This window comes from Nitrospira japonica (assembly GCF_900169565.1).
Taxonomy (GTDB): domain Bacteria; phylum Nitrospirota; class Nitrospiria; order Nitrospirales; family Nitrospiraceae; genus Nitrospira_C; species Nitrospira_C japonica_A.
The window spans coordinates 403,700-629,540 of sequence record NZ_LT828648.1; the positions used below are offsets into that span (position 1 = coordinate 403,700).

The 225,841-nt window shown below is 59.1% G+C and carries 232 protein-coding genes, 5 tRNA genes and 6 pseudogenes (2 of these 243 cut by a window edge); 113 read left to right on the forward strand and 130 right to left on the reverse strand.

Going from position 1 to position 225,841, the window contains the following annotated elements; translation table 11 throughout:
* The 3 genes from mdh to NSJP_RS01865 all read right to left on the reverse strand — a co-directional run.
* Nucleotides 1-860 carry the 5' portion of a malate dehydrogenase gene (gene mdh / locus NSJP_RS01855; protein WP_080888483.1) on the reverse strand. 79 nt of this gene lie to the left of the window's left edge, so 860 of the gene's 939 nt are visible here — the first part of the coding sequence; the start codon lies at nt 858-860; its stop codon lies beyond the left edge, outside the window.
* 99 nt (nt 861-959) lie between these two features.
* Nucleotides 960-1,364 carry a hypothetical protein gene (locus NSJP_RS01860; RefSeq protein WP_080885243.1) on the reverse strand — a complete coding sequence of 135 codons (405 nt, stop codon included), beginning with the start codon at nt 1,362-1,364 and terminating at the stop codon, nt 960-962.
* A gap of 9 nt (nt 1,365-1,373) precedes the next feature.
* Nucleotides 1,374-4,385: a nitric oxide reductase activation protein NorD gene (locus NSJP_RS01865; RefSeq protein ID WP_080885244.1), complete on the reverse strand. Its 3,012-nt coding sequence runs from the start codon at nt 4,383-4,385 to the stop codon at nt 1,374-1,376.
* 106 nt (nt 4,386-4,491) lie between these two features.
* Between NSJP_RS01865 and NSJP_RS01870 the strand changes: the two genes are divergently transcribed.
* Nucleotides 4,492-4,917 carry a ferredoxin-thioredoxin reductase catalytic domain-containing protein gene (locus NSJP_RS01870; RefSeq protein WP_080885245.1) on the forward strand — a complete coding sequence of 142 codons (426 nt, stop codon included), beginning with the start codon at nt 4,492-4,494 and terminating at the stop codon, nt 4,915-4,917.
* A 64-nt stretch (nt 4,918-4,981) separates the two neighbouring features.
* On the opposite strand, the gene NSJP_RS01875 is transcribed toward NSJP_RS01870, so the two are convergent.
* The 8 genes and pseudogenes from NSJP_RS01875 to NSJP_RS01900 form a co-directional block, all read right to left on the reverse strand.
* Nucleotides 4,982-5,434 carry a hypothetical protein gene (locus NSJP_RS01875; protein WP_080885246.1) on the reverse strand — a complete coding sequence of 151 codons (453 nt, stop codon included), beginning with the start codon at nt 5,432-5,434 and terminating at the stop codon, nt 4,982-4,984.
* Complete coding sequence (locus NSJP_RS01880) at nt 5,425-5,850, reverse strand: glycine zipper family protein (RefSeq protein WP_080885247.1); 426 nt, start codon at nt 5,848-5,850, stop codon at nt 5,425-5,427. The genes NSJP_RS01875 and NSJP_RS01880 overlap by 10 nt, the downstream gene beginning before the upstream one ends.
* Entirely contained in the window at nt 5,850-6,155 is a 306-nt protein-coding gene (locus NSJP_RS01885; RefSeq protein ID WP_080885248.1) for a DUF167 domain-containing protein, read from the reverse strand. Before NSJP_RS01885 ends, NSJP_RS01880 begins: the two co-directional genes overlap by 1 nt.
* Before the next feature lie 26 nt (nt 6,156-6,181).
* Complete coding sequence (locus tag NSJP_RS01890) at nt 6,182-7,012, reverse strand: CbbQ/NirQ/NorQ/GpvN family protein (protein WP_080885249.1); 831 nt, start codon at nt 7,010-7,012, stop codon at nt 6,182-6,184.
* Nucleotides 7,013-7,089: 77 nt separating this feature from the next.
* Nucleotides 7,090-8,787: an ATP-binding protein gene (locus NSJP_RS19975; RefSeq protein ID WP_407938664.1), complete on the reverse strand. Its 1,698-nt coding sequence runs from the start codon at nt 8,785-8,787 to the stop codon at nt 7,090-7,092.
* Nucleotides 8,773-9,195: pseudogene (locus tag NSJP_RS19980) on the reverse strand (PAS domain-containing protein); the annotation flags it as partial. The pseudogene NSJP_RS19980 and the gene NSJP_RS19975, both read right to left, overlap by 15 nt.
* A pseudogene (locus tag NSJP_RS19985) lies at nt 9,175-10,581 on the reverse strand (PAS domain S-box protein); the annotation flags it as partial. The pseudogenes NSJP_RS19985 and NSJP_RS19980, both read right to left, overlap by 21 nt.
* Before the next feature lie 3 nt (nt 10,582-10,584).
* Nucleotides 10,585-12,090, reverse strand: a complete 1,506-nt coding sequence (locus NSJP_RS01900) for a phosphatidylglycerol lysyltransferase domain-containing protein (RefSeq protein ID WP_172834091.1) — start codon at nt 12,088-12,090, stop codon at nt 10,585-10,587.
* A gap of 204 nt (nt 12,091-12,294) precedes the next feature.
* Here NSJP_RS01900 and NSJP_RS01905 point away from each other — a divergent pair, with 204 nt between their 5' ends.
* The 9 genes from NSJP_RS01905 to NSJP_RS01945 all read left to right on the forward strand — a co-directional run bounded on the left by NSJP_RS01905 (nt 12,295) and on the right by NSJP_RS01945 (nt 20,073).
* Nucleotides 12,295-13,269 carry a GGDEF domain-containing protein gene (locus tag NSJP_RS01905; RefSeq protein WP_172834092.1) on the forward strand — a complete coding sequence of 325 codons (975 nt, stop codon included), beginning with the start codon at nt 12,295-12,297 and terminating at the stop codon, nt 13,267-13,269.
* Between the two features lie 57 nt (nt 13,270-13,326).
* Nucleotides 13,327-14,811 carry a hypothetical protein gene (locus NSJP_RS01910; RefSeq protein ID WP_080885253.1) on the forward strand — a complete coding sequence of 495 codons (1,485 nt, stop codon included), beginning with the start codon at nt 13,327-13,329 and terminating at the stop codon, nt 14,809-14,811.
* A gap of 54 nt (nt 14,812-14,865) precedes the next feature.
* Nucleotides 14,866-15,120, forward strand: coding sequence for a glutathione S-transferase N-terminal domain-containing protein (locus NSJP_RS01915; RefSeq protein ID WP_080885254.1), 255 nt, complete (start codon nt 14,866-14,868; stop codon nt 15,118-15,120).
* A 77-nt stretch (nt 15,121-15,197) separates the two neighbouring features.
* A complete protein-coding gene (locus tag NSJP_RS01920) occupies nt 15,198-16,388 on the forward strand; it encodes a KamA family radical SAM protein (RefSeq protein WP_080885255.1) in 1,191 nt (396 codons plus the stop codon).
* Complete coding sequence (locus tag NSJP_RS01925; RefSeq protein WP_080885256.1) at nt 16,388-17,542, forward strand: 2'-deoxycytidine 5'-triphosphate deaminase; 1,155 nt, start codon at nt 16,388-16,390, stop codon at nt 17,540-17,542. Before NSJP_RS01920 ends, NSJP_RS01925 begins: the two co-directional genes overlap by 1 nt.
* Nucleotides 17,543-17,563: 21 nt before the next feature.
* Nucleotides 17,564-17,977, forward strand: coding sequence for a hypothetical protein (locus NSJP_RS01930; protein ID WP_080885257.1), 414 nt, complete (start codon nt 17,564-17,566; stop codon nt 17,975-17,977).
* A 159-nt stretch (nt 17,978-18,136) separates the two neighbouring features.
* The gene (locus NSJP_RS01935) at nt 18,137-18,871 is read left to right on the forward strand and encodes a TIGR04282 family arsenosugar biosynthesis glycosyltransferase (RefSeq protein ID WP_172834093.1); all 735 of its coding nucleotides are present in this window, start codon (nt 18,137-18,139) and stop codon (nt 18,869-18,871) included.
* Between the two features lie 10 nt (nt 18,872-18,881).
* Nucleotides 18,882-19,616, forward strand: a complete 735-nt coding sequence (locus NSJP_RS01940; RefSeq protein ID WP_080885259.1) for an SDR family NAD(P)-dependent oxidoreductase — start codon at nt 18,882-18,884, stop codon at nt 19,614-19,616.
* Between the two features lie 52 nt (nt 19,617-19,668).
* The gene (locus NSJP_RS01945; protein WP_080885260.1) at nt 19,669-20,073 is read left to right on the forward strand and encodes a hypothetical protein; all 405 of its coding nucleotides are present in this window, start codon (nt 19,669-19,671) and stop codon (nt 20,071-20,073) included.
* A 757-nt stretch (nt 20,074-20,830) separates the two neighbouring features.
* Here the strand turns inward: NSJP_RS01945 and NSJP_RS01950 are convergent.
* Together NSJP_RS01950 and NSJP_RS01955 are read right to left on the reverse strand one after the other, a co-directional pair.
* Nucleotides 20,831-21,154, reverse strand: a complete 324-nt coding sequence (locus NSJP_RS01950; protein WP_080885261.1) for a glutaredoxin family protein — start codon at nt 21,152-21,154, stop codon at nt 20,831-20,833.
* Between the two features lie 10 nt (nt 21,155-21,164).
* Nucleotides 21,165-21,404: a BolA/IbaG family iron-sulfur metabolism protein gene (locus tag NSJP_RS01955; protein WP_197685465.1), complete on the reverse strand. Its 240-nt coding sequence runs from the start codon at nt 21,402-21,404 to the stop codon at nt 21,165-21,167.
* A gap of 734 nt (nt 21,405-22,138) precedes the next feature.
* On the opposite strand from NSJP_RS01955, the gene NSJP_RS01960 reads away from it, so the two are divergent.
* The 4 genes from NSJP_RS01960 to NSJP_RS01975 all read left to right on the forward strand — a co-directional run bounded on the left by NSJP_RS01960 (nt 22,139) and on the right by NSJP_RS01975 (nt 26,820).
* On the forward strand, nt 22,139-22,609 hold the full coding sequence (locus tag NSJP_RS01960) for a response regulator (RefSeq protein WP_231989462.1): 471 nt from the start codon (nt 22,139-22,141) through the stop codon (nt 22,607-22,609).
* A 79-nt stretch (nt 22,610-22,688) separates the two neighbouring features.
* A complete protein-coding gene (locus NSJP_RS01965) occupies nt 22,689-23,756 on the forward strand; it encodes a sensor histidine kinase (protein ID WP_155969783.1) in 1,068 nt (355 codons plus the stop codon).
* On the forward strand, nt 23,753-26,266 hold the full coding sequence (locus tag NSJP_RS01970; RefSeq protein WP_080885264.1) for an ATP-binding protein: 2,514 nt from the start codon (nt 23,753-23,755) through the stop codon (nt 26,264-26,266). The genes NSJP_RS01965 and NSJP_RS01970 overlap by 4 nt, the downstream gene beginning before the upstream one ends.
* On the forward strand, nt 26,227-26,820 hold the full coding sequence (locus tag NSJP_RS01975) for a Tll0287-like domain-containing protein (RefSeq protein ID WP_080885265.1): 594 nt from the start codon (nt 26,227-26,229) through the stop codon (nt 26,818-26,820). Before NSJP_RS01970 ends, NSJP_RS01975 begins: the two co-directional genes overlap by 40 nt.
* Before the next feature lie 61 nt (nt 26,821-26,881).
* On the opposite strand, the gene NSJP_RS01980 is transcribed toward NSJP_RS01975, so the two are convergent.
* From NSJP_RS01980 to NSJP_RS01995, 4 genes are all read right to left on the reverse strand, one after another.
* The gene (locus tag NSJP_RS01980; protein ID WP_080885266.1) at nt 26,882-27,955 is read right to left on the reverse strand and encodes an AI-2E family transporter; all 1,074 of its coding nucleotides are present in this window, start codon (nt 27,953-27,955) and stop codon (nt 26,882-26,884) included.
* Nucleotides 27,956-27,989: 34 nt separating this feature from the next.
* The gene (locus NSJP_RS01985) at nt 27,990-28,433 is read right to left on the reverse strand and encodes a bactofilin family protein (RefSeq protein ID WP_080885267.1); all 444 of its coding nucleotides are present in this window, start codon (nt 28,431-28,433) and stop codon (nt 27,990-27,992) included.
* Between the two features lie 124 nt (nt 28,434-28,557).
* Complete coding sequence (locus NSJP_RS01990; RefSeq protein ID WP_172834094.1) at nt 28,558-30,846, reverse strand: transglycosylase domain-containing protein; 2,289 nt, start codon at nt 30,844-30,846, stop codon at nt 28,558-28,560.
* A 113-nt stretch (nt 30,847-30,959) separates the two neighbouring features.
* The gene (locus NSJP_RS01995) at nt 30,960-32,465 is read right to left on the reverse strand and encodes a sodium:solute symporter family protein (protein WP_080885269.1); all 1,506 of its coding nucleotides are present in this window, start codon (nt 32,463-32,465) and stop codon (nt 30,960-30,962) included.
* 196 nt (nt 32,466-32,661) lie between these two features.
* Here NSJP_RS01995 and NSJP_RS19835 point away from each other — a divergent pair, with 196 nt between their 5' ends.
* A complete protein-coding gene (locus tag NSJP_RS19835; RefSeq protein WP_080885270.1) occupies nt 32,662-33,336 on the forward strand; it encodes an FKBP-type peptidyl-prolyl cis-trans isomerase in 675 nt (224 codons plus the stop codon).
* Between the two features lie 223 nt (nt 33,337-33,559).
* On the forward strand, nt 33,560-33,964 hold the full coding sequence (locus tag NSJP_RS02005; protein WP_080885271.1) for a nuclear transport factor 2 family protein: 405 nt from the start codon (nt 33,560-33,562) through the stop codon (nt 33,962-33,964).
* Between the two features lie 262 nt (nt 33,965-34,226).
* On the opposite strand, the gene NSJP_RS19105 is transcribed toward NSJP_RS02005, so the two are convergent.
* From NSJP_RS19105 to NSJP_RS02070, 14 genes are all read right to left on the reverse strand, one after another.
* On the reverse strand, nt 34,227-34,370 hold the full coding sequence (locus NSJP_RS19105; RefSeq protein ID WP_155969785.1) for a hypothetical protein: 144 nt from the start codon (nt 34,368-34,370) through the stop codon (nt 34,227-34,229).
* A 185-nt stretch (nt 34,371-34,555) separates the two neighbouring features.
* Nucleotides 34,556-35,062, reverse strand: a complete 507-nt coding sequence (locus NSJP_RS02010) for an LEA type 2 family protein (protein WP_080885272.1) — start codon at nt 35,060-35,062, stop codon at nt 34,556-34,558.
* Between the two features lie 83 nt (nt 35,063-35,145).
* Nucleotides 35,146-35,577, reverse strand: coding sequence for a DUF2780 domain-containing protein (locus tag NSJP_RS02015; RefSeq protein ID WP_080885273.1), 432 nt, complete (start codon nt 35,575-35,577; stop codon nt 35,146-35,148).
* A 372-nt stretch (nt 35,578-35,949) separates the two neighbouring features.
* Complete coding sequence (locus NSJP_RS02020) at nt 35,950-36,342, reverse strand: hypothetical protein (protein ID WP_080885274.1); 393 nt, start codon at nt 36,340-36,342, stop codon at nt 35,950-35,952.
* 4 nt (nt 36,343-36,346) lie between these two features.
* The gene (locus NSJP_RS02025) at nt 36,347-36,994 is read right to left on the reverse strand and encodes a c-type heme family protein (protein ID WP_080885275.1); all 648 of its coding nucleotides are present in this window, start codon (nt 36,992-36,994) and stop codon (nt 36,347-36,349) included.
* 117 nt (nt 36,995-37,111) lie between these two features.
* Entirely contained in the window at nt 37,112-38,623 is a 1,512-nt protein-coding gene (locus NSJP_RS02030) for a N,N-dimethylformamidase beta subunit family domain-containing protein (RefSeq protein ID WP_080885276.1), read from the reverse strand.
* A gap of 45 nt (nt 38,624-38,668) precedes the next feature.
* Nucleotides 38,669-40,285, reverse strand: coding sequence for a Na+/H+ antiporter (locus tag NSJP_RS02035; protein WP_080885277.1), 1,617 nt, complete (start codon nt 40,283-40,285; stop codon nt 38,669-38,671).
* 197 nt (nt 40,286-40,482) lie between these two features.
* Nucleotides 40,483-41,034 carry a ferritin-like domain-containing protein gene (locus NSJP_RS02040; protein ID WP_080885278.1) on the reverse strand — a complete coding sequence of 184 codons (552 nt, stop codon included), beginning with the start codon at nt 41,032-41,034 and terminating at the stop codon, nt 40,483-40,485.
* A gap of 627 nt (nt 41,035-41,661) precedes the next feature.
* The gene (locus NSJP_RS02045; RefSeq protein WP_080888485.1) at nt 41,662-42,135 is read right to left on the reverse strand and encodes a gluconokinase; all 474 of its coding nucleotides are present in this window, start codon (nt 42,133-42,135) and stop codon (nt 41,662-41,664) included.
* 60 nt (nt 42,136-42,195) lie between these two features.
* Nucleotides 42,196-42,837, reverse strand: a complete 642-nt coding sequence (locus NSJP_RS02050) for a DUF2238 domain-containing protein (protein ID WP_231989463.1) — start codon at nt 42,835-42,837, stop codon at nt 42,196-42,198.
* Between the two features lie 24 nt (nt 42,838-42,861).
* Nucleotides 42,862-43,503: a DUF2238 domain-containing protein gene (locus NSJP_RS02055; RefSeq protein WP_080885280.1), complete on the reverse strand. Its 642-nt coding sequence runs from the start codon at nt 43,501-43,503 to the stop codon at nt 42,862-42,864.
* A gap of 115 nt (nt 43,504-43,618) precedes the next feature.
* Entirely contained in the window at nt 43,619-44,200 is a 582-nt protein-coding gene (locus NSJP_RS02060) for a DNA-3-methyladenine glycosylase I (RefSeq protein WP_080885281.1), read from the reverse strand.
* 7 nt (nt 44,201-44,207) lie between these two features.
* Nucleotides 44,208-44,666, reverse strand: a complete 459-nt coding sequence (locus tag NSJP_RS02065) for a hypothetical protein (protein WP_080885282.1) — start codon at nt 44,664-44,666, stop codon at nt 44,208-44,210.
* Between the two features lie 193 nt (nt 44,667-44,859).
* Nucleotides 44,860-45,294, reverse strand: a complete 435-nt coding sequence (locus tag NSJP_RS02070; RefSeq protein ID WP_080885283.1) for a hypothetical protein — start codon at nt 45,292-45,294, stop codon at nt 44,860-44,862.
* A gap of 353 nt (nt 45,295-45,647) precedes the next feature.
* Here NSJP_RS02070 and NSJP_RS02075 point away from each other — a divergent pair, with 353 nt between their 5' ends.
* The 4 genes and pseudogenes from NSJP_RS02075 to hflC all read left to right on the forward strand — a co-directional run bounded on the left by NSJP_RS02075 (nt 45,648) and on the right by hflC (nt 48,899).
* The gene (locus NSJP_RS02075; protein ID WP_155969787.1) at nt 45,648-46,160 is read left to right on the forward strand and encodes a hypothetical protein; all 513 of its coding nucleotides are present in this window, start codon (nt 45,648-45,650) and stop codon (nt 46,158-46,160) included.
* Between the two features lie 45 nt (nt 46,161-46,205).
* Nucleotides 46,206-46,762, forward strand: a pseudogene (locus NSJP_RS19990) (DUF488 domain-containing protein).
* A 245-nt stretch (nt 46,763-47,007) separates the two neighbouring features.
* Nucleotides 47,008-48,042 carry an FtsH protease activity modulator HflK gene (gene hflK, locus NSJP_RS02085; protein WP_080885285.1) on the forward strand — a complete coding sequence of 345 codons (1,035 nt, stop codon included), beginning with the start codon at nt 47,008-47,010 and terminating at the stop codon, nt 48,040-48,042.
* Complete coding sequence (hflC, locus tag NSJP_RS02090; RefSeq protein WP_080885286.1) at nt 48,039-48,899, forward strand: protease modulator HflC; 861 nt, start codon at nt 48,039-48,041, stop codon at nt 48,897-48,899. The genes hflK and hflC overlap by 4 nt, the downstream gene beginning before the upstream one ends.
* Nucleotides 48,900-48,905: 6 nt before the next feature.
* Here hflC and NSJP_RS02095 read toward each other — a convergent pair whose 3' ends face one another.
* From NSJP_RS02095 to cutA, 3 genes are all read right to left on the reverse strand, one after another.
* The gene (locus NSJP_RS02095) at nt 48,906-50,588 is read right to left on the reverse strand and encodes a formate--tetrahydrofolate ligase (RefSeq protein ID WP_080885287.1); all 1,683 of its coding nucleotides are present in this window, start codon (nt 50,586-50,588) and stop codon (nt 48,906-48,908) included.
* Between the two features lie 144 nt (nt 50,589-50,732).
* Entirely contained in the window at nt 50,733-51,758 is a 1,026-nt protein-coding gene (locus NSJP_RS02100) for a M23 family metallopeptidase (RefSeq protein ID WP_080885288.1), read from the reverse strand.
* A gap of 86 nt (nt 51,759-51,844) precedes the next feature.
* On the reverse strand, nt 51,845-52,189 hold the full coding sequence (gene cutA, locus NSJP_RS02105; protein ID WP_080885289.1) for a divalent-cation tolerance protein CutA: 345 nt from the start codon (nt 52,187-52,189) through the stop codon (nt 51,845-51,847).
* 177 nt (nt 52,190-52,366) lie between these two features.
* Between cutA and NSJP_RS02110 the strand changes: the two genes are divergently transcribed.
* Complete coding sequence (locus tag NSJP_RS02110) at nt 52,367-52,687, forward strand: rhodanese-like domain-containing protein (protein WP_080885290.1); 321 nt, start codon at nt 52,367-52,369, stop codon at nt 52,685-52,687.
* Nucleotides 52,688-52,723: 36 nt separating this feature from the next.
* Here NSJP_RS02110 and NSJP_RS02115 read toward each other — a convergent pair whose 3' ends face one another.
* From NSJP_RS02115 to NSJP_RS02155, 9 genes are all read right to left on the reverse strand, one after another.
* Nucleotides 52,724-53,647 (reverse strand): NAD-dependent epimerase/dehydratase family protein, encoded by a 924-nt coding sequence (locus NSJP_RS02115; protein ID WP_080885291.1) that lies wholly within the window; start codon nt 53,645-53,647, stop codon nt 52,724-52,726.
* A 33-nt stretch (nt 53,648-53,680) separates the two neighbouring features.
* Entirely contained in the window at nt 53,681-54,445 is a 765-nt protein-coding gene (locus tag NSJP_RS02120; RefSeq protein ID WP_080885292.1) for a TlyA family RNA methyltransferase, read from the reverse strand.
* A 35-nt stretch (nt 54,446-54,480) separates the two neighbouring features.
* Nucleotides 54,481-54,735, reverse strand: coding sequence for an exodeoxyribonuclease VII small subunit (xseB, locus tag NSJP_RS02125; RefSeq protein WP_080885293.1), 255 nt, complete (start codon nt 54,733-54,735; stop codon nt 54,481-54,483).
* A gap of 58 nt (nt 54,736-54,793) precedes the next feature.
* The gene (xseA, locus tag NSJP_RS02130) at nt 54,794-56,167 is read right to left on the reverse strand and encodes an exodeoxyribonuclease VII large subunit (RefSeq protein ID WP_172834095.1); all 1,374 of its coding nucleotides are present in this window, start codon (nt 56,165-56,167) and stop codon (nt 54,794-54,796) included.
* Between the two features lie 6 nt (nt 56,168-56,173).
* Complete coding sequence (locus tag NSJP_RS02135; protein ID WP_080885295.1) at nt 56,174-56,953, reverse strand: TIGR00282 family metallophosphoesterase; 780 nt, start codon at nt 56,951-56,953, stop codon at nt 56,174-56,176.
* Nucleotides 56,950-58,518 carry a ribonuclease Y gene (gene rny / locus NSJP_RS02140; protein WP_080885296.1) on the reverse strand — a complete coding sequence of 523 codons (1,569 nt, stop codon included), beginning with the start codon at nt 58,516-58,518 and terminating at the stop codon, nt 56,950-56,952. The genes NSJP_RS02135 and rny overlap by 4 nt, the downstream gene beginning before the upstream one ends.
* A 569-nt stretch (nt 58,519-59,087) precedes the next feature.
* Nucleotides 59,088-59,384, reverse strand: coding sequence for a cell division protein ZapA (locus NSJP_RS02145; RefSeq protein ID WP_080885297.1), 297 nt, complete (start codon nt 59,382-59,384; stop codon nt 59,088-59,090).
* Nucleotides 59,377-59,631: a cell division protein ZapB gene (zapB, locus tag NSJP_RS02150; RefSeq protein ID WP_080885298.1), complete on the reverse strand. Its 255-nt coding sequence runs from the start codon at nt 59,629-59,631 to the stop codon at nt 59,377-59,379. Before zapB ends, NSJP_RS02145 begins: the two co-directional genes overlap by 8 nt.
* Before the next feature lie 56 nt (nt 59,632-59,687).
* The gene (locus NSJP_RS02155; RefSeq protein WP_172834096.1) at nt 59,688-61,904 is read right to left on the reverse strand and encodes a lytic transglycosylase domain-containing protein; all 2,217 of its coding nucleotides are present in this window, start codon (nt 61,902-61,904) and stop codon (nt 59,688-59,690) included.
* Nucleotides 61,905-62,102: 198 nt separating this feature from the next.
* Here NSJP_RS02155 and rlmN point away from each other — a divergent pair, with 198 nt between their 5' ends.
* From rlmN to larE, 4 genes are read left to right on the forward strand one after another with little or no spacing between them, the layout of a single operon-like run.
* The gene (gene rlmN / locus NSJP_RS02160; protein ID WP_080885300.1) at nt 62,103-63,194 is read left to right on the forward strand and encodes a 23S rRNA (adenine(2503)-C(2))-methyltransferase RlmN; all 1,092 of its coding nucleotides are present in this window, start codon (nt 62,103-62,105) and stop codon (nt 63,192-63,194) included.
* 30 nt (nt 63,195-63,224) lie between these two features.
* On the forward strand, nt 63,225-64,601 hold the full coding sequence (locus tag NSJP_RS02165) for a M16 family metallopeptidase (protein ID WP_080885301.1): 1,377 nt from the start codon (nt 63,225-63,227) through the stop codon (nt 64,599-64,601).
* A gap of 2 nt (nt 64,602-64,603) precedes the next feature.
* Nucleotides 64,604-65,959, forward strand: coding sequence for a M16 family metallopeptidase (locus NSJP_RS02170; RefSeq protein WP_231989553.1), 1,356 nt, complete (start codon nt 64,604-64,606; stop codon nt 65,957-65,959).
* Between the two features lie 42 nt (nt 65,960-66,001).
* Nucleotides 66,002-66,811 carry an ATP-dependent sacrificial sulfur transferase LarE gene (larE, locus tag NSJP_RS02175; RefSeq protein ID WP_172834099.1) on the forward strand — a complete coding sequence of 270 codons (810 nt, stop codon included), beginning with the start codon at nt 66,002-66,004 and terminating at the stop codon, nt 66,809-66,811.
* Nucleotides 66,812-66,821: 10 nt separating this feature from the next.
* Here the strand turns inward: larE and atpF are convergent, their stop codons facing one another.
* The 4 genes from atpF to NSJP_RS02195 all read right to left on the reverse strand — a co-directional run bounded on the left by atpF (nt 66,822) and on the right by NSJP_RS02195 (nt 68,685).
* Nucleotides 66,822-67,328, reverse strand: a complete 507-nt coding sequence (gene atpF, locus NSJP_RS02180; protein WP_080885304.1) for a F0F1 ATP synthase subunit B — start codon at nt 67,326-67,328, stop codon at nt 66,822-66,824.
* A gap of 85 nt (nt 67,329-67,413) precedes the next feature.
* Nucleotides 67,414-67,644 (reverse strand): ATP synthase F0 subunit C, encoded by a 231-nt coding sequence (gene atpE / locus NSJP_RS02185; protein WP_053381401.1) that lies wholly within the window; start codon nt 67,642-67,644, stop codon nt 67,414-67,416.
* Between the two features lie 36 nt (nt 67,645-67,680).
* Entirely contained in the window at nt 67,681-68,433 is a 753-nt protein-coding gene (locus tag NSJP_RS02190) for a F0F1 ATP synthase subunit A (protein ID WP_080885305.1), read from the reverse strand.
* Between the two features lie 30 nt (nt 68,434-68,463).
* Entirely contained in the window at nt 68,464-68,685 is a 222-nt protein-coding gene (locus NSJP_RS02195; RefSeq protein WP_080885306.1) for an AtpZ/AtpI family protein, read from the reverse strand.
* Between the two features lie 185 nt (nt 68,686-68,870).
* Between NSJP_RS02195 and NSJP_RS02200 the strand changes: the two genes are divergently transcribed.
* The 3 genes from NSJP_RS02200 to NSJP_RS02210 all read left to right on the forward strand — a co-directional run bounded on the left by NSJP_RS02200 (nt 68,871) and on the right by NSJP_RS02210 (nt 72,049).
* Nucleotides 68,871-70,358, forward strand: coding sequence for an anthranilate synthase component I family protein (locus NSJP_RS02200; RefSeq protein ID WP_080885307.1), 1,488 nt, complete (start codon nt 68,871-68,873; stop codon nt 70,356-70,358).
* A complete protein-coding gene (locus NSJP_RS02205) occupies nt 70,343-71,218 on the forward strand; it encodes an aminotransferase class IV (RefSeq protein ID WP_080885308.1) in 876 nt (291 codons plus the stop codon). The genes NSJP_RS02200 and NSJP_RS02205 overlap by 16 nt, the downstream gene beginning before the upstream one ends.
* Before the next feature lie 117 nt (nt 71,219-71,335).
* On the forward strand, nt 71,336-72,049 hold the full coding sequence (locus NSJP_RS02210; RefSeq protein WP_080885309.1) for a lytic transglycosylase domain-containing protein: 714 nt from the start codon (nt 71,336-71,338) through the stop codon (nt 72,047-72,049).
* Here NSJP_RS02210 and nadB read toward each other — a convergent pair.
* Complete coding sequence (gene nadB / locus NSJP_RS02215) at nt 71,985-73,628, reverse strand: L-aspartate oxidase (protein ID WP_080885310.1); 1,644 nt, start codon at nt 73,626-73,628, stop codon at nt 71,985-71,987. The two genes, NSJP_RS02210 and nadB, sit on opposite strands and share 65 nt — an antisense overlap.
* Before the next feature lie 3 nt (nt 73,629-73,631).
* The gene (locus NSJP_RS02220; protein ID WP_080885311.1) at nt 73,632-74,129 is read right to left on the reverse strand and encodes a hypothetical protein; all 498 of its coding nucleotides are present in this window, start codon (nt 74,127-74,129) and stop codon (nt 73,632-73,634) included.
* 109 nt (nt 74,130-74,238) lie between these two features.
* On the opposite strand from NSJP_RS02220, the gene NSJP_RS02225 reads away from it, so the two are divergent.
* The 4 genes from NSJP_RS02225 (at nt 74,239) to NSJP_RS02240 (ending at nt 77,302) form a co-directional block, all read left to right on the forward strand.
* A complete protein-coding gene (locus tag NSJP_RS02225) occupies nt 74,239-74,334 on the forward strand; it encodes an AURKAIP1/COX24 domain-containing protein (RefSeq protein WP_080880037.1) in 96 nt (31 codons plus the stop codon).
* A 30-nt stretch (nt 74,335-74,364) separates the two neighbouring features.
* Entirely contained in the window at nt 74,365-74,583 is a 219-nt protein-coding gene (locus NSJP_RS02230; protein WP_080885312.1) for a DUF6812 domain-containing protein, read from the forward strand.
* 93 nt (nt 74,584-74,676) lie between these two features.
* On the forward strand, nt 74,677-76,407 hold the full coding sequence (locus NSJP_RS02235) for an ABC transporter ATP-binding protein (RefSeq protein ID WP_080885313.1): 1,731 nt from the start codon (nt 74,677-74,679) through the stop codon (nt 76,405-76,407).
* 190 nt (nt 76,408-76,597) lie between these two features.
* Complete coding sequence (locus NSJP_RS02240; protein WP_080885314.1) at nt 76,598-77,302, forward strand: response regulator transcription factor; 705 nt, start codon at nt 76,598-76,600, stop codon at nt 77,300-77,302.
* A gap of 41 nt (nt 77,303-77,343) precedes the next feature.
* Here NSJP_RS02240 and NSJP_RS02245 read toward each other — a convergent pair whose 3' ends face one another.
* A complete protein-coding gene (locus NSJP_RS02245) occupies nt 77,344-77,727 on the reverse strand; it encodes a hypothetical protein (RefSeq protein WP_155969789.1) in 384 nt (127 codons plus the stop codon).
* Nucleotides 77,728-77,958: 231 nt separating this feature from the next.
* Here NSJP_RS02245 and NSJP_RS02250 point away from each other — a divergent pair, with 231 nt between their 5' ends.
* Complete coding sequence (locus tag NSJP_RS02250; protein ID WP_080885316.1) at nt 77,959-79,071, forward strand: RMD1 family protein; 1,113 nt, start codon at nt 77,959-77,961, stop codon at nt 79,069-79,071.
* Nucleotides 79,072-79,106: 35 nt separating this feature from the next.
* Complete coding sequence (locus NSJP_RS02255) at nt 79,107-79,523, forward strand: hypothetical protein (RefSeq protein ID WP_080885317.1); 417 nt, start codon at nt 79,107-79,109, stop codon at nt 79,521-79,523.
* Between the two features lie 49 nt (nt 79,524-79,572).
* Here the strand turns inward: NSJP_RS02255 and NSJP_RS02260 are convergent, their stop codons facing one another.
* The 3 genes from NSJP_RS02260 to NSJP_RS02270 form a co-directional block, all read right to left on the reverse strand.
* Nucleotides 79,573-80,295, reverse strand: coding sequence for a tetratricopeptide repeat protein (locus tag NSJP_RS02260; protein ID WP_080885318.1), 723 nt, complete (start codon nt 80,293-80,295; stop codon nt 79,573-79,575).
* 160 nt (nt 80,296-80,455) lie between these two features.
* Nucleotides 80,456-81,394 carry a hypothetical protein gene (locus NSJP_RS02265; RefSeq protein WP_155969791.1) on the reverse strand — a complete coding sequence of 313 codons (939 nt, stop codon included), beginning with the start codon at nt 81,392-81,394 and terminating at the stop codon, nt 80,456-80,458.
* 121 nt (nt 81,395-81,515) lie between these two features.
* Nucleotides 81,516-83,396, reverse strand: coding sequence for a TIGR03790 family protein (locus NSJP_RS02270; RefSeq protein WP_080885320.1), 1,881 nt, complete (start codon nt 83,394-83,396; stop codon nt 81,516-81,518).
* 97 nt (nt 83,397-83,493) lie between these two features.
* Here NSJP_RS02270 and NSJP_RS02275 point away from each other — a divergent pair, with 97 nt between their 5' ends.
* The gene (locus NSJP_RS02275; RefSeq protein ID WP_172834100.1) at nt 83,494-83,877 is read left to right on the forward strand and encodes a CBS domain-containing protein; all 384 of its coding nucleotides are present in this window, start codon (nt 83,494-83,496) and stop codon (nt 83,875-83,877) included.
* A gap of 114 nt (nt 83,878-83,991) precedes the next feature.
* On the opposite strand, the gene NSJP_RS02280 is transcribed toward NSJP_RS02275, so the two are convergent.
* From NSJP_RS02280 to NSJP_RS02300, 5 genes are all read right to left on the reverse strand, one after another.
* The gene (locus tag NSJP_RS02280) at nt 83,992-84,699 is read right to left on the reverse strand and encodes a response regulator transcription factor (RefSeq protein WP_172834101.1); all 708 of its coding nucleotides are present in this window, start codon (nt 84,697-84,699) and stop codon (nt 83,992-83,994) included.
* A 302-nt stretch (nt 84,700-85,001) separates the two neighbouring features.
* Nucleotides 85,002-85,655 (reverse strand): hypothetical protein, encoded by a 654-nt coding sequence (locus NSJP_RS02285; protein ID WP_155969793.1) that lies wholly within the window; start codon nt 85,653-85,655, stop codon nt 85,002-85,004.
* Nucleotides 85,656-85,750: 95 nt separating this feature from the next.
* Entirely contained in the window at nt 85,751-86,386 is a 636-nt protein-coding gene (locus NSJP_RS02290; RefSeq protein WP_080885324.1) for a Maf family protein, read from the reverse strand.
* Nucleotides 86,377-87,570, reverse strand: coding sequence for a tRNA dihydrouridine synthase (locus tag NSJP_RS02295; protein ID WP_080885325.1), 1,194 nt, complete (start codon nt 87,568-87,570; stop codon nt 86,377-86,379). The genes NSJP_RS02290 and NSJP_RS02295 overlap by 10 nt, the downstream gene beginning before the upstream one ends.
* Nucleotides 87,567-89,063, reverse strand: coding sequence for a multinuclear nonheme iron-dependent oxidase (locus NSJP_RS02300; protein ID WP_080885326.1), 1,497 nt, complete (start codon nt 89,061-89,063; stop codon nt 87,567-87,569). The genes NSJP_RS02295 and NSJP_RS02300 overlap by 4 nt, the downstream gene beginning before the upstream one ends.
* 239 nt (nt 89,064-89,302) lie before the next feature.
* On the opposite strand from NSJP_RS02300, the gene NSJP_RS02305 reads away from it, so the two are divergent.
* From NSJP_RS02305 to NSJP_RS02320, 4 genes are all read left to right on the forward strand, one after another.
* Nucleotides 89,303-90,013, forward strand: coding sequence for a CBS domain-containing protein (locus tag NSJP_RS02305; RefSeq protein WP_172834102.1), 711 nt, complete (start codon nt 89,303-89,305; stop codon nt 90,011-90,013).
* 93 nt (nt 90,014-90,106) lie between these two features.
* Nucleotides 90,107-91,156: an LOG family protein gene (locus NSJP_RS02310; protein ID WP_231989466.1), complete on the forward strand. Its 1,050-nt coding sequence runs from the start codon at nt 90,107-90,109 to the stop codon at nt 91,154-91,156.
* Nucleotides 91,157-91,198: 42 nt separating this feature from the next.
* Nucleotides 91,199-92,089 carry a DHHA1 domain-containing protein gene (locus NSJP_RS02315; protein WP_155969797.1) on the forward strand — a complete coding sequence of 297 codons (891 nt, stop codon included), beginning with the start codon at nt 91,199-91,201 and terminating at the stop codon, nt 92,087-92,089.
* Nucleotides 92,090-92,101: 12 nt separating this feature from the next.
* Nucleotides 92,102-92,800, forward strand: a complete 699-nt coding sequence (locus NSJP_RS02320; RefSeq protein ID WP_080885329.1) for a rhomboid family intramembrane serine protease — start codon at nt 92,102-92,104, stop codon at nt 92,798-92,800.
* Nucleotides 92,801-92,829: 29 nt separating this feature from the next.
* On the opposite strand, the gene NSJP_RS02325 is transcribed toward NSJP_RS02320, so the two are convergent.
* From NSJP_RS02325 to purE, 3 genes are all read right to left on the reverse strand, one after another.
* Complete coding sequence (locus NSJP_RS02325; RefSeq protein WP_080885330.1) at nt 92,830-94,668, reverse strand: ATP-binding protein; 1,839 nt, start codon at nt 94,666-94,668, stop codon at nt 92,830-92,832.
* Between the two features lie 195 nt (nt 94,669-94,863).
* Nucleotides 94,864-96,021, reverse strand: coding sequence for a 5-(carboxyamino)imidazole ribonucleotide synthase (locus tag NSJP_RS02330; RefSeq protein ID WP_172834103.1), 1,158 nt, complete (start codon nt 96,019-96,021; stop codon nt 94,864-94,866).
* Nucleotides 96,018-96,620, reverse strand: a complete 603-nt coding sequence (gene purE, locus NSJP_RS02335) for a 5-(carboxyamino)imidazole ribonucleotide mutase (protein ID WP_080885332.1) — start codon at nt 96,618-96,620, stop codon at nt 96,018-96,020. Before purE ends, NSJP_RS02330 begins: the two co-directional genes overlap by 4 nt.
* A gap of 164 nt (nt 96,621-96,784) precedes the next feature.
* Here purE and NSJP_RS02340 point away from each other — a divergent pair, with 164 nt between their 5' ends.
* The 4 genes from NSJP_RS02340 (at nt 96,785) to NSJP_RS02355 (ending at nt 102,423) form a co-directional block, all read left to right on the forward strand.
* Nucleotides 96,785-98,221 (forward strand): HlyD family secretion protein, encoded by a 1,437-nt coding sequence (locus NSJP_RS02340; RefSeq protein WP_080885333.1) that lies wholly within the window; start codon nt 96,785-96,787, stop codon nt 98,219-98,221.
* A 441-nt stretch (nt 98,222-98,662) separates the two neighbouring features.
* A complete protein-coding gene (locus tag NSJP_RS02345; RefSeq protein WP_407938643.1) occupies nt 98,663-99,829 on the forward strand; it encodes a TolC family protein in 1,167 nt (388 codons plus the stop codon).
* 131 nt (nt 99,830-99,960) lie between these two features.
* On the forward strand, nt 99,961-101,625 hold the full coding sequence (locus tag NSJP_RS02350; RefSeq protein WP_231989467.1) for an ATP-binding cassette domain-containing protein: 1,665 nt from the start codon (nt 99,961-99,963) through the stop codon (nt 101,623-101,625).
* 9 nt (nt 101,626-101,634) lie between these two features.
* Nucleotides 101,635-102,423: an MCP four helix bundle domain-containing protein gene (locus NSJP_RS02355; protein ID WP_080885336.1), complete on the forward strand. Its 789-nt coding sequence runs from the start codon at nt 101,635-101,637 to the stop codon at nt 102,421-102,423.
* Nucleotides 102,424-102,438: 15 nt separating this feature from the next.
* Here NSJP_RS02355 and NSJP_RS02360 read toward each other — a convergent pair whose 3' ends face one another.
* From NSJP_RS02360 to NSJP_RS02390, 7 genes are all read right to left on the reverse strand, one after another.
* Entirely contained in the window at nt 102,439-103,146 is a 708-nt protein-coding gene (locus tag NSJP_RS02360) for a pseudouridine synthase (RefSeq protein ID WP_080888487.1), read from the reverse strand.
* Between the two features lie 160 nt (nt 103,147-103,306).
* The gene (gene speB, locus NSJP_RS02365) at nt 103,307-104,242 is read right to left on the reverse strand and encodes an agmatinase (protein ID WP_080885337.1); all 936 of its coding nucleotides are present in this window, start codon (nt 104,240-104,242) and stop codon (nt 103,307-103,309) included.
* A gap of 63 nt (nt 104,243-104,305) precedes the next feature.
* Complete coding sequence (locus tag NSJP_RS02370; protein WP_080885338.1) at nt 104,306-104,875, reverse strand: pyruvoyl-dependent arginine decarboxylase; 570 nt, start codon at nt 104,873-104,875, stop codon at nt 104,306-104,308.
* A 151-nt stretch (nt 104,876-105,026) separates the two neighbouring features.
* Nucleotides 105,027-106,457 carry an aldehyde dehydrogenase family protein gene (locus NSJP_RS02375; RefSeq protein ID WP_080885339.1) on the reverse strand — a complete coding sequence of 477 codons (1,431 nt, stop codon included), beginning with the start codon at nt 106,455-106,457 and terminating at the stop codon, nt 105,027-105,029.
* 81 nt (nt 106,458-106,538) lie between these two features.
* Entirely contained in the window at nt 106,539-106,820 is a 282-nt protein-coding gene (locus tag NSJP_RS02380) for a hypothetical protein (RefSeq protein WP_080885340.1), read from the reverse strand.
* 46 nt (nt 106,821-106,866) lie between these two features.
* Complete coding sequence (locus tag NSJP_RS02385; protein WP_172834104.1) at nt 106,867-107,487, reverse strand: DsbA family protein; 621 nt, start codon at nt 107,485-107,487, stop codon at nt 106,867-106,869.
* A 23-nt stretch (nt 107,488-107,510) separates the two neighbouring features.
* The gene (locus NSJP_RS02390) at nt 107,511-108,620 is read right to left on the reverse strand and encodes a deoxyhypusine synthase family protein (RefSeq protein ID WP_080885342.1); all 1,110 of its coding nucleotides are present in this window, start codon (nt 108,618-108,620) and stop codon (nt 107,511-107,513) included.
* A 351-nt stretch (nt 108,621-108,971) separates the two neighbouring features.
* Between NSJP_RS02390 and NSJP_RS02395 the strand changes: the two genes are divergently transcribed.
* Nucleotides 108,972-109,325, forward strand: a complete 354-nt coding sequence (locus tag NSJP_RS02395) for a DMT family protein (protein WP_080885343.1) — start codon at nt 108,972-108,974, stop codon at nt 109,323-109,325.
* A 30-nt stretch (nt 109,326-109,355) separates the two neighbouring features.
* On the opposite strand, the gene NSJP_RS02400 is transcribed toward NSJP_RS02395, so the two are convergent.
* The 4 genes from NSJP_RS02400 to NSJP_RS02415 are packed head-to-tail and all read right to left on the reverse strand — an operon-like array spanning nt 109,356 to nt 114,472.
* The gene (locus NSJP_RS02400) at nt 109,356-111,302 is read right to left on the reverse strand and encodes an acyl-CoA dehydrogenase family protein (protein ID WP_080885344.1); all 1,947 of its coding nucleotides are present in this window, start codon (nt 111,300-111,302) and stop codon (nt 109,356-109,358) included.
* A 12-nt stretch (nt 111,303-111,314) separates the two neighbouring features.
* Nucleotides 111,315-112,721: a tryptophanase gene (locus NSJP_RS02405; protein WP_080885345.1), complete on the reverse strand. Its 1,407-nt coding sequence runs from the start codon at nt 112,719-112,721 to the stop codon at nt 111,315-111,317.
* Nucleotides 112,718-113,680, reverse strand: a complete 963-nt coding sequence (locus NSJP_RS02410) for a hypothetical protein (RefSeq protein WP_080885346.1) — start codon at nt 113,678-113,680, stop codon at nt 112,718-112,720. The genes NSJP_RS02405 and NSJP_RS02410 overlap by 4 nt, the downstream gene beginning before the upstream one ends.
* 57 nt (nt 113,681-113,737) lie before the next feature.
* Nucleotides 113,738-114,472: a TenA family transcriptional regulator gene (locus NSJP_RS02415; protein ID WP_080885347.1), complete on the reverse strand. Its 735-nt coding sequence runs from the start codon at nt 114,470-114,472 to the stop codon at nt 113,738-113,740.
* Nucleotides 114,473-114,742: 270 nt separating this feature from the next.
* Between NSJP_RS02415 and NSJP_RS02420 the strand changes: the two genes are divergently transcribed.
* From NSJP_RS02420 to NSJP_RS02520, 21 genes are all read left to right on the forward strand, one after another.
* A complete protein-coding gene (locus NSJP_RS02420; RefSeq protein ID WP_172834105.1) occupies nt 114,743-115,330 on the forward strand; it encodes a VOC family protein in 588 nt (195 codons plus the stop codon).
* 35 nt (nt 115,331-115,365) lie between these two features.
* Nucleotides 115,366-116,472 (forward strand): homogentisate 1,2-dioxygenase, encoded by a 1,107-nt coding sequence (locus NSJP_RS02425; RefSeq protein ID WP_080885349.1) that lies wholly within the window; start codon nt 115,366-115,368, stop codon nt 116,470-116,472.
* The gene (locus NSJP_RS02430; RefSeq protein ID WP_080885350.1) at nt 116,469-117,455 is read left to right on the forward strand and encodes a fumarylacetoacetate hydrolase family protein; all 987 of its coding nucleotides are present in this window, start codon (nt 116,469-116,471) and stop codon (nt 117,453-117,455) included. The genes NSJP_RS02425 and NSJP_RS02430 overlap by 4 nt, the downstream gene beginning before the upstream one ends.
* Nucleotides 117,456-117,471: 16 nt before the next feature.
* Nucleotides 117,472-118,224: a type I phosphoribosyltransferase gene (locus NSJP_RS02435; RefSeq protein WP_080885351.1), complete on the forward strand. Its 753-nt coding sequence runs from the start codon at nt 117,472-117,474 to the stop codon at nt 118,222-118,224.
* A 28-nt stretch (nt 118,225-118,252) separates the two neighbouring features.
* Complete coding sequence (locus tag NSJP_RS02440) at nt 118,253-119,254, forward strand: thiamine pyrophosphate-dependent dehydrogenase E1 component subunit alpha (RefSeq protein ID WP_080885352.1); 1,002 nt, start codon at nt 118,253-118,255, stop codon at nt 119,252-119,254.
* Nucleotides 119,251-120,243, forward strand: coding sequence for an alpha-ketoacid dehydrogenase subunit beta (locus tag NSJP_RS02445; protein WP_080885353.1), 993 nt, complete (start codon nt 119,251-119,253; stop codon nt 120,241-120,243). Before NSJP_RS02440 ends, NSJP_RS02445 begins: the two co-directional genes overlap by 4 nt.
* Nucleotides 120,244-120,277: 34 nt before the next feature.
* Complete coding sequence (locus tag NSJP_RS02450) at nt 120,278-121,438, forward strand: dihydrolipoamide acetyltransferase family protein (RefSeq protein ID WP_080885354.1); 1,161 nt, start codon at nt 120,278-120,280, stop codon at nt 121,436-121,438.
* On the forward strand, nt 121,435-122,619 hold the full coding sequence (locus NSJP_RS02455) for a thiolase family protein (protein ID WP_231989469.1): 1,185 nt from the start codon (nt 121,435-121,437) through the stop codon (nt 122,617-122,619). Before NSJP_RS02450 ends, NSJP_RS02455 begins: the two co-directional genes overlap by 4 nt.
* A 59-nt stretch (nt 122,620-122,678) precedes the next feature.
* Nucleotides 122,679-123,578, forward strand: a complete 900-nt coding sequence (locus NSJP_RS02460) for a 3-hydroxyacyl-CoA dehydrogenase family protein (protein WP_080885356.1) — start codon at nt 122,679-122,681, stop codon at nt 123,576-123,578.
* A gap of 43 nt (nt 123,579-123,621) precedes the next feature.
* On the forward strand, nt 123,622-125,217 hold the full coding sequence (locus NSJP_RS02465) for an acyl-CoA mutase large subunit family protein (protein WP_080885357.1): 1,596 nt from the start codon (nt 123,622-123,624) through the stop codon (nt 125,215-125,217).
* Between the two features lie 189 nt (nt 125,218-125,406).
* Complete coding sequence (locus NSJP_RS02470; RefSeq protein WP_172834106.1) at nt 125,407-126,255, forward strand: MBL fold metallo-hydrolase; 849 nt, start codon at nt 125,407-125,409, stop codon at nt 126,253-126,255.
* Nucleotides 126,246-126,653, forward strand: a complete 408-nt coding sequence (locus NSJP_RS02475) for a cobalamin B12-binding domain-containing protein (protein ID WP_080885359.1) — start codon at nt 126,246-126,248, stop codon at nt 126,651-126,653. Before NSJP_RS02470 ends, NSJP_RS02475 begins: the two co-directional genes overlap by 10 nt.
* 6 nt (nt 126,654-126,659) lie before the next feature.
* Nucleotides 126,660-128,264, forward strand: a complete 1,605-nt coding sequence (locus NSJP_RS02480) for a carboxyl transferase domain-containing protein (protein WP_080885360.1) — start codon at nt 126,660-126,662, stop codon at nt 128,262-128,264.
* Nucleotides 128,265-128,271: 7 nt separating this feature from the next.
* Nucleotides 128,272-129,093: an enoyl-CoA hydratase-related protein gene (locus tag NSJP_RS02485; RefSeq protein WP_080885361.1), complete on the forward strand. Its 822-nt coding sequence runs from the start codon at nt 128,272-128,274 to the stop codon at nt 129,091-129,093.
* Between the two features lie 27 nt (nt 129,094-129,120).
* Nucleotides 129,121-130,065 carry a hydroxymethylglutaryl-CoA lyase gene (locus NSJP_RS02490; protein ID WP_080885362.1) on the forward strand — a complete coding sequence of 315 codons (945 nt, stop codon included), beginning with the start codon at nt 129,121-129,123 and terminating at the stop codon, nt 130,063-130,065.
* Nucleotides 130,062-130,868 (forward strand): methylmalonyl Co-A mutase-associated GTPase MeaB, encoded by an 807-nt coding sequence (meaB, locus tag NSJP_RS02495; protein ID WP_080885363.1) that lies wholly within the window; start codon nt 130,062-130,064, stop codon nt 130,866-130,868. The genes NSJP_RS02490 and meaB overlap by 4 nt, the downstream gene beginning before the upstream one ends.
* A 36-nt stretch (nt 130,869-130,904) precedes the next feature.
* Nucleotides 130,905-131,687, forward strand: coding sequence for an enoyl-CoA hydratase-related protein (locus tag NSJP_RS02500; protein WP_155969801.1), 783 nt, complete (start codon nt 130,905-130,907; stop codon nt 131,685-131,687).
* Nucleotides 131,684-133,168, forward strand: a complete 1,485-nt coding sequence (locus tag NSJP_RS02505) for an MmgE/PrpD family protein (protein WP_197685469.1) — start codon at nt 131,684-131,686, stop codon at nt 133,166-133,168. The genes NSJP_RS02500 and NSJP_RS02505 overlap by 4 nt, the downstream gene beginning before the upstream one ends.
* A 5-nt stretch (nt 133,169-133,173) precedes the next feature.
* On the forward strand, nt 133,174-134,088 hold the full coding sequence (prpB, locus tag NSJP_RS02510; protein ID WP_080888489.1) for a methylisocitrate lyase: 915 nt from the start codon (nt 133,174-133,176) through the stop codon (nt 134,086-134,088).
* A complete protein-coding gene (locus tag NSJP_RS02515) occupies nt 134,075-135,232 on the forward strand; it encodes a citrate/2-methylcitrate synthase (RefSeq protein ID WP_080885365.1) in 1,158 nt (385 codons plus the stop codon). The genes prpB and NSJP_RS02515 overlap by 14 nt, the downstream gene beginning before the upstream one ends.
* The gene (locus tag NSJP_RS02520) at nt 135,207-136,931 is read left to right on the forward strand and encodes a class I adenylate-forming enzyme family protein (RefSeq protein WP_080885366.1); all 1,725 of its coding nucleotides are present in this window, start codon (nt 135,207-135,209) and stop codon (nt 136,929-136,931) included. The genes NSJP_RS02515 and NSJP_RS02520 overlap by 26 nt, the downstream gene beginning before the upstream one ends.
* A gap of 94 nt (nt 136,932-137,025) precedes the next feature.
* Here NSJP_RS02520 and NSJP_RS02525 read toward each other — a convergent pair whose 3' ends face one another.
* Nucleotides 137,026-137,550: a hypothetical protein gene (locus NSJP_RS02525; RefSeq protein WP_080885367.1), complete on the reverse strand. Its 525-nt coding sequence runs from the start codon at nt 137,548-137,550 to the stop codon at nt 137,026-137,028.
* A 300-nt stretch (nt 137,551-137,850) separates the two neighbouring features.
* Nucleotides 137,851-137,928: transfer RNA gene (locus NSJP_RS02530), tRNA-Glu, on the reverse strand.
* Nucleotides 137,929-138,238: 310 nt separating this feature from the next.
* Here NSJP_RS02530 and NSJP_RS02535 point away from each other — a divergent pair.
* The 5 genes and pseudogenes from NSJP_RS02535 to NSJP_RS19915 all read left to right on the forward strand — a co-directional run bounded on the left by NSJP_RS02535 (nt 138,239) and on the right by NSJP_RS19915 (nt 141,995).
* On the forward strand, nt 138,239-138,775 hold the full coding sequence (locus tag NSJP_RS02535; RefSeq protein ID WP_155969803.1) for a hypothetical protein: 537 nt from the start codon (nt 138,239-138,241) through the stop codon (nt 138,773-138,775).
* Nucleotides 138,776-138,872: 97 nt separating this feature from the next.
* Nucleotides 138,873-139,286 carry a DUF6941 family protein gene (locus tag NSJP_RS02540; RefSeq protein ID WP_080885369.1) on the forward strand — a complete coding sequence of 138 codons (414 nt, stop codon included), beginning with the start codon at nt 138,873-138,875 and terminating at the stop codon, nt 139,284-139,286.
* Nucleotides 139,287-139,547: 261 nt separating this feature from the next.
* Nucleotides 139,548-141,242, forward strand: a complete 1,695-nt coding sequence (locus tag NSJP_RS02545) for a glutamine--tRNA ligase/YqeY domain fusion protein (RefSeq protein WP_080885370.1) — start codon at nt 139,548-139,550, stop codon at nt 141,240-141,242.
* Nucleotides 141,243-141,404: 162 nt separating this feature from the next.
* Nucleotides 141,405-141,740, forward strand: coding sequence for a PilZ domain-containing protein (locus NSJP_RS02550; protein ID WP_080885371.1), 336 nt, complete (start codon nt 141,405-141,407; stop codon nt 141,738-141,740).
* Between the two features lie 39 nt (nt 141,741-141,779).
* Nucleotides 141,780-141,995: pseudogene (locus NSJP_RS19915) on the forward strand (DNA gyrase inhibitor YacG).
* A gap of 86 nt (nt 141,996-142,081) precedes the next feature.
* On the opposite strand, the gene NSJP_RS02560 reads toward NSJP_RS19915, so the two are convergent.
* From NSJP_RS02560 to gltX, 3 genes are all read right to left on the reverse strand, one after another.
* A tRNA-Gln gene (locus NSJP_RS02560) sits at nt 142,082-142,155 on the reverse strand.
* A 49-nt stretch (nt 142,156-142,204) separates the two neighbouring features.
* A tRNA-Gln gene (locus tag NSJP_RS02565) sits at nt 142,205-142,278 on the reverse strand.
* 92 nt (nt 142,279-142,370) lie between these two features.
* On the reverse strand, nt 142,371-143,786 hold the full coding sequence (gltX, locus tag NSJP_RS02570) for a glutamate--tRNA ligase (protein ID WP_080885372.1): 1,416 nt from the start codon (nt 143,784-143,786) through the stop codon (nt 142,371-142,373).
* Between the two features lie 138 nt (nt 143,787-143,924).
* Here gltX and NSJP_RS02575 point away from each other — a divergent pair, with 138 nt between their 5' ends.
* Nucleotides 143,925-144,629 (forward strand): ferredoxin--NADP reductase, encoded by a 705-nt coding sequence (locus NSJP_RS02575; protein WP_080885373.1) that lies wholly within the window; start codon nt 143,925-143,927, stop codon nt 144,627-144,629.
* A gap of 86 nt (nt 144,630-144,715) precedes the next feature.
* Here the strand turns inward: NSJP_RS02575 and NSJP_RS02580 are convergent, their stop codons facing one another.
* The gene (locus NSJP_RS02580) at nt 144,716-145,132 is read right to left on the reverse strand and encodes a 2Fe-2S iron-sulfur cluster-binding protein (protein WP_080885374.1); all 417 of its coding nucleotides are present in this window, start codon (nt 145,130-145,132) and stop codon (nt 144,716-144,718) included.
* A 154-nt stretch (nt 145,133-145,286) separates the two neighbouring features.
* Here NSJP_RS02580 and NSJP_RS02585 point away from each other — a divergent pair, with 154 nt between their 5' ends.
* The 7 genes from NSJP_RS02585 to iscX all read left to right on the forward strand — a co-directional run bounded on the left by NSJP_RS02585 (nt 145,287) and on the right by iscX (nt 150,698).
* Nucleotides 145,287-145,757: an RrF2 family transcriptional regulator gene (locus NSJP_RS02585; protein ID WP_080885375.1), complete on the forward strand. Its 471-nt coding sequence runs from the start codon at nt 145,287-145,289 to the stop codon at nt 145,755-145,757.
* Entirely contained in the window at nt 145,754-146,974 is a 1,221-nt protein-coding gene (locus tag NSJP_RS02590; protein ID WP_269457707.1) for an IscS subfamily cysteine desulfurase, read from the forward strand. Before NSJP_RS02585 ends, NSJP_RS02590 begins: the two co-directional genes overlap by 4 nt.
* Before the next feature lie 48 nt (nt 146,975-147,022).
* Nucleotides 147,023-147,406 (forward strand): Fe-S cluster assembly scaffold IscU, encoded by a 384-nt coding sequence (iscU, locus tag NSJP_RS02595; RefSeq protein ID WP_080885377.1) that lies wholly within the window; start codon nt 147,023-147,025, stop codon nt 147,404-147,406.
* Nucleotides 147,407-147,433: 27 nt separating this feature from the next.
* Nucleotides 147,434-147,787, forward strand: coding sequence for a HesB/IscA family protein (locus NSJP_RS02600; protein WP_080885378.1), 354 nt, complete (start codon nt 147,434-147,436; stop codon nt 147,785-147,787).
* Between the two features lie 109 nt (nt 147,788-147,896).
* Nucleotides 147,897-148,568, forward strand: coding sequence for a Fe-S protein assembly co-chaperone HscB (hscB, locus tag NSJP_RS02605; RefSeq protein WP_172834107.1), 672 nt, complete (start codon nt 147,897-147,899; stop codon nt 148,566-148,568).
* Nucleotides 148,569-148,599: 31 nt separating this feature from the next.
* Nucleotides 148,600-150,420: a molecular chaperone DnaK gene (dnaK, locus tag NSJP_RS02610; protein ID WP_080885380.1), complete on the forward strand. Its 1,821-nt coding sequence runs from the start codon at nt 148,600-148,602 to the stop codon at nt 150,418-150,420.
* Nucleotides 150,421-150,485: 65 nt separating this feature from the next.
* Nucleotides 150,486-150,698: a Fe-S cluster assembly protein IscX gene (gene iscX, locus NSJP_RS02615; RefSeq protein ID WP_080885381.1), complete on the forward strand. Its 213-nt coding sequence runs from the start codon at nt 150,486-150,488 to the stop codon at nt 150,696-150,698.
* A gap of 20 nt (nt 150,699-150,718) precedes the next feature.
* Here the strand turns inward: iscX and NSJP_RS02620 are convergent, their stop codons facing one another.
* Entirely contained in the window at nt 150,719-153,025 is a 2,307-nt protein-coding gene (locus NSJP_RS02620) for a penicillin-binding protein 1A (RefSeq protein WP_172834108.1), read from the reverse strand.
* A gap of 275 nt (nt 153,026-153,300) precedes the next feature.
* Here NSJP_RS02620 and typA point away from each other — a divergent pair, with 275 nt between their 5' ends.
* From typA to NSJP_RS02645, 5 genes are all read left to right on the forward strand, one after another.
* Nucleotides 153,301-155,157 (forward strand): translational GTPase TypA, encoded by a 1,857-nt coding sequence (gene typA, locus NSJP_RS02625; RefSeq protein WP_080885383.1) that lies wholly within the window; start codon nt 153,301-153,303, stop codon nt 155,155-155,157.
* Nucleotides 155,158-155,197: 40 nt separating this feature from the next.
* Nucleotides 155,198-155,947: a hypothetical protein gene (locus tag NSJP_RS02630; RefSeq protein ID WP_080885384.1), complete on the forward strand. Its 750-nt coding sequence runs from the start codon at nt 155,198-155,200 to the stop codon at nt 155,945-155,947.
* 289 nt (nt 155,948-156,236) lie between these two features.
* Nucleotides 156,237-156,707: a redoxin domain-containing protein gene (locus NSJP_RS02635; protein ID WP_080885385.1), complete on the forward strand. Its 471-nt coding sequence runs from the start codon at nt 156,237-156,239 to the stop codon at nt 156,705-156,707.
* 61 nt (nt 156,708-156,768) lie between these two features.
* Entirely contained in the window at nt 156,769-157,104 is a 336-nt protein-coding gene (locus NSJP_RS02640; protein ID WP_080885386.1) for a thioredoxin family protein, read from the forward strand.
* A 100-nt stretch (nt 157,105-157,204) separates the two neighbouring features.
* Nucleotides 157,205-158,710 carry an ATP-binding protein gene (locus NSJP_RS02645; protein WP_080885387.1) on the forward strand — a complete coding sequence of 502 codons (1,506 nt, stop codon included), beginning with the start codon at nt 157,205-157,207 and terminating at the stop codon, nt 158,708-158,710.
* Between the two features lie 118 nt (nt 158,711-158,828).
* On the opposite strand, the gene NSJP_RS02650 is transcribed toward NSJP_RS02645, so the two are convergent.
* The 7 genes from NSJP_RS02650 to NSJP_RS02680 form a co-directional block, all read right to left on the reverse strand.
* Nucleotides 158,829-160,229, reverse strand: a complete 1,401-nt coding sequence (locus NSJP_RS02650; RefSeq protein WP_080885388.1) for a di-heme oxidoredictase family protein — start codon at nt 160,227-160,229, stop codon at nt 158,829-158,831.
* Between the two features lie 259 nt (nt 160,230-160,488).
* The gene (locus tag NSJP_RS02655; protein WP_080885389.1) at nt 160,489-161,241 is read right to left on the reverse strand and encodes a 6-carboxytetrahydropterin synthase; all 753 of its coding nucleotides are present in this window, start codon (nt 161,239-161,241) and stop codon (nt 160,489-160,491) included.
* Between the two features lie 68 nt (nt 161,242-161,309).
* Complete coding sequence (locus NSJP_RS02660; RefSeq protein WP_080885390.1) at nt 161,310-161,900, reverse strand: DUF3501 family protein; 591 nt, start codon at nt 161,898-161,900, stop codon at nt 161,310-161,312.
* Nucleotides 161,897-163,171, reverse strand: coding sequence for a heterodisulfide reductase-related iron-sulfur binding cluster (locus NSJP_RS02665; protein WP_080885391.1), 1,275 nt, complete (start codon nt 163,169-163,171; stop codon nt 161,897-161,899). The genes NSJP_RS02660 and NSJP_RS02665 overlap by 4 nt, the downstream gene beginning before the upstream one ends.
* Nucleotides 163,172-163,270: 99 nt before the next feature.
* Entirely contained in the window at nt 163,271-163,696 is a 426-nt protein-coding gene (locus NSJP_RS02670) for a rubrerythrin family protein (protein ID WP_080885392.1), read from the reverse strand.
* Nucleotides 163,697-163,817: 121 nt separating this feature from the next.
* Nucleotides 163,818-164,399 (reverse strand): dTDP-4-dehydrorhamnose 3,5-epimerase, encoded by a 582-nt coding sequence (gene rfbC / locus NSJP_RS02675; protein WP_080885393.1) that lies wholly within the window; start codon nt 164,397-164,399, stop codon nt 163,818-163,820.
* Between the two features lie 65 nt (nt 164,400-164,464).
* Entirely contained in the window at nt 164,465-164,854 is a 390-nt protein-coding gene (locus NSJP_RS02680) for a hypothetical protein (protein WP_155969807.1), read from the reverse strand.
* Between NSJP_RS02680 and NSJP_RS02685 the strand changes: the two genes are divergently transcribed.
* Complete coding sequence (locus NSJP_RS02685; RefSeq protein WP_155969809.1) at nt 164,840-165,229, forward strand: MoaD/ThiS family protein; 390 nt, start codon at nt 164,840-164,842, stop codon at nt 165,227-165,229. The two genes, NSJP_RS02680 and NSJP_RS02685, sit on opposite strands and share 15 nt — an antisense overlap.
* Nucleotides 165,230-165,414: 185 nt before the next feature.
* On the opposite strand, the gene NSJP_RS02690 is transcribed toward NSJP_RS02685, so the two are convergent.
* The gene (locus tag NSJP_RS02690; RefSeq protein WP_080885396.1) at nt 165,415-165,702 is read right to left on the reverse strand and encodes an HU family DNA-binding protein; all 288 of its coding nucleotides are present in this window, start codon (nt 165,700-165,702) and stop codon (nt 165,415-165,417) included.
* Nucleotides 165,703-165,987: 285 nt separating this feature from the next.
* On the opposite strand from NSJP_RS02690, the gene NSJP_RS02695 reads away from it, so the two are divergent.
* From NSJP_RS02695 to NSJP_RS02710, 4 genes are all read left to right on the forward strand, one after another.
* The gene (locus tag NSJP_RS02695; protein WP_080885397.1) at nt 165,988-166,551 is read left to right on the forward strand and encodes a hypothetical protein; all 564 of its coding nucleotides are present in this window, start codon (nt 165,988-165,990) and stop codon (nt 166,549-166,551) included.
* 47 nt (nt 166,552-166,598) lie between these two features.
* Nucleotides 166,599-167,276 (forward strand): YkgJ family cysteine cluster protein, encoded by a 678-nt coding sequence (locus tag NSJP_RS02700; protein WP_080885398.1) that lies wholly within the window; start codon nt 166,599-166,601, stop codon nt 167,274-167,276.
* Between the two features lie 49 nt (nt 167,277-167,325).
* Nucleotides 167,326-167,402: transfer RNA gene (locus tag NSJP_RS02705), tRNA-Arg, on the forward strand.
* 114 nt (nt 167,403-167,516) lie between these two features.
* A tRNA-Lys gene (locus NSJP_RS02710) sits at nt 167,517-167,592 on the forward strand.
* A 14-nt stretch (nt 167,593-167,606) separates the two neighbouring features.
* Here NSJP_RS02710 and NSJP_RS02715 read toward each other — a convergent pair.
* The 15 genes from NSJP_RS02715 to NSJP_RS19110 form a co-directional block, all read right to left on the reverse strand.
* Nucleotides 167,607-168,809: a tyrosine-type recombinase/integrase gene (locus NSJP_RS02715; RefSeq protein ID WP_080885399.1), complete on the reverse strand. Its 1,203-nt coding sequence runs from the start codon at nt 168,807-168,809 to the stop codon at nt 167,607-167,609.
* Between the two features lie 4 nt (nt 168,810-168,813).
* A complete protein-coding gene (locus NSJP_RS19450; protein ID WP_080885400.1) occupies nt 168,814-169,116 on the reverse strand; it encodes a helix-turn-helix domain-containing protein in 303 nt (100 codons plus the stop codon).
* Entirely contained in the window at nt 169,059-169,289 is a 231-nt protein-coding gene (locus tag NSJP_RS02725) for a helix-turn-helix domain-containing protein (RefSeq protein ID WP_080885401.1), read from the reverse strand. Before NSJP_RS02725 ends, NSJP_RS19450 begins: the two co-directional genes overlap by 58 nt.
* The gene (locus tag NSJP_RS02730; protein ID WP_080885402.1) at nt 169,273-169,776 is read right to left on the reverse strand and encodes a hypothetical protein; all 504 of its coding nucleotides are present in this window, start codon (nt 169,774-169,776) and stop codon (nt 169,273-169,275) included. Before NSJP_RS02730 ends, NSJP_RS02725 begins: the two co-directional genes overlap by 17 nt.
* A gap of 12 nt (nt 169,777-169,788) precedes the next feature.
* On the reverse strand, nt 169,789-170,058 hold the full coding sequence (locus tag NSJP_RS02735) for a hypothetical protein (protein ID WP_080885403.1): 270 nt from the start codon (nt 170,056-170,058) through the stop codon (nt 169,789-169,791).
* Entirely contained in the window at nt 170,055-170,822 is a 768-nt protein-coding gene (locus tag NSJP_RS02740) for a phosphoadenosine phosphosulfate reductase domain-containing protein (RefSeq protein ID WP_080885404.1), read from the reverse strand. Before NSJP_RS02740 ends, NSJP_RS02735 begins: the two co-directional genes overlap by 4 nt.
* The gene (dnaB, locus tag NSJP_RS02745) at nt 170,819-172,150 is read right to left on the reverse strand and encodes a replicative DNA helicase (RefSeq protein ID WP_080885405.1); all 1,332 of its coding nucleotides are present in this window, start codon (nt 172,148-172,150) and stop codon (nt 170,819-170,821) included. Before dnaB ends, NSJP_RS02740 begins: the two co-directional genes overlap by 4 nt.
* A complete protein-coding gene (locus NSJP_RS02750) occupies nt 172,143-173,084 on the reverse strand; it encodes a hypothetical protein (RefSeq protein ID WP_080885406.1) in 942 nt (313 codons plus the stop codon). The genes dnaB and NSJP_RS02750 overlap by 8 nt, the downstream gene beginning before the upstream one ends.
* Before the next feature lie 278 nt (nt 173,085-173,362).
* A complete protein-coding gene (locus tag NSJP_RS19995) occupies nt 173,363-173,587 on the reverse strand; it encodes a helix-turn-helix transcriptional regulator (protein WP_080885408.1) in 225 nt (74 codons plus the stop codon).
* A gap of 66 nt (nt 173,588-173,653) precedes the next feature.
* Nucleotides 173,654-174,304: a hypothetical protein gene (locus tag NSJP_RS02765; RefSeq protein WP_155969811.1), complete on the reverse strand. Its 651-nt coding sequence runs from the start codon at nt 174,302-174,304 to the stop codon at nt 173,654-173,656.
* Between the two features lie 201 nt (nt 174,305-174,505).
* Nucleotides 174,506-175,336 (reverse strand): hypothetical protein, encoded by an 831-nt coding sequence (locus NSJP_RS02770; RefSeq protein ID WP_080885410.1) that lies wholly within the window; start codon nt 175,334-175,336, stop codon nt 174,506-174,508.
* A gap of 86 nt (nt 175,337-175,422) precedes the next feature.
* On the reverse strand, nt 175,423-176,568 hold the full coding sequence (locus tag NSJP_RS02775) for a tyrosine-type recombinase/integrase (protein ID WP_080885411.1): 1,146 nt from the start codon (nt 176,566-176,568) through the stop codon (nt 175,423-175,425).
* A gap of 12 nt (nt 176,569-176,580) precedes the next feature.
* Nucleotides 176,581-176,766, reverse strand: coding sequence for a hypothetical protein (locus tag NSJP_RS02780; protein ID WP_080885412.1), 186 nt, complete (start codon nt 176,764-176,766; stop codon nt 176,581-176,583).
* Nucleotides 176,763-177,155, reverse strand: a complete 393-nt coding sequence (locus NSJP_RS02785) for a hypothetical protein (protein ID WP_080885413.1) — start codon at nt 177,153-177,155, stop codon at nt 176,763-176,765. Before NSJP_RS02785 ends, NSJP_RS02780 begins: the two co-directional genes overlap by 4 nt.
* 26 nt (nt 177,156-177,181) lie before the next feature.
* Nucleotides 177,182-177,322 (reverse strand): hypothetical protein, encoded by a 141-nt coding sequence (locus NSJP_RS19110; protein WP_155969813.1) that lies wholly within the window; start codon nt 177,320-177,322, stop codon nt 177,182-177,184.
* Nucleotides 177,323-177,500: 178 nt separating this feature from the next.
* Between NSJP_RS19110 and NSJP_RS02790 the strand changes: the two genes are divergently transcribed.
* Together NSJP_RS02790 and NSJP_RS02795 are read left to right on the forward strand one after the other, a co-directional pair.
* Nucleotides 177,501-177,689 carry a hypothetical protein gene (locus tag NSJP_RS02790; RefSeq protein WP_080885414.1) on the forward strand — a complete coding sequence of 63 codons (189 nt, stop codon included), beginning with the start codon at nt 177,501-177,503 and terminating at the stop codon, nt 177,687-177,689.
* 76 nt (nt 177,690-177,765) lie between these two features.
* Nucleotides 177,766-177,996, forward strand: a complete 231-nt coding sequence (locus NSJP_RS02795) for a hypothetical protein (protein WP_155969815.1) — start codon at nt 177,766-177,768, stop codon at nt 177,994-177,996.
* Nucleotides 177,997-178,167: 171 nt separating this feature from the next.
* Here the strand turns inward: NSJP_RS02795 and NSJP_RS02800 are convergent, their stop codons facing one another.
* Entirely contained in the window at nt 178,168-178,737 is a 570-nt protein-coding gene (locus NSJP_RS02800; RefSeq protein ID WP_197685470.1) for a lipid-binding SYLF domain-containing protein, read from the reverse strand.
* A gap of 382 nt (nt 178,738-179,119) precedes the next feature.
* Between NSJP_RS02800 and NSJP_RS02805 the strand changes: the two genes are divergently transcribed.
* From NSJP_RS02805 to NSJP_RS02825, 4 genes are all read left to right on the forward strand, one after another.
* Complete coding sequence (locus tag NSJP_RS02805) at nt 179,120-179,734, forward strand: hypothetical protein (RefSeq protein ID WP_080885416.1); 615 nt, start codon at nt 179,120-179,122, stop codon at nt 179,732-179,734.
* 516 nt (nt 179,735-180,250) lie between these two features.
* Complete coding sequence (locus NSJP_RS02810) at nt 180,251-180,889, forward strand: hypothetical protein (RefSeq protein ID WP_155969817.1); 639 nt, start codon at nt 180,251-180,253, stop codon at nt 180,887-180,889.
* A 505-nt stretch (nt 180,890-181,394) separates the two neighbouring features.
* On the forward strand, nt 181,395-181,628 hold the full coding sequence (locus NSJP_RS02820) for a CV_2116 domain-containing protein (protein WP_080885419.1): 234 nt from the start codon (nt 181,395-181,397) through the stop codon (nt 181,626-181,628).
* Between the two features lie 5 nt (nt 181,629-181,633).
* Entirely contained in the window at nt 181,634-181,951 is a 318-nt protein-coding gene (locus NSJP_RS02825; RefSeq protein ID WP_080885420.1) for a hypothetical protein, read from the forward strand.
* Nucleotides 181,952-182,050: 99 nt separating this feature from the next.
* On the opposite strand, the gene NSJP_RS02830 is transcribed toward NSJP_RS02825, so the two are convergent.
* On the reverse strand, nt 182,051-182,812 hold the full coding sequence (locus NSJP_RS02830) for a bestrophin-like domain (RefSeq protein WP_080885421.1): 762 nt from the start codon (nt 182,810-182,812) through the stop codon (nt 182,051-182,053).
* Between the two features lie 162 nt (nt 182,813-182,974).
* Between NSJP_RS02830 and NSJP_RS02835 the strand changes: the two genes are divergently transcribed.
* From NSJP_RS02835 to NSJP_RS02850, 3 genes are all read left to right on the forward strand, one after another.
* Complete coding sequence (locus tag NSJP_RS02835) at nt 182,975-183,307, forward strand: PilZ domain-containing protein (RefSeq protein ID WP_080885422.1); 333 nt, start codon at nt 182,975-182,977, stop codon at nt 183,305-183,307.
* A gap of 48 nt (nt 183,308-183,355) precedes the next feature.
* Nucleotides 183,356-183,856, forward strand: coding sequence for a thermonuclease family protein (locus tag NSJP_RS02840; protein WP_231989471.1), 501 nt, complete (start codon nt 183,356-183,358; stop codon nt 183,854-183,856).
* Nucleotides 183,857-184,712: 856 nt separating this feature from the next.
* The gene (locus NSJP_RS02850; protein WP_172834111.1) at nt 184,713-185,573 is read left to right on the forward strand and encodes a DUF2971 domain-containing protein; all 861 of its coding nucleotides are present in this window, start codon (nt 184,713-184,715) and stop codon (nt 185,571-185,573) included.
* A gap of 230 nt (nt 185,574-185,803) precedes the next feature.
* Here NSJP_RS02850 and NSJP_RS02855 read toward each other — a convergent pair whose 3' ends face one another.
* Nucleotides 185,804-186,610: a DUF3800 domain-containing protein gene (locus NSJP_RS02855; RefSeq protein WP_080885426.1), complete on the reverse strand. Its 807-nt coding sequence runs from the start codon at nt 186,608-186,610 to the stop codon at nt 185,804-185,806.
* Between the two features lie 364 nt (nt 186,611-186,974).
* Between NSJP_RS02855 and NSJP_RS02860 the strand changes: the two genes are divergently transcribed.
* Nucleotides 186,975-187,337, forward strand: coding sequence for a hypothetical protein (locus tag NSJP_RS02860; RefSeq protein WP_155969819.1), 363 nt, complete (start codon nt 186,975-186,977; stop codon nt 187,335-187,337).
* 1,636 nt (nt 187,338-188,973) lie between these two features.
* Here NSJP_RS02860 and NSJP_RS19920 read toward each other — a convergent pair.
* Nucleotides 188,974-189,765, reverse strand: a complete 792-nt coding sequence (locus NSJP_RS19920) for a 2OG-Fe(II) oxygenase (RefSeq protein ID WP_080885429.1) — start codon at nt 189,763-189,765, stop codon at nt 188,974-188,976.
* A 174-nt stretch (nt 189,766-189,939) separates the two neighbouring features.
* Between NSJP_RS19920 and NSJP_RS20000 the strand changes: the two are divergent.
* Nucleotides 189,940-190,227: pseudogene (locus tag NSJP_RS20000) on the forward strand (integrase core domain-containing protein); the annotation flags it as partial.
* Nucleotides 190,228-190,752: 525 nt separating this feature from the next.
* Here the strand turns inward: NSJP_RS20000 and NSJP_RS02885 are convergent.
* A complete protein-coding gene (locus tag NSJP_RS02885; RefSeq protein ID WP_080885432.1) occupies nt 190,753-190,983 on the reverse strand; it encodes a hypothetical protein in 231 nt (76 codons plus the stop codon).
* A 990-nt stretch (nt 190,984-191,973) separates the two neighbouring features.
* Between NSJP_RS02885 and NSJP_RS02895 the strand changes: the two genes are divergently transcribed.
* The 5 genes from NSJP_RS02895 (at nt 191,974) to NSJP_RS02915 (ending at nt 194,740) form a co-directional block, all read left to right on the forward strand.
* Nucleotides 191,974-192,423: a hypothetical protein gene (locus NSJP_RS02895; protein ID WP_080885434.1), complete on the forward strand. Its 450-nt coding sequence runs from the start codon at nt 191,974-191,976 to the stop codon at nt 192,421-192,423.
* A gap of 227 nt (nt 192,424-192,650) precedes the next feature.
* Entirely contained in the window at nt 192,651-192,860 is a 210-nt protein-coding gene (locus NSJP_RS02900; protein ID WP_080885435.1) for a hypothetical protein, read from the forward strand.
* A 168-nt stretch (nt 192,861-193,028) separates the two neighbouring features.
* Nucleotides 193,029-193,190, forward strand: coding sequence for a DUF3309 domain-containing protein (locus NSJP_RS20005; protein ID WP_080885436.1), 162 nt, complete (start codon nt 193,029-193,031; stop codon nt 193,188-193,190).
* Between the two features lie 165 nt (nt 193,191-193,355).
* Complete coding sequence (locus NSJP_RS02910) at nt 193,356-193,541, forward strand: hypothetical protein (protein ID WP_080885437.1); 186 nt, start codon at nt 193,356-193,358, stop codon at nt 193,539-193,541.
* 512 nt (nt 193,542-194,053) lie between these two features.
* Complete coding sequence (locus tag NSJP_RS02915) at nt 194,054-194,740, forward strand: low molecular weight protein-tyrosine-phosphatase (RefSeq protein ID WP_080885438.1); 687 nt, start codon at nt 194,054-194,056, stop codon at nt 194,738-194,740.
* Here the strand turns inward: NSJP_RS02915 and NSJP_RS02920 are convergent.
* The 5 genes from NSJP_RS02920 to NSJP_RS02940 all read right to left on the reverse strand — a co-directional run bounded on the left by NSJP_RS02920 (nt 194,729) and on the right by NSJP_RS02940 (nt 200,308).
* A complete protein-coding gene (locus NSJP_RS02920) occupies nt 194,729-195,307 on the reverse strand; it encodes a lipid-binding SYLF domain-containing protein (RefSeq protein ID WP_080885439.1) in 579 nt (192 codons plus the stop codon). The two genes, NSJP_RS02915 and NSJP_RS02920, sit on opposite strands and share 12 nt — an antisense overlap.
* Before the next feature lie 46 nt (nt 195,308-195,353).
* A complete protein-coding gene (locus NSJP_RS02925) occupies nt 195,354-196,439 on the reverse strand; it encodes a hypothetical protein (RefSeq protein WP_080885440.1) in 1,086 nt (361 codons plus the stop codon).
* Nucleotides 196,440-196,893: 454 nt separating this feature from the next.
* The gene (locus NSJP_RS02930; RefSeq protein ID WP_080885441.1) at nt 196,894-198,690 is read right to left on the reverse strand and encodes a bifunctional sulfate adenylyltransferase/adenylylsulfate kinase; all 1,797 of its coding nucleotides are present in this window, start codon (nt 198,688-198,690) and stop codon (nt 196,894-196,896) included.
* 3 nt (nt 198,691-198,693) lie between these two features.
* Nucleotides 198,694-199,593: a sulfotransferase family protein gene (locus NSJP_RS02935; protein ID WP_172834113.1), complete on the reverse strand. Its 900-nt coding sequence runs from the start codon at nt 199,591-199,593 to the stop codon at nt 198,694-198,696.
* Between the two features lie 37 nt (nt 199,594-199,630).
* Entirely contained in the window at nt 199,631-200,308 is a 678-nt protein-coding gene (locus NSJP_RS02940) for a low molecular weight protein-tyrosine-phosphatase (protein ID WP_080885443.1), read from the reverse strand.
* Nucleotides 200,309-200,640: 332 nt separating this feature from the next.
* Here NSJP_RS02940 and NSJP_RS02945 point away from each other — a divergent pair, with 332 nt between their 5' ends.
* Nucleotides 200,641-201,009, forward strand: coding sequence for a hypothetical protein (locus NSJP_RS02945; RefSeq protein ID WP_080885444.1), 369 nt, complete (start codon nt 200,641-200,643; stop codon nt 201,007-201,009).
* A gap of 7 nt (nt 201,010-201,016) precedes the next feature.
* On the opposite strand, the gene NSJP_RS02950 is transcribed toward NSJP_RS02945, so the two are convergent.
* Nucleotides 201,017-202,492, reverse strand: coding sequence for a CYTH and CHAD domain-containing protein (locus NSJP_RS02950; protein WP_080885445.1), 1,476 nt, complete (start codon nt 202,490-202,492; stop codon nt 201,017-201,019).
* Nucleotides 202,493-202,768: 276 nt separating this feature from the next.
* Here NSJP_RS02950 and NSJP_RS02955 point away from each other — a divergent pair, with 276 nt between their 5' ends.
* From NSJP_RS02955 to NSJP_RS02965, 3 genes are read left to right on the forward strand one after another with little or no spacing between them, the layout of a single operon-like run.
* The gene (locus NSJP_RS02955; protein WP_080885446.1) at nt 202,769-203,227 is read left to right on the forward strand and encodes a hypothetical protein; all 459 of its coding nucleotides are present in this window, start codon (nt 202,769-202,771) and stop codon (nt 203,225-203,227) included.
* Nucleotides 203,228-203,280: 53 nt separating this feature from the next.
* The gene (locus NSJP_RS02960; RefSeq protein ID WP_080885447.1) at nt 203,281-206,259 is read left to right on the forward strand and encodes a peroxidase family protein; all 2,979 of its coding nucleotides are present in this window, start codon (nt 203,281-203,283) and stop codon (nt 206,257-206,259) included.
* 51 nt (nt 206,260-206,310) lie between these two features.
* Nucleotides 206,311-206,700 (forward strand): DUF488 domain-containing protein, encoded by a 390-nt coding sequence (locus NSJP_RS02965; protein ID WP_080888491.1) that lies wholly within the window; start codon nt 206,311-206,313, stop codon nt 206,698-206,700.
* A 27-nt stretch (nt 206,701-206,727) separates the two neighbouring features.
* On the opposite strand, the gene NSJP_RS02970 is transcribed toward NSJP_RS02965, so the two are convergent.
* From NSJP_RS02970 to NSJP_RS03045, 16 genes and pseudogenes are all read right to left on the reverse strand, one after another.
* Nucleotides 206,728-207,216 (reverse strand): VOC family protein, encoded by a 489-nt coding sequence (locus tag NSJP_RS02970; protein WP_080885448.1) that lies wholly within the window; start codon nt 207,214-207,216, stop codon nt 206,728-206,730.
* An 88-nt stretch (nt 207,217-207,304) separates the two neighbouring features.
* Nucleotides 207,305-208,663: a glycosyltransferase gene (locus NSJP_RS02975; RefSeq protein WP_407938665.1), complete on the reverse strand. Its 1,359-nt coding sequence runs from the start codon at nt 208,661-208,663 to the stop codon at nt 207,305-207,307.
* Nucleotides 208,637-209,359 (reverse strand): annotated as a pseudogene (locus NSJP_RS20010) (glycosyltransferase family 2 protein); the annotation flags it as partial. The gene NSJP_RS02975 and the pseudogene NSJP_RS20010, both read right to left, overlap by 27 nt.
* Entirely contained in the window at nt 209,356-210,084 is a 729-nt protein-coding gene (fabG, locus tag NSJP_RS02980; RefSeq protein ID WP_080885450.1) for a 3-oxoacyl-ACP reductase FabG, read from the reverse strand. The pseudogene NSJP_RS20010 and the gene fabG, both read right to left, overlap by 4 nt.
* Nucleotides 210,075-210,536 carry a hypothetical protein gene (locus NSJP_RS02985; protein WP_080885451.1) on the reverse strand — a complete coding sequence of 154 codons (462 nt, stop codon included), beginning with the start codon at nt 210,534-210,536 and terminating at the stop codon, nt 210,075-210,077. The genes fabG and NSJP_RS02985 overlap by 10 nt, the downstream gene beginning before the upstream one ends.
* A gap of 1 nt (nt 210,537) precedes the next feature.
* Nucleotides 210,538-211,323, reverse strand: coding sequence for a beta-ketoacyl synthase chain length factor (locus NSJP_RS02990; RefSeq protein WP_080885452.1), 786 nt, complete (start codon nt 211,321-211,323; stop codon nt 210,538-210,540).
* Nucleotides 211,320-212,510 carry a beta-ketoacyl-[acyl-carrier-protein] synthase family protein gene (locus NSJP_RS02995; protein WP_197685471.1) on the reverse strand — a complete coding sequence of 397 codons (1,191 nt, stop codon included), beginning with the start codon at nt 212,508-212,510 and terminating at the stop codon, nt 211,320-211,322. Before NSJP_RS02995 ends, NSJP_RS02990 begins: the two co-directional genes overlap by 4 nt.
* A complete protein-coding gene (locus NSJP_RS03000; RefSeq protein WP_080885453.1) occupies nt 212,507-214,825 on the reverse strand; it encodes an MMPL family transporter in 2,319 nt (772 codons plus the stop codon). Before NSJP_RS03000 ends, NSJP_RS02995 begins: the two co-directional genes overlap by 4 nt.
* Nucleotides 214,822-215,424, reverse strand: coding sequence for a LolA-related protein (locus NSJP_RS03005; protein WP_172834114.1), 603 nt, complete (start codon nt 215,422-215,424; stop codon nt 214,822-214,824). The genes NSJP_RS03000 and NSJP_RS03005 overlap by 4 nt, the downstream gene beginning before the upstream one ends.
* Entirely contained in the window at nt 215,375-216,295 is a 921-nt protein-coding gene (locus NSJP_RS03010) for an LpxL/LpxP family acyltransferase (protein WP_172834115.1), read from the reverse strand. Before NSJP_RS03010 ends, NSJP_RS03005 begins: the two co-directional genes overlap by 50 nt.
* Entirely contained in the window at nt 216,292-216,615 is a 324-nt protein-coding gene (locus tag NSJP_RS03015) for a hypothetical protein (RefSeq protein WP_080885456.1), read from the reverse strand. The genes NSJP_RS03010 and NSJP_RS03015 overlap by 4 nt, the downstream gene beginning before the upstream one ends.
* A 3-nt stretch (nt 216,616-216,618) precedes the next feature.
* Nucleotides 216,619-218,031, reverse strand: a complete 1,413-nt coding sequence (locus NSJP_RS03020) for an AMP-binding protein (RefSeq protein ID WP_172834116.1) — start codon at nt 218,029-218,031, stop codon at nt 216,619-216,621.
* 5 nt (nt 218,032-218,036) lie between these two features.
* Entirely contained in the window at nt 218,037-218,318 is a 282-nt protein-coding gene (locus NSJP_RS03025) for a phosphopantetheine-binding protein (RefSeq protein WP_080885458.1), read from the reverse strand.
* Between the two features lie 2 nt (nt 218,319-218,320).
* Entirely contained in the window at nt 218,321-219,079 is a 759-nt protein-coding gene (locus NSJP_RS03030) for a polysaccharide deacetylase family protein (protein ID WP_172834117.1), read from the reverse strand.
* On the reverse strand, nt 219,076-219,378 hold the full coding sequence (locus NSJP_RS19455) for a hypothetical protein (RefSeq protein ID WP_172834118.1): 303 nt from the start codon (nt 219,376-219,378) through the stop codon (nt 219,076-219,078). Before NSJP_RS19455 ends, NSJP_RS03030 begins: the two co-directional genes overlap by 4 nt.
* 837 nt (nt 219,379-220,215) lie before the next feature.
* Nucleotides 220,216-221,136 carry a MerR family transcriptional regulator gene (locus NSJP_RS03045; RefSeq protein ID WP_080885461.1) on the reverse strand — a complete coding sequence of 307 codons (921 nt, stop codon included), beginning with the start codon at nt 221,134-221,136 and terminating at the stop codon, nt 220,216-220,218.
* A 483-nt stretch (nt 221,137-221,619) separates the two neighbouring features.
* On the opposite strand from NSJP_RS03045, the gene NSJP_RS03055 reads away from it, so the two are divergent.
* From NSJP_RS03055 to NSJP_RS03065, 3 genes are all read left to right on the forward strand, one after another.
* On the forward strand, nt 221,620-222,585 hold the full coding sequence (locus NSJP_RS03055; RefSeq protein WP_080885463.1) for a formylglycine-generating enzyme family protein: 966 nt from the start codon (nt 221,620-221,622) through the stop codon (nt 222,583-222,585).
* An 87-nt stretch (nt 222,586-222,672) separates the two neighbouring features.
* Entirely contained in the window at nt 222,673-223,041 is a 369-nt protein-coding gene (locus NSJP_RS03060) for a hypothetical protein (RefSeq protein ID WP_080885464.1), read from the forward strand.
* A 38-nt stretch (nt 223,042-223,079) separates the two neighbouring features.
* Complete coding sequence (locus NSJP_RS03065) at nt 223,080-223,886, forward strand: formylglycine-generating enzyme family protein (protein WP_080885465.1); 807 nt, start codon at nt 223,080-223,082, stop codon at nt 223,884-223,886.
* Between the two features lie 233 nt (nt 223,887-224,119).
* Here NSJP_RS03065 and NSJP_RS19115 read toward each other — a convergent pair whose 3' ends face one another.
* The gene (locus NSJP_RS19115; protein WP_155969824.1) at nt 224,120-224,452 is read right to left on the reverse strand and encodes a hypothetical protein; all 333 of its coding nucleotides are present in this window, start codon (nt 224,450-224,452) and stop codon (nt 224,120-224,122) included.
* On the opposite strand from NSJP_RS19115, the gene NSJP_RS03075 reads away from it, so the two are divergent.
* Entirely contained in the window at nt 224,451-225,380 is a 930-nt protein-coding gene (locus NSJP_RS03075; protein WP_080885467.1) for a TIGR01777 family oxidoreductase, read from the forward strand. The two genes, NSJP_RS19115 and NSJP_RS03075, sit on opposite strands and share 2 nt — an antisense overlap.
* A gap of 1 nt (nt 225,381) precedes the next feature.
* Nucleotides 225,382-225,841: the 5' portion of a DUF4149 domain-containing protein gene (locus NSJP_RS03080; RefSeq protein WP_172834119.1), read on the forward strand. Its footprint extends 8 nt past the window's final position; 460 of the gene's 468 nt are visible here — the first part of the coding sequence; it begins with the start codon at nt 225,382-225,384; its stop codon lies off the right edge, out of view.

The following is a 225,841-nucleotide window of genomic DNA, read 5'->3' on the forward strand; positions in this document are numbered from 1 at the left end:
GCGGTCAACTCGTACTCGACGACCTGTTCGGCCCCGCCCCTGCCAATCTTCACCGGTACGCCGACGACGACGTTCTTGAGTCCGTATTCGCCGTCGCACAGCACTGCGCACGGCAACACCCGCTTTTGATCCCGATGGATGGCCTCCACCATGTCCACGGCCGAGGCAGACGGCGCATAGAAGGCACTGCCGGTTTTCAGCAGCCCCACGATTTCGGCACCTCCGTCCCTGGTGCGCTTCACAATCGCGTCCAGCCGCTCCTTCGGCAACAGCTCCGACACCGGCCGGCCTTTGACCGTCGTATACCGCGGCAGCGGCACCATGGTGTCGCCGTGTCCGCCCAATACCATCGCCTCGACCTCGGGACCCGGCACCTTCAACTCTGTCGCGATGAACGTGCGCATGCGCGCGGAATCCAGCACGCCGGCCATGCCGATGATCCGGGACTTCGGCAGGCCGCTGACCTGAAGCGCCACGTGCACCATGGCGTCCAGCGGATTCGTCACGAGGATCAGGATGATGCCGGGAGAGCGCGAGACCAGTTCGGTCACGACTGACTTCACGATCCGCGCATTGGTGGTCAGCAGCTCGTCGCGGCTCATACCGGGTTTACGCGGCATACCGGACGTGATGACCGCCACCGACGAGCCGGCCGTCTCGTCGTACCCGTTGGTCCCGACCACGCGCGTGCTGTAACCGCAGACCGGACCCGCCTGCGAAATGTCGAGGGCCTTGCCTTGCGGAACACCCTCGATGATATCGACCAGCACGACGTCATAGGCGTCTTTTTCCGCCAAACGTTGCGCGGTGGTCCCACCGACATTCCCCGCTCCCACTACTGTTATCTTCGGTCGGCCCATGTCCCCTCCGATCAGTCCTGATTCCTGAATGCCGAATCCAGAGCATGCGTGCGGCTGAATCCCGCCGGCATTGAACCGGCTCACCCCGACGACGCTCTTCTAGTGTTCGTGTTCCGTCCACCCCGCCACTTTGAAATTGATGGTGCACACGAAATTATCTCCGTCGTAGAAATTGACCTTGATCTTCTTCTTGCCGTACGTTCGCGCCAGAAACTCCTCCGGATTGTCAACCAGTTCCTGATACCCCCCAGCCGGGTACTCCCCGAGATCGTGAAAGACCACGATCATTCCCACTTTGACTTCCTGCAACACCTTGATCGAACACCGGGGATACACCTCCCAAAACTTGGCCTCGATCATGTCTTTCGTCGGCTCGGGACGGTCTTCCCCCGGCTTGATCGGTTGCGCAAACTTCGCCAGGCGGCGCACATACGGATACTGGTGGCCCGTGAAGAGTTTGTAGAGCCACGGCGGCACGGTCGGTTTGACAGGCTGATGAGTCATATCAAGTCGTTATGTTGCAAGATGGCGATAGATGCGAGGCAGTTTGGAGGGCAACGTTTCGACACGGTCGATGACCGCATACCCCACGTCGCCATACATTCGTCTGAGATACGTATCCGACTCCCGGTCGATGGTCACGCAAAAGGGAACGATGCCGCGCCTCTTCGCTTCCTGGAGCGCCGCCTTCGTGTCCTCCAGCGCATAGTCGTCCTTGTATTCTCCGTCCAATGGCTTCCCGTCGCTCAGCAAGAGCAAGAGCCGCGTTTTTGCCTCGTGCGCCAACAGCTTTGCCGACGCGTGGCGAATTGCGGCGCCGTCCCGGTTCTGCTGTCTCGGGCGAAGTCCGCCGAGCCGGTGCGCGGTGGCACTGCCCAGCCGCTCGTCGAAATCTTTGACGGTCAGGAACTCGACCGACGCGCGGCCTTGCCCTGAATACGCATAGAGCGCATAGCGATCGCCCAATGCATCCATGGCTTCACAGAGCAATACGAGACTTTCTTTCTCCACATCGATCACACGCCGAGCCCCGTCCAGCTGTTTGCCGGTGGATCCGCTCACATCGACCAGAAATGCCGCCGCCACATCGCGCTCCCGCTTCTCACGCCTGAGGTAGACGCGATCGCCCCCTTCGGCTCCCGCACGAAGGTCGGCGGACCGCCGCACGACCGCATCGAGGTCGATATCCTCCCCATCAACCTGCCCTGACACGCGCCGCAAGGCCGGAGGGCGCAGGCTTTCGAACACCCGTCTGAGCGACGAGATCGCACTGCGATGCGCCGTCAAAGTCGAGGACACGCACTCGTCGGATCCGGCTTCGGCCGTTCGCTCGATCACCCGGCACCAATTCATACGATAATCCTGAACGACGGTGTCCCATTCGGGATAATAGACCGCCCGTATTCCGTCGGCGTGCGTCCTGGCAGCCGGTCGCGCATCCACGTCGAGCGCCAACAATTCCTCCACCATGGACGGCAGCGACCGGCCGCCGCCTAGTACGTCTGCCTCCGATTGCCGGTCACCTTGCCGCGCCTGCCCCCGCTCGGACGGCCGGACCATCGCCTGTTCGTCCCGTTGCGCGAATCGTCCGGCATCGTCGTGCGACTCGACGGTTTCGTCGTCACTCCGCGTGACGAACTCCGGATTCATCTCGCCACGATACGCCCAATTGGTCACCGGCCGGTAGAGGTCGCCGCTTTGTTCTGAGGAGGCCGGTCCCATGCCGACGTCCTGCTCCTCTTCACGCCGATCGCCGTCGATCATCTCGGCCCGCGGCGCCAGCAGCTCTTCCATCCGTACATATACCTCGTGCGCGCAACGGACGGCGTCTTCGGCCGACGATGTCCCCTCCAGCATCGGTTGGCACAATCCCCAGAGGACTCCCACTTCATCACGCACGCCATGGGAAACGGCAGCGTCCGCCGACTCCCCGGTCGTGAGCCGCAGCAGGGAGTCCACGATCAATTCTTTCGCGGTTATACCCTGGGACGGATCACGCGGCGTCACGGCCTCTTCGGCCAGCCGGGTCAAATCCTCGCGCAACCCCGGATACTCCTCACGCAACAATCGCTCGACCCGCGCGTCTTCCAACAACGTCCACAGGTCCCGAATCAGGCCGGGATGCGGATATCGCCGAAACAATTCGGCCAGCGATGAGGGCGTCGGTTCGGAGCGGCCGTACCGATCCGCGACGGCCCGGCAGAGATCGTCGAGAGACTCGAGCTTCAGACGATAGGTCCCGAATTCCAGATGGCCTGCCTCATGGGCGGCCATGACGAGATACAGCCGTTCGTTCCGGTCGGCGGTCGCGTAGCGCCGCAGCATGGCAGGCAATAGGATCGTTCGACCATCGGCGTCGACGGTCGCGCGGGCCGTGGCCGAGACGGCGGAATCGGAAAGAGCAGCGATGGCCACGTCTGTGCCGCAGAGCCCCTGCACGAATAATTTCACCCGGCGGGCGACCCGTCGAAGCGGCACTCCGCTCAACGCCTGTTCGACCGATGCGAGAGCCCTGTGGGTTTCCGTCGCGAAGTAGGCGCGGGCGCCCTCGGCATTATATGCCAGCACCTCCATGCCCGACTTGAACCAATCGTCAAAACGGGATCCGGCATCGGGAGCCTCTCCGATCAGACCGATGACGTCCGGAGCGCGCCGCAGATAGGCCAGAGCCGATTCGGCATCCTGTTCTGCTACCAGTAGCCCATATTGGAGGACTTTCAATCGCAGTTCGGAGGACGGCACGGAACGCAGAAGTTTCGGGGATTCCGCCAGCCACTCGATGCCGGCCTGCGGAGTGCGCCCGGCCAGGAGTGCGCCGAGAGCCACGACCTTGGATCGCAGCGGGATCGGGTCGATGTCCCGCAGAATGGCGGGACTGGTCCTCAGGAATTCGATCGTGGCGACGTAATCCGGTTTTCCCAGGCTGTTCGGCGTGATCAGCATCATGCCGAACGACAGCCACCGCCGCACCTCGTCCAGCGGCAGCACGGAAACCAGGGCCGGAATCTGTCGGATGTACTCGAGCCCGACCACGACGTCGACGGCCGTCAACTCCATGCCGATCTCGAGCCATCCGCGCAGGGGCTCGCCGGGCAATACGGACACAAGCTGGGGAGCCGTGCGCAGATATTCGAAAGCGACGTTGGGATCTTGTTCGGCCAATTCCAGGCCGATTGCCAGAACGTCCGCGCGTGACGCGGGAGAGTCGATGACGCCCAGGGCGAGGGGACTATCCCTGAAATAGCGGAGAGCCGTGGCGCCGGAGGATTCCGAAAGAGCGACGCCGAGATCCAGCCAGGCGACCACCGAGGACAGTGCCGTGCGACGGTCCAGTTCCGGAAGCGCTTCGATGGCCGCCCGGCCCGCTTTTGCGGACACAGATTCCAGTTCTTCTAAAAGCGTCAGCACGGCGGCGGGGTTGACCGACTCTTCGGCCAGTCGCCGTCCCAGCTGCTCGGCCGCGACCGAACCAAGCTCCGTCGTCAAACGGCCTAGGAGCTGCTGTTGTACTTGTGCGCCGGTCATGATTTCCGTTTCGGTCCATGCAGGGGCTCGGATTGTAAAGGAGCCCCCGCCGCTTGTAAACTAGCTTTCGGTCGTCTTTCATCCTTGGACCATGAGGAGCGCCGCCATGGCAGATCCGAAGCAGGACAGTCTCGACAAGATGTGGAAGTATGTGAAGGGGTGTGCCGAAAAGAGCGGCACCACCATGCATCCGAACCCCGCCGTGACCGAGGCAGTGGTCAAAGGGCTCGCCATGCACGTGGAGGAACTCGGGAAGCCCCTGTGTCCCTGCAACTTCTATAAGGACAAGCAGGCGGAAGCCAAACAGCGCCGCTGGATCTGCGCCTGCGATGAGATGCAGATCTACAAGTATTGCCACTGCCTCTTGTTCGTACGCGAGGACGGACTGCCGATCACGGAATATTTGCCGGAAGGGCATGAGGGGCGCGAAGTCTACGGCTTGGTGACCGACCCCACGCCGGATAAGGGCCGGGGATTGCGGCACAAGGCTGTACAGGTCTCGGCGCCGGTACCAGAGAACGCTTCTGAGTGAATAGACTCCCTCTTTGTGGTGAAGTTCGGGACCTTTTCCCGTGGGTCTTTACCGCTCCCGCTCGCTAATCCCAGCCCGTCACTTCATATCCCTTCTCGATCAGACAGCGCACAACCGCATCGGCATACGGTGGATCTGGTTCGAGCGGACGATACGCGCCTCCCACGGATCCGATGATCAACCCAAGGCCGGCCCCGGCTGCTGCGCCGATGGCGATTCCGGCCGGTCCGCCGGAGATGCCGCTGGTCGCCCCGACGGCTGCGCCGACAATCAACCCAAGACCCGCACCCGCCGCCACGTTGCCGCTCCGCGCCTCGGTTCCTGGATTCAACCCCGCCGCTTCGGCCTTCCGCTGACAATCCGCGATGTCCAACTGGGATCCTTCACGCCCTTGAAGCTGGTATTTGGCATTGGCCCGCAATGTCGGCTGATGCGCCGCGCAGGCGCTCGTCACGACGGCGGCCAGGAGGAGCGCGGCCAGGGCGAGCCGGTTTGCCTGCGCCTCATCTAATTCCATCCCGTGACCTCATAGCCTTTCTCCTGCAAACAGCGATTCACGAAATTGGTGTATGCAGGATTGTCCTTGGACTTGGAGGTGAACAATCCCACCAGAAAGCCCCACGTGGCGCCGCTGGCCGCACCGATCGCAGCTCCCAAGCCGGGGGACCCCGTGATGGCGCCTCCGACGGCACCGCTGGCCGCGCCGATGCCGGCGCCCATGGCCGTGCTCTTTGCCACGCCTCCGGCCTTCCCTCCCGTGGCCTGTTCGGCCCCGGCCGACTCGGCCATCTGCCTGCAGTCCTTGATATCGGCTTCGGCCGTTTCCGATCCGACCGACTGCAGATGTGCGTTGGGATATAAGACCGGCTTGGGGCCCGCACAGGCCACGAGTGCCCCGACGCTCATCGCCACGATGGTCCCGCGTATGCGCATCACCACCAACCGTAACGGGAAAGACGGGCCTCGAGCTGCCGGGCGGACACGCCGCGGATCAGCAACCGTTTGCGCCTCCCGGTGAAGCCCGATTCGATGGAGATTGCGCGCGCGGCGACGTCGAATTCGCCAGCCAAGAACGCGATCAGCGCGTCGTTGGCTTCTCCGTCCACGGGAGCCGCCGCGACACGGACTTTCAGCGCGTCTCCACGCTTTCCTACCCACGCTGTACGTGATGATTTCGGCTGCAGATGGATGGTCAGGACGGTCCCGTCCTTTCCATCGCACAGTAATGACGTCGTCATTCGGCGGTTCGTGTCCGCAGAGTCGCTCAGAATATCGCTTTGACGAGCTCCAGAATGCTGCGCTGCATGTCCGCGTCGTCGGTGACCGGCCTGGCCACGGCCACGTCGCAAGCCTGATCGACGGGAATGCCTTCCCGGATCAGCGTCGCGGCGTAGATCAAGAGCCTGGTACTGACGCCTTCTTCCAGCCCGTGATTCTTCAAGTTGCGGACCTTGGCGCCCAACTTGACCAATTTTCCGGCCACCTCATACTCCACGCCCGCTTCCCGACGAACGATCTCCGTCTCGACCGCGGCGGCGGGATAATCGAATTCGATGGCCATGAACCGCTGCTTGGTACTCGGCTTGAGGTCCTTGAGTACGCTCTGATACCCGGGATTGTAGGAAATGACGAGCAGGAAATCTTCCGCGGCCTCGATGATCTGGCCTTTTTTCTCGATCGGCAGGAGCCGCCGATCGTCGCTCAACGGATGGATGATGACCGTGGTGTCCTTTCGCGCTTCCACCACTTCGTCGAGATAGACGATGGCCCCGTGCTTGACGCCGAGGGTGAGCGGGCCGTCGATCCATACGGTCTCCTGTCCCTTCAGCAGGTACCGCCCCACCAGATCGGAGGCGGTGAGGTCCTCGTGACAGGCTACCGTGATGAGAGGCCGATTCAGCCGGTGGGCCATGTGCCGGACGAACCGCGTCTTGCCGCATCCGGTCGGTCCCTTGAGCATGACGGGCATGCGGCACTTGGCGGCCGTCAGAAACAGCTCAACCTCGCCGCGGACGTTCGCGTAGTAGGGTTCCTCGGCAACGCGATAGCGCCCGATGTCGATTTCATGCGCCGGTTCAGTCACGTTCTTTCCCATGGATTCACTGACGGGCACGATAAACGGAACCGCGTCTGAAGATCAAGGGAAGAAGCGCACAAGGCGCGCAGAGACCGTCACGCATTCACCCCGTCGAGGACTTCCCGTACCTTCTTGGCCAACACGACCGGGGTGAAAGGTTTGGGGAGGAAAGAAGTTTCGCGGGAGACGCCGCCTTGCTCGAACACCGGATGGTCGGGATATCCGGACATGTAGAGAACCTTGGTCTCCGGGCGAATGCTGCGAAGCTTTTCGGCGACCTCCGGCCCGCTCATCTGAGGCATCACCACGTCCGTGAGCAACAGGTGAATGGGGCCCGAGTGCTTGGCGACGGTCATCAACGCTTCGATGCCGTGACGGGCCTCGAGCACCGTGTAGCCGTGCAGCCTGAGCGTCTCATGGACCAGGCCGCGGACCGCGGGCTCATCCTCGACCAGCAAAATGGTTTCCCGGCCGTGGGCCGGATCGGAAGTCTCGCCGGGTCCGCTTGCGCCCGGCCGGTCCTCCGAGACCAACGGAAAGTAGATCTTGAACACGGTGCCCTGTCCGGGCACGCTCTCCACGACGATGGTTCCGTTGCTCTGCCTGACGATGCCGTAGACGGTAGACAATCCCAACCCCGTGCCTTTGCCCTTTTCCTTGGTGGTAAAGAAGGGCTCAAACAAGTGTGAGCGGGTTTCGGCGTCCATCCCATGTCCCGTGTCGCGCACGGTCAACTGCACGTAGACGCCCGCTTCCACTCCGACGGCATCCTTGCGCGGTCCTTTCCCGACCGTGACGTTGCGCGTCTCGATGGTCAGCCGGCCGCCCTTGGGCATGGCATCCCTCGCATTGACCGCCAGATTCATGATGACCTGCTCCATCTGCCCGGGGTCGGCCCGAATCGCGCCGATGTTCGGCGCCAGCTCGGCGCAGAGATCGATGATGTCTTCGCCCAGCAAACGGCGCAGCATGCCGTCCATGTTGACGACGAGCGCGTTCAGATCGACGAGCTTGGGAGCGATGAACTGCCGGCGGCTGAACGCCAACAGCTGCCTCGTCAGCCCGGAAGCGCGATCGGCGGCCTTCTTCACCTCTTCCATGTCTTTGCGCATGGAATCATTCGGCTGAAGACGCGCCAGCAGCAATTCGCTGTAACCCCGGATGACGGTCAGCAGATTGTTGAAGTCATGCGCCACCCCTCCCGCGAGCCGCCCGACGGCTTCCATTTTCTGCGCCTGCTGCAGCTGAGCCTCGGTCTGCCGCAGGGCTTCCTCCGTTCTCGATCGCTCGCCGAGCTGCCCCATCTTCAGGCAGATGTCGTCGATCATCTTCAACAGCTCGTCGTCCGGCTGCCGGGTTTGTCTGCTGAACAGCTCGATGACTCCCTCGACCTCGCTTCCGACGCGAACCGGAAATCCGAAGGCGCCACGGAGCCCGGCGGCGCGCGCCTGCTCGGCGCGGGGGGATGGCTCATCCACCGTGACGTCGGTGACCCACGCCGGCCGTTCGGTCGCCCAAATGCGGCCCGGGAGCCCTTCTCCGGACCTGACCACGCTCGACCAGGTGACCGTCGAAAACGCCTCGAAGCCGGTCGAGGGATGCGGCCATTGATCGATGCACCGCAGCGCTCCCTCCGTCTTGTCCACCCGCCAGAAGACGCCGTAGTCCCATTCCAGATTCTGGCCTACCGCTTGAACGATCTTCGGAACGGCTTCTTCCAGGGTACGGGACTCCGCCAGGACTCTCGTGACCGAGTATTGGACGGTAAGGCGCTCTTCCGCGCGCCTTCTCATGGTGATATCGGAAAAGGACACGACCGCGGCGGCGGGCGCTCCCTGTCCCTTCAGCCTGACCGGCCTCGAATTCACCTCGAGCCATCGCAATTCCCCGTCCGCTTTGTAGAACCCCATGATGACGCCGGAGCAGGACGCCCCGGTCAACAGCGTGACGGCCACGGGGTGGCGCTCCGGAGGAAACGGGCTTCTGTCTTCATAGATCGTCTTCCATACCGGATCGTGAAACGGCCGCTTCATGAGTTCCGCGAACGGGATGCCCAAGATCCGCTCCGCGCTGGCGTTGCCCGTTCGCAACACTCCCTGGTCGTCGATGACCAGCACGCCTTCATCCAGCGCATTGACGACCGACCGGTAGCGGACCTCGCTCTCACGGAGTTTGGTTTCGGCTTCGCGGCGCTCGGTGATGTCCCGAGCGAACGCGCTGAAGAAAAACGTATCCCCGATCCGCACCGGAGAAATCGACAGCTCGACCGGAAACTCCCGGCCCGAGCGATGGAGCGCCAGTACTTCGACCCGCCTGTTGAGGATGTGACTCTCGCCGCTGGACAGATAATGGCGAAGTCCCCGTTCGTGGGCTTCGCGGTCGCGCGGCGGAATGATTACTTCACCCAAGAGGCGCCCCAGTACTTCGTCGCGGCCCCACCCGAAAATCGCGGCCGCCTGCGCGTTCCAATCGGTGACGATACCGCGGGAGTCGATCGTCACGACGCCGTCGAGCGCCGTATCCACGATGGCGCGGTTCCGCTCCTGGCTCTGCAGCAACGCCGCCTCGGCCGCCCGTGCCCACGCGCTTTCCTGTTGCGCCTGCTGATACTCCTTCCGTAGTTTGGACGTCGACCAGAGGACCAGGAACAACATGGGCAGCCACACCACGGCACCGGAGATCCCGACCTTCCACAGAATCGACCGGATCGGATCGAGAATGCGGTCGCGATCCATGCGAACAAACACGTGCCAGTTCAACGGATGAATTTCGCCGAACCCCTTGGTTTGTGCATAGCCGGTCACGACCGGGGCGCCCCGATAGTCTTCCTCCACGAAACCCGGACCACCCGACTTGCCGGCGCTCACGGACGACAGGCCGGCCTGGCCGATATTCTGAGGACTCTTGTGCAGGAGATCGGAATCGGCAAACACCCATCCGTTCGCCGTCACCATCTGATAGGACACAGGGCCCGTAAATTCGTGCCGTTCTTCGAGCGACCGCACGGTCCGCGTCGTCACGTCTTCGAGAACAGGAACCGCCACCCGCGTCGTGACCACGCCCAGGAACGTGCCCTCGGAATCCAGGATCGGAGCGGTGAATCCGACCGTTTCAATTCCCTGGTCGGCTTCATGCGAAGCGACGTCCTGCACCGACGGCTTCTTCGTGGCACGGGCCTGCCGGAACCACTCGGCCGACGCATAACTCTTGCCCCGAAGGGTCGGATCCGTCGACGCGACAATGACCCCTTGGCCGTCCGTGACACCCATCCAGTGATAGACCGGAGCATAGGTCGCCTTCATCCATCCCAGGTAACCGGTCAGATAGGCCGGATCGAACGAGCTGAGTGATAACGCACGGGCGAGCATCTGGACATCCCCGCGTCGTTCGAACAGCAGGCGGTCGAGCTTATCGGAGACTTCGGCAGCGGCCACTGTGAGTTCCTCGCCGGCCGCCGCGACCAGACGATGCTCGACATTGCGGAGCAGCAGCACTCCTACTCCAAAAGCCACGAGCGTCATCAGGACGATCGACAGCGGCAGCCATCGATAGCGTTGCGAGATGAGCGGTGTTTGGAAATTCGCCATTGGTCAGCTCACATGGTCTTCCAAAAGACTGTACTGCCGGATCCGCATGACCGGGTGGTAGGAGTCCTTCGACCGACTCAATCCCGCCAAGCCGGCCCCATCCATGGTATTGATGAATTCCGCCCCATGGGACGCTGCCGCACGGCATGTCTCCCGAAACAGATATTGGGCGAGACCTGGAATCGAGCGGTCGGCGACTTCCAGCAACACGCACCATGTGGCGGGACTCAGCCAGCAGCCGAACGTATAGGCCCGGATCTCTCCCTCGACGCGCACGACCGTTCCGCTCAATCCCAAGTCCGAGCCATGAGCCCAGGCGATCTCGTGCGTCGACGCCGCATCCTCCAGCAACAGACGGCCGAACGAATCGAGCGCGCCGGCCTGCTTCTGTTCCTGCCATCGCTGAAACAGCCGACGGCACTCGGCACGATCCCGGAGCGCATAAGACGCCGCCGCGACCTGCTCCAACCGTTCGACCTTGTTGCAGAGCGCGCGGTGCGACTTGAACCGGTCTCCCGTAAGCGTAGCCAGGTCCCCTGCCCGGTATAAATAGTCCGCTTCTCCGGCTTGGAGGCGATAGCCCAGGACCTCCAACCGGGCGGCCAGCGCGGGAGAAATGTTGTCGATCCGACTGACCGGCGAACCGGCTCCGTTCCTCCGCCGCATGAGATCGAACGCCGCGCCGATCGCCTCCTGTATCGGCCCGCCTCCCAGGGGAGGAAGGGGCATGAACCAACCGTCCGGCGATTCGGCAAACAGACAGAGGGAGCCGCGGAGTTCCGCCCACCAATAGCCCAGGAGGGTCGTACAGAGATAGATAGAGGGGACGGAATAGGCCGCGAGGGCCTGGCCACCGGCAAGCCCCGATTCGTCCAATGCATCCGTCACTCTTTGGACGTCTTCGAGCGTGAGTCGATGGACCGGCGTGGCCCCCCATCGCGTCTGCACGGCGCGGGTCAACGCCGGCAGCCTGAACAATTCCACGACGTCCGGCTGGAAACGCCCGATCAACCGCGGATGATCCGCAACCGTCCTGAGCAGATCCGAATCATTCAGCCGGATCATTGCCTGGTCGGCATATCGCCGGATGGAGTCCGGAACCTGCTCTCCCATGAATGGGCACTTGCTGTCCCAGCCGAGCACCACGTCGTCATGGTGTTCGTTCCACATCAAGGCCAAGGGATAGAGCTGGCAGTCAAAGGGTCTCCGGTCATAAATGAGACAACGGGCGCTGGCCGGGTCAAAGGCCGGGCAATGGAATCCGTCCCCCTCTTGGTCGGGAATCAAGGTGATCTGACATCCTCGCGGGGAAGGAAACCGGTCGGGGTTCGCGCCTTCGGTCACCGCTCGGACGATTTCCTCGGCCGTAAAGTACGGCCGCAGCGGACTGTCCGGGTCTGGAAAGCGACAACACACGTCACATTGCAGGCAGGTGCTGCTGGGAACCACCTGTGGAACGGAGCGGACCGACTCGGCGGAAGAACCGGTCTGCGCGGTCGACGCCGCCATCGAGGAACTCCTTGATTTTTCGTTCATTCTAGCACTGTTCCCGTGGACCGACTAGCAGGATATGTTTTTCGAGACATGGCGTCTGGAAAACCGACAATTCCTTGACGTCTCCTCAATCGGTGGGATACTGCAGCAGGATATATTCGCTCTGCCGTCACCACCATCATGTCCGATACACCTCTTCCATCTCAATACGATCCACGAGTGTTGCTGAATTCGCAACCCCTCATTATCACGGTGATTGATCCGCTTACCCACACAGTCATCTTTCAAAACGATAGCTCGCGAAAAAAGTTCGGAGACATCTCGAACGCGACCTGCCACGAAAAGATCGCCGGCTGTTCCACGCCTTGCAGCTTCTGCCGGATGCCGGAAACCGTCGAAACCGGCCGACCGTCCTCCAACGAGGTGCCGCTGCCGAACGATGAACATCTCCTGGTGCAATGGGCCAAAGTCGAGACGACGACCGGAGCGACGCATATCGTCGAAACGATCACCGACATCACCTCTCTCAAACGGCAGCAGCAGGAAACCGAGCGTCTCGTCACGAAGTTGTCCGCGACCAATCGCGATCTGATTCAGGCGAATCAGCTTCTACAAGATCAGTCGGTGCGGGACAGCCTGACGGGCCTGTACAACCATTCGCACTTTGAGCAGACGCTGGTTCATCTCTGCGCACTCGCCCTCCGTTCGATGCGCCCGCTCTCTCTCCTGTTCGTCGACTTGGACAACTTCAAGCAGATCAATGACATGTACGGACACACCACCGGCGATCAAGTCCTCCGGGAAATCGGATGGCTGCTGGACAGCCAACAGGGACCCAGTCGGGGAATCGCACGCGCCAGCGATTTTGCGGCGCGATACGGCGGCGAAGAGTTCGCCTTGATTCTTCCGGACACGTCGATGGACGGCGCGCTCAGCGCGGCCGAGCGGCTCCGCCACCGGGTAACGACGCTCACGATGCTGCCCGAACTCTCCGCGCTGACCATGCCTTCGTTTGCTCTCACCTGCAGCGTCGGCGTCGCGTCATTTCCCATTCACGCGGACAACCCCACCGATCTCGTCAATGCCGCCGACACGGCCGTCTACGCGGCCAAGCGGGCGGGCAAGAACCGCGTACGCATGGCCGCCCCCGCGCCTCCGCCGCCGAGCGTTCCCGGTCCTCTTGTACGATCCTAGGGCGCGTGCTACGATCACGCTCGTCTGTCGATTGTTACGAATGTCGTCCCTGTTCATTTGACTACCTCCAATCTCCTCTATCGCTGCTCCGCCATTCGGGATGCACTGGTCGACGCGGGGCTGTTCGCCGCTTCAGCCGGAACGTCGGCCGCGGGTGACGCCGATACGGCGCTGAATTCCTGGCGGATCGGAACGGTCCCGTTCCTCCTTTCCGCGGACCAGATCGGCTTTTTCCGCCGCCTGGGTCCCCATCTTCTTTCGTTCTATCGCGCGCTCAACCGGCTGTACGCCGAAAGCGCCCGCGGCCTGCAGCCCTCCTGGATCGCCGAAGCCTTGGATCGTGGAAAACCGGAAGGGCTCGTCAGCTACAGCCGCATGAAACGGTTTCGCGACCTGCTGCCCGCCGTGATCCGTCCCGACGTGATTCCGACTGCCGACGGAATGGTCATTACCGAGCTCGATTCGGTGCCGGGCGGCATCGGACTTACCGCCTGTCTCTCGCGCGCCTATGCCGACAATGGATTTCTGAATCCCGAAGATCCGTCGTCGCCCGCCACTATGCGGCTGGTCGGCGGTCGCGACGGGATGATCGACGGGTTCGGCGCGATGCTGACGCATCTTCGCGGTTCCCGTGAAGGATGCACGGCGGTAGTGGTGTCGGATGAAGCGAAGGACTATCGGCCGGAAATGACCTGGATGACGGCGCGACTTTCCGAGCGGGGGATTGAGACCCGTTGCGTGCAGCCGCGCGACGTCCGGTTCACGGAAGGAACGCTCCGAATCGTCGACGGCGACCGCGAACAGCCCATCGCGCTGATGTACCGGTTTTTCGAATTGTTCGACCTCCCCAACATCCCGAAGTCGGAACTGATCCAATATGCCGCGAAAAAAGATTGGGTGACCGTCACTCCTCCATACAAGCCGGCGCTGGAAGAGAAGTCGGCCTTCGCACTCCTTCACCATCCGATGCTCCGCTCCTTCTGGCGCCGGGAATTGCGCGAAGACACCTGGCTTCATCTGACCACGGTCATGCCGCGAACATGGCTGCTCGACCCGGCTCCGGTCCCGCCGCAGGCGACCATCCCGGGCCTGTCCATCGGAGATCGGGCCATCACGAATTGGCGGGATCTTCTGTCGGCCACCCAAAAGGAACGGCACTTCGTCATCAAGCCTTCCGGCTTCTCGGAATTGGCATGGGGCAGCCGGGGTGTGTCGATCGGGCATGATTTGCCTCAGAGTGAGTGGGCGACCGCGATCGATGAAGCGTTGGCCGCATTTCCGCGGACGCCTTATATCCTGCAAGAGTTCCACAAGGGCCGGCAATACCACCTGGAATACTACGACCCCGCCAGCGGGGAGATGCGCCAGATGGCGGGTCGGGCCAGATTGTCTCCCTATTATTTCGTGGCTGGCGAAAAGGTGGAGCTGGCTGGTATTCTGGCGACAGTGTGTCCGGCGGACAAGAAGATCATCCACGGGATGAAGGATGCGATCCTGGTTCCTTGCGCCGTTGCTCCGGAAGGCCAGCCCCGGGCGGAATGATGGATGCGACGCTATTCGTTCCTGAACTGAACGTACGCATCAACACGAACAACTATGGCTCTGACGCTCTATCACGTGGACTGGTGCCCGGAATGTGACGTGGTGCGGCGCAAGCTGGCAGAGGCCGGTCTGGCCTATGAAGGCGTCATCGTCCCCGATGTGCGGCCGTTCCGCAAGCAGGTCTACGAGGTGTCCGGACAATATTATGTGCCGGTCTTGAAGGACGGCGACACCGTACTGACCGAAACCGACGAGATTCTGGCCTATATCGAGCGCAAAGCGGAGGCCGATCGTCTGGCCCAACGCTGAGCCGCCCCTCGGTCCCCGGGCCGGCATAGAGAATCGAACCCGCGTCGTTAATTACGCGCGAATGAGGGAGTAAGTCGATGGAGGAGTGGAGACAAATCCTCGCCGACAGCATCGTCAAGCCTAAAGATCTCGCAGATCGCTTCGGCCTCGATGCCAAGGAGATCGAAGAGATCGTCGGCCCGTATCCCATGCGGATCACGCCCACGGTCCTGAACACCATCCGGGCAAAGGGCGATGCAATCTGGAGGCAGGTCGTCCCGGACGCGGCCGAGCTGGCCGACATCGATGCGGAGGACGACCCGCTCGAGGAAGACCTGATGAGTCCGGTGCCCCATCTGGTGCACCGGTACCCGGACCGCGTCCTCTTGATGGTGACGAATCAGTGTCCGATCTATTGCCGCTTCTGTACGCGCAAGCGCCTCGTCGGCAAACCCGGTTTTCTCAAGAAGGGCGAGCTGGATCGGGCCATCGCCTATCTGCGGGCTCATTCGGAAGTACGGGACGTCATCCTCTCCGGCGGCGATCCGTTGCTGTTGCCCGACCATCTGCTCGAACGCATCCTGAAAGCGCTCCGGACGATCCCGCACCTGGAATTGGTCCGCATCGGTTCCCGCGTGCCGGGCACGCTGCCCGAACGGATCACGCCGGCCCTCTGCGAGATCGTGAAAAAATACCACCCGATCTATATGAATCTGCACTTCAACCATCCCGATGAGTTGACTCCCGAGGTGAAAGCGGCCTGCGGCCGCCTGGCTGACGCGGGTGTTCCTCTCGGCGCGCAGACCGTGCTCTTGAAAGACGTCAATGATGATCCTGAAATCATGCGGCGGCTGATGCATCAATTGCTGCTGGCCCGGGTGAAGCCGTACTATCTCTACCAGGCGGACTTGACCAAGGGCACGAATCATTTCCGCACGAAGGTCGAAACAGGGTTGAACATCATCAAGGCGCTGCAGGGTCACACCAGCGGAATGGCCGTCCCGCACTTCGTGATCGACGCACCGGGAGGGGGCGGAAAAATTCCGCTGCTGCCGGACGACTACCTGGTCCGCATGAACGATGACGAAGCCGTGCTGCGCAACTACGAGAACAAACGGTTCAGCTATCCTCAGTCGAAAGCGACGGGCGGCCGCGAATTGCCGATGGTCGGCGCACGCGCCTCCTATCAGGACGACGCCGACGCCTTCCCCTCCTATGGCGACAGCTATCCCGATCGCGACGGCTATGCCGCCTGGGGCAACAGCTGCGGCGGAGACATGGACGACTGATGGCTGCCGCTCCGGCTCAGGGCATCCTGCCCTATCAACAAATCACCCGATTGATCGCCGGAGGAAGCATCACCGCCCCCGTTGCGATCGAAGACCGGCAGATCCAACCGGCCAGCCTCGACCTCCGCCTCGGCAAGAAAGCCTATCGGTTGATCAGCAGCTTTCTGCCCGAGCTGTCGCCCATTTCCAGCCGGCTCGACGTGATGGACTTTTATCACTCCGACCTCGTGATGTACGAAATGGACCTGAGCGGTGGCGCGATCCTCGAGAAAGGCCATGTTTACCTCGTGCCGCTGCTGGAATCCCTCCAGCTGCCGAAGACGCTGCGGGCGCGGGCCAACCCGAAGAGCACCACCGGCCGGCTCGACGTGTTCACGCGCATCGTCACCGATCTCAACACCGGATTCGACGAGATCCGTGCCGGCTATCACGGCCCCTTGTTTCTCGAGGTCGTACCCCGTTCGTTCGCGATCAAGGTGAAGACCGGCCAGAGCCTCAACCAAATCCGTTTCATCCGCGGCGAGGCCACCGCCCCCGACGCGGCGCTCGAGCGCCTGCACCGGCAGGAGCCGCTGCTCTATCACAACGCGCCCAAACGCAAGGCCGTGTCGGCCAAGGAATTCCGTACCGATCACGGTCTGTTCCTTCGCATCGATCTCAAGGGAGAGGAGCGAACCGGCAACGCCGTCATCGGCTACCGGGCGAAAAAGAACAGCCACGTCATCGACCTTTCCAAAGTCGGCTATTACGCGGCAGCGGATTTCTGGGAGCCCCTGTACCGGCATCGCCAGGACAGCCTGTTGTTGGAGCCGGAAGAGTTCTACATTTTGGCTTCCAAAGAACGCATCTGCGTTCCGCCGGACTATGCGGCAGAAATGGTGGCCTACGAGGCGGCTTGCGGAGAACTGCGCACCCATTACGCGGGTTTCTTCGATCCGGGATTCGGATACGGGGCGGACGGCGAGATCGCCGGCACGCAAGTGGTGTTGGAGGTGCGGCCCCACGATGTCCCGTTCCTGATTCACGACGGCCAGACCTTCTTCAAGGTCATCTATGATCGCATGCTCGACGTGCCGAGCCGCCTGTACGGCGTCGGCCTGGGCTCGTCCTATCAGCGGCAGGCGCTCACGCTCAGCAAACATTTCAAGATATAAGGTATAGTGCAAGGGAACGCCATGGCACCCACCGATCTTCCGACACCCCAATCAGACGACCAACCGTCCCGCCACGACAACGCCCGCCGGCGCGAGCAGGACAGCGGCAGCGATACCCAACTGCATGTGGTCGGCGTCATGATCGGCACCGCGCTCATATTCATCGGCTTTTTGAACGTGTTCCTGTCGATCAGCGGAGGCTTCGAGATCAACGTGGTGCCGTTGCTGATCTACTTCGGGGGGATTGCCGTCTGGGCCAATGCCGCGATCGAGGCTCCCATGTTTCGGTACGGGGTGATCGCCTGCGCCCTCGCCTTGGCGTTCGCGTTCTTTCACTACGGAGAGGTGCTGTTCTGGCACAAGCAAGTCGTGTTCTGGGCGACAGTGGTGATCGTCATGTATTTCATGTTCAATGAGCCGAAAAAGCCCGCGTAGGACACCGCATATCCTCCGAGGCCCCGCCGATTCTCTCCGCCTAATGGAGCCCATCATCTGCATTGCCAAGCAGGGGACAGCCCTATGCGCGTGGCCGGTCGCGGCTCCCCTGCCGGCGTATCGAAACCGGAAACACGAAGCCGCCTCCTCGGACGCCCTATGACGAACCGCCCCTCGGCAGACCTTGCGCTGATCATCCTCACCGAAGCTCCCATCGTCGGCCAGGTCAAGACAAGCCTTTGCCCGCCGCTGACGCAGGACGAAGCGGCGACGCTGCACGGCAGCTTTGTACTGGATACGTTGGAACGCACCAAAGTCGCCATGGACAAGTGGAAGCTTCCATTCGATCGCTACCTTGCCTGCGCTCCGTCATCCCAACACGTCTTCTTCAAAATCATGGAAGAGCGGCATCGCGTGCGCTTGATCGACCAACTCGGCGCCGATCCGGACGCACGTATGCGGGAGACCTGCCGCGCGGTGTTCGACAAAGGACACCGCCGTGTCGTGATGCTGGGGACCGATATCCCCACCCTGCCACTCGAGTATTACCGGCAGGCGGCGATGCTCTTGGATGAGCACGATCTGGTCCTGGGCCCCGAGCAGACGGGCGGCTGCTATCTGTTTGGATTGGCCAAGCGAGCGGATGGCCTCTTCAGCGACATTCCCTGGTGTACCGATCAGGTCTTCCGGGTGACCCGAGAGAGAGCCGAATCTCTGGGCCTCCGCGTCGCCTCCCTGCCGGAGTGGCGCGACGTCGACTCAATCGACGATCTGACCGCGTTTATCGAAGCCGGCGCGCGCGACGCGAGTTTGCCGAAAGCGGAACGGCAATTCTCCTCCCGCACGGCCGGGACGCTGCAACTGCTCGCCAAACGGATCCGATCACGGGCATAATACGGCCAGTATGACTCATCGGGTGGCGCTCATCACCGGCGGAGCAAAAGGCATCGGACGCGGGATCGCACTCGACCTTGCGCAGCAACAGTGGTGCGTCGCCATTTGCTATCGCACGAGCGCGGCGGAGGCGGAGGAAACGGCTCGGGCCATTGAAGCGCGGGGCGGCCGAGCCCTCACGCGCCGCTGCGACGTGTCCGAGCCGACGGCGGCCCGGGAATTCGCCGCCACGGTCGAGAAGGAATGGGGGCATATCGACGCGCTGATCAACGGCGCCGGCCCCTACCATCGCGTCAATCTGTTCGACGAGACGGTCGCGGGCTGGAACGAGATGTTCGACGGGAATCTCCATCCCATCTTCTACCTGGCGCAGGCGGTCGCGCCCGGCATGAAAGCCAGAAAGTACGGCCGGATCATCACCTTCAGCATGGCGAACACGGAGCAGATGGTCTCGCAACCGGACGTCACCGCCCACTACATCGCCAAGGCGGGTGTCCTGATCCTGACCAGGACGCTGGCGAAACTCCTGGCGCCGCACGGCATCACGGTCAACACCATCTCGCCCGGGTTCATCGACTCGGGAAGCGCACCGCCCGAAGAATTGGCCGGCATGACCAAACGAATTCCCGCAGGATATATCGGTACTGTCGATGACGTGGTGGCCGCCGTCCGTTTTCTGTTGGGCGACGACGCACGGTACGTCAACGGAGCCAACATTCAGATCAGCGGAGCATGGGGAATTTAGGACGTGGTGAAGATGTGATTCGAACGATCCCGTGGAAAAAGGAGTGCTGCATATGAAATCAGAGCCGGAGCGAGCGGCGCACCGCCGGTTCGTACAGGCGTTGCAACATGAACATCTGATCTGTACCCGTCCGGACTGCGGAGGTCCGATGGACGTGGTCGATTTGACCGTGCATCATGCCGCCGTGAAGACGTATCAAGCCGAGTGCGAGCGATGCCATGCCGTCGAGCACATCACCGGCAAGGTGGATACCCATCCCTCCTGGGACATCGCCTCGATTACCCTGATGGCCGAGATGCATCTGTTACACGATCAGCCGGTTTGCCCCTTCGACGACACGCCCATCACGTTTACCTCCATGCCCAACCCTCGCCGCAAGGCCCGATATCGCCTGTCGTGCTATTACTGCGGGCGACATACGGAGATGAACTGGCCTCCCCCCGAAGCCAAACGATAGGTCTCCGACATCACCGGAACGATCGGGACTGGCGGCACCCGCTCCTCCCAAAAGAAAGCAGCGGTGAATCGGCCCAGAGAGGTTGCGGGCAAGCCGTGCTAATAGGTCTGCCGGAAACCGAGCGAGGTCTTTCTCAATCCTCACTCTATCATCAGATCATCGCATGAGCGGGCATCAGAGCCGTTTTGTCCTCCGGCGTTGCCGATATGGAGCGGCCCGTTGAAACGGGTGGCGAGGACTGTTCGCAGATCCGTTCGACGGCAGTCGGGACGGATCAAGTTCCGCAGCCAAGCGAAGCAGAGGCCTACGCCGGACTGAAACGGATCTGGCCTTGAGCGAAAGCGATGATCTGACGACCTTTACTTGCCGCTGGCCGTGCCCGTTGCGCTTCCAACGCAACGGCGTGGCCTGTACTGTTCGAATCGTTTCGATGAGTTTACAGGCCACGAACGGACGAGGCTTAGCTGGGTTCGCGCGGAGGTGGAGCGCGGCGAGGCTCGTGACGACGCTACTCTTGTCTTCTCACCCTCTCTCTCCCCGCTGCTGAAATCTACCGGGCGGGCAGCCAGGCGGAATCGTCCGCCGCCTTGCCGGAGAGGCCGGGACACAACTCACCGAAGCGAGAGGCGCTTGCTCTTCCATAGCAAGCGCGAAGACTGCACTGTTTGAGCCAGCCACTGGCGAGTTTGCAGGATTCAACGAGCGAGGTCTAGTTGGGTGGCATCTCAGGTGCGCGGCGGAGATTCCGCCTGGCTGCTTACCGCCCAAACGCTTTTTTCAGCAACGGCTCCATCTCACCCTTAGCGGCCATCGGATCGAGGATGTCCGTGTCGCCATAAAATTGACCATCGATGAAGACCTTGGGCAGAGTGGGCCAATTCGTCATCTTGGTCAGGGCTTCGCGCTTCGCCGGCTGAGAGAGCACGTCGATCAGCTCATAGGGATAGCCGTACTTGTCGAAGAATTGCATGGTCTCCAGTGTAAAGCCGCACATCGGCATGGTCTTCGTGCCTTTACCGTAGATCAGGATCTTGTTCGCGGCGATTTCTTGTTGGATTTCGTCCTGGATCGGATCTCCCATGGCTTCCTCCTTATACTTCGTCCTTCGTGCGGGCCGTCAGTTCCAGCGCGTGAATGCGTCCGTCCTTCATCGGCGCATCGAGAGCCTGATAAATGAGACGGTGCCGATCGAGCAAGTTCTTGCCCCGAAACACCTCGGATACCACCACCACCTTCAAATGGTCCATGGTTCCGGTGCGGTCGGTCATCGTCACGGCTGCATCCGGCATCGTGCGTCTAATGTAGTCGGTCAGGGTTTCAGCTGTAATCACCCTCGTCTCCTCAACGAATCCCTCATGGCAGGCTATTGAAAGAATCCTTCAACTCCGGTCTCGCGTCGCTCAGACTCGAGATCGTGATACCCGGCTGCCCAAAACACTTTTCCCACATCCTAATGGCTAGAGGATACCGTAGGGGCTTCCAGAAACGCAATTTCCCATCCACCCGATAGTGGATCAGTTACCGTCAGCAACACGGAAGCATGTCATTCCCGCAAAATCGCCAATCAGTCAAGTCCTGGCCACACACGCCTACTACGGATTCACCATGAATCGGTTTTGATCCGGCCGTTCAGACCTCACAATGGTGATCGGCGTTGGCTTCGCTCCGAATCGCTCGTGAAACTGAAGGTATTTGCACGCGAAGCTGCTACCCACGATTGGTACGAATCTTGGTTAGCCTGCCGGGGGCGTTATCTATTTGCGGAGGTATGCTTATGAGTTCTGTCATGACATTCACAGTCGCTGGAGTGTTGCTGAGTTCTTTGCTGCTGTTGCGGCGTAGCTGGTGACTCATGCCGACTCTGTCTGTGGCCACTGTAAATAGGAACAGCAGATTGGTGGTGGATATCAACGCCTGGCGGTGGATATGAACCAGCCTTCAAAGTCCTGCGAAGCCCGCTGGCTGCCAAACCCCCGCGAATCAGCGACTTCGAGCGATTCCTTCAGTGGCATACTGGTTGCTCACCACCTGCGGTAGAAGCCACACAGATACCAAGACAGATAACATGAACACATCATCAATCTACAAGGAGGGCATCATGGGAGCAGAATTTACATCGGGATTCTTCATGCCGGATCATGCCACCAATGGACGCGTGCTGGTCGTCGACGATGAAGCCGACATTCGGAAGGTGGTGCGCATGACGCTGCAGAAAGCCGGCTACGACGTCCTCGAGGCCGAGAACGGCGAGAAGGCGATCGAAACCATCAACGCCGGGGAAAACCGGCTGCTGCTCGATGTCGTGATCTGCGACATTCGCATGCCGAAGATCAACGGAGTCGAAGCGATCGCCTACTTCCGCAGCAACTATCCACGGGTTCCCCTGATCGTGCTGACCGGATTCCCTGACACCGATATGGCGACGTCGTTGTTGCGCCAGGGCGTCGTGGACTATCTCGTCAAGCCGGTCGAAGGGGAGAAGTTACGGGAGGCGGTGGCCCGCGCCATGGGTCAACGCGAGCTTGCTCATCTCTAAATGAGTACGGTGGGCCGCATGCGAGACGATCGAGGGAGAACCGGTCGCCGGTTCTCCCTCCGCCTTTTGGAGCAGCGCCGTGCATAACTTGACGGACAGCGCGGTGGTGTCGGCTCTCGCCCCCACCAAAGTGGTCATCCTCGGAGCCGGCCGCGGAGGCACGGCCCTCCTCGATCTGCTGCATCAAATCTCCGCCATTGAAATTCTCGGCATCGCCGATCGCGATCGGCGAGCCCCCGGCCTCCAGCGCGCAAGAGACCTTCGCATCCCGGTCACCGACCGGGCCGAAGATTTGATTGCGAAGCATGACGTCAACTTGATCATGGACGTGACGGGTGATCCCCATATGGAGCACGTCATTCGACTCCATCGGCATCCGGAGACCGACGTGCTCAGCGGGACCGCTTCCCGGGTCCTGTGGGAGCTGGTTCGGCACGAAGCCCGACTCCAGGCCGAGCTCTTCCATGCCGAGAAAATGGCCGGCGTCGGGAATTTTGCCGCAGGCATCGCCCACGACATCAACAATCCGCTCCAACTGATTCTCGGGCTCGCTGAAAATCTCGCGGAGGAACGAGACCTCCGCACGATCCACGAGCAGGCCAAGGACATCATCGAGGCGGTCAAACGGACCAGCGCGATTTGCCGGGACCTGACGCAATATGCCCGCAAGTCTTCCGTCAATGGCGACAGCCAGGTGAATCTGAACCTCCGATTGGACGAAGCTCTCAAGATCGCCCGCTACGCCGCCAGCTTCCACGACATCACGGTGGTCAAGCGGTACGGCACCGGCGCCGTGACGACGGGCAATCCGGACGAACTCCTGCACGTGTTCGTGAATCTCATCACCAATGCGGTCCATGCCATGGATCGCGGCGGAGGAACCCTGACGCTGACCACCGAGGCCGCCGGGGACGCGATACGGGCGAGCATCGCCGACACGGGGTGCGGCATGTCCTCCGAGGTCGCCGGCCGCATTTTCGAGCCGTTCTTCACGACCAAGGGGCCGGGCAAAGGAACGGGGCTCGGGCTCTACAACGTCAAAACCATCGTCAACAGGATGCTCGGCACGATCACGGTCGATAGCCATGAAGGCACGGGCACCACCATCACCCTCAGCTTTCCTCCGCCGCGCGGGGTGCCGCCATGAAGGCCTCGAGCGTCGAGCCGGCTTCATCGACCCGCGGATGGCGTCTCCGGACCAAGCTGATCGTCTCGATGCTGCTGGTCGGGATCGTCCCCCTGCTAGTGGGGCTCGGTATGGCCTTTTGGCAAGGGTCCCGGGAGATCAACGAGGTCAGTGGAGAAAGCTTCAAGGCCCTCGCCACGGAGGCGGCCAGGAAGCTCGACATCCTGATCGGTGACGAGATTTCACGCACCGCGCGCATCGCGTCGGATCCGCTCATCATTAAAGAACTTGAGCGCCGCCGCGACGTCGTTCAAAACCAGTCCGCCTCTGCGGCCACCGCCGCCGAAGACCAACGGGCAAAATGGGACTCCGCCGATCCAGTCACGGTCAAGACCATTACGGAGAACCCGATCGCCGGCTTGCTGCATGAGTATTACACGGGGGCCAGGAGCGAACCGGGAGAGATCATTCCCCAGGTCGTCCGCGGCGCCACCAAAATGCTGTTCGTGACCGACGTCCAAGGGCATCTGGCGGCGGCCCTCACCACCAAGCCGAAGTTCGACAACGGCGGGACCGCCTGGTGGAAGGGTGCCTACAATAAGGGCGTCGGCCAGCTGTACATCGAAGACGTCTATTTCGATAACTTGGCCGATACCTACGTGTTCTCCATCTCCATGCCGATCATGGACAGTCTGCGTTACGAGGCGGTGGGGGTACTGCGACGGGTCATCGACGCCAAGGAATTTTTTGCGCCTTCGACCCATCCCATTCGATTCGGCAAGACCGGTCACGTCATGCTGATCGACAGCCGGGGGATCGTCATCAGCTGTCCCATCCTGCCGACCGGCGTATCGCTCTCGGACGCCAGTCTCGTCCCGTTGGTCACACCGCGCCAGCCGGGATGGACCGATGCGCCAAGCGACGGGCACGGAGGCCGATCGGCTTCGATCATCGGCTTCGCGCCCCTTCCCGAAACCAGCCGCAACACGAACGGATCGTTGGAGCTCGGATCCTGGCACACGTTCGTATGGCAATCCTCCGACGAATTGTTCGGTCCCATCCGGCACCTCCTGACCTGGATGACGGTCTTCGCCCTGATCGCGATGGCGCTGCTCGCGACGCTCGGTTACCTCGCCGCCACCCGCATCGTGACGCCGGTCCGCCAACTGCAGCAGGCAGCCCAATCGATCGGACGCGGGGAATTGCGGCAAACCATCCAGATCAAGACGGGCGACGAGCTCGAAACCCTGGCGGAAGAGTTCAATCGGATGAACCGGCAACTGGAAGCCGCTTTTGCCGGATTGACCGACCAGGTCACCCTCAAGACGCAGGAGGTTCAATACCTGCGCGAATCCACCGACCAAATCCTCGACGCCGTCCCCACACCCATCCTCATCATCGGCGATGACGAGTCGGTGCAGTACGTCAACCGTACCGGTCGCGAGGCATTCGACCTGGCGAACAGCGATCTGAAATCCCCTCGCCTCTTCGAGATTCTTCCGCTCGGGACTTCCCAGCAGCAGCAGATACGCCGGGAGCTCCTCGGCCTAACCGCACGGGCTCCGGCCGAACCCGCAGCCGGAACCGAAACGGAATCCGACACGACGCCCGTCCTTCGCGACCCTCTCGCGCCTCAACTCAACCAGGATGCGGAGGATCACCGGGCGGAACTCCAACTGGGTGATCACCTGTACCGCTATCAATGGTTCCGTGTGAGCGGACGGCCGGGTGAGGCCGATCGAGTCGGACTGGTCCTGCGCGACACGACCGAGGAGAGCCGGATGCAGGAGAATCTGATTCAGGCCGAAAAGTCGGGAAGCCTGGGCATCCTCACCGCCGGGATCGGCCACGAACTCAACAATCCCCTGTTCGGCATTTTGGGCCTGGGCGAGGCCATTCAGGAGGAAGGCGACCTCGGTCGCGCCAAGTCATACGCGCATGACATCGTGCAGCACGGCCGGCGCATGGCGTCCATCATCAGGGACTTTACCGGCGTCGCCACGCGCGAATCCTCCGACCAGCGCCAGACTGTTCCGCTGGAACGCGAGCTTGATCTGGCGCTGGCCACGTTGGCGGTGGGAATGGACATCTCCGCGTTGACGATCGAGCGGTGCTATGCGGGTGACACCTGCGTGAACGCATCGCCAGACCAACTGCGGCAGGCCTTGAGCAACATCCTCCTGAACGCCGTGCAAGCCATGAGAGGGCGGGGCCTCCTGCGTCTGACGACCGTGACGACCGGCGCCACGGCCTCCGTGACCATTACGGACTCGGGGCCGGGAATTCCCAAACAGCATCTGTCAAAGATTTTCGACCCCTTCTTCACGACCAAGGGGCAGGGAGAAGGGTCCGGTCTCGGCTTGACCGTCGCCCGCCGCATCATCAGAAAATTCGGCGGCGACATCCGGCTGGAAAGCGTCGAGGGGCAAGGCACCTCGTGCGTCATCAGCTTTCCGGTGCACCCCCGTTCCGCTTCCTCCAAGGAGGTCTCATGTACCGTCTCCGATACCCGCGTCATGTCGCAGCCGTGACATTCGTAGCCTTATGGGGCTGGAGCGCTTCCACGGCGTTTTCCGCGAAGGAGGCCGCGCCGTCGCCGGGCATTGCGCCGGAGAAGGTGGCGAGCTACGTCCACGCCGTGCTGCAGGCGGACCGTACGATCTATACGAATCAAGTCGTCAACCGCATGCAGGAGAAGGGGGTGGTATCGGCGGCGGAGCATTGGGAGCAGGACAATGCGCTTCCTCTTCCGGCGCAATTCCTCCAACATTCCGGCCGGCTGGTTGCGGAGAGCGGACAAGGAATCCGCTATCGCTTGATCGGCTTGTCCCCCATTTACCAGCGCAACGCCCCCGCGACGGACTTTGAGCGCAAGGCCCTCGAATCGCTGAATCGCTCCTCGGACGCGCCGGTGACGGGCATCGTCACCAGCGGGCGAAAACAATACTTCCAGGCCATTTATCCTGACCGAGCCGTATCCTCCGCCTGCGTCAGCTGCCACAACAGGCATCCACTCAGTCCCAAGCGGGACTTCAAGCTCAACGATGTCATGGGAGGCATCGCCATCACGATTCCGCTGGATTAACGGGGGCAGGCCCGTTGCGTTCGGCCAGTACGTCTTGCGGGAAGAGTCACGACAGGGCGGTTCAGGGAGCGGGCACGGTCTGCTGATATTCTTCCCGATAAATCTGCAGCGCGGTAATGAAGAGACTGACGAGAACCGGTCCGATGAAGAGGCCGATCAGTCCGTAGAGAGCCAGGCCGCCGAGGACGCTGAAAACGAGAAAAAGGACGGGAATCTCGACGTCCTTGCCGATCAACCAGGGCCGCAGAACCTGATCCACCGTCGAGACGACCCCGAGACCCCAGGCCAGCATGGCCACGGCTTTCCACATCGTTCCAGCCCAGAAGAGATAGGCCACGACCGGCCCCCACACGAGAGCCGTCCCTCCGAACGGAATCGGCGCGAGAATAATCGTCAGCGCGGTGAGCACCACGGGGAACGGCACCCCAAGCACCAAATACGCCAGGCCGGCCAGTAGGCCCTGAACCACCGCCGTGACAAGCATGCCCTTGACCACGGCCCGGACGGTTTGATCCAAACGAGTGAGGATTTTCTCCTTATGTGACCGGTCCAGCGGGATGAGATCATTGAGCACGTGCGTCCATTCCCTGCCCTCTTTGTAGAAGAAAAAGAGCACCATCAGCATGATGAAAAAATCCGAGACGAGCAGCAACGTGTTCTTCAGCAGACCGCCCATTTGATCGACGAAGAACTGGCTGAGAAACTTGGCCCCGGTAATGACCGATTGCTCCACCGAAATCTCTTGGAGGTTCTTCCCGGTGATGAGGGTCCGGAGCCATTCGCCGACGATCGGCACGGCCGCCACCTGCTCCGGCAAGCGATCGAGCCCCCCTTCCGCAATCCAGGACCGGACCGCCTTTTCCGCGTCCCTCGTTTCGTGCACGAGCAGGATTCCCACGACGATCAACGGCACCACGACGACGGCCAGCACGCCGATGGTCAAGATCGAGGCGGACAACGTGTCCCGCCCGCCGAAGGCCCTGGTCAACCGTTCATGAAGCGGATAGGTTGCATGCACGAGGAGTGCCGCCCAGAGAGCCGGAAACAGGAACGGCTGCAGGATGAGTCCGATCTGATAGAGGAGAACGAGAAGCAGTCCGAAGAAGACAACCGTAAACGGATGCGGTCTGGTCATGCGCGCCTGGATCCCGTTGACCAGTGCACTATCGCTAGGCGTTCGACTCCTTGTCAAGGACGACCACGTGCTTGCTTCGATGAGTGGAGAGCTCGTGCACGGTGCCGGGAAGCTTGGGCAGTTCGTCCGGCCAGGACGCCACACCCATGTCCGTGGAGCCCTGCAGCTTCGCGCCTTCCTCCATCATCAGCACCGGAGCATGGATTTCCCCGATCAGGACGGCGGTCTTGAGCAGCTGCACCCGCTCGCTGGCCGTGACCTTGGCCTTGATGCGGCCGCTGCTGACCACCACGCCTGCGTCGATGGTTCCCTGCACCAGCCCCTCCTCGCCGATGATCACTTGCCCGTTGGTGTGAATGTCTCCCTCGAGACGTCCGTCGATCCGGACCGTGCCCTCGACGCGAATCTCGCCCCTCAGTTGCACACCCCTGGCCAACAGGGTGATGTTGTCGTCGCCGGAGAATCCGTTTTTCTTCATCGAGGCCCTCCTCACGCAATGTCACGCCAGCTTACACCAACCCCCTTCAACGACCTAGCAGATAATCGAAACCCCGACTGCCAACCTCAATTTCCAATCGCCGACAGCCGGAGGCGCCTCCGGTTTACGACAGGCCGAACGAGCGCCGCAACCGCTCCCACATCCCGCCGCCGTGCGTCTCGCAGTAGACGCTCGGTTCGGTCCCCTCGATGAAGACCTCCGCCGTCTGCTCGGGGCATTGGGACGTCGCCAGCTGCCCGGTTCTCGGATCGACGCGACGCGTGACGATACCGGTTGGAATCTGAAACCGCGGAGACCGCTCCGGCACGACGCGCCTGGCGACGTCCATCCAAATCGGGAGCGCCGCCTGGCTCCCGGTCAGACGGATCGGCTGCTCGTCATCGAATCCCACCCACACGCCGATCGTAAGGTCCGCCGTGTAGCCGACGAACCAGGCATCACGATACCCGTCGGTCGTCCCCGTCTTGCCAGCGACCGCTCCGGCGAAGCCGAGCGTCCGAGCCTTGGTCGCGGTGCCCCGCTGAACGACGCCCTCCAGCAACGATGTCACCACGTAGGCCGCCTGCGCCGACACCGCCTGCTTGCGGTCCGGCGTGGCGGCCCAGAGAGACGCCCCTTGGCGTTCGGCGATCGATCGAACCACGGTCGGACGAACCCAGATTCCCCCGTTCGCGACCGCACCGTACGCCGAGGTGATTTCCAGCAGCGAAACGGATGAGCTGCCCAGGGCGATCGAGAGGTCTTCGGTCAGCGGACTCGTGATGCCAAGACGCCGAAGAAGGTCCGTCACGGCACGGGTGCCCACCGCTTGAGCGATCCGGACAGCCGGCACGTTGAGCGACTGCTCCAGCGCGCTGCGCAGGGTCACCCGGCCCCGGAACTGGCGGTCGTAATTCTTGGGAGACCAGGCGCCGGTATCGGACTCGAACGTGACCGGTTCATCCGCGAGCAGACTGGCGGCCGTCAGGCCAGGCCCTTTCCCTTCCCGGGACGCCTCCAACGCGGCCAGATAGATGAACGGCTTGAAGAGCGAGCCGGCCTGCCGGCGGGCCTGGACGGCTCGATTGAATTGACTGAGCCGATAGTCTCGTCCGCCCGCGAGGGCCAGAATCGAACCGGTTGCCTGCTCCAGAATGACGATCGAGGCTTGAACCGGCTGTCCTGACGTTGCAAGCGATGGTACGGTCCGCTCCAGCTTCTTCAACCCATTTTCCACCGCGTCGGTCGCGACCTGCTGGAGAATCGGATCGAGCGTGCTGTCGATGCGCAGTCCTTCCGGCAGCGGCGTTCCGACCGTCTCTTCCACCTGCCGCAAGGCGGCATCCACGAAATACGGCGCGTCCGCCAGCACGTCGTCGGGCGGCATCACCCGAAGCCGTTCGTTCACGGCGATTTTCCATTCTTCCTCCGTGAGACGCCCCCGCTCGCGCAGCGTGCGAAGCACGACGTTCCGGCGCTCGACGGCCGCCTCCGGATGCTTGGTCGGCGCATACGTGTTGGGACCTTTGATCAAGCCGGCGACCAGCGCCGTTTCCGCGACGCTGAGCTGGGACAGCGACTTCCCGAAGTACCGGTGCGCGGCCTCGCTGATCCCGTAGATCGAGACGAACCCCGCCTGGCCCAGGTAGATCTCGTTGAGGTAGCTTTCCAGGATGTCCTGTTTGCGATACTTCACTTCCAGCACGACGGCGGCCAGCGCCTCTTTCATTTTCCGCACGAACGTCCGTTGCGGCGAATAGAAGAGATTCTTCGCGAGCTGCTGGGTGACGGTGCTGCCGCCCTGCACGACGCCGCCGCTCGTCAGGTTGCGCCAGACGGCGCGGCCGATCGCGACCGGATCGATGCCGACATGCGAAAAAAAGCGGCGATCCTCGACGGAGAGCACCGCGTCGACGAGGGACGGCGGCATGTCCGCGAGCGGCACCCATTCTCGCACCTGCCGGGATCCGCCCCGCAATCCGCTGATCAGCTCTGGTTCCAGATAGACCGGGAAAACGGGCGTCCGATCCGGCATCGAGAGCACTTCCGTGATCGTACCCTGATCCAACGTCAGCTGGATCATACGGGCCTTCAAAAGGCTCTCGGGCTGTGCGCGCACATAGATCGTCAACGACTCGGGCGCCAGGCGATAGTCTCCGGGGGTGGCGACGTCGCCGGTCACCGCACGATAGCCCAGCCGCTGCAATCGTTCGGGCAACCGCGCCTCTTTGACCGACAGATCGGCTTTCAACTGAAACGGCGCGGTATAGAGCCGCAGCGGCGGGTGGTCTTCGCGTTTCGGCAATTCGAGAAACGTTGCGAGGTAGGCTCCGTAGCCGGCCACCGCCAGCAATAGGAGCACTCCAAGGCCTGCCGCGGCCAAGACGCCTCTCATCAGCCAGGGAGAACGCACGATTGTTCGAATCCCTGCACGCATGACGGTTACCAAGACCGGACTTCAAGCCGAGCCCGGATGGACGAGCAACGATCCCAACGCCGGCCGGAGCGCCGACTCACTGCTGCAGCCTAGATCCCGGGCGGCCGTCGGGGAGATTTCGTGACCCGACTTTCGACCATCTCCTGCGTTTCGCCCGTTTCGGCCGAGCCTTCCCGAACCATATCGGCCCTGTCGTAAATCAGATGCGCCTTGGAGCCGATGACCATGCCGACTCCGGCCATCAACAGGCCGAGAAGCTGGGGCGGCCAGACGGGCTGTTCGGAACTGAGCACTTCCCCCGCGATCCAAGTCGCAAGACCCAGCCCGATGGCACACAGCGCGCCGACGATCGTGGCGCCGCGCCAGTAGAGGCCCGCCGCCAGCGGAACGAACGCCGCCACCAGTGTGACCTTGTAGGTATTCACCACCAGTTGATAGATGCTGGCGTCCGAGCTGATGGCGATCGCCAGTACGATGACGGCAAATCCCACCAGCACGATCCTCATCATCCTGAGAAGTCCCCGTTCATCCAGCCCGGGCATCAATCCTTTCAGGACGTTTTCACTCAGGGCCACCGAAGGAGCCAATAACGTCGCGCTCGAACAACTCATCACGGCCGACAGAACGGCGCCGAAGAACAGAATTTGCGCCACGGCCGGCGTGTATTCGACGATCAATGTCGGCAGCACCAGTTGTGAATCCTCCCGGAGCAGCGTCCCGAACCTGTCCGGATCCACGAGCAGGGCCGCATAGGCCAGGAACATCGGAACGAAACAGAAGGAGAAATACAGGGCGGCCCCGGCAAGCGATCCCCGAACGGCCGTCCGCTCGTCCTTCGCGGACGTGATCCGCTGGAACACGTCCTGCTGCGGAATGGAGCCCAACATCATCGTCACACCCGCGCCGATGAACGGGATCCAGGCGTCGAGCGACGCCGCCGGAAAGAATTCCAGTTTGCCCGCTTGCGCCGCGTGGCTGAGGACGGCGCCGGCTCCTCCGGCCAGGTCGCTCACGACCGAAACGATGTACAACAATCCTCCGATGATCACCGAGAGCTGCACGAAATCGAGAATCGCCACGGAAAACATGCCGCCGAACGTGGTGTACGTCAGGACGATCGCGGCGCCGATGACCATCCCCGCCTGTTGGCTCACTGCACCCTGCGTGACGACGTTCAGGACCAAACCGAGCACCTTGAACTGCGCGGCCACCCAGCCGACATAGGACGCCACGATGCAGAGCGTGCACAGGACTTCCACGCGGCGGTCGTAGCGCAACCGGTAATAGTCCCCCACGGTGAGCAAATTCAGCCGGTAGAACCGAGGGGCAAAAAACAGCCCGGCGAGCACCAAACAGAGGGTCGAACCGAACGGGTCGGCCACCACGCCGCGCAGGCCCTCTTTGACGAAGGTGGCGGACATGCCCATGAGCGCCTCGGCGCCGAACCAGGTCGCAAACACGGTCGCCGCCACGATCGGGAGCGGCAGAGAACGGCCGGCGACGGCGAAATCCTTGGTGTCGTGCACGCGCCTGGCGGCGTGGAGTCCGACCCCGACCGAGACCGCCAGATAGAGAATGACGAAGGTAAGAATCATGCAGGCTAGCCTGCGCTCCAGGCTGGACGCGCAGTGTACCGTTGCATTGAATCCGGCGCAACTATTCCCGCTGATCATCGCCGGACCGGCACGTCCGCCATTGCCGGGGCGGCCATCCGAGAAAAGTATTGAGCTTGCCCGTCAGGTAGCATATGGTGTGAAGGTTTCTCCTTACTCTCACAAGAAAGGATCTCTCATGCGTCCAGTGACGATCGTGACCATGCTACTGAGTCTGATGCTGTCGGCCATACCCGCCGGCGCCGCGGATCCTTCCACCGACGATCAGAAAACCTTTTATGCCTTGGGATTGTTGATCAGCCAGTCCCTGACCCCTTTTGCGCTCACGGAGTCCGAACTTGACTTCGTGCGATCCGGCATGAGCGATGGTGTCCTCAAGAAAACTCCGAAGGTCGATCTGCAAGCATTCGGTCCGAAAGTCAATCAGTTGCAGCAGGCCCGCGCCTCCGCTTTGGCCGACACCGAAAAGAAAGCCGGCGCCACGTTCATCGCGAAGGCGGCGGCCGAGTCCGGGGCAAAAAAGACCGAATCCGGAGCCATCGTGACGACCATCAAGGAAGGCAAGGGCGCGACGCCGACGGCCACCGATACGGTCAAAGTGCACTACCATGGCACGCTCATCGACGGCACCGTCTTCGACAGCTCGGTGAAGCGCGGCGAGCCAGCCACGTTTCCTTTGAATCAGGTGATCAAGTGCTGGACGGAGGGCGTGCAGCTGATCAAGGTCGGCGGCAAGAGCAAGCTGGTCTGCCCCTCGGCGATCGCCTATGGAGACCGGGGCTCACCCCCGACCATCAAGCCGGGCGCCACACTCGTCTTCGAAGTGGAGCTGCTCGAGATCGTGAAGAAATAACGTCTTCGGCGGCGGGCCGATGCCCTATTGGCCCGCCCCGAATTTCCGCTCGAACGATCCGGCCAACGAACCAACATAGTTTTCGCAGCCCGGCTTCGATTCCCGCGCCAGACAGCTTGCCTATCTGATCTGATTCCAGCGAATCCGGCGTTCACTAAACGAGCAAGACAGATTGGGAATCCTCAGCGTATTGTGTTTGAATAAAGCTGTGGACAGGAATGCCATGGGAAATCAGAAAACAAAAGATATTTCAATGGCGGACAGATTAATCGCATATGAACATGAGACATGGAGCTTGATTAAACGGAATGATCTGAATGGGTTTGCAAGCTATCTGTCCGAGGATTTTTATGACATCTTCCCGGATGGAAAAGAGAGGACAAAATCGGAACTGTTGGATTTTCTCGGCGACGCGGATCTAAAAGACTATCGACTCGGCAATTTCCGGGTGACCCTGTTGACTCGGGATGCTGCCATCGTCACGTATCATGTAGACGCTCGCGCCATCATTCAGGGCAAAGAGATTGCGATGAGGAATTCCGTTACATCGGGATGGGCGAAGCGTGGCGGGAGGTGGTTGAACGTGTCCGCCGTAGCTTCCGCGCAACCTCCGCACAACTCAAATTAAAATGAATCACCATGAAACACCTTCAGGTTCTTATCGTCCCTGTGGGTCTCTTGTTCGCGATCAATACGACGGCACTAACGAATGCGGTCTCCAAAGTCGAGCCGCTACCGTGCGATTTGTTTCCCGGTTTGGTCTGCCTACCAGGATCGCCCTCGCCAATCTGAACTTACCGTCATCAACGAGGAGACAAATTCCTCCGCACCCATTCAGCTCACAGCCTTGAGCGTCGGTCGGTGGATAGATCGGATGGGTCGTTGCTTGGTCAGGCCGGATGAGAGACGCGAGAGATTTCTTCGCTCGATGACGGCTGCACCGGAGCCATCGCCGGCGCAGCGAACCAGCGATCTTTCGACACGACCTTCGGCGATTCGGGATCGCCTTCGTAGGACGGAGTCATGATCTGCACCGCGTGCTCGTTGCAGCGATCCAGAACGTTGCGGTGCAAGCGCCGAATAGACCAGGCGCATCGTCGAGGGATCGTCGCAGTAGGCGTAAACGTTGGATGAAGCGGGCGAGGCCGAACCAGGAAAGACAACAAGAAGGACGACGTACGCGAGGACTGATCCTCAGGGTCATGGACGGTCGCCTCCTTTAGTGTTGAGGCGCCGACCCAAGAGGCAAGTCAATCTCTCCCTTCTCATCGAACGGCAATTTGAAACTGCTCGGAGACTCGACGAAGGCCGTGCCCTTGAGTCGATAGACAAACTTGTTTCCATCCGGATTTGCCGCATTTCCAGCTTGACCGAGGTTTTCGACCTGGCGCAGCAGGCTCCCCAGGCTCGTAATGACTTCGACGTTCACCACCTCGGACCCGAACCGCGGGATCTTGACCCGTTCACCCGACATGCCGTTGCCAAACTCCTTGCCGTTGAGTTCGATGTCGCACCGCAGCCCGTTGATGCCCAGTTCCTTGTCATTGGGATTCTGAATCCGCAGCTGGACGTCGAATCGCTGTTCAAAGAGCGCGAAATCTTTTGGCGCGATGTTGGCGATGCTGACCTTGGGCGGCTCCATATCGCTCGGCACCGTCGCGCAGCCCCAGACGAGCATCGATGCGATCAGCCAGAAGACAGGCCATCGGCTCCGCTTGTTGATCATAGGAAGGTTCCTTCCATTTGCGCTCCTTCACGGAAAAGACGGCGGCGCGGATATACCGCGCCGCCCTTCCCACACGTCTTCTGTTACTTCATCAGGCTTGTGAGGAAGCTCTGAGCCTGTTCGCCTCCCGACGTGCCGACAAAATCTGACAGGACCTTGGAAAACTTTCCCACCTTGTCCCAACTCATGCCCAACTTGGAGTAGGCCGCCTGCAAAGCCGTTGGGTCACTGATCGGACCCGTCACTGCGCCGAGGTCCTTCGCAGCCTTCATGTAACCTTCCGTTCCAGGCACATATTTCGTCAACGACTCGAAGTCAGGGGGTGGGAGTTTTTCCTTCGCCATCGTCAGGGTGGACCCGAGGCCTCCCTTGGCCTGGTTGGCCGTCACGTCCAATTGACTGGTCAGGATCTTGACCAATGGGTCCGTCATTCCCTTCGTATCCATACCGGCACAGCCGGACACCGAGAGGAATGCACAGACCAAGAACCCCGTGAGAATGATCGAACGATGCATAGCTGCCTCCTTTCAAGTTTTGCCGGCGTTTCCGTCCGACGCCGGCACGATAGTGGCACGATTGTGACTCGTACACGGCGATTTCCGCCGTCGTTCCGCCGGTCGCAACGGCCTATGCCGTCACCTTCGCCTTCGCCGGCTCGAGAGCCGAACCGGCCGACAGCTCCGGCTGCTTGCGCGTTACATTCTCCCAGAAAATCCTCCTTGCGAGCCGCCTCCAGCCGACCCTGTTCCTCGGTCATGGCGTCCTCCGCGTCATCGGACAACCTAGCCGTCCCATACCATCGGACGGGATGGTGGTCCAACCACGTTATACAGCGAGCGCTCAGAACGGCCTACTGTCAAATTTGACAGTGGCCGAACAGGGAGGGGTCAACAGGGAATATCGACGGCCGGGTCACAAAGGAGCGGCGGGATCGTCTTCGGGCGCATGCTTGATGTGGACGTGTCACCCACGCCCGGTGTGCCGTTGAGGGGAGGACCGCCGGGGAATCCCGGCAAGCCGCGTCCGACGGTACCGAACGACTTTCCGATACTGGAACTTACCGCCGTATTGACTCCCGGCGCGACCTGGGCCGGCGTCACCCCTCCGGCTGCTCCGGCTGTGGTCGTGGTATCGAACGCCGTCGGCTGTTGCGACAGCGGCACGACGCTCTGGGTGCCGTTCAGAGAAGGTGAGGTGCTCTGTGTGTCGCCGACGGCCGGCAACCCGAGCAGCAGCACCGTCAACGTCAGCAGAAATACCCGGTTGGTCATACGTGACATACGGTTACCTGACCCAAGGCGGCGCCGTCGTCGGTGGCGGCGTCATCCGCTCGAGCGGGCCCGGCCCTCGTTTCGGCGGTTCCGCCGGAAGCGACAGCCCCTCCGTCATCCCGTCAGGCTTAAAGCGGACGACGAGGGCGCCCATGACGTCCCAACGTTGAAAATTTCTGCGCGAGGACCGCGGATGCCGGTTGTGACAATCGACGCACGACTGAACCAAGGCCAAATCGGCCGAGAGGGCTTTGAATTGATCGCCGTCCATAAAACCCACGAACCGCTTGTCCCGGTTCTTTTCCAATTGAATCAGGGCGTTCACTTCCGCCGTGGTCTTGGGACGGTTGGCGGGATTCAGCGGCGCCAAACCAATGAGGCCGATCTCGAGCCCATCCACTTGATCCGCCGCCCCCTTGACGAATTGGGCCGGAAGGGGCAGGAGATGCGCATTCTTCTCCCAGTCCTCTTGGACCGACACGCCGGTTCCCTTGATATGTTCGACGACTTGGAGGACGTACGCGGTGCGGAACGCCTTGACGACCTCCAGGATGTAACGGGCGGTGGTCTCGAATGAAGGGTCCGCGGCATGTGCAGTCCAACCGGCGACCATCAATAGTCCGGCAAAACTGAACCCTGTCGCCCAGTACAACCGTCGCATGATCGGAATCCTGAGATCGAAGGAACCTTGATCACCGGTGGGCTGGAATCCAACGTGCAGCCTACCCGATCCGGTTGTGACCCGTCAATCTATGAGTGGACCACACGTCGGATGGCACTATTGCGAAAGCCTCGTCAGCGCATTTTTGGTGATCCGCGAAATCAGAGGATCATCCAATCGCCTGACCCATTCTGTGCAACCCACGGTCAATACCGTTCCTCCATTCGTCCATATGCCCATGACGGCGGCGCCTTGTCGCAAATCGGCTCCCCAGGGTGTGAACCCGTCATCCCGCCCAAACAGGGCTCTCGAGTGCACGGTTGCCTCATAATCGGGCATGCGGCCCGGAGCAAGCGCTAGAATCTGAAAGTCCTCAGGGCAGCCGTCGCGGTGACTCGCGGTCGGGATTCCCTTGTCCCACTCGATGTCGCATCCATCACACTCGTAGCCGATACAGCCCACATCAGGAAACCGTTCGGGCCTTCCACCTGCAGACCACAGGCCGTCGAACAGCCAGTGATCGGGTTGATAAATTCTGTACGGAACAGGAAGCGGATTGAGCGCACCGTAGCAGAAACTCACTCCGGTCAGCCGGTGTTCCGGCCGATTGGCTCCCTGGAGATGACTCCATAGTGCGGCACCGTCCATTGCGCCGTCCAGGATCATCCGCGAGTCCGACATATCCAAAAGGACCTTTCGATAGGACACGTTCCCGCTGAGAAAGACGGCGTTCCCTCCTTGGCGCACATGTCGCTCGACGGCGTTCCTCATCCCCGCAGACCAATATTCATCATGGCCGACGCTGAGGATCAGCCTGTATGACTCCAAACGCTCTGGTTGCCGCTCCAAATCCTCGTTCGCGGCGTAGTCCAGATCGATGCCGGCTTGCTCCGCCCACTGGACGAACGGCCATTCCCATTTGTCCCATCCGGCATAGCGGTGGTGACGACTCGGGATGCCGGTTTTTCGGCAGTCGTAGGGGGAGAGAAAGCCCATTGGCAACGGCCGGAGAAAGGACGCGACACGCGCCTGATCATAGAAGCTTCCACGGGTCGAGCGAAGTGCGTCCCCCTGAGCAGCACCGTAATTGTTGTAGGCAAAATAGGTGTTCGTCGACAGGATCAGGAGTATCCCGGGCTTGGGGGCCGAACGTGGCGAGCGCACGATGAAGAAGCCTTCCCCGTCGCCATCGGCAGCGTGCATGGTCACGTGATAGAAGCCGGGCTTCCATTCGGCCGGCACGTCAAACGTCAGTCCACTGCCTCCCTCGCCGTCCCACCGGCAGCCGGATTCGGACGCATCGGCCGGAATGGCCTGTGGCTCCACCCAGACCGGCCCCGACCAGACCATTTCCCTTCTCGCCCCAAGTCGGTTGACTGTAAGCATCGCTCTGATCCGGCTCTGGGACGACATGAAGAAGGACACCCGTTCACCGGCTTCATAACTTCTCCGGCCGGCGTACCCCTCGATGAGCGAACGGCCTCCGTCCATCCAGGAGATCGAGGGACATGCGGCGGTCTGAGGAGATTCGGAGCAGGCTCCGAAGACCGAAGGTCGCGAGAACGCCAGGCCGGCCAAGCCGAGGCCGGCCGAGAGAAATTGGCGCCGACTCCACCCCTCGCCGGTCACGACGGGCGGTGTCCCGATGAAGCGATGGGGATCGAGAGCATCGTCTTATGCCTTCCTCCGGTTGATCCGCCGTTCGCCGACACCCAGATGCACGGCAGCGACGTCGAGTTCCTGTTCCAACTGGTGGAGCACGTCGTCGCTGATCGTCCCGTCGTTGCGCAAATCGATCAGGGCCATTCGCTCTGCCGTCAGGATTTCATGGTGGAGACGCTGAAAGGATTCGATCGCATCGCCCGCCCCCTCCACGCGTGACGCGCCGAACCGGGAAAATCCCTCCAACCGCCGGCTGTACTGATGGCGCAACCGTTCAATTTGATCGTCCGGGATACCCTCCTGCCCGACCAGTTGGTCGAGCCTGGTCAATGCCGCGGTCGCCGCATGCTCACGCGCCAGACTCTCTTCATGCTCCAAGCCGTGGTCGTCCTCGAGCTTCAGCAGGCGGATCAGCGGAGGCAGGGACAGGCCTTGGACTACCAGCGTGGCAAGAATCACCATGAAACTGATCAGGATGATCTCCGTTCGGAACGGAAACGGCGCCCCCGCGGCCGTCGTAACCGGCAACGCCAAGGCGGCGGCGAGCGTCACGATCCCTCGCATGCCTGTCCAGGAAATCAGAAAGATGCTCGACCGCGGAGGCATCGGATCCCTTGCCCGCAACGCGGGACTCAGCCATCGAGGAACAATCGCTCCCAAGGGGACCCACAAAATTCGTACCACGATCGCGGTGAGACCGATCACCGCCCCGGCGAGCACAATGGGTCCCAATCGCCCCTCTGGCAACGTGTCCCGCAGGGGCCCGAGCTCCAATCCGATGAGGATGAAGATAATCCCATTCAGAAGGAACACCAGCAGACTCCAGACGGCCTTTGCCTGAATCCGAGTCGACGGTGCGACGGCACTGCTGAACTGCTGCCGCATGTAGATGCCCCCCGCAACACAGGCCAGTACCGCCGAGGCATCGACCGATTCACCCAAGACCCAGGCGATGTAGGGGGACAGCAACGTGATGGCGATGTGCGTAAAGGCATCTTCCGTGGCGCACAGCGACCAGCGTGCGAGCCAAGCGACGCCGATCCCAATGGCGATGCCGGCTATCGCCGCGAAGCAAAATTCCAGGACGGCATGCCCCAGGAGAAACGACCCGCTGACCGCCGCGCCGACGGCGGCCCGATACAACACCAGGGCCGTGGCGTCATTCACGAGACTTTCCCCCTCCAGAATGGTGACGACTCGTCGGGGGATTCGCAACCTTCTGCTGATGGCGGTGGCGGATACCGCGTCCGGCGGAGACACGATGGCGCCCAATGCGATCGCTTCGGCCCATCCGATGCCGGGCAGCAACGCGCGGGCCACCGCCGCGATGGATGCGGTCGTCAGCAACACCAACACGACGGCTAACAATAAGATCGGACGCAAGTTGAAACGAAAATCCCTCAGCGACGTAAAGTAGGCGGCGGCCCACAGGATCGGGGGTAGGAACACGAGGAAGACGAGATCGGGATTGAGCGACACCGTCGGCAGGCCGGGAATGACACCTAGCACAAGACCGCCGATCACGAGCAGGATCGGATAGGGAACCAGGATCTTTTCGGCGATCGTCGTCAACGCGAGAACCGCGGCGAGTAGCAAGATGATGACTTCGAGTTGATGAAGACCCTGCATCAGAACCCCACACGCACGTCCAAACCGGCCTGCGCCGCCCTTCCGGCACGGCCGTGATTAATAAGTCGAAGGAAAGATCTGGACTGGTCGCTGGGCTGCTATAGCAAGGAGGAGGGAAGGAAGCAAGTTCTCGAGAAAACCGGCGGCAACATCGACGGCACGGGTGCGAACCCAGCCGGCGCTCACCGCCGGCGCACTCAACGTTCGTCGCTGGTTCGCTTGAGGAAATCCGCCAACTCGCTGGCGTGCGTTTCCGTCTCGGCGAGGATGCCCAACAGCGTTTCGCGAGTCACGAGGTCCTTGTCCCCGATCTCACGGATCAAGGCGGTGTACGCTTCGACCTGACGTCGTTCCAGCAAGAGATTCTCGATGACCATTTCCGTCAGGGTGGCGCCCTGTTCCGGATGAATTCCGATCGCGGCCGCCTTTCCCGCCAGCTCCTGCAAGTCGAAAATCGGAACACCGCCGAGTTGTTGAATTCTCATGGCCAACTTATCGGCATGAGCCAATTCCTGTTGGGCGTGAGCTTCGAATTCGCCTTTCAAGCCAGGCGACAGCAGCGACACGGCCATATACCCATGCTGTTTGTACTGCAGATAGCTCGTGATCTCCGTTGATCGAAGACGATTGAGCGAACTCACCACGTTCTGGGGATCGGCGAAGTATTGCTTCGTGACCGCCCCCTGGTCCACAGCGTCTTGGATTTCCTGATCAGTCAAACCACTTTGGCTTGCCAGCGGTCGCTTCATAAAAATTCCTCTCTTTGGATTTGTAAATGGGGACGATTGTCCAATTATCCCAGGACTTCCGCGAGCGCTGAACTAGTGATATCTCGGGGCAGGAATGTCCTCGTTGAGAAACTAGGGTCTGCCCGAGCGGCTTCGAGTGAGCCGCACTGCTACGCTTGATTCATCATGATGGGCCAATGGCTATTCGATCACTTGCACAGACTGAATCCAGCTCCGGATCCCGGACCGGTTCCGCCGGATCCCGATCCATTTCCGCCTCCACAGCCGCCTCTGCCTGATCCGCAGCCGACGCCTGCGCCTCCTCCCATACGGCCACCCATCCCGCAACTTGCCAGTTGGGCGGAGATTTGTGTGTAACCCGGCCTAGCGGCCCGCTCCCGACTGGCAGGCGTTGAAAAACTTTTCTGGAGCCCGGAAATGCGGAACCGGGTCTGATCGCTGATTGAATCGGAAGAGCTCACAGGATGGTCAAAAAGGCCGTTTTCTCATCCGCCCACCCCGGCGCGCCAAGACGCGCCGCTCCGCGGGCAAGGCCGCAGCGAGCGAAGAGGCGAATCGTACTCTCTGCCGTACGCTGAGCCTCTGAGCGATGCGAGAACGCAGCTGGAGGACTTTTTCAACATCCTGCTAGAGATGAAGTGCAGTGCGGATATGACCAATCAGCTGCTCCGGCGTGTCTGCTGCATCGAGAAGAAGGGCATCCTCCGGCTCTTCGAGGGTCTCAAGCTGGCTTTCGAGTAGCGGGGCCTTCATGAAATGGCCGGCGCGGTGAAGCAGACGCTCGTGCAGCAGCAGTGGGGAAGCTTTCAGATACACCAACTGCACCAGCTGCCGGCGACCATCCAGCACAAAATCCCGATAGGCGGCTTTCAGCAAGGAACAGGCGAGAACGACCCGTTTCCCCTCGACCCTCCAACCGTCGATAGCGGCCCGTATCCGATCGAGCCAAGGAAACCGGTCGGCATCGGTCAACGGTTGCCCGATTGCCATCTTCTCGATGCTGGAGCGGGAATGAAAAGAATCGCCGTCGATAAAGGTCCAATTGAGTTCCCGCGCAAGCTTGAGCCCGACGGTGGTCTTACCCGCTCCGGCGACACCCATCACGATAATGACGCGGCACTCAGTCGGCATTGTTCGATGATGCGTTGGTTATCCGGTCATTCATCCGTTTGCGATGGTTCGACGACCGGCCCGTCGAGCCTCTGGCCCACTCGACCGGGTCGCGACGGCGACGATCAGCATGGTGGCAACCGCCCCGACCAAGGCGGCCGCCATGTCCTTTTGCGCATCCCACGGATCGCCCTGCATGCCCAAGTACGCGGCCCCAAGATCAGGGCTGACGATCTCCGCGACGATGGCCTCCACGACCTCGAAAAACCCGCTTTGCGCCAGCATGCCGCTGACGGGAAGATAGTAAGACCAGACACCGGCGACGCCAGCGAGACGGACGAGCACCTCGCGCAAGGGGAAGACCAACAAAAGCCCATACGAAAAATGGACGAGCCGATCATAGGGATTGCGGGAAAGACCGAAGACCTGCTGCAGCCAGAATCCGAACGGCACTTCAGCGTAGGTATAATGCGCGCCAACGGCATGGAGACTGAGGAACGTCGTGATCAGCACATAAGAAAGGGAGGAGAATTGAAATCGCCGATACGTGACGATCAGCATCGTCACGGCCGTCAGCGCGAGCAGGTTTTCCAGCAGCCAGTCCTGACGGTCGTATGGCGAAACCGCCAGGCCGGTCCACAGGAGGCCGTACCAGACAGACAACCATAGGATCACCCTAGGTCTCTTGCCCACGATCGCGTCCGATTACGGTCACGGTCAGGAGTCGACAAGTGTCTGGCCGTGAGAGAATAACCGTCCATGTCGATACCAGCGTACCAACATCAGGACCGCCGTGCAGAGGAGCCCCCCATACAGGGCGGCCGCCATGTCCTTCTGCGCGTCCCAGATATCCCCTTGTGACCCCAGGTAGGATATGCCGAGTTCCGGATGAACTGCTCGGGCCACCCATGACTCGATGATTTCCCAGAGACCGCTAAGACCAAGGATCGTCATGACGGGCAAATAGTAGGTCATCCACCCCCTGACCGACGCAGTGAGGCGAAAGAGTTCCTCGATCGGATAGACCAACAAAAATCCGAAACAGAAATGGACAAGTCGATCATAGTGATTGCGTCCCGTATCGACCGTTACTTCCATCCAGCTTCCAAGTGGAACCTGGGCGTATGTGTAATGAACACCGACGGTGTGAAGACTCAGAAAGACGGTGATCAGCACATATGACGCGACGGACAGGGGAAGATAGCGGTGCGTGCCGGCCAGCAGGAAGACGAGGAAACCGGGCAGGATGCTGGCTAGCAGCCAGAATTGCCGATCGACGGGCGCATAGGCGGTCCAGGCGGAAAGGAGCACGTACCAGACGAGCAAGCCGAACAGGATTCTCTTGTTCGTTCGCACCACGTATAGCCTCCGGCGCTCTTTCGCACGACAGTCCCTTGCATCCACCGACACCGTTTACTGTACAGGCCGATCGGCGGCGATGCAACGGCCGGCCTCCTTCGTCGACCGCGGTCCGTCAGCAGCTATGCGTATGGGCTCGCGGTGACAGAAAGCACGGCGCCGCGTGGTCGTTGACCATACCGATCGCCTGCATATATGCGTAGATGATGGTGCTGCCCACAAAGCGGAACCCCCGGCGCTTCAGATCCTTGGACAAGGCATCGCTTTCCGCCGTGGACGTCGGAATCTTGCGGGGGGAAGCTCTTCGGTCTTGTTTGGGAGCGCCTCCGACGAAGCGCCAGACGTAGGCGTCGAACGAGCCGAACTCCTTTTGGACCGCCAGAAATGCCCGGGCGTTCGTGACCGCTGAGTCGATTTTCAGACGGTTGCGGATGATGCGCGGATCTTTGAGAAGCACCGCACGCTTTCGAGCATCGAAGCGCGCCACCCTCGCGGGGTTGAACCGAGCAAACGCCCGCCGATAGCCCTCACGGCGGAGCAGAATGGTTTCCCAGGACAGGCCGGCTTGCGCCCCCTCCAATTGCAGCATCTCGAAATGGGTGCGATCATCGTGAACCGGCCTGCCCCACTCTTCGTCATGATAGCGGATCAGATGCGGCTTCTCGCCAACCCATTCGCACCGAACCGGCGCGGCCATCGGGGGTCTAGTCGACGATCTCAACCTTCTTCCCCATCGACTTGGCGCGTCCGAGACAGTCCGTATCCGTCACTGAGCAGCGGAGCGTATCCAGTTCCGCTTCGTCCACGATTTCAACCTTCTTGCCCTGCGCCTTGGCCTGCTTCAGGCAGCTGGTATCAGTCGCCACGCACTTGACTGAGTCAGCGGGAGGAGTCGCGACCACATTGACTTGCTTTCCCTGCTCCTTGGCCCGCTTCAGGCATTCCTGATCCGTCGCCACACATTGAGCGGTCTCCTCCGTCTTGTTGAGCCCCTTATCGATCGTTTGGTCGATACGCTGATTGACGCGATCCCGTGTCTTGCGTTCTGCGCTGCTTTTGGCTTTGTCGAAGAGTCCCTCAATGATGCCCTCAGCCTGCGCGGCAGACACCCCACACAACAGGCACAACAACACGAACAATCCCAGTCGACGGCGTGCCATCATGTTCCCTCCTCTGGCTCCCCGCATACGTGGAGGAATCTATCCCGAAAGCGCCACTCTACCATACTCGTTTTAGGCGAGAAACAGGCCGTGGAATAGATCCCGAGGCTATTGAAGTACGGGAATTCTACGGGAGGGTCGGCGATGGAATGAAGGGACGGTCGGCAGCGTCGAACCCATCGACCCGGAGAGTCGATTAGAACTGAACGTAATGATAGGGACCGAAGGTGCGTCGGCAACCCACCAGAAAATACTCGCCGACCGACGGGACTTGAACGGGTTTGACCCAACGCACGTCAAAGACCAGGAGCGTCTTCCGCCCCAGTCCTTGGGACGTATGCACTTCCAGCATTTTGGTGGGTATCGGCGCACGGTCCATGAGGAGGAGAATTCCCTCCTGACTGTGATCGAGCGCAACGGTTTCTCCGACTTGAGTGGTCGACGAAAATTCTCCCGGTGATTCGCTGGCCTCGTACGAACAGGGCTGCCACTGCTCCACGCGAGGCTCCCGGCGACGCTCTCCTTCATCCTTCGGGGCCGCACTCACGCGCACCGAGCTGTGCCTCAATCCGGGCTGACGAATCGCCTGCTCGATACGTACCCGATGCTGCTCAAAAAAATCGGTGACCATAGGCGTGGTACTATCCTTAAGTCGGGCATTATGCCGCATTCATATCTGCCAAGCAACCCTCGCAAACGCGGGGATCATCCAACAAACTCCGCCCGACTATTGGTGCTATTGGTACCGAACTATGTCCGACCTTGCCGCCAAATACTCCGTACAAAGGGGGATCATCGCATCGTCTCGACCAATGGACTCGCAGGGAGACATCATTTGTGGTAGCGTGCCTGCAAGTCTGTACGCTGTGATGCAAGGACAACGGTCATCGATTGTCGCCTCGCCATAAACCTGATATCAAGGAAGACAGTCCATCCTCGATTCCGCGCCGGTTGCGTAACGCAAATCAAGATTCACGTTGAAAGATGATATCTTCCAAGGTGTACCGGAAGGTTCCCTGGTTGGCCGGCGGGGCGGTCTCATGGACCCTGTGCCTGCTTGTCGTTATGGCGTGGGCGGCCAACGATCCGGCTCCTTCGGTACTCTGGCGGGAGGTCTCAGATCAGGCATCACCGGGGCGGCCCTTTCCGCCCAAGAAGCCCTGGGTCATCCGGGAACGGGAGATCGTCTTCGATCCTGAACTCCTGACGCTCCTGAAAAATGCCGCCGCGAGACCCCTCCCTCCCATCGCAATCGCCCTATTTCATGGCCCTTCCTATGAACTGGATGTCAGTTCGAGTTTGGCGCGTCTCTCGGACGTTTCGACGGTCCGCGGCTCGCTCAAACATGCACCAAAATCCAGCTGGTCGTTGATCATCAGCGGAAACGTGGTCAACGGCACGGTGCAGGTTGGGGATCGCCTCTACAAGATCGAACATGTGTTCAACGGACGACATCGGCTGCTGGAGATTGATCCGGCCAAGATGCCCTCTGATTAGGCCAAGACACTCTCCGCCTCCATTCGGCTTGGAGAAGCCTGTACCATGCCGATACATCCCGTGCTGTGGACGATCGGCCACTCCACCAGACCGAGCGAAACATTCATTGCATCCCTCCACGTTTGGGGGATCGAGCAGCTCGCCGACGTACGTACAATTCCACGCTCGCGACACAATCCGCAGTTCAACGCGGAGGCCTTGGCCGTCGAGACGACGAGGGCCGGCATGACCTATATCGGAATGCCCGGGCTCGGCGGCTTGCGGAAACCGCGGAAAGATTCCCCCAATAAAGGCTGGAGGAATGCAAGCTTTCGTGGGTATGCCGACTACAGCAGACCAGTCAATTCGCGGCGGCCTTGGAGACGCTCATGAGGGAGGCCGCTCGACGGCGCACGGCCATTATGTGTGCTGAAGCGGTGCCGTGGCGTTGTCATCGTCTCTTGATCGCCGATGTCCTGCTATCGCTAGGCTGGTCGGTACGCCACATTTTTTCGGACATCGATCTACAGCCGCACAAGCTCACGTCTTTTGCGAGACTTGAAGCCGGAAGAGTGACCTACCCGGCTCCATCAGATTCCACCGAGACTCCAAATCTTTTCTAGAGCTTTTTACACCCAACCGGCAAGTGCACTGCCTCGACTCCGCTCGACCTCGATGCAAGGACAAACGATGAGCGCGAAGTCCGTTGAATGCCTCGCTATCCTTGTTAGGGAGGAACCGAAATCTTCCTGCAGCGGAGGCCCGGCCCGAACCGTCACTCGATGTATTCTCGTGGCTTGCCCGGACGGCGGCAGGTCTGCTAAGGTGGCGCGCGACGTTAACTTGTGAAAACCTGCTGATACCCTGCATGGTGTGGGACCCCAAAGATCCTTGGAGCAAGAGAAGCGACCCGCTTGAGGATGTCCTGCGGCAGGCGCAATCTCAATTTAGGAATTTCCTGCCCTCCGGCGGCTTTCGGAACATTCTTTTTGCAGCGTTGCTGATCTTCCTGATTTGGCAGAGCGCGTTCATCGTCGGACCCGATGAAGAAGGTGTCGTGAAGCGTTTCGGCATCCCCGTGCGAGCCCTGGGTCCCGGTCCTCACCTGAAAATTCCCCTGATCGAAACGGTCTTACAGCCCAAAGTGGCAAAACTCCATCGGGTAGAGATCGGATTCCGGACCGATCGGCAGGCTCGCCAGCAGATGGTACCCCAGGAAGCACTCATGCTGACGGGGGACATGAACATTCTCGCCATCGAGTTCATCGTGCAATACAAGATCAAGGAAGCCGCCAACTATCTGTTCAACGTGGCGGACATCCATGACACCATCGGCAAAGCAGCGGAAGCTTCGATGCGCGAAGTGATCGGCAAGAGCAAGATCGATGAGGCGCTGACGACAGGTAAAGCGCAAATTCAGCAGGACACGCAAGATCTGTTGCAGCGGATTTTGGATCAGTACCAAACCGGCGTGCAAATCGCCGCAATCCAGCTACAAGACGTGGATCCTCCCGAGGCGGTTGCGGCGGCCTTCAAGGACGTGACCAACGCCAAAGAAGATCGTGAAAAGTTGATCAATCAGGCGATCGGTTATCGGAACGACATTCTGCCCCGGGCCAAAGGCGAAGCAGCCCAGACGGTCAACCAGGCCAAGGGCTACGCCCAAGCCCGCCTGAACCGGGCCCAAGGTGAGGCAAACCGGTTCTTGGCGACGCTCAAAGAATACAACCAGGCCAAGGATACGATCAGCAAGCGGATCTATATCGAGACCATGGAAGAGATCCTTCCTAAAGTCGAGAAAATCATTCTCGATGGGAAAGCCGGCGAGCGAGTACTCCCCTATCTGCCGCTCGACCGCCACTCCAAGAAGATGCCGTCGGCCCCGGAGGGAGCGAAACCGTGAGCAAGCAAGGCTTGACCATCGCAGTGCTGGCCGTGCTGTTCGCGCTGTTCGTGCTCGGAGCCTCCCCCTTATTCGTCGTCGACGTCACTCAGACGGCCATCGTGGTCCAGCTTGGAAAGCCCATACGCACCGTGACGGAACCGGGGCTGTACGTGAAGGTGCCCTTCGCGCAGGAAGTCACCTATTTTGACAAACGGTTGCTGGATTACGATTCCGACGCGCAAGACGTCATCACTCAAGACAAGAAGACGTTGCTCTTGGATAATTTTGCCAAGTGGCGCATCACCGACCCTCTAAAGGTGTATCAGAATTTCCAAAGCCAGCGCGGGGCGCTCCAACGGTTGCACGACATCATTTACTCGGAACTTCGAGTGGAATTGGGCAGGCACGATCTCGCCGAGATCGTCTCGACCGCTCGCGCCGAACTCATGAAGGTAGTGACCCAGCGGGCGAATGAAAAGGCGTCGGCCTACGGTATTGCGATCCAGGACGTACGAATCAAGCGGGCGGATCTCCCGCAGGAGAATGAGAAGACCGTCTTCCAGCGCATGCAGGCGGAACGGGAACAACAGGCCAAGCAATATCGGGCGGAGGGGGCGGAAGAGGCCCAAAAGATCCGCTCCGATGCGGAGAAAGACAAGGAGATTCTGCTTGCCCAGGCCTATAAGGAATCGGAAGAAATCCGCGGAGAGGGCGATGCCAAAGCTTTCCGTATCTACGCCGATGCGTATCGGCAAGACCCAAAGTTCTTTGACTTTACCCGGTCGATGGAAGCCTACAAAAAATCCTTGGACGACAAGACCACTTTGGTTCTAAGTCCCGACTCAGAGTTCTTCCATTATCTCAAACAGCGCTGACGACGGCTACGTGAGCCCCACGATCGTCCCGGTTTTCCCGTCGACGTCGATTCGCTCCCCGGCCGGCTTCTTGGGCAATCCCGGCATCAACTGAATTCCCGAACAGACCGCCGTCAGGAATTCTGCGCCTGCAAGCAAGCGCAGTTCCTTGATCGGCAGCGTAAAGCCGGTCGGTCGGCCCTTGAGCGAGGGATCATGGGAGAGCGACAGCGGAGTTTTCGCCATGCAGATGGGGAGTTGACCGTACCCCAAATCTCCGACAACTCCAATTTGCCGCTCGGCGGAGGGATCATAGGACACCGCTCCGGCTCCGTACATCGCCATCGCGATCGTCTCGATCTTTTTCTTGATCGGCCAAGTGAGCTCGTACAAATGCGAAAAAGAGGAGGGTTGGCTTGCAGCTGCGATCACTGCGTGAGCCAAGGCTTCCGCTCCCTTCCCCCCATCGGACCAGTGGGTTGAGACGGCTGCGTCCGTCGCTCCCGCGCTTTTGGCTCGTTCCCGAACCCATTCCAACTCGGCGTGGGAATCGTCGCTGAACGCATTGACCGCCACGACGACCGGCACGCCGTACCGCTTGACGTTGGCGATGTGTTGCTCCAAATTGGCGAATCCCTTTTCGAGCGCCTGCATATTGGGTCCCGTCAGCGATGACGGGAGCGGCTGCCCGGATTTGATGCCCTCACCGGTACCGTGCAACTTGAGGGCCCGTAACGTCGCCACGACGACGGCCGCCGACGGCTTGTGCCCTGAGACCCGGCATTTGATGTTGAAGAACTTTTCCGCACCGAGTTCGCTTCCGAATCCCGCCTCCGTCACCACATAGTCGGCACACCGCAGCGCGATCGCGTCGGAGAGAACCGAACAATTTCCATGGGCGATGTTTCCGAACGGTCCCGTGTGGACGAATGCAGGGGTTCCTTCCAACGTTTGCACCACGTTCGGCAGCAATGCATCATTGAGCAGGGCCGCCATGGACCCCACGCAATTCAAATCCCCGGAGGTCACGGGCTTTCCATCTTTCGTCAACCCCACGATCACCCGGCCGAGCCGATGCCGCAGATCGTCCCGGCCGGTGGCGAGAGCAAGGATCGCCATAACTTCGGAAGCTTCCGAGATCACGAATTGACCCTTTTGGCCCTGAATCCCCGTGCCTAACATCAACTCCCGCAACGCGCGGTCGCTGATTCCCGACGTGCGAGGCCATGAAATGCGTTCGGGATCGATGTGTCGTTCGTTCCCGTGAAAGACGTGATTGTCGACGAATGCCGAGAGCAGATTGTGCGCAGCGGAGACCGCATGGGCATCTCCGGTAAAATGGAGATTGATCTGCTCCATGGGAACGACTTGTGCCCGGCCTCCACCCGTTCCGCCGCCCTTGATCCCGAACACTGGACCAAGAGAAGGTTCACGAAGTGTTACGATAGCGCGATGACCGAGGCGACAGAGCCCCATGGTTAATCCTATGGAAGTCGTCGTCTTTCCCTCTCCCAGAGGGGTAGGGTTTATAGCTGTAACCAGCACATATCGAGCTTGAGGTCGATGCTTGAGCCGATCGAGGGCGGTCAGAGAAACTTTGCCCATGTGCCTTCCGTGCGGATGAATTTCATCCGGAGAAAGTCCCAGGAGCTTGCCGATCTCTTGAATGGGACGAAGGTTGCCTGCCGGACTACGGTCAGCGTCATTCATGAGGTTCTATCCGTCGTTCTCCGGCGGCGACCCAAGATTCCTCCGGAACCCGATCATTCGTCAAAAAATGAGCGCGCTACGAATCTTCCGTATTCGTAGCGCGCTATATTTGGAACGAACGCTTCGATCTCTACCTGGCTGGTCCTAATCGAGAATATATTTCGTCGGATCGAAGGTTTGACCGTTCACCTTGACCATATAGTGAAGGTGCGGCCCGGTGGCTAAGCCCGTGCTGCCGACCAACCCCACGACATCACCTCGCTTCACGCGCTGTCCCTCTTTGACAAGAGCCTTCGCAAGGTGACCGTAAAGGGTTTCGATTCCAAACCCATGATCCAATCTCACAAGGTTCCCGAGTTTCGAGTCAAATCCGACGGTCGTAACCCGTCCCTGAGCAGGAGCTTGAACCGGCGCATTTGCTGCGGCACCGATATCCAGACCGTCGTGCCAAGCGGGTTTCTCGGTAAATGGAGAAACACGAGGTCCAAACCCGGACGTCACCCACCCCCTGACAGGCCAAATAGACGGAGTAGCGGCCCACCGGGATGATTTTTGTTCAGCGGCCAAGGATAACTCCTGAAGGGCGCGTTCTTGAGCACTAGCCTCCCGAGACAGCCAGTCAATACCCTGCTTCACAACCGCGAGGAGCTCGTGCTCGTCAAGTTCGGACTGATCCGCAATGTTCCTGGGTTGAGTAGACGCTCCATTCTTATCCGACTCGGAGAGCTGAAGGGCGGCATCACCCTTGAGGGAAGCTGAAGGAGACACCGCATTACCGTCTGGTAGCGGGCCATCCTCACCGCCTCGACCGTTCACTGTATCCCCCGTTTTGGGCGTCTCTATGCCAAGCATCACACGGAGCCGCTGATTCACCTCTTTCATGCTACTCAGTCGCTTCTTAAGGTCGTCAATGGCGTTTGAGAAGGCGGCGGTTTGTTGACGCGCACTCATAGCCTCGGAACGGAAAGCGGAAAGCTCCCAAACTTCACCTGTTCTAATGACGTAATGAGACAAGACAAACAGGTCAGCAATGATAAATATTCCACATACTATCAATAGTTTGCGCACAAACTTCCGCGGGAAGCTAAACCGCAGTGGCTTCGCCGTAGACCCTCGAAAGATCACAACGGTGTAAGAGTCACTATTTTCAGCGCCGGTCGTCTGTCCCATAAGCGTCACCCCTGGTCCTGAGGGGTCATATCAAAATCCTTACAACTCTGTTCGAGTGTACCCATGCGAGCCTCTTCGGTCAACCATCAATTTTGTTTTGACTGATCTACTTGAGTAAAAATCCATGCCAGATAGGGAGCGAACCCGCTTTTGACAGATAATCCAATAATTTCAGGAACTTCATATGGGTGGAGCGCTTTGATCGCTCTTTCTAATGCCGGGTAGCGGCGAGCTGTGGTCTTCATGATAATCAGTACTTCACTGTCTTGCACCATTTTCCCCTTCCACTCGTAGAAGGATTGAGCCTTCCCTATGATGGTCGCACAGGCCACAAGCCTCTTGCTGACCAGAGTCTTGGACATTCTAGCTGCGAGCTTCTGATCTGGAACCGTCGTTAAGACGGCTAGATGTGCGAGGGATCGCTTAGTCATAAGAAATTCGAGTTTACGAAAGCCTCCGCATTGCCCGATAATGCTACTGATACGATGGCATCGGTGAGGAAGACACTCCTGCTTTAGCGGATGATATCAGAACGTCGTCAGGTTGACAGGAGCATTTTACCTGTTCCATATGATCCGATCACAACAGAGAGGGAGGCAATCACACCAATGAGCTTCATGATCACGCCGCAGGAGTTGAAGACCAGACTGGATAACAAGGATCCGATGGTATTGTTGGATGTCCGTGAGCAGTGGGAATACGACCTGGCCAAAATCAACGGGTCGGTGCTGATTCCTCTTTCCACCCTGCCACATTCCCTGTCACGGCTGGACCGAAATTCGGAGATCATTGCAATCTGCCACCATGGAATGCGGAGCGCCGACGCCACGGGTTTTCTTGCGCAACAGGGATTCACCAAGGTCAAGAACCTTGTCGGAGGCATCGATGCGTGGTCGGCGCAAGTCGACGGAACCGTTCCTCGCTACTGACCCGAGTCGCATGGCAATGGAATGATCCGGACGGTTTCACCCCATCCGCTGTTTGAAATACTCGACCGTTCGCTTGAGGCCGTCGCTTAGGCTCATTTTTGGCTCCCATGAGAGTTCGTGACGAAGCTTCGTCGCGTCGATGACGCTACGCGCCTGTTCACCCTTCTTTGCGGGGCCGTGCAACTCTTTGCAGGTTGAACCTGTGTGTTGTACCAGAATCCTGAATAAGTCGTTGACGGACGTTTCAACACCGGTCCCCACGTTATACGTACCGGCCGTTTCCTGCCCCATGACCGCCAAATTGGCTTCCACGACGTCTTCCACGAAGACAAAGTCCCGTGTTTGCCGCCCGTTCCCGTTAATCACCGGCTGCTCATTGTTCAGGAGTTTTTGGATGAAGATGGCGACCACCCCCGCTTCGCCTTCGGGATCCTGACGAGGTCCGTATACGTTGGCATAGCGAAGATTCACGACTTGGACTCCGCCCACGCGCTCGTAATACGACAAGTATTGCTCTCCACAGAGTTTGCTGAGTCCATACGGCGACAACGGCATGGTCGCATGCGACTCCGGCGCGGGAAACACATCCTGCTCCCCGTAGATGGCTCCCCCTGATGACGAAAAGACGACCTTTCTCACCCCGTGCTTGACCGTCTGTTGGAGAATATTAAGCGTTCCCAGGACGTTGACTTGTGCATCAAAAAGGGGATCCTCGACGGACTTGCGAACGTCCATCTGCGCGGCCAAATGCAGAACGACGTTGGGGCGTTCATTCCGGAATACCCGCTCCAGACGCCAACTCTGGATGTCAGTCTTGTAAAAGCGTGCGGCCCGGTTGAGGTTGCGCCGTTTTCCACTCGACAGATTGTCGACGACAACGACGTCGTGTCCTTCCTGAACGAGTCGGTCGACTATGTGAGATCCAATAAAGCCTGCTCCCCCGGTCACCAGAACCTTCATGCATCCTCCCCTCGTGCGCACATGATCGTCCGATCAAGCGCTCATCTTACTACGATACTCAAAGGCCACAAGAATTTCTCGATTTCCTTTGCGACCCTTCACCGTCGCCTCCTGCATTCCTATAGCAGGAAGCCCCAAGCCGGCCGCGCACGCCATCACTTTTTTTGCAGCGTCGGCGCGTTGTCCGTCGTCGCGAACGATTCCCCCCGATCCTACTTCTCCCTTTCCCACCTCAAACTGCGGTTTCACCAGCGCAACGACGCGCGCGCCGTCTTGAAGAAATCGCACGACGCTCGGCAGAACGAGGCTCAGAGAGATAAACGACACGTCGATCACCGCAAGCTGGATCAACTCCCGAACCAGCGACGGATCGAGGTATCTGATGTTGGTCCTCTCGAGAAGAACGACCCGCGGATCTTGTCTCAACTTCCAGGCAAGCTGCCCGTATCCGACGTCCACCGCGTACACTTTGACGGCGCCCCTTTGCAGCAGACAGTCGGTAAATCCTCCCGTCGAGCAACCGACATCGAGACAGATCGCGCCCTTCGGATCGATCGAAAACGCCTCCAATGCCGGAGCCAGTTTTTCCCCGGCCCGGCTGACGAAGGGCGCCGGCCGACAGACTTCGACACGAGCGTCACGGGCGACCAGCTTTGCCGGTTTGTCCACGACGTTGCCGTCGACAAGAACACCGCCGGCCAACACGGTTCTGACCGCGTTTTCGCGGCTGGGAGCCAGTCCCAGGGAGACCAGCAGGGTGTCTAATCGTTCGCGGGAGGAATGCCTCGGAGAAGTCATTGAACGGCGGGTACACTCAGAAAGACCTGAAACCGTTACTGACCGTTGGATCCGGACGACGAAGAGCCATCCCCAAGGTCTTGGGTAAAGGCATGGAGCCGTTTCTTTCCGTTCTGCTCTTGCACTAACACTTCGACTTTGCGTTCCGCGTCCTCAAGAATCTTGAGACAGCTCTTGGAGAGACGAATCCCTTCCTCGAAGATCTTGAGAGATTCGTCAAGCGGGAGATCGCCCTTCTCCAATTCGCCGACGATCGACTCCAAACGCGCAATGGCCTGTTCAAACTTCACACTTACGTCCCCCCTGTTCGACGCACAATGCGGTCATTATAGCACTCCGCCGAGGATTTCAAACCGTTCTGTCCGGCAACACGTCCTTTACCAAGCAGTGCAATTTCCCATCCATCAATCGGACGGCAACGGCCTCGCCAACTCGTGCGTCTTGAGCCCGTTTGAGCACGGAGCCATCCGATATTTTCGTGAGCAGGCCGTACCCGCGGCCAAGAACAGCTAAGGGGCTCAGACTGTTCAAGCGCGCACATGTCGCTTCGATACGTCGCCTTCTTTGCGCGGCCATCACAGATGTCTGACGTTGCAGCCGTTTGAACAGGAGCGGTATCATGACAAGATGGCGTTTGACGATGACAAATGGACTCAGTTTGCTTAACTCGCGATCCGCTTGTCGAACCCGGTCGCCCTCCACCCCGGCTCTGGAACGCACTTTCTCGATGAGGCAATCCGTCATGTCGTCCACCTGCTGAGCCTTTTCTCGAAGGCGAAACTGAATGCAGGATAATCCCTTGGAATTGAAGTCCAGCCGCCGATGTTCCGACAAGCAATGCCTCGCCATGGCCATCTGAAGCCGTACCGTAAGACCCCGTAGACCCTCCAATACTTCGGAGAGAACGGGCACGACCATTTCTGCCGCGACTGAAGGGGTCGGAGCGCGAAGGTCCGCGGCGGCGTCCGTCAGCGTCATGTCGATTTCATGACCAACCGCTGAGACAATGGGAATTCTCGATGCCGCGACGGCTCGGACCACGGCTTCTTCGTTGAACGTCCACAGATCTTCCAGGGAGCCTCCACCTCGTCCCAGGATAATCACCTCGACCGAACGCTGTGCATTCAGCAAGGTCAAGGCCTCGATGATCTGCTGGGCCGCCGGTTCGCCCTGAACCTGCACCGGGACGACGATGACATGAAGAGTCGGCCACCGCCGGCCGAGCACCGACAGAATATCTTTGAGGGCCGCTCCGTTCAGCGAGGTGACCACGCCAACGGTTCGCGGAAACCTTGGAATTTGCTTTTTCCTCAGAGCATCAAAAAGGCCTTCGGCGGACAGACGCGTTCTCAATTGATCGAATGCCACTTGAAGCGCGCCGACGCCTTTGGGCTCAACCGCCTCCATGAGGATCTGATATTCCCCCCTCGGCTCGTACACGCTGAGACGACCTCGCACAATGACGTGCATTCCATCCTGGAGGGCAAAGCGAATACGCACCGCGCTTGAACGAAACAGTACCGCTCGTATCTGACTCCTCTCATCCTTCAAGGTGCAGTACACATGACCCGACGCAGGCGTCCGTAAGTTCGAGATCTCACCCTCCATCCACACGTCCTGAAAGGTGCTCTCAAGCGATGCGCGAATGAGGCTTGTACACTCTGATACGGTGAGAATGGATCCCGAAGGAAGGAGGTCGGACTTGTAGAGTACGGTCGCCACTATCCGTCAATCGAGGATACGAATCCGTTCAATAGAAAGTGCTTTGCCGATGCGTGCGTCCACGTCGATGAGCGCGGCGCAGAAGACAACGGGCCCGCTGGCCACCTCGAAGCGCCGCGGCATGCCGGTCAGAAACTTCTCGATCGCCAGTTCTTTCTTCACCCCGATGACTCCGTGAAGCGGCCCCGTCATGCCGATATCGGTCAGATAGGCCGTGCCTCGCGGCAGGATCTGCTCGTCGGCTGTCTGCACATGCGTATGGGTTCCCACGACGGCTGTCGCTTCGCCGTCCAGGAAATGTCCCATGGCCATTTTCTCCGAGGTCGCCTCAGCGTGCATATCCACGACGACGGCCGCAACCCGCTTCCTGAGCTTGGCCATCTCGCGCTTGGCCACCTGAAACGGACAATCCAGAGTCGGCATATAGGCCCGCCCCATCAGTTGCAAGATGCCCAACTCCTCACCGCCGGAGGTTTGGACCACGACGCTCCCCTGCCCTGGCACACCCTCGGGGTAATTGGCGGGCCGTAGGAGACGCCGCTCCCGCGGGAAGTAATCAAGAATCTCCCGCTTATCCCACGCATGATTTCCCGTGGTGATGGCGGAAAGACCCGCCTGGAACAGCTCTTCGGCGAGATCAGGAGTGATCCCAAATCCGCCAGCCACGTTTTCCCCGTTACCAATGACGACGTCGATCCGTCGCTGCGCCACGAGCCGAGGCACCATGCGGGCGACGGCGCGGCGTCCAGGCTCTCCCATGATGTCGCCGATATAGAGAATCTTCACTTGGCGTACTCGATGTACCGGCTTTCGCGAATCACGGTCACCTTGATCTGACCGGGATAGGTCAGTTCTTGCTCGATTTTTTTCGCCAAATCGCGCGACAACTGGAACGATTCAGTATCAGTCACGTCTTCCTGCCGCACGATCACGCGGATCTCTCGCCCCGCTTGTATGGCATAAGCCTTTTGCACGCCTTTCTGAGCATGGGCCAGGGATTCCAGTTTCTCCAATCGTTTGACGTACGACTCCAGAGCTTCGCGCCTCGCGCCGGGCCTGGCCGCAGACAGCGCCTCGGCGGCTGCGACCAGAACCGATTCCGGACAAATCGGCTCAACCTGCTCGTGGTGAGCCGCGATCGCATTGACGATCTTCTCGCTTTCGCCGTACTTCTTGGCGATTTCGGCTCCTAACATGGCATGAGGCCCTTCTTCTTCGTGGCTGACCGCCTTGCCGATATCGTGCAGCAGCGCCCCCCGTCTCGCCAAACGGACGTCCAAGCCCAGTTCGGAAGCCATCATGCCGCAGATGTACGCCGCCTCGCGCGCGTGATACAGATTGTTTTGCCCATAGCTGGTGCGGTACTTCAGCCGTCCAAGAACTTTGATCAGCTCCGGGTGAAAGTCCGACAGCCCGAGTTCGAAGATGATTTTTTCCGCTTCCTCGTACATCAGCTTGTCAATCTCGACTTTGACCTTTTCGACGATCTCTTCGATCCTCGTCGGATGAATCCTCCCGTCCTGCATCAATCTTTCGAGCGATACCTTGGCGATTTCCCGACGCAAGGGATCGAACCCCGAGATGATCACCGCTTCGGGAGTTTCATCGATGATCAGGTCAATCCCCGTCGCGGCTTCGATCGCCCGGATGTTCCGACCCTCACGCCCGATGATGCGGCCCTTCATGGCATCGTTCGGAATCGGCACGACGGAGATCGTCGATTCCGACACATAATCACGAACGACCCTCTGAATCGAACCGGTGATGATCTCCCGAGCCTCTCGCTCCGCATTTTCTCTGGCTTCCTCGAGCGTTCTCTTGGCGATGCCGGCCGCTTCCAGTCTGGCCTGGCTTTCCATCCCGAGCAGCAATTGTTTCCTCGCTTCATCAGCCGTCAAACCGGCCACACGCTCCAGAGCCTCCCGATGGTCTCTTTCCGCTTGCGCACAAGCCACTTCCTTGGCGCCGAGCTTTTCTTCGCGCTTCGTGAGATCCAATTCGCGTTTCTGCGCTTCTCCGTCCCGCTTATCGATCGCCGCGCTTCGCTTATCGATGGTCTCTTCCCGCTGAACCAAGCGCCTTTCCGCCGTAGAAAGCTCCGCCAATCGAGCCTTCTGCTCCTTTTCGAGTTCCGCTTTTGATTGAAAAACCAAATCCTTGGATTCCAGCTTGGCTTCACGAACGATGTTCTCGGCCTCGCGCTGCGCGTTCTGGGTCAGTTGACGGGCTTGATCTTCCAACTGTGCCCTCTTGGCCCCGTCGGACATTCTCCGAATCAGTTCATAGACTCCGATTCCTGCTCCGGCACCCACTACTGCCATCAAGATGTACATGACCAGTGACGTAGACATGGAACTAGCCCCTTTCCGGTCGAGGGCGAGCGTTGGTCGCAGCCTCGCATCGTATGTAGATCGCGTCTGAACTGAAGGAGGACGAGTGAGAGGTGACTACGAGTGGAGACTGGTGCGAACGGAACGCTGGAACCGATTATTCGGGGTATGAACCCCGCGAGGATGAACGCCCTGCCGGGTTGATTCGGACACTTCGTTCCTCGAGAGGAAATCCTCTCGCAGTTCCACCATATCGGCTGGCCTTCCTGACCGGGCGCGAGGTTCGCACCCGAAGCGGCAACGGAATCAACCTGACTCCATTGCTCACCGTACCAACCGACACAATGAACTCTATGATTCGAGCAAGTATGGCCAGAACATTGGCCAAGAAAGGAACGAGGCTCCGCACAGCACGACTCTTTTTCAACTCCGCTAGCATGGCAATTCTGACGTCCATTCCTGCGGCATCGATTCGTATCCCCGAGTGCTCCACCGGTTCGAAGTTCGCCTCAGTCAATACTCCTAATCCCTGATGCCTCCCAACAGTCAACGCCACAATAACAAAGGGTTACAGATTTTTGCAAGCTGATTCATCGGAACAGCGACGTGGGAACTTGTTCCTCGATTGACTCCATCAGCGTTATCATACGCCGCTCTACGACTTCCTCGCCTTCCGTCCGCTTCTTCTCAGCCTCAAAGAGCTGGTGGGCGAGATTGACCGCCGTCAATACGGCCAATTTCGATGGAGTGGTTGTATTCAAACCTTCAGCCAAATGGCGCATTTGCCCATCGACAAAGCTCGCCAAACGGCGGATATAGTCTTCGTCTGCTTCCCCTCGAATCGCATACCGCTGGCCATAGATCTCGACGTACGTGGTCTTAGTCAAGAGCCACCTCCTTCGGGTCCTCCATGCATTCCAGCAATTCGATTTCCCCTAATACTTTCTCCACGCGTGCCTTGATATCCAACCGTTCGCGCTCCCACCGTTTATTCGAATCGCTCTGTTCAGCTAGTCGTTCACGCAACGACTTGAGATCATCTTCAAGCAACGTGTTCCGTTTCTTCAATTCATGGACGAGCCTGACGAGGTCCTTGACACGAGTTTCAAGCGCATCGAGTCGATCCAGTGCCATCAATCCCCCCAACCACAATAAGTTGCGGGGCACTATAGAAACTTGCCCAGATCTTGTCAAGAAACCCGTTCCGAATCCGGTGCTCCTGTGGCACCGGAAAGGCGGATGTACTCCCGATAACTCCGCAGCACGCGCTTCACATACTGTCGGGTTTCCTGGTAGGGAATCATTTCGACAAATTCATCCTGGCTATACGTTCCGTGTTGATCGCGCCAGGAATTGACGACTACCGGTCCCGCATTATAGGCCGCAATCGTATAGACCAGATTGCCTGAAAATTGTTCCAGCAACTGTTCGACGTATCGAACCCCGATTCGAATGTTCGTTTCCTGATCGAAGAGATCGTCACGTCCGACCGGAGGAAGACCGATTCGTTGGGCGACCGTATTGGCGGTCGCCGGCATCACCTGCATGAGCCCGATTGCCCCGACCCGTGATACCGCTTTCAAGTCGTACTGACTTTCTTCACGAATGATCGCGGCGATCAGAAACGGATCAACGCCTTTTGCGTTTTGAAGTTTGATCGTGGGAAGCAATCCGGTGGGATAGGCGACGTCCCAGAGTGCGGGAGAGAGCACGCCGCCGGTTCGTTCTAATTTCTCCCGGAAGCGGCCCCGGGCCAACCGCAACGCATGGTGATAGGCGCCGACTTCGTTGAGCATGGTCGACAGGAGCACGAGCGCTTCCGGATCTTTGCTGTACCGGTCGGTCAAAGCCGCTACTTCCCGGGCTGCATCCGCATCGAGCCCCAAAGTCTTGAGCTCAATAGCGCGTCGATAGGCGTTCTGCTGTCCGATCTCACCACGGTTCGCCGACGCCGGGAGAGAATCGTCACTGTTCGCCGGCGCAGCGTTGTCTCCGACTTCCACCGCGGCTGACGCATCCGCAACGGGAACGGCCAGACGCACCCGGGCCAGCTGACAATAGTATGTGTAGACATACCGCTGACACAGCTGCCGGTACAGTTCGGTCGCTTGAGACGGGCCCCCCTGCTCGGCGGCCCGCGCCATCCAATACAGGGCTTGCGGCTCGAACTCCCCGTCGTGCCGCTCCACGATGGACTGTAAGGTGTCTGTGGCTTCGCGATACTGCCCGGTTCTGTAATGAACCCATCCTATCCGCCAACGAGCTTCGGCTCGTTGTGAGGCAGGCTCTCCGGTTTTTGCGACCGCGCGATATCGGGCGATCGCATCATTGAACTGCTTTTGATCCTCCAGCCAGATTCCGACCAACAATCCGATCTGTCCCTTCTGTTCCGGGGACAGCGAACCGCCCTGCACCGTTTTGGCCAGTTCCTGCAACTTGTCTCCCATGCCTTGGCGCAAATACACGCGGGCCAGCCAGACGGTTGCCTCTTGAGATTCCGCCCCTCCCTCTTTCAGCACAGTACGGAAGGTTTCCCGGGCCTGATCATACTGTTTGAGTCTCACTTGCGCGACGCCGATCTTGAGCTTCGCTTCGGCCCGTCGAGGCGATTGCGGATCCAGCGAGAGAAACTTCTTGAGCTCTTCAATGGCCTCGATATGAAACGCTTGGGCCAGGAAGGCCTGCGCCCGGGCAAATCTGTCCGCGGCCTGGGGGACCCACAGTCCCCCGCCGAGATTGGTCGCCAACAAGCCGCCGGCTTCCTTGGCTTCCGGACTCGCCGGGAATCGCACCCAGAGCTGCCTGAGAGTTTCCCGGCCGTCCGCCACAGCGCCGTCCCGCAGTTGACAGGCTGCACGCCGGAGAAAGGCAAGCGGGGCACTCGGTTCCTTGTCGCTCAGGGCAACGGCCTTGGCAAACCATTCACCGGCTCTTTGACAATCGGAGGCCTGATACCAGGCCTCTCCGGTTCGATATGCCGCCTTTGGCAGGATATTGGAGTCGGGAGTGGCAAGGGGGATGCTTTCAAGCATGATGGCGGCAGCCGTGTTATCGCCGAGATTCAACGAGGCCTCTCCGATCCAAAGTCGTATGTAATCATCAAGCACGGCGAAATCACGCTGCCCGCCCCGCAAAAACTGGATCGATACGGCCGGATTCCGGTCCACGAGCAGGACTCCGGACAGCAACCCGGCGCGCTTGGCCCATATCGTCGCCGGAAACCGCTCCATCAACCGGCGCAACCGTTCGAGCTTGAGCGACAGTACCTGATCTTTCGTGAGGCTCTTTCCCAGACGTTCCTTGGGCAGGGCGCCCGCCAGAAAGCAGGCTTCCGGGGTGTTACAGGCCTCATTTTCGATGGCGTCAGCGCCCCCGTCCGCACGGGCCGATTGAGCGGGAGTGAACACGAAGAGAATGCTGCAAATCGCAGGGAGGATGAAACAAAGCCATGCTCGCGGTCTGATACGATCATGCACGGTATGGTCCCCGTATCTCACGGTGCATGTACTATATATCAGCGTCTTTATCGTCTTGCCAGCAATGGAGCCATGCCGGCTGACCGCCGTCATCTTGTTCCAGTTTTTGCCGCTATGTTAGCCTGACTCATGTCTCACGGGTCGAGTCGTCTCCCGATAAATCTCCTGGCCTTGGACGAGGACGGCATGGTTGAAGTGGTCGGCCAATTGGGTTGGCCGGCATACCGTGCCGGCCAAATCCTGCGTTGGCTCTATCAGCGTCGATCGACATCGGTCGACCAGATGACCGATCTCAGCCGTGCGGATCGATCCACGCTGAGATCGGCCACGGTCATCCGGCGAGCGACGGCCTGCACGGTGTTCCGCGCTGCCGATGACACCCGAAAACTGGTGTTGACGCTTGAAGACGGGCTCAACGTCGAAGCCGTACTGATCCCCGACGACGATCGACTGACTCTCTGCGTCTCGACCCAGGTGGGATGCACGCTGGACTGCGGCTTTTGCCTGACGGGCACGATGGGCTTGAAGCGAAATTTGAAGCCCGACGAAATACTCGACCAAGTTCTCACGGCGCAGGATCAACTCGGGAAGAGCGAGCGCATCACGAATCTTGTCTTCATGGGGATGGGAGAACCCCTGGCGAACTTCGAAAATCTGGCGGACGCCCTTGCGCGGCTGACCAACCGAACGTGGGGTCTGGGTTTCTCGCCGAGACGGATTACGGTCTCCACGGCCGGCCTCGCGTCGCGCCTCAAAGATCTCGCCCCCCTCGGCGTCAATCTCGCCATATCCCTGAATGCCAGCACGGAGGTTCAACGCCAGCGGTTGATGCCCGCGGCAAACGGCATCGCGTCCCTTCGGTCGCTCCTGGCTGCATGTCGCCGCTATCCGTTGCACCCGGGCCGCCTCCTGACGTTTGAATACGTGGTGCTGGCCGGAGTCAACGATCAGATCGACGACGCACGGAGGCTGACAAAACTGCTCCGCGGGCTGCGCTACAAGATCAATCTGATCCCGTTCAACGAATTTCCCGGAAGCACCTTTCGCCGGCCGGCGGATGCCACGGTGCTGGCATTTCAGTCCGTTCTGAAGCAGGGGGGAATCGACGTGTTCATCCGCAAAAGCCGAGGCCGCGACGTGCTCGGAGCCTGCGGGCAACTCGGCAATATACAACCGTCCCGGGGAGAGGCCGCCTTGACACAAATTGAATCGCGTTGCTAGCATGCAGAGGTTCGTTTTTCTCGCCCAATCATGATCGTTCAACTGTCGCGGTTTCTCATAACAGTCCTAGTGCTCGCAGTTGCCGCCTTTGCGTCGGCGCGGCCCGCCCAGGCCACCGATCCGGCTGAATTTCTCCTCTCGAACGGAATGAAAGTCCTGATCGTCGAAGTTCCTAAAGCCCCGGTCGCGACCGTACAGGTTTGGTACAAGGTCGGCTCACGCAATGAGGTGATGGGACGGGCGGGATTGTCGCACATGCTCGAACACATGATGTTCAAAGGCACCAACAAGTATCCCAACGGATCGTTTTCCCGGCTGATTCGGAAAAACGGGGGAATGGACAACGCCTTTACCAGTCAAGACTTTACCGCTTACTTCGAAAATCTCGCCGCCGACCGCGTGGACCTTGCGCTGGAATTGGAAGCGGATCGCATGCAGGGTCTCATCTTGGATCAGAACGAGTTGAAGACCGAACGCGAAGTCGTGAAGGAAGAGCGGCGACTCCGCACTGAAGATGACCCGCAGGGCGCACTGGTCGAAACCCTCTTCGCCCAGGCCTATATGAGCCATCCCTACCACTGGCCGGTGATCGGCTGGTTCGGCGACCTGGATGCGATGACCCTCGAAGATCTCCAGCGGCACTACGACACTTATTACTCGCCGAACAATGCGACGTTGCTGGTGGTCGGCGACGTGAAGGCCGACAATCTTCTCCCGACGATCAAGCAACTGTTCGAACCCATTCCCCGGGGCCCTGAACCCAAGGCGGTCCTGACGATGGAGGGAGAACAGCGGGGCGAGCGCCGGTTTCTGCTCAAGCGCGAAGCTCAGGTGCCCTTCGTCATGATGGGCTTCCGGGTTCCGAACTTCTCCAGTGAAGATTCGTACGCCTTGGACATCCTGGAATCGATTCTCTCTCGCGGGAAGAGTTCGCGGCTTTATCAAAGCCTCGTCTACGATCAGAAACTTGCGATCGCCGTCGGCGCCGAGTACAGCCTGCTGCAGACGGATCCCGGCCTGTTCTATTTCTACTCACTGGTCAGCCCCGGACAAAAAGTCGAGCAGGTCGAGGAGGCGCTGAACCGGGAAATTCACAGGCTCCAGAATGAGCCCCCCACCGACCAAGAACTGCAACGGGCCAAGAATCAGGTAGAAGCGATGCACGTGTTCGAACAAGATTCGAATTTTCGTCGCGCCATGCTGCTGGGCCAGGCCGAATCGATCGGTGCAGGGTGGAAACGAGTCGATCAATTCCTGGAGCGCATTGCGGCCGTCACCCCCAAGGACGTGCAACGAGTCGCCCGCCAATACTTGATCGAGGACACTCGCACTGTCGGCACACTGATTCCCGTACCTCCAAAGCAACCTGATCCGGTGCCGGCTGCGGCACAGCCGGGAAAATCTTGAGCGTGACGGGCGGAACATTGATGGGGATCAAGCATTGGATCGGGCTGGGACTGTGGAGTTGCCTCCTCGTCCTTTCTGCATCCCCCTTGCCGGCTGCGGAGATCGTGCCGACCAGATTCATCGCGGCGAATGGCATGACCGTCGTGGTCCTCGAACAGCATTTTTTGCCGATCGTTGAAATTCATTCGCTCATCAAGACCGGCTCGGCGCAGGACCCGCCGGAAAAGGCTGGGCTGGCCAATCTCACGGCGAGTCTCCTCGACGAAGGCACGACCACCCGCACCTCGAAACAGATCGCGGAACAGATCGACTTCGTCGGCGGATCGCTGGAGGTGAAGGCCTCGGAGGATTTCACGACGGCGTCGGTGAGAGTGCTGAAAAAGGATGCGGAATTGGGCTTCACCTTGCTCGCCGACATGCTCCAGCATCCGGCGTTCAACAAGCAGGAGTTCGAGCGCATTCGCACCCAGATCCTGGGCGAGATGGCCAGCGACAACGACGACCCGGGCCATGTCGCGATGAAGGCGTTCAACCAGTTGGTCTTCCACGGCCATCCGTACCGCTGGCCGCTGAACGGAACGGAGGAAACCCTCGGCAAGATCACCGTGGCGGATGTCGCCGCCTTCTATGCCAAAGAATATATTCCGGGACAAGTCATCCTCACCGTGGTCGGCGACGTCACCGTCGACCAGGTGATGGCACTGGCGCAAACCCATTTCGGAGGCTGGAAAAAATCGCCGGCTCCCGCCAGGAACGTGCGAAAGCCCGGTGCCCTTGAGAAGAAAACCGTGCAATTGATCGAGAAGGATCTCACGCAGTCGAGCATCGTACTGGGGCACGGCGGGATCAACCGCACGAACCCGGACTTCTATGCCGTTACCGTTATGAACTACATCCTCGGAGCCGGAGGGTTCTCTTCCCGTCTGATGGATTCGATCCGGGACAAACAAGGCTTGGCATACGGGATCATGAGCCACTTCGATGCGCGCCTCATGCCGGGATCCTTTTGGATCAGCCTGCAGACGCGAAGTGAAACCACCAACCAGGCCATCACGGGCGTCCTCGCAGAACTGAAGGGCATTCGTGACGCGCCGGTCTCCGATCAAGAATTGGCCGAGGCCAAATCGTTCCTCGTCGGCAGTTTCCCCCTTCGCCTGGACTCCACGGCCAAACTGGCGCAGGTGCTGGCTCAGGTGGAATTCTACGGCTTGGGCTTCGAGTATTTCTCCCAGTATCCCAAGTGGATCGAGCGCGTCACCAAGGAGGACGTCCAGCGCGTCGCGAAACACTACCTGGATCCCCAACGATACGCGCTGGTGGTCGTCGGCAATCTCGCCAAGTCTAGAGTGAAGCACTGAACGCCCAGACACGGCCCTTGGCGATCACCGGCTGTTATGAACATGTCCCCAGATCATCTAGCCGATAAGCTTGTACGGCTTCGCAGCATCCTCTCGGACATGCAGTCCGTTCTCGTCGCCTTCTCGGGGGGAATCGACAGCACGCTCGTGTTGAAGATCGCGCACGAGGAGTTGGGAAGCCGGGCTCTCGGCGTGACAGCCGTCTCCCCGACGTTTCCCCTTCTCGAGCTCGAAACCGCAACGCGGGTCGCCCGAGAAATCGGGGCACGGCATGAGATCGTCCGTACCGACCAACTGACTATTTCCGCTTTCGTACAGAACGATGCAACCCGCTGTTTTCACTGTAAAACAGACTTGTACCGGTTGATGGATGGCATGAAAGGACCGCGGACCTCCCGTTGGGTCGCGGACGGAACGAATCTCGACGATCTGGGAGACGATCGGCCAGGGATTACCGCCGCCCGGCAATGGCAGGTTCGGAGCCCGCTCGTCGAAGCGGAACTCTCCAAGTCCGACGTCCGCACCTTGGCGCGAGCCTTCGGAATCTCGACGTGGGACAAGCCGGCTGCCGCCTGTCTTTCCTCGAGGATTCCGCACGGCACGCCCATCACGGTCGAGAAGCTCGCACGGGTCGAGCAGGCGGAGGCCATTCTGTCAGCGGAGGGGTTCCGCCACGTTCGCGTGAGGGACCACGGCGAAATCGCCCGGCTTGAAGTAGGAACGGAAGAGTTTTCGAGATTTCTTGAACCGGACCTTCGCGCGCGGATCGGCGCGCGCTTGCGGGAGACCGGCTTTCGGTTTATCTGCCTGGATGTGGAGGGCTATCGATCGGGCGGAGTGAGCCTCGGCTGACCACGACCGGCTATTTCGCCGAAGCCTTGGCCAACGCGTCCAAAGCTTCATCCGCCAGCCGACGATGGTCGGTGTCGTTGAGGCTTCGCTGAACGACCTTTTCGGCCACCATCAAGGCGATGTCGGTCGTTTGGCTGCGGATCTCCTGAATCGCCTTTCGACGTTCGTGCTCGATTTCACGGGTCGCATCGCCCTTGATCCGCTCGGCTTCTTGCGTCAGCCGCTGTTCGTTTTCCTCGAGCAGCCGCTGCGCCCGCTCCTTCGCCGCCGCGAGAACACCTTCGGCCTCTTTGGAGGCGGCGCTCAGCTTGGCTTCATAATCCTTGAGTTTCCGCTCGGCCTCCGACCGGTGCCGTTCAGCCTGATCCAAGCTGTCCCGGATCTTCTTCTCCCGCTCCTCCAACACCGCAAGGATGCCGGGAAATGCATACTTGTAGAGGATAAAGAAAAGGATCGCGAAAGAAACGATCTCCCAAAAAATCAACGACGAGAAGAAATGGGACTCAAACTGCGGCATAGACGTCCTCGCGAAAAGCCAGACGTGACCCGGTCGCTCCTGAAAATTCCGCGAACGCCGGTCGACGAATAGCGGTCAGCGCTCCTTATTTCCGAAGGCCCATAATGATGAACGCGATGACCAGGCCGTACAGGGCGATGGCCTCGACCAACGCAAACCCGATCCACATGTACTTTCCGACGCGGCCTTCCGCTTCGGGCTGGCGCGCGACGGCCTCGATCATCTTGCCGAAAATATAGCCGATCCCCACGCCTGCGCCGGCAAATCCCGCGGCGGCGAGTCCCATACCCAACAAAGCTGCAGCTGCTGAATCCATTGTGTCCCGATCCTCCCTTGTCTGTGGCCACACGCGTCAGTGCGCGTGATCCTCACTTCCGTGCAAATGGAACGCATCCCCCAGGTAGACGCAGGTCAACACCGTGAAAATGTACGCCTGGATGAACGCAATACCGACCTCCAACCCATTCATCGCGATGGTAAATGCAAAGGGCAGCCAACCGATCAACAATCCTCCGCTGATCGCCAATCCGAACAACACTCCGAGAATCGTGTGGCCCGCCGTCATATTGGCAAACAGCCGTACCGCCAGAGACACCGGCCTTGCGACCTGGCTGACGAATTCGATGGGAACCATCAAAGGGATGAGCCACCAGGGTGTCCCCGGAGGAACGAGAATACCGGGGATGAATTTCACACCGTGAATGAGCAGACCCATCAAAAGACTGAGCGCATAGACAGTGATGGCGAACACCGCCGTGACGACGATCTGACTGGTGACGGTATAGGTTCCAGGAATCAGCCCGAGCAGGTTGCAGAAAAGGATGAACAAGAACAAGGTGGCGATAAGAGGGAAGAACTTCATGCCCTCTTTTCCCATCGTGTCGAGAATGATGCCGCGGATAAAATCCACCAGGATCTCTCCCAGACTCTGCAGCTTGCCCGGCACGAGTTGCCGGGCCGAACCGGCCATGATCATCAGGAGGGACACCATGGCCACCACGACCCACATCATGATGACGGCCTTGTTGATCGAAATGTCCAACCCGCCGAACTGGACCGGAATGAAGTTGTGGAGCTCGAATGGATGTAGCGGACTTTCTTCCATGAAATTTTTTGCCTATCGCTTAATGAACGTTCACGACTTGGGCCATCGCTGTGCGGAACGATACGCGTTTCGAATTCCAGCGATGACGCCCAGAACCAATCCGCTCACCATACCCCAGGGGTTCGTCTCCCACAGATAGGTGTCGGCCGCCCACCCGAGCCCTCCTCCGACGATCAGCGCAGCAAGCAGTTCCGTTCCCATACGAACGGCCTGGCCGAGCCCCGCATAAAACGGATCCTGTGAAGGGGGCATGGTTCGCCTCGGCTGACCCACTGAGGCGAGTACTCAACCAGCTGCCTGAGTAAGGACTCTCCCGATGGCGGGCGCGCAATTCAAGCAGAATATCCGTGAACTTGTCAAGCCGACCGCTGCTGTGAAAGGTCTGGACGGCTGAGGTATAGTGATGAGGCTGGGCCGGTCGCCGGACCGCAGTCGCCATGATCAGACTCTCCCTGCCCTCAAAATCAGCGTTCCTGAACGGCCCGCCCCAGCCGTTGGTGCTGACACTCGCTTCGCCCCAACCGGTTCGACCGGTGGACCTCTACGCACGCTTGGCCTCGATCTCCGGTCCCTCGTTCTTGCTCGACAGCGGCAGTCCGCAGCACGGCTCCGGGCGATTCTCCTATATCGGAAGCAGCCCCGTGACCGTCTTCTCGAGCCGCCAAACCGGCGGTTGTGCGCCGGAACCAGACCCCTTTCACGTCCTGCGCAAGGAAATCGCCGTAGGACCCATTGCAAGAACACCGCACCTGCCTCCATTTTTCGGCGGGGCGGTCGGATACTTGAGCTATGATTTTGCCCGACGCCTGGAGCATCTGCCGGCGACAGCCCCGGTCGATCTGTCTCTTCCGGATCTGCAGTTCGCCTTGTTTGATGTGGTGACAGCCGTCGATCATGATCAAAACCGAATCCACATCATGTTCTGTCCTTCGGCCACGCGCTTTCTGGGAGAAGATCGGGCCAAACTCCTTCAGGAAGGATTGGACAAAATTGCAGGCTGTGAAGCGAGCTACGCCGCCTCGCAGACGGACCCGCCGTCGGATTCGGCCATTCCGTCCGTCTCGTTCGTTCCCGAGCAATCTCGGGAGGCCTATCTCGACCGCGTCGGCCGATGTCAGCGCTACATTTCCGACGGAGATATCTATCAGGCCAACCTCTCCCATCGTTTTACCTTTCGCATCCCCGGCTGCCGTACGCGGGCGGAACGTCTCCGATATGAGCAGGCTTTGTATCGGCGGCTCGCGCGCGTGAACCCTTCTCCCTTTTCGGGTCTGCTACGTTTCGACGACGTGACCCTGATCAGCGCCTCGCCCGAACGCCTCGTCCGAGTCCGCGACGGATGGGCGGACACCAGACCCATCGCCGGCACCAGACCGCGCGGTCGGGATTCAGAGGAGGACCGCCGACTGGTTGCCGAACTTCTCGCCACCGAAAAGGAACGAGCTGAGCACGTGATGCTTGTCGACCTCGAGCGAAATGACCTCGGCCGTGTCTGTGAATTCGGAAGTGTTCGCGTGGACGAGTTCATGGCGGTGGAGCAGTATTCCCATGTGAGCCACATCGTGTCCAACGTCAGCGGCCGTCTTCAACCGAATGTCGCGCCGTTCGACGTGATCAGGGCCGTGTTTCCCGGCGGGACCGTCACCGGAGTTCCGAAAATTCGCTGCATGGAGATCATCGATGAGTTGGAACCCGTCCGCCGAGGACCCTACACCGGGTCGTTCGGCTACATCGGGTGGAACGGGGACGTGGACCTCAACATCATCATACGGACATTGGTCCTGTCGGAACACACCGGATATCTGCAGGTCGGGGCCGGCATCGTCGCCGATTCGGATCCCGCTCTCGAATATGATGAAACGCTTCACAAGGCGGAGGCGTTTTTTTCCGCACTGCAACGGGGACATTCATGTGGATCTACTTGAACGACCGATTTGTCGATGACGCGAACGCCATGATTTCGGTTTTTGATCACGGGCTGCTGTACGGTGACGGGGTCTATGAAACCATCCGCTCGTACGGGGACCAGATCTTCATGCGGGACGAGCATCTGGACAGGCTGCGACGTTCCGCCGACGCCATCGGGTTGCGCGTTCCGGTGGCGGAAGACGATTGGCCCGCGCTATTGAACGAGGCCATGCAACGCAACGACGTCGGGAACGAGCAAATCGACGCCTACATTCGAATCACCCTCTCGCGCGGTGTCGGCGACATCGGACTGGATCCGGCCCTTTGTCCGACGCCGACGGTGATCGTCATGACGAAACCGCTCTCCCCGCCCCCGCCTCATCAATATCAAAGCGGGGTCGATCTCATCGTGGCCAAGACCCGGCGCAATTATCCGGGAGCGCTGGATCCGCAAATCAAATCGACGAGCTTTCTCAACAATATTCTGGCCAAGCGTGAGGCCATTGCGGCGCAGGCGTTCGACAGTCTATTGCTGAACTGGGAGTCCCATCTCGCGGAATGTACGGTGAGCAATCTCTTCTTTGTGACGAACGGCCGTCTCCGCACACCGTCGCTGGCTTGCGGGATTCTCGACGGCATTACCCGCCGGATTATTTTGTCACTGGCCCGAGAGGAAGCGATTCGGGTCGAGGAGGGCGCTTACACCCTCGATCAGCTCGTTCAAGCCGATGAATGTTTCCTGACCAATACCACCATGGAAGTGATGCCGGTCACGAGCGTGAACCGGGGTCCGCTTGGCACAGGCAAACCGGGTCCACTCACCCGCAGACTGCATCAAATTTTTGTCACCAATCGGCCGAGATTTTTACAAGCTTGATCGCCCGTCGCGCCTCTATCCTCTTGTTCTATCGAGTGCTCCTTCCCAATTTTCCGGGCATGGCTTCTGCATTTTCTTGACAGACAAGTCAGGGCTGCTATCGTTTGTGGGCATACCATGAATCAATTCGATCTCGGGCATCATGAACCATGCCGGTACCGGACGCGCCTCCGAGTCGCCGCGACGGCGCTCGCGGCTTGTTCCTCCCTGGCCCTATTCGTTCCGAGTCATGCCTCCGCCGAAATCTATCAGTATGTCGGTCCCAACGGATCGATTTCCCTCACCAATGTCCCATCGGATTCCCGCTACCGGCGGGTGGACATCGATGCGGCGCAGTTTCACACCGTGCTCCCGGAACACGAATTGGAACCGCTCATCCGGCGTCATTCGTCTCAGCATCAACTGCACCCCGCACTCATTCGCGCCGTCATTAAGGCAGAGTCGAACTTCGATCCCCGGGCGGTCTCCCGCGCAGGAGCCGTGGGACTTATGCAATTGATGCCTCAAACCGCCGTGCGGATGGACGTCCGGGACTTGTACGACCCCGAAGAGAACGTGGCGGGAGGCACCAAGTACCTGAGGCAGCTGCTCGACCGGTTTCACGGAAACTTGCCCCTTGCCTTGGCCGCCTATAACGCCGGGGAGCATGTCGTGGAACGGTATCAGGCATTGCCGCCGATCGACGAGACCAGACAATATGTTCGCAAAGTGCTGCGCTACTACCGAACGTTTCTCGTGCGCGACGGCGTGATCACGGAACGTCCGCTCAACCGGTACGCCCCCCCGAGTTCAGCAGCAACCCCCGAGACTTTCGAGCCTGCTTCCCGCTGATCCCCTCGGTGATCGACAGGCGGCTGTGGTGCTGCCAGCCGGCCCGTCTTGCCTGAGGAAAGTCCGACCGGTAATGGGCTCCGATGCTGTTTTCCCGCCACAACGCCGCTTCGGCGATACACTGTGCAACCTGGATCATATTTTTTACTTCCAGCGAAGCCCGGGTTCCCAACGGCTGTCCCATCATTTGGGCCCACCGCGAAAGCTGCGCGCAAGCCCGGATAAGAGATTCTCCCGAACGGATCACCCCGACTTGCCCCCACATCGTCCTTCTGAGCGAACTGCGAAGCTTTTCCGTATCATCGACCGATCCGTCATGCTCGGCGTTCAACGCCGCCTCGTGGGCGCTGAGGGACGGGACATCGTACCGATCGCCGTAACCGACGGCCGCGATCGCGGCACGTGCGCCGAACACCAACCCTTCCAGCAATGAATTACTGGCCAAACGATTGGCTCCGTGAACTCCGCTGCAGGCGACTTCACCCGCGGCAAACAACCCCGGCACCGACGTGGCGCCGTTCACATCGGTCCAAACTCCTCCCATCATGTAATGCGCGCTGGGAGAAACCGGGATCCATTCCTCGGTGATATCGATGTCATACCGTAGACAGGTCGCATAGATGGTCGGGAAGCGGCGCCGGATAAAGTCCGCGCCCAGCTGGGTGACGTCGAGATACACATGCCGGGCCTTCGTCGCGGCCATCTCCGCCCAAATGGCGCGAGAGACGATGTCCCTGGGAGCCAACGCTCCCATCGGATGATAGCGATGCATGAAGAGTTCGCCTTTCGTGTTGCGCAGCAGGGCGCCCTCTCCACGCATGGCTTCCGACAGTAAAAAGGGGGGGCTCGATGGAAGGTACAGGGCGGTCGGATGGAACTGCACGAATTCCATGTCTTGCAGGACCGCACCCGCGCGCAGGGCCATGGCCATCCCGTCACCGGTGGCATTGGGTGGATTGGTCGTGCGGGCATACACTTGGCCGGCTCCGCCGGTCGTCAGAACCACCGACCTGGCCGGCATCAACAGCCGACGCCCCGAGTGCTCATCCAGCACCAGCGCACCACAGCATCGCCCGTCTTCGATCACCAGATCCACGGTAAAGTGGTAGTCGAGCCGGCGGATGCGCGGACGCCTGAGGGCCTCGGCCATCAGGACCCGCACCATTTCGTTGCCCGTCGCGTCCCCTTGAGCGCGTAGAATCCGGCTCCGGCTGTGAGCCGCCTCGCGGGCAAACGCGAATTTCTCTCCCGTCTTGTCGAACTTCGCGCCCCATTCGATGAGTTCCTGAATCCGGTGAGGCCCTTCTTCGACCAGAACACGCACCGCCTCTTTTCGGCAGAGTCCGTGGCCGGCCTTGAGCGTGTCGGTCAAGTGGATGGCGACATCGTCTTCCTCGCTCATGGCCACGGCGACTCCTCCCTGCGCATGGATCGAGCTGCTTTGGAGGGGATGGCCTTTGGTCAACATGAGGACCCGACCGGCCCGGCTCAGCTCCAGGGCCGCGCGAAGGCCGGCGACCCCGCTGCCGATGACGAGAAAATCAGCCGATGGTGATGAAGAGGACGGGAGGCGCCGCATGCGTCACCTTTTCGATGGCACGATGGAATCCGCACCGGCCTGGCGCTGGCTCATGCCGAACGGCGAATCGCCTTGAACCCCTCGAAGCAATACGGATTTTGTCCCTACCCACTGCAGGCGAGTGTGGCCTCGCTGGCGTTGTCCGGGATCCTCGGCGTCCTTTTTCCATACCCCCTGCCAATGGACGTGCACATCGATGTCGTCTCCCTCGATCATGATCCGCTCCACTCTGAATTCCAGAGCGATGTGATGAAACGCTTCAAAATCGTTCTCGGCATCCCGCTGGAGCAGCTCCAGCTGATCAGTCGGCACCATCAACGAGGCCATCCCCGAAGCATCCTTCTTCACATAAGCCGAGCGAAGTGATTCTATGGCTTTGTCAATGCGGAGATAGCGCTCGTGGTCCTCCGGATATTGAGCGGTCTTGCCGCCACATCCGGCTGCCGCAAGAACCGCTGCCAGTGCGCAGATGATGACATAACGAATGTGTGTCGAGATCATCGTCGTGCGGCAGTATAGAAATCGGCGACGAAGGAGGTCAAGCGACGTGCAATGGCTTGCATTTTGAGACCAAACTCCTTTAGACTCCGCCGCGAAGGAGAGGAACAGAATGGCTAGCGTGCTCAAGAAACGCCGGAAGAAAATGCGCAAGCACAAGTACAAGAAACTGCGCCGGCGCCAGAAATTCCTTCGACGCAAGAGCTAATCCCACCCATCGCACCGGGAGGAGGACGGCGTGCCGGAAGGCAAGAAAGTTCGCATCCGCGTTCGCACGGTCACCTGTGTGTACGTCGGGGACTTTCTTATTCCCCCGATGCGGCATCGGGTGTCCGACGCCATCAATGAAGAGCAGCGGCTCTTTATCAACCTCACCGATGTCGTCATCAACGACAAGGATCGCTCGGAGTTTGTGGCCGTCAATAAGAATCTCATCGAATCCATCGCTCAAATCTGACGTTCATCTCCTCGCATCCGCCGACAGGCCGGCCCCTGCCCATTCCGGCGTTTGCTCGTCGCACCAAGCTGCGTGCCCCTGAGACCGACATCCATGCCTACGCTCGGCAAATTGTTCCCGTTCGTCAAACCGTATCTTTCCCGCATGGTCGCAGCCGGCCTGCTGGTGATGATCGTGGCCGCGATCAATCTCGCGCTGCTGAGGTTGGCAGGCACCCTCTGGGACGTGATTACCGTCAGTCACGACGCTGCACGCATGACGCAATTGATCGGAGCGTTTCTGGGACTCGTGCTCGTCCAGGGACTCTGCTCGATGGGACACAGCTATTTGACTGCGTGGGTGTCTCAACGCATCGTGGCCGACTTTCGAATCCACGTCTTCGCGCATCTTCAAACGCTTTCCGTGTCCTTCTTCGCCCGTCGCCGGACGGGCGAGCTCTTGTCGCGCCTCATGAACGACGTGACGCTCATGCAATCCATCGCCACCGAGACGCCTATCGACACGGCCAAACAGCTCGTCACCTTTGTCGGCGGCATCGTCTTCCTCCTCGTCATGAACTGGCGATTGTGCTTGCTGATTTTGATCCTCCTGCCGCTGCTGGTTCTTGTGGCGCGGTTCTTCGGCCGGAAGCTCAAATCGCTTTCCACGTCCATCCAAGACCAGACCGCGGCGTTGAGCACGTTAACCGAAGAAGTCATCTCCGGCATCCGGATCGTAAAATCCTTCGTGCAGACCGACCGGGAAACCGGTCGGTTCTCGGATCAAATCGAGCGAAATCTGTCCCTCGGCATGCGACGAGCCGGCATTATGGCCGTGTTCATTCCTGTCATCAGTCTCCTGACGTTCTCCGCCGCTGCCGCCGTTCTCTGGTACGGAGGCCGGCAGGTGATCGAGGGATCGGTGTCTCCCGGCGACCTGTTTGCCTTCGTGCTGTTCGCCGGAATCCTGATCGGTCCGTTCAGTTCGGCCGCCAGGGTGTTCGGGCAAATTCGGGAAGCACAAGGCGCCACGCAGCGCGTCTTTGAAATTCTGGAGGCGCGACCGGACATCCACGACACCGTGACCGCGTATCCCATCGACCGGATCACGGGCCATCTCCGCATGGAGCAAGTAGGGTTTGCGTATGACGTCCGGCAACCGGTACTCACGGAATGCTCCTTCGAAGCGCAGCCCGGGCAATTAATCGCGATCGTCGGACCGACGGGAGCGGGGAAAACCACTCTCATCAATTTGATCCATCGCTTTTACGATCCGACGGAAGGCCGGATCATGGTCGACGGCATCGAACTCCGGAACATCACCTTGAATAGCTGGTATCGGCAAGTGTCCCTCGTCCCGCAGGAAACGATCCTGTTCGGCGGGACGATCCTGGACAATATCCGGTACGGCAATCCTCAGGCCGACGACGAATCCGTCCATGCCGCCAGTCGCGCGGCCCATGCGCACGATTTCATCGTCGGCCTTCCGGACTCGTACCAGACCGTGGTGGGTGAAAAAGGCGTCAATCTATCGGGCGGGCAACGGCAGCGCATCGCGATCGCCAGGGCGATTCTGAAAAATCCCCGGATCCTGCTGCTGGATGAAGCGACGTCGTCCCTCGACAGCGAATCCGAGCGGCTGGTCCAGGAAGCCCTCGAACGGTTGATGACGGGGCGCACGACGTTCGTCGTTGCGCATCGTTTGACGACGATCCAACGGGCCGATCGCATTCTGGTGCTCAACAAGGGCGTCCTGGTCGAGACCGGCACTCACCATGAATTGATGGATCGCAAAGGACTCTACCAGTACCTCTATTCGTTGCGTCTCTCCGAACTTCCTCTCTAGCGCTGCGACTCGGATTCAGTCCACAACGGTCGGTGGCAGGTGGCCGCCGCGCCTGGTTTGCCCTATGCCGGCACTCCCCGCCCGTGATTTAACGGGTCGCTAACGAGGCCGTAACTCCGGCGCAACACCACCTATCTACCATGGCGGAGGCTGTGAGGGTTCCGGCATGGACCGTACCAAGGGGTGATTCATGTTCGCAGGCAAGAAGATTCTCATCGTCGAGGACGAAAAGGACATCCTTCACCTGGTGAAGCTGTACCTCGACAAAGAAGGATTTCGCACGCTCACGGCGGCGAACGGAATCGATGCGCTCAGACAAACCAGATCGGAGCATCCCGACCTCGTCATCTTGGATCTCATGCTTCCAGAAATCGACGGACTTGAGGTCTGTAAAAAGCTCCGGCTGACTCCGCAAACCGCCATGCTGCCCATCATCATGCTCACGGCTAAGAGCGAAGAGTCCGACATGGTCGTCGGGCTTGAACTGGGAGCCGATGACTACGTCACGAAACCCTTCAGCCCGCGCGGACTTGTCGCTCGCGTGAAAGCCTTGTTTCGACGCCTTGCGCGGGCCAACGATCGGGAGATCAGCACCTACCAATACGGTTCACTCCATCTCAACCTCTCACGCCATGAAGTAACCGTGGACGGGCAGGAAGTGCCGCTGACGGCCAAGGAGTTCGGATTGCTCGAGCACTTACTGAGAAATCCAGGACGGGTGCTGACCCGGGACGTCCTATTGAACAACGTGTGGGGATATGATTATCACGGAACCACGAGAACCGTGGATGTCCACGTCCGGAGAATCAAGCAGAAGCTTCCACTTCTCAATGATGCGATTTTGTCCGTCAAGTCTCTCGGATATAAGCTCAAAGATCTAAGCATGGCCGCATAGCTGAAGCGCTTCTCCGGCCCGGCCTTCTCACGACAGAAATCTTATCTGACTGTTGACGAAGCGGCGGGAATGACACGACGACCGGACGAAGAATCGGGCTGTTCCTTAATCTGGAGCCCAATCTCCTGTAGCGCTTTGGGATACTGCGCGCAATACTCCTTGGCTCTCATTGGAACTTCTTCATACTTCTCCAGACACGCACGATAAGACTTCACCAAAAGCGCGGCTTCATTGTAGACCGCGGTAGCGGCCTCGGCCTGGCGAAACGTCTGGCATTGAATGGCGGCCTCGCGGTCGAGGAGCGTATCGCCGGCCATCTTGGCACAGGTCACATCGATGTACTGATGGGGCTTTGTGCAAGCCATCAGTCCGCAAAACAGAATAATCGCGAGCGCGCGTCCTTGAATCCGTGGAATAGCCGCCATGGACATAATCTCCATGGTGGCGGACACACATTACACCTTCACTAAAGCAGTATTACGGCCCGGTTAAATTTCCAGAATTCCGCTTGTTCTATGCCACTTACCGCCAGCCGCCTCACGATGGAACGGCTATGCCATGTTAGGATCGAGCTCCTCGGAATATCCGTCGCGCAGCGGTTCACGCGACCACACAGGGAACTTGATATAATTATTTCGCGCAAGGGAGAGGATCACATGGGAACCGCGGATCAATCATCGGTCGTCATCACCAAGGGAACCTGCTACGCGATATTTGCCTACGACATCGGATCTTCCATCAACCTGGATGAGGCTGACCGCCGTATCACCGCCGGCACCGAGCGGGGACGTCTCCGTCACAAGGCCAGGGCCCCGCAGTACTTCGAATATCGCCCGGCTCCCTTGCGCTTGATGCAGGAGGGCGGCACGTTGACCGTCGCCAACTACTCGTCGAGCCCGACATTCGAGGTCATGGTCTACGATTTCGGCGCCGTCACCATCACCTACCGATTCGCCTTGGACGGACCGTTCGACAATTTGCTCGAACTCAGCGAGGCGCTCTACGAGCATGAGCAGCTGTTGACGGAATCACGCGCGCGGGTCGAGCAACTCATCCAGACCATTCATCCGGCTGTCGAACGACCGAGGATCGCCACGGAAGTGGAAGACTATCTCATCTTCGAAATCAACGCATGCACCTCCCAGGATATTCCTTTGTGGGTATCCCGGGAAGCCGAACTGGCCCGCATCCTTCGCGGAGAGCGCACGCCCCTGTCGGATCAGGAAATCCACGACGCCGTCTCATGCCGCATTTCGTTTGGGACGGATGACGCCGCCTTGATCGACTGGCATTCCGCCGTGTTGTTCGGAAGGGATATGGACGACGTGCGCGCCGTGCTGGAGTTTGCGAATGTCGAGTTGATGGAAATGCGGATGTTGGACGAACAGCTGGACCAGTCGCTCGATCAAGGATACGAGGCGCTTTCCCGGAAGCCGCGCCTGCTATCCCTACCAGGGTCGTACGATAAGGACACCACTCTCATCGCCCAGCTTCAGGTCGACGGCGCGCTCCTCTTCGAACGAGTCACCAACACGCTGAAGCTGCTGGGAGACCAATATCTCGCACGGGTCTATCGATTGGCCTCTCAACGCTTTCACTTGGAAGACTGGGACGCGAGTATTTTGAGGAAGCTGGAAACGCTGGAAAGTATTTACGGCAAGATGTCGGACCGGGCCGGGACGAGGCGGATGGAGTTGCTGGAATGGATCATCATAGTGTTGATCACCGTGTCCATTGCGGTCTCGTTCGTTCCGATCGGCAAACCCTGATCAACGCCCTCTTTACTACGCAAGGAGAACAACCTATGACCATTTCCTCAGCCAGACTCTCTCTGCACCGCTCACTGCCATACATTGGGATCGTCTGTCTGTTCCTGGCCGGAGGCTGCGCGACGAGCCCGTCAGAACGGCAAGGGCAGAGGAGCGACATCGAGATCGGCACCACCACCAAGGCCGATGTGCTCAAGCGGTACGGGGCGCCGGACTTGGTGCAAATGCTGCCGGATGGGGAAATCGCGACCTATCGACCGAGCGCATCGCCGCAAGCCAAACCGACGGTCAGCGTGCCGACTGTTCAGGCAGGGCCGGCAGGAATGATGACCACCCAGAATCAAACGGTCGAACCGGGGTTGGGCAAGAATACCCGTTCATCCAACCGTCTCCAAACGGAATTACAGATCCGGTACGATCAACAAGGCGTCGTCAGGGAACTGATTCAGTGACGATCAGGTCACCGGCAGCGAGTACGCCGTGATTCCACGGGCACTTCGGTCAGGAGTTCCCGAGTTCTTTGAGCATCCGCTCGGCCTCCGCCTTGTACTTACGCTCCCAGGTATAGCGGTAATGCGGCCGATCGAAATGCATGACGGCCTCCAGCTGTCGTTTGGCCTCTTCCCGCCGGCCTTGCTTCAGATAGAGTTTGGCCAGCATGATGCGCGCATTGGCGAAATTGCCGTCGGCCGCCACCGAGCGCTCGAGATAGTCCTGGGCCTTCTTGTCGCTTCCCCCCAAGATCCAAGGGATCTCCATCAGCAACCCGCCCATCATCTGAAGCGCTTGGGAATGTTGCGGATCGAGTTCGATGGCGCGCTGCGCGCAGTACTTGATTTCTTTCACGGCAAACGCCGCATTCGTGACGCCCCGGAGGCGTGCGGCACTGCCGATGTTCAACGCATGAAAAAAATGGGCGTCCGCCAGGCGCTCGTCCATTTCAAAGGCCTGTTTGGCTGCTTCCGCACCGGCGTCATAAGCCGCCAGACGCTTCGTCTCGTCCGTCAACATATCGTCCGCCATATCGAAATAGGTTTCCGACAACTTCACCAGCAACGACGGAGACGGTTTACCCTTGCGCACCTCTTCGAGTAGCAGTTGAAGCTCCCGCTCGAGCGTCTGCGGATAGCCGACGGGCATGTCATTTCGCTGAGCGACCGCGTGTCCCGCATCTACAAGCATCCAACTGACGAGTCCGATGATGATCCACTCAAGCCGGTTCATTCGCCCTTATACACTTTCCGAGCGAGGCTCCGTCAAGTGTCACACATCCACATCGTGTTGGTCACGTTGATAGCGGCCTTCGACGGAGATTCGGGAACCATCCCGTCATCGGAGGCGTTTGCTGGATGGAATGGAGGAAACGTCGCGGTTGCGGCGACTATTAGAGGTAGGGCTCCGCGGCCGCCAAATCGCGCTCCTCGTGCGATTCAGCTTGATCGAGGCCGAATGGTTCGCGACGCAATTCGCTGCCGTTGCGCGTCCGATAGACCAATTCGTTTGTCTGGAAATCATATTCGGGGATGTCTTGATTCTCCCACCGCTTCGTGAAGTATTGATAGAACAGCGTGTAGAGCCCGTGGTGATCCACTTTGTGCTGAAACACGTATTCGGGCATCCATCGAACGTCCAGTCCGGTGTGGTAGTGCTGGAGCCACAAGTAATCGCCAAGGATGATCATCCGAACGTGTGGCCGATCCGAATACAGTTTCAAACGGATGACCTTTCCGGCGGCACGCAGTCTCTTGATTAGCGAGATCGTCTCGACCAATTCGTCTCTGAGCCGAGCCGGCGTGACGTCCAAGTGCGAGAGGGACTGGGCCCGGCGCACGGCCTCTTCCGAAAAGGGATTCAGAAGAATCAGTTTTGCCTCCAGACACGTTTCGAGTAACGCATGAATCTCCGCTTTGTCGTCGATGACCGTGCCGTGGCCGGTGACGCCGATCGCCAGCACGGTTCTTCCCAGGCTCTGCTCCTGTTTGAGTCGTCGAATCGCCCGGTCGGCCACCGGATTGTGCGACGAGAAGAACGAGATCAGGCCTGCGCCCCTGGCCATGACCGCCTGTCGCCGATCTTGAAAGGCTTGCCACAGATAGCTGGATACCGCGATCAGGCAGAGCGCCACACACACCTCCATGGCCAACAGCAACACCTGTTCGTGTTCCACGCGCGACCAGAACGTCAAGAACTGCCGGGCGATGTTCGGCAGCGACCAGGCGATGCCAGCGCTCAGCACCACGACCAATCCATGAAGGCCGAGCATCCCCGCCTCCCGTCCGACATCCTTTAATTTCGCGATCAATGCTTTGCCCTTGTCCATCATCCTCCTTCTCGTACACGGCCGATTGAGCTCAAACCCTAGCCTTGTCCGCATAGGATAAGTCTCACCGACCGGGGTTACACCCACGTAACGGGTGGGCCAACGGAAGGTTAATTGATGCGGCTTAACCCTGAGAAGGCTTGGGCCGGGCTAATTGCTCGAGGAGGATGGCGTCCAGGCGGGTTCTGGCTTGCTCATTCAGCCGATGGAGCTCGTCCCTGGCGGCAAGCGGATCGTCGAAGCTTCGATCGGATGGCGCGATGGGTGCCAGCGTAAATATCTTCAGAAGTGCAGAACGGGGCACGGCGGGTTTGGCCTTCCACGGGTTGTAGAGCGGATCGCCGAACAGCACCATGCGCCAGCTGACCCATCGGCTGGTCAAGTAATACGCATCGGCCAGGGAGTACTGTCCGGTCATCATGAGAGAGACGAATTCCAGAGGTTCCGGGAACGAGTCGAGATACGGCTCACCCACGGAGCCGAGCGTGGCGGCAATACCCCGTTCCAGGGCGTTCTTGCACCATCCCGATTCCGAAGAGTTGTGAATGCTGACGGCTTCAGCGGATGCCATATGGTAACCGATTGCGCCAGGCCGGAAGGCGAATGCATCCTCGTACTGCCGCAGACGATACCACCCGACGTAAAGGGCCACATCCGGAGCGTCACCCGGACGCTGAAACCTTGCCTCGGTATTCTCCAATACGGAGCGATAGGGAGCCTGTCTATCCAGAAAGTCTTTCAGGTCGCGCAGGCTTTGGTCATATCGGCCATAGGTGTCGGTCGGTTCCTTTGCCGGTAACCCGCGGGCATCCAGGTAGATGGTCCCGATCAAACCCCGTGCTTCCGCTTCCATGGCTTGATCGACCAATTTCGACGCTTGGCCGGCCGTCGGGGCATCGAGCCGGCTGACCATCAAGAGAGGGATCTCACGGCGAGACAGGACAGGCTTGGCGGCGGCATGGTAGTACCGGTTCGGCAGCCGCCAGGCGGCGCCGTAGTCGCCGACGTCGGACCACAACAGACTCAGCTCGCTGTCCACACTCGCATCGGCAAACTCCGTCGTCAAGCGCTTCAGCTCCAGCGCGGCCAACGCATAGACGCCATAGACCCCATAGACCTGCTCCACCTGCTGATACAATGCATCCCGGCCGGACGACACCGGAAGTCTCAGTGCTCCCAACAACAGTCGGAGCCCTTCCGCCTGCCGGGCCAGTCTTGGGCTCGCATGGGCTTCGACCGAGGACTCGGAGCTCTTGGGGAAACCCTGATCCAACTGCGTGACGCCGGCGATGCCCTGGTATTGCCCTACAACCTCCTTCAACCGACTGTATGACTGCATGCGTGGGGTGGCATCGAGTGTTTTCACCCGTTTCAACGTCGCTTCGATCACGGTATCGACTTGGGCGAGAAACGCAACGTTGCGTTCGAATTCCGGCACTCCCTGATTGCTCCTGTTATTGGACGGGGGCGCTTGGGGCATCCCGGCAATCTGCTGCGCGGCACGCTCCACAGAGAGAAGTCGTGATCTGGCTTGCGTCAGCCGATCTCCCGCATCTTGCCTCCAGCGGCGCTCTTCCGTCGTCAGGAGCGGCGCGCTGACCCGCAACGGAACCCCGTACACCGTGACGAGTACGCGGACGGACCGCTGAAAACTCTCCGCTTCAAGCATCCGTCGCAGCGGAAGCACCAGCTGTCGCTCGTACGCTTCCCAGGTCATGGTGTCGTCCTTGGAAAGATCGAGGCCGGCAATATGTTTTACGGGGATACCCCGACGCATGGCATAGTGGCGGGCAACCGCTAAACTGTCCTCACTGTTGCGGTTCGCAACGATCACGACTTGGCTCGGGGCAAGTTCACCCCATGCCGGCACAACGGCCATTCCCCAGAGCGCCATACAACAAAGCAGCCATCTGAGAACCCCCCGACCGACGGCTTTCTCCTGTTTATCATCGTGCGCGTGAACTCCATCCCGGCCGAAGGTCTCATGAAGCCATGTCTCGATCATGTGGGTTTTACACTCATGTAATCACTGGGTAACCACGAAGCAACATTATAGCGATACAGTTTGTGCAATCACATTATCAATCAAGGAGGAGAGGATCATGGTCACCGTTGGACAATTGATGAAGCAGGATCTTGTCACCGTCGACACAGGCACCTCTGTCGTCGAGGCGGCCAAGTTGATGAAGGCTTGCAACGTCGGCAGCGTGCTCGTCTCTCAAGAGAACCGCATTGTCGGTATCGTCACCGAATCGGACGTCGTCAGAAAATTCGTCGGCGTCGATCGCGTCGCGTACTTCACCCCCGTTGAGTCGATCATGAGTAGTCCCGTGTTGGGCATCGAAGCACGCAGGCCGATTACGGAGGCGGCCGACCTCATGAACAAGCACCGCACCCGCCATCTGGGCGTCACGAAGGCCGGCGCCATCGTCGGCGTCGTGTCCGTGCGAGATTTCCTCCAGCCGGTGGCCGTCGACGACTTCTAGGACCTCCCTCGGATCGGCGCCCTGCTCAATCGGCCGGGCCGCCTTCAGGAGGCGTCACAATCCGGTGTGCATTGGCGTTGATTGGATGTCGAGGCGTGACGTGAAGGCGATGAATCAGGTGTCGGACCGCAGTTTGTATCCTACCCCCCGCACCGTGACGATCAACTTCGGAACGCCGGAATTCTCTTCGATCTTCTGGCGGAGGGAATGGATATGGACGTCGAGGGCGTGTTCTTCCAGCGCGTAGCCGTCCCCCCAGACACAGTTCAACATTTCTTGCCTGGTAAAGACCCGGCAGGGAGACTCGAGAAAACATCGCAGAATGAGAAACTCTTTGGGCGTCAGGTTCACGCTTCGTCCGCTGACCGTGACTTCGTGACGATCAAGGTCCATCTGCAGGATTCCGGCAAAGCTATAGGTCGCGGGCTTTCTGCCCAACTCCGTGCGGCGCAGGACCGCTCGAACCCTCGCGATCAGTTCCCGGGCGCTTCGACCGCACAAGATGAGATCCGCCCCGCGGTCGAGATCGTCAAGATACGTTTCCTCTTCAGTGTCGTTGGCGCCGTTGACGCTCTTGACGTCCTGAACGGCGATAATGGGAACGGATCGCAGGTTCGCCTGCAACCGAAGCCGGTTAAAGCTGCAGGTCTGACGATCCGCGACGATCAGCGACGGAGTGGCATGTTGCGCAGCCTCGAGCGCGGCCTGCTCGTTGGTGGTCATCAAGACCCCGTACCCGGCATCCTTGAGACTGGTTTCAAATGCCGATCGGGCCTGTTCGCTATTGGTAATAAGGAGAATCGTATCCTTCGGTGTCGTCATGGTGGGGACCTGCGATGAGCTCATCATGTCGTGCAAGCACTCTAATGCGTTTTCACAAAATCGCGATTAACGCAAACGACCGGAAGATTTGATTATTTGTTAACAGCGACTGCACTGCACAGGCGCCCGCCATGAGATCGGACAGCCCGTTTCCTGCCGCTTCGCAGAACAGTACTTCGTAGGATCGAGAGAGTCCGTTATGGCAAGGATGCGCGAGGCCCGAAGGCCCGCAATGTGGAAAGTAGAAGAACGGATTCCAACGGGGGACAGGAAATGGTCAGACCGACGCTCGACTGCCTGAGTTACTTGACCTTGGAGAAGTCTGCGTTGATTTTCGCTTCTTTGCCGTCCTGAAAATTGACGACGAACACCGATACGGCGTTGGGATCGAAACTCTCATAGGAGAACACGGCGGTAAACCGTGACCGATAGGCGGGACCGCTGCCTTCATTTTTTCTCCCGCGCTCGGCTTTCCCGATATCGATCGGCTTGATTCGTTTCGTGCCTTGCTGCATCTCGATCAATGCGCCTTCGGCGAAGTATTCGTCGTCGCCGCACAGCTGTACTTCGACTTCCATGTTCGGCATGTCGACGACCTTCTTGATGAATTCCTCCGGCATGCGGATTTCCGTCTTTCTCTTCTTCGACTCGGATGCCTCCTGGCGGCCGAACGCCTCCAACCGATACCGCTTCGTCCGAAGCACCGCGCTCGCTCCGCAGGAATCCTTTTCCGGATCGGCGCCGACCCTGGTCGCCATCGACGCTTGCTGGAGTACTTTTTTGACTTCTTCCGGAGAATTGGCCTTATCCATTGGCGCGCGGCCCGCTTCCAGAGCCTTTTGGGCATCCTCCATCGACAATTTCACGTCGATGGACCAGGCCGGTATCGCTCCAGCCAAGACCATATAGGCGCAGGCGGTCAGTTTCAGCGCGTCTCCCCATCCTCGAACTGCCATGAGGTCCTCCAGAAAGATGGCAAACAAGAGTCGGCATTGTACGGAAAGCCTTTCATCATTGCAATCCGCTGGCTGCCGATCGTCATCACCGCTGGCTAGTCCGGCGACATCCGAGCCCAATTTTCGTATGGCTTCTGCCGATATATTTGCACGATATCCGCCGGCATCGGCACACCCGCTTGGCTCAGTAGACCATGGACCACGCGCAACGGCAACCCCACCACCGTGGTGAAGTCGCCGTCAAACGATTCGATCAGTTCCACGCCGGGACCCTGAATGGAATAGGATCCGGCCTTACCCAGGCTGTCTCCGGTGGCCAGATATCGTTCGTGCGCATCGGCCTCGTACGCTCTCATGCGGACCTGCGTCGTCTCCAGTTTCGTTTTGTCGAATCCTCGCGTCAGCGACACGACTGTCACGGCCGTGTGCACCTCATGCCGGCGTCCTGCCAACGCGCGCAATGTCCTGCGTGCGTCTTCCAGGTCATACGGCTTGCCCAGTACCGCCCCCTCCAACTCGATCAGCGTATCACTCCCGATGACGACGGCTTCCGGATCGATCGCCGCTATGGAGTGCGCTTTTCGTTTCGCAAAGAAGGACGCCAGTTCCGGCGCCGTTCGGCCGGCGATGATTTGCTCGTCGCAGACGGGAGATCGAACGTCGAAGGTCAGGCCCAGCAAGGAGAGCAGCGTACGGCGCCTGGGCGATGTCGACGCGAGGACTACCCGCATCGGGAAGCCAGAGAAACTGCCTCTTCGACTTCCGTATCGTCGGTGAGGACTTCGACACCGGCGGACCGAACGGCGGAAGCCCGGTCCAGGTGGGCCGCAAGCGCGGCCTTGACGTCGGCAAGGGAAGATACCTGAAACATGGCCGCCCTGAGCGCGGCGGCGCCTGGAAACCCTTTACAATACCAGCCGAGATGTTTGCGCATGTTTCGGAATCGATCAGCGCCCCACTGCCGCTCGAACCAGCTCGCATGTTCAAGCATGAGATCGAATCGCACCGAGAAAGGGGGAGTCCATAACTGCGGCGCCGGCTGGGGATCAAGACCGGCGACGAGGCTTGCACGACGAACCGCCTCTTTGTCGCGGAAGAGCCAGGGCGCTCCCAATGCGCCCCGGCCGATCAACACGCCGTCCACTCCCGTCTCCCGAACCCGGCACGCAGCTTCCGCAAGACTGTGAACGTCGCCGTTTCCAAACAAAAGCGTATCGGTACCCCGCACCACCTCGGCGGCCCGTGCAATGGCATGCCAGTCCGCCTGCCCCCGATACATTTGTTGCAAGGTCCGCCCATGCAGTGAGATTACGGCGGGGCGCTCGAGCAGCAGATGCTCGATCCAGCGGTCCACGATGACGGCGTCATAGCCAAGCCTGGTCTTGACCGACAACGGAATAGTCCGGCGGTGAATTGTCGAAGCGGATCGACACCGGTCACTCAACCGGCGAATGATTTCGGCCCGCGCTGACTTGATCCCCGCAGACTCCAGCGATTGGCCGGCCGCCCAATCCTCGATGCCCCGGCGGGCCGCACGCATCACCTGGCGGGCGAGATCGGGAGTCTTGATCAGGCCGGCGCCCGAACCGGACGACGCGACGTTTCGCGAAGGGCATCCCATGTTGATGTCCAATCCGTCGAATCCCAGTTCGCAGATCGCATGGGCTGCCTGATAGAACAATTCCGGATCTTTACCATAGAGTTGCGCCACGATCGGCCGCTCCAGCTCGCCGTACATCAGCGAGTCGAGCAGAAACTCCGGCCCCCGACACACGTCGTGAACGTGTGTAAACTCCGTATAGAGCACGTCCGGTTTTCCGTGAGAGGCGACCATATGACGAAACGCCGCATCGGTCACGCCGTCCATCGGAGAAAGTCCCAGAATCGGGCGCGGCAGGCTCAGCCAAAAACTCATCGTGTCAACTCTCCGTCCGTCTCGATAGCCGGCGACCGACGTTCGTTCGCGTCCGCGTAAGCCGATCGCAGCAGCGCGGCTTCGCGATCGGCGAGCGGAGACAACTGCGGCGCCCGCTCACAGACGAACTCCTGAAATCGCGAGATCTTCAGAAGAAAGAAATCATACGACTCTGATGCGACCCGAACGTCTCGAAACCACCACGGCACGAACTCGTCGAGCACGATGCCGGCCTCTGCAAGCAGCCGGCACGTGTCCGGGAACATATCCGTCAGTTGCCCGCCCCATCGAAGAATTTCGTTCGGCAAATACCCGGCGGTGTATCGCGCCAAGCCGGCACCGTCCTCCTGCACGGCTTGCCATTCGGGCCCGGATGGGCTCAGCAGGCCTGATGCCGTCCTCGCGTAGCGGACGTATTGCTTCTCCAATCCCTTCCGCTCCTGTTGCGTCACGGCCGATTGGCGGACGACCGATTCCGATCCCCCATCGTCCTGCCTCGTACGCCGTGGATCCCGCGTCATTGTGCTGGCGACCTGGCCATGAAACCGCCGGTCGGCCAAGCGGAACTCATTGGCAATCAATGCGACGTCCTTGTTGTCCACTTCCAAGGCAACGGCACGAAGATGGCGGAGCTTGGGATGGGCCAACGTTTGTTCGAGCAGGTCCCACAATACTGACGGAATCTCGGCCTCATGGGCGTCGATCCATGCTGGATGCGCCGCGGCTGCATCGCTGACAACGTCCGCATCGCGCTCAGCCAGCCCGGCCACATGAATTTCCACTACACGCTCGAGCGGAAATTCATCGAGAAACCGCTCGACGAATTGGTCCAGCGGCCCATGCTGCCCGACGCTTCCATAACGATACACCGTCCAGAGATGCCCGATGTCCAGGACCAGGCCGCATGCAACACGGTCCGTCACCCTTCGAAAGAACTGGGGCACAGCCAGATCGCCCGCGGAAAAGTAGGTCAGCGGAGCCATCTCCAGCAGAAATAACGGAGAGCCATGCGGAGTCGTCTCCCAATGCACATCCAGCGCTCGCTGTACGAGGGCGATATTGTCCGCGACGACGTCCGCACTGGTTGCCGTATATAAAGGTGGGAGATAGGTGCCGAATGCGAACCCGCCCATCTCTTTAGACGCACACTCATGGTTCAACCAGTGACTCTGAATGCTGTTGAGTTGCCGGACCGTCTCTTCCAGTCGTGTCTTGAGATACGGAGAAACCGGAAAGTCCGGCTGCGTGACCCAGAGCCCCTCACCGTGATATGCCAACGGCATGGCTGGTAACCGGCGTCGAACCTCTTCGAGCATGCCGGTCGTTGCCTGAAATAATTCGAGATAGGCCGGGTGGAGATCACAACCTTCCAGCTCGTCGAGGAGTGCAAAGAGATCGGGGCTGTAGCAATCCACTGACAAACCGACACCCAGGCTCGGTATGCGATCGACGCGGCGTTCAAATGCGCTCTGGGGGGAATGCGTAAGAATCATCAAAACCGGTCTTGCCAGTGGGACAAATTTTGTCCTAGTCTAGTCTCCGAAGCAATTGTTTGACAAGGCAAGTCCGTCAATTCGAGAGGAAGTCCCTGTCTGCTATACTTGGCGTACGCCGACGGGTAGACGCCCTCACGAATCGCGTGGAACGGCTCAAGAGAGGGTGGTGGGCGATGCCCGGCCCCGAAGAACGACCCCCGACGACAACATCAACCCAATCAACTGTGGTCGCGCATATGATGACACCAGGAGTCGTGCAGGTTCCGGGCGATGTGTCCGTCAGCGAGGCCGCGCTGATGCTGGAGCGCGAACAGGCCCCTTGTCTTCTGGTCAAGGATACGGATGACCAATTCGGCGTCATGACGCCGCACGATATCGTCAAGAAAGTCGTGGCCCAAGGACTCGAGCCGCATGAGATCGAAGTGCGGACCATCATGACCCGTCCGGTTCAATTCATCGAATACGACCAGGCGCTCGAAGAAGCCGCAACCATCATGGTGGCAACCGGAGCCTCACTGTTGATCGTCACGAAGCAGAACCAGCCGGTAGGAGTATTGACCGCTCATAACCTGATGCTCACACCTCCCCGTCGGGCCACGCAGATTCCGACGGTCATCACCGTGATGGGGGATGACCCTTCCCTGCAGCACGCGCACAATGCCGTCATTTCGCAGTTAAGCCACCTCGGTTCCTTGGTGCACTCGAAGACGCATATCGCCACGAAGAGCCGCGTCGTGCTCGCCTTTTCATTGCCGGGTCAGAATACGCCATTGACCATTCACGGAAAGGTGTTGAGCAGCGGCGCGTCCTCCGTCCCGCCGATCGAGCCTTCTGGGGAAGGGATGAGCGCATCCGAAATCCAGTTCATTGATCCCTCGGACGCCAACCTTGCCCGCCTGAAAGCGTGGGCGCTCCAGGCCTTGCCGGCCTCCTCACAATCCGAATAGCGTCGCAAAATACCTCTTGGCTTTGACCAATCGCCCCTCAGTTGATAGAATTTCGCACTGAGCGGTCATGCATTGCACTCCGACGAAACGGACATGCCTGTGAAAGCCACGACCAGCCGTTCTCGCACGGTTCTCTCCAATGATGAGATGATGCGTCAGGTTCGAACGATCCTCGAAAGCCCGGAGGACGATCTTCAAGCCGGCCTCGTGAAAGAGTTGTTGAGCGGCGTCCTCCGGTTGCACGATTCCCACCTGGAAGCCCTGGACCTCAAGATCGTCAATCGCACCATCAAGGAACTGCGTCACGCATTCCGGGTGTTTCACGACTACCGCGATCGACGGAAAATCAGCATATTCGGATCGGCTCGTACCGCCAACGACGATCCCAACTACGGCCTCGCGGTTGAATTCGCCAAGCGAATCGTCCGGGAAGGATTCATGGTCATCACGGGCGGCGCGGACGGCATCATGCGTGCGGCCCAGGAGGGAGCCGGGCGAGAGAACAGTTTCGGCGTCAACATCATGCTGCCGTTCGAGCAAGGCCCGAACGCAACCATCGCCGACGATCCCAAACTGGTCACCTTCAAGTACTTCTTCACCCGGAAGCTCATCTTTCAAAAAGAGGCCAACGCGATCGCGCTCTTTCCCGGTGGATTCGGCACGCACGACGAAGGATTTGAGATCCTGACTTTGGCGCAAACCGGCAAGAGCGACCCGCAACCAATCGTTTGTCTTCAGGCCCCGGGGTGCGATTACTGGGACGAGTGGCAGGGATTCATCACCAGACAGCTGTTGTCCCGCCAGCTCATCAGCCCGGAGGACCTGTGTCTCTATAAGATCGTCACGTCGGCCGAGGCGGCAGTGGAGGAAATCAAGACGTTCTATCGGCGATTCCATTCCATCCGCTATGTCGGCCGGCAATTGGTGATCAGAATGAGCAGCCCGCTCTCACAGGAACAGGTTGAAGCCCTCCATGACCAATTCGGCGATTTGCTGTCGGAAGGCACATTCGAATCGCACGGGCACCTTCCGGAGGAGCTTGATGAACCGGAACTGACCGGCCTTCCCCGCCTGATGTTCATGTCCAACCGCAAGAGCGCCAGCAGACTGCGCCAATTGATCAACCATCTGAATCATCTATAGGCGACACGCCGATTGCGCTTTAGTCCCGCCGAGCGCCATGATATGCTCCGCGTCGCTATGGCCGGACCGGGCTCGACACCTCGCGCTTCCTTCGTTCCCACCGCCATCCTGTATCATGCCGAATGCGCCGATGGGTTTGGTGCGGCGTGGGCGCTGTGGCGCGAGTTTCCGTCCGCCCGCTATCTCCCGGTCAAGCACGGCAACCCGCCCCCCGATGGCCTGAGCGGGCAGCGAGTGGTCATCGTCGATTTCAGCTACAGCCGCCGTCAGCTCGAGGCCATGGCCGGCACGACCGAATCCCTCCTCGTCCTGGATCATCACGTGACGGCGGAGAAGGCGCTGGAAGGCTTGCCGTATGCGTATTTCGACCTCACGAAGTCCGGCGCGGTGCTCGCCTGGGAATGGGCCAGTTCCAAGCCAGTTCCATGGCTCTTGGAATACATCCAGGACAAGGATCTCTGGACTTGGACCTTGCCCGCCAGCCGTGAAATCAATGCCGCGGTGGCGTCCTACCCGTTCGACTTCGAGACCTGGAATCATTTCTCCCGCAAGGACTTGGAGCATGAGGGTCGCGCCATCCTCCGGTACGAGGGCGAAATCGTCAGCAAACTCTCGGCTCAGGCCGTGATGGTCGCATTTCACGGTGAGACGGTTCCATCCGTCCAAAGTGCGGTACTGACAAGTCAAATCGGGGAGCGATTGTCCGCGGACCATCCGTTTTGCCTGATCTGGCACGATCGGGACGGCCGCCGCTATTACAGTATGCGGTCGAAAGAAGACGGGGCGGACGTCGGATCGATTGCCGCGTCGTTCGGCGGCGGAGGCCATACGCATGCCGCGGGCTTTTCCATCCCGCTCGGCTCCGACGGCTCTCTTCCCGACAACCCTGCCCTGCCTCGCCCGCTCTTGAACCGGCGGCGCGGGGCGCCATGATGTTCCTTCGCGATGATTCCTCTGCATGACGATAATCCGACCGATGGCACACCGGTCGTCACCGTCGCCCTGATCGTTTCCTGCGTGCTCGTCTTCTTGTACCAGTCCAGCCTTCCCGGCGAACCGGGGGAGCGGTTCGTCTTCGAGTTCGGCGCTATTCCGGCTGTGGTCTTCGGAACGGCACAGATTCCCGCTGTCGTCATTCCTCCGTACGCGACCCTCGTGACCTCCATGTTTCTGCACGGCGGGTGGATGCATCTCATCGGAAACATGCTTTATCTCTGGATCTTCGGCAACAATATCGAAGACGTCATGGGACACGGACGGTTCATCGTGTTTTATCTGACTTGCGGTATCCTGGCGGCCCTCAGCCACGCACTGACGGATCCGTCTTCCACCGTTCCGATGGTCGGAGCGAGCGGAGCGATCTCAGGCGTCCTGGGAGCTTATGTGCTGCTCTTTCCCCGCGCCCACGTGCTGGTGTTCATTCCCGGCATCGGAACGACGCGAGTAGCGGCAGGAGTCGTCCTGGGCATGTGGTTCGCGACACAGCTGTTGAGCGGAGGAATGAGTGCCGGGTCACCGGGTGGAGGCGTCGCGTTCTTCGCTCACATTGGGGGCTTTGTGGCGGGCATGATGCTGATCGGGCTGTTCAAGCGCGCCGACGTCCCGTTTTTCGCGCCGGCACGGCTTCGTCGTTGGGACGTCTAACGAACACCCACTGCCGCTTGTGCGATCCGCTATGTGTCGATCAATTCTCGGACCTTTTCGACCAAACCGGCCTGTCGATACGGTCGCCGCAGGAGAAACCGCCGGTTGATTCGGTGGGAAAGAATCGCTTCGTCGTCGTAACCGGATACGAAGAGCGCCTTCATCGTCGGAAACTGTTTCAGCAATCGCTTGGCCAGCTCCCGGCCGGTGATTTCAGGCATGATGAGGCCGCTCACGGCGACGTGCAAGCCTCCCTGGTGTTCATGCGCCAGCATCAATGCTTCTACCGGGGAACTGGCTTCGAGCACCCGGTATCGGTGACGGCGCAAGGTCGCCAGGGCAAGCTTCCGCTCGATTTCGTGGGGTTCGACCAAGAGAATCGTCTCTTCCCCCCGGGCTGATAATGCGGTCGCTGGGGTCTCGGCTCGGGAGCCGGCATCTTCAACCGCAGGCATCGAAATGCGCACTGTGGTTCCGTGACCGGGCTGGCTCATGACGTCAACGTGACCGCCGTGTTGCTTGATAATCCCGTATACCGCGGTAAGCCCCAATCCCACGTTCGTTTCCTTTGTCGAGAAGAACGGCTCGAACATTCTTGATTGCGTATCACGCGTCATACCGCTGCCGCTGTCGCCGACCTGAATCACGGCAGTGCAGGCTCCCCGTCTCATCCCGCTGCCGTTCACTTCTTTCGCCGCCGGACCCCGCGTCACATCGATTTTTAAACGGCCGACGCCCGGCATGGCGTCCCGGGCGTTCACGATCACATTGAGCAACGCCTGTTCGAACCCCTCCCGATCGATCTCCAGATGCGGAGCGGAGGCGTCGACCGAAATGTGGCACTCGATTCGATTCGGCAACAGATCGCGTATCACGCCGGATAGTTCTTCAATGACGGTCTTGATCGATAAGACCTGGCGGAAGTGCCTGTTTTCCACGTCAAGCGATGCCAACTGCGCGGCGAGCGCCGCAGCCTGCTCCCCGCGCCGGAACATCTCGTCGACGGGTCCGTACAGCGGATCGTCCGGCCGAAGACGCGACATGACGATACCGGTCTGCTTTCCGATCACTGAAAAGAGATGACTGAACTCATTGGCGATTCCCCTGGTCAGCCGTCCGACCGCTTCCATTTTCTGCGCGTCCGTCAATTGGCGTTCGAGTTCCTGTCGCTCCGCGTGCCCTTGCCGGACATGGTCGTTCGCTTTGGACAAGTCCTCTTTCAACCCCGCGATTCTGGCTTCCAGCTGCGACAGTGACGCCTGCAGTGCACTTTCCGTCCGTTGCAGCTGCCCGATGTTCTCCAGCAAATGCGCCTTCTGTTGCTGCTCCTTGCCGATCGTCTCCATCGCCATGCCATAGAACGTGGCCATGACCAGCAACACCGGCATGCCGAGCAAGTGCCCGACTGATATCGCCCCGGTTTGCATGATTCCCTGATACAGCAGGAACCCATAGCCGGCGCAGAGCAACGACGAGAACGCCATGACGAGTGAAAATCGTCTGACGGACGCGGCGATCAGCATCAAGACGAAGTACGAGAGATACAGGTCCGATCGGGCGTTTCCGGAAAGATAGATCGTCGTCGTGACCAGGAGCGTGTCAATTCCGACCAGAAGGCCGCTGAACCATGCGGCATGCAGAACAGACAAAGGAACAATGAACAGCCCCCCGAGGAGGACGGCTAAAGCGGCCATGATCACCATACTGACGGCCGGCGCGGCAGCCTGCTCCGGGCCGAACAGCAACTCATAGGTCAACATGACTCCGACGAGGGTTTGAAGAACCAGATATCGGTTTCGAGAGATGTGGGGATGGTCGGCGCTATGGGGAAGGATTTCGTGAACCGTCTGCAACGGATCGCTCGCCATGAGAAGGTCTCCGGACCGCCAAAGCAGAGCATTCCAGCAAGTCCCATACCGACCGAGCGGTTCGATAGGTCGCTGTTTTTTCTGAATCAGAGACCGACGCAGCGATCCTTGATGTGGGAAATCCCCCTAGGGAGTCACAAAAGAGAACAACGGCAGGAGGGCCGAAAAATGTCTCTGTCGTGGAGAGGGAGGGGCCTAGGTGATTGCGGTCTTGGAGAGGCAGTCCTGCAGATGAAAGGCTCGCTCCAGGGCGGTCTCCTGCCGGGAAGCCACAAACGTCACGTGCCCCATCTTGCGGCGAGGACGCACGGTTCTCTTACCGTACAAGTGAAGCACGGAGCCCGGCCCCGCCAGCAGCGCGGCACAGTCTCCCTGCGTGACACGAGTCGCGTCGTCTCCGATCAGGTTGACCATGACCGCCGGAGTGGTCAGGCCGACCTTGCCCAAGGGAAGACCACAGATCGAACGGACCTGTTGCTCGAATTGGGATACGCTGCACGCGTCCAGCGTGTAATGACCCGAGTTGTGTGGCCGAGGAGCGATTTCGTTGATGAGGATCTGTCCGCCGGAGAGTTCGAACAATTCAAGACAGAAAACCCCGATTCCATCCAGCCGTGAGACAGTCTGTCTGGCCAACTCACCGATCTGTGCCGCAAGAGACGGCGAAATTCGAGCCGGGACAATGGTCTTCCTGAGGATGCCTTCATCATGTTCGTTTTCGGCGATCGGATAGACCACCATCTCGCCATCGATTCCCCGAACCGCCAGCACCGATAGTTCCCGTTCGAATGGAACCAATGGCTCGACAATCCATCGCAGGTCCTGCCGGCCGGTTGCACGAAACGCTTCTCGAACCTCGACCAGATCCGACTCGTCCCTGATTCTCCATTGTCCTTTGCCGTCGTAGCCGGCCGTCGCCGTCTTACAGACCGCCGGGCAGCCAATCTCCGCGACAGCCTCGGACAAGTGCTCGGGCGACGACACCACGGCAAAGCGCGGGACGGGGAAACCGTGTGCGCGCAGGCAGTCTTTTTGAACGATGCGATCCTGAATGAGCTTGAGAATCGCGCTGGATGGACGGAGCGGTTTCCGCTGCTCAATGTCTCGACACAACATCCATGGGACATTTTCCCATTCGTACGTGACGACACTGGCGAGACGAGTGAAAGAGTCAAACGCGTGCGGATCAGCGAAGGACTGCGTAAAGGAATGTCGGACGATGCGATGGGCCGGCGCATCGGCATCCGGATCCCATACGGCCACACCGTAGCCAAGCCGATGGGCCGCCTCGGCAAACATGGCTCCCAGCTGCCCGCCGCCCAATACTCCGAGGACCGCCCCTGCGGCAATCACCGCCTGCTTCTCGGCCGTCGAGGAGGACGATTGTCCCAGGAGGCACCGTCCACCACGCCCTGCGCTTCCGGACTGTTGAGCACGCTTTCCGTCTGGGTTCTGCGGAAATCCCTGACCCGAGCCGCGACGTCCGGATAGCGGCCGCCAAGAATCTGCGCGGCCAACAAGCCGGCATTTTCGGCTCCTCCGATGGCCACCGTGGCCACCGGAATGCCGCGAGGCATTTGGACGATCGACAAGAGTGAATCGAGCCCGCGAAGATGTTCGGTGGGAATCGGAACGCCGATGACCGGCAAATGAGTCTTGGCGGCCAGCATTCCGGGCAAATGTGCCGCGCCGCCGGCCCCGGCGATGATCACTTCAATTCCGCGCGACGCGGCTTGTTCGGCATAGGCAAACAAGCGGTCAGGCGTCCGGTGAGCGGAGACGACCAGCAGTTCATGAGGCACACCCAATTCACCGAGAAGGGCTGTCGCTTTCTCGAGAATGGGGAAATCGGACTTGCTGCCGCCCAGCACCCCGACGATCGGTTGCGTGGCTCGCAGACCTGCCCCGCGGTTGTGGTTTCTTCGAGACCGTGATGACGTCGTGGATTTCATCGTGGCAGAACGAGATGGATCACGCCTCACCTTAGCGATTCTCCCCGGAGCGGTCAAGGACGTCTGTCGATAGGCGCGTCTTCGTCGAGAAATTGACCACTTGAGCCGGTTTCCTCTATGATAGGTGCGTATTGTTAGCCTATTCGCGTTCCCGCGAGGACCCCGTGGCAGGTATCGCCCAGACCCTTCGGCACAAGGTCCGGTCAATCGTCAATCGACCCTCCGGTCTGGACGAGATGGCGATCGATGACCTCGCGGCCTCCAACAAGCTTCGAGCCTGGGAAGCCGTACAAATTCCCGAACGGCTGAAGTTCTCCTCGAAGCTCGCGCTGACGCTCATTCTGCTTTTCATATTGATCATCGCGTTTTTGCCGTGGACCCAGACCATTACGGTCACGGGTCAACTGTCCGCCTATACGCCGTTCGAGCGACCACAGGACATCGAAGCACAGATTACGGGCCGCATCAGAAAATGGCACATTTTCGAGGGCGTCCGCGTCAGACAAGGGGATCTCATCCTTGAGCTGGACGACTATGATCCGAACTTCATGGCTCCGGATCTCTTGGTGCTCTTAGAGCAACGACGCGTTGCCCTAACCGAAACCCGCAAGGCTGCCCTGTCACGCGCCGGGCAATTGGACAAACGCATCGGGGAAATGCAGAACATCGTGAAAGCCGCGGTCCCCTCGGCCCAAGCCCGCGTGGTTGAAGCGGAAAGCAAAGTCCGTGAGGCGTATCAAAAGGTCGAGGCGGCTAAGATCGCGGTTGCAACCGCTGAATTGAACGTCGATCGCCATAAGCAACTGGCCGAGCAAGGACTTGTCTCTCAGCGTGAGTTGGAAGTCGCCATTCAATTCGCCATTGCATCGAAGGCAGATCTCACCGGTACGCAGGCCAATCTCAAGGCGGCAGAGCAAGGCATGAAGGCGCTGAGCTTCGGCCGGGATCAGGTCAACGCGGAGGTCCTCCAACGGTTGCTGGATGCCGAGGCGGCTCGAGATGCGTCGATCGCCGAGGCCGCACGAGCAGCCGATCAATTGGCCGAGGTATCGCTTCGCATGTCCAATGCCGAGCAACGCCGAAGCGCGAGCCGCATCCTCGCCCCCATGGACGGGACCGTCGTGAAGATGATGCAGGCCGGCGCCGGCGAAACCGTTCGGCAGGGGGATAAGATCGTCCGTCTTTCTCCAACCAGCGCCGATAAAGCCATCGAGATGACGGCCGACGGTCTCGACGCCCCGCTTCTGAACGTCGGTAGAAAGGTCCGGATCCTGTTTTACGGTATTCCGGCCATTCCGCTGCCGGCCTGGCCTGACCTGATGGCCGGGACCTTCGGCGGTCTCATCAAAGTCGTTGATCAAGTCGATGACGGAAAGGGCAATTTCCGTTTCTGGGTTGTGCCGGACCCGGACGACCGTGCATGGCCCCCTCAAGAACACGTGCGCCAGGGCACCAAAGCCATGGGCTGGGTGATTCTCAACCGTGTCCCGTTGTGGTACGAACTCTGGCGCCGCTTCAACCTGTTCCCGCCGGACTATCAAGAACGTCCTCCAAGCCTCATCGATACCCTCTTGCCCAAAGCAGGAAGGGGTGCCAAGTAAGGATTGCCCAGACGTCTTAGTTTCGTTCCCGTTCCTGTGCATTCAGTGTCTGCGGTGATGTGCCACCTGAGGAAGGGGGCACCGGCCAGCCGTCATTCTTTTTGAGGAAAGGAGTGTTCCATGTCTGTTCGATGTCTACTCGCCCTGGTCCTCACCCTCGCGCTCTTCGGCCGGCTCCCGGCCTTCGCCGCCTCGGAATTCCCGGTTTCCGACAGAACACTCCCGCCCATTCCCCTAAGCGTGGACGAAGTTCATGCGTGGATCGATCGTTCCCATCCGCTGCTGAAGGGAGCCGGAACGGAAAAGGTCATGGCGCGCGGCAAGATGTTGAAGGCGCTCGGAGCGTTTGAGCCGGTCCTCATCAACGATACGGAGCTGGAGCGGTTCATTTCCAGTTCCAATCCGGGCTTGGGAACCCAGTCCAAGGGATACAACGACACCTTGATCGAAGCAAGACATCCTTGGGGTTTCCGCGGATCCGCCGGTATCAGAGAAGTCATCAACGGTCCCGCCAATATTCCCGATCTGGGTTTTGGCGGAGGGACAGGCCAGGTCATTCTCGGCGGATTCTTCCCGCTTCTCAAAGGATTGATGATCAACCCTGATAGCGCCGAGTTGCAGCGTTCGGAATTGGCGGATCCGCGTGCCGACATTAAAATCGCCCAAACCCGGCAGGATCTGTTTCTCGCCGCCGCGACCCAGTTCTGGGATTGGGTGGCTGCCGTCCGATTTGTGGAGTTGCAACGGAAAGCTGTGGGGGTCGCCGAAGGGAGATTCAAACAGATCGAAGGGAGAGCAAAAGCCGGAGCGGTGGCGCCTCTCGATGTGGTCGAGGCCAATCAAGAGGTGCAACGCCGACGCGAAGTGGCGATCGGCGCCCAGCGGCTGGTAGAGCAGGAGCAGCTGAAGCTCTCGATGTTTCTGTGGGACAACGGCGCCCCGTCGGCTCCCACCATGGAGCGGGCGCCGGGATTCCCGTCACAGATGCTCATTCCCAACCCCGAGGACGTCAAGGTTCATAAGCTGCAAGCAAAATCGGAGCGTCCCGAAGTCAAAGAGATCGGCATCGAGGCGAAACTGAACAACATCGATCTCGAGCTGGCAAAGAACAATCTCCTGCCCAGTCTCGACGCGGAAGCCGCCCCGGCGCGACAGCCGGAAAAGTTCGTGTTGGGACTCGGCTATCGCTTCGGCATTGAACTGAAGATGCCGATCCTTCAACGCAAGGGTCGCGGCGAGGTGTTGGAAGCGCAAGGGAAAGCCGATCGGTTCGTGCTGACCCAGCGGTTCCGCGAGCAGCAGGTGGTCATCGACGTGGACAACGCGTTGTCGGCAATCGAGCGGGCAAAAGAGCGGATCTCTCTGGCGGTCGAATCGCTTCGCCTCGCCAAGGCCGTCGAGGAGGGCGAGCGGTTTCGATTCAGCCTCGGCGCGACGAGCGTATTGTTCGTGAACTTACGGGAACGGAACTCCGTAGACTCGGAGGCGCAGGTCATCCGTGCCAAGGCCGACTATCAGAAGGCCCTGGCGCTCTATCAATGGGCCATCGGGACGTGGGGCAAGTCCGATCCATCGGCCATCCCGGTGAATTATCGGTCCAGGGACTGATCGGGGAAGAAGTGGTTTTTCCCCTTGTGATTTGATAGCTTTAGCCTGGTGTTTCGTCGTCTTGGCGCCGCCGTGGAGTCCAATCGGTGCTTCGACGGCGGCCCATGCTTCAGACGGAGAGGCGGGATTCTGTGCAAGCAGCCACGGGTAGCCATCCGAACCTGATTCAAGCCATACTCGGTTATATCAGCATCATTTTCCGTCTGGAGCGACGGCTTCTGGCGCTGGTGTTCTCCTACTCGCTTGCCATCGGGCTCTTCTCCTTGATCGTACCGTTGACCGTGCAAGAACTGGTCAACACCTTCGCGTTCGCAATTCAACCGGTCACGATCGTCACCCTCGCTGGCGTCATGGTGGCGGCCCTCCTGTTCGTGGGCGCCTTCAAAGCGCTTCAGTACTATGCCGTGGAGATGCTGGAACGGCGATTCTTCGCGCGAGTCGCCATCGGAATGGCCGAGCAGCTGCCTCACCTGCAGTTTCTGGGCTTCAAGCCCCGTTACGCAAATTTCTTCATGGAAACCGTGTTCATGCAGCGGGCTATGTCCGTCCTCCTGGTCGATCTGATCGACGTCGTGGTCGGAGGGGCGGTAGGGCTGACCATCCTTGTGTTTTATCATCCCTATTTTCTGCTCTATGCGGCACTTTTGCTCGCCGGATTCAACGTCGTCTTCTTCCTTTTGTCTCACGGAGGACTCAAGGCCACGCTGGAGATGTCCCACGCCAAGTATGAAACGCTTCATTGGATGCAGGAGATTTCGTACAACCTGCTGCACTTCAAAGCGACGGACAGCCAAAACCTGCTCATGCAGCGAACCGACGAACTCGTCAATCACTATTTGGAAACCCGCCAGACCCGCTTCGGCATCCTGATCCGCCAATACCTGGGATCGGTGGGCTGGCAAGCCTTGGCACAGAGCGGTCTCATCGCCACCGCCGGATGGCTGGTTTCGATCGGCCAATTGACGCTCGGGCAATTGGTCGCCGCGGAGGTCGTCGTCAGCGGTCTCATCGCGAGTTTCGACGGGGTGGTCAAGCGTATGGGCCACATTTACTATTTCCTGACCGGACTGGTGGAGCTGGATTTCGTTTTCTCCCTGGCCAAGGACAAGACCGCGACCACGCTCTCGGTCCCGCTTCCGGATCCGACCATCCACGGCATTCGGGTTACCTGCAAGGACCTGGCGGTCCAACACCCGGAGCTGCCTCCGATTTTCAGCCAGTTCGACCTCGAAGTGATGCCGGGAGAAAAAATCGGGGTCTATGCCGGCACGACCATCGCCAAGACCGGATTGGCGCGTGTTCTGGCCGGCATCGAAGCGCCGACTTCGGGAGTCATCCGCTACAACGGCGTGGATCTCCGGCACATCGACCTGACCGCCATCAACCGTTGCCGCGGCTTCATGATCGACTCTCAATTGTCGCTCTTCGAGGGCACGATCGAAGACAACATCGTGCTCGGGCGCTCATATGTTCCGTACGCCGACGTCCGATGGGCCTTGCGCTTCGTCGAACTGGAGGAAGAGGTGGATACCCTGCCGCAGGGACTGAAGACGAACGTCCGCGCGCCGGGGAAAATCCTCGCCCCCACCCACATCATCCGCATCCTTCTCGCCAGGGCCATCCTGAGCCGGCCGCAGATTCTCATTTTCGACGGCATTCTTCACAATCTTCAACCGGCGCTGCGTGAAACCGTCCTCCGCCGTATTTGTTCCAAGGACGAGCCCTGGTCGGTCGTATTCGTTTCCAACGATCCGAACTTGACGGCACATGTCGACCGGCGAGTGATCCTGGACTGAAGGAGAACCGTGGTACATCCCGTGCAGTGGATTCTGTCGTTTAAGCCGACCGCCGCGCAGTTGGTCGTCAGCATCCTGATCGCTGGATTGGGCTGGCTCAGCGGGCAGGCATTGAGCCGCGTCGATCAGGACCTACGGATCATGTACACGGAATATACGCTCGGCGCCGCCGATCTCGCGCATATTTCGGCGGACGTGATGCGCTATCGCAACACGATCATCAGGGCGCTGGAAGCCGACAGTCAGAAGGAATTCGAGCGTATCACCGAATCGTTGCCGACTCAGCGCGCGCGGATTCAGCAGGCTGTGGACCGCTATGCGGCGGCGGGGCTCCGCGTCTCACGGAGCGGACGGAGCGAACCGGAAGACATTGAAGCGGTACGGCGAAGTCTCGATCAGTATTTTTCAGCCGCCAGCACGACCGTGCAATTGCTCACGCAGGAATGGACGGCATCGTCGCAGTCCGAGCGGGAAGTCCTTCGGCGCAAAGCCGAAGAACATGCCGCTGATAATGCCGGCCCAAAAATGATTCAAGTCAGTCTGGCGCTGGACCGCTTGCTGGACACGGTCGCTGACGTGGCGAAAGACATGCGGGACGAGGGCACCAGAGCGATTCAAGATACCAGCCTGCTCCTGGTCGTGGGCAGTTTCTTCATCGCGTTTCTGAATTTGTTCTTATCAAAACGGCGCCATGCCGCCCCGCAAGACGACTCGGCGGAATTGTCCCACACGCCGTCTTCCTCCGTTCCGCTTCCCCTTTCCAACGACCACACGAATTCCCTCCTGCGCTCCAAATAGACCGGATCCGCGCCGTCACCGGGGATCGCTGCTTTTCCCCACTGCGCGGAACAGTTCATCGCGTTCCTGGGACGTCAAGGGCTGCCAACGTCCCTTCGCCAACTCTCCGATGGTGATGTGCATGATGCGGACGCGATGAAGTTCGGTGACTCGATACCCGAGCGCGCGGCACATCCGTCTGATCTGCCGATTGCGTCCTTCCGTCAGAAAGATCCGAAACCGCCGGGGGCCCAACCGGTCGAGCCGGCACGGCTTCGTGGGTCTGCCGAGAATGACGACACCGGACGCCATGCGATCCAGAAAATCGCGATCAAACGGGCGATCGACGGACACCTCGTATTCGCGCTCATGTCCGTGCTCCGTTCGGAGAATGGCGTTAACGATATCACCGTCGTTGGTCAGAAGAATCAGGCCGGAAGAATCCTTGTCCAAACGTCCGATCGGGAAAATGCGTTCCGGATGCCCGATCTCCGCGATGATGTTCCGCGGCACATGGGCCTCGCTCGTCGTGGTGACGCCGACGGGCTTGTGATACTTGATGTAGACCGCCTCCTGCCCCCATGGAATGATCTTGCCGTCCCGCGCGATGACGTCGCCGGAACGGACGCGATCTCCAAGGACGGCCACCTTCTGATTGATGGTCACGCGCCCTGTTTCGATCAGGCGATCGGCTTCCCGCCGCGAACAGATTCCGTGCTGGGTGAAAAACTTGTTGATGCGGATAGAGTCAGCCACCGGAGTGTTGAAGATTCAGTGAGTATGTGCCGAATGCGGAATGTTCACGGTCGTTCAGCAAGGCCGCAGCGAGCGACGGTCCGAGGAGGTAAGGTACGTCGAGGCCCTGAGTGATGCGGGAACGCAGCCGACCGGCATTTTCAGCAGCCTATCCGTGGACGCGGCGGCCGGCCCTGATGCGTCCCAACATCCGATAGATCAGCCGGGCGACGCAAAACTGAGGGGCCACGAAGCCTTCGATCGGTGCAATTTCACTGACGTCCATTCCCAGAATACCGGGTCCGTTGGCCAGGGCCGCGACCAGGTTGAGCGTATCGTACCAGCCCAACCCGCCAGGCTCAGGCGTTCCCAGGGCCGGCACCAGCGACGCATCCAGCCCGTCGCAATCAAACGTCAAGTAGACCGGGCCGGTGCAGGCATTCACGACGTCGGGAATCCATCGCGAGGCCTTGCCTTCATAGGGTCCCGACGGATCAAGCAACGGCGCGGCAAAAAATGTGGTGATCGATTTCGTGTGTTTGATCCGTTCGATCTCTTCCGGACAGATCGAGCGGACACCGACTTGGACCAAGGGCAGACCGTCGTCGACCACGCGCGCCATGACGCTGGCATGGCTGTATGGATTTCCCTGGTAGGCATTGCGAAGATCGCCGTGCGCGTCAATTTGCAGGACGCAGAGATGAGGGTATTTTTTTGCATGCGCCCTGATCGCCCCCAATGCACCGGTATGCTCGCCGGTCAGGGTCACGAGGAACCGGCCCGTTCCCACGTGCGGGCGCACGAATGCCTCGATCGCATCGACCGCTGCCTGATCGACACTGCCGGCCAGATTCAGCGATTGCGTGGTGGCGATGCCGCCCCATTCACGGTAGGGCTCGCACCGGAGCATCTCGTCGTAAAATTCCACCTGATGGGACGCTTCGATGATGGCGGAAGGGCCCTTGTCGGAGCCGGGCATATAGCTCGACGTGTGTTCGTACGGAGCGGGCAGGACGTAAATGCCGGCCTGGTCCGGGTGACACCACGGCTCTTCAAGTCCGAGGAAATTTCGTTCGTAGCCTTCCCAACCGTCGGGAAGTGTCATGGATATACGCTCGCCAGGCGGGAGTCGGCCCGCGCCGATCCCATGTGATGATCGTCGCTCGAATCAGCGACGGGATCGTTTCGGAAGATTTTCCAGCGGGATGAAGACCGCCAGCGCGACGACGGTGGTCCATTTCCCCGGCTTACCGATAGCCGACTGCGTGATGTTCAAGGTCCGCACGATCTTGCCGGCCATCTTGAAGACCTGTTCGCGCTCCTTCCAGGCGATGTTCGGATCGAATTCGACGCCCAAGGTCGTGGCCAACATCTGCGCCGCCAGATCCTCGGTATATTCCCCGGTCTCTTCGTCGGTTTCCCCGTGAGCATGATGTTCGGAGAGGTATCCGTACGTGCGCCGATCGGTGGGAATGGCCAAGCCGATCGAAGCGGAAACCAACCGGTTCCGCTCATTGGTTTCCGACCGCGCCATGACGCAATGGGTGATCTCGCCGGGGTTGAGAAGTTTTTCACCGCGTTTTCGGGGAATGATTTTGCAATTGGGAGGAAGAATCGAGGACACGCTGACGAGATTACAGTAGGCCACGCCGGCGCTCCGCAACGCCTGTTCGAACGACGCCAGCTTTTCCCGATGGACACCGACTCCTCTCGTCAGAAACATATGCGTAGGTACCATCGTCTCATCCCCCTTGCTTCGTCCGCACTGTGGCGGACTGGTCTTCGTCCCGGGAAGCCTCGCGCCTCATCACCGGCGTATCGCGCCGCTGTTGTATCAAGAATGCAGCCTGATTCGCAATATCCAGACGCCTTCTTGCCTCAAAAATCGCTCAGGATGTCTTCAGATTCAGGACCAGCAGACGCGGCTCGGTCATGTCCTCGATCGTGGAGGCGACGCCTTCGCGGCCCAAGCCGGAATCCTTCACGCCGCCGTAGGGCATGTGCTCGGTTCGGAACGAGGGAATTTCGTTCGCCAGCACCGCTCCCACTTCCAACCGCTGGAAGGCCCGGAAAATCTTGTCTACGTTTTGAGTGAACACGCCGGCCTGCAACCCGTAGTCCGACTGGTTCAAAGCCTCGAGGGCTTCTTCAAATTCCTGGTATGGCGTGACCGTGACGACCGGTCCGAAGACCTCCTGGCAGGACACCTTCATGGTAGGCGTGACATTGCCCATGACGGTGGCTTCGACCACGGAGCCAAGCCGCTTGCCCCCCAGCAGCACCCGGGCTCCTTGAGATACCGCTTCCGCAATCCACCCTTCGACGCGCTTCGCGGCCCCTTGATCGATCAAGGGGCCGACAACCGTCCCGCCGTCTCCGGGATCTCCGGCCTTCAACCGGGCCACCTGCAGCAGCAACTTGGTCGTAAAGAGATCGGCGATGGAGTGATGGACAAAAATCCGCTGGACCGAGATGCAGGTTTGCCCGGCGTACGCAAACCCGCCGGCGGCGCAACGTTGAGTCGCCAATTCCAGGTCGGCATCGGGCTCGATGATCACGCCCGCGTTGCCGCCGAGTTCCAACACCACCTTTTTCTTCCCGCTCAACGCCTTCAGTTTCCAGCCTACCGCCGCGCTGCCGGTAAAACTGAGCAGCTTGAACCGTGAATCCGTCACCAGTTGCTCCGCCACCGCGTTGTCGCAGGGCAGGATGTTCAGGCCGCCTGGCGGAACCCCCGCTTCCATCGCCACTTCCCCCAGCAGGAGCGCAGTGAGCGGAGTTTGGGGCGCCGGCTTGATCAGGATGGCATTACCTGCAGCCAATGCCGGAGCCACTTTGTGCGCGACGAGATTGAGGGGAAAGTTGAACGGGGTAATACCGAGCACCGGGCCGATGGGAACCCGCCGGAGAATGCCGAGATGCGAATCGGTCCCCGGCGTCCAGTCGAGCGGAATCACGTCTCCCGGAATCCGCCGGGCCTCTTCGGCCGCCACCGTGAAGGTTTGTACGGCTCGACTCACCTCGCGTTTGGCGTCGGCGATCGGCTTGCCCGCCTCGGCGGTCATCACCTGGGCGAATTCATCCCGCCGGTCATAGAGCGCTCCGGCGATCTTCTGTAACAAGTGATACCGGCCGTGCGAGGGCAGCGCCGCCATCTGCCGGGCGGCGTCGCTGGTCGACTGAGCCGCGTCGGACGCGTCGTCGGGACCCGCCTGCGCCACCTCCACCAGCACCTTTCCCGTAAAGGGATCGTGCACAGGGAGGACCGTCTTGCCCTGTCGCCACTGGCCGCCGATGAGAAATGGACGTGGTCCCTGCAACGAGACACTCCACAGATGGAAAGGAACGTTCGCAGATGCTCCGCTCGCGCGAGCCGTCACCCCGGCCCCGCGACATTCCGACTAGAGCGTAGACTCGATCGAGGAGGTGGAAGCCGCTTCGGTCGTGGCGGCAGGCACCGCGGCCTGTTCACCTGCGACCGCCTTGCTGATCAGATCCTCCGTGCCCCAATCACGAATCGCTTCGAGAGAAAAGGCCTCATACGTCGAGACGCCGTGGCAGGACGGGCAATCCGGCATCGGGACCTTGCGGTAAAACACCTCCGACAGACAGGACATGCACACCCAGAACGGCGGCTCGCTGTCGCGGTGAGGAACGGACCAGAACGATTGCGTGATTGACATAGGTTATCCTTCTTTAGGTGTGTCCCGCTGATCGGGCCATCATGATCTACGAGGGCGGTGCCTTCTTGCTGAGCATACGGTCGATTTCCTCCGCGAAGGCCTCGAACGGAAACGCGCCTGGAATGGCAACGGCGGGATCCTTTTCCGTCGGCCCGGCGGCCGTATACATCAGGATGAACCCGGGAGTCCCGTGAAATCCCCAGCGGTTCGCCTCCTGCCGGTCCTGGAAGATCGATTCCAAATGCCGCCGTTCGTCGAAACACTGTCCGAACGCGGCCTGATCCAGTCCGATCGCTTTGGCAAATCCCTTGAACGCCCCGGTTTCCAAGCGTCCCCCTTCCGTGAACAAACGGTCGTGCATCGCCCAATATCGCCCTTGAGCGCCGGCGCACCGCGCCGCCACGGCGGCGTCGACTCCGACTCCGCGATCAGTGCGCGGGTAATCCCGGTACACGAACTTCACCTTCCCGGTATCGATGTACTTGGCCTGCAGCCGCGGCAACGTGTCACGGAAAAACTTGAGACAGTAGCCGCAGGTGAAGTCGGAATACTCGACCAGCGTGATCGGAGCATCCGCCCGTCCCCTGATCCGTCCGTCGTCGGCAATCGTCCCCGCCTGGACCGCGCCGGTACTCACGAGAGCGAGGCCCGCCAGCAACGTGATCATACTGTTCCGGATGGACGCGAAGATCATGCTTTGCGGGCCGTGCGTTTGAGTTTCATTCGTTCGAGCAGGCCGACCATCAACAACGGCCAGACGACCGTTGCGTCGCTCAAGACTTCGGCGAAGCGTCCCCCTTCTTCGGGAGAAACGAACTTACCCCACGAGATCCCTTCCTGATAGGTACACCCGCTCAGGCCGCCCCAGTAATCCGGCTCGGGACAAATCCGCACCCCATAGTGAAAGCGGGGAGGCCTGACTTTGAGCCCCAGACGCATGTTGCTGATCTCGACATACGGCCCAACCTGCTGAGACCAATTGCGCGGCACTCCGCCGCCAATTGTAAAAATGCCCAGCCGTTTGGCCGAGGTGATGTGAGTCGTATAACTATTGAGGTCCTGATACGGATTGAAGGACGGATAGGACTTGTTGATGGTTCGCAAAATATCCAGATCGGTCCCGTCTTTCGTTTGGGCACGCGCCTGATCCACCACGCGGCCCATCGCCCAGGTTCCCACGTCCAAGCCCATCTCCGAATCGGTGAACGCCGGGATATAGACCGGTACCTTCTTGAGATAGGCACTTTTCAGTATGCCGGCGCCGTCGAATTCATCCGCGAGCGTGCGCCCGAGTTCGCGGGTCAGTAATTCGGAGGACAACGGCTGATTGGGATCGATACGCTTCATCGTCTGACCGACGACATGCTCGACATAATTCAGATTCGATTCCATCTCGAGGGTGTCGTAGACGCGATTATACCCCTTGCGAAACAGCTCCTCGTCGCTCATCGACGGATGGTGGCGATAGTGCGTCTTCCCGACGGACTCGCTGAGTCCATGAGCGATCAGCGCCCCGGTCGAGACCACGCATTGCACCATTCCGTGGTCGATCATGGTGCTGACAATCTTGCCCATCTTCGCAATGGTCATGGCGCCGGACAGGGTCATGACGACGGAGCAGTCCGGATCCTCGATCATTGCGGACAAGACTTCGTAGGCCTCGCCAAGCCGGCGCCCCCCGAAGGCGGTCTTGCGCATGGCGGTCAATAAGCCGTCGAACGATGTGATGGCTTCGGGATCGAGAGGCTCCAGCGCTTCGAGTCCGTCCTGCGCCCCGTCCCGAAATTCTCTAGCGCCCATAAAAAATACGAGTCGTCCTGTACCGGATGTGGAAGCAGAGGGAAGCGCATCCGTTATACACAACGGACGCCAGAGGCGTCAATTGAAGGTCGGCCGGACAATCCATCGTCCATACGACGGACACTGTCGGTGCGCATTCGGGAAAGAGCGGGCGCGAAGCGCGCGATCGCACCCCACGACCGATTGCCTCAAGAAAGACGGAGCGGGCTTGACCGATATCTGGTCCTCATAATAGCATCTGCACCCTGCCGCGGGATCTCTCGACGTGTTCACCAGCTTCTTCACTTGTGCTTGCCGAAGTCGTGCGGCCTCGTTGCGCGAGGAATGCACAACGGTCACGGAGGACCTTCCATGAACTTTCTGTTAACGATCACTCTTCTTATCCTGTCCAATATCTTCATGACGGTCGCATGGTACGGTCATCTGCGGTTCATGGATCGACCGCTCTGGGTCGTCGTGATCGCCAGTTGGGGCATCGCCTTCTTCGAATATTGTCTGCAGGTGCCGGCCAATCGATTCGGCTACCACGCGCTCACAGCCTATGAACTCAAGACCCTTCAGGAGGTCATTACCCTGACGGTCTTCATCGTGTTCGCGCAGCTTTATCTTGGTGAGCAATTACGGCCGAAACATCTCGCTGGATTCATTCTGCTGACCGTAGCCGCCTGGATGGTATTTCAGGACCGATACGGTCTGGAATGGTGACGCGGCGGCCTCGGACAGCGGCGCGACCGTTCAGACTGCGGCCTGCTTCCTTCCCTCGCCGGTACCGACGGCATCCTTCTCCGGCATCTGGTAATCCCGAAGGCCGCGCGCGATGATGCCCGCCGAGAGAGCCGGACAGGCCCCTCCCAGCGTCTTCACCCCGAGTCCCGCTGACCGCGCATCCCTATTGGAAATGAGCGCGCGAATCTGCCGTTTCACACGGACCTTCGCTTCGCGGAAGACTTCGTCTGCGAGATCCCACGCCTCGACGTATCCAGCCGTTCCCCTTTGCGCTTCTGCATACAGCCCGGTGATCGCGATCGCGGCAAGGTCCTCCCCGATGCTTTCGATACGGTTCTGGCGCCCCTGGTCGTCGCGCAGCGCCTGCCGATGCCACGCCACGGAGTAGAACATTGCACGCGCGAGCCGCCGGCTTGCGCGCTCCACAAAACGCAGCTTGGGGCGGACGTTCGGATGCCGGAACTCGGGCCGAGACGGCAAAGGACTCGGTATCCATTGCCTCAGATACCAGGGAATGTAGAAGGCGGCGAGAGATCCCAGCTTCACGAGCCGCCGCAGGCCTATCGGCTCTTCTTCGAGATACGTCCGGGCACGCTCCAGGTGCGGGTCGAGCGCCTCGCGCGCCACGAAGGGCCGCAGGATATCCGTCGCTCCCTCCCCGATGCGATACATCTCCGCATCGCGAACGAGCTGTTCGATGCCGAAAGCCGGTTCTCCACGGACCCGCTTGGAATCGGCCGTCTCGTACCCCATTCCACCGAAGATAGTCTGGGCATCTTTCAGAAACCGGATCGTGCGTTCCGAACAGCATATTTTGGCGATCGCCGATTCAATCCGAACGTCGTAGTCGCGCCGATCGGCCATTCGCCACACGGAGAAGGCAAGCGCCTCCATCGCAAAGAGGTCGGCGGCCATCCGCCCTACCCTCATACGCTGCGTCTGCCGCTCGGCGAGCGGTCTCTGGAAGGTCACTCGGTCGTTGGCTCTATCGAGCGTCGGCTGCCATGCTTGTTTGGCCATGCCCAGACAAATGGCGGGAATACTGATCGCCCGGCCGACATTGAGAATGGTGAGCGCGTACTTCAATCCCCGACCAACGTCACCGATCACGTTTGCCGCAGGTATGCGGACATTTCTGAAGGTCATATAGGCATTCTCAATACCCCGGCATCCCTCGAATTGGCACCGTTGGCGCACTCTGACCCCTGGAAGGTCCATATCAAGGATGAATGCGGTGTGGACCCGATCCTCCGCTTCCTTGCCTTCCGGCACCGGGACCCAAACAGTTCGTCCGTCACACAGCTCTCTCCTGGCTGGCACCCGGGCGATCAACGTAATGTAGCGGGCAATGGTCCCGTTCGTGCACCACAGCTTCTCCCCACTCAGCCTGTAGGCCATTCCGCCGGAGTCCAGCACCGCGTCGGTCTGGACATTAGCGGCATCCGACCCCGTGACCGACTCGGTGAGCGCAAAGGCCGAGATGGCTTCGCGGGCGACGAGCGGCAAATATTTTCGTTTCTGTTCTTCGGTGCCGAACAGGAGCACCGGCATGGCAATCCCGATGGATTGAGGCACGGCCACGGTCAATGCCAGGACGTTGCTCCAGCTCGCAATGAGCATGAGGGCCCGGCCGTAATTCGTATACGAAAATCCGAGACCTCCGTACTCCTTGGGAATCTTCATGCCGAACGCGCCGATCGCAAACAATCCCTGCAGCACGGCATCGGGAATCTTGGCGGTCCGTTCGATCTCATCGGGATCGACCTGCGTCGTGAGAAACGTCTCCAGCCTGGGGCGATAGCTTTCCCAGACTTCCGTCTCGGCCGGTGATTCTTCCGGGAGAAGGAGCAGCGGGAAATCGGGCCTCCCCGCGAAAAGACCGGCCATAAAGCTGCGGCCGGACAACCGATCCCGAGCCTCTTCGATTCGTTCGAAGCCCTTGAACAGCGATCCCATAACCGCTCCGTTTCAGAACGCAGGCTGCGCGACGGGAGAGCTCTGCAGAACCTCCTCAAATCGCGCCGTGAAGTGGCACAACACCGGCGCCTCATAGGTCAAGCGAAGACCGCAAGTCGTCTCGCGGCGCCGGAACAGCTCGATGATCGATTCCGCGACATAGGTGATCTGCATGTTGGTGTAGACCCGGCGCGGAATGGCCAGCCGCACCATCTCGAGCTCGGGATAGGCGGTTCGCCCGGTCGCCGGATCTGTTTTGCCGAACATCACCGTGCCGATCTCCACCCCTCTGATCCCGTATTCCCGGTAGAGGGCGGCCACCAGGGATTGCGCGGGAAATTGCGCCCGCGGAATGTGCGGCAGAAACTCTTTGGCGTTGAGGTACACGGCGTGTCCCCCGATCGGTTTGAGAATGGGCACGCCCGCCTGATCCAGCAACTCTCCCAGATACCGCACCTGCCCGATCCGGAAGGCAAGATAGTCTTCGTCCAGCACTTCGCGGAGCCCTCTGGCCATCGCTTCGAGATCGCGGCCGGCCAATCCGCCATAGGTGGGAAACCCCTCGACCAGAATGAGCATGTTGGTGATGTCCTGCGCCCATCGGTCGTCATTCAGGCTGAGAAATCCCCCTATGTTCACGAGGCCGTCCTTCTTGGCGGACATGGTGCAGCCGTCGCCGTAGCTGAACAGCTCACGCGCGATGTCGAGAATCGGCGTGCTCACGAACTCCGGCTCCCGCTCTTTGATGAAGAAACAATTTTCGGCAAAGCGGCAGGCGTCGAAGAAGAGAGGAATGCGGTAGCGGTCCAGAAGCACGCGGGTCCGCCGGACATTGTCCATCGAGACCGGCTGCCCGCCGCCGCTGTTGTTCGTGATCGTCAGCATCACCAGCGGAATCCGGTCCGGGCCGATCCGATTGATCGTCTCCTCCAACCGGACCACGTCCATGTTGCCTTTGAACGGCATCTCGCAATGCGGGTCATAGGCCTCTTTGATCACGACATCCAGCGCCTCCGCTCCTTGATGCTCGACGTTGGCCCTGGTGGTGTCGAAATGAATGTTGTTCGGAACGCAGGCGCCCGGCTTCACCACCGTGGAGAACAGCAGGTTTTCGGCCATGCGTCCCTGGTGAGTGGGAATCACGTGCGTGTACCCGAAGATGGAGCGGACCGCTTGCTCGAAGTGATAGTAGTTCCTGCTGCCGGCATAGGATTCGTCCCCCAACATCAAGCCCGCCCATTGGTCGTCGCTCATGGCCGAGGTGCCGCTGTCGGTCAGCAGGTCGACGTACACGCTTTCGGCGGGAACCTGGAACAGGTTGTACCCGGCGCCGCGCAGCAGGCGATCCCGCTCCTCGCGCGTCGTGCGTCTGATCGGCTCCACCACCTTGATCTTGAAGGGCTCGGAGGGAAACTTCATGCGACCGCCTTCTTGAACCTGGCCAATTCTCCCCGAAACGCCCGCGGATCCTTGTACTCGAACACATAGCGGGTCATGTCGAAGAGGGGCGCTGGGTCGAGATCGCGCAGAAGGTCCGGCTTCCACGTGATCTCCAATTGATTAATCATCGTGATGGGCGTCGGAGGACCGACCACGCCGAGCTGCACCTGGCCGTAGGACTGGGAGAAAATGAGGATCTCCCCATCGAAGATGGCCGCGTTGAGATCTCTCGCGGCTCCCTGGCTCCTGTAATCCTCTTCGAACCGTTGGAAGGTGGGCGCCCGTTCGAGTTCTTCGCGGAACGCGAAGAAAATGTCGATGCCGGCCCGTTGCTGGTCGTCCATGACCTGAATGGCATCATGCACGACCGGCTCCTGCTCCATTTGCTCACGGGTCAGCACCAACAGGCGGCGAATGCGCACGCCTCGCTTGGCAGCTTCCTGGTTGGCCAATAGATAGTTCGGATACAGCGCCTCGCCCTTCTTCCAGATGTTCCAGCGTTCCATCACCGCGTCGATGGACTGTTCGGCCGTTTGAACGAGCCGGACGGCCTCGGCGTTTGCTTCCGCTCCTTCGTATGTCAGCGTCTGCGTTTCGAGCTGGCGGAGCTCTCGCCCGATCGCCTCCACTTTGCGCGGAATGTATTTGGGATTCTTGGGAACGTGGAGCATGACGTCGACGGCGGTCAGCGCCAGGGTCCAATATTCTTTGGCGGAGGACGGAGCCTTGTCCTTCTGCGCGATCAGCAGGAGCTCCACCGGATTCTTGTCGAGCAGTTTGGCGATCTTGATGCAGAGCTCCGGTTTGGGAATTTTAAGCCCGCGCCGGATCAAATTGGCTTCGGGCTGGGCGATGCCCAGCTTTTTCGCCACCGCGTAATCACTGCTGAGAGCGAACCGCTCCTTGACGGATTCGAGGTACTTCGAGATGTCCGACATGCCCCGCTCCTCTCACATGAATCCAGATGAATCCAAGCCCGAATGGCGCGAGACGCCTCATGCCGCGTGAGGGTGCATCGTATCTTGCGGCTCACGGTCCGGAGCCCTTCTGCGCGCCAACCCCATCCAGAAACCCTCCAGATATCCAAGAACGGCGTTCACGCCGGACTGGAAATCGTCTTTTTCCTCATCGGACAAACCGGTGCCGTTCGTGCCCTCGATGGCTTCCACCGCATGTTCCATCGCCTCCTCGTGCGTGGCTTCCAGCTCCCGATGAAACGTGAAATAGGTGACGTCCATACGGGGATAACGACCGGATCTCAGGTGGTTGAGCCCCGGGATCAAATGATCCCACATGGTGATGGCCATGTTTTCGAGACCGAAGGACGCGCCCAAGGCTTTGGCGTGATTGCCGTCTCCGTACAGCTGTTCCATCCCTTCGATATAGCGGTGTGTCGAGGGCAGCATGGGGCGGGACATGGCCTCGTGCACGCCGATACCGATCGAGCGCAGAAAATCCCGATACAGCAGCTCGTGACGATACCGGGCCTCTCCGTCGCCCAATTCTGAATAGAGGACCTTGGTCAGTTCCTCGGCGACCTTCTCGTCCTCCGTATTGACGAGTTGCGTCACCAAGATCCGGGGAAAGAAGCGAGCGAAGTTGTAGAACTCGATGGCAAACTCCGTGAGCTCGGCGTCGGTGAGCTCTCCCGATTGAAAGCGATCGAGGTACGCATTGTTGATGGCGCCGTGCCCGAGAACCAGACTCCTCATTTCCTGATAGAAGGTCATCGGTCACCTCCGGGCAGGAAGAAGACAGGACATGCTGTGACGTCTGACGGATGAGATGACAGTCAGATAATATACTTTTTAAATCACTGGATCAACACCCGACGTCCATCATAACTATTTAATATTAAAAACACACAACGTAATTCATGATGAATCTATATACCAGGAAGAATTTTTGATCATTAAATTTATGCGTTATAACTATCATTTGATATTTGTTTTATGTTAGCGTGTTTTTACGAGACCCTGACCTCCACGGGAGGAGGCACTATGGACCATTCAACCGGCATTGATCACATCACGCTCTGCGTCGAGAACCTCGATGCAGCGGAATATCTGTTTACCAAGGTCCTCGGCTTTGAAGTGATTTGGTCCGCCCGGGACGTCGGCACTGAAAAATCATCGATGGATACGGTAGTCGTACAGCGAGGCAGCGCCAAGATCGCGCTCATGCAGGGCCGGAACAAGACGACCAAGTCGCAGATCAGCCAATTTGTCGAAAGGTACGGTCAGGGCGTCCAGCACTTCGCTCTGGAGGTCGATGACATCGAGGCAGCCTGTCGTGAATGGGAGACTCATGGCGTCCAGTTCAGCGGTTCAGTGAAGGAAGGCCGGGATGGGTTCGGTCCGCTCAAACAGAGATTCACCTTCCCGCTTTTCCCGGGGAGCGGACTGTTCATCGAACTGACGCAAAGGGTTCATGGGGACGAGAAGGCGAAAACCTTCGTCCGAAGCACGGTTGAGTCCCTCTATAAGGATATCGAACAAGATCAAGCATCGGGAGTCGAACGGACAATCATCGATTACGGCTCGTCCCCCATTCCAGGACGCAAGAAGCCGTTGAAGCGGGCATCGTAGTTAGCGAACGCTTTGGGCCTTTCAAGAGGCCGGTCATGTATCTCAACAAAAAAGGCAAGGTTCCCAATCAAGCCCACGTCGGCATCCCCGAAGGAATCTGCGAGGAAGAACACGGACGAGCCGGATTCGCCGGTCCTGCGTCGCATTTGTACCGATCCCATCCGCCCACTGGCTGGCTGAAGGTTGACGGACCGCTGAAACCCCGGGCCTTTGCCTGCAACCGGCTCTGCACCGCCGATCGACCTGCTGCGACTCAACCGGCTCTCATCATGCAGAGCCAGGACGTGAGTCTGTACGCATCTGCCCGGACAGAGACAATGACCCATTTCGTTCGCAATGCCGACGGGGATGAAGTGCATTTCACCCATCAGGGCATGGGACGGTTTGAGACGGACTACGGCACACTCTCGTATGAGCCGGGCGATTACATCGTCATTCCGAAGGGAACGACCTATCGAATTCACGTCGATGCCGGTCCGTCCTTTTTTCTCATCGTCGAAACGCCCGAATCGATCACGGTACCGGACCGCGGGCCGCTCGGTCATCATGCCTTGTTCGATCTGGGTGTCCTAGTCGCTCCTGAGCTGGGGGCGGCGGAACCATCGGACGCCGAAGGCCAAGAGTGGGAAGTCCGCATCAAGCGACAGGGAAATTCCACGCTGGTCGTCTATCCCTTCTATCCGATGGACGTGGTGGGGTGGAAAGGCGATCTGTGGGCGGCCAAGTTGAACGTCCGTGATTTTCGGCCGGTCACAAGCCCCCGCTACCACTTGCCGCCGAGCGTCCACGGAACATTCAGGGCCGGCGGCTGCCTTATTTCCACCTTCGCCCCCAGGCCGTTGGAAAGCGACCCTGAGGCGTTGCGTGTGCCGTTCTACCATCGCAATACGGATTACGATGAGGTGCTTTTTTACCATCAGGGAGACTTTTTCAGCCGCGCGGGGATTCAGCCCGGCATGCTGACGTTGCACCCGCAGGGGATCCATCACGGACCGCAGCCGCAGGCTGTGCAAGCCAGCAAGGGGAAGACGCAGACGAACGAGGTCGCAGTGATGATCGAATCCAAGGCACCGTTCACGGTACGAGCGGAGATGGAATCCGTGGAAGTGAAAGACTATGCGCTGAGTTGGAGCCGCCGATGAAGCTTGTCAGTTTCCGAGTCTCAACTCCTGTCGGCACATTCACGCGAGTGGGGGCAATGCACGGCCGCAGCCTGGTCGATCTGAACATGGCCTATACGCGCTGGTTGGCCGATCACGGAGAAGCGCAGCCGCATCGGCTGGCCAATGCCCAAGTCCCCTCGAGCATGCTGGCGTTTCTGGAAGGGGGGACATCGACGATGTCCGCTGCGCGGCAGGCGATGGGTTACGCCGTGACGCTCGACCCTTCAGCCACGGGTCCGTCCGGCGAGACGATCGTGTATGCGACAGCGGGCGTTCAGATCGCCGCTCCCCTGGTCGACCCGCCGTCCCTTCGCGACTTTATCGCCTTCGAAGATCACATTGCGGCGACATCCAAGAGGCGTGGGCAGCCGATTCCTCCCGAATGGTACAAAGCACCAGTCTATTATAAGGGGAACCACCGGACCATTATCGGACCGGACGAGGACCTGGCTTGGCCGTTGAACACGACAATGTTGGACTATGAGTTGGAACTGGCCTGCGTCATCGGACGCAAGGGCCAAGACATCGCCGAACGGGACGCACAACACTATATCGCCGGTTATACGATCATGAATGATTTCAGCGCCCGCGACGTTCAGTTCCAAGAGATGGCCTGCCGGTTGGGCCCTGCCAAAGGTAAGGATTTTGCGACGGCACTTGGCCCCTGCCTCATGACCTCCGACGAGGCCGCGGATCTCGGCGGACTCAGCATGGTCGCACGGGTCAACGGAGAGGAATGGTCGCGAGGGCGGTTCGGGACGATTCACTGGTCTTTCCCGCAAATGATCGCGCACGTATCCCGCGGGGAAACAATCTATCCGGGAGACATCTTCGGCTCTGGAACCGTGGGAGGAGGATGCGGGCTCGAACTGGACCGTTACTTGAAGCCGGGAGACGTGGTGGAACTGGAGATTCAACCCATCGGGGTCCTGCGAACCCGCATCGTAGGCGCAACGTCCTGACGAAAGAGGCACGTGCATGAGCGTGCTGACGGATGAACGAGCCCTCGCGGAATTAGTTGAACGGCACCGTCGACTCTATGGCGGGCCGGCCATTGATCCCAAGCTGAAGGCGATCATCCGCGAGGGATCGCATACCAGACTGACCACGTGGGACGTCCTTCACGTCTTGCAGACCTCACAGTCAGTCTTTTTCGATACCCACGTCGAAGTCGTCTCAGGCCATCATACGGCCACCTATCTCCGGTTCGATTCCATTGCCCGTTCTCCGCAGCTGATCGGACTGTTGTCCGGGGATATGGCCGATTGGATCCAGCAAGAGTTCGAGCGCGATCCGATCGCAGGCATCGTGGCCACCTCGTCGGCGGCCGAACAACTCGCCAAAGGGATCGCGGAGGTCCTGCGCAGCACGATGCCGCTGCGCGTGGCGCTGACGCCCTACAGCCACGAAACGGGACGGATCGGGACGGACATCAAGGCCGGCGCGATCAAACGAGGCGAACGATTTCTCGCGCTCAATGATGTCACCACCCGCGGCAACTGCGTGAGCAAACTCGGTACGGTCGTCACCGGCAACGGAGGCCTGCTGGCGGGAATGATGGTCTTTGCGCGGAGGGACAGCGGGCAGTTTCCTTTGATGCACGAATTGACCGCGCAGCATCCCTTCTATTGCGCAACCGATCTCGACATGCCGCAGTGGGAACCGGGGCAATGCCCCCTATGCCGGCAACACATGCCCCTATTGTCCTGGAAGGATATCCCGGAACTCTGACAACCGACTCACCCAACCGGAGGAGCCCATGGACCTCGAGATGGTACGCCAACACATCAAGCGGGCCGATCTCCTCCAGATGTACTACTATCTCCGACTCACCCGATCCCTGGAAGACCGAATTACCGCACTCTACCGGCAAGGGCACATCGCCGGAGGCTGTTATACCAGCCACGGCATGGAGGCCATCGCGGTTGGTTATGCGTCCGCCATCGAACGAGACGACGTCATCGCCCCGTTCCACCGGGACATGGGAGCCTTCCTCATCCGCGGAATCACGCCGGGCGAGGTCCTTGCCCAATATCTCGGCAAGCGGACCGGACCGACCAAAGGGAAAGACGGCAACGTCCACATGGGAGATCTCAAGCGGGGCGTGATCGGCTTTGTCAGCCATCTGGCCGACAATCTTCCGGTTGCGGCCGGCGCGGCGCTGGCTTTCAAGATTCGCGGCGAACGCCGCGTGGTCGTCGCCGGCACCGGCGACGGCGGCACCAGCCGCGGTGACTTCCACGAGGCGATGAACTTCGCGGCGGTCCGCAAACTGCCTGTCGTCTTCTTCTGCAACAACAACCAATATGCGTATTCAACGCCGCAAAACATTCAAATGGCGATCCAGGACGTGGCCGACCGGGCCAAGGCCTACGGGATGCCCGGCGAGATCGTGGACGGGAACGACGTATCCGCGGTGTATTTGGCATCGAAACGCGGCGTGGCGAAAGCCCGTGCGGGCGACGGGCCGACGTTCCTGGAGTTCAAGACCATGCGCATGCACGGCCATTCCGAGCACGACTCAGCCAAGTATGTCCCGCGTGAGCTGTTGGAGGAATGGAAGAAGAAAGACCCGATCCTGAAAGCCGAGCATCTGCTCGCGCGACTGGGCTATGGCGACGAAGGATATTTTCAGGAGATCAGCGAACGGACGAAGAAAGAAGTCGACACGGGCCTGGAGTTTGCCGAGCACAGTCCGCTGCCGGAGGGACGGGAAGTCTTGGAAGGAGTGTTCGCCACCGAAGAAGAGGTGGAGTCATGACGACCGTTGCGGCATCGGCCGACGTCTCATACTTAGAAGCAATCTCGCAGGCTCTGGATGAAGAAATGGCCCGCGACGGCCGGGTGTTCCTCATGGGCGAAGACATTGGCGCCTACGGCGGGGCTTTCAAGATCACGGAAGGGTTGCTCCAGAAGTACGGCGAGTGGCGGGTTCTGGACACGCCGCTGGCCGAGTCCGGATTCGTGGGAGCGGCCATCGGTGCCGCGATGATGGGTCTGCGGCCGGTCGTCGAGATGCAGTTCGCCGACTTTATTTCTTGCGCATTCGATCAGATCACCGAAGTCGCGGCCAAGAATCATTACCGGTGGGGGGCCGCGGTGCCGATGGTCATTCGTGCCCCGTTCGGCGGCGGTGTGCACGGAGGTCCCTTTCATTCCGAATGTCCGGAAGGCTGGTTCTTCCACTCGCCGGGGCTCAAACTCGTCGCGCCTTCCACTCCCTACGACGCGAAAGGTCTGCTCAAGGCCGCCATCCGGGATCCCAATCCGGTTATTTACTTCGAGCACAAGTTTCTCTACCGGCGCATCAAGTCTCCGCTCCCGCGCGAGGATTACATCGTCCCAATCGGGAAAGCCGATCGAAAGCGAACCGGCAACGATATCTCCGTCATCACCTACGGAGCGATGGTCCACTTGGCGCTCGAAGCGGCGCAGGTCCTGGCTCCGGAAGGGATCGATGTGGAGGTGATCGACCTGCGCACGTTGATCCCGCTCGACAAGGACATGGTCTACGAATCGGTGCGCAAGACCGGCAAAGCCATCCTGCTGCACGAGGATAACAAGACGGGCGGAATCGGAGCCGAAATCGCGGCGCTCCTGGCCGAGGAATGCTTCGATTGTTTGGACGGGCCGATCGTCCGCATCGCTCCGCCGGATACACCCGTGCCGTTCAGCACGCCCTTGGAAGAGTTTTTTCTTCCGAAGACCGCTGAAATCGTCGAGGCGGCGAGAACGTTGGCGGCGTACTAGCGCGCTGTGAATTTTGAACGTTGAGAACCGCACCATGGCCACCGACATCATCATGCCTCAACTCGGAGAAAGCGTCGCCGAAGGAACCGTCGTGAAGTGGTTCATACGCCCCGGTGGGATGATTCAGAAGGACCAAGCCCTCGTGGAAGTGGAAACGGAAAAAGTGGACCTCGATATCCCCTCACCCGTCACAGGCGTGCTGAGCGAGATCATCATCCCCGAGGGCGGCACCGTCCCTGTGGGAACGTTGCTGGCGCGGATTGAAAGCACTCCCCCTTCCGACGTAATCAACCGTGTCGGCGGCGTGATCGTCCGACCGTCGCAACCGGTGTCCGATGGCGATGGCCGCTATTCTCCCGCCGTCCGACAACTGGCCACAGCGCATGGACTGGATCTGTCGCACGTGAAGGGAACCGGAACCGGCGGCCGGGTGACCAAGAAAGATGTGCAGGAGTTCATCGCGGAGACCGGAGGTCTAGCCGCATCACCGCCGGCCGGCACCGAATTGTCGATGGGAGAAGAAGTTCGGCCCCTGACGCAGATGCGGAGAACCATCGCCGAACGGATGGTCAGCAGCAGGCGGACGTCGGCGCATGTCACTACGTTCTTCGAAGCCGACTTCTCGGGCGTCGCCAAATTCCGGGACACTCTCCGGCAAAGCTCAGGACAGAGCGTGACCTACCTGCCGTTCGTGATCCGCGCCGTGACTCGCGCAATTCGAGATCTGCCGGTACTGAACTCCTCTTGGAGGGAGGACGGCATCGTCATCAAGAAGGATATTCACCTCGGCATCGCGACGGCCCTGGACGAGGGACTGTTGGTTCCGGTGGTGCGCCACGCGGATCGTAAGGGGCTCACACTATTGGCCAAAGAAGTGGCGGACTTGGCCGAGCGAGCCAGAACCAAGAAGCTGAACCCGGAGGAAGTCCAAGGGGGCACCTTTACGATCACAAACCATGGCGGGTTCGGCAGCTTGTTCAGCACCCCGATCATTCATCAACCCCAGACTGCCATCTTGGGGGTCGGCGCAATCCAAAAGCGACCCATGGTCATCGACGACGCCATCGCGATTCGGACGATGGGATACCTGAGCCTGTCGTTCGATCACCGAGTCATCGACGGGGCAACGGCGGATCAGTTCATGGCGAAGGTCAGGGACTATCTCGAACAGAGTCAATGGGAGCCCATCTTGTGAGCACATCGCAGCGGGCGGTCATCGTCAGCGCGGTCCGAACGCCGATCGGCAGCTTCAACGGAGCATTGAGCCCGGTACCCGCCACCAGGCTGGGAAGTATCGCCATCGCCGAAGCATTGAAGCGCATCGACATGCCTCCCGACCGCGTGGACGACGTGTACATGGGCTGCGTCCTCGGGGCCGGACTCGGGCAGGCGCCGGCCAGACAGGCCTCGATCGGAGCCGGCATCCCTCACTCGGTCGGCGCTACGACTGTGAACAAGGTCTGCGGGTCAAGCCTCCAGACCGTGATCATGGCGGCCAGATCCGTCGCGCTCGGTGAGGCGCGGATCGTCGTGGCCGGCGGCATGGAGAGCATGACCAGAGCGCCCTATTTGCTGGAGAAAGCTAGACAAGGATATCGACTGGGACATGCGGAGCTGGTGGACAGTCTGGTCAAGGACGGCCTCTGGGACGTCTACAACAATTTTCACATGGGACAGGCCGGCGAGTTGTGCGCCGCCAAGTACCAACTCACGCGCCGGGAACTCGACGACTTTGCCTTGGAAAGCTACCGCCGGGCGAAGGAGGCGATCGCGACCGGTTCTTTCAGGCGGGAAATCGTGCCGGTCGAGACGCCCCAACGGAAAGGGGCGCCCGCGATCGTCACGGACGATGAAGAGCCGAATCGGGGTGATCTAGGCAAGCTGCGCGACCTCAAGCCGGTGTTCCAGGAAGATGGCGTCCTGACCGTGGGCAATTCGCCGTCTTGCAACGATGGTGCGGCAGCCGTTGTCGTTATGGCCGAAGCGGAAGCCGCGCGGCTCGGCCTCACTCCCATGGCGCGCATCGTCGGATACGCCGGAGCGGCCTTGGCGCCCGAATGGTTTACGATCGCGCCGGTCGAAGCGATTGCACGAGCGCTCAAGACGACCGGCCTGTCCATCGGCGACATCGACTTGTTCGAGATCAACGAAGCGTTCTCGGTCGTCTCGCTCGCTGTTAACCGCGAATTGGGACTCGATTTCAAGAAGGTCAACGTCAACGGCGGAGCGGTCGCGTTGGGCCATCCCATCGGAGCGACCGGCGCGAGAATTCTGACCACACTCCTGTATGCGATGGAAGTCCGCGGCGCCAGGCGGGGAATCGCCGGGCTTTGCATCGGCGGGGGAGAGGCGCTGGCGATGGTGGTGGAGCGCTGAACGACGGTGTCGGCACACAGCGAGACTCGCAAGTCTTTTCATACTGTGCGGTGCACGCCATGACCTTGGAGGACATCAAGACGATCGGCATCGTCGGCGCCGGCCAGATGGGCCGCGGCATTGCCCAGGTTTGTGCAACGGCCGGCTATCGCGTCCTGTTGGTGGACGTCACCGAAGCGTCGCTGACGGAGGCCCTCGCCAAGATCCGCGCTGGTTTGGAACGGGCCTCGGAACGAGGGAGCCTCACCAGCTACCGAGCCGGAGAAGCCCTGGCGCTTATCCGTCCGACGGTTGAGCTCGACCGGCTTCACGCGGTCCAGCTGGTCATCGAGGCAATTCCCGAAGACCTCGCCCTCAAAGAGCGGCTCTTCGCCGAATTGAACCGGATATGCCGGCCCCGCGCCATCCTCGCCAGCAACACCTCGTCGATTTCCATTACCAAGCTGGGGACGGCCGCGGGCCGGCCGGCTGACGTGGTGGGCCTGCATTTCATGAATCCCGCGCCCGTCATGCACCTGCTCGAAGTCGTCCGTGGCCTCGAAACATCGGAGACCACGCTGAACCTGGCTCTCGGACTGGCGAAGCGGCTTGGGAAAACTCCAGTCCTGGCCAAGGACGTGCCAGGGTTCATCGTGAATCGCATCCTCATTCCGATGATCAATGAAGCGATCTTTGCGCTGGAGAACGGCGTCGCATCGGCCGAAGACATCGATCTCGCCATGGTGACCGGCGCCAACCATCCGGTTGGACCTTTAGCGCTTGCGGATCGCATAGGCCTGGATACCGTCTTGTCCATTTGTGACGTGCTCCACCGAGGTTTGGGAGACGCAAAATTCCGTCCCTGTCCCCTGCTCCGCCGATACGTCGAAGCAGGATGGTTGGGACGTAAGACTGGTCGTGGATTCTTCCTCTACGAGGCGAGCGGAGAAAGACGGGAGGCGCTGAGCGGCAGGACCTGATCTCCCGCCCTTCGTCTCGACATTGTGGCCGGAGGGATGATCGATGGACGAACGCAAACCACGATTCGCCTCGCTCTCGGGACTCGACGTCAACCGTGTGTATTCTCCCGATGACTTGAAGGATTGGTCGCCGAGGGCTGCTCTCGGTTCGCCCGGCGAGTTTCCTTATACCCGCGGCGTCTATCCCACCATGTATCGGGGACGTCTGTGGACGATGCGGCAGTTTGCCGGATTCGGATCCGCCGATGATACCAATCGCCGCTTCAAGTACCTTCTCCGGCACGGGCAGACCGGACTCAGCGTCGCCTTCGATATGCCAACCCTGATGGGCATGGATGCGGACGATCCGCGCGCCCACGGCGAAGTGGGGCACTGCGGCGTGGCGATCTCTTCATTGGCCGATATGGAACGCCTGTTCGACGGCATTCGTTTGGACCAGGTGACCACCTCGATGACGATCAACGGCCCGGCCGCCGTGATCTTCGCCATGTATCTGGCCGTCGCGGAGAAACAGGGTATTCCGTTCGAACGCTTGGGCGGCACACTGCAAAACGACATCCTGAAGGAATACATCGCCCAGAAAGAATGGCTGTTCCCGCCGGAGCCATCGCTGCGCCTCATCATCGACACCATCGAATACTGTGCGGCACGAGTTCCCAAGTGGCATCCGATCAGCATCAGCGGTTATCACATCCGCGAGGCCGGTTCGACTGCCGTTCAAGAGTTGGCCTTTACCCTGTACGACGGGTTGACCTACGTGGGCGCGGCGGTGAAAGCCGGCCTCCCCGTCGACAGCTTCGCCCCCCAACTCTCGTTCTTCTTCAATGCCCACAACGACCTCTTCGAGGAAGCCGCCAAGTTCAGGGCGGCACGGCGACTGTGGGCACGCGAGATGGAGCGCCGCTATCACCCCAAAGATCCGCGGTCGTTGCAGCTCCGTAGTCACGCGCAGACGGCCGGCTGTTCGCTCACGGCGCAGCAGCCCTTGAACAACGTGGTGCGCACGACGGTGCAGGCACTGGCGGCGGTGTTGGGCGGCGCCCAATCCCTTCACACCAATTCCATGGACGAGACCTTGGCCCTGCCGACCGAAGAGGCGGTGAAGCTGGCGCTCCGCACCCAGCAGGTCATCGCCCATGAAAGCGGGGTGCCGGACACGGTCGATCCGCTCGGAGGATCCTACTATGTCGAATCCTTGACCAATCGTCTCGAGGAAGCAGCCCTCGACTATTTCCGACAATTGGACGACATGGGCGGCATGGTGAACGCGATCGAACGGGGGTTCCCCCAACGGGAGATCCTCGACGCCTCGCAGCGGTATCAACGCGACGTGGAGCGGGGAGAACGGACCATCGTCGGTATCAGCGATTACAGGGAGGAAGAGCAGCGCCCGCTCTCGACTCTGAAAATCGGGCCGGAGGTGGAACGCGAGCAGGTGAGACGCCTGTCTGACCTCCGCAAATCGCGCGACCCGTTCAAGATGGCCGGCACGGTCGAGGCGCTCCAGGAAGCGGCCTCCTGCGGCGAGAACGTCATGCCGTATCTGATTGAGGCGGTGAAGGCCAGGGCCTCCCTCGGCGAGATTTGTGGCGCGCTCAAGGAAGTGTTGGGTGTCTATCGGGAGCCGGTGGTGTTGTGATGAAAACGCGGGTCCTGTCGCTGACCAGCCCGTCCGTCTTCGCACCCCGCCCGGTGTGGGGACCCCGCTGCGGGCGCCGGGTAAGGACCGCGTCCCGGCGCGGGACGGAGCGGGTGGGTGAGAATGGCTCCCAGGTCAGCGCCACCCGCGCCTTCAAATGGATGTGAGAACGATGAAGGGAAAAGGGACATGAAGTTCGGAGCGTTTGAACTGTATCCCGTCAGCGACGGGCGATTCCGCCTGGACGGCGGCGCCATGTTCGGAGTCGTTCCCAAGGTCCTGTGGGACAAGTGTTGCCATGCCGATGAACTGAACCGCATTCCCCTGAGCCTCACCTGCCTGCTGATCCGGGCGCATGGGAAGAACATCCTCCTGGACACAGGGTTGGGCTCCAAGGAGGACGATAAATTCCATCGCATGTTTGCGATCGAACGAACGCCGACGTTGCTGGACTCCCTCAAACGCTGGGGCGTGGAGCCGGAGGACGTCGATCTGGTGATCAACACCCACCTGCATTTCGACCATGCGGGTGGAAACAGCAGGAGACGGGCGAACGGGACCCTGTCCCCCACGTTTCCGAAGGCCCGATATGTCATCCAACGCGGCGAGTATGACGATGCCTCCCGCGCCAACGAGCGTACCAAAGCCAGCTACCGGCTTGCGAACTTTGCACCGATCGCCGAGGCGCATCAGTGGGAATTTCTGGACGGCGACACGGAAGTCGTCCCGGGCGTGACTGCCCTCGTCACGGCCGGCCATACGCGCTGCCACCAAGGGATCAAGATCGAGTCTGAGGGTCATGCCGCGTTCTATCTCGGCGACCTCATTCCGACGGTGTCGCATCTGCCGCTGCCATACATCATGGGGTACGACCTGTTCCCCGTTCAAACGCTCGAAACCAAACGTTGGGTATTGGACCGGGCTTTCGAGGAACACTGGCTCCTGCTCTTCGAACATGATCCGCTGATCCAAGCCGGTCACGTCAAGAGAGATCTCGAGGGCAAATACTTCCTCCAAGAGGTGAACGCATGGCCGTAACGACGCAGCCGCTCCGAATCCTGATCGGAAAAGTCGGGCTCGACGGCCACGACCGAGGAGTGAAACTGATCGCGCGCGCCCTGCGTGACGCGGGGATGGAAGTGATCTACACCGGCCTTCACCAGACGCCGGAACAGATCGTCGCGGCGGCGATTCAGGAAGACGTGGACGCGATCGGGCTGAGCATCTTGTCGGGGGCGCACAATACGCTGTTCCGCCGCGTGCTGGAGCTGCTCAACGAACAGAACGCCGGGGACATCGTTCTGTTCGGAGGCGGCATCATTCCCGACGACGACCTGCCGGTCCTCAAAGCGGCCGGCGTGAAGGCTCTGTTCCGGCCGGGGGCGCCGATGCACGAGATCGTCGCCTTCGTGGAGGGAATCAAAGCACGAGGTTGACCGGTCATGCGCATCATCAAGACCTCGCTCGTGACGACATCCGAAGAATTCTCGGCAAACGTGGCCCACTACCAGGGGCTGAGAGCCGATCTCGACAAACATCTCTCTCTTGCAGAGGCCGGTGGTCCGGCCGACGCCGTCGCACTGCATAAACAACGAGGCAAACTGACGGTTCGCGAACGGGTCGCGGCACTGCTGGACCCCGATTCTCCATGGCTCGAACTGAGCCCCCTCGCCGCCTGCGGGATGTACGAGGAGCAGGTTCCCGCCGCCGGTCTGATCAGCGGCATCGGCTTCGTGTCTGGACGGCCCTGCGTCATCGCCGCCAACGACGCCACGGTCAAGGGCGGCACCTATTTTCCGATGACGATCAAGAAACATCTGAGGGCGCAGGAGATCGCCCTGGAGAACCGGCTGCCCGCGATCTACCTTGCCGACTCCGGAGGAATCTTCCTGCCCATGCAGGCCGAACTCTTTGCGGACAAGAACCACTTCGGGCGGATCTTCTACAACCAGGCGCGGATGTCCGCACTGGGCATTCCGCAGATTGCCGTGGTCATGGGCATGTGTACGGCGGGCGGCGCCTACGTACCGGCGATGAGCGACGAGAATGTCATCGTGAAGGGAACCGGCACCATCTATTTGGGCGGGCCGCCCCTGGTGAAGGCTGCGACCGGCGAGGAGGTGACCCCTGAAGAACTCGGCGGCGCCGACCTGCACACGAGACTGTCCGGCGTGAGCGACCATCTGGCCGAGAACGACCAGGACGCGCTGAAGATCTGCCGGTCGATCGTTGCCACCTTGCCCCGACGGCCTGCGAGACGGCGTGACTGCGAGAGCGAGGAACCGCTCTACCAGGCCAGTGACCTCTACGGACTCATCCCGAGCAATCCCCGGAAGACGCCCGAGGCGCACGAGGTGATCGCCCGGATGGTGGACGGAAGCAGATTTCACGAGTTCAAGGCGCGCTACGGCCAAACATTGACCTGCGGATTCGCCCACTGGACTGGGCATCAGGTCGGCATCGTCGCCAATAACGGCGTGCTGTTGTCGGAGGCCGCCTTGAAGGGGACGCATTTCGTCGAGCTTTGCGCCCAGCGACGCATCCCGCTCATCTTTCTGCAGAACATCACCGGATTCATGGTCGGCAAAGAGTATGAAGCCCGCGGGATCATCAAAGACGGCGCGAAGATGGTGCAGGCGGTGGCAACCGCCGACGTGCCGAAATTCACGGTCATCATCGGCGCCTCCCACGGCGCCGGCAATTACGCGATGTGCGGCCGCGCCTATGGACCGCGCTTCCTCTTCCTCTGGCCGAACGCGCGGACGTCGGTGATGGGGGCGCAGCAGGCCGCCCATGTACTGGCGACCGTCAAACGGCAGCAACGGGCGAGGGAGCACGTCACGCTCTCCGAGGACGAGCAGCGGAAGATGAGTGAGTCCACCATGTCCCAGTATGAGCGGGAAGGCAGCCCCTATTTCAGCACGGCCCGCCTCTGGGATGACGGGATCATCGATCCATCCGACACGCGACGCATCCTTGGCCTATGTTTGGACGTCGCCATGACTATGGCGGTCCATCCGTCGCGCCCACCGGTGTTTCGCATGTGAGGACCGCATGACGCATCCAGCCGCCATCCTAATCGAATCGCACGACGGCGTGACCCGCGTGACACTGAACCGTCCTCACAGGCGGAACGCGTTCGATGCCGGTATGGTCGAAGCACTGTCCCGGGTCTTTGACGAGTCGGGCCGGAACCCCTCGGTCCGAGCGGTCGTCTTGACGGGCAATGGTCCCGCGTTTTGCGCCGGCGCGGATATCGACTGGATGAGATCCGGTGGAACGCGGTCCGCGCCGGAGAGGCGGAAAGATGCTGAGGAGCTCATGAGGATGTTTCGCGCCATCGACGAATGTCCCTGCCCCGTCATCGCGCGAGTCCAGGGACCGGCCTTCGGAGGCGGAGTCGGCATGATCGCAGCCTGTGACATCGCCGTGGCGGTGGAGGACGCGACGTTCGCCCTCAGCGAAGTCCGTTTGGGGATGGTGCCGTCGGTGATCGCTCCTGTTCTGCTCCGAAAGACCGGCGAATCCTTCCTGCGACGATGCTGCCTGACCGGAGAACCATTCTCCGCGTCGGCCGCCAAACAGGGCAACCTCATTCACGATGTCGTCGAAAAGACTCAGCTCGATGCCCGCGTCGATGAGTTGATTCAGTCGGTCCTGCGTGCCGCGCCGCAGGCGGCACAGGACACCAAAGCCCTGCTCCACCGGCTGCCCGCCCTGTCCGGCAACGAGCAATGGAATACCTGCGTCGAATCCAACGTCCGCGCTCGCCTTTCGGACGAAGCGCAGGAAGGATTCCGGGCCTTTCTTGAACGACGTGCGCCCGTCTGGACTGCGATGCCCGGAAAGCGAGGGAGTCGAAGCGCCCCCGAATAATGAGGGCTGAAGAGAGGATATCGCACGATGTCGCTCGGTAACGGGCATAACAGGGTTGCAAGGCCGATCCGTATTATCGAAGTCGGTCCGAGGGACGGACTGCAAAATGAACCGGCGATCGTCCCGACCTCTGCCAAGGTGTCGTTTGTCAACGCCCTGTCTCGAACGGGAGCGGCGGAAATCGAGATCGGGTCATTCGTATCCCCCCATGCGATCCCCCAGCTGGCCGATTCAGACGAGGTCGCTCGCAAAATGGAACGCCTACCTGGCGTGACCTATTCGGCTCTGGTGCCCAACGAGAAGGGATTGGAACGGGCGAGAGCCGCGGCGATAGAAAAGATCGCGGTCTTCACCGCGGCCTCGGAGACGTTCGCCAGGCGCAACATCAAATGCGGGGTCCTGGAATCGATCGACCGGTTCGCGCCGCTGGTGGCCGAAGCCAAACGGGACGGGATGACCGTGCGCGGCTACATTTCCACCGCGACCCACTGTCCCTTTGAAGGCGCCGTCGATCCGGGCCGCGTCATCAAGGTCATGCAACGGCTGCTACACATCGGAATCGATGAAATTTCCCTTGGAGACACCATCGGCAAAGCCGCTCCGAACGATGTGCGACGGCTGTTGGATGCAACCCTCCCGCACATTGAGCGAAGCCGGCTCTCCCTGCACTTCCATGATACCTACGGCATGGCCGTCGCCAATGTCCTGGCAGCCTGGACAGATTACGGCATCGAGGCCTTCGATACGGCCGCCGGCGGACTGGGCGGCTGCCCCTACGCGCCGGGAGCATCGGGCAACGTGGCGACGGAAGACGTGGTCTACGCCCTCAAAGCCTCGGGAGCCATCCTGACGGTAGACGAACAACAGGTGGCTGCGGCAGCCAGACAGATCTCACGGGCGTTAGACCGTCCCCTCGCGTCTCGACTGTCGCGCATCCAAACGGACCGAACCTCCTATGAGCCTGTGACATGACTGCCTTGGACCTGCGCCGATCCGGGCGAGAGACGACCGACGTGGCGGTTTTGGCCGACAGGGTCAAGACCGGCGACGTTCGTGCCGTTTCGCGGCTGATCACGCTCTTGGAGAATCGAGACCCGGACGGAGCCGCCGCATTGCGGCTGCTCGACTCGGGGTCCCGCCACGCGGACGTAACGGGTATTACCGGTTATCCGGGAGCCGGCAAGAGCACCCTGATCGCTCAACTTGCGGCTGCCTACCGACGTTCGGGCAGGACAGTCGGAGTGCTGGCCGTCGATATCAGCAGTATCGTGACGAAGGGCGCCCTGCTCGGCGATCGCATCAGGATGGGAGATCACACGCTGGATCATGGGGTGTACATCAGGAGCATGGCCGCTCGCGGCCATCACGGGGGGCTCGCCCCAACCACCCGGGAAGCCGCGCTCGTGTTGGACGCGGCCGGGTACGACGTGGTGTTGGTCGAAACGGTCGGAGTCGGTCAGGGCGAAATAGAGATCATGGACGTCGCCCACACCGTGGTCGCAGTCGTGGCACCCGGCCTGGGCGACGAGGTCCAAGCGATGAAGGCGGGTCTGTTGGAAGTCGCCCCGATCATCGTACTCAACAAAGGCGACCATGCCGGGGCTAATTCCACCCTCCGCGACCTACGGGCCTGGTGCCCGCACGTCGTCCGGACTGTTGCCACGACGGGCGAGGGGATCCCCGAACTGGTAGCCGCGATTGCCGCGCATCGACGGAGCCACAAGACGCATGATGATGGAACGCCTGGCGCCCGGCCCAAGCCGCGCTTGGTCTAGGTAGCTGCGCACACAACGTGTCGAATGGAGGATGTCATGTCGCACCAACTGTTATTGACCGTCTCTCACCACGTTGCACGAATCACCCTCCACAATCCGCCGGCGAATGTGCTCAACCTCTCCATGCTCAAACAATTGGAACACGTGCTGAGCGAGGTGGAGGAAGACGAGTTTGTCCGGGTGATGATCGTGACCGGTTCCGGACGATTCTTCTGTGCGGGAGCGGATCTCAATGAGCTGGCCCATCTCAATACGATGCACGGCGGAGCAGAATTCGCCGTGCGCGGACAGTCGCTGCTCAATCGTATCGAGCGATCGGAGAAGCCCGTTCTTGCCGCCCTCAACGGCACCTCCGTCGGCGGAGGTCTGGAGCTGGCCTTGGCGTGCCACATTCGATTGGCCGCCGCCGGCATCATGATGGGGTTGCCGGAAGTCAAACTCGGCCTCATACCGGGATTTGGAGGCACCCAACGGCTCCCGAGAGTGGTGGGCGCGTCACGAGCGGCCGAAATGATCCTGACCGGTGAAAGCCTGTCCGCGGAAGAAGGGCAGCGGATCGGTCTGGTCAGCCGAGTCGTACCGCAGCACGAGTTGATGGCGCAGGCCGAAGCCGTCGCGACGGTGATTTCGTCACGCGGCAAACCCGCGATCGAGGCGGCGCTGCATGCGATCAGAGGAGGGCTCGACATCCCCCTGTCCGAAGGGCTGGACCGGGAGGCCGAATTGTTCGGCCGCCTATGCGCGACCGACGACAAGAGGGCAGCGGTCCAGGCGTTTCTCGAAAAGCGTCATTCGCGGCTCACAGAGGCGAACGCATGATTTCTCAGCTGCGCGAAGTACAGCGCATGAAGATTGAAGAAGGCATACACATCGGAAAGGAGCGGCCGTTGCTGGCGGACCGTCTCGCCCGCTACAGCCGAACCCTCCGATACGAAGACTTGCCCGGCGCCGTCGTGCACGAGGTGAAGCGGCGGATCATGGACAGTCTGGGTTGCGCACTGGGAGCCTGGAATGCGCCGCCCTGCCGGATCGCGCGCCGCATCGCGGAATCCGTCAAGGTCGCCGGCGGCACGACGCTCTGGGGCACAGGTCATAAAACGCTCCCCGATCTCGCCGCCTTCGCCAACGGCGCGATGGTCCGGTATCTCGACTTCAACGATACCTATCTCGCGCGGGAACCGGCGCATCCCTCGGACAACCTTGCGGCCGTGCTTGCAGCCGGAGAGGCGTGTCATGCGTCGGGGAAATCCGTGATTCTGGCCGCGGTAGTCGCCTATGAAGTGCAATGCCGCCTGTGTGACGCAGCGGCGCTGCGTCCGCGCGGCTGGGACCATGTCACCTACGGGCCCTTCTCCTCGGCTCTCGGGGCCGCCAAGGTGATGAAGCTCTCCGCCTCGAAGACCGAGCAGGCCGTCAACCTGGCCGGTGTCGCGAACGTCGCGCTGCGCCAGACGCGCGTGGGCGATCTGTCCATGTGGAAGGCCTGCGCCTTTTCCAACGCAGCTCGCAACGGGGTCTTCGCCGCCACCCTGGCTCGCAGCGGCATGACCGGCCCCGCGCCGATCTTCGAAGGAGAGAAGGGCTTCATGAGACTGGTATCCGGACCGCTCGATCTCTTCCCATTCGCGGGAGAGATGGCACAGGCATCCTCCATGGCCGGGAGCCAGTCCCCCTCGTTCAAGATCCTGGATACCTATATCAAACACTACCCGGTGGAATATCACGCGCAAACGGCGGTGGAGGCCGCGCTGGCGATCCGGGAGGATCTGCTGAAAGCTGAGGGCGACGGCGCACTTGCTTCCATCTCCGAGGTCGAAATCGCCAGCTATGACGTCGCGATCGAAATTATCGGACGCGACCCGGAAAAATGGCGGCCTCGCACGCGAGAAACCGCCGACCACAGCTTTCCCTTCTGCGTGGCTGCGACCCTCCTGGACGGCAAGATGACGCTGCGCTCGTTCGACGGCGCTCGCCTCACTGATCCGGCGCTACAAGCGTTGATGCAGAAGGTGCGCGTCGTTCCGCAATCTGATTTCGTCGGCCGCTACCCGGAGGCCATGCCGACGCGCCTCATGGTTCGGACGAGGGCCGGAAACGTCTATCTCCAAGAGGTGGACCATCCCCTGGGCCATCCCAAGAACCCGATGTCCGACCAACAGGTGGAAGACAAGTTCCGCCTGCTGGCCGAAAAAACATTGAGTCGCGAGCGGATGAGGACGCTGATCCGGTCGGTCTGGACGCTCGACCGGCTGAGGGACATCGGGGCGTTGATGCCGTTGCTGAGAATCCGTAATCGGTGAAGGCGATGCGCGACGAACGAGGAACGAGAAGAGCACGCCGTTTCCGCGAACTGCTCGACAAGCAGACGCTCATCCTTCCAGGAGCGTTCAATGCCCTGACGGCCATGCAGATCGAGCGTGCCGGCTTCCACGCGCTGTACGTGTCGGGCGCCGGTATGTCGGCCGCACGAGGACTCCCGGATATCGGCCTGCTCTCTTTGACGGAAGCGGCATACGACTCGGCGACCATCACCAAGGCCGTGGCGATCCCCGCCATCGTGGACGCGGACACGGGTTTCGGACCTCCGCTCGCCGTGATGCGGACGGTGAAGGAATTCGAGGCAGCCGGGTTGGCCGGGATGCAGATCGAAGATCAGGAGATGCCCAAGAAATGCGGACATCTTCCGGGAAAGCGGGTGGTCCCGACCGACGACATGGCCGGCAAGATCCGCGCGGCGGCCGATGCCAGGCAGGATCCGGATTTTTTCATCATCGCCCGCACGGACGCGCGCGCCATCGAAGGGTTGGAGTCGGCCGTGCGGCGGGCGCGAATCTACATCGACGCCGGCGCGGACGCGATATTCCCCGAAGCCCTCGAGTCAGCCGACGAATTCCGCACATTCGCCCGACACCTCGCCAAGGAAGGCGGGAAGGCCCCGCTGGTCGCCAATATGACCGAATTCGGCAAGACTCCCTATCTGAGCGTAGCGGAGTTCGAAGAACTTGGCTATCGCCTGGTGCTGTTTCCTGTCACGGCACTGCGTATGGCGACACAGGCGGTCGATGAGATGCTGTCTGAACTGAAGACCCGCGGCTCGCAGCGCGGCCTGTTGGAGCGGATGTATACGAGAACGAAGCTCTATGACCTGCTGCGGTACGCGGACTATGAGCAATGGGATCGTCGCGTTCATTCGACGGAAGACGGCCATGCGAATCGCTGAGTCGGAAAACACTCCCGGATATAGCCCGGGGCTGGACGGAGTCATTGCCGGAGAAACGGCCCTCTGCCATGTGGACGAGGACGAAGGAGGCCTGCGATATCGCGGGTACGCAGTCAGCGATTTGGCGGACCAGGCGACCTTCGAGGAGGTGGCCCATCTGCTACTGTGCGGGACGTTGCCGACCAGGAAGGAGTTGAAGGAGTTCGAGGGGCGGCTCGCAGCGGAGGCCCTGTTGCCCGCCCCTGTCGAAGCGTTTCTTGGCATGATCCCTCCGGCCGCGCATCCCATGGATATTCTGAGAACGAGCGTCTCCCTGCTGGGAATGATCGAGACGGATGCCGAAGATCATTCGCATGACGCGAACCTCCGGAAATCCATCCGCCTCCTGGCGCAGATTCCCCTCGTGATTTCGGTCGCACATGGGCTCGCGAACGGGACCCCCCGCATGGAGGCGCAACCGAATCTGACCTTCGCCGAGAATCTCTTGTGCCTCTTGACCGGCCGGAGAGGAGGCGAGGAATGGCGCCTCATGGCGCACGTCCTCGACGTATCCCTCACGCTCTATGCCGAGCATGAATTCAATGCCTCCACGTTCGCGGCCCGCGCGACCGCCTCCACCATGACGGACCTCCACTCGGCCGTGACATCGGCGATCGGCACGCTCAAAGGACCACTTCACGGGGGGGCAAATGAGGCGGTCGCGGAGATGTTCCTCGAGATCGAACGCCCTGACAGAGCGGAAGGATGGATCAGGGAGCAGCTGGGGGGAAAACGCCGGATCATGGGCTTCGGCCATCGTGTCCTCAAGAATGGCGATTCGCGCTCCGCGATTATCCAGCGGCACGCCGATCGCTTGAGCCGGACCTGCCGCGACCGCCGATGGTACGACATCGCCCTGATCATCGAACGCGTCATGCGGCAGGAGAAGGGCCTCTGCCCGAATCTTGATTTCTACACAGCGGTGGCCTATCTCCTGATGGGCATTCCCCGCCGACTCTATACGCCGATCTTCGTCTGCTCCCGCATCACGGGGTGGTGCGCTCACGTGATCGAACAGCAGGATCACAACAGGCTGATCCGTCCGCGGGCTCTATACAAGGGGCCCGCAAGAGAGTCCTATGTCGACATCGACCACCGTCGCTGAAGAGATTGCCCGGGCGCGGCAGACGGAAGACCCTTCTCCTGCTCTTCCGTGGAATTCGTTCGCGGATTTCTTCCGATCCCGAGTCTATGATCGAGACCTGGTCAACCGGCCGTTCCTGACCTACTACGACGACGACCGGCAGCTTCATTGTACATACAGCTACGCCGAATTCGGCACCCTGGTCCAGCAGGCTGCTTCGTTTCTCCACGACCGAATCGGACTTCGACGCGGGGACCGGTTGGCGACGATCCTTTTCAACCATGACGTCACCGTCGTGCTCTACTTTGCCGCCTGGGCGACGGGAATCACGATCGTGCCGATCAACGCCGAGGAAACTGCGGAGAAGAAGCGGTTTATCCTCGGTCATTCGGAGGCGGCGGCCCTGTGCTGCTGGCACAGTGACATCAAGGACGTGCGCGAGTTCCAGCGAGACCTGCCAAGCCTGCGCCACGTGATTCCGGTGAACGACGAAGGCTTCCGGGATGGTTCTTGGTACAGATCCGCAGGCGTCAAGGACTCGCCTCCGAGGATCTCTCACCTTGCGCCTTTCTCATCAGACCTGAACGATGAAGCCCTCATCGTCTATACCTCGGGGACCACGGGACCGCCCAAGGGTGTGATCCTCACCGTCCGGAATCTCTTGACCGACGCCGATGCGATCGCCGACTGGCATCGCTTCGACGTGAATGATCGCTTGATGTGCGTGCTCCCTATCCATCATGTGAACGGAACGGTCGTGACGCTCCTTACCCCGTTCTATTGCAAGGGAAGCGTGGTGCTGAATCGCAAGTTCAAGAGCACGACCTTCTGGCGGAGGCTGCATGAGGAGGGCGTCACCTGTGTCAGCGTCGTGCCCACCCTTCTTGAATTCCTGTTGGATGCAGACGAGGACCTGGCGCCCTACCGGCTGGACCGGTTGAAGGGCTTCATTTGCGGCGCAGGGCCAATGTTGAAAGCCACCGCGCTTCGCTTCGAAGCGCGGTTCCATTGTCCCATCCGCCACGGCTACGGGCTGTCCGAAACGACGTGTTACTCATGTTTCCTGCCCAACGATCTGTCGCCCGAGGAGCGCCGCCACTGGCTGAGCGCCTATGAGTTCCCCTCGATCGGAGTGCCGGTGCGGCACAATGCGATGGCCATTCTCGACGAACGCGGGCAACTTCTGCCGGAGGGAACGCGAGGAGAAATCTGCATCTGCGGCACGACCGTCTGCAACGGCTACTACAAGCGCGACGACGCCAACGAGGCGGCATTCCGACGGGGCTGGTTCCGCTCAGGGGACGAAGGGTTCTTCCGGCGGGACAAGCACGGGAGACCGTTTTTCTTCATTTCAGGACGGCTGAAAGAATTGATCATTCGTGGCGGCGTCAACATTTCGCCGCTCGAGATCGATGATGTGCTGAAGCGTCATCCGCTCGTCCAGTTCGCCATGACCGTTCCGTTCGAACACCGGTACTATGGGGAAGAGATCGCCGCCTACGTCGTCCCGCGAGCGGGCCTCTCCCAACCGACCGAAGCGGATCTGCAAAGGCATTGCCGTCGGTTCCTTCCCTTCTCCAAATGTCCGAAAATCATCCTTTTCGGACAGGACGTTCCCTACACCTCGACCGGAAAACCCAAACGGCTGGAGCTGAAAACCCGCCTCGCTTCCGAACTCGTCATGTACCGCGAGCACCAATTCACCGAAAATGACCGATAAGTCGCTTTGATTTCCAAGAAGTGCCTCCCACCCGTGCAGTGAAGAGAGGCTGCGCCCGGTTAGCGGGCGGCTCTCACGAAGTGCTTCCTCCACCCTAGAACGGTTGCTTAAAGCACATCATCGATAGATGTCTGAAGGCTTCTAGCATTCTTGTCCGCACGGAAGCATCCGGAATACGAATCCAACTTACCTTTGTCCTGCATAAATAGTGATGATCGGGAGCCGTCCGGCAGTTTGTTTTTGTTAGGGACGGAGGGAAATCTATACTGTAGCTGGTATCTTGGATACTGTCCGTTGGGATAGCGCTGAAATCCAGGAAGACTTCCACCTGAGCCAATCCGCTTTCATTATTGTTCAGACCGAGATGATACACAGTATTTTCGCTCACCCAGCTCATCTTGCAACTGTCGAATTTAACGTTCCTCACATTAAAGGAATGTTCAGACGTATGTTCTGACGCTGAACTTTGCATCGTTTCACGAATCCAAGAGATGGTTTCCTGGTAGCTCGGCGGTTGGGCCTTCGCTGTCATTGGAAGCACAACGATGGAAAATGCAATAACCTGTAAAATAACGCTCGTCTTGCGGGCCATGGCAAAGAGGATCGCTGTTAGGCTCATCGATCGCCGGTGATTATCAGACAATTCATGACGGATCGGATCTACAGACCCTCGGTCACTGTAGCCCTTCTCAATCCGTATGGTCAATCCTGACTGGCGCCGCGAACTAGTCCGCGGCGAGTAGGCTTAGTTTCCATCCTTTATGCGAATCCAACATGAGACAGGGCGGCGGCAGGAGGGAATCATTCGTGAGGAGGCTTCGCCTGAATGGCGGGCGGCACGAGAGATACTGGTGGATTTATCCGACGCCGCCAGCGCTTTGAACCGCTAAAGAGGGGTCGGCTCAACCGAAGGTTGGTATGGTGGTCCCAACGGGATTCGAACCCGTGTCTGAGCCTTGAGAGGGCTCCGTCCTAGGCCAGGCTAGACGATGGGACCAAGGTGGTCGGCAACGCGAAGAGGCGCAACTGTAACACAGGCCCCAAAGCTGGTTCAACGCAGCTCCCTTGATATTCATGTCTTGAATCCGAAGATGCTTTCTCACTTGTTCGAACACCAGAGTGAAGAGGCCAGCACCCGAGGCAAGGAGAACGCCCGGAGGGCGGATGGTTTCATCCCAGCCACTGGGGAAGTAGACGAACGACAACCTGAGACCGGCACCTTGACAGCCATACGAACATGGCCTAACGTGTCGTATTCACATTCCTTTTCGACTATCGAGCCGACTCGCTCGCCGAAAACTTCCCGCATGAAGGACTGGCCAAATACGGATCCGATGGAACTGGACAGTCTAAGGAGAATCATTGAAGAACCGAAACCCGAACAAGGTCTTGAGTTGCACGTCGGCTCGAACGTGTTCCGCACGACCAACGGAGTCGTAAAGATTCAAGGCAAGGAACATTTGGTCCTTGAGGTTCGTCCCGATCCCCCTGGCCTCTTCCTGACCATGGACATCTATGATGAGCAAGGACGGCGCATCGGACATCTGCGGAGAAATTCCGTGTCCGCATCTTCGGCGGAGAGGTTTGCGGTTTCGTCCAGCGCGGCGCCGAATCTGACGATCAATGACGCGTTGAATGTGATGGTCGTGGATCGGGAAACAGGACGAACCCTTATCGAAGCCTATCTGTTCCAAAAGCGGAAGATCCGCATCGCCTCCGGCCAGTTCTATTCACACAAAGGTGAATTCGTGTCCATCAGCCCGCACTATTGCCGGGTCGGTACGGGCTTCGCGCGCTTCGGCGACGTCATCGAGAGCCGAGGCGGCACCGCCGCCATCGGTTGATCTTCTTCCATCTTTCTCCCCCGTCTCCACATCAACTGCTCGCGCCAAGAACGTCATCCCTTTTGACAAGACGGAAAAGTCTCGTACAATGGTGCCAATGACCGACATCGTCAAACCGAGCGTCCAAGCTTTTCTCGTGTGCGATCAGGTGATCGAGGACAGCGTTACGAAGAAGAAAAGTCTCATCGGCCTGTTCACGCATCTCCAGGCTGCGGCCTTTCCCTTCCAGCACCAACAGATGGGGCTGTATTTCTGCCTGACCGACGCCGAAGGGACCTACCGATTCGATATCGACCTGATGTATTTGAACACGGAACAATTGGTGTGTCGCGCCACGCTGCCGAACATCGTCATCGGAGATCGCCTGCAAATCTCCGACTTCGGCATCAATATTCCTTCCCTGATCTTTCCGGCTCCGGGACGCTATGAGTTCCGCCTGCGCATGGAAGGGCATCTGATTGCGCAGAAGGACTTCAACGTCATGCAGCTCCAACCCCATCCTGCCTCTTAAATCACACGTGCCGCTGTCTCTCCGCACAGCCTTCCTGTAATAGGTCAGCCTCGTCTTGATCATACCCACGAGGGGGGGCATCCACTGCTCGATCAGGGCTCAATGCTCGGGAGCAGACCCTGATCGGCTCCCGCGGGCATGACAAGCTGCACTGTTTCGGATGGCAAACTGACTCACTACCCGTCCGTGCGAGCCCTTCTCCGCCGCTGACTCTTGTGATAGAACAACCGGCAGACTTATTTTCCCCAGGGGAAGGACCACGTGACCGACTCAACCGCCGCCTCCAATTTCATTCGCGACATCGTGTTGGCTGACCGCGCGGCCGGCAAGAATGGCGGTCGCGTCGTCACGCGATTTCCGCCCGAGCCAAACGGCCATCTTCACATCGGCCACGCCAAGGCGATCTGTTTGAACTTTGGGCTGGCGCAAGAGGATCCGGAAGGGATTTGCCACCTCCGGTTCGACGATACCAATCCCACGACTGAAGATCTCTCATACGTACAGTCGATCGAGGACGACGTGCGATGGCTGGGATTCGACTGGCGCGGCAAACTGTTCTTTGCGTCCGACTACTTCGAGCAGCTCTACGGCTTCGCCGAGCGATTGATCACGAAGGGCTTGGCCTATGTCGATAGCCTGACCGCGGATGAAATGCGGAGCTACCGGGGCACCCTGACGGAACCGGGCAAGAATAGCCCCTATCGCGACCGATCCGCCGAGGACAACCTGAAGCTCTTCCGGCAGATGCGGGCGGGAGAATTTCCCGATGGAACGCACGTGCTCCGGGCAAAAATCGACATGGCGTCTCCCAATATGAATCTCCGCGATCCGGTGCTCTACCGTATCAGGCATGCGGCGCACTATCGAACCGGAGCAGACTGGTGCATTTATCCGGCCTACGATTACGCGCATCCGCTGTCCGACGCCATCGAGGGGATCACCCATTCCATCTGTACCTTGGAGTTCGAAGATCATCGCCCGCTCTACGACTGGGTCGTGGCGGAAGCCGAACCTCGGCACCGCCCGCAACAAATCGAGTTCGCCCGGCTGAACATCGAGCACGCGGTCATGAGCAAACGCAAGCTGCTCGAGCTGGTCGAACGGAAGCTGGTTGCCGGCTGGGACGATCCCCGGCTGCCGACCCTCAAGGGCTTTCGCCGGCGCGGCTATACACCGGACGCCATCCGCGCGTTCTGCGACCACCTCGGCGTGGCCAAGCGGGATGCCGTAGTCGAGATGCAATTGCTCGAGTCTTTCATCCGTGAAGATCTGAACAAGCGTTCCCAACGAGTCATGGCGGTTCTGAAGCCGCTGAAAATCGTGATCGAGAACTATCCGGCCGACGAAACGGAAGAGCTCGACGCAGTCAACAATCCGGAAGATCCTTCAACAGGCACCAGGAAGGTTCCATTCTCCAAGACCCTTTATATCGAACAGGACGACTTTCTCGAAGAGCCTCCGAAAGAATTCTTCCGCCTCGCTCCGGGGCGGGAAGTCCGCCTCCGATACGCGTACATCATCAAGTGTGTTCGCGCCGTCAAAGACCCGGTCAGCGGTCAGGTCACCGAATTGCACTGTACGTATGACCCCGAAACCAAGAGCGGAGCTGCGCAGGCCAAGCGAAAGGTGAAAGCGACGATCCACTGGGTGTCGGCTGCGCACGCCGTCAAGGCGGACGTCCGCCTGTACAACCCGTTACTCACGACGGATCTGACCGAAGTTCCTCCCGACCACGACTGGACCACCTATCTCAATCCACAATCCTTGGAAGTCCTGAGCAATTGTCTCGTCGAACCGAGTCTCAACAAAGTTGTCCCCGGGGCCAAGTTCCAGTTCGAACGCTTGGGCTATTTCTGCGCGGATCCGGACTCCATGCCCGGGAAACCGGTCTTCAATCGGACGGTTTCGCTCAAAGACGCCTGGGCACGAGCGGCCAAGCGTCCGGGAACCACATAGTTTGAAGTCTCATCGCCCCCCATCAGACAGACTGCTCCACCATTTTGTCGTTCGCTGATCTCCTCCGCTAAAACTCCCTGATTGCTTTACCGCACGAGGCCGTTTGCTACACTCAAGACGACAACAGTTCGCTTCAGGCGAAAGGACGAAGGAGACGAGCATATGATTGAATGTCGCCAGCATCCCCGTGTCACCGTCGACATGCAGGTATACTTTTCCACGACCGGCAACAAGCTGATCCGTGAAGGCACCATGTTCGATCTGTCCGTCGGCGGATGCGCAGTCGCCAGCACCACCTCAGTCCAGTCCGGCTCGGCGGTACGGATTCTGATTCGCGCCACGGACTTGGGATCGCCCATCACCATCGAGTCGGCCGCAGTCCGTTGGAGCGAGCACGGAGAATTCGGAGTCGAATTCATCGGGGTTTCTGACGTCGATCATCATCGCCTGCGACGGCTGCTTCAAGCCACCAACGTCAGTCACGTCCAGCCGAGCTGAGTTCGGCTTCCGACTTACTTGTCGTGATAGAATTCGGGCATGGTCTGCCCGCTGTGTCGTCGACCGACGACGTGGACTGCCAACCCCTAGCGCCCCTTCTGCTCCGAGCGCTGCCAGTTGATCGACCTGGGAGCCTGGGCATCCGAAGGATACCGTTTACCCGCGCAGAGTCCGAATCTCCCCTCGCCGGCCGAACAATCGGATGAAATCGTTGGGAACGAGATCGTGGACGAATCACCGGATCGCGAGGCGTAGCGCTCTGGTGCCCCGTGCTGATGGACGAAGCCTCGACGCGTTGCGATCGGTGCCGGAAGATCGCGGTGAGATCTGGAAGGAAAAATTGGCTGGGGGACTAGGAATCGAACCTAGGTAGCCGGCTCCAAAGGCCGGCGTCCTACCGCTAGACGATCCCCCAGCGCGGCATGGGGCTTCACGAGGACCGATGAGACATGAAAGAGAGATATTGGCTGGGGGACTAGGAATCGAACCTAGGTAGTCAGATCCAGAGACTGACGTCCTACCGCTAGACGATCCCCCAACCGGCATTCACAGTAATATACGGGTCCCGATTCCGTCAAGCCAACCGACTTAGTCTTCCGCCCACCGCGCCGGTAACCCTACTGACTCGACTCAAACAGCCTGGGCCTTTTCAAGTCCTTTGCGCAATCTCAAAAGAGTCCGGTCCCGGCCCAGCACGTCCATCACCTCAAAGAGACCCGGACTCGCCGTGCGACCGGTGAGCGCGACACGGACCGGCTGCGCCAGCTGCCCCATCTTCCACCCTTCTTCTTCGACCAGCTTCTTCAGGGTATCTTCCCATTCCGGCTTCGAAAAGGTCGGAAAGGCCTCGAACCGAGCCAGCAGCTTTGCCAGAAGCGGAGCGACTGCCGGCGTCAGGAATTTCTTGGCGGCATCCTCGTCGAACGAAACCGTTTCACCGAAATAAGGTGTGACCCACGTCACCATGTCGGCCAGCGTTTTGACCCGCTCCTTGACCAACACGACAAGCTCGGCCAGCCATGTCCTCGAAACCCTTTGAACTTGCTCCGTGAGTCCCGCCGATTCCAGGAGAGGGATCAGCGCATCGGCCACCTGTTCCGGTGGGCTGGTGCGGATATATTCGGCGTTCAACCATTGCAGCTTGTCCGGGCTGAAGACCGCGGCGGACTTCTGCACGTGGTCCCAGGAAAACTTTTCGATCAACTCCTGCCTGGTAAAGACCTCCTGATCGCCGTGGGACCATCCGAGCCGAACCAGATAGTTGACCATGGCGTCCGGCAGATATCCCATATCCCTGTAAGCCATAATCGACGTCGCCCCGTGCCGCTTCGAGAGCCGGGCCTTGTCCGATCCGAGAATCATCGGCAGATGGCCAAAACGGGGGATCGGAAAACCGAGAGCCTCGAAGATCGGGACTTGGCGAGGCGTATTGGTCAGGTGGTCGTCCCCACGGACGACGTGGGTGATCTGCATCAACGCATCGTCGATGACGACTGAGAAATTATACGTCGGATAGCCGTTCGACCGGAGGATGATGAGATCGTCCAATACCGAATTGTCGAAGACGACTTTCCCCTTGATCAGGTCGTCCACGACGGTCTGGCCATCCTGCGGCGCCTTGAACCGCAGCGCGGCTTCGCCACTTGGTTGGGTGATGCCGAGATTGCGGCAACGACCATCATAGCGCGGAGAGAGCCCCTTTGCCTCGGCCTCTCGTCGACGCGTCTCCAACTCTTCGGGCTTGCATACGCACCAATAGGCCTTTCCCTGGTCGAATAATCTCACCGCATGCTGACGATAGAGATCCATGCGTTCCGTCTGGCGGAAAGGCCCTTCATCCCAATCGAGTCCGACCCATTTCATCCCTTCGATGATGGCGGCGATCGATTCTTCCGTCGACCGGTCCTGATCCGTATCTTCGATTCGCAGGACGAACACGCCGTGCTGCTGGCGGGCAAAGAGCCAATTGAAGAGAGCCGTCCTGACCCCGCCGATATGGAGAAACCCCGTAGGACTCGGTGCGAATCGGACACGAACCTGGGTCATGGTTTTACCTTTTCGATATGCTTTTCAATGTGATTGCGGCGGGGCGTATCTATAGCACGGGCTGAAAATGCTTGTACAGCAACGCACTCATGACACGCACCTTCCTTCCAGCACGCCCTTCTGCTATGAATCGAATCCATGGCGGAATTCACCCAGTGGGCCACGCTGCTGTCGGTCACCAATCTCACCCCGCATGTCCGGCAACTGGTGCTTCTTCCGAAGGAGCGCCCGCTCTCGTTCGCCCCCGGCCAATGGGTGTCGCTCAAGCTCCCCGTGGGTCCTAACCCACCGCTCAATCGAGCGTACTCGATGGCGGCGCCTGGTACGGCCTCAGGGGAGCTCACGCTGATATTGGATCGGGTCACCGACGGGTTGGGATCCGGCTATCTTTATGGGCTGAGTCCGGGCAATGCTATCCAATTGTCGGGTCCATACGGCAACTTTACGCTCCCGAGCCAGCTCGATCGTGAACTCTTGTTTATCGGCCGCTTTACCGGCTTGGTTCCCATCCGGTGCATGCTGAAGCAGATGTACGCGCACCATCGAATGGACTCGGTCTTGCTGATCGCCGTCGCGCCGGACGAGGACGATCTCTTGTTTCATCACGAATTCTTGACCTTGGCCATCCACCATCCAGGGTTCCGCTACCTGCCGCTAGTCGCGGCCGGCGGAGAGCAGCAGGCCGTGGATCTGGTCCTCTCCATGCTACGCCCCCTGATGAACGGAGGGCCCCAGATGCTGCCCATGCTGTGCGGAACAAAACAATTCGTGCGGCCGCTGCGAGCATATTTCGTCGAGTCAGGATATGAGCGGAAGGAGGTCAAGACTGAGACGTATGACTGAATGACCCGGCCAGGCATGACGCTAGCCGTCAGAAGCCGGGGCACTGCGTACGGTGGACTCGTATTTCAGCGGAAGCCTCCGATCTTTCAATGACCTTCCTTGACCAGATTCTTATTTACAGCGGGAATCTCCACCACGATATCCTTGGTCCCGTTGGGTACGCACTGGCAACCAAGGCGGGATTGCAGCGTCGTCATCGGAGCTTCGTCGAGTTGGTCAAATTCATCGTCCGTGCCTTCGTTGCAACTCTCCAAACCTTGTTTAACGATCACATGGCAGGTGGAACAAGCGCACACCCCTCCGCAGACGTGCTCCAGCTCGATGCCATTTCCCATGGCAATATCCAGTAGGCTGCCCGGTAACCCCGTCATTCCATAGGGAATCTTGTTCGGGTCGACCTGCACCTTTGTGACCTCGCCGTTTGGGGCCACAAAGGTAACGGTATATGGGCGCGTCGGTAGATCGACGTCGCTTTTCTCAATATACGGATTCGTTCCTCCCATTGACCTTGTTCCTTTCTTCGCGCTCGACCCAGCCGATCTACGTGGACTCGACTCTACCGCTGGTTGACACTGTTGAAGAGCCCGTGCTATCGTTAATCCGACCTATCTAGTCGGAGATCATTATAGTCTCCGATCAAACTGATCGGCAATAGTCATGTTGAAGATTTCGAAGAAAGCAGATTACGCGTTGATGGCCCTTCAGCACATTGCTTCGGTCCAGTTTGGCGATCTCACTCCCGGGCGCGTTGTCAACACAAAGGAGATCGCAGAGGAATATCATATCCCGCTGGAACTCCTCGCAAAGGTGCTGCAGACCCTGGCGAAGAACGGCATGATTGAAAGTCACAATGGTCCCAAGGGTGGCTATGTGCTGGGGCGAAATGCGAGCCAGATTACGATCGCGCAAATTCTTGAAAGCATTGAAGGTCCGTTGGGTATCACCGATTGCTCCCATGAAAAAGACGGTGATGTGTGCTTGCAGCGGGAGCACTGCAATATCCGGACACCATTATTGAAGGTGCAGGACAGTATTTATCAATTGTTGAACAGCATGACCCTCCAGGACATGCTGGGCGGCACACCGCTCATTACTATTCAGTCATCCACGGCGCAAGGAGTTGAATGATGAAGCTTCCAATTTTCCTCGATAACCACAGCACCTCCCCGATGGATCCCCGTGTATTGGAAACCATGCTCCCGTATTTCACCGAAAAATTCGGCAATGCCGCGAGCCGCAACCATGCCTTCGGATGGGCTGCCGAAGAGGCCATCGACACCGCTCGGAAGCAGATCGCCAAGCTGATCAATGCCGACGCCAAGGAAATCGTCTTTACGAGCGGCGCCACCGAATCCGATAATTTGGCGATCAAGGGCGTGCTCGAGATGTACAAGGAAAAGGGCTCGCACATCATTACCGCGGTGACCGAACACCGTGCCGTGCTCGATACCGTCAAGACGCTGGAAGCAAAGGGTTTGGCCACCGTGACGCTGTTGCAGGTCGACAAGCAGGGCATGGTCAACCCAGAGGACGTGCGCAATGCCATCACCGACAAGACCGTTTTGATCTCGGTCATGCTGGCCAACAACGAAATCGGCTCGATCAACCCGATCAAGCAGATCGGAAAAATCGCAAAAGAAAAGGGCGTCCTGTTCCACTGCGATGCGACGCAAGGCGTTGGGAAAATTCCGGTGGACGTCCAGGACATGGGCATCGACCTTATGTCTTTTTCGGCCCACAAGATTTACGGCCCCAAAGGCATTGGAGCCCTCTATGTACGCAAGAAAAACCCGCGGGTGAGAATCGCCGCCCAGATGGACGGCGGCGGGCATGAGCGGGGTATGCGCTCCGGAACGCTGGCCGTGCCGTTGATCGTGGGATTCGGCAAAGCCTGCGAAATTTGCGGACAGGAAATGGCGGCGGAGAGCGTACGGTTGACCAAGATGCGGGACCGTCTCCAAAGCGCCATCATGGGAGCTTTGGAAGAAACCTACCTCAACGGCCACCCGACCAATCGGCTGCCCGGAAACTTGAACATCTCTTTCGCCTACGTCGAGGGAGAATCGTTGTTGATGGGCATGAAGGACATCGCGCTGTCGTCGGGCTCCGCCTGTACGTCGGCCACCCTGGAACCGTCCTACGTGTTGCGGGCGCTCGGGGTCGGGACCGAACTGGCCCACTCGTCGATCAGATTCGGGCTGGGCCGGTTCAACACCGACGAAGAGATTGACTATACGATTAAGAAGGTTATTGAGGTAGTAACCAAGCTGCGAGAGATGTCCCCGCTCTATGAAATGGCCAAAGACGGCGTCGACTTGAAAACGGTTCAATGGGCAGCTCACTAATGAACATTCTTAAACCGGAACGTTGAATCATCTTCACGGAGGCGAATCATGGCATACAGCGATAAAGTAGTGGATCATTTCAATAATCCCAGGAACATGGGATCTTTCAAGAAGGACGAGGACGGCGTCGGCACCGGCATGGTCGGAGCGCCGGAGTGCGGCGACGTCATGAAGCTCCAAATCAAAGTGCAGAACGATACGATCGTCGATGCCAAGTTCAAGACGTTCGGCTGCGGCTCCGCCATCGCCAGCTCGAGCCTGGCCACCGAATGGTTGAAGGGGAAGACGCTCGAAGAAGCGCAAAAGATCAAGAACACAGACATCGTGCAGGAACTCAACCTTCCGCCCGTCAAAATCCATTGTTCCGTCCTGGCGGAAGACGCGATCAAAGCGGCCTTGGCCGACTATCACAAGAAGTCGGACGCCAAGTAAGCCGGCGCGAGAAAGGGGACCTTCATCATGGATCAGGACACGGCAACCCAGACTCCGGTCATTACCCTGACCGAGGCCGCCTTGAAAGAGGTCAAGCGGCTGATCAATGTCCAAGGCCTCACGGAAGGCGGCCTGCGCCTGGGAGTGAAAGGCGGTGGCTGCTCAGGCCTGAGTTACACGATCAATTTCGACGAAAAGATCGGGCAATACGACCAGGTCTATGATTTCGACGGGGTCAAGGTCATCGTCGACGCGAAGAGCGCCATTTATCTTCAGGGCACCCAGCTTGACTACCAGAAGGATCTGATGGGCGGCTCGTTTAAGTTCGTCAATCCGAACGCCAACAAGACGTGCGGCTGCGGAGAGTCTTTTTCGGCCTAAGGCCGCCGTTGCGAGATCAATAGCCGTAGGGAGCGGGCATGGCGAGACGCCATGCCCGTTTTTGCTCATGGTTCCACATACTCACCCTTCCGGCAGACGCGAACTGCAGATGGCCCGCAGCATGTGCTGGCACTGCCAATCGGAAGTGTCCGGGGAATATTTCTGCGAACGTTGCGTCAAAGTGCAACCGGTATCCAAGGACGCCGACTATTTCACGTGCATGGGTTTTCCCCGGCGGCTGAACCTCGACGTGCAGAAGCTCGAAGCCGCGTTCTACGAACTCAGCCGGGCGTTTCACCCGGACTTCTATCAAACGAAGAGCGAGACAGAACAGGCGATCAGTCTCGACAACGCCGCCACGCTGAACACAGCGTATCGGACGCTCCGCGATCCGATTCAGCGCGCGGAATATCTGCTGTCCCTGGAGGCGGGATCCGTGAAGGACATCCGAACCTCTCCTCCCGCCGATCTCTTCGAGGAGATCCTGGAGTTGCAGGACACGCTCGACGAATATCGGGCCGCAGACCGCGCGTCTGAAGCCGCGCAACGACTTCGCCCTATCCTTCAGTCCGAACAACACAAGCTGGAAGAACGGTCGAAGGCCGTCGAATCCCAACTTCGCAAATTATTTACGCAATGGGACCAATTGCAAGATCGCGGCGAGGCGACCAGCGAGTCCCGGAGCGAACGGGAGCGGCTGCTGAAGGAGATGCGAGACCTGCTGTCGCACCGCACCTACATCGGCAACATCGTTCGCGACCTCGTCGCCACCATCGAGTAGCGAACGGCATTCACCACGATACCTTCAACCCATGGCACGAATCGTCGGCATCGATCTCGGAACCACCAACTCGCTGATTGCCTACATGAAGGACGGGCGGCCTTGTGTCATTCCGGGCCGCAACGGCCGTACGATGGTCCCCTCCGTCATCGCCCTTACCGATAACGGCCTCATCGTCGGCGATGCCGCGAAGGAATACTTGACGCGCAGCTCCGAGCGAACCGTGTATTCCGTGAAGCGTTTCATGGGCAAGGGACTGGCGGACGTCCAGGAGGAATTGGCCTATTTCCCCTATTCCGTGAGCGAGCAGGGCGGTGTGATCCGGATCAAAATGGGCGAAAAAACCTATTCGCCTCCGCAGATTTCGGCGATGGTGCTCAAAGAGCTGAAGGCACGGGCCGAGGCGCATCTCGGCGAAAGCATCACCAAGGCGGTCATTACCGTGCCGGCCTATTTCAACGACAGCCAGAGACAGGCCACAAAAGACGCGGGCATGATCGCCGGCCTGGAGGTTCTGCGGATCATCAATGAACCCACGGCCGCCTCGTTGGCCTATGGGCTGCAAGAGAAAACCCAGGGTACGATCGCGGTCTACGATCTCGGCGGCGGCACCTTCGACATCTCGATCCTCAAATTGAAGAACGGGATCTTCGAGGTCTTGGCCACCAACGGGGACACGCACTTGGGAGGCGACGATCTCGATCGCGCGATCCTCGATTCCTTCGTTGCAGACATCCGGAAGATCCACGGCATCGACCTGGGAACCCACCCGGACCACCTCCAAGCTGCTCGGCTCGAAGCGGAACGGGCCAAGATTACGCTGTCGGATGCGACGACTACCTCCGTATCCATCGAGCTGCCGGACGACAAGGGTATCTATCGGAGCGAGCTGACCCGCGATCAACTGGAATCTCTCACGATGCGCATTGTGGATCGCACGCTGTCGCCCTGTCGCATGGCGCTGAAGGATGCCGGGCTGTCGCCGGCAGAGATCGATGAGGTCGTCCTGGTCGGCGGATCCACCCGTATGCCGCTGGTCCGCCAACGGGTCGAAGCGTTGTTCGGCAAACCACCGCACTGCGACTTGAATCCCGACGAGGTCGTCGCGCTCGGCGCAGCCGTGCAGGGGGACATTCTGGGAGGGGGGACGACCGACATGCTGCTCCTGGACGTCACCCCCCTGTCGCTGGGCATTGAAACGATGGGCGGGGTCATGAGCAGCCTGATCCGACGGAATACCACGATTCCTGCCAATGCCAAGGAGATGTTTACGACGTACGTCGACGGACAAACGGGGGTCGACATACATATCCTGCAAGGGGAACGGGAACTCGTCAAAGACAATCGCAGCCTGGCGAGGTTTCGTCTCAAGGTTCCCCCCCTGCCGGCCGGGGTCCCGCGCATCGAAGTCACCTTCCTCATCGACGCTAACGGCATCCTGAACGTCACCGCCAAAGACATGCGGACGGGACAGAGCCAGTCCATCGAGGTCAAGCCCTCCTACGGCCTGTCCGACCAAGAGGTCGAGCACATGATCGAGGACTCATTCAAGTTTGCCATGGACGACGTCAACGCCCGCAAGCTCATCGAGGCCCGCTTGGACGCCGGCGCGCTGATCACCACCACGGAAAAATCGCTGGAAGAAGGGGCCGCGCTGATTTCACCGGAAGAAGCCGCCACGGTACGGACGGCGGTCTCGAACCTGGCGGGTGCCAAAGACGGCAGCGACCCGAAGGTGATCAGAGGGAAAATGGCCGAACTGGAGCAGGCGGCGAAGAATCTGACCGTCGTGCTGCTGAACCATTCGCTGAAACGGGGATTGCAGGGCAAGAAAGTTTCGGAAGTGACCTGAATCGGGATCCGCGACGGCCACGGCACGTTTCTGCAGGGGCGCCCGAACGACTGGAGGAAGACTCGATGGACCTACGATGGCAGGATACGGAGGATATCGCGATTCGGCTGGTGGAAGAGCACCCCGACACGGATCCCCTCACCGTCCGCTTCACCGATATGCACGCCTGGATCGTCGCTCTGCCGGACTTCAAAGACGATCCCAAGAAATCGAACGAGAAGATTCTCGAAACGATTCAGATGGCTTGGCACGAAGAATTCAAAGATTCACAGGCCTGAGACGCGTCGGTCCGCCTGCCTCACTGACTTCCTTCCGCCATCTGGTCCAACTTGTAAAAATCCGTCGGATCCAACCGCCGCTGGGCCGCCTGCGTCGGCTCGCTGCCTTTCGTAAATATTTCCACGTTGCCGGGCTGATCCTCCGGGTCGTTGTTCAACAGGCCCGTCGAAGGGTCGACTTTGACGAACGTGATGCCTTCCGGGATGACGAACGGCACCACCGGCACCTGCTTCAGCGCCGTCTTCATGAAATTGATCCAGATCGGCAGCGCCGCATGAGCGCCGGATTCCGTTTCACCCAGGGAACGGCGGTCGTCGAAGCCCACGAAGACGCCTGTAACCAGATTGGGCGTGCCGCCGATGAACCAGGCGTTGATGAAATCGTTGGTCGTGCCGGTCTTTCCCGCCACCGGGCGTCCCAACACCTTGGCCGCCTGCCCGGTCCCCTTCTGCACGACGTCCTCCATCATGTTGGTGATCAGGTAGGACGTTTCCTTTGAAATGACTTCCTGGCTTTCGGGCTCCGCGAGCTCGAGCACCTTCTCCTGATTATCCTTCACGAAGAAGATCGCATAGGGTTCGGCGCGATTGCCTTGATTGAGAAACACCCCGTACGCCGAGGTCAATTCCATCAGACCCACCGAGGAAGATCCAAGGGCCAGAGACAAGTCGGCCGCCAATGGGCTGGAGATCCCGACCTGTTTGGAAAACTCGATGACGTTCTTGACGCCGACTTTCTCCAACAAGCGGACGGTCGCCAGATTGTGCGACTGCGCCAACGCGTCGCGCAGGCTCACCATGCCGTGGAATCTCTTGCCGTAGTTCTCCGGCTTCCACGTCTTCTCCTCTTCCACTTGCTCGTACACGACGGGCGCATCCAGCACCACGGAGGCGGGACTCATGCCCTGATCGAGGGCCGCCGCGTAGATGAGCGGCTTGAAGGCGGACCCGGGCTGCCGGTGCGCCTGCACCGCACGATTGTATTCGCTGCGATTGAAGTCGAATCCCCCGACCATGGCCCGAATGGCGCCCTTGCCGGGCTCCATTGCGACCAGCGCCCCTTCGACAAGCGGAGTTTGCTCCAACTGCACAAGCACGGCGTCCTTTTCGATTTTTTTGACGGCGACCTCGACCACGTCGCCCGGCTTGAGAATCTGCTTCGGATTGGGATTGACGACGAAGTCTTTGGTCACATCCGGCCCCGTCAGCCTCCGCTTGGCCCAGGCCATGTCGTCGAACGCCAACCGGGCCTGGGTGTCTCCGATCTGGACGAAGTAGAAATCCTTGCCGGGTTTGACGACCACGGCCTCCAGATAGTCTCCCGCTTTCAGCGGCTGAGACAATGCGCCCACGGCCGCGGCCGGAGGCGCGGAAGACACATCCACCGTCCGAACGGGCCCGCGCCAGCCCTGCCGCTTGTCGATCTCGCGCAATCCCGCGGCAAAAGCGGCCTCCGCCGCCTGCTGCATCTCGAGATTCAGGGTCGTCATGACCTTGAGTCCGCCCTTGTAGACCATGGCTTCCCCGTACTTTGCGATCAACATCTGGCGGACATACTCGACAAAATACGGCGCAATCTGCTCGCTGCCGGGCCGTCGAAAGTTCAGCTGTTCCGCTGCAGATCTTTCGCGTTCCGCGGAAGTCAGAAATCCGGCCTCTTCCATACGGAACAACACGTGCTCCTGGCGCTTTTTGGCTCGCTCGAAGTTCTTGAACGGAGAAAAATGATTCGGAGACTTGGGAAGACCCGCGAGAAACGCGGCTTCCGCCACCGTCAGCGCGGACAAATCCTTGCCGAAGTACGACTGAGCCGCGGAGGCCACTCCGTAGGCGCCCTGGCCGAAATAGATTTGATTGAGATAGAGTTCGAGGATCTGTTCCTTGGACGACACGAGCTCCATCTTATACGCCACCACGAGTTCCCGTACTTTTCGATCGAACGTCCGTTCGGAGGAGAGAAAGAGCGAACGGGCCAGCTGCTGCGTGATCGTGCTGGCGCCTTCAACTTTTCCCCCGCGGCGCACATTCGTCCAGGCCGCCCGTAGAATGCCGATGTAGTCCAACCCCGGATGTTCGAAAAACCGGACGTCCTCGACCGCGATGACGGCCCGCCGGAGATGCTCCGGGATGGCCGAGAGCGGGGTCAATATCCGGCGTTCGATGAAGAATTGCCCGATCAGCTGGCGGTCGGACGAATACACCTGCGTGACGAGGCTCGGCTGATAGTTCTGCAGCTGATTCAGGTCCGGCAGGTCCTGGGAGTACTGCCAGAGCAAACCTGCAACGGCAAGCACCCCCGCCAACCCCAGCCCAAGTGCACTCAGCAAGGCGATTTGCCACCAGCGCCAAGGGCGCCTCGGCGGAGGGCGACGAGGAGTATCCGAGAGTTGAACTGGCCGATCGATCGTTGACATTGGATTGATGCCCTGTCGGGCTCGGTCATCGGTAGGAATTCGTGGAGTTCACCATACCCCGGGAGGTCCGAAAACTCAAGCAAACCGCCGTCTCGGTTCCGCTTGTTCCCTTGCGTGACCTTCGGGTATACTGCTGTGCGACGCCCGACAGGGGGCGTCTTTTTTTTCGCCGGACGAACAGACAAACTATGTCGCACTCACGCGCCCCTCACGATCGACGAAACGACATCCGCAACATCGCCATCATCGCGCACGTCGATCACGGCAAGACCACGCTCGTCGACGCCCTGCTGCGGCAGACCCGGGTCCACCGCAAGATCGAAGACATGGGCGAACGCATCATGGATTCGATGGACCAGGAGCGGGAGCGCGGCATCACGATACGGGCCAAGAACGCCAGCGTGACCTATCAGGACGTGAAGATCAACATCGTCGATACGCCGGGGCACGCGGATTTCGGCGGCGAGGTGGAACGGACGCTGCGAATGGTCGACGGCGTGCTCATTCTCGTCGATGCGAAGGAAGGGCCGATGCCGCAGACGACGTTCGTCCTGCGCAAGGCGCTGGCGCTCGGCCACAAGGCCATCGTCGTCATCAACAAGATCGATCGCCCGGACGCGGTCATCGACGACGTGGTGAATCGCACGTTCGACCTGTTCGTGCACCTGAACGCCACGGACGAGCAACTCGACTTTCCCATCGTGTACACGTCCGCCATCAAGGGCCTCGCGACGCTCGACGTGAATAAACCGGGTACCGACATTACCCCCTTGCTCGACACGGTGCTCCAGAAGATTCCGGCTCCCGCCGTGCATGCCAAGGCGCCGCTTCAGATTCTGGTCTTGGCCCTGGCCTACGATTCCTACAAAGGAAAGATGGCCGTGGGGAAGATTCAGTCGGGCTCGATCGCGCGACGGCAGCAGGTGGTCGTCGTGGGCAAGGAGGGCGTGCAGTATCCCGGCAGAGTCTCCGATCTTGCGGTGTACTCGGGCCTGGAACGGACGGACATCGAACAGGCCGAAGCGGGCGAAATCGTGGCCATAGCCGGTCTCGACCAGGTCAACATCGGCGACACCATCGCGGACGCGGAACAGCCGGTGGCCCTACCGCGCGTCACCATTGACGAACCGACCGTCCAGATGAGCTTCTCAGTAAACAACAGCCCGTTCGCCGGACGCGAAGGCAAGTTCCTCACCTCGCGCCATTTACGGGAGCGGCTCTTCAAGGAGCTGGAAACCAACGTCTCGCTTCGCGTGCAGGAAACCGACAGCGCCGACCGCTTTCTCGTCGCCGGGCGCGGGGAATTGCATCTCGGGGTCTTGATCGAGCAGATGCGCAGAGAAGGATACGAATTACAGGTCAGCCAACCCGAGGTCATTCTTCACCGCGATGGGGGCAAGGTGACCGAGCCTTACGAAGAGCTGACGATCCAGGTGCCGGAAACTTACCAGGGCGCGGTCATCGAAGAAGTGGGTAAGCGCCGGGGCGAGATGCGCCACATGCGGCTGGTGCATTCCGACGCCGGGCCGAGCGAAATGCATCTCGAATATCACATTCCCACCCGCGGCATCATGGGATTGAAGAACATTCTCCTCGCCAAGACGCGAGGCACGGTGATCATGCATCACGTGTTCAAGTCCTACGAAGCGGCGGACGAACAAGACTTGCTCATTACGCCCCATGGATCGCTCTGCGCCTTCGAAGACGGAGTCAGCACCGCCTACGCCCTGTTCATGACACAGGAACGCGGCGTGATGTTCATCGGCCCCGGTGTCGAGGTGTACCGCGGAATGGTCGTCGGCGAGAACAGCCGTGACGAAGATCTCGACGTCAACGTCTGCAAGGAGAAGCATCTCTCGAATATGCGGGCCTCCGGATCGGACGAGGCCTTGATCCTGACGCCCCCCAGGGAAATGTCGCTGGAGTTCGCCCTGGAGTACATCGGGCAGGATGAATTGGTCGAGGTCACGCCTCAGAACCTTCGTATCCGAAAACGGTTGCTGAACCCCGAAGATCGCCGCAAGGCCCGTAAGGCCGGAAAATGATCCGGCCGGCGGATCGTCACCCCTCACCGGACCTCTCCGCATGAGAATCAAGAAGAAAGGCCCCAAACCTTCTTCAAAGCGCCCCCCGCTCTATTTCGTCGGCTATCGAGGCAGCGTCCCCGGCATCGAAGAACTCAAGACCTGGTACGACCTGGAATATCACGGCCCCCTATCCGTCAAACCCGAAGAGGACGCGCCGGAATCCTGGCGTCTCAGCCATGGGCCCTGGACCGCCCATGTCGTCATCCCCCTTCCGGCCACCCATCAGGCCGGGCTCAAGGACCAACTGGCATGGGAGCATGAATCGATGGGAGTGGTCGCCCCGTCGATCACGTCGCCGCGCGAGATGCCGGATTCGGTCCTCTTCGCCGCCCGGGTGGCCCGCGGGCTGACGCTTCTGACCCAGGGCACCGCTCACGATCCGGCGACCCGACAATACTTGAATCCGTCGGACTGGAAAGATCGCACCCTCGTGGAATTCGTCATCGACGACCATGTCACGATCGCCCAGGACGACGAAGCCAGGCCGGACCATACGTGGTGGTACACGCTGGGACTCGCCAAGTTCGGGATGGACGAACTGGAAACCTTTCGGCCGAAGGGACTTTCCGACCAGCGCTCCAATGAGCTGCTCGCGGAATCCGCCCATGAAATGATTCGGATCGGCGTCTCCCCGAAAGTCGGCACGGCATTTCACCTGCCGATGATCGGACGCACCATTAGGGTCACCAACCATCGCACCGCGGCGCCGACCGGACGCATGCAGAGCTTTCGCGAGATCACGGTCTAAGGCCCTGGAACATAAGCGAGTCACGGCGCCGGCTGGATCGGCTAGGCCTTCAGGGCCGTTGACAAGCTTTCAAAGGGCACGGTACAAAAGCCGAAGGTCGGATAGAGGATCCTTCCCGAAGGCCTCTAAACCAAGAGTCAACTCTCTACAACAACAGAATGCCGGAACGGGCCGGACCGCCGGTCCCGGACAGTGGAGACGCGGGTCAGTCTCTGTGCCGCGTGTCACCGCTGGGCGACGGGGCCACATCACCGGCCGGCAGTTTGACATTCGCAAAGGAGGACTTCTGATGAGCGACGTAGCCCCCGAAATCAAGGTTGGAGATACGGCCCCGGATTTCAACCTCAAGGACCAGGACCAGAAGGACGTGAAGCTCAGCGACTTCCGCGGCAAGAAAAACGTGGTGCTCGCGTTCTATCCGCTGGACTGGAGCCCCGTGTGCCAGGGTGAGAACAAGTGCCTGACGGACGATTTCCCCAAGTTCCAGAACGCGAACGCCGAGTTGTTCGGCGTCAGCTGCGACAGCTTCTTCTCGCACAAGGCTTGGGCCGATTCGATGGACCTCAAGCACCGGCTGCTCTCGGACGTCCATCGCACCACGGCGAAAGCCTACGGTCTGTACTTCGAGCCGTTGAACTGCTCCAAGCGGGCGACGGTGATCGTGGACAAGAACGGCAAGGTCGCCTATGTGAAAGTGCAGGAGATCAAGGTTGCGCGCGAGGACAAGGACATTCTCGCCGAGTTGGCAAAGCTCAGCTAATAGTGGATCCGTCGAGGCGGGGAGCTTGCGCTCCCGCCTCGACCCACCTGTCGGATCACCCATGTCTGGAACAGTTCTCGACGTCAGCGACGAAAACTACAAGGACTTCGTAAACGGCCCCGGCTCGGTGGTCGCGTATGGTCTGGCGACCTGCGAACCTTGCAAGACCTACGATCCGATCCTGGAAGAGATCGCCGCGCGCTTTCCGACCGTCAAAGTCGGCAAGGCCAAAATGCACGTGCCTGGCCGGTGCCGAGAAATCAAGAAAACCCACGTCTTCGAGACCTATCCCACGACTCATTTGTTTGCCAACGGCAAGCTGCTCCTGACTCGCGAAGGAGTCATCGAGCCGGCCGAACTCGCCGCCTTGATCTCGGACCATCTGCTTCCGTCATAAGTCCGGGAAGCTTGGCAGGGTACAAACCCGCCACTTTCTTGACTCAATACCGTCATATAGTAATGTCGAAGCACGGCCTCGTTGCGCCGACATTTCCTCTATGTCATCCAGCGAACATCCACGATACGACGCCCGTGCGCTGCTGAACTCGCAACCGGTCAGCGTGGCGGTCATCAACCCGGCGACCTATCGCGTTGAATTTCAGAATGAGACGGGCCTCAAGACGTTCGGCGATATCGCCGGCAAGGTCTGCTACGAGAAGATTGCCTCGTGCGTCTCCCCTTGTTCCTTTTGCCGCATGTCGGAGGCCCTGGCCACCGACTCGGTCGTCTCCCAGGAAGTGGCCCTGCCGGGCGACAAGCATCTCCTGATCCATTGGTCGAAAGTTGCGGCGGCCGATGGACCCACTCACGTGATCGAGACGATCGTCGACATCACCGAACACAAGCGAACCGAGCATGCCCTGCGCCAGTCGCAGAAGTTGGAGGCCGTGGGACGGCTGGCCGGCGGGATCGCGCATGATTTCAACAACCTCATGATGGTGGTCATCGGGCATGCCCATCGCGTCCTGCAGCAGCTCGGCGGACACCCGGCGCGGCAGGAACTGGAACGGATCAGCCAGGCCGGCATGCGGGCGGCAGCCTTGACGAAGAAGCTCCTGACCTTCAGCCGGCAGCAAGTGTTCGAGCCGAAGGAACTTCCCGTCAACCAAGTGATCCGTGAGATGGAAGATATTCTCCGGCAATTAATCGGGGAACAGATTCAGACCGTCGTCGTTCTCCACCCCCATACGGGGCATGCGCTCGTCGACCCCGTGCAACTCGGGCAGGTGGTCATGAACCTAGTCTTGAACGCCCGCGATGCGATGCCGGACGGAGGCTTGCTCAACATCGAAACCGACAATGCCGAATTGGACGAGGAGTTCGCCCGGCTGCATCCCGGGGCCAGACGGGGCTCCTATGTCAAAATCGTGGTACGGGACGCGGGATGCGGCATGAGCGCCGAGACGATGTCCCGTATTTTCGAGCCGTTCTTCACGACGAAAGGGCCGGACAAAGGGACCGGCCTGGGGTTGGCCACGGCGTACGGCATCGTGAAGCAAAGTCAGGGGTATATCGAGGTCACGAGCGAGCTGGGGCGCGGCTCCCGGTTTTGCGTCTATTTCCCGCGTGTCGGGCAGCCGGTCATGGAGGCCCCGCCGCAGAAAAAAGAGACGCATGCGTCCGCGGCCCAGGAAATGATTCTGGTGGTGGAAGACGAGGAAAGCATCCGAAAACTCGTCGCGGCCATTCTGCAGGATCAGGGATATCACGTGCTGTCGGCCGTCGACGGCATCGAAGCGCTGCAGCGGTTGCAGACGTTGAAAGGTCGCTGCGACCTGATCATCACCGACGTGATCATGCCCAGGATGAAGAGCGCCGCCTTCGTCGAAGGCGTGAAGGCCATGAGGCCGGAAACCAGAGTGCTGTATATGTCCGGTTATGCGGGCGACACGTTGCAGGTCAACGGCGTCGCCGAGGGTGTCCCGTTCCTTCAGAAGCCGTTCCTGCCCAATACGCTCATCGAGAAGGTCCACGAACTCCTGCAAGCCGGCGCGGCGCGCTGAAATTGGCCCGCTCGAACCGGAGGCTTACCCCCGGTTCGTTGACAGGCGCGGCAGCGGTCGTTTACACGGCAACTCCCATCTCGAACGACGTTCCTCACTCTTGTTCGATATCCGCAAGCTACAGGGACCTCAGGAAGTTCAGCAGATGCTGTTTGTCGATCTCGTTGAGCCGATTGAACTGGGCGATCACCTGATTGGCTTCCGACGCGGCATACTGACCGTTGCCGCCACTGGCGTGGGCCTGAATGGCCTCCAGCAGGTCCTTCGTCCGGCCGTCGTGCAGGAAGAAGACGCGTTTGCCGAGCCCCCAGAGCGGTGCCGTACGGAACTCGTCGCCCCGTGCCGCCCCTTGGCTGACGTCGTCGGCCAGCCCGGTGCCCATGTTGTGCAGGACCAAATCGGAGTAGAGATTGGCCTCCTTGTTCCTCAAGGAGGCCACGACTGCTTTTCCGGTGTGCAGCGTCGGCGTATGACAGAACGCGCACCCCGTGTCGCCGAACAGCTTGCGCCCCCGGGTCACCGTGTCCGTATCAGCCGCCGGAGTCGGGGCGGCGAGCAGCCGCATGAAGACGGCGAACTTGACGACGTCGCTCGGGACCTCGATCGGATCGAGCGCCTCATAGTGGGTCGAGCTTTCGGGCGTCGCGTTGAAGTAGCAGGACTTCAATTCCTCCCGCTCGTGGGGAAACAGGTCGTTCGTGATGCCTTGTTCGACGTTGTAGGCCTCTCCCGAGAAGACTTCGAGTGATTTGTTCTGGGCTTTCCAGCCGAATCGCGTGATTGTGCCGTCGTTGCCGCTCGTGTTCGGATGTCCCGTCGTCCGATTCGCACGTCCTACGATACCCAACGATTGTTTCGTGGGACTATTCGCCGCGATGTTGGCGAGAATCGTGTCGTCATCGATCGCCTCGATCAATCCGGACCCAAACAGCGGGGTCGGGATGCGAAAGATGACGTTGCGGGCCGCGACGGCGGTGCGAAAGTCCGGCTGAGGCAGACTGCAGCCCGCCGCGTCGTGGCGGCCGGTGATGGTGAACAGCGCTTGCACGCCTCCGTCGGGAGTGCCGCCGGGTCCCAACTTGAATCGGGCTTCTCGAATCGGCCCGTCGCGCTTGATGAAGGACGGGATTTCGTTCACGGCGCCTTCTTTCTTGGCGACGTCGACTTGAGGGTTCACCGCGGGGCTGCTGCCGCCCACATCGGGATTCGAGTGGCACCCCGCACAACTGTCCAGGTTGAAGCGCGGGCCGAGCCCCGCTTCCGTGTTGGCAATCGTGCCTTGTACGGATTGAACTTCCTGAAATACCGCCCGGGAATTGGAAAACAGCCGCTGCTCCAACGCAGTCAGGCCGGAAAGCATTTGTCCCGAACCGGCCGGCCCGGTTCGCACGCCCGGATCCCGGGCGGTGATCCGCGCGGTTTGAGAATGCCCGTCTTGCAAAAGAAACCCGGCAGAGACGGAAACCATCACGACCGAGATTGCCAGCAACCGCGTCCACTGTGGTGTAGGAGATAGCATAGATCCCTCCATGAAGTTGGGCCGCCCTCCGTCAAGATGGCGCCGGCGAGGACGCAGAGCATAATGCGTACCGTCTCAGCGGAACGCCGGAGAAACTTGTCTATCTGCCTGCAAGATCAATTACTCTCCTCGCGAGCGGGCCTCGCGTTGGACGTGCCGACTCTTGAAGGTTTGTCGGTCCAGACCTACAGAAAGTCAGCGGACAATGTGACGCGAAGACGCACCGTTCGCGTACGTGCCGATGACGCGATGGGCTGGATTATGCCGAGCAACTGAAGGAAAGATCGCGGGAGTGGACGACCTGCAGATGGGCAAGTTTGCCGGATGGAATGCGCGACACGAGGGATGTCCAGATGAATTCGACGAGCGACTGACCGGTCACGGACGTTCGTCCGAAGACGTCGCGGAGATCCCGGCAGTCCAACTTTGCAAGGACGTGCTCCTGCACCAATAGATTCAGCGCCGCGATGTCGACGACCATTCCGGTCTTGGGATCGATGGGCCCTTGAACCGTCACGAAACAATCCCACTGCCGGCCTTGATGGCCTTCCTGCACGGCGGTGAAAGAGTAGCGCCGCGTGACGCCGGCGATATCCAACCCGCCGGCTGCGGTGATTTCCGCAAAGAGATCCTCATCCTCATAGAGCCGGATGGCATGCAGCGTACCGATGTCGGATTGAGGCTCGAGCTTGGTCCACAGCACCCGCGCCAGGTTCTCCGACGTCGGAATCCGGTCGGTGAAGTAGGACATGTCGAGATTGAGATTCTTGTGATCGAACTCCTCGATCATACCCAGCAACACGCGTTTGAGATCGAAGAGGTTGATGACCATCCCGGTCTGGGGGTCCACGCCGCCCGACACGGTGACTTCGAGCATGTAGTTGTGGCCGTGGGCGGGAGGATTGTAGCAGCGCCCGAACACCGCGCGATTCTTGGCCTCGTCCCATTCAGGCCGGAAATACCGGTGTGCGGCCGCGAATTCGATTCGTTTTGTCAAAAGAACGGGGGCCATAGTGTTGAATCGTGAGTTGTTCTGTTCTTAGTCTCACCTGGATCCGACGTAAAATTCAACACCCAACACTACAAACCTTCACGCAAATCCGACAGCCATTCTTCCCGCAGAGTGCCGGGGGCGGGCACGTCCATCCGATATCCGTTGTGGTCGACCGTGAGGCTGACCGTTTGATGCAAGTCCGCAAAGGCGCGCTTCAATTGGTCCGACGGCCGGAACCGCACGAAGTGCACGGCGCTGATCTTGGATTCGTGACTATGACCGCCTTCAAAGATTCCGAACGCCTGCTCCTGTCCGCTCCCGATCGCCACCTTGTCGCCGTGGTCCAACCCCATGAATCGATCGAGCCATTCCTTCATCCTCGCGTCCTCGGTGATTTCGATCAAGAGGGTGGCGCTGAGTTCTCCCGGTAAAGGCAACAGCTCGTTGTAGACGTCCAACTCGTCCTGGACCTTGCGTGGATCGAGAATCCGCTCCACGCGGATCATTTCCTGGATCTGGAATTTGAGCGTCTCACGGTTCTCGAACACCAGCGTGATGATCGGCCCCAGGGCAATTCGCCGACGCCGCTTGAGTTCGATGATACCGGCTCGAAACCGCTCCCGCTGCCGCTCATACTCCTCGATGGAGAGAAGATCTTCTTGGATCAACCGTTTCACTTCGGCAACCCATAGGCGTCACGGACGATCTGGATCGGGTGGAGCGACGCAGTCCCTCCCACATGGGCCGACGCGCCGGCCTGATCCAGCTGCAGCCCCGCCAGAGGACAGTCGGAGGCCACCAGGTCGGAGGGGTTCTTTTCGATGGCGCGCACGGCCTTGGCGGCGATGGTCATGGACAGCGGAAAAAATTCTGTCTTGGCCGACCAGGTCCCGTCATGTCCCGAACACTTTTCGATGACCTCTACCTGCGCGCCGGCACATTCCATCAGGTCCTTGGATTTGAAACCGATGTTCTGGTCCCGCAAATGGCAGGGCACCTGGTAGGCAACCCGTCCCGGTTTCCGCATAAAATCGGTCGCCAACTGGCCGTCCTTTTTCATTTTCATCAGATATTCGCAGACGTCGAACGTCCGCTCGGCCACCCGCTTCGTCTTGTCGTCGGCGACCACTCCCGGATACTCCCGCTTGAGCATGAGGCTGCAGCTGACGGTCGGCACCACCACGTCGTACCCCTGCGCGACCCAGGGATAGAGCGAATCCACATTCGCTCGTGCCGCGACTCCGATCGCCCGGTCGTCACCCAGGTCGAAGCTCGGCATGCCGCAGCAACGCTGCTCCGGCAACACCACTTCCACCCCGTTCTTCTCGAGCACCTGCACCGTCGCCTTGCCCACGTCCGTCGCCTGGTAATTCACCAGGCAGCTCGAAAACAGCGCGACTTTTCTGACCGGATTGCTCCCCTTCATCGGTGTCCCCCGCCGGCCGAACCAGGCGGGAAACGTCTCACGCGAGAAATGTAGCACGCGCCGCTCGCGATGGACGCCGAGCACGAGTTCGAGCAGGCGACGGACCAGTCTGTTTTCCAGGAAGCGGTTCGTCAGGGGAGCCGTCAGACTTCCCAGCCGTCCGATCACGTCGGTCATGATCAAGAGGCGGTCGCGCCAGCGGACGCCTCTCTCGGCCGCCAGCCGCTTCTTCCACAGCACCATCAGCAGGGGAAAGTCGAGATCGTATTGATGCGGCGGCGTGTAGGGGCAATGGTTGAAACAGAGTTTGCAGTAGTAACACTCGTCGACCACCCGGTGGTGATCGGCCGGCGTCAGCTTGGCGACGTCGCCCTCATAGACGTCGATGCGGTCTAGCAACGTGTTGAAGGAGGGACAGAGATTGAAGCAGCGGCGGCAGCCCTCGCATATCTCATAAATTCTGAGCGTTTCCCGGTCCAATTGGACCGGATCGACAGGATTGATGAGGCTGAGGCCTTTCATGGACGCACAGGCGGGTCTCTGGTCAACGCCCCGCCGTCACCGCAGGCCCCTATGGTGGGCACCGCGGTGAACCCGGTGGTTGAATGCCCAGGCACTCGTTCAGCCTTTGAGGCTGTCGAGGCCCTTTTGGAATCGATTCGCGTGCGACCGTTCGGCTTTGGCCAAGGTTTCGAACCATTCGGCCAACTCGGCGAAGCCTTCATCCCGAGCCGTCTTCGCCATGCCGGGATACATCTGCGTGTATTCGTAGGTCTCCCCTTCGATGGCCGACTTCAGATTGGCCTCGGTATTGCCGATGGCCACGCCGGTGGCCGGGTCGCCTACTTCCTTCAAGAAGTCCAGATGCCCGAACGCATGGCCGGTCTCCGCTTCCGACGTGTCGCGAAACAAGCCGCCGACGTCAGGGTAGCCTTCGATATCGGCCCGTCGCGCGAAATACAGATAGCGCCGGTTGGCCTGCGATTCTCCCGCGAATGCATGTTTGAGATTGTCGTGACTCTTGGTCCCCTTCAAACTGTTCCCCATTGCCCAGCCTCCTTATCCGATCGAGGGACGCCTGTCGCGCCCTACCGCCAAATCTACAAATAGATGCTCATGGATGCTCGATGACGACCGCGCATAAGATAACGCAGCCATCCGTGCAGGATCAACGGCTTTTCAGGCCCGCATTTGAAGCCGCGCGATACGACGGTAATTCGTCCTTCATGGCCGCCAATGGGGGGTATTGCCGGTCCTTGGCGGATAAAATCGGATCGCTGATCGGCCAGGAGATCGCCAGCGCCGGATCGTTCCAGAGCACCCCGCGTTCATGCCGTGGCGAATAGTAGTCCGTGCATTTGTACAAGAAGATGGCGGTCTCGCTCGTCACGCAGAAGCCGTGCGCGCACCCGGGTGGCACATAGATCTGCCGCAGGTTCCCATCGGACAATTCGAGGCCGTACCAGCGTCCGAAGGTGGGGGACCCGACGCGGATGTCGACCACCACGTCGTAGACGCTTCCCTCCAGCGCCATGATCAGCTTGCCCTGCGCGTGGGGTTCCTGGAAATGCAGGCCCCGCAACGTCCCCCGTACCGAACGGGAGAGATTGTCCTGAACGAATGACTCGGCGAGTCCGGCGTCCCGATAACGCTGGACCTGATAGGTTTCGGCAAAGAACCCCCGGTGGTCGCGAAGGACCGTCGGCTCGAGCAGCAGCACGCCGGGAATATCGATGGTGGTTACGCGCATGGGAAGGGACCTTTATCGCGTGTTGGATTGGTGTGTGCCGGACTCATTCTGTCGATCTTGCGGCGTCAGCGACGGTCCGCAGCCGGTGGATCTCCCGGGGGATCGACGATGTCCGGACGCTCAGGGTACAATTGGCCGAGCCGCTCGATCAGCGGTTTCGCGGCGGGGGTACTGTCCCGGCTCGGCTCGCTCACCGGATTGTCCCATTCCAGTCTGGTGATTCCGGCCTCCAAGAGGAGCGACCGGATGGTCGTGAGGCAGGCATCGAGCGTTAATTCCGTGCCTTCCCGCAAATCGAGCACCCGTAGCTTCGGGTCCTGCGGCGGAGGGCCGGCATTGATCAGGGTCCAGCAGCGATCGAAGATCGCCCGGCGGACCGGATCCGGCACGTTGATCGTCTGGACGTCGGACGTGCAGAGGGCGGAGACGAACAGTACGAATTGCAGATCCGGCATACCGGGCTGCTGGACATCCAACGACGGCATGGCGTCGGCATTATCGGCGGCACGACGGACGGAGTCAACGCCGCCACCGGGAAGGAGCATGCGAGAGACATGGTGACGATCGAGCTGTTGGGACAGCTGCAGACGGTGGACGGAGAACGGGATGTGGCCGTCGAACTCACCGCGCCCGTCTCGGTGCGGCAAGTGATTCAACGGCAGGGCATACAGCTGCGTCACTTGCTGCAGCTGATCCGGGAGAAGAAGGTCCTGGTGACGATCAACAAAAAGATCGCCAGCGACGACTCGCTGGTTCACGACGGCGACGCCATCCGGCTGGTCGGTCACGACGGATTCGGCGGCAGCGGCCTCGGCCCCACCCATTCCTGAAATCAGTCGAGCGTGCGGGGCCGACGCGTACGTTTTTCGGTACGCGGAGGCCTCAAGCGAGGCGAGAACGCCGCTGGAATGCCTTTTCAACAGCCTGCCAAAAGGAAGGGGCCGGCGCCCTATAGGGAGCCGGCCCCTGTTCTCCTGCCCGAGATCAGGCCAGATGAGATCCGAGCGATCGAGTATTACTTCTTGCCGAGGATGGAATCCTTCGCTACCTTGGCCACGCGGAACTTGACCACGCGCTTGGCCGGAATCTTGATTTCCTCGCCGGTCTGAGGATTGCGGCCGATGCGTGCCTTCCGATTGGCCAGCTTGAGCTTGCCGATGCCGGGAACGGTGAACACGTTCTTCGCCTCGCGATAGGCCAAGGCGGCAAAATCGTCCAGCAACTGAACGGCAGCCTTCTTGGTCAGCCCGGACTTCTGGGCCAGGTGATCGGCGATCTGAGACTTGGTCATTGACTTAGCCATGCGAGCAACCTCCTTAGGACGAAAAGTGGTGGACTGTGAATCGCCTCTCTTGACTTCGCTTGGACTCGAAAAAAGTGTGGCAGACGAATCGTCGTGACACGTTCAAGCGGCGAAAACCTGCGGGAGTCTATCCAAGCGTCCGTTGGCTGTCAACGGAAAAACACGCTCCAGACGTAGGGAAACACCGCCAGCTCCCTCTTGCAGTTTCGAGACCAAGCGTCGTAGAGTACGGCATACGGCACAGAGAAACGGCCGCGATCCCCGACACATTATTGAGGAATTCCGATGGGTAAAGAGCTTCCCATTCTTCCGGCCTCGGCGCAACCGGCACAGGCCGCCTCGACTGAAAAATTCCTCTATTCACGGGTATTTTGTCAGAAAGAAAATTCGCCTCCCCTGCGGCTTCTGCTCGAATTCTTGAAATCGCGGGGACAACTTCCCATCACGCCGCCGGAAGTAGACGAAGCCGCGCTGGACGAATGGGCCTGGGTCCAAGTGTCCCTAGGATACGATAAGGCCAGAAAACCGATTCACGTCTTCTGTTTCAGAGACCGTGGCACCTACAAAGAGGCCTTCGAACAGGACCGCGATCAATTTCTGGAAGTGCTGACCGCTCACGACAACTTGGAAGCCTCGCTGGTGGCGGAGACCCTCAGGCGATCCCGTTTCGTGCTGACCACGCGGATGGATCAGGCGGACATCACGGACGAAGGATACGATTTCAACGGCTGGATTCTTGAGTTCTATCAGGAAAACTGCAACGGAATCGTCGAAGTCGACGACCAGGGATTCTTTTCCCCCAAGGGCGAACTGATCGTCGATCTCGCCCCCATGTCCGAAGAAGAATAGTTCCTCGCCTCGCGTCGGTCCCGAACGCCGTGCCACCAGGCTACCGCATGTCGCCGAAATCCATGCGTGGACAGACGATTCCGAACGATCCTCTACGGGCCACGCATTCAACGCGACTCCAGCGCCAGACCGACGGCTGGTTTCAGCGGGCTGAAGCCGCCCTGCTCGGAGCGGTCCCATGTCGGGCCGGCTGTTCCCATTGTTGTATTGGTCCGTTCCCCATCACAGTGCTCGACGTCCAGGCGCTCCATGAAGGACTCGCGCGGCTCGAACCGCATGACCGCGAAGAGATTCAGCGGAACGCCGCCGAACAAACAGCCGTGCTCGAGCAGGCTGCCCCCTCGTTGAAACAGGCGCCCTTCGTCGATCAATTCGCCGACGCCGAAACCGATCGGTTGGTCACGCTTCTAGAGGATGCTCCCTGCCCTGCCTTGAGTGCCGAAGGCCTCTGTCGTGTCTATGATCATCGGCCGCTGACCTGCCGGTCCATGGGGATTCCCGTCGTAGAACCAACTGGGACGTTCGGCGCCTGCGCCGTTCAGACCTTTGTCCCGATTCGCCGCCTCCCTGCATCCCTTCGGGAAGAGGAAGAAACGCTCGCCGCACAAGAGGCCGTGGCCCTGCACCAGATCCGGCTCTCATCGCCGACGCCGGGAGAAGAAGTGCTCCTGCCTTACGGATTTCTGCCGAGCCTCCACACGATTGCCGGCCGCTCCCGCACCTAGACACCCTTCAAACCGCTATGCTATGGTGGGTTTCTTGTGTCTTGCGGGAGCGCCTGTAGCTCAGCTGGATAGAGCATCAGCCTCCGGAGCTGAGGGCCACAGGTTCAAATCCTGTCAGGCGCACCATCCCTCGCTCGACCGCTTCGAAGTTCTGACGCCACTCGTGGCGACAGCGGGCATCGGCGGCGGCGGGCGAACGCCCGGACACAGTTCGGCGACAATTGAATATCGAATCCGGTGGGGCCGTTAGCTCAGTTGGTAGAGCAGCTGACTCTTAATCAGCGGGCCGTAGGTTCGACCCCTACACGGCCCACCAAATCAATCAACAGCTTAGGTGGGTAAACTCGTCGCCGCTTCGCGAGAAGCGGTGGCTGGTGTTATTACAGTGTTAGCGGCATCCAACACGTTCACCCGATGCACCTCTCCGCTCGGAATCCATCTCGCGTAATACTTCAGCGTGATCGTCGGCTTAGTATGTCCCAATTGGTGGCTGACATAGAGCAATGGGACATTCGACGATAGGAGTAAGGACGCGAAGGTATGTCGGAGATCGTACACTCGGAATCTCGGCAAGCCTGCAGCGTCTAGCACCCGGTGAAACGCTCTCACGACATGGCTCTCATCCAGAAGGCCTCCTGAAAGAGACGGGAAGAGCCAATCCGATGCCTTCCCCCGAGCAATGTCCTCAGCCCGTAGGTGCGTGAGGTAAGACTCCAGCTCGGCCAGTATCCCATCCGACAAATCCACCCATCGTGATTCACCGGTTTTGGTACTCTTGATCTGCCCCTCCAGCGTTGCCGACCGCTCCACTCGTACCCGGCGCCCCACGAAATCGATATCGCCAGGCTGTAATGCTCGTCCCTCACTGGGGCGGAGACCTGTCTTAAGGTACGTGCGGAATAGCATGGTATAGGAACGGGACAGCGATTGGCTTTCCTCCAACTCATCAAGTTTCGTTTCAAATGCTTCTTTCTGCTGCCAGGTCAGCGGATCCACGTCAGGAGCTATTGTTTGCCCTGCGCGACGCTTTCGCCTTTGACCAAGTAGCGGGTTCACGGCGATGACCCCTTCCTCCGCCGCATCGGTCAGCATTGACGAGAGAACAGCCCGAATAATGCGTGTCGTATCAGCCGAGCATCCTGCCTGCTGCTTAACATTCAGCATGGCCCTCACATTGGCCCAGCCAAGTGCAGCGACAGCTTGTCCTCCTAAAGCGGGCTCAATGTACAGTCTCACGATCTGACTGTAACTGGAATGGGTTCTGGCGGCTAAATTCACCTTTGAACTTTTCAACCACCGCTGACAATAGTCCCTGACGGTGATGGGCACAGTTGGGACTTCCGTGCTCATCCCCTGCAGCAACTTCGTCTTGATGATGGCTTCCTGTTTCCGCGCCTCCTCCTTGTTCTTGCATCCAACCTTCCACCGCTTGAGCTTACCTACCGACAAGTTTGGCGCGAGCCTAAGCGTCTTCCCGTCAACGAGGACTGGAAATTCAACATAATAACTATCCTTCCGTTTGGTCAGTCCCATTGGACTACCTCCCCTTCTGCGGCCGCTGTAGCGGGCCGACTAATTGGTTAAGAGTGATCCGTAACGCCTGACACAGCTTGATGACCGTCGAGAGTTGCGGGTCCAGCCTGCCGTTCTCCAGCTTCACGATGGAGACATAGTGCACACCTGACCGCTCCGCCAGGCTCCGTACGCTCAAGCCCCGCTTCTCTCGCCAAGATTTCAACTGTGTCTGCATAAACAGAATGGTAGCTGTATAGCTACCGATAATCAAGAGGCTAGAACCTGGAAGGGTCGATGCACTTTGACGGACTTCGACGCGATCCATTTGTCTATTTCCACTCGATCGAACTTGGTGAGACGCCCCAATTTGATATGAGGAATGCGCCGTTTGCTGACCATCGCATATAAGGTATGGACGGACAGCCCGGTATACACCGCGACATCCTGAATGGAGAGCAGCCGCCGTGTGATGGGCGTTGTCTCAGCTGTCAGAGCCATCCGTCTCGTTTCCTGAGTGATCGACCAACGATCCGGTCACGGTGATTGGTGCATTGACGACCGGTGGGGGTGTGCGGTTGATCGTGATCGTCACCGCCGTATCTTGCTCAATGTGTTGCTTGGGGCCGTAGAGCTTCGGTCGGCGCCGTTCGAGCATCCAGAGCCAATAGCGGACTTCCTCTCTCCCGCGCGCGAGGCCAAGCACATCGGAGGCGTTCACCATCCGATCTTTCGCCTGAATCGCGTTCTCGACGAGGTAATCCGTCACCATCTGCCCGAACTCCGTATCCCCATGTCCCGCTAAGGCCCACTTCTCCAGCCGTTGGCGGACCGCTTCATCGGTGACGCCGTAACTCTGTCCGATCAACTTGAGCGATTCGCCGGCACGATACCGGGCGGCAATCGCGGCCAGGTCATCAGCTGGAATCCGACCCGGCTTCACGGGGGCGTTCTCAGGGTTGGGGTGTGTCACGATCTCAGATGCCATGCGTGCTCCTTCTCAGCACCAGACTGGGTACGCTTCGATGCGCTCTTTAATCCCGCCGTCCACTTTGGCTTGGATGCGAGCCACGTGGAGCCGCCAGATATCCTCATTCTTTTTCACGTACGCCCAGGTACACCGTCCGATGTCCCACTCAATTTCAAGCCATTGCACGTCACCCTGTTGCAGCGGGCTGACGAGGTACATCAGCCGGATTATTCGGCCGTTCCACACGCTGGGAAGCCCAGGCTTCTCAGGTTCTGGAAACTCAAACCAGTGCTTAGTCATGCGAGGCTCTCCACAATGGGAGCGGCCGGGGGCTCAGGAACTGGGAGTCCTAAGGCGTCTTGAATAGCCGAATAGAGGGCGTTATTGCGGATGGCGTACTGCGCGTATCGCTCTGGGTAGTGCTCACGCAACCAGGGGATGAATTCCGTCGTTTCTTGGACAAAGGCCGTACAGTCGAAGCAGTCGAGGGAAGAACTCTGGGGCACGGCGTAGTAGTGGGCCGGGACTTCCATGACCGTCTCGAGGTAGTCGAGCACGTCCTGCTCACTCCAATCGTGAATGGGGCAGAGTTGGGTCATCTCCTCGAACGGCATAACCGCCTGTGTCATGGCGTTCTTGTGTTCGTCCGCGCGGGATCCGCTGACGAGATGCGTGACGCTCAGTGAGATGGCTTTGTCCCAGAGCGGCTTGTTGACGTTCTCAAAATGGCACTGGCGATAACTCTGAATCGTGACAGGCTTCCTGCCAGTGAATTGCTGGCCGAAGGAGGTGTAATCGATCGGGACGACATCGGCGGGAATGCCTTCACGGGCGTTCTGCCCCTTCCGGTCGGTCCGCACGACATGCATGGGAACGAGGGCGCGCGCGTAGGTGACGCACTCGAGGGTCTCCGGCAGGGTGAAGCCGGTATCCACAAAAATGGCAAAGCTGAGCCGGTCGCGAAGGAGATGCAGACAGGCCATGCTGTCTTTCCCGCCGGAGAAGGCCAGGCCAATGACGGCGGATTCCGGGATCTGGTTGACGGATTCGTGAAGGGGCTTCATGCGGTGCCCTCGGGGAGGTCTTTGAACTCCGCGTATCGGGCGATGAATCGCACCTTCCGATCTCCAATCGGGCCGTTCCGGTGTTTCCGAACCAAAACTTCCGCCAGGCCCTTCTCGTCCGTGTCGGGGACATAGACTTCATGGCGATAGAGGAAAATGACGATATCGGCGTCTTGTTCGATGGCGCCGGAATCGCGCAAGTCCGCCAGGATCGGCCGGCGATCGGGCCGCGATTCACAGGCGCGGGAAAGTTGTGACAGGACGAGGACCGGCACGTTCAGCTCCTTGGCCAGCATCTTGAGGCGGCGAGAGGCTTCCGCGATGCCTCGTTGGTAGAGCGCAGCGTCCGGGATCTGCAGGAGCTGTAGATAGTCCACAATGAGCAGGTCGAGGCCCTGAGAGGCCTGTAAGTGTCGGGCCTGACTGACGACGCGTTCGATGCTCAGGTCTGAGGCGTCATTGATCCACATCGGGAGTCCGGCCAGGTGTTGCGTGGTCTCGGCGAAGTGCCACCAGCCTTGTGGGGTCAGGGTACCGGTCTTGAGCGCGTGGAGATCGAGCGGGGCGCCCATCCCGTGCAAGCGGAGGCCGATTTGCAACCGCGACATCTCCAGGGAGAAGAATCCGACTTTGAACCCCGCTCGAGCCGCCGCTAACGCGGAGCCCAGCACGAACGCGGTTTTTCCCATGCTCGGTCTGGCCGCAATGACGACCGAGTCGGACCGATGCCACCCGCCGAGTAGGGTATCGAGGTCGGCGAAGCCGGTGGGGATCCCGATCACGGCCTCGTGCCCCTTGTGCATGCGATCGACATAGTTGGCGGTGTCAAATGCCACTTGCTGGAGCGCGCACCACTCGGCCTCCTCTCGCCCGGTCATAATCTGACGGACGCCCCGTTCTACCGTCTGGAGCAGGCCGTCAATCGCCTGTTTGTCATAAGCCTGCCGGCTGAGCGAATCGGTGAACGAGATCAGTCGTCGTCGGATCGCGTGGTCGGCAACGATGCGGCAGTGATGCGCAATATTCGAGGCGGAGGCCACGGTGGTCAGCAATTCGGCGAGGCCCCCGCGTCCGCCGATGGCCGTCATATGGCCGGCCCGATCGAGGTGATTGCCAAGACTCAGCAAGTCCAGCGCCGTACCGGCTGCGGCGAGGTCCAGCATGGCCTGAAAGATGCGCTGATGCCGGCTATCGTAGAAGTCTTGAGTGCGCAAGCTTTCCTGTGCGGTGCTCAGGGCCGTCGGCTCGATTAAGATGGCGCCTAGCACGGCTTGTTCCGCCTCAAGGTCGTGCGGCTGCATCCGAAGCTGCTCGTCGGTGCTATGCATGCATCACCTCGTGCGCGTCGATCACGGAGCTGAGATGGGCCTGGCAGCGGGGCTCGTCAGGTCGGCTCACAGGACTTGCCGGCTCGCCACACGCGCGGAGCACTTGACTCCCAGGATGGTGAATGCGTTTGGTACAGACCCCGAGGTGGCTATGGCCATTCGCGATGGCAGAGGGGGCCGGCTCGATCCAGTCTCGCCACGGCTCCACCTGCGTCTTCCCTGTGCCCTTTTGTATCCAGCGGTGGGGATCCGCAATGCCAACGCCTTGGACCACATCACCACTGCTCGCATAGTTCTTTACGGCCGTCAGGAGTAGGGTCTGGTCTGTAGGCGTCAGTCGGCAGAACTTTTTAAGGGCATCGGTTCGACCCAGCTTCTTTCCGTTTCTTGTGGGGTAGAGATTCCAAAACTCTCCGAACGCCTGATGCTCCGCCGGAGGCGGCTCCTGTTTCTGCTCCTGCTCCTGCTCCTGCTCCTGAGATGGCGAACGTTTGGGGTAACGTTGGGGGTAACGTTTCGCCAACGTTTGGGTAAACGTTCCAATGAGCCCTTCTGGAAGATAGGCCGTATTAGCGGAAAACCGCTTCAGGAGCGGCGTTTCTGGTAAATCGTCGAGGTCCTTGAGATTCCCGATCACGTTGTTGGCATTCTCGGGTTGGTTGTATCGCCACCAGGTGGGCAGGAAGAGCACGCGGGCATCAGCATCCCACTCCCAATTCAAGGTTCGACAAACGTTCCCGAAACGTTCCAGGAACGTTGGGGGTAACGTTTCAAGGTCCTCGCTGGCCTTCCCCGGAGAGAACGAGAATAGACCGATCCGATTGGACTGGGCCGTCAGGATATAGAGCGCAATGCGTTGCTCCTCAGCGGTCAGACGGCGAAACTTTTCGTCAGTCCAGATTCGGGGGTCAATCTTGCGATAGCGGGAAGCCATCTTACTTTGTCGCCTCCTGGAGTTCGGACAGCGCAGCTAGTGAATGATGTGCGGCCGCCAGAAGGCTCCGATGTGGATGCGAGGGGCTAGCAGGCGGCCGGGGCATGTTCCGATATTCCTGCTCGAGGAACTCAATTAACTTGGGCAGCATGGCGGTGAAGCGATCCGAGAGGAGCGCTGGCTTGTGCTGGGATCGAGGTTCAGATATAGTTCGCATGCCGTTTCCTTCCTGTATTGAACCGCCGCGGAGGTCGCACTCCCGGCGGTTGTTAGTTACTTCACTTCAAAATCTGTCGTAGGTCTCCGACTCTCCAGGCGGTCACTCGAGCGGAGAGCTTGTGCGGACGTGGAATATGTCCGTCCCGCACACGACGCCAAATGGTTGAGCTTGAGCACGCAAAGAGAAGTTCAACGATGGGCTGGCGTACGTGGGCGCTATTCGGCAATCGATCGAAGTGTGCGAAAACTTCGGGAAGCGGTTGGGCGGTGTGCTGTGGTGACATGTCGTGGTGCCTCCTGGATCACACCTTGCCACGAGCGACATGTTACGCACAGGAAGAATAATTGATTTATTTTTCGTGAAGCTTCATGGCCTTATCATATCGTCGGCGGACGTATTCCCGCACAAGAGTATCCGTAATGTCCTTATTATTTGGAGACCCGTGAACTTTAATGGCTCCTTCCGCAGCTTTCTCAAGGCTGAGCCTCGGATTCTGGTAACGGGCGCACATCATGGAGAATAGCAGGCCATTGATGGCATTTTTTCGAATCGCTTGCCTCACAGGATTGCCGGCCTTCGGCTTGGATTTCAAACCAAAGGCCTCATCAAGAGACAAAGTTCCGTCGGAATTTACATATTTCGAAAAAGACGCAACCACGTATTCTAGGGTTTCGGCATCGGGAAGAGCGCCAAAGGCCAATGCTTGGAAGCAAAACTTAATTCGGTCAAGGGGTGTCCCATCGCACAACTTCGTCCCGAAGCGATTGAACCATTGCTGCCGCGAGGTGCCCTGCACTGCCTGTACAAGATGTTCGAGATCATCTAAGACTAAGCGTGGAGCGGAGGTTGCAAGGGATTTGCTTCGCGAAATATGGCGTCGCGTCTGAAAACTAATTTTGCATTCTGGTGGATCGGTATAAGAAATGGGATTCATGAGCGAAGAGGGGGGATGGTCCGTAACTTCACTTGGCGGTATGCTCGGCTTCTTGCGTTTCGGCATTTCCCCTCCTGCAGGGCCCTGATAGTGGGAAGGCGGCACCAGCGTCAGGAACGCTGGCCGGTCAGGTGATCAATCCTGGCCGTTGCCGCCAAAGATACTTAGCTAGTTTTGCGCCATCCGATAGAGCAGACCTTGCCCCCTTATACGTCCAAAGGCATACACAGAACAGAAAAGCCCAAAATGGTGAGGAAGAAAACATAATCATTTCCCATGGTAACTTTTTGCACATTCCTTTGGTCGCCCCTGGCGCCGCTTTTTTTCATGTTCTCCCCACTCCCACGACAAACAGCCAATATGTTCCTCGTTGAATGCTCCCTTCATTGTTAACTTAACGATGACCTGAAGAGGCGTTTTCCCTGTTTCTATTTCCTGCGGCGTTATCTTTGGAATATCCACAGGGAGTTCAAACGGATGGTGCCGCAGATTTGGATGTAAGATAAACTGGTTAGTGTTCTTCTCAAAGAATTCATCCTTGCCCAGATAGACCGTTGTCTCTGTTGATACAACCGTTATCTGTGCAGCGCCTGCATTAACCAGAGGGAAAAGAATAAGACTTCCATTTTTCTCTCCCTGGAGAATTGGCGGGGTAGCAAGATCCACTAAAGGCAAAGACGAGGTCTCAGCCAAACGCAGTTTGTTCTGGAGAATCTGCACTTCATTGGACTTACCCTCCAGATCGTGGATTAACGTATCCTTTTCATGTCTCAATATCGTTAGTTCTGTCGTTGCAGTTGTCTTGAAATCTTTGAGATCGCGAATCTCACTATCCTTTTGTCCGATGTGTTTCTGCATGGTTGTTATTTCTGCCCTATAATCTGGAGCTTGCTTATTTAGTTCGTATTGATCTTTCCAAGCCAAAAAGCAGGCCCAAAATACCAAGAGGCATAGTAGTGCTGTGTAAACCTTGATCGATACTTCCCGCTGAAGGACGTATTTTTCAAACAACGCAACTAAGACCATTAGGACACATCCACCCAAGAGCTGAAGCCAATGGTCGAAAACTGAGAAAATGAAATCCCCAAATTCTGCCATTCTTCACCCCCTTGTTGAGAGAGGGCGATATTACCCGAGTGCATCCCGCGTTTCCTTATTGCATGTATTTGGAAAGCAGCCATTGATCATCCGGGCCAATCGGTAGCGGGATCCCGCTGTGTCTGCGGCGGCGCTGGTGGCATCTCTACGGGCTCGGCTGACGGCTGAGGTTCCCGCCGGGTGCGTGGCCTCGTGGGTCGTGGGCCTGCCGTGGGTGGTGGGGTCATGTTGTGGAGATTCATAATCGTGTCGGCTTGGGCATCGACGGCCGACCGGACGCTATTCACATCGAGTCGTGCATAGATGTGCACGTGTTGTAAATCGCTATGTCCTAAGGCCTTGGCAATGACCGATGAGCTCGTCCCACCCATCGCCAAGTAGCTTGCAAATGTTCTTCTCAAATCGTGGATCGTGCAGTCTGGTAGATGGGCGCGGGTCCGGATGCGCTTCCAGGTATTAAAGACATACATTTCCTTCCAGCGACCCAAGTTATGGGGCGCTTCAAATACCCACGTGTTGAGACGGGGCAATCGATCGAGAAACGGAATCAGGGTCCTCGGGAGTGGCGTCGTTTGGGGCTTGCGATTCTTCACCGTGCCGGCCGGCTTATGCCAGAGCCCGTTGACCAGATCCAGGTCCTTCCACTGCATGCGTTGCAGTTCTCCTTTGCGACAGCCGGTCAGCAGGACCGTCAGGAAGAAGGCCCGTATATCGTCCGGTTCCTGATTCAGGACGACCAGCAGACGGCGGAGCTCCTCACCGGGCTGGACAAAACGAGTCCGAAATTGCCTCGGGGGCTTGGGAATGCGGGACGCGGGATTCTGGCCGGACCAGACGCCCCAATCGATCGCTTTGTAAAAGATCGCCGTGATGAGTTTGAGCGACATGCGAGCGACCGTGGGGGAATGTTTGGCGAGTTCTGTTGAGAAATGCAGCAAGACATTGCGGGTGATCAGCTCAGGTTTGAGCGGCACCAGCGGACCGAAGTGTTTGTTGAGCCGACAGTCAATGACAAGGCGGGTAGCCTCGGCGAAATTCACCATGTGGTAGCGCCGGTAGAGTTCGATCCATTCTCGAAAGCACCACGTCGCCTTGCACCGCCGCCAGAGCTCAGCGTCATCCGGCTCGGGAAAGCGATGGCCGGCCAGACAGGCGGTTTCGTATGCCTCCTGTATCGTATTCAGCGCGGGAAGCGTGGCCTCCATTGGTTCATCCAGTAGGTGCGCGTGCATAGTGTTCCTCCTTCACAGACCCGCCGTGGGCTTTGGTCGTCGGGCCTCAATAAGCAAGCGTTCCAAGCGGCCCAACTCGACGGCGCCTCTTCCGATCTTCGATTGCAGCCGAAACCCTCTCCCGCCCACCATGCGGCCGTTGATCTTGACCATCCGCCCGTGGTCGTTACTGGGACTGCGAAATTGGCGAAAGTTCATGCGGCGACCCCGTTGGCTCTTGCCTTCCTCCTAGCCGCGACCTGCGGCAATGGTTCAGCATTATTGAAGGCCTCGCAGGCACCCTGAATGAGGACGTGGATCGTGGAAGACTCTTCAAGTTCTGAGAGCACCTCCTCAAGACACACCCGCACCTGATCCGCAGGAATAGGTTCGCTTCCTTTCGCGGCCGTCAGCAGCAGGCCCAGCTGACTGACCACTTGTTGCAGAATGTCACTGGCGAGGTTCGCTTCACGAGCCAGCTCTGCGACGCCCGTGCTCCCATCGCGGCCGTCCTCGATGATTCCATTAGGCCAGGCGTAGACGATACGCCCCTGCAATTTCAGCTCAGCTTCGCCATAGTTTTTCCTGACAACAGCTACATTTCCCATGGTGCCCCCTCCTGGTTGGTTGTGAACTACGCTGCCCGCTTTCCACTGAAATGATTTTCCAGTAGAAACCTGATAAGCCCCGATGCGGTGGTGCCTTGCCGACGTTCGGCGTCTAGCTTGGCTTTAAGTTTTGCTGGGATTTGAATCACGATGCGGTCCATCTTCATGGTAACCTCCGTAAGCACTGCGATAGAGCGTGCTAACGTCTAATGTAACATACTCTAGCAAGTGATAGCAAGTGCTGTTTGCAAGAGAATGAGGAGTTGTGAAAACAGTGTTAAACGCGGTAAACAGGTGAGGTGTGGTGTCACACCATGCCCTACAATGAAGGACATTGTCTGACATATGGCCCCCAAGACAAACCCCGATAAGCCTGCTCATCTAAACGTTCGCGATATTCCACGGGAAACGCTTTTCCGCCTCAAAATGGCGGCCGCTGCCGAGCAGAAGACTGTTAAGGATCTCGTCCTGGAGCTGGTGCACGAAAAGATTCAGGAGTTGGAGCGTAAGGGGTTGCTGCCGAGGCTCAAGTAAGCGGTAACAGGTTCCTTTAGTCTGGGGGAGACTCTGCAGTCTCCCACCATTCGTCAATCAGATGGGAGAGGTAGCCATGCCGAGAGAAGACATTCAGATCGACCTTAGCCCAACTGCTGGGAAAACGTTCGGTATCTTGAGTCCTTCCATGATGGAGGCCTTCGAGCCATACGCGGACTTTGTGAACGCTCTCCATGCGGAAGGCCGCATCACAGACGAGGAACTTGATGCCCTTCACCTTCAACTCGACGCCAGACTTGATGGTATGACGGAAGAGATGGAACGACGGTTGAACAAAGTGCACTGAAAGAGTCGGTCGAAGGTAAACCGATCCTCAGAAGCTCGGATTCAGTGATTGGAGAGGAAGTGGCTTCGACCGAAGAGGAAGCGGCCTATCACCAAGCCCGAGGGAGAACAGAAGGGAGTTCTTCTATCTAGAATCCCCCTATTCCCCCTCATGCTGGCCAAGTGTTGAGCGTTATTTCTTCTGCTTCGTGAACTTCGTCCCTTCGAGCGACAGGTTGTACATGAGGCCTTTTTGACCTAACACAAAGGCGACGATCGGATCCTTCATATTGTTGGTATCGATCGTTCCCCCCGCGCCGAGGGTCACGAGTGAGACGGAGCCGTCCACTCCGGCCTTCCACCCCTCGCCATCATGGAATTTCTTCATCGCAGCTTCATCAAGAAACACGAGATAGACAGTCTTAACCTCTCCTCCCAACTGCAGTCCAAACGAACCCTGCAACATGCTGTAGTAATCGACCGTCTTGCCTTTGACTCGGAATGCGCCTTCTCCATACTCTCCGCCAAACCCCGCGCCACCTTTGATGACCTTGGGGAACACCAGCATGCCTTTACTGCTCTCGATGAAGGCTTTGCCGCCTTTGACCTCCTGTTCGAATTTCACGATGGCTTCGTCCGCCCCAGCGTCGATTTCTTTTGCCGAAGCCGCCGACGCCGGGCCAGCGAGCCATGCGTTCAATAACAGCGCGGAGCCTGCCACCATAGCCACGAGCTGCAGGTCCCGAGAAATTGATCCCCTCATAATCATCACTCCTTTCTTTGTGAGCCAGGCTTCGCCAGGCTGGCTCGGTAAAGTAGTACTAACGCTAGGCGGGGAACTCTATGTGATTTTCCTGACCATCGAAACTGTCAGAACTGACAGGGCCGAACAGGTCTAGCACAGAATATGCGCATTTTCGTGCGATGGTTAGACAGATTGACATTAGAATGGGATGGGCTTATAGGTTCCGCGCATGGCTAGCTTCTCAATGCAGAAGTGGTCATCTTCCGTTCAGACTGGTGTGTTCGCACTTCTCAAGCTTCACCTCGGTGTTTCAACTTGGCCGAGCGCATCTGGACTCATCACGTGTTCTTCGATGAGAACGAAACAGAGCCACATAGGCACAGCAAGAAGGAGGCTGAGCATGCAAGTGACGATGATGCTTCTCGCGATAGTTCTGCTGTCTTTCGTTCCGACGGTCACGCCGGCCCATGCTCAGGCCGTCGCGCCGCAGTGCGTCGATGAGGTGGAGACACATTGCGGGCATATTGAGCCTGGTAACCTGCGCATCCAGCAGTGTTTTGAAGCCAACATCAATAAGTTCTCATCCTTGTGCCAGACGGAGCTATCGGAGGGGAAAGCTGATGCCGCGGCCGGAGTCGCACGAGCCAGGAAGAACAAGGGCGCGCCACAGGTCGATGCGATCACGCTTACCAACGATGCCATCGTAGAATTGACGGATGCCCCGGGTGTTGGGAGACGGACGACCGTCGACCTCGATAAGCGTTGGGGGGCGGATGTGTCGGTCATCGCCAGCGCGACAGAGAAGTTGCAGCGTGCATTGACCGAGGCGAAATCCGGCGGCAATGCCCGAGCCGTTCACCTCTTGGAGATGGCGGTGGATTTCGGCAAGGGAAGCATGCACAAGGAGGCGCGCCTGAAGGCGCAAGGGGCGCTGCTGAATCTGTGCCAAGCGGCCAAGAAGACGGAAGCGCCCTGCGACACCGTGCCGAAGTATGGCGCGTACGTCGCTCCGTAGCCGAGGGGAGTCGCGCGGCGACACTGACGCTTGTCAGGAGCATTCCCATTGCGAGTATGCCTTGCGGGGCGCCGCGAAGCGGAACGAAGAGGGTTACGACCTCTATCAGGTAGGGCCCACTTTCGAGAGGAAGTGGGCTCTTTGTTTGTTCCGTCTTTGTCTGATCGCTCCTCACGGTCCATCCTGCGTAGCTCTGTCATCGTCAGCACGGATTCATCCGACAGGTGGTGGCCGAGAAGCAGATCCCTGTTCGGGTGTAAGAAGCGCCTGAAAAGGCGAGGATCACCATAGCGTTCTGTTCTCTTACATGGCTGCAGCATAGGTAAACATAATGGCGGGCCGTTACGCGAAATGACTCTGACGCAGAATCGCTTCATAGGGGACCCGGCGGGCTTGGCTCTCTTGCGTATAGCTCTCATCCTGATTGTGATGCTTACGGCTGGATGCTCCAGCTCCGGGTATGGATGGCATGTCCGTACAAATTCCAGTCCCCCTTCTCCAACATTCAATCGGGCGGTGTTCACACAGGGATCTGTTGCGATATTCGGCGCTCTGGCCCCGCCTCGACTGCTTGGCAGTGAGACGGGCTTAGATACCATCCTGGCGCAAGTTCTCAAAACCGTTGCACCAAGCTTGAAGGTCATCACCCAGCAGGAAGTGGCTAGCCTCATTAATAGGAACGATCTCGCCAACGAGTACGCACGGATGAGAAACGAGGCGCTACAGAGTCATCTTTTGGACGGCGGAACGCTCAAGAAGTTGGGGACGGCAATCGGCACACGCTATGTCTTTCAACCCAAACTGATTGAGTTCATGCAGATTATGAAGGATCGATGGGAGATGCCCCCGATTGCCTTGAAGGTATCCCGTATTCGTTCGAGTATCATGCGACTCTCACTGCAATTATGGGATATGCAGACGGGAGAGCTGCTCTGGGCCTCAACCGCTGAGGCAAGCCTGGAGAGTGAAGCCGTTGGCCAGGACCCGATCTATTTCGAGGATGATGCACGAGTGACCATGGGCAGCATGCTCGCAGACTTCACAAGCGGCCAGACCACATCGTCCTACGGGCCACTGAACGGCTTAATCGATCAGTTGATCCAATTCCCACAGCCTGAAAAACATAAAAACACCGACAATACAGAGCCACGTTAATGCCTCAACTGCGTCCTCCTCTCACTTGCCCTCCGCACCTGGTATATGGGCATGCTCTTAACTGGACGTTAGCCTGCTAAATAGAATATTCGCTCACATTGCTAATCAAATAGCGTGTGAGAGGGTCGCGGTGTTTTCAATGCGACTCTTTCGCAATGGCAATTTTCGTCGCGCGTGAAATAATCGTATCGCAATCGGCTGAGGTCACTGAACAGGCCATGAGCACCCGTCGTCGAAGATCCTTCGCGTCTTCGAGTGTCTCCGGATCGGTTTGAAGACAGTATCTGAAGCAGAGCACTGCCACTGCGATATGCTGATCCACACTCAGCTCGCCCATGACCAGATGATCAAAATCGAATGTGCTCTCGGAAAAGTCCATTCAATCCGTATAGCAGTTGCTTCCAGTGATTCCCTCCTGGGGTTCCGCCTAGTTTCTTCCCGTTGTGTACCTTGGTGAAATGCGCCCTGATCCGATAGGGCGAGCGTGTCGCAGTGGGGGCACTCGATGAAATCCGTGGTCTATGAGGGCTATACCATCAAGTCCTTCCCGCAGCAGCACCTGAAGTCTGGCCAGTGGAAAATTAGTCTCGATATCTTCTGGGAAGCACACGGCGTGACCACGGTGAAATGCTTCACGGCGGAGACGCACTATGCGACGGAAGAGGATGCCGATCTCAACGGCAGCACTTACGGCCAAGACATTATTGACGGAAAGGTGCCCGGACTCTCGGTCGATTGACAATCATGATCTGGGACGACGGCATCGAGGAGCCCAAGCAAGCCGATGGGTGGTATCTCTACCGCCCGCTCCCGACAAGCACGCCGGTTCCCGTCAAAGTCAGAACCATTGGCAGGCTGAAGTATGTGGCGCAGTATGTGGGACACCCCGAAGTCGGCAACCGGCGTCTTAGGGAATGTCACGGTACCTTTCTCCGGCCGCTAGCCGTGCACGAGATCCCCTGTGCACACATGGAGACCTTGACTCTGAATGCTCTGCCCGAGTGGAAGGACTCGGAGGAATGGCTCTGTCCTCAGTGCGGCGCCGTCCTCGGGGGACTGTGAACATCGGGACGGAGCGACATCGTCTAGCCATCTTAGTCGTGACCCTCATGCGCGAAGCGACACACGCATCAATACCCGGGCAAATCATCCCCGTGGCACTTACTGTCCAAGATGGGCAAGGGCATTGCGTAACGGCGCACTGGACACCTTGATTAACCCGTCGAGCGGACGATCCATCTCCCCGATCAGAAAAATCGCCCCTGAGACCGACAGCGCACAGACGATCATGATCGCCACCACCGTGGTGTTATTCGCACTCAGCAGACCAAAGCCCGCAAAGATGAAGGCGAGCCAGAACACCAGCACCACGAGGAAGAGCGTGGGGATGGCGCTTTCTGCTTCCACGATGAGCAGCCAGCGCATGTGGAGAAGCTCCTTGACCAGCTCCGTGGCGCGAGCCTGGAGCACGCGCTGGGCGTCCGTGCGTGGAGCGAGGTCTCGCAGCTTGGCCTGAATGTCCTCGATCCGAGCCAGCCGTTCAGGCGTATCCATCCTGGCTTGTCCGGTCCCTTCGTCCGAAAAGATGACCTCGATGGCAGAGGCGATGACGCGTTGAAGCAATTCACGGGTCTCTTTCGTCTCGGGTCCGTAGTGCGCCAGCACCCGGTCGAGCTGCACCACCCGCACGGCCATCTGCCCAACTTCGCTCTTGATCGTGTCGAACGAGGCTTTGGCTGACGCAATCATCAGGCCGAGCACGAGGGCGGCCAGCGTGGCGATGAGACCGGTCCCATGTTTCACGATACCCATCGACTCTTCACGGAGGTGATGGCTCGGTAAGCACATTCGAATCACTAACCCCAACAGGCCGCTGACAAAGACGCACAGAAACACAATCAACGCGATAGCTAATGAACTCATGTGTGCACGCTACAAATGGACGACCGGTGAGGATGCTCTCATGTTAGCGCACGTTGGAACCTGTTTCGAGAGGCATGGCGAGCCAAATGCACGCATTGCCCGCACTCGGCGCTTGCAGCTCGTGCCAAGCCCTTCTTAGAATAGGCCTCCTGCGAGGTCCTCATGCACTTCACCATTCGTCCCTTCCGTCGGATCCCCCTGTGCTGCCCCGTGGCCTACCAGGTTGAGCAGTTCGAAGGCTTCGGCATGGTCTGGAATGTCACCCCGATGGGCTGGCGCTTCTCCGGTGATCTCCCCCTGCGTGTCGGTGAGGTCTGTTCGCTCACGGTGACGCTGCCCACGCACCAGGAGATTTATGTGGCCGCGGCCATTGTTCGATGGGTGCGAGCCGAGGAATATGGCGTGGAAACGTTGGTGATCGATGCGGAATCCCGGGAGGACCTTGACCAATTTCTTTCTGAATGGACAGCGGAGGCGCCGGGAGCAGATGGGTAGGCAGGAAAGCAGGGCTTCACAATGGGCTTGAGGGCCACTGTTATCTGTGTGTTGCTCATCCTTGCCCCGGTGATCGGGTGGGCAGATTTCTCTGGCGAAGTGGTGGGCGTGCTGGACGGCGACACCATCGAAGTCATGCACCGTCAGCAGGCCGAGCGGATCCGACTCCATGGGATCGATTGTCCCGAAAAAGGGCAAGCATATGGAACGAGGGCGAAGCAGGCCGCCTCGGCGCTCGTGTTCGGGAAGGAGGTCACGCTACGCACTCATGGCATGGACAAGTACGGACGCACCATTGCCGATGTGCTGTTGCCAGATGGCACGAACGTAAATCAGCAACTTGTGAAAGAGGGCTGGTGCTGGTGGTATCGGAAGTATGCCCACAAGGACGTGACCCTGGAGCATTTGGAACAGGCGGCACGTGAGGCACAGTCAGGACTTTGGGCCGATCCGCAACCGGTGCCGCCGTGGGAATATCGGAAGGCTTCGCGAGGAAAGAAGCCGGCCTGGTTGGACTTGGAGCCGGAAGCCGAACTACCAGTTCAATGAAGGTAGAAGGTGACACTGTCAGCAACTTGTCAATATGGAGAAACATGCATGAGTCTGAAGCGCGCGGATCCTTGCTCTCGACGGACACGTATCTGTGAACCATTGCCAAATCGTCCAGCGACACTGGAACAAATAGTCGCGCAATACATTTCGGCATATAGGTCGCGTGCCCAGGAGGCCCTTGATCGCATTCCAACCGGCACACCCCCGGCATCCGCCGTGGAGATTGCTGTTTGGGCCGGAAAGGCGGATCACCAACGAAGGCTCTCGCCGAAATCGCTGTCCGCATTCCAAAAGATACTGCTAGGCAAGCTCCACATCATCCAGAACTGTGCAAACTTCGACGAACTCCATAGGAGCATGGAAGCTGACAGGGTTCATGGGGTGGGAAAACTCGCTATCTATGATATCGCGCTATTGTTAGGCCGCTATTGGGGATATCTGCCAGAGCGAGTTTATCTACACCGAGGGACCCGCCGCGGTGCAAAGGCGCTATCACCTCTGGGTGTCGATCATCGTTGCGATAGCCTAACGGTAACGGATTTCCCTACTAGCTTCCACGCGCTTCAGCCATATGAGATTGAGGATTGTCTCTGCATCTATGAAGACCACATCAAGAGAATCGTGTCTCATCTGGCGCTCAGCAAATGAAACGTCTAGCTTCTGAAATATACGATGCAGTTAAACTGGGAAAGTTGTTGGAGCCCTTCACCGCACAGGATGTGAAGAAGGCCTGTCCTGGATGGGCCGTAGCCACATACGGAACGTTCCTGCCGAAGCATCGGGTGGGCAATCCTGGGGGAAACACAGCGCTGTTCCGCCAGGTGGGTTCAGCCTTGTACGAGTGCCTATAGCCATGATCAGCGAGCTTAATAGAGAATTATACGCCGCTACCACGGGGGTTCCGCTCTATCACTACACCTCCTTGGCCGGCGTGAAGGGAATCATTGATACGGGCCTTCTCAGGGCAACTGAAATAACTTACTTAAACGATTCGACAGAAATGGCTCATACAGTCAGTCAGCTAGATCCCGAGACTTGGTTTCGTGAGGGATTTGGCAAACTCGAATCAAAGCTGTTTGTTCAGTTCCGAGAATGGATATCCCATCGACTTACAGCTGGTCACAAGCTGTATGTTGGATGTTTCACGGCCAATGGCAATCTTCTTAGCCAGTGGCGTAGTTATTGTCCCCCCACCAGGGGTGTCAACCTTGGATTCAACGGAGCAAAATTGACAGCATCAGCCTGTGACCAAGGGTGGAAGTTAGGGAAGTGCATCTACGAACAAGATAAGAAGGAAGAAATTGCAATTGAGGTTTTGAATGAGATTGAGGACCTTGCTGAGAGGAAAGGAGCAAAAGCCGGTTCCTTCCAGCATATTTTTGAAGAGCTGGAAACCCATCTCCTCGAAATTGCTGCCCTTCTTAAGCATCCAGCATTTCATGAAGAACAGGAGTGGCGAATTGTCTCCCCTGTCATTACGAATTATGTTGAGGCGGACATCGAGTATCGAGAAGGCGCATCGATGCTAATTCCTTTCATGAAATTTGGCCTGCCACACGCACCAGATAGACGGGTAGACCTAGAGCATGTGTATCTTGGACCTACACCGAATTCGAATATTTCTATGGAATCGTTATCGAACTATTTGTCCAAATTTGGAGCTAGCCCTAGAAATGGTGTGCAGTATTCCAATGTTCCGTATCGCACCTGGTAAGCCGATGTTGCATTACTAATCCAGTGGTTTTGAGCAAATCCTAAGAGGTTCTGCTATGGCCCTTCATGTGCCGAGACGCAGGCAAGAAGCCTTCGGGATAGATTTACGGTGGGGCTGGAAATGGGAAAGCATTACGCCTATACTTATATACACAATAGGGGCAATGCCCGGGGGTTTGCGAAATTAGCAAGCCGGCTAAAGGCTCGGATGTTCTGTCCGGGCCTTTAGTTTTAGGAGCGCTCGAAACAGCTGTATTTGATTCCTCTCGACGAACACTCCTCTGCCGTAAAATAGCAGTCAATCAACCTACCCGCCTCCTTGAGCCTAACAAAAGGTCCATAACTCGGTTCATAACCAGCTTTTGCCATCGGGTATAAAAGCAGATCGGCTAACTGCAGCATTGGGACTTCCTTTGTCTTCTGATGCAACTCTCCCAGAATTATTCTCCGAAAGTCATCCGCGACAAGAGGAGTGTACCCATGTGAAGTTTGTGTGCTAAAGGGGCTCCCATTTCGTTTCAATTCTTTGAGATAGTGCTTCAGATTTCGGTCCTCTTTTTTTCCCGTACCTTCAAAAACGATCTCGAGTTTTCGACCCTGCCCATCGGAGAACTTGGCGGATCGTTCAACCAAGATCGAAAACGCGGTCTTGCACATGAACCATAGCTGCCCTGGGTACATCTCACGATATCGCGAGACATATCCTGGGCGATGGATCACGCAGGCGATGGCGATCCCGGGAAGCGAAACCAGGAGATGTTCGAGTTCGGATAAAAACTGATCTGCCCGCTCCATACTCCTTAGCCAAGAAAATCTGCCACGCTTTCCTCTAATACTCGATGAGTGGAGGGGATAATTGATATTCCAAGAATTGCAAAACCTCTCGTGGGCAGTTTTTAGACTTGGGATATCTTCCTCTTTAAGCAGGAAGCCGCCCAGGCCGAAGCAATCCATTCCGTCTTGCCGTCCATCCAAAACAGCTCTATCAGGGTCTCTACTTCCCGTGTCGTCAACATACAGCACATACTTATTTGGCATAAGGAGGGCATTGTACTGCGGTCTTATGTGTAGGGTGAATATTAAAGTGAGGGGTTTCCTTTTTCAGAGAATTTAAGAAAAAGGAAGGCCGGGGGTGGCACCAGGTTGGTAGTAGCTGTAGATTGTAGTACCCCATATGAAGTTATGTATACAGATTCTACTGAGTCTTATGACCGCGATCAGCGCGGGATGTAGCCAACATTCACCGTCAACCCCTGCTAATTCATCCGGGGCCGTTTCTCTAACTCACCAGCTCCCGAATATATGCCCTAAGCTGGGGGGGAGCTATGCGGCTATCGGGAAGGCCTCGCCTGGCTATCCCTTCTTCTATCGGGTCTATGCATGGCCTCTTTCAATGGTCCGCATGTTGGGCATTGCCGCACCTATGAACATTGAAAAGTTGGCGATCAAATCGGAGCTCGTCCAAAATGACAATCTCGAGTTAATTCTCTGGAAGAGCGATGGCCAGCGCGATCGCCATGTCCTCATCACGTCGAATGATGCGGTCAGTTGCGATCAAAACGCCTTGAAAATCGTTCGGGAAAGCGATACTGAGGCTGAAGGCACACTCGGACATGTGCGCTATACACGAACCTTTTCCCGAGGAGATGACGGGAGTCTCCGAATGGACGTGAAAATCGAACCAACGACTAAACTATTATGGATAATCCCAATTAGCCAACCGGTCGAAGAGTATCAGGCGGTCTTCGACTCGTTAGAGCATTGACACCCGAAACGCAGCCTTCAACGGGCACAATCACCCCACTCAAAATTTCCATATGCGGGAGGGCCGCCTACCACCGGCTAGTCGTACAGCATCCTGAATGGTGAGCCGGATTGGGCAGAGATCAAGTGCTGGTCGTCTAGCTGATGTGGTACGTAACTGGGATCCCATGCCCGCCAGGTTTCCTTTCGTAAAGAATTTCTAAAAGAAGGACCCCGGGGGTATCTCTCAGCACCCTCTCGCGTGAATTTACCGCTGCTCACGCTGCGTTTTAGGAAAGTAGCTCGTCATGAATACCCTAAGGGTCAGTTGGGAGAGATCGAGGCCTCTCAAGCCCATTGTGTGCGCAGGGAAGCCATTGACGGTGTGATCGGCGGAGTCAGGAGAGCCGAGGGGAATAGAGAACCGGGTAGATAGATGGCTAGGGCTGGGAGTCCTCATTGCCGTACCCCGCCTGCCGCAAAGACCCGGGGGGGGGTGTTCGCCTGGTGTTAATAGGGTGTTAGCCGAGTCTACAAAGACGAGTGGAGCGCAACGAAGACAGACAAACAGAAACAAATGCGGTTCGTTGGTGCCGAAGCGTGGATGAGGGGCCACGCTATGTCTAACAATGACTTAGGTAGCCCCTCGATTCATCACTCTTAATCAGCGGGCCGTAGGTTCGACCCCTACACGGCCCACCATTTTTCGCGGGTTTAGAAACCACCCCCACATATCTCGTCAACGCGGGAACCGTCTCGGAACCGTGTAGCGGGACTGCCTGGACAGAACAGGACGACCGGACCCTGTCCCATTGAATAAGCGTTAAGTTCGAAGTAGCCTGATTGTAGGCGATGGGTTCGCCTCCCTCATTTATTACTGCCTGATCCATGGCCGATAAGCGGCAATGGTTCTTTGAGAAAAGGGAGGTGAGACCGATGGTACAGCGCGATACTGAGCGAAGTTTCTGTGGGGTGTTACTTCTGTTGCTGCTCGCTTCATCCGCGGGCATTGTGTCTTGTGCGCACGATCCTCAAGAGCAGGCGTTCGCATCGTCCGACGGGCACGAGACCGAGAGTCAAGATGAGCAGGCTGGTCGTTCCTTCTAGCCTGGCGATGAAGGAGTGAACACCTGGAGAGATGACCTTAGTGCCGTCTCTCCAGGTTGGCTACCAGCAGAGGAAAACCTACCCCCACTCCGTCCCTGCTGGATGCCAATGTTGCCTGACATCCGAACAGTGGCTAATACTTACTCTGAAGGCCTGCCAAATTCCTGCCTCCTCCACCTCGGTTTATGTCAAAACGCCCGTCCAGTTGCCACCTCTAAGCTTTCTCCGGCTGGTTCTGTCCGTATCGTGTCATCAGCATTGCTCCTCCCGGTCATTGTGTCCCGTTAGCCACGGTCTCTCTTGCTCAGCATAGAGCAACCGGAATGAAATGATACAAGGCGGAGCCCCGACCGAACAGCGGCAACGCGGGGAATCTTTACGGGGCGAAGGCCAGACGCTCAGGACAGACCGTCTGGCATTCGGACAGCTTTTCTGTAGGCCATGGCGTGAAGCTCGGAAAACACTGTAGGATTTCTTGCGAATCCCTCCTCCCCCCTAGTCGCACGGCTGTCTTTCCCAGCGTCACACACTCATCCTGCCTAGGAATTGCTCTATTTGCGGGGAGCACAGACTTGCTGCAAGGCGGCAGTGGTGATCGTACATGGCTGATGTTCGGTCATGAACCACCCGGCGATCGAGAGGCGTTTCGCCGCTCCGCACAGTTCATCAATTCGGCAGACCCGGTGGTATCTCGGTACCGTGAACAATACCAGGGAACCCGGTTTCGGCGGGATGCAATGGGTGACGGTAAAGACTGACTGATCCCGTCGGCCTTCTCCCATATCGTAAATCACCAATTCGCCGCCCCAGTCCGGCTCCCATTCATCATGGAGATAAGTCACCATGGCGAGGCGTCTCATCGGGGTGGGCCGAAGCATCATATCCGCAGACGCCTGGTCCTGCGCTATGTCATCGTGCGTTCGAAGACAGTCTCCGGCGGCGTAGGAGTAGTAATTAAAATTTACGTGCCGCCCCGCAATGTTGGGAAAGGATTCAATATAGCGAGTGATGCACGAGAGGCTGAGCCGATCGAGGAGTCGGCGGCGCTGGGAATGCATTAGGTCCGCTTTCAACCAGTTGCCACAGTAGGGAAATGTTACGGCAAGTCGCGAATTGTCGCGTAGCGACGTCCAGGGCGCCTCCCGCATGGCACGTTGGAACTCTAGCCGGTCGGCGGCGGACCACACCTGATCAAGGATCAATACCTGATCCTCATGAAAGGAGAACCGCTCATCGTCGAACTGATCGAACGCCACCTGCATAGAGGCCCCGCAATAGACAAACCTAGGTGCAAATCCTAGGCCTTCCCAGGATGCGGGAGGCCTGAAGCGGCGCAACGCCATTTCACGTAGACAGTGAGGAGCGTTTCTCGGGCGACATCCTGACCGGCCGCCTGTGTGATGCAACGTAAGTTTCCGCACGGTGCTGCCTGCGCGAATTTGCTCGATTGTAGCGAACAGTGCGAGCAGAAGGGGTGCCGGCAGCTGGCGTGTTAATGATCACAGGTCGATAACTGGAGTCGATCCAGTCCTGTTCTAGAGGCCGGATTTCGGATGTCGGGAGAGCGCGTGGGCTTGGCCTTAGATCGGGTTTGGGACGGTGGTGCCGGTCCACGTTCCATCACCGTGGATCACAGGACGGAATTCCAGTCCCGTGCTCTCGAGGATTGGGCCTATCGGCGCGGCGTGCAACTTCACTTCATTCGACCGGGCAAACCCGTGGAAAATGCGTTTATTGAGTCGTTCAATGGGCGGTTGCGTGACGAGTGTTTGAACGTGCATCAGTTCGCTTCGCTCGCCGAGGCCCCAGGTTACGTGCGTCCCAGTTAATGGGCTCTATTGCATCGCAGACGGTACGGTGAAGGTGCGATTCTGATACGCAGGCAGGCCTTTCCCCTCGTGATACTCCTAACACCAGGCCAACTGTAGGTTCCCCCCAATCACTATCGCCCGGGAAAATGTCCTTCGTCACTCTCAGGGTCATTACCTTTGTGAGAACTCCAACCCAAATTAGGCGATCCCTCTCTTCTTCAGTTCCTCTCGAAAGACGTGCACAATGCCCTTCAACCATTCCCGATTAGATTGCTCCGGACTTGGATCATACCTACAATACAGCTTCCACACCAGAAACCAGGCAAGCGCCCGATCATCCATTTGTTGATCCAACAGTCGAATAAGTTCTGCAATCGTCGTCTCCAATTCCGAGGAGGACACAGGCTCCAATCTTCATGAAAATAGGTCCCAAACAACATCTCAAGCATTGGAAAGTCTGTCGTACTCATGGAAGCACAAATCCCATATGGATTCGATAGCCTAACAACGATCCAGCACTCACTCCTCCTCAGGCCAGATGATATTCAAGACGACGTGTTTCTCTTCAATGCCTTGCTTCCATAGTAGCTGTAGCGCTGCCCGCTTCGCGCTCATGACGCTATGTTCAAGATCTCTGTGGTCAGTGCTGGGAACCCGCTTGAAGATGCTCTCATCCTGATCGGTATCTAAGACCCCATACCACGCGTCGGCATACCAGAGACCGTCATCAGATTTATGAGGGTTGATCATGATACGCCCTCTTCTCATCTCCGCTCGTAACCTTGTCGTTGATAATCACTGATGCAGTCACGCTCGCGCTCCATCGCCGCCGCTTTTGAGAACAGGCCAGACGATGTGCCGGTATAGTAGTATGGGCCGCACTGTGCAGCCTGTTGCGTTTGAGGATGAACAAGCATCACGGAATCGGTCATGCAACCGGCCAGGAGAGCGAGCATTGCCATGAGAGCGAGTCTGAGCAACTTACACGATTGCATCCACTACCGGGCCTTTCCGTATGTCGTCATCTTCACTGGCAGTTTTGTCGTCGGGATTTCCAACGCTCCCAAGCATGGCCTAGGAACACATCTCGATTCTCCATCACAATGTCCCACCAAGTACAGCCCCTCTCATCAGCCAATGCGTTCCACGTGAACTTTAAGCGACGCGTCCCATTCGTGCTCCCACTTTCTGAGCATGAGTGCATCGATTGACGACTCCGCATGTTGCATAGCCTTGCCTCCTGGCTTCAGCAGCTCCGTGAGTGCCTGCACCGTGAGTGGCGCATTCCCTTCGGAGCGGTTATTCACCAGGACATAGGCCCGCTTCTACTCTGCCACGGCTTTCTGCAGTAGGTCCACGGCCTCCTTATCGCATCTCCGTCAGTTCCATGCAGGTCACTCGATGTTCAGTGGCCCTACTCGAGTAAGATTCATGATCTTCGCCTGCGCGATGTCACTGGTCAGAGTGGAGTCAGCTGGCCTGTGAAGGGTGACCGAGCTGACTCCTCCCTTCCACTTAGGCAGGCAAAACTTTGAAATAGACTTTGTACGAAGCTCCTTCACCCGACAGGAGGGACCTTTCTATGTTGAAATCGATGCCGCCTCCAGTCATACGATTTTCCTGCGAATCGCATAGCGCTGGTCATGATGGGCGACTTGTGACTGCGGAATGTCCTAGGGCATTCAAGAGGTCGTCGTATGGGACAATTGTCAAAAGGACATGTCGTGAGAATCTCGGGCGATGGATATCTTTTCTTTTAAGCTTGGGTTGCTGAGTTTTTGGGGGCTGTGGTTTGCAAGCGCATGTAGTACCAACCTTTGCGACGGCTTTCGAACCTGGGGCATTTTCCATAGAACCTGGCCATTCGCCTCTGGCAACTTCAAGAACCTTACAGATGCCATTCAAGTCTGGTCGCCCCCATGGTGGCTTTCTTGGTTACTATTCTCCGCGGTCGTAAGTTGGCAGTTGTTAGCGGCCCTGTTGTTTGGATGGGCCGTCTTATCATCTCTGATGAAAGGCTCGATGGATCTCGCGATCATCAATTCCGCATTCACCGTGGCATTAGGTCTCTGGGTCGCGTTCATGCTCGTCGATGAGATCCTCAAACAGTATGACACTGAGCATAATCATATATTATTTTTCATGGCCCAGCTCCTCAGCTTCATGCCGATTTACGTGCTGCCTTCATAAGCGTACCGCGCAGCCTCTTCTAGCCAGAGACAACCTGGAGCTATCATCTCATTCTCATAGCGCTGTGCTAAGCCCGTGCTACAAATCTTCAAAAACCCTCGCAATCGGCAGAATTAATCGACACAGCAGAAACCCGCCCAGAGCCACAATACAGGGAGTAAGGTTAGTCACTTCAACAGAATGAGCCTTTATAATCTCGCATCGTCGAACCAGATTTGGAGGACCTCATGGATGAAAAGACTCTTACTGCTGTCTCAACTACCCTGGCGCTATTTCAAATTCAGTTGAACGCAATCCTTCTCTTATTAGAACGGCATGTGCCTGATGGCCAGATACGGGAAGAATTCCAGCGACTGGTCAGCGAGGGGGTTCAATTTGCTGGAATGGAGACGATGCAGAGCTTTAGAGAACGGATTCGAGAAGGCATTATCCAATAGGACATTGAAGGTATGGGTTTATAGCGAGGCATGTCACTTAGCCCCATTAGGCTGAGTTCACGTGAAATACTGGTGCTCCCACAGGGATTGTCCTAGTGGCTTCTGGCTACACATAGCTCATATTTACAGTAGTTAAACAACTGGGTGAGGCTTCACAGGGAGGGTGGTATGAACAACATTCTACTCGTCATATTGATACTGCTCCTTCTCGGAGCACTGCCGACATGGCCCTACAGTGCTAACTGGGGATATTACCCCAGTGGTTTGCTTGGCGTGGTGCTTCTTATCGTGGTCGTCATGCTCTTAACTGGACGTTTGCCTGCTAAATAGAATTCGCTCACACCTGCTAACACACATAGCGTGTGAGCGGAAATGCTTGTGGAGGCAGAGATAACCGAACGCTACGCATCCACGTATGCCATAAAAGGAGAATTCGTGCGTACATTTGCATTCGCAGGAGTGGGCTCTTCACATTTGTAGAGAAAGGCGGACCCCATGGCCTACCTCCCTTCGGCACTGTCCTCTGTCCGTCAAGTCGTACAGGACTATCTTCGTTCCGCCGATCACCTGATTGCTTCGCTCGTGAACGACGGCATCCCCCTCACGGAGAGAGAGCGTGAGATGGTCGAGACCTGCCTCAAAGACCTTTCCAAATTGGTCGTGCCCACGCCGAGCAGATAAGATCGACGTTGGTCTGACGCTTCAACGGTTGCATGTCAGGCATCGAGAATCCACTGATTTCCCCGCTGATCGAGGAACAGCTCCCGACTCTCCATCATAACTGCCCTTCCAGATGTGCCGGCGAAGGAGAAGTAATCGGATCGGTGCTGGCGAAACTAGCCGGCCCTGCCTTCTCCTTCAGGAACCCGGTGTCTTTGCGAGCATACGGAGCGCCACGGACGATCCTCATATTTAACATAGCTTATTTGGAGTTCTGTCGGAAATCTACCTGAGCAGATTCAAGAGAACGAACCGGCAGACATCAGTGAGGATCTGGTGATGAGACATGTACCTCCTTTGGGGAAGTGCCCGGTCCCGCTTCTGGGGAATGCCGGCTAGCCACAAGACGGTTAGGCTTGAAGTAGCCGGTGCCCGAATCTCGGCGGAAAGGAGTTTCCGAAGTGTATGCACCGCTCCATCACTAGAATTGTGACCGGCACCGTGCGGACTATCTATGGGTATGAGGCGGAACAATGATTCTGATCGAACACTTAGAACCAACACAGACGCCCATCCGTTACCTCATTCACAAGGTTGCGAACCTGGCGCTCATCGTCCCTCTGCAAAGACTGACGAGCTTGATCCATATTCTAAGGGCAAAAGTATTCCGGAAGTTTGCCCCGCGGACATGGAATTTAGAGGATACGATGATCGCGAACCGGCATGGTTCTGTTCAGAATCTCTTCTTCGTCTGCAAAGGGAACATTTGTCGAAGCCCGTTGGCAGAGGCGTATGTGAAGTCGAAGATCAAGGGGAAGAATCATCTGAGAGTATTTTCAGCTGGATTGAGTACTACGCCGGGTCATGCAGCAAATGCCTTAGCCGAAGCAATCGCCCGGCAATATGGCTTGACTCTTGACCAGCACAGAACCACACCGGTTAGCAGAGAGATGATTCAAGAAGCTGACCTGATTGTGGTCATGGATTATTCGCAGCGGCAGGGCTTACTGGCGATGTACCCTGAGGCACACGGAAAGGTAGTGCTCCTCAGCAGTTTTAGCCGTGGAATCGTGACGCATATCCCTGACCCCTATGGGGGAACCATTGAGCGCTTCGACGACTGTTACCACCTCATAAGCCGGTCGTGCGATAACCTCCTCAACTACATTGCGAGTCTGAAGTCCCCTCTCAGAGGCCATCCCGCCGGACTATTCGACTGAATAGGGTCGCGCGCGCAGCACCCGGATCGTCGCCGATGCGGAGACGCAGCAATCGGTGAGCACATAGGTGGAATATCCTTTTTCGGTGAGATCGCTTTTCCCACCCTCCCCGGCCGCACCGACGTCACCCACCTTGGCCGTGGCCTCCGCCGCGATACCTACATGCCACCTCCCGGCAGCCGCCTCACGCAGTTTGTTGAGATCCTGAAAGATCACCACGATTCTGTTCGCCCGGACTCCCAAGCCAAACCCGAATTGCAGTTGGGTAAATTGCAGATAGGATCTCCTGTCGCTGGCTTTCTCTCTCACGAGCCCGATCCCGTCTCCCACTCCGACAAACGGCACCTTGACGGTTTTCTTTTCCGCGATGGTGTAGCCGGCCGCGTCCGCTAATTCCTGCTCCGATTGCGGGTGCTCCTTGATGAGGAGCGCCAGAGTGTCCTGTTCAAGGTGGTCGAAATAGGCCAGTTGTTCTTCCTTGCGCCCTTTCAATCCGGCCGCACAAGACAGGATGAGCAGGGCCAAGGTCATCGTGAGCCATGTCTTGAGATGAAATGCCCGCATCATGCGCGTGACGGTATCATCGCCGAAAAGGATTTACTACGATGTTCTATCACGGCTCAGGATTCAGCTTCGCCGAAACCTGCTCGTACACGGTCCATCCAAGCGATTCAAGTTCCTGCCTGGCGCGGGGTGAGGCATTCCCGGCGATCCAGAGCTCTCGCCGGGCGATACGAGGTCGACTGGGCACATGGGTCGTCAGAGCCTGCGCGACCGACGCGACGCGCGGCGTCCAAAACACATAATCGAGAGGCAGCATCACGACCAGCGTCTTATTCTTGGTATAGAGAGCCGGGACACGCGGCAGCACCAGCAGCCGATCGACGGCGCCTACGTGCACGTGGTAGCCGCGCATCATTTCCACCAGGTGCTGGTAGAACAAGACGAGTTCCTCGGAAGGCGCTTCTTCGGCGACGGCCAGAAAGGCCTCCCGGTTATCAACCCCGGTGAGTGCGTCGAGCCCGGCGGTAATGATCGTCGCGTGTCTCGGGGAAAAATGGCCATTGAGGAAGAACCGATGGATGTCCTCCTCGCTGATACCCATGGCCAGCAATTTGGCCCGGTCCATCGCCCGCAGATCGCCCGGCGAATGGTCGCGAACCTGTTCATCGAGATACGACGTCCAGCGAGTCGCACTGAAGCTCATCCAGAGAATGGCGGGGGCCGGCATGAACACATACCCGATCTGAGGGGCGAGATCGGCCGTGAAGGCGACCCAGGTCAATTCATTCAGTTCGTCCTGCAACCGACGATTGGACGAATAGGGATCGACTCCGAACTGAAAGGCGAGTTTTCGCTTCAGATAGGAAAATCCGATCGCCGATTTCGTCATCGAGTCTTCCTGCTCGCTCCCCTCGAACTTGCTGGCCTGTCCGGGCATGGCGAGAAACTCCAAGACCCCGCCCCCGACGCTGCTCCCGAGACGTTTAGGCTCCGTGAGCAGGATCTTCACCCCCTGCAGGGGGTGTAACAGTTGGAACTTGAGTGCATCGACGAACACCTCCGATTGGCGCGTTTCATTGAGCTCTGCAATGGCCTGGGTTTCTATGACTCGCGTCCGAAGCATCGGCACCCCGGCGGCTGGAAATGCCCCGAATTCAGAGTTGACGACAAAATGGTACTGGACGCCATCGTTCACCACTTCGTCCTGGACTGAATGGTGCGGCCCTTTGAGCCAGGCCGGTGTGAGGATCCCCGCAGCAGAGAAGAGAGGAGGCACTTCCCATCCAAGCGGCCCCGGCGACGGGGGTGAAAGGGACTCCCGCTCTTTAGGTGCCGAACAGGCCACCAGGAGCCCACACACTAGAGCCCACGCAAGACGGCGGGCCGCAGCGTATTGCGAGAGGGTTTGCAGCAATGTGCGCACAGCAGAGCCTCTGTCCAGGTCGACGAATACCTATCCGTTGAGATAGGCCATCAAGGGCATCACTCATGCTCGCTGAATTGACGTTGTGCAGTTTCTGCTACTGCGGAGAGACTTGTCAAAATGAGGCGGGGGCAGTTTCTTGGGGAGTGGCTGCTGAGTCGATGCTGATTCGTAAAGCGGTAGGTTGGTCTTCTTTACGTTCGATCAGGGATCGGCCGGTGCGTACTCATGGGGACTGACACGAAAGGGTGTTCCACCTTTTTGAATGATCCAGCAGGAAGCCTTTTGTCATCAAATACCTCATGATCTCGCGGACGTTGTCTTCCGGATCGCAGTGCGTCGTCTCAAGCGTGATGTCCGGAGCAAGGGGCTCCTCGTACAGATCGTCGATCCCGGTAAATCCTTTCAACTCACCGCGACGCGCCTTCGCATACATCCCCTTCGTGTCGCGTTGCTCGCACACCTCGAGCGGCGTGCTCACGAATACTTCCACGAGATGCTCCGGCCCGACCATATTACGCACTTCATCGCGTGTCGCTCTGTACGGGCTCACCGCGGCACACACGACCGCCCCGCCGTGACGAACCACTTCAGCCGCCACAAAGCCCAGGCGTCGGACGTTGGTGTCGCGGTCCTCTTTGCTGAATCCCAATCCCTTGGAAAGATGAGTGCGCACCACGTCGCCGTCGAGCACGGTGACCTGCCGTCCATGCTCGAGAAGCTGCTGCGTCAAAATATCCGCCGTGGTCGACTTACCTGCCCCGCTCAGGCCGGTGAACCAGATACAGAATCCCCAGCGATGCTTGGGCGGATAGGTTTCAGACAGAATCGCGGCGACCTCAGGCCTCGTAAACCACGTCGGCAATGCCTTTCCATTGTTGAGATAGTCTTCCCGCACCTGCGACTCAGAGATAGTCACGGCACGCCTGGTTTTTGGCGCTCGCGATTGTTCCTCGTACCGCCACTCGTCCGGCAGGTACACAAGCTCCTGAAACGGCAGCATGGTCACCCCGATCTCGTCACTAAAACGCTCCATCAATTCCTGAGCCTCGTACGGGGCATAGAAAGGCCTGCCGGTAGAGTGGCTCCCCGGGCTCGCGTGATCTCGATGGACGATGAAGTGGTTGGCGCCGTAATTGCGCCTGATAATGGCATGCCACAAGGCTTCCCGTGGGCCTCCGAACCGCGTGGCCAAGTCGAGCAACCCAAGAACGATTCGCTTGTGGCTGTAGTAGCGCTCGGCCATCGTCTGATACGTGCGCACGCACGTGTATTGATCGACATCGCCGGGTTTGGCCATCCCGACGATGGGGTGCAGCAACAACACTCCGTCCTTTTCCTGAACGGCGCGTTTCGTAAACTCTTCGTCCGCCCGATGCAGCGGATGTCTTGCTTGAAACGCGACGACATTCGCGTACCCCAACGAGTGCAATTTCTTCCGCGTTTGTTCCGGTGTTAAACGGATGTCCCGGAAACCGTACTGGGTCGGCAACCGCAACACCCGGATGCGACCGGATATATTGAGGCCGCCCCACCCGGACATCTCGGCGATCATGGGATGGCGCACATCTCGCGTGCCGAATACCCGTTCGCCGACCGCCGTGCGATCCCACTCGTAAACCTCTTCGATCATCATTGTGGCAAGAAGTTCATTCTTTTGATTTCGCAGCCCGATCTCCTTGTCCAATGCGATCGCAGCGGTCGCTTTCACCGAGAGGGTGATAGGAATCGGGAAGACTGCTCCGCCGGCCAGTCGCATCTCTTCCACGACCCCGTGATAATCCTGACTATTCATGAAACGGTTCAGCGGTGAAAAGGCACCGACCGCGAGAAGTTCGAGATCACAGAGCGCTCGGGGGGAGAGTTGGACATATGGAAGGTGGCGTGCCCGCAACGTCAACTCATCACGTTCCTCGTCCGGCACAAGCAAGTCGACGAGCTTACCCCCGTACGGTGTGACGAGAGAGGCACACTTCACTGCGGTCTCCGCGTCGAATGCCTGCATGGTCTTCCCCCAACTCATGCGTTAGTCATGCGGATAGAATTGCTTGTTGAGCGGTTCCAGTAGGGGCCGGATGGATTGGATTTCCGTGTAATGCAGATCCTTCCACTTATCCGGACGAGGCGCTGAGCCTCCCGTGGTGTATACGCGTCTCTGGATTGAATCGAGCTGTGCCGTGAAGTACTTCGATGGAGGCAATTCACAGAATTTCCAAATCGTGTCGTACTCCACGTGTGGTCTTACGAGCAGATCTTCATGTCGGACCGCAATGTATCTGCCCTGGCAGTGCTCATTCAGATCTGTCCAAGCGGTTGCATTTGCCTCCATCCATTGAAACGCGCAAATATCCACCAGCTCTTTTCCAATCCAGCGTTGCCACCCCGGCGGAACGAGGTAATGCCATCTGTTGAATGACCACGCCGCATGATCGGTCCTTGACCACACTTTCCACCCTTCCATCAATGAACTCACGGCGTCCTCGCCTCGTCGAATCACAAAAATAAACTTGGCGTCCGGAAACAGGCGTGCGAGGAACGGAATCCGCAGGCAATTTGCCGGGGTTTTTTCGACCAGCCGAATGGGGGGAGTTTTGTATGCGTCTACGATCGGGCGCTGCATGAGTTTACGCGGCACGAACTGCCATACGGCTCGATCCTTCAGATACTCTTTGTTATGGGCCAGGGAATATAAGGCGCTCTGCACCTGGTTCCTCACCGCAGCCGAGGGACACTCCGTCACCCGATCTCCGTGTTCCGCATGTATGGGGTAGTGCTTGTACCAAACATCCTGGGCTTCGACGTAGAGGCTCCAGAGAGACGGATGGCGCGAGAGGGTTTCGAAAAGAAGCGTGGTCCCAGACCGGTTGCATCCGATGACGAAAATGGGTTGCGTGATCAATGGTGTGTCCTCTTGCGTTGGGCTCATCTGCGCGGCTCCCCGGACTTCCCCTGCATCGCGAGCTTCAGTGCACGCTTCTCTCATGGAGCGAGGCGCTTTCAGGGATCTCGATGTAGGTGAGGAGGTTATCGCACGATTGACTGATGAGCTGATAACAGTGGTCGAATTGCTCGAGCGTTCCGCCATAGGGGTCGGGGATATGCGTCAACACTCCGCGACGAAAACTGCTGAGGAGCGAGACCTTTCCTTGTGCCTCGGGATATGTCGCCAGCAGACTCTGCCGCTGTGAGTAATCCATGACCAGGATCAGGTCGGCTTGACGGATCAGGTCCCTGCTGATGGGTGTCGTTCTGTGCCCTTCGAGAGCTAAACCGTATTGTCGGGCAATTGTTTCGGCCACCGCGTTTGCCGTATGTCCCGGCGTGGTATCTAATCCGCCCGAGAACACTCTCAACTGATTCTTCCCCTTGAGCTTCGATTTCATGTACGCCTCCGCCAACGGGCTTCGACAAATGTTGCCCTTACAGACGAAGAATACACTGTGAACCGGACGAGGCCGGTTTGCGATAATCGTATCGTCCTGCCTCCACATCCAGATCGCAATCCTCCTCAACACTTTGACTCTTAGAATATGGAGTAATCCGGTCAGCGCCCGCAGAGGGACGATGAGCGTGAGGTACACGACCTTTCGAATGACACGGCGCAGCACCTGATCGACTGTTTCCAAACGTTCAATCAACATATGGCCACCTCATAAAGATGATGCATACTTCTTTGAGCGATTGAACCGATCGAGATCTCGCACCACATGGATGACAGCGTACCGGATCCGGCTCGAATCCATGTCACGGGTTGATGAGTTCCGTGCAAACTTTTGGGAAACATATGATTACGGTTCGGTTACGGGATCGACCGGGCGTGTCAGGAGGGCAACCGGTAGGCCTGGCGTGGATTAGGAATGGCCTCGAAACACACCATTAACACTCTGGCAACCCATGGTTTACAGGCTGCGTTCACCATGAGCACGACTGTCGCAGATCAGTGGTGTGAGGTCGGAGTTCAGGCGGAGTCGTCATGACACTTATTCGCAACGTATGCCTCGTCGTGCTTTGCGTCGTCCTGTCCGGGCTGGAGCCACATCTCGAGCAGTCTGCGTCCGCGAACGATGTCGGCATGCGAGTAGAAACAGCCCTCAGGGAGGCCGCGAAAGACGTCGATCACCGGCATCGCGAATCTACCGACCGCGCGATTCTCGACATTACCTATTTGATCGAGCAGTCCTGGAAGGCCAAAGAACACTCTCGCGATGGAGCCAGGAAGGATTATGCCGCGCAAGCGCGGGCGCTCATCGTGCGGGAAGCCAGGATGGGACACCTCGACATCGTGAAAACCGGTTCCGTGCTGAAGCTTCTGGAAGAGTTGCTGTCCGATCAAGCGGGATGACGATCGGTCAACTCCAGGTGTGGTTGCCGCGTTTCTTCAGGCGTTTCCATCGAGACCACAACTCCGCTCGCACCTCCTGACGACGCTGTTTGGCCCGCGCGGCAAGGAGGCCTGCCGTAAAGGCAGCCTGTCGCCTGCCCTGGTATTTCAGCAGTCCTTCGACATAGCGTTCGGCTAGGACTGCGTCTTGATGCGTACCCAGCAAGTCCTGAAATCGTGCGGCGCACTTGATAAAGCGACCTATCCCCTTCCCATCGCCGGCCTGCGCCAGTTCCGCGGCGTACCGCGCTCGTTTCGTGAGGATTCTGACGTGATGCAGTTCAGCGTTTGACGGGTTCGCATTGAGATGCCGCACGGCCTTGCGAAGCGTGCGAAACTGACGGGCCGCTGCATCGGTGAACGTGTACTTCGGGTCGGTGACGGTCGGCGATTCAGCCGCATCGCGCAGTTTGCTGATGAACCCAAAGTATCGCGCGGTCCGCATTTCGCTCAGCAGCCTCTGGCGGGCTAGTTCTCGATCGCTCTGAAGGTGCCGCAGGAACGGTTCGAGCGGGCGGCGGTCGCGGGCTTTGAGTTGTTCGGATTCTGCCCTGAAATATTCCATTTGCACGTCCAGATTTCGCACAAGGGCAAATATGTCGCCGAGCCACTTGAGTCCGGGCAGAAGAGGTTCAGTCCAATCTGGTGAGGTCGCCTTTCGGACGGCCTTCAGGAGAGTCCGCATCCGCCTGGCCGCGACGCGTATGCGATGAACGTCGTTCATGTCCCCGCAGAGACGAACGGCGGGATCGCACTGTTTGAGCGTATCCAGTTGACGGATCAAGCCATGACGGATGGAGTCGAGCATCGAGGCATCCCCGTCGGAGTCATCCGGCGCATGGCACGCCAGCGACAACGCTCGAAACAATTTTGGCCTTCCATCATGGGGACGCGCTCCCGCTCCATACAGCGTTGAGGCGAGTGTTTCGATCTCCGTATCGTTTCCATGCAAGGACTCAATCTCGAGTTCCTTGAATTGTTGGATGACAGACCCTTGACGAAGGACCGACACCGAATCCAATACCACTTCTATCCGGTTACGCTTGCCATCGAGCAGGCACACTCCCGTGCGCGACGTCCGCAACTCCGCGATGGGAACCAGATGCTTCCCCTCGTGAAGCACAATCAGGGCATCGGCAAATTGGGCCGGCGGTGTCGCTGAGGATTCCCGCAATTCCAACTCTCGCCGTGCTCCATGGACGGGAGGCAATTTCATCTGCCAGACCGCCGATCCATGGTCGAGACGGCGGCGCAGGGTAATGCTCGAACGAGCCAGACAATGATCCAATGTATCGAAATAGGTGGAGGTAAACACGCGTCGAGGCAGCGGGCGTCCCGATAAGGCCGGCAGCCTGAAATCGGCTTCCACGGAAAGCTTCTTTTCCGTTTCTACCACTGACTTGAGAGGGATGACGGAAGTCGGTGGAGGCGAAACCTTGAGCATGGGTGAAACCCTATTGTAGTGTCTCCGTTTAATTTTTGCAGAACGGCATGCGGCGCGCAACTGTCGTTACCCCCTGGAGAGCAGGCATAGCCAAACAGGGCGGCACCCCATTCTCTTGGATGATTTCCTCTGCGCAATGGAGTATCCTCCGTCTACAGAAGCTGATCATTGCTTAGTGAACTCCTCTCTCGTCCGGCTCGCACATCGTTCCGACGATGGCCAACAATCCGAGCCGGCATTGGACATCAGACACAGCGCACACCAAAGGAGTGCCCCATGCCTCGCTATTCATCTTTCTTGCTGGTAGTGATCGGTGTTCTCTCTCTCAATGGCTGCGCGATGTACACGTCACCCTCCACCTATTTCGCCGATCGTTCGGCGAGAAAGGATATCGCCGCGCAAGCGAAGGATGCGAATCAGGTCCAAACCTTGCTCAATCTGATCACGATGATGGAAACCAGCGCGAAAGGCGCGGAGGGCGGGAAGGGCTACGATCAGCCGTTCCGCGATCTGCATAACCAATTTCATGCGTATGACAAAGAGTTCTGTTCATTGGACAAAGCAACACGGGCGAAGCCTGCCTATGATCTGGCGGTGACACACAACAAGGAGTTGTGGGCGATTTTCCTCCGTACGTGGAAGTTCAAGGACGACCAGCCTCAGCGCCAACAGCACGTTGCCCTGTTCGCCGCTGAAGTCAAAGAGTTGCGCGAGACCATTGAGGCCTTGAAGTAACGCCGGCCGCACGAGCGCGCTTCAGAAAACCGGACATACGGTGAGGAATGAACATGATATGTCAAGCTGTCGAGCGAGCCCGTTCGCATAAAATCTTCTCCTGGTGGTTGTTTTTATTCACGCTCGCATCCGGGGGCTGCGCCTCCCTAGACCCGGGTGAATTGACCTCTTGCGTCAAATACACCTGGAGATTCCAACGGCCAATACCCGACGATCCAGCCCTGCGATTTCTCGGCAAGGTCCGGGAGGAAACCGCTCGTTGTCGCGGCGGGGAGGACGCCGTTGCGCTGAGACGCCTCCCCTGGGTGGACTGGCAGAACTATTGGGCCACGGGAGACGCGACGTCGAGGTCGTATGGCCCGGCCGGTGGGATTGGACATCTGCTGCCGAACGGACGTGGAATCGACGGAGCATTGCTCGATCTGACGTATCAACGACTGGAAATGATCAAGTTCAACCTCTTCGACAACAGCGGCACGTATGAGAAATACATGCGACTCCTGGGAGATCCAGCCGGTGTCTTTCACGACCCTTATGACGAAATGAGAGTTCCCGAAAAGACGCCATTATCCGGAACAGCCGCCAATCCCGAATATGCCAGGCTCACTGCGCACGGATTGACGGTCCATGCAGATGGGACCCAAGAGTGTCACGGCGAATTGATTCGATTCCGCGATCGGAACGGCTACTGCAACGACGTATTCAACCCGCTCATGGGCTCGACCAATCAGCCGTTGGCCCGGAACGTCCAATTCGAGGCTGCCACATTCCTCGATCTGGATGATCAGAAGATCAGCCGCGAAACCAGGAATCGACATGACCATCGGCTCTCGCTCTACAAGCCCAACCCGCAGTTGATCAGCAGGAAGCTCTTCACTCGGGATCAGTCCACGTCGGAGAACTGCCATGAGGGACGCGGATCGGCGACCGAACCTTCGACCTGTCACTATGAGAAAGCCACCTGGTTCAACGTCCTCGCCGCGTTTTGGATTCAATTCATGACCCACGATTGGTTCTCTCATCTCGACGAAGGACGGAACTCATCGACCATGATGGGCATGGGATGCACCGAGGAACTGGCGAAGACCATCCACTGTCGCCCCGGCGATCAGACCGGTCAGGCGTTGGTCCACACCGAAGATCCGGGCACGTTTCGAATCGGGGATAAGGAGCATCTGAAAAAGGCCCACAAAACGACGTTGAATCGGGTAACCGCATGGTGGGATGCCTCGCAAATTTATGGGTACGACGAGACCTCCACGCTGCGCGCCAAGAAGGATCCGGCCGATGCCGCCAGACTCTTGATGCGGCAGGTCGGTGAACAACCTCAGGAGAGCAGGAAACAAGAGGGATGGAAGCAGGGATACCTTCCGGTGCTCGATCAATCGGATCGGGGGCACATGAATCCGGCCTGGGAAGGCCAGGAGGCGACCGCCTTTCCGGACAACTGGTCCATCGGGCTCAGCTTCTTTCATAACCTCTTTGCCCGCGAGCACAACAAGTTCGTGGAGGTCTTTCATCAGCAGGATCCCGAGAAAGATAGCGGATTGCGCCGGCCCGAGCATCCGGATGCTCCCGTGCCGTACAAGGATGTCACCCCCCGAGAGCTCTTCGAGATCGCGCGGCTCGTGGTGTCGGCCGAGATCGCCAAGATTCATACGATCGAATGGACCACGCAGCTGTTGTATGACGAGCCCCTCGACAAGGGGATGAATGCGCAATGGTCCGGCCTGTTCGAAAGCTTCCCGGCCGTGGCCTCAGCCATGTCGAATTCGATGAAAGATCTGAAGAAGTCAGGAGACGTCGCAGAGGCCAATCTCAAGTATTCGGCTTACGCAGCCGGCCCCGGCATCTTTGGATTAGGTAATGCCATTCACAGCTGCTGGCACGTCTTCTTCTGTCCCGACAAATGGAACTTCACGGACCTCAACGATATCAACGGAGGCACGCACCATTTCGGATCGCCGTTCAACTTTCCCGAAGAATTCATTTCGGTGTATCGGTTGCATCCGATGCTGCCCGACTTGCTGGAATACAGAGACATGAGCCAGCCGGACCGGATCGTTCAGACAATGCCGGTGGTGGATAGCTTCCGAAAGAAGGCGACCGGGGTCATGGAGCATACCGGCCTGGCCAACTGGGCCTTGTCGATGGGTCGGCAGCGCCTCGGCGCCCTGACGCTGATGAATCACCCGCAATTTCTCCAGAATCTGCCGATCGACGCCAACGGGGGCCGGATCGACGTGGCCGCGCTCGACATCATCCGGGACAGGGAACGAGGCATTCCGAGGTTCAATGAGTTTCGCCGGCAATACGGGCTTCGGACGTTGACGAGCTTCGACGATTTCATCGATCACAGTCTCGAGGAATCCGCGAAACACGACCCGGCCAAACAGCGAGAGCTCGATCGACAGCGAGACATGGTCGCCCGGCTCAGAGAGGTGTACGGATCGCACGTCTGCCACAAGTTCAAACTCGTGGACGGCAAGCAAGAACCCAACAGGATTACGGATGCGCAGGTGAACGAGGACGGGACGCCGATCGATGACTGTCTGGGGGCTGCGGACGGCGCCACGATCGACAACATCGAAGACCTCGATACCATCGTGGGCTGGCTCGCTGAACCCGTTCGGCCGCACGGCTTTGCGATCTCAGAGACGCAATTCCAGGTCTTCATTCTCAATGCGTCACGGCGGCTGTTCAGCGACCGTTTCTTTACGTCCAGTTTCCGGCCCGAATTCTACTCGCATCTGGGCGTCGAATGGGTCATGAATAACGGGCCGGCGGGTCGATGCGTGGAACGGTCGTGGCTCTTGTTCGAGAAAGTCGATCCCTCGCCGCTCAAGTGCATCTTGCGTCGGACGATCCCCGAATTGGAGCAAGAACTCGAACACGTGGTCAACGCGTTCGATCCATGGGCGCGCGACCGAGGGCGTTACTATGACTTGCGGTGGAAAGCGCGTGAGGGCGCGGCGTCAGACGACGCATTCGTCGAAGCAACCAATACAAGTGCGCGCGAGAATCGCAAATAATGAAGGGATGTGAGTCGGCGGAGCGACGGGCGGTGATTGAACGGCGCGATCATGATACGGATCAAACGCGTGTACAGCGAAGTCGGCTCCCGGGACGGCATGAGGATTCTCGTGGACCGGGTTTGGCCCAGGGGTATCAGTAAAGACCGGGCCCACGTCGCTGAATGGCGAAAGGACCTGGCGCCGAGCACGACGCTTCGCAAATGGTTCGGGCATGAACCGGCCAGATGGACCGAATTTCGCAGGCGGTATCGAACGGAATTAGTCCGCTCGGGAATGATGGACGAGTTGCAAAAGTTGCGGCGCCTGTCGCGAAAGAGATCGATCACCCTTGTCTATGGCGCAGCCGACGAGACGCACAACCAGGCAGCGGCCTTAATGGACTTCATCACAAAGCCGGCCGGACCGCCATCGAGAGCACCCCGCCGTCGCCGAGCATGACTCCCGCCGCACTCATCCCCCGCATGCCTAAGAGTTCTGCCGGGCCATTTGTTCGAAAAATGCCTGGCCCCGCTTCTTCAATTCCTCGGGAGGCACGTCCTCTTTGTGCGTGGCAATGGTCCACTGGTGGCCGAAGGGGTCGGCCACGGTACCGGCGCGGTCGCCCCAAAACATGTCCGCCACCGGCATGATCGATTTCGCACCCGCAGCTATCGCTTGATTGAACACTCTGTCAGCGTCTTGCACATAGAGAAACAGGCCGACCGTCGTGCCGCCGATGCTCTGGGGACCGGGGCAACCCCGTTGGGGGTTCTCCTCGCCTAGCATGACGATCGAATCTCCAATCTTGACCTCGCCATGCATCAGCTGTTTGCCGTCGGGCGTCATGAACCGGCCACGCTCCTCCGCGCCGAATGCTTTCTTGTAGAACTCCATGGCCTCCAAGCCACCGCGTATCGCAAGGTGCGGGCTGACCGTATGATAGCCCTCGGGAATCGGCCGTACTTGTGATGCCATGCTACCCTCCCTTAATAAGGATGTGGTGACGCCGGGATGAATTCGCCCGACGATATGCGACATCGTTCACACGCACGCACTCATGCTGCTAGTGCGGCACTGTTTCCAGACGCTCCAACGTTCGATGTCGCGTCTTGATCTCATCTGCCTGGCTCCCAAAGAGAGATTCTACAATCTGCAGGAATCGTTTGTCGCATCGATGGGCCTGCACCGACTCCTTGAGCGACTGTGCCTTCCTTTCATAGGAGACATCGGACAGGATGGTGGTAGCCGCGCGCTCCATCGCGTCAATCGATGCTTGTCCTGATCGGACATACTCGCCGACGCCGAATTCCTGCACGTAGTCCATCATCAAATACTGGTCCAAGTTGTAGGGCAGACCTATCACGGGAACGCCTGCTGCGAGCGCCTGGTAAACCGTAGTGCTTCCACCATTGCAGATGACGATGTTCGCGCGCCGGGCAGCTTCAAGGCCGGGCAAATATTCACCAACCCATACCTGACCCGGAACGGATGCCGGTGTCGGATGTCCGGCAGTCGAAACCATGGCATTGACCCCCAAGCGCGCGAGCATTGTTAAGACGCCGGGCAGCAGCTCGCCTTTCCCTGAACTCCCCAGACTCACGTAAGCCAGCGGACGGTCCTTCGGCACGTCGTCCCACCAATCCGGCGCCGAATCATATGACCAGAGAATCGGGCCGAGGTAGTGATGATGAGACGGACGCTTGAACGTCGGCACGAGCTCGGGCAAATCGGCATACAGGGTCTTATCTCCATCGGTGAAGCTGGACGACAGATCGTACCGGATCGCCGGCAATCCATAGTCGCGCCTGATTCTATTCAGGGCGGTCGCATGGTGAGCGAATACGATCGGCCTGAGGAGATTGAACAACCCCTGCCCGAGACGCACTCCGAACCGATCGACGATCTCGACGTCGGGGACGACGAACCTCGGCCGTGCATAGGGGCTCCAATACGCGTTGGCGATGCTCAAATATGGAATCCCGACCACGCGGGCACTGGCCGACAGCGACAAACGAAAATCGCCCACAACCACATCGGGACCGAGTCTGGCGAGAAGCCGGAGGTCCTCTTTCACATAGCCGCGCAATTCCTCCTCGGTATACAGCGGGTCCGCTTCGATCAACCGGCGGTGGAATTGCGCGCTGCTGATGGAATGGATTGAATGAACGGGAAATGGCAACCGTCCAAACACAGATAGATATCGACGATCGCAGGCGAGATGAACGTCGTAACGACGGGGATTGAGCGTACGTGCCAAAGCCACGGTTCGAGCGATGTGTGCCAATGTCACGGATTCGGCTATGAACAATATCCGGCGACGGATGGCCCTCCGGTCGTTCCCTTTCGCAACTTGAGGACATGCTCGCCTTGGCGGCATCGCGTGAGGCGCTTTGAAGCTCCGAACGAGGCCTGAGACATCCATACGACGGGACAGCAGCTTGCCGGCCACCATCCGAGTAATCTGTCCGATGTCCCGTCCTTGACGAAAATGACTGTCGCGCAAGTGCCGGCCGTACTCCACCGAGATCGGCACCGAGCGGATCGGAGTTCCCAGCCGGCCTGCTTCGATCAGAATCTCGCTCTCGAAGACAAATCCCGTCTCGTGGTCGCACCGGATTCCGGCGGTGCGGAGCACGGAAGACGGATAAATACGAAATCCCGATTGACTGTCGCCGATGGGTTGCCCGGCCGCCCAGGAAATCCAAAAATTGGCCATGCGGTTGGCGGCGTACCGCTTCGGCGGAATTCGACGGGGATCGTGCAGCCGGGAGCCGATGACGACGGCCAGAGGGTCCCGCCGATGCATCGCGATCAGGGCCGGAATGTCATTCGCATCGTGTTGGCCGTCGCCATCAAGGGTGATAATCGCCGTGGCATGTTGTTCCATCGCCTGCTGCATGCCGTGCCAGAGGGCGGCGGCCTTGCCTCTATTGTGCCGATGGCGAAGCACCACGACCGGCAGGTCTTGGCAAACCGTGGCCGTGTGATCGCTCGATCCGTCGTCCACAATAATGACCCGGGACACATATTCCAACGTCCGGGCTGCCACCTCGCGAATGGTGAACGCTTCGTTATAGGCGGGAATGACCGCCACGAATTCCGACGATACGCGGCTCATGCCATCGCTCCATTGACTGAAATAATCTGGCCGGAAATATACGCGGCCGAGTCGGACACGAGATACGCGACAAGGCCGGCAACTTCCTGCGCAGTCCCCGCGCGCTTCATGGGGACCAGGCGGGTGATCGTGTCCTTGTCGAACAGCTGATCGGTCGCCGGAGTGGCAATCAGCCCCGGCGCCACGGCGTTCACGGTAATCCCTCTGGATGCCACTTCGAGCGCCAGGGCCTTGGTCGCGCCATGCAGACCGGCCTTCGCCGCCGCATAGTTGACCTGGCCGCGGTTCCCGATGAGCCCGCTGACGGACGTGATGGACACAATGCGTCCCCAGCGCATCTGCATCATCGGGAGGAGCAACGGCTGCGTGACGTTGAAAAATCCTTTCAAAGACACATCGATGACGGTCTCCCAGTCGCTCGGCTCCATCCCGGCCAATGGCCCGTCCGAATAGATGCCCGCGTTGTTCACAATCATCTGGATGGGGCCGGCCTCCAGCAACGTCGCCAATGCGGCGGCGGTCTGCTCCCGATCGGTGACGTCGAACGCGATCGCCTCGGCGCTCCCGCCTTTGTCGCAGATGGCGTCCACCACGGTTTGCGCACGGTCCATGTGCCTGTGGCCGTGGACAATCACGTGATGACCATCCCTGGCGAGTGCTTCGCAGACGGCTGCTCCGATGCCGCCGCTTCCGCCTGTCACGATGGCTCGTTTGATCATGGCCATACCCGGGACTCGCCCGGCGAGGCCTCCTTCGCCAACGGGTGTGCCATCACCACGATACGCCCGGTGAGAACCGTGGTTGAGCCTGCCGTCACGGAAATGTCATAGATGCGCCCGTGATCGTGAGCCAACACCAGTTCCGCCCGAACCGTGAGTGGTTCGACCAGATCATCAAGCACCGCGACGTTGATGACCACGTCGCGCACCGACGCCAATACTCGGCCATCCTGTGCGGAAACCGAACCGGCGAGCAGGGACCCATGCGCGGCAACTGCCTGTGATCCATACTCAATTGCACAGAGCGCATACAGGTCTGCGCCGCACCGTAATGGATGATCAGGCCGTCGATGACTGGTCGCCCGGCACACGATCGTGTGCTCGTTCCAGCTTTCGACCGAGTCCAATAGGCACATGGCGCCCCGATGGGGAATAAGACCCTCGACCGAAGGATGCATGTCATGCCTCGCAGGCCACGACGAGACTCTGTTCATTGGAATAGTCCAACACGATCGATTGCGGTTGCCCCGACGCCAGCACCGACAGCAACGGGAACGATCGCGCCATGGGATTGGCATGCACGGCGCGGTCGATGGCATCCGGAATTCCGGTCTGAGGCCGCGGAGACTCCAACTCGATCCACCAGCGCATGAGCGAAGCCCCATACCGCGGCGGCGCCAGAACGAATGCCACGGCCAAACTATGGGCGACGTTCCTCACGGCACGGAGAGGCTCGGGAAACGGCAGATCGTATCCCACCAGAAGCACGGCCTCCTGCTCGATCGTCGTATGTGCGGCGGCCTCCAGCAGGCCGGCCGCGAACGAATAATCAAAGGCACAGAGGCTGGTCGAACTCCGTCGGGACCCCGTGCCTATGCTCCAATATCCCGCCGGCGCGTTATAGACGGAGTTGTGAAATAAGGTCGGGGACACGCCGCCGGGGGATCCCGCCATCGACTCGCAGATCTTGTCGGTAATGTCTCCGTCCCCATCGGAAGACGTAAAGACGGTGGCCACCTCATCACGAGGCAGATCACTCATCGTCAGCGCATCATCGGCCACCTTGATGGTGAGTCGTGCAGCCTCGCTACTCCTGCGGCGCTCGACGTTCGGAAGAATGTGCGGGATCGGTTTGACCGTCGGCCGAACCGTATGCGGCATGAGCCCGGTCAAGATGGAACGGGCGGCGGGCCAGTCCTCCAGTCCAGGGCCGAGGATACCGATTCCCAACACGTCCACGTTCATGACGAGGCCTTTCCGAACACCAAGCTGCAGTTGCAGCCGCCGAAGCCGAATGAATTGCTCACAGCTTGTCGCAGCGATCGGCGCATCCCGATCAGCTCGATGCGGGCGCGCAATCGAGGATCGAGCACCTCCGTATTGACCGTGCCGGGAATGCGATCGTGGCGGAGGGCCAGGGCGACAATAATGGCTTCCGTGATCCCGGCGGCGCCGAGGGTGTGGCCGGTCGCGCCTTTGGTCGAACTGCAGCTGGTTTGTCGGCCAAAGACCCGGCTCACCGCTTCGTCTTCCGCCCGATCGTTTGCCTGCGTTCCGGTTCCGTGAAGATTGACATAATCGATGTCCGAGGGCTGAAGTCCGGCACGGGAAAGCGCCTGCTCCATGGCGAGAGCCGCGCCTTGCCCTTCGGGCTGGGGCGTCGACATATGATAGGCATCGCTGCTTTCACCATATCCAAGCAGTACGACGTCCGCTGCCGCGGGTCCAGGCCGTTCCAGCAATGCAAATCCGGCTGCTTCTCCGATGGACAAGCCGTTGCGTGCCACGTCGCAAGGTCGGCATGGCTCATCGGACAGCAGCCCCAGCGAGGCGAACCCGTACAGCGTCATGAGGCACAGGCTATCCACGCCCCCGACCACGACCGCATCACAGAGTCCGGCGTGAATCCAGCGCGCCGCGCTCGCGAACACTCTTGCGCTGGAGGCGCAGGCCGTCGAGACCGAGACGGCGGGACCCGTGAGTCCGAGATAACGCTGAACAAATTCAGTGACCGAGAAGAGGTTCTGCTGATACCGATATCGAATGACGTCCGGCAGCTTCCCGTCAGCCGTTCGCCGGCGATAGGCCAGTTCCGTCTCCAATATCCCCGACGTGGTGGTGCCGAGAACCACGCCGACTCTGGCGGAACCATATCGTTGCCGAGCCGCATTCACAGCTCGTTCAAACCCATCCTGTTGCATCCCCAACAACGCCAATCGATTGTTGCGGCAATCCCAGGCGCCGAAACTTCCCGTGATCGGCTCCTCCTCGATCCCGGCGATCCGGCCGATCCATGTCTTGACGGTCACGTCGAGAAAATCGTTGGGGCGCAGGCCGTGCCGGCTCTCACTCAGCGCATTCCAGGTGGCCTGAAGGCCCAATCCGAGTGGATTCGCCGTGGCGAGCGCGGTCATGGCAAGCGGCGGCATCATGCCAGGGCCTCCTGCTCGATCATCACTGCGGACAAGAAAAGAGAGAACAACGCCCCAAGACTCACCGTGGCGCCGATTGCATGCAAGACCGGCGTGCTCGAGAAGGCGAGGGTCCCGAATGCCGCTAACGTGGCAAGGATACAGACCGAAAGTGCGAGCGACGTCCGCCGGCGTTCGTCGGCGTCCCCGGTCCTTCGGTTGAAGAACAGGGCATAGTTGAGGCCGATGCCCAGCACCAGGAGCAGCGACACCAGATGAAAGAGCGTCAACCGCTCTCCTGCAAGACCGAGAGTCGTCACCGCAAGCAGGATCGCCGACAGGGCGGGCAACAATACCCGCCAGACCAGGCCGAACTGACGAAGTCCCACCCAGAGAAGAATGGCAATCGCGAACACCCCGGCCGCCGTCAGCTTCACCGCCTCCCGACGATATCCGGCAATGACATGCCCGGTCTCTTCCTTCAGGTCCAGAAACCACAGATCCTTCGCCTCTTCCTTGAGCCGTTGCGCGACGGCCGGCGCAGACGTCACGCCCCTGAGAGGAACCAGTCCGCTCCATTCGTTACCGCTGAACACGAGCGATACACCCAACCTGAGAGCAAGGGCCGATGACTTCAAATCCGCCAAATCGAGAAGCGGGCCGACACGGGTTGCTTCCACATCCCGTAAGAACGGTTCAAATGTCCCCTCTCGAAACGGAAGCCCGGCGACTGCCTCCCGTAAGGAGGCCTTCAAGGGCCCCGGTTCAGGCAGCAGGGCCTGTCGCCGTCTTTGCGTCGCTTCCGACGGCAGTAACGCGCTCGGCAGATCGAATCCGCTGATGATCCCATCGTGAACGAGACGGTGCAGGACGGGTTCGGCCGATTCGCTCATGGACAGTACCCGTTCGCGGGTCTCTCCCCTCATGACGACCAAGTAGCGGACGTCCGGCGCACCCAATTCAGACCGCAGTTGCTCGTCCAGAGCCTTGGCCGAGTGTGAAATGGGACTCAAGCTGGCCAGATCGTCATCCCATACCCTGTCATGATTGAACGCCAGAAAGAGCCCGGCACCGGCGATGCCGATCCATGCCACCGTTCTCAGTCGTCGCAGCCCGGCAAGCCATCGGGTCGCGTCCAGTGCCGGCGCATTCGACAGAGGAGACGTGCCGGGCGCATGCGCCAACGCGGGAATGACCCAGCGGGTGACGAGTCCGGCGGTGAAGACCCCGACCACCGTCAGTGTCCCGAGCTGTGACAGTCCGGTGAAACTGGACAGTAACATCGAGAGACCGCCAAAGACGGTGGTCAGGATCGCCAGCCGAAGCGTGGGCCAGATACGACGCAGGGTATCCGACGGTCGTTCGTTTGGTGCGAGCTGGGTGAACAGGTAGGCCGGATAATCCACGGCTTCACCGATCAAGGTGGCGCCGAATCCCAATGTGATGCCGTGCACGAAACCGAAGAGGAGCTGTACCGTCGCCACGCCGACGACCATTCCCGTCAACACGGGAAGCAGGCTGGTTATGACCAGCGGCACCGAACGATAGACCAGATACAGCAAGGCGGTCACCAGCGCACCCGCGATGAGAGAGAGCCGCCATGAATCATTCTGGATTGTCGCCCGTGCTTCCACGGCGAATACGGCGGGCCCGCTGAGCAGCAATCGACCGGTCTCAGGCAATTGTGCTCTGCTGAACGCGTCACGAATGGACGCGACCGCCTGCTCTTGCCGATCCAAATCGAATGCCGGACCGATCGACTCTGCCACGAGCTGTGCCCTGTTCCCATCCCGGGAAAACCACACACCATGGAGAAGGTTCGGCGTCTCTTCCGGTGCAACAGCGGCCATGACCCGACTCACCTCGGCGGTGGGGTCGGCGGCCAGAAAGGTTTTGGTGATCGCGCCGGCCGATGAGCCCAACATGCGTAATTGATCCTGAAGAGACGCATGCAACGATGCCGCAGTGAAATGCTCCTTGGTGATGGCCGGGCTCAACAGGTATCGATACCGCATCAATGTCTCCACTTCGGCTGAAGCGGCGGCGAGATCGCCGTTCTGGACGGAATTAAACAGGCCGTTGGACCGCAAGCGGTGCGCCATTCCACGACTGGCTTCGGCCAAGACCTCCGGCGATGCCCCTTCAAACCCCACCAGCATGAGCCTTGCCACCACCCCGTCGCGCAATTGAGCGACCACCAGCCGTTGCAGCGGATCGGCCGTCTCCGGCAGGAGTGCCGTCATGTCGGTCGTCAACTTCACTTGGCTGAGTATGCCGACCCCGACGACCAGTATGGCAATCCAGAGACCGACTGCGATCCGCGCGCGTCCCGTCACGACGCGGGCTCATGAATCGTCATGACCGATTGGTCTCCGCCTGTCTCGATGATTTCGACGGACGTCAAGCGACTGTCCTTTCCATGCAGGGCGATGGAGGTCAAACGGGCAGCCGCTTTCTCATCGAACGGCCGCAACGTCAACGTCCATCCCTGTCGAGAGCCGTCAATCCTCACATCATAAAACCGCTGCAAGGTGGCCGCGTCGCCGGCCAGGCTGGCGCGGATGGCTTCCACAAACGACCATATCAACGGATGGCTCTTGACTCGCACCCGCTTCGTCCCGTCCTTGTTCGTCAAGGTCAATTGGTCGCCCTGGACGACAAGATGTTCTTCGTAGGGCGTGAGCACGTGTTTCTCAATCCGGTCCGGGCGGGTGTAGGACAGCGTGCCGGTGAGAACCATCGGCTCCGTCAGTACGGTCAGGGTTTTCGTTTCGGTAAAGCGATCCTGCCGGGATTCGACTTGGGCCATGAGCTCCATGAGCCGCGGAACGTCCAATGGCTGCGGAGCATCGACATCGGCCTCAGCCGCGCCGCCGAGCCCAAGACTAAGGACGAGCAGGCATATCCGAATCCGTTGTTCGATCCGAGAGTTCATAGAAATTGAACCAATTGTAGGGATAACGAAGGCAATAGTATTCCAGCCGTTTCGCATATTGTCTGACCCATTCGACCGACGCTTCGGCCCGGCGGGCGCGATCCCAATGGATTGCCTCGGCAAAAGGTTCAAACCGGATCCGATACTGCCGCCCACCCTCATAGAACCCGAAGAACAGCACGACCGGCACTTGGAGCATCCCCGCCAGGAGAAAGGGCCCCTCGGGAAACACCGTCGACGCACCGAGGAAGGAACAGTTGACGGTCTTCTCCCCGCTCAATACGCGATCCGCCAGAATGCCGACTACCTCTCCCTTGTCCAGGCACTCTTTCACTTTCAGCATGGTATCGGGTCTGCCGGGCTGGATAATCCGGTCTCTGATACCGGCGCAGAGTCCGTGGAGCACGCTGTTGAGGTTCGAGGCGGCGCCTTCGTGCATCACGACGTGAATCGGCAAGTGCCTTTCCAACAATCCTTTTGCCCGCAACACCTCAAAACTGCCGAGATGAGACCCCATCAAAATGAATCCGCACTTGCGATCGAGCAACGATTCGACGATCTCGGTCCCCTCCGTTTTCACATCAAACCACCGATGCTGCCCCGACAGAAGATAGACGCGGTCGTGAATCGTCGAGGCAAAGGTGTGATAGTGCAAAAAGATATCCGTCCATTGGACATGTCTCCCGAGCACCCGCTCCAAATAGCGGCGGGAAATCAGGCTGGTGCCTCGTGAGAACACGACGAAGTAGAGACAAATGGGGTACAGGAGCAGACGCGACAAGGGCCGCCCGATGCGGAGACTGAACCAGGTCAAGAGCCGCAAGAGAACCAAGCTTCCGCGTTCCGGCCGGCCCAACCATTCTTCGCTCACGATTGCACGTCCGTCCTGAACGGTCGGTGACGCCGCATTGTTCCCAATGCAATAGTCTTACGATTGACGATGACGGAAAAGGCGATTTCGTCGGGACTGTGGTTCTCCACGGCGACGGCGAATCGCTCGCCGGGATGCAAGGGACCGATGAATTTGACCGCGGGCCATGAAGAAGGTCCGCTCAGCGTCCCGTAATGACGGTCAAGCGCCTCGAGCACTTTACTCAATATGAGGACACCGGGGACAATCGGATTGCCGGGAAAGTGTCCGGCCAAGGCGGGATGATCCGGATCGATACAGGCCTCTGCGATGCTCATCATGGGTCACCCTCGTCTCCGCCTGGAGCGAAGAGCCATCTCTGTCGCAAAGGTCACGAGCGCGTCTTGCGGGAGTTTGCCGGTTGAATTCCGGGGTAGTGATTCGACGAGGTGCAACGGACGTGGAAGAAACACGGGGTCGATGCACTTCCGTAATTCCGCCTGAATGGCCGACGCCCTGACACCGGGCGCCACAACGAAAGCGGTCAACCGTACGTCCGCGACAGCGGCCGTAGGCGACCGATAGAAGACCCCGTCCACGACGCCGTCGACTCGAGCCAATATCGCATTCAGCGCCGCCAGCGAGGCGCGCTTTCCGGCAATCTTGACCAGGTCATGGCTTGGACCGTGCAAAGTGAACTGCGTTGGTTCCTGGATCGTAATCCGATCGACCAGCCTGAGTGGCGGACCCACGTGGCCCTGACTCACCCAGGTCGCGTCCCCTTCCTGCCACAGCCGAAGTCCGGAACAGAGGGACCAGGTCTGGGAAGCAGTGGTTCGTCGCGTGCCGATGACGCCGGCTTCCGTGCATCCATACATTTCGCGGACCGGGGCGTGCCAGAGATTTTCCGCTTTTCTCGCCAGAGAACGGGTAAGCGGCATGGTGGCCGACACAATTTCCTTCAACCCCGGCAGATCGATCTGCTGTCGTACATACGCCCGCAGATGGATAGGCGTGGTCATCAACCAGACCGGCTGATCGATGTGGCTCAATGCCCCCACGATATCGGCCGGCAACACCGGATGACCGGCGTGGACACTCCAGCCGCATTGCAAAGGCAGCATGATGGTCGTTTCCAGGCCAAACATATGTTGTGGCGGCACGGTGCCCATCACCATCGCCGAGGAGGCATCCGACGGGCCGAATTGGTTTTTGAGCGCCTCGGCTCCCATGACCATCGCCCCCCACGTCTTCGCATGAGCCCGAGGCAGTCCGCTGCTCCCCGAGGTGAAGACCACGGCAGCGATTTGATCGGACGATATGATCGGGATCTCTTCGTCCATTCGATCGAACGTGGGGACGACGTGGTCCACACGGTATGCGGGGATGTCCTGGGGAACATCCTCGTTATCCGTGAGGATGTAGGCGTCCGGATACCGCTCTTTGAGCTGGGTGAACACGCGGGGAGCCCGGCAGGTCGGAAGCAAGCTGATGTGCCGGGACATCAATGCGGCGGCAAATCCGATGAGAAAATGATACCGGTCTTTGCAAAGATTAATGGCATGCCGCTTCGCCGGCACATACGAGGTGAGGCCCCGGACCGAAGCCAGGAAGTGCCGAACCGAATAGGTCTCGCGGTCTCGCCGTGCGACACAATCGTCGAGACCGGCATGGGCAAGCAACGGATAGTATTCGGGAACGGCTTTGAAACGCGTGGCCCGTTTTCCGCCGACCACGCCGGTATCCGCTACGGTCATACGGCTCATTTGGGCCTTTGCCGATTGATGTGTGCGGTCAGCGCCCGGATCGACGTAAAGGCGGGCCGATCTTCCGAACGCAAGGCCACTCCATACTTCTTCGAAATGGACAGGACGATTTCCAGCATATCGATCGAATCCAATCCAAGCCCGTCTCCGAATAACGGCGCCGCCGGATCGACGTCCTTGACGTCCAGTTCCAAATGCAACGTGTCGACGATCAAACGTGCGAGATCGCTTTCGGAAATTGCATCGCATGCAGATTCCTGTTTGACCTGAGTAGGCATAGCTATGAAACCTCCGCAGGCTGCGATTCGGCCTCGATGGCCTCGACCGGATGGACGGTGCGAGGCAGGGCGGCCAGGGTGATATCCGACGCGCAGTCGTAAAACGGCTTGCTGTCCAGCTGAAGTCCGACCCGATCCGACTCCGCGATGAGCAGATCGAAATACTCGCTCAGATGACCGGCGGTATAGTTATTGGTATCGTGGAACGTGACGACGATGGGGATCATCCCATCCACGGTCGGCAGCTCGCGACGCAGAAGGCGTCTGCGGATGCCCTCGAGCTGCAGATGAAACGTCCATTGCCGGAATACATGCAGACCCCAATCGATTCCGTCGTAGGCCTTCACGTCGGATAAGAGCATGTGGAGCCCGTGGCGGCTGTAGCCGGTCAGCGTGTCCGGATTGAAACGCCAATACGGAGGTCGGACGAACATCGTCTCACTCCGTGTGATCACGCGAATGTCGTCCATCCCATTCCGCAAGGACTGATCCAATTCGTGTTCCGACAGAGCCGTGTGGCTCACATGGCCGGCTGTCCCGGTGTGAAGTCCCAATACGTGTCCTTCCGCGCATTCACGGTCCAGGAGTGAGCGGCCAAGCGACGAGTTTCCCCCGGCCGGATTTCTGGTTTGGACAAAGAACATCGCCTTAATGTTCTGCTGAATTGGATTATGGGAAAGCTGCATCAATATCGCGGCCGTATTGGGATGCGGTCCATCGTCGAACGTCACCAAGAACCGTGCATGGCAGCCGCTTGTCACAGCGCTTTTTTCTCCTCTGAAGAGGATGCGGTGGCTTTGACCACCTTCCCGGTGCAGACATACGCATTTGAGTAGATCCAGGCGACCGGTCCGGATGCCGGCTCATGGTGCATGTCCGTGAGCCTGACTTTGACGTTCAAATTGGTCGCGTCCTCCTTGAGGTTCTCAATACAGGCCTGCGGTGACCGTCCGCTGGAGACGACTTTCTCAATCTCGTCGGACTCGAAATTCGGAATCGTGTAGTGCGGTCCGCAACCGCCTAGCAGCACAACAGCAACACTGATCCACAGCCTTTTCATTATGTCCTCCCCGTCTAATCGGCCGATTTGGTGAAAACTCTCGTCTCCATTCTGTTGCAAGGACACTCTATCCAGAATCCTAGTGGCATCGGCCACTAGGGGCATCCCCTGCAGGACGAATTCCGTTCCCCTAGCGAATGCTGCCAACCGTCTCGGCGGAATGGGGAAACCCCTGAGTAGTTGCCTTAAGGAAAGTCCATCACTGAGTGTCTCCATCCTGTTCAAGGCATTTCCCTAGTTCGTGCGACGTCATCCTGATGACACAATGCGCTCACGATTGCCGTGAACAATTCCGCTGTCGGCAAGATGCGAAACCATTTCATCGAGCAGCCATACAGCAAAATGGCGCTACCCGATCCGGATTGGCTTCCAATCCGGCGTCTGGCGGACGTGGAAGTCACATCGGAAGATCCGGCTAGACCGATCGAGAACGTGTTCCTACGGGATCAGTCCTTCGGCTGGCGGGCGAGAGGGCCCGGGCAACAATTCATCCGTCTTCGATTCAATCGGCCACTGACCATTAAAAGAATTCGGCTGCGGTTCGCTGAGTCGGTTTCGCAACGGACGCAAGAATACAGCTTGCGATGGTCGTCCAATGAACCTTCGTCCCCGAGACACATCGTGCGGCAACAATGGAACTTTAGTCCACCATGTGCGACAAGTCAGATCGAGGACCACTATGTCGAGCTTGCAGCGGCCGTCATGCTCGAGTTGAACATCATCCCAGACATTAGGGGCAGCTCTGCGACTGCATCATTACTCCAATGGTGGATTGGCTAGTTGACACTCCTCCATACTTCCTCGCCTATAGTTCGTCGCGAATGATGAGTCTACCCGCTAAATGCGTGACGCCATGGTTTTGGCGGCCACGAGTGCGGACAGACGATTGCGGAGGAGGAGAGGATCATCCAGCAGTTCGATCTTCGTGTCGCGCAAGAGCGGTTGGATCGCGTGGGATCCCCGACCGCCGATCCCAACAGACCACTGCGCGCCGAGCGTATCCAGATCTTCCGCGAGGCGTTTCGCCGTTGCTTCGGACATCTCTTCCGTGAGGGACAAGAGGATAAGAGCCGGTTTGACGCGGGTGCAGAAGGCCAGCAGGTCAGCGGCGGGAAGGTTTGGGCCTAGGTAGTACACCTGGCATCCGCGGATAGCGGCGAGATAGGCGACGGCTTGCGCGCCGATTTCATGGAATTCGCCTTCGGGACAGGCGATGACGACCCGGGGACCTGCGTCATTGACCGGCAGTTGGTTGATGACGGAAAAGAACTTTTGCTGGATGATCTTTGTGACATAGTGTTCAACCGCGACGTTGAGCGTGCCTTCGTGCCATAACTCGCCGACGCGCCGTTGGAGCGGAAGCAGGATTCGCTGAACGGCTTCTTCGAACGGAATGACCGCAATGGCACCGTTAATTTTCTGTTCAAAGCGGGTTTTGTCCAACGGATCAAGTAGCAATGCGAGTTCATCCAGCAGGTGCTCGTGCGGCTTCAGCTCCAGCGCGGTCGGCGGCGAACTGCTTCTCATGCGCTGCAGTAGACTGCTCCGTCCTTCCGCCGCCAGTGTGCCGATCGTCTGGCCGCGATCCAACTCCTCCTTCAGGAATCGAAGCAACGCCACCTCTTCGTCCGTATATTCGCGATAGCGATTGGCACTCCGCGAAGGTTTGACAAGGCCATACCGCCTTTCCCAGACCCGCACGACATCCTTAGACAGCCCAGTCAGCTTGGCAACTCTATGAATTCTATGAACGTTCATGCTCAAAAATCATATTATTATCATGTCCAATGTTTGTCAAATAATTATCATCAAACTATTGACAAACTGACCTACATCAACTATACATTAGACATACAATAAACAAACATTAAACACGCTGATCGGTGAACATGAACGGAGCATCGGCGGTGGGTATTGAATCGGACACGGATTCCGGCCGGACCAGCTCTCGGGCGCTTCACTATAGCTCGCCCTGCGCTCGCTGCGGCGGACTGATGGTGAACCACTTCTTAACCGATTTGTTGAATCACGCTGGCGAGCTGGAAATCGAAATGCTGCGCTGTGTCCAGTGTGGAGAAGTCGTGGATTCCGTCATCCTTCGTAACCGGCTCAGGCAGGTGGCGATGATGGTGAAGAACTCCGAGCCGTCTGGCCGATCAATCGCCAGACGGATGTCAGCGTGAGCATGACGTGCCAGACCAACCAGGGATGCCTGGTCCTTTCAAAACAAGGAGGTTTTCAATGCGGAGTCACACCGTTCTTCAGGTTGGATTAGGAGTTGCCTTAGCGGCCGGGTCTCTGTCCATGGCGTCGGCAGGAGACCAACCGAGCCGTGACAAGGATATGGTCCCCATCCCGAAGGGGGAGTTCACCATGGGGAGCAACGAACATTCAGACGAAACAAAGCACCAAGTTGTGCTCGATGCATACCTGATCGACAAGTACGAAGTCTCGAATGCTCGATACAAGGAGTTCATGAGTGCGACCGGTCATCCGGCACCCGCCTATTGGGACGATCCTCGACTCAGCAAACCCAATCAGCCTGTCGTGGGAGTGAGCTGGACCGATGCCAATGCATTCTGCAAATGGGAAGGCAGGCGGCTTCCGACAGAAGCGGAATGGGAGCGAGCGGCCAAAGGCCCGGAGGGCGACAATCATTACCCCTGGGGGCACAAACTGGATCCCCAAAAGGCCAACTATGGACAGAATGTCGGGCGCACAATGCCGGTGGACTCCTATCCGGAAGGGGTGAGCGGATTCGGCGTCTATAACATGGCGGGGAACGTCTTCGAATGGGTCGAAGATTGGTACGACCCAAAGCACTACAAGGAGAGCATCGCGCTGAACCCCAAAGGGGCTGAGAAGGGCTACAACTTTGCCAATCAGGGGCCTGTGAAAGTGCTGCGCGGCGGTTCCTGGCTGGCGCCGGAGACTTCGCTCCACACGAGCCATCGGTTCTGGAATCAGCCGGACAACAACTCCTACGGCGTCGGACTCGGGTTCCGTTGCGCGAAGGCTGCCCCGGCGATCTCGGACGAAGCCGTGCAAGCGGGGCGCGATGCGTTCATTGCGGCCCTCGTGGCGATGGGTGCTGAAAAGCATGCAGAGGCCATGACCTCCATTGAACGGGCGCTCGCCGCCGACCCAGGCCACAAGGAATACCTGGCGACCCGTGATCTGATCAAAAGGAGCATGACGAAGAAATAAGAGAGCCGCTGATTAGAACTGGGGAAAGGATGAGTGGTGCTCAGTAACTCATGCGTGCGTTTTTATGATCGTATCGGAGGCGCACCGATGAAGCTTTCGGCAGCTTTTCTCCTGTGCTTCGCAGCGAGCGGGCTCTCGAACGTTCCTCCTTTACTGGCCGAACCCATAGATCCGGCCGAACATTCGCATGCGGAGCAAGCGAGGGACGTCCATAAGGCCGAGCATACAGTAGACCATGCTTGGGAGGTGTATCACGGCGCCGCGTTAGGGGGAACAGTCGCCTCCCCTACTCTACAGGCAAATATTGAGCAGCATCTGCATGACGCACGAACCCTCGTGACGAAGGCCCACGAGGCGGCCGAGCGGGGGGATAAGAGTGAGGTGGATCGTCTGGTCGCTCAAATTAGAGTCCATGCATCCCAAGCTATCGAAGGGAGTAAGGAGCAGAAGAAATGACCGGAGGTTTGAGGAGGACAAACGCTCGCTGGAGCAGCATGGCGGCGATCGTCGTCACGGTCTGCACCGGTGCGCCGTGGCTGGTGATGGCGGAGTTGCCGGCAACTCCGCAAGAGCTTGATCCGGTCCCCATGATCTCGATTCCAGCCGGACAATTTCTGATGGGTAACCCGGAGGGGACAGGACGGGCCGATGAGTGGCCGCAGCGATCCGTGTACCTCGACGCCTTCGCGATCGATCAAGTCGAGGTGACGAATGAACGATATAGAGCATTCGTCGTGGCGACGGGCCACCGAGATCCGCCGAATCCCTACGGTACAGGCCCATTAACGTCCATCCAGGGAATCGGGGAACTGCCCGTTGTGCAGACAACCTGGTACGACGCCAAGGCCTATTGTGGTTGGGCAAAGAAACGGCTGCCGACTGAGGCGGAATGGGAGAAGGCTGCTCGTGGGACCGACGGCCGCCGGTTTCCCTGGGGCGATGAACCTCCGACTTCAAAACGCGCGAACTTCGACCGGGAGTGGGCTGATGAAAGAACGTTACATCCGGTCGGGTCACTTCCTGAGGGAGATTCGCCCTACGGGGTGAAGGATCTGGCCGGCAACGCCAGGGAATGGGTCTCCGATTGGTACGACCCGGACTACTATCGGCATGCTCCGACTAAGAATCCTCAGGGTCCTGACAAGAAGGGAGTGGTCCGGGCGATTCGTGGCGGGTCCTGGCACAGCCCGTTGGCCGACATTACAACCTCGGCGCGCGGGCGGGGCGGGTTCGCGCTGCAGACGCATGGCACCGGTTTTCGCTGTGTCCGTAGTCTCGAAGGAGACGCGCTGAAAAGGTAACCGGCCAGAGGAACGTGAAAGCATTGCACAATCTGTATAGGAATCCGGAGACCGGCTTACTCTTCCTGCTGGGGTAGCGCCGCGACTTCACAACAGCAGCCATTGAGAAATACTGTCGTCATGCACCAGTCAAATGAATTGAGCGGATTCCGTGTCAGATGGGACGTCTCCGGTGACTGAACGTTCCGGTTTTCGAGGGTCCCATGGAATCAAATGGGAGATCAGACCGGACTTCAGTTTCCACTTCGCACGTCGACGATCACTGCGCGCGGTGCGGAGGGCTGATGGTCGTGGAACACTACATAGATCTGCAGGACGATACGGGTCAGATCGGCATGACCGCGTGGCGTTGCACGAGCTGTGGAGAAGTGGTTGATGCCGTCATTCTTCAAAACCGGGTCAAACCGACGCCGAATCTCCTGTACGGGACGAAGCAACGCACGTACGCCCAGCGTATCGATGAAGATACTCGGGACGGTTCGAGTGGGAAAAATGGAAAGGGCAGTGAAGAAGGTGATGGGAGCTGACGCACAGCACTCGGTCGAGCTGTAAGGAGAAAGTGCCATGCGCATTGTCCTGAATGGAGGAACGGGGTTCATTGGTCAGGCCTTGTGCCTCTCGTTGGTACAGGATGGCCACCATGTCACCGTCCTCACGAGAAATGCCCGATCGGCAGCACAACTGCTCGGACCCCTTGTGACGGCAGTTGAGTGGACCGGACGAGACGCGGGATCCTGGGAACACAGTCTTGAGGGGGCCGATGCCGTCATTAACCTCGCTGGCGCGCCGATCGCCGATGCCCGCTGGACGGACGCCAGGAAGACACTCTTGAAGGACAGTCGCGTGCTCACGACCCGTCTCTTGGTCGAGGCCATGTCCCGCCGGTCGTCGAAGCCCGGGACCCTGATCAGCGCCTCCGGCATCGGCTATTACGGCGCCAGTGACGATCGAGTGCTGAATGAGAGTGCGCCACGCGGTCGTGGGTTCCTAGCCGACCTATGCCTCGCATGGGAGGGAGAGGCGCTCCGGGCCATGGCATTCGAGACACGGGTCGTTCTCTTGAGGACGGGGATGGTGCTTGAGCAGAACGGCGGCGCGCTGCCGAAGATGCTCCTGCCGTTCAGATTATTCATGGGCGGTCCGATCAAGCCCGGCACGCAGTGGATTTCCTGGATCCACCGGCGTGACCACATTGGAATGATTCAGTGGGCGCTCGCCACGCCAGGCTTGTCCGGTCCCCTCAATGCCGTGGCGCCGGGGGCCGTGACGGTGGCCCAGTTCTGCAACCTTCTCGGGCGTGTGCTCCGTCGGCCGTCCTGGCTCCCCGTGCCGGGCCTGATGCTGAAGATCCTGCTGGGAGAGCTGGGAACGCTCATGACAACCGGACAACGAATCTATCCGGCGAAGGCGCTGTCGGACGGCTATGTCTTTCAGTACCCCACACTGGAGCCGGCCCTGCAGGCGATCTTCACCAAGGATCAAGGAAGTCACTGACATGGTACCGTTGATGGAATATCTGTCGATGTTGGCAGTGGCTGTTCTGGTCGGCAAGGTTATCCTTCTGTCCTTCGTGGTGGCTCCCGTCCTTGCGAAGAATCTTGAAGCTGAGGCATTCGGCAAGGTAGTCCGTCAGCTGTTTCCCGCTTACTATGCGTTGGGAATTGGAGCGGCTGGTGCCGGTCTCGTGTTGGTCATCATGCGGGGAATCGCAGGAGAGACAGACGCGCTGCATCATCTGGCCGCCGGGCTGTGGCTCGCAGTAATTGCCGCCGAAACCTATTGCCGCGCTCCGCTTACCCCTCAGAGCAATGCCCTGAGGGATCGCTTGAAGGCGCAGGAGTCACGAGGGGCGGTGGATCCCGTCCTCCAGCAGACGTGGAATCGACTGCATCGACGGTCGGTCTATCTGAACTCGCTCGTGCTGCTCCTGGGGCTCGGTTTACTCGGATTGGCAA

Excerpts from the sequence above, each read along its gene's own strand:
- rny (WP_080885296.1), bottom strand. The coding sequence starts at position 58,518 with ATGTCTACGTCACTGGTCATGTACATCTTGATGGCAGTAGTGGGTGCC.
- NSJP_RS02275 (WP_172834100.1), top strand. The coding sequence starts at position 83,494 with ATGGTCACCGTTGGACAATTGATGAAGCAGGATCTTGTCACCGTCGAC.
- NSJP_RS02475 (WP_080885359.1), top strand. The coding sequence starts at position 126,246 with ATGGCCGTAACGACGCAGCCGCTCCGAATCCTGATCGGAAAAGTCGGG.
- NSJP_RS02445 (WP_080885353.1), top strand. The coding sequence starts at position 119,251 with ATGACGACCGTTGCGGCATCGGCCGACGTCTCATACTTAGAAGCAATC.
- NSJP_RS02790 (WP_080885414.1), top strand. The coding sequence starts at position 177,501 with ATGGCCCCCAAGACAAACCCCGATAAGCCTGCTCATCTAAACGTTCGC.
- gltX (WP_080885372.1), bottom strand. The coding sequence starts at position 143,786 with ATGACCCAGGTTCGTGTCCGATTCGCACCGAGTCCTACGGGGTTTCTC.
- NSJP_RS02020 (WP_080885274.1), bottom strand. The coding sequence starts at position 36,342 with ATGTCACGTATGACCAACCGGGTATTTCTGCTGACGTTGACGGTGCTG.
- NSJP_RS02505 (WP_197685469.1), top strand. The coding sequence starts at position 131,684 with ATGATTTCTCAGCTGCGCGAAGTACAGCGCATGAAGATTGAAGAAGGC.
- NSJP_RS02655 (WP_080885389.1), bottom strand. The coding sequence starts at position 161,241 with ATGGCCCCCGTTCTTTTGACAAAACGAATCGAATTCGCGGCCGCACAC.
- hscB (WP_172834107.1), top strand. The coding sequence starts at position 147,897 with ATGGCCCGCAGCATGTGCTGGCACTGCCAATCGGAAGTGTCCGGGGAA.
- NSJP_RS03015 (WP_080885456.1), bottom strand. The coding sequence starts at position 216,615 with ATGATGAGCATCGCAGAGGCCTGTATCGATCCGGATCATCCCGCCTTG.
- NSJP_RS02315 (WP_155969797.1), top strand. The coding sequence starts at position 91,199 with ATGCTCCGCGTCGCTATGGCCGGACCGGGCTCGACACCTCGCGCTTCC.
- NSJP_RS01900 (WP_172834091.1), bottom strand. The coding sequence starts at position 12,090 with ATGGCGGCGTCGACCGCGCAGACCGGTTCTTCCGCCGAGTCGGTCCGC.
- NSJP_RS02585 (WP_080885375.1), top strand. The coding sequence starts at position 145,287 with ATGTTGAAGATTTCGAAGAAAGCAGATTACGCGTTGATGGCCCTTCAG.
- NSJP_RS02970 (WP_080885448.1), bottom strand. The coding sequence starts at position 207,216 with ATGGCATCACAAGTACGGCCGATTCCCGAGGGCTATCATACGGTCAGC.
- NSJP_RS01940 (WP_080885259.1), top strand. The coding sequence starts at position 18,882 with ATGACTCATCGGGTGGCGCTCATCACCGGCGGAGCAAAAGGCATCGGA.
- NSJP_RS02775 (WP_080885411.1), bottom strand. The coding sequence starts at position 176,568 with ATGCACGCGCACCTACTGGATGAACCAATGGAGGCCACGCTTCCCGCG.
- NSJP_RS02250 (WP_080885316.1), top strand. The coding sequence starts at position 77,959 with ATGGGAACCGCGGATCAATCATCGGTCGTCATCACCAAGGGAACCTGC.
- NSJP_RS02580 (WP_080885374.1), bottom strand. The coding sequence starts at position 145,132 with ATGGGAGGAACGAATCCGTATATTGAGAAAAGCGACGTCGATCTACCG.
- NSJP_RS02290 (WP_080885324.1), bottom strand. The coding sequence starts at position 86,386 with ATGCGGGTAGTCCTCGCGTCGACATCGCCCAGGCGCCGTACGCTGCTC.
- NSJP_RS02195 (WP_080885306.1), bottom strand. The coding sequence starts at position 68,685 with ATGCCCCCTTCACAGGATCCGTTTTATGCGGGGCTCGGCCAGGCCGTT.
- atpF (WP_080885304.1), bottom strand. The coding sequence starts at position 67,328 with ATGCCGCAGTTTGAGTCCCATTTCTTCTCGTCGTTGATTTTTTGGGAG.
- NSJP_RS19975 (WP_407938664.1), bottom strand. The coding sequence starts at position 8,787 with ATGAGAAGGCGCGCGGAAGAGCGCCTTACCGTCCAATACTCGGTCACG.
- NSJP_RS02945 (WP_080885444.1), top strand. The coding sequence starts at position 200,641 with ATGACACTTATTCGCAACGTATGCCTCGTCGTGCTTTGCGTCGTCCTG.
- NSJP_RS02075 (WP_155969787.1), top strand. The coding sequence starts at position 45,648 with ATGATATCTTCCAAGGTGTACCGGAAGGTTCCCTGGTTGGCCGGCGGG.
- NSJP_RS02390 (WP_080885342.1), bottom strand. The coding sequence starts at position 108,620 with ATGGGCGCTAGAGAATTTCGGGACGGGGCGCAGGACGGACTCGAAGCG.
- NSJP_RS02965 (WP_080888491.1), top strand. The coding sequence starts at position 206,311 with ATGATACGGATCAAACGCGTGTACAGCGAAGTCGGCTCCCGGGACGGC.
- NSJP_RS01980 (WP_080885266.1), bottom strand. The coding sequence starts at position 27,955 with ATGACCAGACCGCATCCGTTTACGGTTGTCTTCTTCGGACTGCTTCTC.
- NSJP_RS02320 (WP_080885329.1), top strand. The coding sequence starts at position 92,102 with ATGATTCCTCTGCATGACGATAATCCGACCGATGGCACACCGGTCGTC.
- NSJP_RS02410 (WP_080885346.1), bottom strand. The coding sequence starts at position 113,680 with ATGTCGGACATCTCGAAGTACCTCGAATCCGTCAAGGAGCGGTTCGCT.
- NSJP_RS02120 (WP_080885292.1), bottom strand. The coding sequence starts at position 54,445 with ATGACTTCTCCGAGGCATTCCTCCCGCGAACGATTAGACACCCTGCTG.
- purE (WP_080885332.1), bottom strand. The coding sequence starts at position 96,620 with ATGAAATCCACGACGTCATCACGGTCTCGAAGAAACCACAACCGCGGG.
- NSJP_RS02960 (WP_080885447.1), top strand. The coding sequence starts at position 203,281 with ATGATATGTCAAGCTGTCGAGCGAGCCCGTTCGCATAAAATCTTCTCC.
- NSJP_RS01865 (WP_080885244.1), bottom strand. The coding sequence starts at position 4,385 with ATGACCGGCGCACAAGTACAACAGCAGCTCCTAGGCCGTTTGACGACG.
- NSJP_RS01960 (WP_231989462.1), top strand. The coding sequence starts at position 22,139 with ATGAACACATCATCAATCTACAAGGAGGGCATCATGGGAGCAGAATTT.
- NSJP_RS02635 (WP_080885385.1), top strand. The coding sequence starts at position 156,237 with ATGAGCGACGTAGCCCCCGAAATCAAGGTTGGAGATACGGCCCCGGAT.
- NSJP_RS02645 (WP_080885387.1), top strand. The coding sequence starts at position 157,205 with ATGTCATCCAGCGAACATCCACGATACGACGCCCGTGCGCTGCTGAAC.
- NSJP_RS02820 (WP_080885419.1), top strand. The coding sequence starts at position 181,395 with ATGAAATCCGTGGTCTATGAGGGCTATACCATCAAGTCCTTCCCGCAG.
- NSJP_RS02435 (WP_080885351.1), top strand. The coding sequence starts at position 117,472 with ATGAGCGTGCTGACGGATGAACGAGCCCTCGCGGAATTAGTTGAACGG.
- NSJP_RS02490 (WP_080885362.1), top strand. The coding sequence starts at position 129,121 with ATGTCGCTCGGTAACGGGCATAACAGGGTTGCAAGGCCGATCCGTATT.
- NSJP_RS01985 (WP_080885267.1), bottom strand. The coding sequence starts at position 28,433 with ATGAAGAAAAACGGATTCTCCGGCGACGACAACATCACCCTGTTGGCC.
- iscX (WP_080885381.1), top strand. The coding sequence starts at position 150,486 with ATGGACCTACGATGGCAGGATACGGAGGATATCGCGATTCGGCTGGTG.
- NSJP_RS02385 (WP_172834104.1), bottom strand. The coding sequence starts at position 107,487 with ATGATCACGTTGCTGGCGGGCCTCGCTCTCGTGAGTACCGGCGCGGTC.
- NSJP_RS19110 (WP_155969813.1), bottom strand. The coding sequence starts at position 177,322 with ATGAAGATGGACCGCATCGTGATTCAAATCCCAGCAAAACTTAAAGCC.
- NSJP_RS02460 (WP_080885356.1), top strand. The coding sequence starts at position 122,679 with ATGACCTTGGAGGACATCAAGACGATCGGCATCGTCGGCGCCGGCCAG.
- cutA (WP_080885289.1), bottom strand. The coding sequence starts at position 52,189 with ATGACTAAGCGATCCCTCGCACATCTAGCCGTCTTAACGACGGTTCCA.
- NSJP_RS02370 (WP_080885338.1), bottom strand. The coding sequence starts at position 104,875 with ATGGTACCTACGCATATGTTTCTGACGAGAGGAGTCGGTGTCCATCGG.
- NSJP_RS02305 (WP_172834102.1), top strand. The coding sequence starts at position 89,303 with ATGATGACACCAGGAGTCGTGCAGGTTCCGGGCGATGTGTCCGTCAGC.
- NSJP_RS02190 (WP_080885305.1), bottom strand. The coding sequence starts at position 68,433 with ATGGAAGAAAGTCCGCTACATCCATTCGAGCTCCACAACTTCATTCCG.
- NSJP_RS02220 (WP_080885311.1), bottom strand. The coding sequence starts at position 74,129 with ATGATCTCGACACACATTCGTTATGTCATCATCTGCGCACTGGCAGCG.
- NSJP_RS01930 (WP_080885257.1), top strand. The coding sequence starts at position 17,564 with ATGGCACCCACCGATCTTCCGACACCCCAATCAGACGACCAACCGTCC.
- NSJP_RS01970 (WP_080885264.1), top strand. The coding sequence starts at position 23,753 with ATGAAGGCCTCGAGCGTCGAGCCGGCTTCATCGACCCGCGGATGGCGT.
- NSJP_RS02300 (WP_080885326.1), bottom strand. The coding sequence starts at position 89,063 with ATGATTCTTACGCATTCCCCCCAGAGCGCATTTGAACGCCGCGTCGAT.
- NSJP_RS02650 (WP_080885388.1), bottom strand. The coding sequence starts at position 160,229 with ATGCTATCTCCTACACCACAGTGGACGCGGTTGCTGGCAATCTCGGTC.
- NSJP_RS02260 (WP_080885318.1), bottom strand. The coding sequence starts at position 80,295 with ATGAACCGGCTTGAGTGGATCATCATCGGACTCGTCAGTTGGATGCTT.
- NSJP_RS02955 (WP_080885446.1), top strand. The coding sequence starts at position 202,769 with ATGCCTCGCTATTCATCTTTCTTGCTGGTAGTGATCGGTGTTCTCTCT.
- NSJP_RS01860 (WP_080885243.1), bottom strand. The coding sequence starts at position 1,364 with ATGACTCATCAGCCTGTCAAACCGACCGTGCCGCCGTGGCTCTACAAA.
- NSJP_RS02915 (WP_080885438.1), top strand. The coding sequence starts at position 194,054 with ATGATTCTGATCGAACACTTAGAACCAACACAGACGCCCATCCGTTAC.
- speB (WP_080885337.1), bottom strand. The coding sequence starts at position 104,242 with ATGACACTTCCCGACGGTTGGGAAGGCTACGAACGAAATTTCCTCGGA.
- NSJP_RS02065 (WP_080885282.1), bottom strand. The coding sequence starts at position 44,666 with ATGATGGCACGCCGTCGACTGGGATTGTTCGTGTTGTTGTGCCTGTTG.
- NSJP_RS02600 (WP_080885378.1), top strand. The coding sequence starts at position 147,434 with ATGGATCAGGACACGGCAACCCAGACTCCGGTCATTACCCTGACCGAG.
- NSJP_RS02100 (WP_080885288.1), bottom strand. The coding sequence starts at position 51,758 with ATGGGACAGACGACCGGCGCTGAAAATAGTGACTCTTACACCGTTGTG.
- NSJP_RS02430 (WP_080885350.1), top strand. The coding sequence starts at position 116,469 with ATGAAGCTTGTCAGTTTCCGAGTCTCAACTCCTGTCGGCACATTCACG.
- NSJP_RS02630 (WP_080885384.1), top strand. The coding sequence starts at position 155,198 with ATGAGAATCAAGAAGAAAGGCCCCAAACCTTCTTCAAAGCGCCCCCCG.
- NSJP_RS02110 (WP_080885290.1), top strand. The coding sequence starts at position 52,367 with ATGAGCTTCATGATCACGCCGCAGGAGTTGAAGACCAGACTGGATAAC.
- NSJP_RS02095 (WP_080885287.1), bottom strand. The coding sequence starts at position 50,588 with ATGAATGACGCTGACCGTAGTCCGGCAGGCAACCTTCGTCCCATTCAA.
- NSJP_RS02255 (WP_080885317.1), top strand. The coding sequence starts at position 79,107 with ATGACCATTTCCTCAGCCAGACTCTCTCTGCACCGCTCACTGCCATAC.
- NSJP_RS01945 (WP_080885260.1), top strand. The coding sequence starts at position 19,669 with ATGAAATCAGAGCCGGAGCGAGCGGCGCACCGCCGGTTCGTACAGGCG.
- NSJP_RS02985 (WP_080885451.1), bottom strand. The coding sequence starts at position 210,536 with ATGCATCCTTCGGTCGAGGGTCTTATTCCCCATCGGGGCGCCATGTGC.
- NSJP_RS03025 (WP_080885458.1), bottom strand. The coding sequence starts at position 218,318 with ATGCCTACTCAGGTCAAACAGGAATCTGCATGCGATGCAATTTCCGAA.
- NSJP_RS02950 (WP_080885445.1), bottom strand. The coding sequence starts at position 202,492 with ATGCTCAAGGTTTCGCCTCCACCGACTTCCGTCATCCCTCTCAAGTCA.
- NSJP_RS02470 (WP_172834106.1), top strand. The coding sequence starts at position 125,407 with ATGAAGTTCGGAGCGTTTGAACTGTATCCCGTCAGCGACGGGCGATTC.
- NSJP_RS02400 (WP_080885344.1), bottom strand. The coding sequence starts at position 111,302 with ATGGGATCGCTGTTCAAGGGCTTCGAACGAATCGAAGAGGCTCGGGAT.
- NSJP_RS19995 (WP_080885408.1), bottom strand. The coding sequence starts at position 173,587 with ATGTCACCACAGCACACCGCCCAACCGCTTCCCGAAGTTTTCGCACAC.
- NSJP_RS03060 (WP_080885464.1), top strand. The coding sequence starts at position 222,673 with ATGAAGCTTTCGGCAGCTTTTCTCCTGTGCTTCGCAGCGAGCGGGCTC.
- NSJP_RS02450 (WP_080885354.1), top strand. The coding sequence starts at position 120,278 with ATGGCCACCGACATCATCATGCCTCAACTCGGAGAAAGCGTCGCCGAA.
- NSJP_RS02225 (WP_080880037.1), top strand. The coding sequence starts at position 74,239 with ATGGCTAGCGTGCTCAAGAAACGCCGGAAGAAAATGCGCAAGCACAAG.
- NSJP_RS02680 (WP_155969807.1), bottom strand. The coding sequence starts at position 164,854 with ATGCCGGATCTGCAATTCGTACTGTTCGTCTCCGCCCTCTGCACGTCC.
- NSJP_RS02310 (WP_231989466.1), top strand. The coding sequence starts at position 90,107 with ATGCCTGTGAAAGCCACGACCAGCCGTTCTCGCACGGTTCTCTCCAAT.
- rfbC (WP_080885393.1), bottom strand. The coding sequence starts at position 164,399 with ATGCGCGTAACCACCATCGATATTCCCGGCGTGCTGCTGCTCGAGCCG.
- dnaB (WP_080885405.1), bottom strand. The coding sequence starts at position 172,150 with ATGCATAGCACCGACGAGCAGCTTCGGATGCAGCCGCACGACCTTGAG.
- NSJP_RS02735 (WP_080885403.1), bottom strand. The coding sequence starts at position 170,058 with ATGACTAAGCACTGGTTTGAGTTTCCAGAACCTGAGAAGCCTGGGCTT.
- NSJP_RS02765 (WP_155969811.1), bottom strand. The coding sequence starts at position 174,304 with ATGCCGAAACGCAAGAAGCCGAGCATACCGCCAAGTGAAGTTACGGAC.
- NSJP_RS02280 (WP_172834101.1), bottom strand. The coding sequence starts at position 84,699 with ATGACGACACCGAAGGATACGATTCTCCTTATTACCAATAGCGAACAG.
- NSJP_RS02045 (WP_080888485.1), bottom strand. The coding sequence starts at position 42,135 with ATGGGTGTCGCCGGAGCGGGTAAGACCACCGTCGGGCTCAAGCTTGCG.
- NSJP_RS02785 (WP_080885413.1), bottom strand. The coding sequence starts at position 177,155 with ATGGGAAATGTAGCTGTTGTCAGGAAAAACTATGGCGAAGCTGAGCTG.
- NSJP_RS02535 (WP_155969803.1), top strand. The coding sequence starts at position 138,239 with ATGAAGGACTGGCCAAATACGGATCCGATGGAACTGGACAGTCTAAGG.
- NSJP_RS02285 (WP_155969793.1), bottom strand. The coding sequence starts at position 85,655 with ATGGCAGTTCGAGGATGGGGAGACGCGCTGAAACTGACCGCCTGCGCC.
- NSJP_RS03075 (WP_080885467.1), top strand. The coding sequence starts at position 224,451 with ATGCGCATTGTCCTGAATGGAGGAACGGGGTTCATTGGTCAGGCCTTG.
- NSJP_RS02695 (WP_080885397.1), top strand. The coding sequence starts at position 165,988 with ATGGGTAAAGAGCTTCCCATTCTTCCGGCCTCGGCGCAACCGGCACAG.
- NSJP_RS19455 (WP_172834118.1), bottom strand. The coding sequence starts at position 219,378 with ATGAAAAGGCTGTGGATCAGTGTTGCTGTTGTGCTGCTAGGCGGTTGC.
- NSJP_RS02830 (WP_080885421.1), bottom strand. The coding sequence starts at position 182,812 with ATGAGTTCATTAGCTATCGCGTTGATTGTGTTTCTGTGCGTCTTTGTC.
- NSJP_RS02665 (WP_080885391.1), bottom strand. The coding sequence starts at position 163,171 with ATGAAAGGCCTCAGCCTCATCAATCCTGTCGATCCGGTCCAATTGGAC.
- NSJP_RS01885 (WP_080885248.1), bottom strand. The coding sequence starts at position 6,155 with ATGACGACGTCATTACTGTGCGATGGAAAGGACGGGACCGTCCTGACC.
- NSJP_RS02010 (WP_080885272.1), bottom strand. The coding sequence starts at position 35,062 with ATGATCAACAAGCGGAGCCGATGGCCTGTCTTCTGGCTGATCGCATCG.
- NSJP_RS20005 (WP_080885436.1), top strand. The coding sequence starts at position 193,029 with ATGAACAACATTCTACTCGTCATATTGATACTGCTCCTTCTCGGAGCA.
- NSJP_RS03005 (WP_172834114.1), bottom strand. The coding sequence starts at position 215,424 with ATGAACTCTCGGATCGAACAACGGATTCGGATATGCCTGCTCGTCCTT.
- NSJP_RS02780 (WP_080885412.1), bottom strand. The coding sequence starts at position 176,766 with ATGAACTTTCGCCAATTTCGCAGTCCCAGTAACGACCACGGGCGGATG.
- NSJP_RS02640 (WP_080885386.1), top strand. The coding sequence starts at position 156,769 with ATGTCTGGAACAGTTCTCGACGTCAGCGACGAAAACTACAAGGACTTC.
- NSJP_RS02295 (WP_080885325.1), bottom strand. The coding sequence starts at position 87,570 with ATGAGTTTTTGGCTGAGCCTGCCGCGCCCGATTCTGGGACTTTCTCCG.
- NSJP_RS02515 (WP_080885365.1), top strand. The coding sequence starts at position 134,075 with ATGCGAATCGCTGAGTCGGAAAACACTCCCGGATATAGCCCGGGGCTG.
- NSJP_RS02895 (WP_080885434.1), top strand. The coding sequence starts at position 191,974 with ATGGATATCTTTTCTTTTAAGCTTGGGTTGCTGAGTTTTTGGGGGCTG.
- NSJP_RS01935 (WP_172834093.1), top strand. The coding sequence starts at position 18,137 with ATGACGAACCGCCCCTCGGCAGACCTTGCGCTGATCATCCTCACCGAA.
- NSJP_RS19115 (WP_155969824.1), bottom strand. The coding sequence starts at position 224,452 with ATGGCACTTTCTCCTTACAGCTCGACCGAGTGCTGTGCGTCAGCTCCC.
- NSJP_RS02860 (WP_155969819.1), top strand. The coding sequence starts at position 186,975 with ATGTTGGGCATTGCCGCACCTATGAACATTGAAAAGTTGGCGATCAAA.
- NSJP_RS19450 (WP_080885400.1), bottom strand. The coding sequence starts at position 169,116 with ATGGATCGCGTCGAAGTCCGTCAAAGTGCATCGACCCTTCCAGGTTCT.
- NSJP_RS01870 (WP_080885245.1), top strand. The coding sequence starts at position 4,492 with ATGGCAGATCCGAAGCAGGACAGTCTCGACAAGATGTGGAAGTATGTG.
- NSJP_RS02690 (WP_080885396.1), bottom strand. The coding sequence starts at position 165,702 with ATGGCTAAGTCAATGACCAAGTCTCAGATCGCCGATCACCTGGCCCAG.
- NSJP_RS02270 (WP_080885320.1), bottom strand. The coding sequence starts at position 83,396 with ATGATCGAGACATGGCTTCATGAGACCTTCGGCCGGGATGGAGTTCAC.
- dnaK (WP_080885380.1), top strand. The coding sequence starts at position 148,600 with ATGGCACGAATCGTCGGCATCGATCTCGGAACCACCAACTCGCTGATT.
- NSJP_RS02210 (WP_080885309.1), top strand. The coding sequence starts at position 71,336 with ATGAATCAATTCGATCTCGGGCATCATGAACCATGCCGGTACCGGACG.
- NSJP_RS02025 (WP_080885275.1), bottom strand. The coding sequence starts at position 36,994 with ATGCGACGGTTGTACTGGGCGACAGGGTTCAGTTTTGCCGGACTATTG.
- NSJP_RS02485 (WP_080885361.1), top strand. The coding sequence starts at position 128,272 with ATGACGCATCCAGCCGCCATCCTAATCGAATCGCACGACGGCGTGACC.
- NSJP_RS02245 (WP_155969789.1), bottom strand. The coding sequence starts at position 77,727 with ATGGCGGCTATTCCACGGATTCAAGGACGCGCGCTCGCGATTATTCTG.
- NSJP_RS02590 (WP_269457707.1), top strand. The coding sequence starts at position 145,754 with ATGATGAAGCTTCCAATTTTCCTCGATAACCACAGCACCTCCCCGATG.
- NSJP_RS02885 (WP_080885432.1), bottom strand. The coding sequence starts at position 190,983 with ATGATCAACCCTCATAAATCTGATGACGGTCTCTGGTATGCCGACGCG.
- NSJP_RS02500 (WP_155969801.1), top strand. The coding sequence starts at position 130,905 with ATGTCGCACCAACTGTTATTGACCGTCTCTCACCACGTTGCACGAATC.
- NSJP_RS02465 (WP_080885357.1), top strand. The coding sequence starts at position 123,622 with ATGGACGAACGCAAACCACGATTCGCCTCGCTCTCGGGACTCGACGTC.
- NSJP_RS02115 (WP_080885291.1), bottom strand. The coding sequence starts at position 53,647 with ATGAAGGTTCTGGTGACCGGGGGAGCAGGCTTTATTGGATCTCACATA.
- NSJP_RS19835 (WP_080885270.1), top strand. The coding sequence starts at position 32,662 with ATGCGTCCAGTGACGATCGTGACCATGCTACTGAGTCTGATGCTGTCG.
- NSJP_RS02805 (WP_080885416.1), top strand. The coding sequence starts at position 179,120 with ATGCAAGTGACGATGATGCTTCTCGCGATAGTTCTGCTGTCTTTCGTT.
- NSJP_RS02015 (WP_080885273.1), bottom strand. The coding sequence starts at position 35,577 with ATGCATCGTTCGATCATTCTCACGGGGTTCTTGGTCTGTGCATTCCTC.
- NSJP_RS01975 (WP_080885265.1), top strand. The coding sequence starts at position 26,227 with ATGTACCGTCTCCGATACCCGCGTCATGTCGCAGCCGTGACATTCGTA.
- NSJP_RS02910 (WP_080885437.1), top strand. The coding sequence starts at position 193,356 with ATGGCCTACCTCCCTTCGGCACTGTCCTCTGTCCGTCAAGTCGTACAG.
- NSJP_RS02325 (WP_080885330.1), bottom strand. The coding sequence starts at position 94,668 with ATGGCGAGCGATCCGTTGCAGACGGTTCACGAAATCCTTCCCCATAGC.
- NSJP_RS02900 (WP_080885435.1), top strand. The coding sequence starts at position 192,651 with ATGGATGAAAAGACTCTTACTGCTGTCTCAACTACCCTGGCGCTATTT.
- NSJP_RS02005 (WP_080885271.1), top strand. The coding sequence starts at position 33,560 with ATGGGAAATCAGAAAACAAAAGATATTTCAATGGCGGACAGATTAATC.
- NSJP_RS03065 (WP_080885465.1), top strand. The coding sequence starts at position 223,080 with ATGGCGGCGATCGTCGTCACGGTCTGCACCGGTGCGCCGTGGCTGGTG.
- NSJP_RS03045 (WP_080885461.1), bottom strand. The coding sequence starts at position 221,136 with ATGAACGTTCATAGAATTCATAGAGTTGCCAAGCTGACTGGGCTGTCT.
- NSJP_RS02395 (WP_080885343.1), top strand. The coding sequence starts at position 108,972 with ATGAACTTTCTGTTAACGATCACTCTTCTTATCCTGTCCAATATCTTC.
- NSJP_RS02265 (WP_155969791.1), bottom strand. The coding sequence starts at position 81,394 with ATGATGGACAAGGGCAAAGCATTGATCGCGAAATTAAAGGATGTCGGA.
- typA (WP_080885383.1), top strand. The coding sequence starts at position 153,301 with ATGTCGCACTCACGCGCCCCTCACGATCGACGAAACGACATCCGCAAC.
- NSJP_RS02730 (WP_080885402.1), bottom strand. The coding sequence starts at position 169,776 with ATGGCATCTGAGATCGTGACACACCCCAACCCTGAGAACGCCCCCGTG.
- NSJP_RS02550 (WP_080885371.1), top strand. The coding sequence starts at position 141,405 with ATGATTGAATGTCGCCAGCATCCCCGTGTCACCGTCGACATGCAGGTA.
- NSJP_RS02240 (WP_080885314.1), top strand. The coding sequence starts at position 76,598 with ATGTTCGCAGGCAAGAAGATTCTCATCGTCGAGGACGAAAAGGACATC.
- NSJP_RS02040 (WP_080885278.1), bottom strand. The coding sequence starts at position 41,034 with ATGAAGCGACCGCTGGCAAGCCAAAGTGGTTTGACTGATCAGGAAATC.
- NSJP_RS02420 (WP_172834105.1), top strand. The coding sequence starts at position 114,743 with ATGGACCATTCAACCGGCATTGATCACATCACGCTCTGCGTCGAGAAC.
- NSJP_RS02750 (WP_080885406.1), bottom strand. The coding sequence starts at position 173,084 with ATGGCTTCCCGCTATCGCAAGATTGACCCCCGAATCTGGACTGACGAA.
- NSJP_RS02770 (WP_080885410.1), bottom strand. The coding sequence starts at position 175,336 with ATGGCAGAATTTGGGGATTTCATTTTCTCAGTTTTCGACCATTGGCTT.
- NSJP_RS02975 (WP_407938665.1), bottom strand. The coding sequence starts at position 208,663 with ATGGATGTCTCAGGCCTCGTTCGGAGCTTCAAAGCGCCTCACGCGATG.
- iscU (WP_080885377.1), top strand. The coding sequence starts at position 147,023 with ATGGCATACAGCGATAAAGTAGTGGATCATTTCAATAATCCCAGGAAC.
- hflK (WP_080885285.1), top strand. The coding sequence starts at position 47,008 with ATGGTGTGGGACCCCAAAGATCCTTGGAGCAAGAGAAGCGACCCGCTT.
- NSJP_RS02380 (WP_080885340.1), bottom strand. The coding sequence starts at position 106,820 with ATGTCAATCACGCAATCGTTCTGGTCCGTTCCTCACCGCGACAGCGAG.
- NSJP_RS02715 (WP_080885399.1), bottom strand. The coding sequence starts at position 168,809 with ATGGGACTGACCAAACGGAAGGATAGTTATTATGTTGAATTTCCAGTC.
- NSJP_RS01995 (WP_080885269.1), bottom strand. The coding sequence starts at position 32,465 with ATGATTCTTACCTTCGTCATTCTCTATCTGGCGGTCTCGGTCGGGGTC.
- NSJP_RS02920 (WP_080885439.1), bottom strand. The coding sequence starts at position 195,307 with ATGATGCGGGCATTTCATCTCAAGACATGGCTCACGATGACCTTGGCC.
- NSJP_RS02425 (WP_080885349.1), top strand. The coding sequence starts at position 115,366 with ATGTATCTCAACAAAAAAGGCAAGGTTCCCAATCAAGCCCACGTCGGC.
- NSJP_RS02575 (WP_080885373.1), top strand. The coding sequence starts at position 143,925 with ATGGCGGAATTCACCCAGTGGGCCACGCTGCTGTCGGTCACCAATCTC.
- NSJP_RS02200 (WP_080885307.1), top strand. The coding sequence starts at position 68,871 with ATGATCAGACTCTCCCTGCCCTCAAAATCAGCGTTCCTGAACGGCCCG.
- fabG (WP_080885450.1), bottom strand. The coding sequence starts at position 210,084 with ATGGCCATGATCAAACGAGCCATCGTGACAGGCGGAAGCGGCGGCATC.
- NSJP_RS02035 (WP_080885277.1), bottom strand. The coding sequence starts at position 40,285 with ATGCAGGGTCTTCATCAACTCGAAGTCATCATCTTGCTACTCGCCGCG.
- NSJP_RS02670 (WP_080885392.1), bottom strand. The coding sequence starts at position 163,696 with ATGGGGAACAGTTTGAAGGGGACCAAGAGTCACGACAATCTCAAACAT.
- NSJP_RS02935 (WP_172834113.1), bottom strand. The coding sequence starts at position 199,593 with ATGAGCCCAACGCAAGAGGACACACCATTGATCACGCAACCCATTTTC.
- NSJP_RS03020 (WP_172834116.1), bottom strand. The coding sequence starts at position 218,031 with ATGACCGTAGCGGATACCGGCGTGGTCGGCGGAAAACGGGCCACGCGT.
- NSJP_RS02540 (WP_080885369.1), top strand. The coding sequence starts at position 138,873 with ATGACCGACATCGTCAAACCGAGCGTCCAAGCTTTTCTCGTGTGCGAT.
- NSJP_RS02060 (WP_080885281.1), bottom strand. The coding sequence starts at position 44,200 with ATGGCCGCGCCGGTTCGGTGCGAATGGGTTGGCGAGAAGCCGCATCTG.
- NSJP_RS02795 (WP_155969815.1), top strand. The coding sequence starts at position 177,766 with ATGCCGAGAGAAGACATTCAGATCGACCTTAGCCCAACTGCTGGGAAA.
- NSJP_RS02835 (WP_080885422.1), top strand. The coding sequence starts at position 182,975 with ATGCACTTCACCATTCGTCCCTTCCGTCGGATCCCCCTGTGCTGCCCC.
- NSJP_RS01875 (WP_080885246.1), bottom strand. The coding sequence starts at position 5,434 with ATGGAATTAGATGAGGCGCAGGCAAACCGGCTCGCCCTGGCCGCGCTC.
- NSJP_RS01915 (WP_080885254.1), top strand. The coding sequence starts at position 14,866 with ATGGCTCTGACGCTCTATCACGTGGACTGGTGCCCGGAATGTGACGTG.
- NSJP_RS01920 (WP_080885255.1), top strand. The coding sequence starts at position 15,198 with ATGGAGGAGTGGAGACAAATCCTCGCCGACAGCATCGTCAAGCCTAAA.
- NSJP_RS19920 (WP_080885429.1), bottom strand. The coding sequence starts at position 189,765 with ATGGCGTTGCGCCGCTTCAGGCCTCCCGCATCCTGGGAAGGCCTAGGA.
- NSJP_RS02855 (WP_080885426.1), bottom strand. The coding sequence starts at position 186,610 with ATGCCAAATAAGTATGTGCTGTATGTTGACGACACGGGAAGTAGAGAC.
- zapB (WP_080885298.1), bottom strand. The coding sequence starts at position 59,631 with ATGGCACTGGATCGACTCGATGCGCTTGAAACTCGTGTCAAGGACCTC.
- NSJP_RS01925 (WP_080885256.1), top strand. The coding sequence starts at position 16,388 with ATGGCTGCCGCTCCGGCTCAGGGCATCCTGCCCTATCAACAAATCACC.
- NSJP_RS01950 (WP_080885261.1), bottom strand. The coding sequence starts at position 21,154 with ATGGGAGATCCGATCCAGGACGAAATCCAACAAGAAATCGCCGCGAAC.
- NSJP_RS02440 (WP_080885352.1), top strand. The coding sequence starts at position 118,253 with ATGGACCTCGAGATGGTACGCCAACACATCAAGCGGGCCGATCTCCTC.
- NSJP_RS02525 (WP_080885367.1), bottom strand. The coding sequence starts at position 137,550 with ATGAGCCTAACAGCGATCCTCTTTGCCATGGCCCGCAAGACGAGCGTT.
- prpB (WP_080888489.1), top strand. The coding sequence starts at position 133,174 with ATGCGCGACGAACGAGGAACGAGAAGAGCACGCCGTTTCCGCGAACTG.
- NSJP_RS02165 (WP_080885301.1), top strand. The coding sequence starts at position 63,225 with ATGATCGTTCAACTGTCGCGGTTTCTCATAACAGTCCTAGTGCTCGCA.
- NSJP_RS02405 (WP_080885345.1), bottom strand. The coding sequence starts at position 112,721 with ATGAAGTTTCCCTCCGAGCCCTTCAAGATCAAGGTGGTGGAGCCGATC.
- NSJP_RS02800 (WP_197685470.1), bottom strand. The coding sequence starts at position 178,737 with ATGAGGGGATCAATTTCTCGGGACCTGCAGCTCGTGGCTATGGTGGCA.
- NSJP_RS02995 (WP_197685471.1), bottom strand. The coding sequence starts at position 212,510 with ATGATGCCGCCGCTTGCCATGACCGCGCTCGCCACGGCGAATCCACTC.
- NSJP_RS02990 (WP_080885452.1), bottom strand. The coding sequence starts at position 211,323 with ATGAACGTGGACGTGTTGGGAATCGGTATCCTCGGCCCTGGACTGGAG.
- NSJP_RS02850 (WP_172834111.1), top strand. The coding sequence starts at position 184,713 with ATGATCAGCGAGCTTAATAGAGAATTATACGCCGCTACCACGGGGGTT.
- meaB (WP_080885363.1), top strand. The coding sequence starts at position 130,062 with ATGACTGCCTTGGACCTGCGCCGATCCGGGCGAGAGACGACCGACGTG.
- larE (WP_172834099.1), top strand. The coding sequence starts at position 66,002 with ATGTCCCCAGATCATCTAGCCGATAAGCTTGTACGGCTTCGCAGCATC.
- NSJP_RS02740 (WP_080885404.1), bottom strand. The coding sequence starts at position 170,822 with ATGAAGCCCCTTCACGAATCCGTCAACCAGATCCCGGAATCCGCCGTC.
- atpE (WP_053381401.1), bottom strand. The coding sequence starts at position 67,644 with ATGGATTCAGCAGCTGCAGCTTTGTTGGGTATGGGACTCGCCGCCGCG.
- NSJP_RS02480 (WP_080885360.1), top strand. The coding sequence starts at position 126,660 with ATGCGCATCATCAAGACCTCGCTCGTGACGACATCCGAAGAATTCTCG.
- nadB (WP_080885310.1), bottom strand. The coding sequence starts at position 73,628 with ATGCGGCGCCTCCCGTCCTCTTCATCACCATCGGCTGATTTTCTCGTC.
- NSJP_RS03055 (WP_080885463.1), top strand. The coding sequence starts at position 221,620 with ATGCGGAGTCACACCGTTCTTCAGGTTGGATTAGGAGTTGCCTTAGCG.
- NSJP_RS02235 (WP_080885313.1), top strand. The coding sequence starts at position 74,677 with ATGCCTACGCTCGGCAAATTGTTCCCGTTCGTCAAACCGTATCTTTCC.
- NSJP_RS02930 (WP_080885441.1), bottom strand. The coding sequence starts at position 198,690 with ATGAGTTGGGGGAAGACCATGCAGGCATTCGACGCGGAGACCGCAGTG.
- NSJP_RS02940 (WP_080885443.1), bottom strand. The coding sequence starts at position 200,308 with ATGTTGATTGAACGTTTGGAAACAGTCGATCAGGTGCTGCGCCGTGTC.
- NSJP_RS02070 (WP_080885283.1), bottom strand. The coding sequence starts at position 45,294 with ATGGTCACCGATTTTTTTGAGCAGCATCGGGTACGTATCGAGCAGGCG.
- rlmN (WP_080885300.1), top strand. The coding sequence starts at position 62,103 with ATGTCTCACGGGTCGAGTCGTCTCCCGATAAATCTCCTGGCCTTGGAC.
- NSJP_RS02700 (WP_080885398.1), top strand. The coding sequence starts at position 166,599 with ATGTCGCCGAAATCCATGCGTGGACAGACGATTCCGAACGATCCTCTA.
- NSJP_RS01880 (WP_080885247.1), bottom strand. The coding sequence starts at position 5,850 with ATGCGCATACGCGGGACCATCGTGGCGATGAGCGTCGGGGCACTCGTG.
- NSJP_RS02825 (WP_080885420.1), top strand. The coding sequence starts at position 181,634 with ATGATCTGGGACGACGGCATCGAGGAGCCCAAGCAAGCCGATGGGTGG.
- NSJP_RS02415 (WP_080885347.1), bottom strand. The coding sequence starts at position 114,472 with ATGACCTTCTATCAGGAAATGAGGAGTCTGGTTCTCGGGCACGGCGCC.
- NSJP_RS02205 (WP_080885308.1), top strand. The coding sequence starts at position 70,343 with ATGTGGATCTACTTGAACGACCGATTTGTCGATGACGCGAACGCCATG.
- NSJP_RS02725 (WP_080885401.1), bottom strand. The coding sequence starts at position 169,289 with ATGGCTCTGACAGCTGAGACAACGCCCATCACACGGCGGCTGCTCTCC.
- NSJP_RS02520 (WP_080885366.1), top strand. The coding sequence starts at position 135,207 with ATGTCGACATCGACCACCGTCGCTGAAGAGATTGCCCGGGCGCGGCAG.
- NSJP_RS01890 (WP_080885249.1), bottom strand. The coding sequence starts at position 7,012 with ATGGGAAAGAACGTGACTGAACCGGCGCATGAAATCGACATCGGGCGC.